Annotated in this window: 200 protein-coding genes, 1 tRNA gene and 1 pseudogene (2 of these 202 running past the window's edge); 120 read left to right on the plus strand and 82 right to left on the minus strand. The window is 61.7% G+C overall.

Annotated elements, in window-relative coordinates; all coding sequences use genetic code 11:
- Positions 1-244 carry the end of a YMGG-like glycine zipper-containing protein gene (locus LDZ28_RS23885; RefSeq protein ID WP_244829862.1) on the plus strand. 281 nt of this gene lie to the left of the window's left edge, so only the last 244 of its 525 coding nucleotides appear in the window; its start codon lies beyond the left edge, outside the window; it ends in the stop codon at positions 242-244.
- 60 nt (positions 245-304) lie between these two features.
- On the opposite strand, the gene LDZ28_RS23890 is transcribed toward LDZ28_RS23885, so the two are convergent.
- From LDZ28_RS23890 to LDZ28_RS23920, 7 genes are all read right to left on the minus strand, one after another.
- Positions 305-1,135, minus strand: a complete 831-nt coding sequence (locus LDZ28_RS23890; RefSeq protein WP_244829863.1) for a hypothetical protein — start codon at positions 1,133-1,135, stop codon at positions 305-307.
- A 29-nt stretch (positions 1,136-1,164) separates the two neighbouring features.
- Positions 1,165-1,914 carry a lipoate--protein ligase family protein gene (locus LDZ28_RS23895; RefSeq protein ID WP_244829864.1) on the minus strand — a complete coding sequence of 250 codons (750 nt, stop codon included), beginning with the start codon at positions 1,912-1,914 and terminating at the stop codon, positions 1,165-1,167.
- Between the two features lie 114 nt (positions 1,915-2,028).
- A complete protein-coding gene (locus LDZ28_RS23900; protein WP_244829865.1) occupies positions 2,029-3,156 on the minus strand; it encodes an acetoin dehydrogenase dihydrolipoyllysine-residue acetyltransferase subunit in 1,128 nt (375 codons plus the stop codon).
- A complete protein-coding gene (locus tag LDZ28_RS23905) occupies positions 3,156-4,172 on the minus strand; it encodes an alpha-ketoacid dehydrogenase subunit beta (protein ID WP_244829866.1) in 1,017 nt (338 codons plus the stop codon). The genes LDZ28_RS23900 and LDZ28_RS23905 overlap by 1 nt, the downstream gene beginning before the upstream one ends.
- Positions 4,173-4,207: 35 nt before the next feature.
- A complete protein-coding gene (locus tag LDZ28_RS23910) occupies positions 4,208-5,212 on the minus strand; it encodes a thiamine pyrophosphate-dependent dehydrogenase E1 component subunit alpha (RefSeq protein WP_244829867.1) in 1,005 nt (334 codons plus the stop codon).
- 20 nt (positions 5,213-5,232) lie between these two features.
- The gene (locus LDZ28_RS23915; protein ID WP_244829868.1) at positions 5,233-6,297 is read right to left on the minus strand and encodes an ATP-NAD kinase family protein; all 1,065 of its coding nucleotides are present in this window, start codon (positions 6,295-6,297) and stop codon (positions 5,233-5,235) included.
- 226 nt (positions 6,298-6,523) lie between these two features.
- Complete coding sequence (locus LDZ28_RS23920) at positions 6,524-8,527, minus strand: sigma-54-dependent Fis family transcriptional regulator (RefSeq protein ID WP_244829869.1); 2,004 nt, start codon at positions 8,525-8,527, stop codon at positions 6,524-6,526.
- 197 nt (positions 8,528-8,724) lie between these two features.
- Between LDZ28_RS23920 and LDZ28_RS23925 the strand changes: the two genes are divergently transcribed.
- Positions 8,725-8,955 (plus strand): hypothetical protein, encoded by a 231-nt coding sequence (locus tag LDZ28_RS23925; RefSeq protein ID WP_244829870.1) that lies wholly within the window; start codon positions 8,725-8,727, stop codon positions 8,953-8,955.
- Between the two features lie 18 nt (positions 8,956-8,973).
- Here the strand turns inward: LDZ28_RS23925 and LDZ28_RS23930 are convergent, their stop codons facing one another.
- Positions 8,974-9,741: an SDR family oxidoreductase gene (locus LDZ28_RS23930; protein WP_244829871.1), complete on the minus strand. Its 768-nt coding sequence runs from the start codon at positions 9,739-9,741 to the stop codon at positions 8,974-8,976.
- A 122-nt stretch (positions 9,742-9,863) separates the two neighbouring features.
- A complete protein-coding gene (locus LDZ28_RS23935; RefSeq protein ID WP_244829872.1) occupies positions 9,864-10,361 on the minus strand; it encodes a hypothetical protein in 498 nt (165 codons plus the stop codon).
- 400 nt (positions 10,362-10,761) lie between these two features.
- On the opposite strand from LDZ28_RS23935, the gene LDZ28_RS23940 reads away from it, so the two are divergent.
- Positions 10,762-11,466 (plus strand): glutathione S-transferase C-terminal domain-containing protein, encoded by a 705-nt coding sequence (locus LDZ28_RS23940; protein WP_244829873.1) that lies wholly within the window; start codon positions 10,762-10,764, stop codon positions 11,464-11,466.
- Between the two features lie 180 nt (positions 11,467-11,646).
- Here LDZ28_RS23940 and LDZ28_RS23945 read toward each other — a convergent pair whose 3' ends face one another.
- The 6 genes from LDZ28_RS23945 to LDZ28_RS23970 all read right to left on the minus strand — a co-directional run bounded on the left by LDZ28_RS23945 (position 11,647) and on the right by LDZ28_RS23970 (position 20,364).
- Positions 11,647-12,045 (minus strand): hypothetical protein, encoded by a 399-nt coding sequence (locus LDZ28_RS23945; protein ID WP_244829874.1) that lies wholly within the window; start codon positions 12,043-12,045, stop codon positions 11,647-11,649.
- A 141-nt stretch (positions 12,046-12,186) separates the two neighbouring features.
- A complete protein-coding gene (gene rpoD, locus LDZ28_RS23950) occupies positions 12,187-14,190 on the minus strand; it encodes an RNA polymerase sigma factor RpoD (protein WP_244829875.1) in 2,004 nt (667 codons plus the stop codon).
- A gap of 249 nt (positions 14,191-14,439) precedes the next feature.
- Positions 14,440-15,765 carry a replication protein O gene (locus LDZ28_RS23955; RefSeq protein WP_244829876.1) on the minus strand — a complete coding sequence of 442 codons (1,326 nt, stop codon included), beginning with the start codon at positions 15,763-15,765 and terminating at the stop codon, positions 14,440-14,442.
- Between the two features lie 316 nt (positions 15,766-16,081).
- Entirely contained in the window at positions 16,082-17,053 is a 972-nt protein-coding gene (locus LDZ28_RS23960; protein WP_244829877.1) for a ParB/RepB/Spo0J family partition protein, read from the minus strand.
- On the minus strand, positions 17,054-18,232 hold the full coding sequence (locus tag LDZ28_RS23965; protein ID WP_309848244.1) for an AAA family ATPase: 1,179 nt from the start codon (positions 18,230-18,232) through the stop codon (positions 17,054-17,056).
- A gap of 155 nt (positions 18,233-18,387) precedes the next feature.
- A complete protein-coding gene (locus LDZ28_RS23970) occupies positions 18,388-20,364 on the minus strand; it encodes a phage integrase family protein (RefSeq protein ID WP_244829878.1) in 1,977 nt (658 codons plus the stop codon).
- A gap of 211 nt (positions 20,365-20,575) precedes the next feature.
- Between LDZ28_RS23970 and LDZ28_RS23975 the strand changes: the two genes are divergently transcribed.
- The 6 genes from LDZ28_RS23975 to LDZ28_RS24000 all read left to right on the plus strand — a co-directional run bounded on the left by LDZ28_RS23975 (position 20,576) and on the right by LDZ28_RS24000 (position 30,521).
- The gene (locus LDZ28_RS23975) at positions 20,576-21,919 is read left to right on the plus strand and encodes an Nramp family divalent metal transporter (RefSeq protein WP_244829879.1); all 1,344 of its coding nucleotides are present in this window, start codon (positions 20,576-20,578) and stop codon (positions 21,917-21,919) included.
- Between the two features lie 273 nt (positions 21,920-22,192).
- On the plus strand, positions 22,193-25,831 hold the full coding sequence (locus LDZ28_RS23980) for an autotransporter outer membrane beta-barrel domain-containing protein (RefSeq protein WP_244829880.1): 3,639 nt from the start codon (positions 22,193-22,195) through the stop codon (positions 25,829-25,831).
- An 80-nt stretch (positions 25,832-25,911) separates the two neighbouring features.
- Entirely contained in the window at positions 25,912-28,227 is a 2,316-nt protein-coding gene (locus LDZ28_RS23985; protein WP_244829881.1) for a cytochrome P450/oxidoreductase, read from the plus strand.
- An 832-nt stretch (positions 28,228-29,059) separates the two neighbouring features.
- Positions 29,060-29,803 carry an acetoacetyl-CoA reductase gene (gene phbB / locus LDZ28_RS23990; RefSeq protein ID WP_244829882.1) on the plus strand — a complete coding sequence of 248 codons (744 nt, stop codon included), beginning with the start codon at positions 29,060-29,062 and terminating at the stop codon, positions 29,801-29,803.
- A 79-nt stretch (positions 29,804-29,882) separates the two neighbouring features.
- The gene (locus LDZ28_RS23995) at positions 29,883-30,101 is read left to right on the plus strand and encodes a hypothetical protein (protein WP_244829883.1); all 219 of its coding nucleotides are present in this window, start codon (positions 29,883-29,885) and stop codon (positions 30,099-30,101) included.
- Between the two features lie 93 nt (positions 30,102-30,194).
- Positions 30,195-30,521 (plus strand): hypothetical protein, encoded by a 327-nt coding sequence (locus LDZ28_RS24000; protein WP_244829884.1) that lies wholly within the window; start codon positions 30,195-30,197, stop codon positions 30,519-30,521.
- A gap of 37 nt (positions 30,522-30,558) precedes the next feature.
- On the opposite strand, the gene LDZ28_RS24005 is transcribed toward LDZ28_RS24000, so the two are convergent.
- A complete protein-coding gene (locus LDZ28_RS24005; RefSeq protein WP_244829885.1) occupies positions 30,559-30,858 on the minus strand; it encodes a DUF4148 domain-containing protein in 300 nt (99 codons plus the stop codon).
- 437 nt (positions 30,859-31,295) lie between these two features.
- Here LDZ28_RS24005 and LDZ28_RS24010 point away from each other — a divergent pair, with 437 nt between their 5' ends.
- A complete protein-coding gene (locus LDZ28_RS24010; protein ID WP_244829886.1) occupies positions 31,296-34,781 on the plus strand; it encodes a response regulator in 3,486 nt (1,161 codons plus the stop codon).
- Between the two features lie 6 nt (positions 34,782-34,787).
- Here the strand turns inward: LDZ28_RS24010 and lpdA are convergent, their stop codons facing one another.
- Both lpdA and LDZ28_RS24020 read right to left on the minus strand, forming a co-directional pair.
- On the minus strand, positions 34,788-36,197 hold the full coding sequence (gene lpdA / locus LDZ28_RS24015) for a dihydrolipoyl dehydrogenase (RefSeq protein ID WP_244831023.1): 1,410 nt from the start codon (positions 36,195-36,197) through the stop codon (positions 34,788-34,790).
- A 171-nt stretch (positions 36,198-36,368) separates the two neighbouring features.
- Positions 36,369-36,587: pseudogene (locus tag LDZ28_RS24020) on the minus strand (biotin/lipoyl-containing protein); the annotation flags it as partial.
- Between the two features lie 248 nt (positions 36,588-36,835).
- Here LDZ28_RS24020 and LDZ28_RS24025 point away from each other — a divergent pair.
- The gene (locus LDZ28_RS24025; RefSeq protein WP_244829887.1) at positions 36,836-38,167 is read left to right on the plus strand and encodes a DUF2325 domain-containing protein; all 1,332 of its coding nucleotides are present in this window, start codon (positions 36,836-36,838) and stop codon (positions 38,165-38,167) included.
- On the opposite strand, the gene LDZ28_RS24030 is transcribed toward LDZ28_RS24025, so the two are convergent.
- The 3 genes from LDZ28_RS24030 to LDZ28_RS24040 are packed head-to-tail and all read right to left on the minus strand — an operon-like array spanning position 38,164 to position 39,619.
- Positions 38,164-38,553, minus strand: a complete 390-nt coding sequence (locus LDZ28_RS24030) for a winged helix-turn-helix domain-containing protein (RefSeq protein WP_244829888.1) — start codon at positions 38,551-38,553, stop codon at positions 38,164-38,166. The two genes, LDZ28_RS24025 and LDZ28_RS24030, sit on opposite strands and share 4 nt — an antisense overlap.
- Positions 38,554-38,588: 35 nt before the next feature.
- Positions 38,589-39,137 (minus strand): nitrogen fixation protein NifQ, encoded by a 549-nt coding sequence (locus LDZ28_RS24035; protein ID WP_244829889.1) that lies wholly within the window; start codon positions 39,135-39,137, stop codon positions 38,589-38,591.
- Positions 39,134-39,619, minus strand: coding sequence for a molybdopterin-dependent oxidoreductase (locus tag LDZ28_RS24040; protein WP_244829890.1), 486 nt, complete (start codon positions 39,617-39,619; stop codon positions 39,134-39,136). The genes LDZ28_RS24035 and LDZ28_RS24040 overlap by 4 nt, the downstream gene beginning before the upstream one ends.
- A 135-nt stretch (positions 39,620-39,754) precedes the next feature.
- Between LDZ28_RS24040 and LDZ28_RS24045 the strand changes: the two genes are divergently transcribed.
- Positions 39,755-40,672 carry a hypothetical protein gene (locus LDZ28_RS24045; protein WP_244829891.1) on the plus strand — a complete coding sequence of 306 codons (918 nt, stop codon included), beginning with the start codon at positions 39,755-39,757 and terminating at the stop codon, positions 40,670-40,672.
- A 75-nt stretch (positions 40,673-40,747) separates the two neighbouring features.
- On the opposite strand, the gene LDZ28_RS24050 is transcribed toward LDZ28_RS24045, so the two are convergent.
- From LDZ28_RS24050 to LDZ28_RS24065, 4 genes are all read right to left on the minus strand, one after another.
- Positions 40,748-41,698 carry an ABC transporter substrate-binding protein gene (locus LDZ28_RS24050; protein ID WP_244829892.1) on the minus strand — a complete coding sequence of 317 codons (951 nt, stop codon included), beginning with the start codon at positions 41,696-41,698 and terminating at the stop codon, positions 40,748-40,750.
- Between the two features lie 80 nt (positions 41,699-41,778).
- Entirely contained in the window at positions 41,779-42,795 is a 1,017-nt protein-coding gene (locus LDZ28_RS24055) for a ribose ABC transporter permease (protein ID WP_244829893.1), read from the minus strand.
- Positions 42,796-42,814: 19 nt separating this feature from the next.
- A complete protein-coding gene (locus LDZ28_RS24060; RefSeq protein ID WP_244829894.1) occupies positions 42,815-44,374 on the minus strand; it encodes a sugar ABC transporter ATP-binding protein in 1,560 nt (519 codons plus the stop codon).
- Entirely contained in the window at positions 44,364-45,605 is a 1,242-nt protein-coding gene (locus LDZ28_RS24065) for an ROK family transcriptional regulator (protein WP_244829895.1), read from the minus strand. Before LDZ28_RS24065 ends, LDZ28_RS24060 begins: the two co-directional genes overlap by 11 nt.
- Positions 45,606-45,933: 328 nt before the next feature.
- Here LDZ28_RS24065 and LDZ28_RS24070 point away from each other — a divergent pair, with 328 nt between their 5' ends.
- Together LDZ28_RS24070 and LDZ28_RS24075 are read left to right on the plus strand one after the other, a co-directional pair.
- A complete protein-coding gene (locus LDZ28_RS24070) occupies positions 45,934-46,440 on the plus strand; it encodes a GAF domain-containing protein (protein ID WP_244829896.1) in 507 nt (168 codons plus the stop codon).
- Positions 46,441-46,749: 309 nt separating this feature from the next.
- Positions 46,750-47,727, plus strand: a complete 978-nt coding sequence (locus LDZ28_RS24075) for a substrate-binding domain-containing protein (RefSeq protein ID WP_244829897.1) — start codon at positions 46,750-46,752, stop codon at positions 47,725-47,727.
- 83 nt (positions 47,728-47,810) lie between these two features.
- On the opposite strand, the gene LDZ28_RS24080 is transcribed toward LDZ28_RS24075, so the two are convergent.
- Complete coding sequence (locus LDZ28_RS24080) at positions 47,811-48,998, minus strand: fumarylacetoacetate hydrolase family protein (RefSeq protein WP_244829898.1); 1,188 nt, start codon at positions 48,996-48,998, stop codon at positions 47,811-47,813.
- Positions 48,999-49,145: 147 nt separating this feature from the next.
- On the opposite strand from LDZ28_RS24080, the gene LDZ28_RS24085 reads away from it, so the two are divergent.
- Complete coding sequence (locus tag LDZ28_RS24085) at positions 49,146-49,892, plus strand: IclR family transcriptional regulator (RefSeq protein ID WP_244829899.1); 747 nt, start codon at positions 49,146-49,148, stop codon at positions 49,890-49,892.
- Here the strand turns inward: LDZ28_RS24085 and LDZ28_RS24090 are convergent.
- Entirely contained in the window at positions 49,859-50,392 is a 534-nt protein-coding gene (locus LDZ28_RS24090) for a universal stress protein (protein ID WP_244829900.1), read from the minus strand. The two genes, LDZ28_RS24085 and LDZ28_RS24090, sit on opposite strands and share 34 nt — an antisense overlap.
- Before the next feature lie 339 nt (positions 50,393-50,731).
- On the opposite strand from LDZ28_RS24090, the gene LDZ28_RS24095 reads away from it, so the two are divergent.
- Genes LDZ28_RS24095 through LDZ28_RS24105 form a run of 3 tightly spaced genes read left to right on the plus strand, consistent with a single transcriptional unit; the run spans position 50,732 to position 55,053 of the window.
- Positions 50,732-51,901, plus strand: coding sequence for an HlyD family secretion protein (locus LDZ28_RS24095; protein ID WP_244829901.1), 1,170 nt, complete (start codon positions 50,732-50,734; stop codon positions 51,899-51,901).
- 10 nt (positions 51,902-51,911) lie between these two features.
- Positions 51,912-53,495, plus strand: a complete 1,584-nt coding sequence (locus tag LDZ28_RS24100; RefSeq protein WP_244829902.1) for a DHA2 family efflux MFS transporter permease subunit — start codon at positions 51,912-51,914, stop codon at positions 53,493-53,495.
- Positions 53,479-55,053, plus strand: coding sequence for an efflux transporter outer membrane subunit (locus LDZ28_RS24105; RefSeq protein WP_244829903.1), 1,575 nt, complete (start codon positions 53,479-53,481; stop codon positions 55,051-55,053). Before LDZ28_RS24100 ends, LDZ28_RS24105 begins: the two co-directional genes overlap by 17 nt.
- Positions 55,054-55,063: 10 nt before the next feature.
- On the opposite strand, the gene LDZ28_RS24110 is transcribed toward LDZ28_RS24105, so the two are convergent.
- Positions 55,064-55,306 (minus strand): hypothetical protein, encoded by a 243-nt coding sequence (locus LDZ28_RS24110; RefSeq protein WP_244829904.1) that lies wholly within the window; start codon positions 55,304-55,306, stop codon positions 55,064-55,066.
- A gap of 228 nt (positions 55,307-55,534) precedes the next feature.
- Here LDZ28_RS24110 and LDZ28_RS24115 point away from each other — a divergent pair, with 228 nt between their 5' ends.
- Entirely contained in the window at positions 55,535-55,972 is a 438-nt protein-coding gene (locus tag LDZ28_RS24115; RefSeq protein ID WP_244829905.1) for a response regulator, read from the plus strand.
- A 6-nt stretch (positions 55,973-55,978) separates the two neighbouring features.
- Here the strand turns inward: LDZ28_RS24115 and LDZ28_RS24120 are convergent, their stop codons facing one another.
- The 3 genes from LDZ28_RS24120 to LDZ28_RS24130 all read right to left on the minus strand — a co-directional run bounded on the left by LDZ28_RS24120 (position 55,979) and on the right by LDZ28_RS24130 (position 57,911).
- On the minus strand, positions 55,979-56,389 hold the full coding sequence (locus LDZ28_RS24120; protein ID WP_244829906.1) for a hypothetical protein: 411 nt from the start codon (positions 56,387-56,389) through the stop codon (positions 55,979-55,981).
- Between the two features lie 178 nt (positions 56,390-56,567).
- Entirely contained in the window at positions 56,568-56,978 is a 411-nt protein-coding gene (locus tag LDZ28_RS24125) for a hypothetical protein (RefSeq protein WP_244829907.1), read from the minus strand.
- Positions 56,979-57,518: 540 nt separating this feature from the next.
- Positions 57,519-57,911, minus strand: a complete 393-nt coding sequence (locus LDZ28_RS24130) for a hypothetical protein (protein WP_244829908.1) — start codon at positions 57,909-57,911, stop codon at positions 57,519-57,521.
- Between the two features lie 492 nt (positions 57,912-58,403).
- Here LDZ28_RS24130 and LDZ28_RS24135 point away from each other — a divergent pair, with 492 nt between their 5' ends.
- Positions 58,404-59,741: an AarF/UbiB family protein gene (locus tag LDZ28_RS24135; RefSeq protein ID WP_244829909.1), complete on the plus strand. Its 1,338-nt coding sequence runs from the start codon at positions 58,404-58,406 to the stop codon at positions 59,739-59,741.
- 417 nt (positions 59,742-60,158) lie between these two features.
- Positions 60,159-65,186, plus strand: a complete 5,028-nt coding sequence (locus tag LDZ28_RS24140) for an autotransporter outer membrane beta-barrel domain-containing protein (protein ID WP_244829910.1) — start codon at positions 60,159-60,161, stop codon at positions 65,184-65,186.
- Positions 65,187-65,197: 11 nt separating this feature from the next.
- On the opposite strand, the gene LDZ28_RS24145 is transcribed toward LDZ28_RS24140, so the two are convergent.
- From LDZ28_RS24145 to cyoA, 8 genes are all read right to left on the minus strand, one after another.
- On the minus strand, positions 65,198-66,007 hold the full coding sequence (locus LDZ28_RS24145; RefSeq protein ID WP_244829911.1) for an IclR family transcriptional regulator: 810 nt from the start codon (positions 66,005-66,007) through the stop codon (positions 65,198-65,200).
- 68 nt (positions 66,008-66,075) lie between these two features.
- A complete protein-coding gene (locus LDZ28_RS24150; RefSeq protein ID WP_244829912.1) occupies positions 66,076-66,804 on the minus strand; it encodes an SDR family NAD(P)-dependent oxidoreductase in 729 nt (242 codons plus the stop codon).
- 15 nt (positions 66,805-66,819) lie between these two features.
- A complete protein-coding gene (locus LDZ28_RS24155) occupies positions 66,820-68,121 on the minus strand; it encodes an MFS transporter (RefSeq protein ID WP_244829913.1) in 1,302 nt (433 codons plus the stop codon).
- 108 nt (positions 68,122-68,229) lie between these two features.
- On the minus strand, positions 68,230-68,757 hold the full coding sequence (locus tag LDZ28_RS24160) for a 2,4'-dihydroxyacetophenone dioxygenase family protein (RefSeq protein ID WP_244829914.1): 528 nt from the start codon (positions 68,755-68,757) through the stop codon (positions 68,230-68,232).
- A gap of 189 nt (positions 68,758-68,946) precedes the next feature.
- Positions 68,947-69,279, minus strand: coding sequence for a cytochrome o ubiquinol oxidase subunit IV (gene cyoD, locus LDZ28_RS24165; protein WP_244829915.1), 333 nt, complete (start codon positions 69,277-69,279; stop codon positions 68,947-68,949).
- Complete coding sequence (gene cyoC, locus LDZ28_RS24170; protein WP_244829916.1) at positions 69,279-69,887, minus strand: cytochrome o ubiquinol oxidase subunit III; 609 nt, start codon at positions 69,885-69,887, stop codon at positions 69,279-69,281. Before cyoC ends, cyoD begins: the two co-directional genes overlap by 1 nt.
- A complete protein-coding gene (cyoB, locus tag LDZ28_RS24175) occupies positions 69,888-71,903 on the minus strand; it encodes a cytochrome o ubiquinol oxidase subunit I (RefSeq protein ID WP_244829917.1) in 2,016 nt (671 codons plus the stop codon). It lies immediately after the preceding gene.
- 3 nt (positions 71,904-71,906) lie between these two features.
- A complete protein-coding gene (cyoA, locus tag LDZ28_RS24180; protein ID WP_244829918.1) occupies positions 71,907-72,791 on the minus strand; it encodes a ubiquinol oxidase subunit II in 885 nt (294 codons plus the stop codon).
- A gap of 556 nt (positions 72,792-73,347) precedes the next feature.
- On the opposite strand from cyoA, the gene LDZ28_RS24185 reads away from it, so the two are divergent.
- The 3 genes from LDZ28_RS24185 to LDZ28_RS24195 all read left to right on the plus strand — a co-directional run bounded on the left by LDZ28_RS24185 (position 73,348) and on the right by LDZ28_RS24195 (position 75,431).
- Positions 73,348-74,553, plus strand: a complete 1,206-nt coding sequence (locus LDZ28_RS24185; RefSeq protein ID WP_244829919.1) for a nitronate monooxygenase family protein — start codon at positions 73,348-73,350, stop codon at positions 74,551-74,553.
- A gap of 116 nt (positions 74,554-74,669) precedes the next feature.
- Positions 74,670-74,882, plus strand: a complete 213-nt coding sequence (locus LDZ28_RS24190; RefSeq protein ID WP_244829920.1) for a DUF3079 domain-containing protein — start codon at positions 74,670-74,672, stop codon at positions 74,880-74,882.
- A 117-nt stretch (positions 74,883-74,999) separates the two neighbouring features.
- Positions 75,000-75,431: a hypothetical protein gene (locus LDZ28_RS24195; protein ID WP_244829921.1), complete on the plus strand. Its 432-nt coding sequence runs from the start codon at positions 75,000-75,002 to the stop codon at positions 75,429-75,431.
- 30 nt (positions 75,432-75,461) lie between these two features.
- Here LDZ28_RS24195 and LDZ28_RS24200 read toward each other — a convergent pair whose 3' ends face one another.
- Positions 75,462-75,764, minus strand: a complete 303-nt coding sequence (locus tag LDZ28_RS24200; RefSeq protein ID WP_244829922.1) for a hypothetical protein — start codon at positions 75,762-75,764, stop codon at positions 75,462-75,464.
- Between the two features lie 140 nt (positions 75,765-75,904).
- Here LDZ28_RS24200 and LDZ28_RS24205 point away from each other — a divergent pair, with 140 nt between their 5' ends.
- Positions 75,905-76,225, plus strand: a complete 321-nt coding sequence (locus LDZ28_RS24205) for an HNH endonuclease (protein WP_244829923.1) — start codon at positions 75,905-75,907, stop codon at positions 76,223-76,225.
- Positions 76,226-76,242: 17 nt separating this feature from the next.
- Here the strand turns inward: LDZ28_RS24205 and LDZ28_RS24210 are convergent, their stop codons facing one another.
- Positions 76,243-76,521 carry a hypothetical protein gene (locus tag LDZ28_RS24210; RefSeq protein WP_244829924.1) on the minus strand — a complete coding sequence of 93 codons (279 nt, stop codon included), beginning with the start codon at positions 76,519-76,521 and terminating at the stop codon, positions 76,243-76,245.
- 413 nt (positions 76,522-76,934) lie between these two features.
- Between LDZ28_RS24210 and LDZ28_RS24215 the strand changes: the two genes are divergently transcribed.
- A complete protein-coding gene (locus tag LDZ28_RS24215) occupies positions 76,935-77,993 on the plus strand; it encodes an NAD(P)-dependent alcohol dehydrogenase (protein ID WP_244829925.1) in 1,059 nt (352 codons plus the stop codon).
- Between the two features lie 57 nt (positions 77,994-78,050).
- Here LDZ28_RS24215 and tssE read toward each other — a convergent pair whose 3' ends face one another.
- The 6 genes from tssE to tssK all read right to left on the minus strand — a co-directional run bounded on the left by tssE (position 78,051) and on the right by tssK (position 85,617).
- The gene (tssE, locus tag LDZ28_RS24220) at positions 78,051-78,476 is read right to left on the minus strand and encodes a type VI secretion system baseplate subunit TssE (protein ID WP_244831024.1); all 426 of its coding nucleotides are present in this window, start codon (positions 78,474-78,476) and stop codon (positions 78,051-78,053) included.
- A gap of 10 nt (positions 78,477-78,486) precedes the next feature.
- A complete protein-coding gene (gene tssH, locus LDZ28_RS24225; RefSeq protein WP_244829926.1) occupies positions 78,487-81,162 on the minus strand; it encodes a type VI secretion system ATPase TssH in 2,676 nt (891 codons plus the stop codon).
- Positions 81,163-81,281: 119 nt separating this feature from the next.
- Positions 81,282-81,767, minus strand: a complete 486-nt coding sequence (locus LDZ28_RS24230) for an Hcp family type VI secretion system effector (protein ID WP_244829927.1) — start codon at positions 81,765-81,767, stop codon at positions 81,282-81,284.
- A gap of 93 nt (positions 81,768-81,860) precedes the next feature.
- Positions 81,861-83,534: an OmpA family protein gene (locus LDZ28_RS24235; RefSeq protein WP_244831025.1), complete on the minus strand. Its 1,674-nt coding sequence runs from the start codon at positions 83,532-83,534 to the stop codon at positions 81,861-81,863.
- Positions 83,535-83,539: 5 nt separating this feature from the next.
- A complete protein-coding gene (locus tag LDZ28_RS24240; RefSeq protein ID WP_244829928.1) occupies positions 83,540-84,268 on the minus strand; it encodes a DotU family type IV/VI secretion system protein in 729 nt (242 codons plus the stop codon).
- The gene (gene tssK / locus LDZ28_RS24245) at positions 84,265-85,617 is read right to left on the minus strand and encodes a type VI secretion system baseplate subunit TssK (protein WP_244829929.1); all 1,353 of its coding nucleotides are present in this window, start codon (positions 85,615-85,617) and stop codon (positions 84,265-84,267) included. Before tssK ends, LDZ28_RS24240 begins: the two co-directional genes overlap by 4 nt.
- 528 nt (positions 85,618-86,145) lie before the next feature.
- On the opposite strand from tssK, the gene tssB reads away from it, so the two are divergent.
- The 17 genes from tssB to LDZ28_RS24330 all read left to right on the plus strand — a co-directional run bounded on the left by tssB (position 86,146) and on the right by LDZ28_RS24330 (position 114,717).
- Positions 86,146-86,658 (plus strand): type VI secretion system contractile sheath small subunit, encoded by a 513-nt coding sequence (gene tssB / locus LDZ28_RS24250; RefSeq protein WP_244829930.1) that lies wholly within the window; start codon positions 86,146-86,148, stop codon positions 86,656-86,658.
- Positions 86,659-86,704: 46 nt separating this feature from the next.
- Complete coding sequence (gene tssC / locus LDZ28_RS24255; protein ID WP_244829931.1) at positions 86,705-88,258, plus strand: type VI secretion system contractile sheath large subunit; 1,554 nt, start codon at positions 86,705-86,707, stop codon at positions 88,256-88,258.
- Positions 88,259-88,500: 242 nt separating this feature from the next.
- Positions 88,501-90,984: a type VI secretion system Vgr family protein gene (locus tag LDZ28_RS24260; protein ID WP_244829932.1), complete on the plus strand. Its 2,484-nt coding sequence runs from the start codon at positions 88,501-88,503 to the stop codon at positions 90,982-90,984.
- On the plus strand, positions 90,977-93,019 hold the full coding sequence (locus LDZ28_RS24265; protein ID WP_244829933.1) for a DUF3274 domain-containing protein: 2,043 nt from the start codon (positions 90,977-90,979) through the stop codon (positions 93,017-93,019). The genes LDZ28_RS24260 and LDZ28_RS24265 overlap by 8 nt, the downstream gene beginning before the upstream one ends.
- Positions 93,020-93,023: 4 nt before the next feature.
- On the plus strand, positions 93,024-93,884 hold the full coding sequence (locus tag LDZ28_RS24270) for a hypothetical protein (protein ID WP_244829934.1): 861 nt from the start codon (positions 93,024-93,026) through the stop codon (positions 93,882-93,884).
- Positions 93,885-93,951: 67 nt separating this feature from the next.
- The gene (locus LDZ28_RS24275; protein ID WP_244829935.1) at positions 93,952-94,209 is read left to right on the plus strand and encodes a PAAR domain-containing protein; all 258 of its coding nucleotides are present in this window, start codon (positions 93,952-93,954) and stop codon (positions 94,207-94,209) included.
- Positions 94,210-94,211: 2 nt separating this feature from the next.
- On the plus strand, positions 94,212-95,639 hold the full coding sequence (locus LDZ28_RS24280; RefSeq protein ID WP_244829936.1) for a hypothetical protein: 1,428 nt from the start codon (positions 94,212-94,214) through the stop codon (positions 95,637-95,639).
- On the plus strand, positions 95,636-99,199 hold the full coding sequence (locus LDZ28_RS24285) for an ImcF-related family protein (RefSeq protein WP_244829937.1): 3,564 nt from the start codon (positions 95,636-95,638) through the stop codon (positions 99,197-99,199). The genes LDZ28_RS24280 and LDZ28_RS24285 overlap by 4 nt, the downstream gene beginning before the upstream one ends.
- Positions 99,199-100,779: a type VI secretion system protein TssA gene (tssA, locus tag LDZ28_RS24290; protein ID WP_244829938.1), complete on the plus strand. Its 1,581-nt coding sequence runs from the start codon at positions 99,199-99,201 to the stop codon at positions 100,777-100,779. Before LDZ28_RS24285 ends, tssA begins: the two co-directional genes overlap by 1 nt.
- A gap of 8 nt (positions 100,780-100,787) precedes the next feature.
- Complete coding sequence (gene tssF, locus LDZ28_RS24295; protein ID WP_244829939.1) at positions 100,788-102,635, plus strand: type VI secretion system baseplate subunit TssF; 1,848 nt, start codon at positions 100,788-100,790, stop codon at positions 102,633-102,635.
- A complete protein-coding gene (gene tssG, locus LDZ28_RS24300) occupies positions 102,599-103,741 on the plus strand; it encodes a type VI secretion system baseplate subunit TssG (RefSeq protein WP_244829940.1) in 1,143 nt (380 codons plus the stop codon). Before tssF ends, tssG begins: the two co-directional genes overlap by 37 nt.
- Positions 103,742-103,763: 22 nt before the next feature.
- Positions 103,764-104,294, plus strand: a complete 531-nt coding sequence (gene tssJ, locus LDZ28_RS24305; RefSeq protein ID WP_244829941.1) for a type VI secretion system lipoprotein TssJ — start codon at positions 103,764-103,766, stop codon at positions 104,292-104,294.
- 466 nt (positions 104,295-104,760) lie between these two features.
- Positions 104,761-105,960 (plus strand): non-hydrolyzing UDP-N-acetylglucosamine 2-epimerase, encoded by a 1,200-nt coding sequence (gene wecB, locus LDZ28_RS24310; RefSeq protein WP_244829942.1) that lies wholly within the window; start codon positions 104,761-104,763, stop codon positions 105,958-105,960.
- 192 nt (positions 105,961-106,152) lie between these two features.
- The gene (locus tag LDZ28_RS24315) at positions 106,153-108,378 is read left to right on the plus strand and encodes a cellulose biosynthesis cyclic di-GMP-binding regulatory protein BcsB (RefSeq protein WP_244829943.1); all 2,226 of its coding nucleotides are present in this window, start codon (positions 106,153-106,155) and stop codon (positions 108,376-108,378) included.
- Positions 108,375-110,555 carry a glycosyl transferase family protein gene (locus LDZ28_RS24320; RefSeq protein ID WP_244829944.1) on the plus strand — a complete coding sequence of 727 codons (2,181 nt, stop codon included), beginning with the start codon at positions 108,375-108,377 and terminating at the stop codon, positions 110,553-110,555. The genes LDZ28_RS24315 and LDZ28_RS24320 overlap by 4 nt, the downstream gene beginning before the upstream one ends.
- Before the next feature lie 131 nt (positions 110,556-110,686).
- On the plus strand, positions 110,687-113,620 hold the full coding sequence (locus LDZ28_RS24325; RefSeq protein WP_244829945.1) for a bacteriophage N4 adsorption protein A: 2,934 nt from the start codon (positions 110,687-110,689) through the stop codon (positions 113,618-113,620).
- 44 nt (positions 113,621-113,664) lie between these two features.
- Positions 113,665-114,717 (plus strand): hypothetical protein, encoded by a 1,053-nt coding sequence (locus tag LDZ28_RS24330; RefSeq protein ID WP_370652229.1) that lies wholly within the window; start codon positions 113,665-113,667, stop codon positions 114,715-114,717.
- Between the two features lie 3 nt (positions 114,718-114,720).
- Here LDZ28_RS24330 and LDZ28_RS24335 read toward each other — a convergent pair whose 3' ends face one another.
- Positions 114,721-116,112: a PLP-dependent aminotransferase family protein gene (locus LDZ28_RS24335; RefSeq protein ID WP_244829946.1), complete on the minus strand. Its 1,392-nt coding sequence runs from the start codon at positions 116,110-116,112 to the stop codon at positions 114,721-114,723.
- 18 nt (positions 116,113-116,130) lie between these two features.
- On the opposite strand from LDZ28_RS24335, the gene LDZ28_RS24340 reads away from it, so the two are divergent.
- The 9 genes from LDZ28_RS24340 to LDZ28_RS24380 all read left to right on the plus strand — a co-directional run bounded on the left by LDZ28_RS24340 (position 116,131) and on the right by LDZ28_RS24380 (position 123,319).
- Complete coding sequence (locus tag LDZ28_RS24340; protein ID WP_244829947.1) at positions 116,131-116,379, plus strand: hypothetical protein; 249 nt, start codon at positions 116,131-116,133, stop codon at positions 116,377-116,379.
- Positions 116,380-116,482: 103 nt separating this feature from the next.
- The gene (locus tag LDZ28_RS24345; protein ID WP_244829948.1) at positions 116,483-116,965 is read left to right on the plus strand and encodes an MSMEG_0572/Sll0783 family nitrogen starvation response protein; all 483 of its coding nucleotides are present in this window, start codon (positions 116,483-116,485) and stop codon (positions 116,963-116,965) included.
- 5 nt (positions 116,966-116,970) lie between these two features.
- Entirely contained in the window at positions 116,971-117,975 is a 1,005-nt protein-coding gene (locus LDZ28_RS24350) for a Nit6803 family nitrilase (protein ID WP_244829949.1), read from the plus strand.
- Entirely contained in the window at positions 117,968-119,038 is a 1,071-nt protein-coding gene (locus LDZ28_RS24355) for an MSMEG_0568 family radical SAM protein (RefSeq protein ID WP_370652265.1), read from the plus strand. The genes LDZ28_RS24350 and LDZ28_RS24355 overlap by 8 nt, the downstream gene beginning before the upstream one ends.
- A gap of 2 nt (positions 119,039-119,040) precedes the next feature.
- Positions 119,041-119,592, plus strand: coding sequence for an MSMEG_0567/Sll0786 family nitrogen starvation N-acetyltransferase (locus LDZ28_RS24360; RefSeq protein WP_244829951.1), 552 nt, complete (start codon positions 119,041-119,043; stop codon positions 119,590-119,592).
- Entirely contained in the window at positions 119,589-120,569 is a 981-nt protein-coding gene (locus LDZ28_RS24365; RefSeq protein WP_244829952.1) for a sll0787 family AIR synthase-like protein, read from the plus strand. Before LDZ28_RS24360 ends, LDZ28_RS24365 begins: the two co-directional genes overlap by 4 nt.
- Positions 120,560-121,714: an MSMEG_0565 family glycosyltransferase gene (locus tag LDZ28_RS24370; protein ID WP_244829953.1), complete on the plus strand. Its 1,155-nt coding sequence runs from the start codon at positions 120,560-120,562 to the stop codon at positions 121,712-121,714. Before LDZ28_RS24365 ends, LDZ28_RS24370 begins: the two co-directional genes overlap by 10 nt.
- 12 nt (positions 121,715-121,726) lie before the next feature.
- Positions 121,727-122,011, plus strand: coding sequence for an MSMEG_0570 family nitrogen starvation response protein (locus tag LDZ28_RS24375; RefSeq protein ID WP_244829954.1), 285 nt, complete (start codon positions 121,727-121,729; stop codon positions 122,009-122,011).
- A gap of 27 nt (positions 122,012-122,038) precedes the next feature.
- Positions 122,039-123,319, plus strand: coding sequence for an MSMEG_0569 family flavin-dependent oxidoreductase (locus LDZ28_RS24380; protein ID WP_244829955.1), 1,281 nt, complete (start codon positions 122,039-122,041; stop codon positions 123,317-123,319).
- A gap of 63 nt (positions 123,320-123,382) precedes the next feature.
- Here LDZ28_RS24380 and LDZ28_RS24385 read toward each other — a convergent pair whose 3' ends face one another.
- Positions 123,383-123,664: a hypothetical protein gene (locus LDZ28_RS24385; RefSeq protein WP_244829956.1), complete on the minus strand. Its 282-nt coding sequence runs from the start codon at positions 123,662-123,664 to the stop codon at positions 123,383-123,385.
- A gap of 159 nt (positions 123,665-123,823) precedes the next feature.
- Here LDZ28_RS24385 and LDZ28_RS24390 point away from each other — a divergent pair, with 159 nt between their 5' ends.
- Entirely contained in the window at positions 123,824-124,462 is a 639-nt protein-coding gene (locus LDZ28_RS24390) for a TetR/AcrR family transcriptional regulator (RefSeq protein WP_244829957.1), read from the plus strand.
- A complete protein-coding gene (locus LDZ28_RS24395; RefSeq protein WP_244829958.1) occupies positions 124,459-125,277 on the plus strand; it encodes an AraC family transcriptional regulator in 819 nt (272 codons plus the stop codon). The genes LDZ28_RS24390 and LDZ28_RS24395 overlap by 4 nt, the downstream gene beginning before the upstream one ends.
- Positions 125,278-125,289: 12 nt before the next feature.
- Here the strand turns inward: LDZ28_RS24395 and LDZ28_RS24400 are convergent, their stop codons facing one another.
- Complete coding sequence (locus LDZ28_RS24400) at positions 125,290-125,733, minus strand: DUF2000 domain-containing protein (RefSeq protein WP_244829959.1); 444 nt, start codon at positions 125,731-125,733, stop codon at positions 125,290-125,292.
- 277 nt (positions 125,734-126,010) lie between these two features.
- Between LDZ28_RS24400 and LDZ28_RS24405 the strand changes: the two genes are divergently transcribed.
- From LDZ28_RS24405 to LDZ28_RS24430, 6 genes are all read left to right on the plus strand, one after another.
- The gene (locus LDZ28_RS24405; RefSeq protein ID WP_244829960.1) at positions 126,011-126,781 is read left to right on the plus strand and encodes a flagellar brake protein; all 771 of its coding nucleotides are present in this window, start codon (positions 126,011-126,013) and stop codon (positions 126,779-126,781) included.
- A 76-nt stretch (positions 126,782-126,857) separates the two neighbouring features.
- Positions 126,858-127,199 carry a hypothetical protein gene (locus tag LDZ28_RS24410; protein WP_244829961.1) on the plus strand — a complete coding sequence of 114 codons (342 nt, stop codon included), beginning with the start codon at positions 126,858-126,860 and terminating at the stop codon, positions 127,197-127,199.
- Positions 127,200-127,253: 54 nt separating this feature from the next.
- Positions 127,254-127,727 carry a hypothetical protein gene (locus LDZ28_RS24415; RefSeq protein WP_244829962.1) on the plus strand — a complete coding sequence of 158 codons (474 nt, stop codon included), beginning with the start codon at positions 127,254-127,256 and terminating at the stop codon, positions 127,725-127,727.
- A 6-nt stretch (positions 127,728-127,733) separates the two neighbouring features.
- Positions 127,734-128,399 carry a MarC family protein gene (locus LDZ28_RS24420; RefSeq protein WP_244829963.1) on the plus strand — a complete coding sequence of 222 codons (666 nt, stop codon included), beginning with the start codon at positions 127,734-127,736 and terminating at the stop codon, positions 128,397-128,399.
- Positions 128,400-128,519: 120 nt separating this feature from the next.
- Entirely contained in the window at positions 128,520-130,274 is a 1,755-nt protein-coding gene (gene araD, locus LDZ28_RS24425; protein WP_244829964.1) for an L-arabinonate dehydratase, read from the plus strand.
- Between the two features lie 4 nt (positions 130,275-130,278).
- On the plus strand, positions 130,279-131,013 hold the full coding sequence (locus tag LDZ28_RS24430; protein ID WP_244829965.1) for a ribonuclease activity regulator RraA: 735 nt from the start codon (positions 130,279-130,281) through the stop codon (positions 131,011-131,013).
- 3 nt (positions 131,014-131,016) lie between these two features.
- On the opposite strand, the gene nudC is transcribed toward LDZ28_RS24430, so the two are convergent.
- Positions 131,017-131,943, minus strand: coding sequence for an NAD(+) diphosphatase (gene nudC, locus LDZ28_RS24435; RefSeq protein WP_244829966.1), 927 nt, complete (start codon positions 131,941-131,943; stop codon positions 131,017-131,019).
- A gap of 215 nt (positions 131,944-132,158) precedes the next feature.
- Between nudC and LDZ28_RS24440 the strand changes: the two genes are divergently transcribed.
- Positions 132,159-132,491 (plus strand): hypothetical protein, encoded by a 333-nt coding sequence (locus LDZ28_RS24440; RefSeq protein WP_244829967.1) that lies wholly within the window; start codon positions 132,159-132,161, stop codon positions 132,489-132,491.
- A 27-nt stretch (positions 132,492-132,518) separates the two neighbouring features.
- Here the strand turns inward: LDZ28_RS24440 and LDZ28_RS24445 are convergent, their stop codons facing one another.
- Positions 132,519-133,016 carry a response regulator transcription factor gene (locus tag LDZ28_RS24445; protein WP_244829968.1) on the minus strand — a complete coding sequence of 166 codons (498 nt, stop codon included), beginning with the start codon at positions 133,014-133,016 and terminating at the stop codon, positions 132,519-132,521.
- A 201-nt stretch (positions 133,017-133,217) separates the two neighbouring features.
- Between LDZ28_RS24445 and LDZ28_RS24450 the strand changes: the two genes are divergently transcribed.
- Together LDZ28_RS24450 and LDZ28_RS24455 are read left to right on the plus strand one after the other, a co-directional pair.
- Positions 133,218-133,877 carry a glutathione S-transferase family protein gene (locus LDZ28_RS24450; RefSeq protein ID WP_244829969.1) on the plus strand — a complete coding sequence of 220 codons (660 nt, stop codon included), beginning with the start codon at positions 133,218-133,220 and terminating at the stop codon, positions 133,875-133,877.
- Between the two features lie 23 nt (positions 133,878-133,900).
- Complete coding sequence (locus LDZ28_RS24455; RefSeq protein ID WP_244829970.1) at positions 133,901-134,611, plus strand: DUF899 family protein; 711 nt, start codon at positions 133,901-133,903, stop codon at positions 134,609-134,611.
- 79 nt (positions 134,612-134,690) lie between these two features.
- Here the strand turns inward: LDZ28_RS24455 and LDZ28_RS24460 are convergent, their stop codons facing one another.
- Positions 134,691-135,830: an acyltransferase gene (locus tag LDZ28_RS24460; protein ID WP_244829971.1), complete on the minus strand. Its 1,140-nt coding sequence runs from the start codon at positions 135,828-135,830 to the stop codon at positions 134,691-134,693.
- 62 nt (positions 135,831-135,892) lie between these two features.
- On the opposite strand from LDZ28_RS24460, the gene LDZ28_RS24465 reads away from it, so the two are divergent.
- Together LDZ28_RS24465 and LDZ28_RS24470 are read left to right on the plus strand one after the other, a co-directional pair.
- Complete coding sequence (locus LDZ28_RS24465; protein WP_244829972.1) at positions 135,893-137,209, plus strand: acyltransferase; 1,317 nt, start codon at positions 135,893-135,895, stop codon at positions 137,207-137,209.
- Positions 137,210-137,625: 416 nt separating this feature from the next.
- Positions 137,626-138,483, plus strand: coding sequence for a transposase (locus LDZ28_RS24470; protein WP_244829973.1), 858 nt, complete (start codon positions 137,626-137,628; stop codon positions 138,481-138,483).
- 57 nt (positions 138,484-138,540) lie between these two features.
- On the opposite strand, the gene LDZ28_RS24475 is transcribed toward LDZ28_RS24470, so the two are convergent.
- Positions 138,541-140,046 (minus strand): mannose-1-phosphate guanylyltransferase/mannose-6-phosphate isomerase, encoded by a 1,506-nt coding sequence (locus LDZ28_RS24475; protein ID WP_244829974.1) that lies wholly within the window; start codon positions 140,044-140,046, stop codon positions 138,541-138,543.
- A 385-nt stretch (positions 140,047-140,431) separates the two neighbouring features.
- Here LDZ28_RS24475 and LDZ28_RS24480 point away from each other — a divergent pair, with 385 nt between their 5' ends.
- The 10 genes from LDZ28_RS24480 to LDZ28_RS24525 are packed head-to-tail and all read left to right on the plus strand — an operon-like array spanning position 140,432 to position 153,204.
- A complete protein-coding gene (locus LDZ28_RS24480) occupies positions 140,432-141,823 on the plus strand; it encodes an undecaprenyl-phosphate glucose phosphotransferase (protein ID WP_244829975.1) in 1,392 nt (463 codons plus the stop codon).
- Positions 141,824-141,879: 56 nt separating this feature from the next.
- A complete protein-coding gene (locus tag LDZ28_RS24485; RefSeq protein WP_244829976.1) occupies positions 141,880-143,277 on the plus strand; it encodes a UDP-glucose/GDP-mannose dehydrogenase family protein in 1,398 nt (465 codons plus the stop codon).
- Positions 143,278-143,286: 9 nt separating this feature from the next.
- Complete coding sequence (locus LDZ28_RS24490) at positions 143,287-143,730, plus strand: low molecular weight protein-tyrosine-phosphatase (protein ID WP_244829977.1); 444 nt, start codon at positions 143,287-143,289, stop codon at positions 143,728-143,730.
- Entirely contained in the window at positions 143,709-144,905 is a 1,197-nt protein-coding gene (locus LDZ28_RS24495) for a polysaccharide biosynthesis/export family protein (protein ID WP_370652230.1), read from the plus strand. Before LDZ28_RS24490 ends, LDZ28_RS24495 begins: the two co-directional genes overlap by 22 nt.
- 32 nt (positions 144,906-144,937) lie before the next feature.
- A complete protein-coding gene (locus tag LDZ28_RS24500; protein WP_370652266.1) occupies positions 144,938-147,169 on the plus strand; it encodes a polysaccharide biosynthesis tyrosine autokinase in 2,232 nt (743 codons plus the stop codon).
- A 29-nt stretch (positions 147,170-147,198) separates the two neighbouring features.
- Positions 147,199-148,170 (plus strand): glycosyltransferase family 2 protein, encoded by a 972-nt coding sequence (locus LDZ28_RS24505; protein ID WP_244831029.1) that lies wholly within the window; start codon positions 147,199-147,201, stop codon positions 148,168-148,170.
- The gene (locus LDZ28_RS24510; RefSeq protein ID WP_244829978.1) at positions 148,167-149,294 is read left to right on the plus strand and encodes a glycosyltransferase; all 1,128 of its coding nucleotides are present in this window, start codon (positions 148,167-148,169) and stop codon (positions 149,292-149,294) included. Before LDZ28_RS24505 ends, LDZ28_RS24510 begins: the two co-directional genes overlap by 4 nt.
- A 4-nt stretch (positions 149,295-149,298) precedes the next feature.
- Complete coding sequence (locus LDZ28_RS24515) at positions 149,299-150,813, plus strand: glucose-6-phosphate isomerase (RefSeq protein WP_244829979.1); 1,515 nt, start codon at positions 149,299-149,301, stop codon at positions 150,811-150,813.
- Complete coding sequence (locus tag LDZ28_RS24520) at positions 150,810-151,988, plus strand: glycosyltransferase family 4 protein (RefSeq protein ID WP_244829980.1); 1,179 nt, start codon at positions 150,810-150,812, stop codon at positions 151,986-151,988. Before LDZ28_RS24515 ends, LDZ28_RS24520 begins: the two co-directional genes overlap by 4 nt.
- Positions 151,989-152,037: 49 nt before the next feature.
- Positions 152,038-153,204, plus strand: a complete 1,167-nt coding sequence (locus tag LDZ28_RS24525; RefSeq protein ID WP_244829981.1) for a glycosyltransferase family 4 protein — start codon at positions 152,038-152,040, stop codon at positions 153,202-153,204.
- 64 nt (positions 153,205-153,268) lie between these two features.
- On the opposite strand, the gene LDZ28_RS24530 is transcribed toward LDZ28_RS24525, so the two are convergent.
- Complete coding sequence (locus tag LDZ28_RS24530; RefSeq protein WP_244829982.1) at positions 153,269-154,186, minus strand: GDP-mannose 4,6-dehydratase; 918 nt, start codon at positions 154,184-154,186, stop codon at positions 153,269-153,271.
- 6 nt (positions 154,187-154,192) lie between these two features.
- Positions 154,193-155,236: a GDP-mannose 4,6-dehydratase gene (gmd, locus tag LDZ28_RS24535; RefSeq protein WP_244829983.1), complete on the minus strand. Its 1,044-nt coding sequence runs from the start codon at positions 155,234-155,236 to the stop codon at positions 154,193-154,195.
- Positions 155,237-155,516: 280 nt separating this feature from the next.
- Between gmd and LDZ28_RS24540 the strand changes: the two genes are divergently transcribed.
- Genes LDZ28_RS24540 through LDZ28_RS24550 form a run of 3 tightly spaced genes read left to right on the plus strand, consistent with a single transcriptional unit; the run spans position 155,517 to position 161,701 of the window.
- Complete coding sequence (locus tag LDZ28_RS24540) at positions 155,517-157,712, plus strand: hypothetical protein (RefSeq protein ID WP_370652231.1); 2,196 nt, start codon at positions 155,517-155,519, stop codon at positions 157,710-157,712.
- Positions 157,713-157,727: 15 nt separating this feature from the next.
- Complete coding sequence (locus LDZ28_RS24545; protein ID WP_244829984.1) at positions 157,728-159,239, plus strand: oligosaccharide flippase family protein; 1,512 nt, start codon at positions 157,728-157,730, stop codon at positions 159,237-159,239.
- A gap of 23 nt (positions 159,240-159,262) precedes the next feature.
- Positions 159,263-161,701, plus strand: coding sequence for a glycosyltransferase family 4 protein (locus LDZ28_RS24550; RefSeq protein ID WP_370652267.1), 2,439 nt, complete (start codon positions 159,263-159,265; stop codon positions 161,699-161,701).
- A gap of 57 nt (positions 161,702-161,758) precedes the next feature.
- On the opposite strand, the gene LDZ28_RS24555 is transcribed toward LDZ28_RS24550, so the two are convergent.
- Entirely contained in the window at positions 161,759-162,895 is a 1,137-nt protein-coding gene (locus tag LDZ28_RS24555) for an acyltransferase (RefSeq protein ID WP_244831031.1), read from the minus strand.
- 217 nt (positions 162,896-163,112) lie between these two features.
- On the opposite strand from LDZ28_RS24555, the gene LDZ28_RS24560 reads away from it, so the two are divergent.
- From LDZ28_RS24560 to LDZ28_RS24575, 4 genes are all read left to right on the plus strand, one after another.
- The gene (locus LDZ28_RS24560) at positions 163,113-163,265 is read left to right on the plus strand and encodes a hypothetical protein (RefSeq protein WP_244829986.1); all 153 of its coding nucleotides are present in this window, start codon (positions 163,113-163,115) and stop codon (positions 163,263-163,265) included.
- A 101-nt stretch (positions 163,266-163,366) separates the two neighbouring features.
- Positions 163,367-164,299 carry a UTP--glucose-1-phosphate uridylyltransferase GalU gene (galU, locus tag LDZ28_RS24565; protein WP_244829987.1) on the plus strand — a complete coding sequence of 311 codons (933 nt, stop codon included), beginning with the start codon at positions 163,367-163,369 and terminating at the stop codon, positions 164,297-164,299.
- A 156-nt stretch (positions 164,300-164,455) separates the two neighbouring features.
- The gene (locus LDZ28_RS24570) at positions 164,456-164,986 is read left to right on the plus strand and encodes a septal ring lytic transglycosylase RlpA family protein (protein WP_244829988.1); all 531 of its coding nucleotides are present in this window, start codon (positions 164,456-164,458) and stop codon (positions 164,984-164,986) included.
- A 49-nt stretch (positions 164,987-165,035) separates the two neighbouring features.
- Positions 165,036-166,097, plus strand: a complete 1,062-nt coding sequence (locus tag LDZ28_RS24575; RefSeq protein ID WP_244829989.1) for a phytoene/squalene synthase family protein — start codon at positions 165,036-165,038, stop codon at positions 166,095-166,097.
- On the opposite strand, the gene LDZ28_RS24580 is transcribed toward LDZ28_RS24575, so the two are convergent.
- On the minus strand, positions 166,075-166,926 hold the full coding sequence (locus LDZ28_RS24580; protein WP_244829990.1) for a LysR substrate-binding domain-containing protein: 852 nt from the start codon (positions 166,924-166,926) through the stop codon (positions 166,075-166,077). The genes LDZ28_RS24575 and LDZ28_RS24580 overlap by 23 nt on opposite strands.
- A gap of 106 nt (positions 166,927-167,032) precedes the next feature.
- On the opposite strand from LDZ28_RS24580, the gene LDZ28_RS24585 reads away from it, so the two are divergent.
- The 3 genes from LDZ28_RS24585 to LDZ28_RS24595 all read left to right on the plus strand — a co-directional run bounded on the left by LDZ28_RS24585 (position 167,033) and on the right by LDZ28_RS24595 (position 169,603).
- Positions 167,033-167,902 (plus strand): alpha/beta fold hydrolase, encoded by an 870-nt coding sequence (locus LDZ28_RS24585; RefSeq protein ID WP_244829991.1) that lies wholly within the window; start codon positions 167,033-167,035, stop codon positions 167,900-167,902.
- 198 nt (positions 167,903-168,100) lie between these two features.
- Entirely contained in the window at positions 168,101-168,517 is a 417-nt protein-coding gene (locus tag LDZ28_RS24590; RefSeq protein ID WP_244829992.1) for a hypothetical protein, read from the plus strand.
- 183 nt (positions 168,518-168,700) lie between these two features.
- Positions 168,701-169,603 (plus strand): fructose bisphosphate aldolase, encoded by a 903-nt coding sequence (locus LDZ28_RS24595; protein WP_284503973.1) that lies wholly within the window; start codon positions 168,701-168,703, stop codon positions 169,601-169,603.
- Positions 169,604-169,648: 45 nt separating this feature from the next.
- On the opposite strand, the gene LDZ28_RS24600 is transcribed toward LDZ28_RS24595, so the two are convergent.
- Positions 169,649-170,887 (minus strand): NAD(P)/FAD-dependent oxidoreductase, encoded by a 1,239-nt coding sequence (locus LDZ28_RS24600; protein WP_244829994.1) that lies wholly within the window; start codon positions 170,885-170,887, stop codon positions 169,649-169,651.
- 280 nt (positions 170,888-171,167) lie between these two features.
- Between LDZ28_RS24600 and LDZ28_RS24605 the strand changes: the two genes are divergently transcribed.
- A complete protein-coding gene (locus LDZ28_RS24605) occupies positions 171,168-171,467 on the plus strand; it encodes a DUF4148 domain-containing protein (protein ID WP_244829995.1) in 300 nt (99 codons plus the stop codon).
- Between the two features lie 82 nt (positions 171,468-171,549).
- Here LDZ28_RS24605 and LDZ28_RS24610 read toward each other — a convergent pair whose 3' ends face one another.
- Positions 171,550-172,491, minus strand: a complete 942-nt coding sequence (locus LDZ28_RS24610; RefSeq protein ID WP_244829996.1) for a LysR family transcriptional regulator — start codon at positions 172,489-172,491, stop codon at positions 171,550-171,552.
- Between the two features lie 108 nt (positions 172,492-172,599).
- Here LDZ28_RS24610 and LDZ28_RS24615 point away from each other — a divergent pair, with 108 nt between their 5' ends.
- From LDZ28_RS24615 to LDZ28_RS24655, 9 genes are all read left to right on the plus strand, one after another.
- On the plus strand, positions 172,600-174,111 hold the full coding sequence (locus tag LDZ28_RS24615; RefSeq protein WP_244829997.1) for a CoA-acylating methylmalonate-semialdehyde dehydrogenase: 1,512 nt from the start codon (positions 172,600-172,602) through the stop codon (positions 174,109-174,111).
- 137 nt (positions 174,112-174,248) lie between these two features.
- The gene (locus tag LDZ28_RS24620; RefSeq protein WP_244829998.1) at positions 174,249-175,340 is read left to right on the plus strand and encodes a nitronate monooxygenase family protein; all 1,092 of its coding nucleotides are present in this window, start codon (positions 174,249-174,251) and stop codon (positions 175,338-175,340) included.
- Positions 175,341-175,488: 148 nt separating this feature from the next.
- The gene (locus LDZ28_RS24625; protein WP_244829999.1) at positions 175,489-176,424 is read left to right on the plus strand and encodes a TauD/TfdA family dioxygenase; all 936 of its coding nucleotides are present in this window, start codon (positions 175,489-175,491) and stop codon (positions 176,422-176,424) included.
- A gap of 64 nt (positions 176,425-176,488) precedes the next feature.
- Entirely contained in the window at positions 176,489-177,550 is a 1,062-nt protein-coding gene (locus LDZ28_RS24630; protein WP_244830000.1) for an ABC transporter substrate-binding protein, read from the plus strand.
- Between the two features lie 29 nt (positions 177,551-177,579).
- Complete coding sequence (locus LDZ28_RS24635) at positions 177,580-178,410, plus strand: ABC transporter permease (RefSeq protein WP_244830001.1); 831 nt, start codon at positions 177,580-177,582, stop codon at positions 178,408-178,410.
- Positions 178,411-178,419: 9 nt separating this feature from the next.
- Positions 178,420-179,211 (plus strand): ABC transporter permease, encoded by a 792-nt coding sequence (locus tag LDZ28_RS24640; RefSeq protein ID WP_244830002.1) that lies wholly within the window; start codon positions 178,420-178,422, stop codon positions 179,209-179,211.
- 11 nt (positions 179,212-179,222) lie between these two features.
- On the plus strand, positions 179,223-179,990 hold the full coding sequence (locus LDZ28_RS24645; RefSeq protein ID WP_370652232.1) for an ABC transporter ATP-binding protein: 768 nt from the start codon (positions 179,223-179,225) through the stop codon (positions 179,988-179,990).
- Positions 179,991-180,388: 398 nt separating this feature from the next.
- On the plus strand, positions 180,389-183,529 hold the full coding sequence (locus LDZ28_RS24650; protein WP_244830003.1) for a CheR family methyltransferase: 3,141 nt from the start codon (positions 180,389-180,391) through the stop codon (positions 183,527-183,529).
- Between the two features lie 11 nt (positions 183,530-183,540).
- Positions 183,541-183,915: a response regulator gene (locus LDZ28_RS24655; protein ID WP_244830004.1), complete on the plus strand. Its 375-nt coding sequence runs from the start codon at positions 183,541-183,543 to the stop codon at positions 183,913-183,915.
- A gap of 10 nt (positions 183,916-183,925) precedes the next feature.
- On the opposite strand, the gene LDZ28_RS24660 is transcribed toward LDZ28_RS24655, so the two are convergent.
- From LDZ28_RS24660 to LDZ28_RS24670, 3 genes are all read right to left on the minus strand, one after another.
- Positions 183,926-184,690 (minus strand): enoyl-CoA hydratase, encoded by a 765-nt coding sequence (locus LDZ28_RS24660; RefSeq protein ID WP_244830005.1) that lies wholly within the window; start codon positions 184,688-184,690, stop codon positions 183,926-183,928.
- Complete coding sequence (locus tag LDZ28_RS24665) at positions 184,687-185,862, minus strand: CaiB/BaiF CoA-transferase family protein (protein WP_244830006.1); 1,176 nt, start codon at positions 185,860-185,862, stop codon at positions 184,687-184,689. The genes LDZ28_RS24660 and LDZ28_RS24665 overlap by 4 nt, the downstream gene beginning before the upstream one ends.
- 146 nt (positions 185,863-186,008) lie before the next feature.
- A complete protein-coding gene (locus LDZ28_RS24670; protein ID WP_244830007.1) occupies positions 186,009-186,899 on the minus strand; it encodes a LysR family transcriptional regulator in 891 nt (296 codons plus the stop codon).
- A 238-nt stretch (positions 186,900-187,137) separates the two neighbouring features.
- Between LDZ28_RS24670 and kdgT the strand changes: the two genes are divergently transcribed.
- Positions 187,138-188,154, plus strand: a complete 1,017-nt coding sequence (gene kdgT, locus LDZ28_RS24675; RefSeq protein WP_244830008.1) for a 2-keto-3-deoxygluconate transporter — start codon at positions 187,138-187,140, stop codon at positions 188,152-188,154.
- A gap of 21 nt (positions 188,155-188,175) precedes the next feature.
- Here the strand turns inward: kdgT and LDZ28_RS24680 are convergent, their stop codons facing one another.
- From LDZ28_RS24680 to LDZ28_RS24695, 4 genes are all read right to left on the minus strand, one after another.
- A complete protein-coding gene (locus tag LDZ28_RS24680; protein ID WP_244830009.1) occupies positions 188,176-188,409 on the minus strand; it encodes a hypothetical protein in 234 nt (77 codons plus the stop codon).
- 122 nt (positions 188,410-188,531) lie between these two features.
- Positions 188,532-188,750: a hypothetical protein gene (locus tag LDZ28_RS24685; protein WP_244830010.1), complete on the minus strand. Its 219-nt coding sequence runs from the start codon at positions 188,748-188,750 to the stop codon at positions 188,532-188,534.
- A gap of 358 nt (positions 188,751-189,108) precedes the next feature.
- On the minus strand, positions 189,109-189,795 hold the full coding sequence (locus tag LDZ28_RS24690) for a type 1 glutamine amidotransferase domain-containing protein (RefSeq protein WP_244830011.1): 687 nt from the start codon (positions 189,793-189,795) through the stop codon (positions 189,109-189,111).
- Positions 189,796-189,922: 127 nt separating this feature from the next.
- Positions 189,923-190,528: a TetR/AcrR family transcriptional regulator gene (locus tag LDZ28_RS24695; RefSeq protein ID WP_244830012.1), complete on the minus strand. Its 606-nt coding sequence runs from the start codon at positions 190,526-190,528 to the stop codon at positions 189,923-189,925.
- A 251-nt stretch (positions 190,529-190,779) separates the two neighbouring features.
- Here LDZ28_RS24695 and flgM point away from each other — a divergent pair, with 251 nt between their 5' ends.
- Positions 190,780-191,085 (plus strand): flagellar biosynthesis anti-sigma factor FlgM, encoded by a 306-nt coding sequence (gene flgM / locus LDZ28_RS24700; RefSeq protein ID WP_244830013.1) that lies wholly within the window; start codon positions 190,780-190,782, stop codon positions 191,083-191,085.
- A gap of 351 nt (positions 191,086-191,436) precedes the next feature.
- Here the strand turns inward: flgM and LDZ28_RS24705 are convergent, their stop codons facing one another.
- The gene (locus LDZ28_RS24705; RefSeq protein WP_244830014.1) at positions 191,437-192,213 is read right to left on the minus strand and encodes an EAL domain-containing protein; all 777 of its coding nucleotides are present in this window, start codon (positions 192,211-192,213) and stop codon (positions 191,437-191,439) included.
- Between the two features lie 89 nt (positions 192,214-192,302).
- Complete coding sequence (gene gcvA / locus LDZ28_RS24710; RefSeq protein ID WP_244830015.1) at positions 192,303-193,235, minus strand: transcriptional regulator GcvA; 933 nt, start codon at positions 193,233-193,235, stop codon at positions 192,303-192,305.
- Between the two features lie 108 nt (positions 193,236-193,343).
- Between gcvA and LDZ28_RS24715 the strand changes: the two genes are divergently transcribed.
- From LDZ28_RS24715 to LDZ28_RS24745, 7 genes are all read left to right on the plus strand, one after another.
- Complete coding sequence (locus tag LDZ28_RS24715; protein WP_244830016.1) at positions 193,344-194,549, plus strand: MFS transporter; 1,206 nt, start codon at positions 193,344-193,346, stop codon at positions 194,547-194,549.
- Positions 194,550-194,853: 304 nt separating this feature from the next.
- Entirely contained in the window at positions 194,854-196,155 is a 1,302-nt protein-coding gene (locus LDZ28_RS24720; RefSeq protein WP_244830017.1) for a gallate dioxygenase, read from the plus strand.
- 30 nt (positions 196,156-196,185) lie between these two features.
- Entirely contained in the window at positions 196,186-197,538 is a 1,353-nt protein-coding gene (locus tag LDZ28_RS24725; RefSeq protein ID WP_244830018.1) for an aromatic acid/H+ symport family MFS transporter, read from the plus strand.
- 14 nt (positions 197,539-197,552) lie between these two features.
- Positions 197,553-198,578 carry an amidohydrolase family protein gene (locus tag LDZ28_RS24730; RefSeq protein ID WP_244830019.1) on the plus strand — a complete coding sequence of 342 codons (1,026 nt, stop codon included), beginning with the start codon at positions 197,553-197,555 and terminating at the stop codon, positions 198,576-198,578.
- A 2-nt stretch (positions 198,579-198,580) separates the two neighbouring features.
- Positions 198,581-199,264 (plus strand): 4-carboxy-4-hydroxy-2-oxoadipate aldolase/oxaloacetate decarboxylase, encoded by a 684-nt coding sequence (ligK, locus tag LDZ28_RS24735; RefSeq protein ID WP_244830020.1) that lies wholly within the window; start codon positions 198,581-198,583, stop codon positions 199,262-199,264.
- A 1-nt stretch (position 199,265) separates the two neighbouring features.
- The gene (locus LDZ28_RS24740) at positions 199,266-199,958 is read left to right on the plus strand and encodes a substrate-binding domain-containing protein (RefSeq protein WP_244830021.1); all 693 of its coding nucleotides are present in this window, start codon (positions 199,266-199,268) and stop codon (positions 199,956-199,958) included.
- Positions 199,955-200,344 carry a hypothetical protein gene (locus LDZ28_RS24745; protein ID WP_244830023.1) on the plus strand — a complete coding sequence of 130 codons (390 nt, stop codon included), beginning with the start codon at positions 199,955-199,957 and terminating at the stop codon, positions 200,342-200,344. The genes LDZ28_RS24740 and LDZ28_RS24745 overlap by 4 nt, the downstream gene beginning before the upstream one ends.
- A 28-nt stretch (positions 200,345-200,372) precedes the next feature.
- Here LDZ28_RS24745 and LDZ28_RS24750 read toward each other — a convergent pair whose 3' ends face one another.
- The 5 genes from LDZ28_RS24750 to LDZ28_RS24770 are packed head-to-tail and all read right to left on the minus strand — an operon-like array spanning position 200,373 to position 205,814.
- A complete protein-coding gene (locus LDZ28_RS24750) occupies positions 200,373-201,293 on the minus strand; it encodes a dihydrodipicolinate synthase family protein (RefSeq protein ID WP_244830024.1) in 921 nt (306 codons plus the stop codon).
- A 19-nt stretch (positions 201,294-201,312) separates the two neighbouring features.
- Positions 201,313-202,269 (minus strand): amidohydrolase, encoded by a 957-nt coding sequence (locus tag LDZ28_RS24755; protein WP_244830025.1) that lies wholly within the window; start codon positions 202,267-202,269, stop codon positions 201,313-201,315.
- A 6-nt stretch (positions 202,270-202,275) separates the two neighbouring features.
- On the minus strand, positions 202,276-203,277 hold the full coding sequence (locus LDZ28_RS24760; protein ID WP_244830026.1) for a 4-hydroxythreonine-4-phosphate dehydrogenase PdxA: 1,002 nt from the start codon (positions 203,275-203,277) through the stop codon (positions 202,276-202,278).
- A gap of 21 nt (positions 203,278-203,298) precedes the next feature.
- Positions 203,299-204,585: an MFS transporter gene (locus LDZ28_RS24765; RefSeq protein WP_244830027.1), complete on the minus strand. Its 1,287-nt coding sequence runs from the start codon at positions 204,583-204,585 to the stop codon at positions 203,299-203,301.
- Between the two features lie 53 nt (positions 204,586-204,638).
- Positions 204,639-205,814 (minus strand): L-rhamnonate dehydratase, encoded by a 1,176-nt coding sequence (locus LDZ28_RS24770; protein WP_244830028.1) that lies wholly within the window; start codon positions 205,812-205,814, stop codon positions 204,639-204,641.
- Positions 205,815-205,983: 169 nt separating this feature from the next.
- Here LDZ28_RS24770 and LDZ28_RS24775 point away from each other — a divergent pair, with 169 nt between their 5' ends.
- Positions 205,984-206,907 (plus strand): LysR family transcriptional regulator, encoded by a 924-nt coding sequence (locus LDZ28_RS24775; RefSeq protein ID WP_244830029.1) that lies wholly within the window; start codon positions 205,984-205,986, stop codon positions 206,905-206,907.
- A gap of 58 nt (positions 206,908-206,965) precedes the next feature.
- Here the strand turns inward: LDZ28_RS24775 and LDZ28_RS24780 are convergent, their stop codons facing one another.
- The 4 genes from LDZ28_RS24780 to LDZ28_RS24795 all read right to left on the minus strand — a co-directional run bounded on the left by LDZ28_RS24780 (position 206,966) and on the right by LDZ28_RS24795 (position 212,211).
- A complete protein-coding gene (locus LDZ28_RS24780) occupies positions 206,966-208,282 on the minus strand; it encodes an MFS transporter (RefSeq protein WP_244830031.1) in 1,317 nt (438 codons plus the stop codon).
- A 223-nt stretch (positions 208,283-208,505) separates the two neighbouring features.
- On the minus strand, positions 208,506-210,062 hold the full coding sequence (locus LDZ28_RS24785) for a methyl-accepting chemotaxis protein (RefSeq protein ID WP_255784695.1): 1,557 nt from the start codon (positions 210,060-210,062) through the stop codon (positions 208,506-208,508).
- 190 nt (positions 210,063-210,252) lie between these two features.
- On the minus strand, positions 210,253-211,227 hold the full coding sequence (locus LDZ28_RS24790) for a glycosyltransferase family 2 protein (RefSeq protein WP_244830034.1): 975 nt from the start codon (positions 211,225-211,227) through the stop codon (positions 210,253-210,255).
- A 222-nt stretch (positions 211,228-211,449) separates the two neighbouring features.
- Complete coding sequence (locus LDZ28_RS24795) at positions 211,450-212,211, minus strand: DUF899 domain-containing protein (protein WP_244830036.1); 762 nt, start codon at positions 212,209-212,211, stop codon at positions 211,450-211,452.
- Positions 212,212-212,312: 101 nt separating this feature from the next.
- Between LDZ28_RS24795 and LDZ28_RS24800 the strand changes: the two genes are divergently transcribed.
- From LDZ28_RS24800 to LDZ28_RS24820, 5 genes are all read left to right on the plus strand, one after another.
- The gene (locus tag LDZ28_RS24800) at positions 212,313-213,533 is read left to right on the plus strand and encodes a helix-turn-helix domain-containing protein (RefSeq protein ID WP_244830038.1); all 1,221 of its coding nucleotides are present in this window, start codon (positions 212,313-212,315) and stop codon (positions 213,531-213,533) included.
- A 41-nt stretch (positions 213,534-213,574) separates the two neighbouring features.
- Complete coding sequence (locus LDZ28_RS24805; RefSeq protein WP_244830040.1) at positions 213,575-214,213, plus strand: DUF5074 domain-containing protein; 639 nt, start codon at positions 213,575-213,577, stop codon at positions 214,211-214,213.
- A gap of 161 nt (positions 214,214-214,374) precedes the next feature.
- Positions 214,375-216,492 (plus strand): PAS domain-containing hybrid sensor histidine kinase/response regulator, encoded by a 2,118-nt coding sequence (locus LDZ28_RS24810; protein ID WP_244830042.1) that lies wholly within the window; start codon positions 214,375-214,377, stop codon positions 216,490-216,492.
- Positions 216,493-216,633: 141 nt separating this feature from the next.
- The gene (locus tag LDZ28_RS24815; RefSeq protein ID WP_244830043.1) at positions 216,634-218,868 is read left to right on the plus strand and encodes a bifunctional diguanylate cyclase/phosphodiesterase; all 2,235 of its coding nucleotides are present in this window, start codon (positions 216,634-216,636) and stop codon (positions 218,866-218,868) included.
- A gap of 89 nt (positions 218,869-218,957) precedes the next feature.
- A complete protein-coding gene (locus tag LDZ28_RS24820) occupies positions 218,958-219,176 on the plus strand; it encodes a hypothetical protein (RefSeq protein ID WP_244830044.1) in 219 nt (72 codons plus the stop codon).
- Between the two features lie 76 nt (positions 219,177-219,252).
- Here the strand turns inward: LDZ28_RS24820 and LDZ28_RS24825 are convergent.
- Positions 219,253-219,329 (minus strand) — tRNA-Val (locus LDZ28_RS24825).
- A 180-nt stretch (positions 219,330-219,509) separates the two neighbouring features.
- Between LDZ28_RS24825 and LDZ28_RS24830 the strand changes: the two genes are divergently transcribed.
- The 4 genes from LDZ28_RS24830 (at position 219,510) to LDZ28_RS24845 (ending at position 222,730) form a co-directional block, all read left to right on the plus strand.
- Positions 219,510-219,908 carry a VOC family protein gene (locus LDZ28_RS24830; RefSeq protein ID WP_244830045.1) on the plus strand — a complete coding sequence of 133 codons (399 nt, stop codon included), beginning with the start codon at positions 219,510-219,512 and terminating at the stop codon, positions 219,906-219,908.
- Positions 219,909-219,970: 62 nt separating this feature from the next.
- Positions 219,971-220,618, plus strand: coding sequence for a twin-arginine translocation signal domain-containing protein (locus LDZ28_RS24835; RefSeq protein WP_244830046.1), 648 nt, complete (start codon positions 219,971-219,973; stop codon positions 220,616-220,618).
- A gap of 81 nt (positions 220,619-220,699) precedes the next feature.
- Positions 220,700-222,283, plus strand: a complete 1,584-nt coding sequence (locus LDZ28_RS24840; protein ID WP_244830048.1) for a GMC family oxidoreductase — start codon at positions 220,700-220,702, stop codon at positions 222,281-222,283.
- 99 nt (positions 222,284-222,382) lie between these two features.
- Positions 222,383-222,730 carry a ribbon-helix-helix domain-containing protein gene (locus tag LDZ28_RS24845; RefSeq protein WP_244830050.1) on the plus strand — a complete coding sequence of 116 codons (348 nt, stop codon included), beginning with the start codon at positions 222,383-222,385 and terminating at the stop codon, positions 222,728-222,730.
- A 39-nt stretch (positions 222,731-222,769) separates the two neighbouring features.
- On the opposite strand, the gene LDZ28_RS24850 is transcribed toward LDZ28_RS24845, so the two are convergent.
- The gene (locus LDZ28_RS24850; protein ID WP_244830052.1) at positions 222,770-222,970 is read right to left on the minus strand and encodes a hypothetical protein; all 201 of its coding nucleotides are present in this window, start codon (positions 222,968-222,970) and stop codon (positions 222,770-222,772) included.
- A gap of 352 nt (positions 222,971-223,322) precedes the next feature.
- On the opposite strand from LDZ28_RS24850, the gene LDZ28_RS24855 reads away from it, so the two are divergent.
- From LDZ28_RS24855 to LDZ28_RS24875, 5 genes are all read left to right on the plus strand, one after another.
- Complete coding sequence (locus tag LDZ28_RS24855) at positions 223,323-223,940, plus strand: curli production assembly/transport protein CsgE (RefSeq protein WP_244830053.1); 618 nt, start codon at positions 223,323-223,325, stop codon at positions 223,938-223,940.
- Positions 223,941-223,973: 33 nt separating this feature from the next.
- Positions 223,974-224,414 carry a curli assembly protein CsgF gene (locus LDZ28_RS24860; protein ID WP_244830055.1) on the plus strand — a complete coding sequence of 147 codons (441 nt, stop codon included), beginning with the start codon at positions 223,974-223,976 and terminating at the stop codon, positions 224,412-224,414.
- Positions 224,415-224,428: 14 nt separating this feature from the next.
- On the plus strand, positions 224,429-225,367 hold the full coding sequence (locus tag LDZ28_RS24865; protein WP_244830057.1) for a CsgG/HfaB family protein: 939 nt from the start codon (positions 224,429-224,431) through the stop codon (positions 225,365-225,367).
- Positions 225,368-225,391: 24 nt separating this feature from the next.
- Positions 225,392-225,922, plus strand: coding sequence for a hypothetical protein (locus LDZ28_RS24870; protein ID WP_244830059.1), 531 nt, complete (start codon positions 225,392-225,394; stop codon positions 225,920-225,922).
- Positions 225,923-226,087: 165 nt separating this feature from the next.
- A complete protein-coding gene (locus LDZ28_RS24875; protein WP_244830061.1) occupies positions 226,088-227,359 on the plus strand; it encodes a hypothetical protein in 1,272 nt (423 codons plus the stop codon).
- Between the two features lie 76 nt (positions 227,360-227,435).
- Here the strand turns inward: LDZ28_RS24875 and LDZ28_RS24880 are convergent, their stop codons facing one another.
- Complete coding sequence (locus LDZ28_RS24880; protein WP_244830062.1) at positions 227,436-229,466, minus strand: glycoside hydrolase family 28 protein; 2,031 nt, start codon at positions 229,464-229,466, stop codon at positions 227,436-227,438.
- Between the two features lie 267 nt (positions 229,467-229,733).
- A complete protein-coding gene (locus LDZ28_RS24885; protein WP_244830063.1) occupies positions 229,734-230,369 on the minus strand; it encodes a TetR/AcrR family transcriptional regulator in 636 nt (211 codons plus the stop codon).
- Positions 230,370-230,520: 151 nt separating this feature from the next.
- On the opposite strand from LDZ28_RS24885, the gene LDZ28_RS24890 reads away from it, so the two are divergent.
- Positions 230,521-230,686: the 5' end (the start) of a porin gene (locus tag LDZ28_RS24890; protein WP_255784700.1), read on the plus strand. The gene runs 953 nt beyond the window's last position; 166 of the gene's 1,119 nt are visible here — the first part of the coding sequence; it begins with the start codon at positions 230,521-230,523; its stop codon lies beyond the right edge, outside the window.

Below are 230,686 nucleotides of genomic sequence, written 5' to 3' on the forward strand. Positions count from 1 at the left end.
GGCTATCGGCGCGGGCGCGGGATTGTTGACCGGCAGCGCGGTCGGCATGGGCGCGGCGCAAACGTCGGGCTACGGCGTGCAGCGCCGCTACGACTACGCGTATCTGCAGTGCATGTACGCAGCGGGCGATCGTGTTCCGGTCGCAGGTCCGTTGCGCACCGCGCCACCGAACGGCGCGGCGTATTACGCGCCGCCACCGCCGCCTCCGCCGGGCATGCCACCGCCTCCTCCGCCTTCGAGCTGACATCGACACGCGCCGCTTGAGCCTTCCTCAGCGGCGCTTTTTTTACGAAGGCATCGCAGCTCAGAGACGCGGTTTCCATTGATCATCGTCGGGGCGCGCCAGTGCCGGCGCCACGATTCCCGGCGCCACGAGCAGTCCGGTCACCCAGCCGATATAAAACCGCAGATCGCTGAAGAACTCGGCTGTGTCGTAAAGGCGAAACGACTGCACGTGCGCGAGCCATAGCACGCATTGCACCGCGCCCGAGAGCACGAGCCACGCAAGCGCGATCACCGCGAGTGCCCGTGCGCAGCGGCGAAACGTGTCCGCATCCCACTGTTCGCGCACGATGATGCATCCCGAGATCAGCACGAGAATCGCCGGAATCACGCTCGTGACCAGCACGTGCGTCTGCCATTCGAAGAGCACGCCGGTCAGGTAGCTGAAGATCACGGCGAGCCCGGCTGCGGTCCACATCATCCAGACTGCCCCGCGCGCCGACATCCACGCAATCGTGATGACGAACGGGATCGCCGCCCATTGCAGCGCCTGTCCCACCGCCTTCGCGAGGTTCTCGCTGGCCTGTTCGTTCGAATGGCTCGCCGCTACATACACGGTGATCGCTTCGTGCACGCACACCGCGACGACCGCGAAGCTCAACGCTTCGCACGCGGCGAAGGCGGGCGATTTCTCCGCGCGATGCACGTGTCCCTGCAACCCGCGCAAGCGCTCCAGCAGCGGCTCGACGAAGAACGCGAGAATCGCGCCGATGAGCAACGCGGCGGCGGCATCCCTGAAAGAGAAATGTCCGAAGAGCGAGAACAGCCCTTGCCAGAGAAACTCGGGCGCGGCGGCGCACACCGCCACCCACAGCGCAAAAAAGAAACCGTTCGAAGCGAGTCTGAACGGCATGATGACCTCGATGGTCGATGAGCGCTGCGTTAGAGAGGAGCTTGCGGCAAATCGGCGGCCACGACGCGCGCCGCGATGGCATTTCGCACGCGCTCGCGCAGCCCGGGCGGCATGCCGAAACCTTCGTAGGCGAGCGCTTGCGCCACGGTCACGACCTTCATCTCTTCATAGCGCCGCCCGCTGCCGATGAGCGCCTCGAACGCATTCGCGCGCTCGTTGATCTCGATGGGATCGGCATCGACGAGCAGAACGGCGTGAGCCAGCACGGCATGGCGCGGTTGCTCGTCGAGGGACGACGACACGCGCCGCCAGTATTGCGCCGTGCCGGCGATCTTGCGCGCATCGTGGCCGGGACCCCAGGCGAGATTGAAGCGGCCATCGCAGAACGAACCTTCTACCGCTTGCCAGTGCGTGAGCACGCCGAGGGTGTTGAGCGCATCCGCGATGATGCCGCACAGATGCAGATAGACCGGCTCGGCAAGCGCGCCCATCGGCGCGTGCACGGGATACGCGAGACTCAGATTGAGAATGCCGGGACCTTGTGGAACCAGCCCGCCGCCCGACAAACGCAGCCAGACGGGACAGCCGCGTCGCGCGAAATCATCGCGAGCATCGGCCAAAGGCGCATAACGCTGATAACTGCGCGGCACGATCAGCGAGCGCGGCGCTTCCCACAGATGCGCCACCGCATCGCCCGCTTTCGCGCGGTCGAGCAGCGCTTCCTCGGCTTGCAGCGGATTCCCGGGCAGCGTTTCGAAATCGAGCAATTCGAAGGGCATGGAGTGGATGTCAGGACGCGCGGTGACAGCGACATCGCACATAGTAGCGAAGAAGCGGGCGCGCGGCTGAGAACGCGCCGCCGCGACGGCGCGTTGCCTCGACCCTGCGCGCGATCAGACGGTCTTGCCCACATGCTCCTTTAACAACGCGTTGACCTCGTTGGCTTTCTCCATCTGGCTCATGTGCCCGGCATCGTCGAATACGCGCACGGTCGCATGCTTCGGCGCGTTTTCGGCATGCGCCGCCGGGATGATCTGGTCCTTCGCGCCCCAGATCACGAGCACCGGCTTGCCGCTTTCCGCAAGCTTTCTTCCGGGCTGACCGCTCTGGCTGCCACCGCCGAAGAGCGCGCCACCGAGCGCAGTCAGTGCTTCGCTCACGCCATCCAGACGCTTGTATTTGAGCAAGTCGTCGAGCATTTGGCGGCTGACGAGCTCCGGATTGGCGAACAGCAGCTCGACCACTGGCTTCAGCTCGCGACGCGATTGCGCGCTCACGAAACCCTCGGTGTACGCGTTGTTCACTTCATCGCCGAAACCGGAGGGCGACACGAGCGCGACCGATTGCACGCGCGCGGGCGCATCGACGGCGAGTTGCGCGGCGATGCCGCCGCCCATGGAGTGCCCGACCAGATGCGCCTTTTCGATATTCACCGCGTCCATGAAGTGCGCGACGAAGCGCGCGAGATCGGCGAGCGTCGTGCCCGGCACCTTGGGCGTCGATTGCCCGTGGCCCGGCAAATCGAGCGCGAACACGCGAATGTGTTCGGCGAGCGCGTCGAGATTGAAGAGCCAGTTGTCGAGATCGCCGCCAAAACCGTGGATGAACAGCACCGCGGACTTGCCCGCATCGTCGCCGCCGCGCGCGGCATAGCGCACGCGAATGCCGTCGACATCGACGAAGTGATATGCCGACGCCGCTTCGTCGCCCTCGCCTTCCTCGTCCGGCGGCGTTTCGTAGGACGACACGTAGGCGTCGATATCGGCGTCGCTAACCTCGGCCGGCGCGAGCACGCCGAGGAGCGCTTTCACCGGCAGCGTGTCGCCCGCCGACGCAACCCTGCGGCGCAACGTACCCGCGTCGGGCGCTTCCACCGCGTTGGCGATCTTGTCGGTTTCGACATCGAGAATCGGCATGCCGACGGCGATCTGCGCGCCCTCTTCCACGAGCCACTCGTTTACCGTGCCTTCCTTCATCGACAAGCCCCATTTGGGCATGACGATCGGTGTGATTGCGGGCATCAGTGCTTTCCTCCTTTCATCGTTTTACGCGCGGCGTCGGCGATTTGTGCAGCGCTCGGAATGTACAGATCTTCGAGCGTTGGCGAGAACGGCACGGGGGTGTGCGGCGGCGCGACCATTTCGATGGCTGCTTTCAGCGCGCCGAACGCTCGCTGCGCGACTTGCGCCGAGATATCCGTGGCGATGTTGCAGCGCGGACTCGCTTCATCGACGACGACGAGTCTTCCCGTGTTCTCGACCGTTTCGAGCACGGTGTCCATATCGAGCGGCGACAGCGAGCGCAGATCGACGATCTCGGCTTCGATGCCTTCCTTCGCGAGCGTCGCGGCCGCCTCCAGCGCGCGGTGCACCATCAACCCGTAAGTGACGATGGACACATCCTTGCCGTCGCGCACGATGTTGGCCTCGCCGAACGGAATGGCATACGAGTTCTCGGGCACTTCGCCTTCGAAACCGTAAAGGTTCTTGTGCTCGCAGAAGATGACCGGGTCGTTGTCGCGAATCGCCTGAATCAAGAGGCCCTTGGTGTCGTAAGGCGTGGACGGACAGACGACCTTGAGACCGGGAATATGCGTGAAAAGCGGCGTCAGCATCTGGCTATGCTGAGCGGCCGCGCGAAAGCCCGCGCCGACCATCGCGCGAATCACGACGGGCGTTTCGGCCTTGCCGCCGAACATGTAGCGGAACTTGGCGGCCTGATTGAAGATCTGGTCGAAACACACGCCCATGAAGTCGATGAACATCAATTCCGCGATCGGCCGCATGCCGCACGCCGCCGCGCCGATTGCCGCGCCCACGTACGCCGATTCGGAGAGCGGCGTGTCGAGCAGCCGGTCGCCGTGCTTGGCGTACAGTCCTTTCGTGACGCCCAGCACGCCGCCCCACGCGTCTTTCTCGCCGTCCGCGCCGGCGCCGCCGACGATATCCTCGCCAAGCAGAATCACGCTCGGATCGCGGGTCATTTCCTGGTCGATGGCTTCGTTGATCGCCATCTTCATGCTCAGTTTTCGGGCCATGATGATTTGTCTCGCTAAGTGTTTTGAATGGGCGATCAATACTTCACGTACACGTCGGTGAGCAGGTCGGCCGCGGCCGGCAGTGGCGCGTCCTTCGCTTCCTGCACGGCGCGGTCGATCAGCGCGGCGACTTCGCGGTCGATGGCATCGAGTTCGCCGGGAGAGATCACGTCGGCTTGCGTCACGGCATGCGCGAACTTCTTCAGGCAATCCTTGTTCGAGCGGATATCGTCGAGTTCGCCGGGCGCGCGGTACGTCTGCGCATCGCCTTCGAAGTGGCCGTAGAAGCGGATCATCTTGCATTCGAGCAGCGCCGGGCCGCCGCCTTCACGCGCTCGGCGGATCACTTCGCCCGCTGCTTCGTGCACCGCGAAGAAGTCGGTGCCATCCACCGTCACGCCGGGAATGCCGAAGCCCGCCGCGCGATCCACGTAGCTATCCACCGCCGTGCCGTAATCGCGCGCGGTCGATTCCGCGTAGCCGTTGTTCTCGATCACGAAGATCACCGGCAGATTCCACACCGCCGCGAGATTCAGGCTTTCGAGAAAGGTGCCCTGGTTCGACGCGCCATCGCCCGCGAAGGTGATGCCCACTTCGCCCTTGCCGCGAAACTTCGCCGCGAGCGCCGCGCCGCAGATCAATGGCGCGCCCGCACCGAGAATGCCGTTCGCGCCCATCATCCCTTTGGACAGGTCGGCGATATGCATGGAGCCGCCCTTGCCGTTGCACGAGCCGCCCTTTCTGCCGTAGATCTCTTTCATCATGGCGACGGGATCGACGCCTTTCGCGATGCAGTGCCCATGTCCGCGATGCGTGCTCGCAATGCGGTCGCCGTCGTTCAGGTGATGCATGATGCCGACGCCCGCCGCCTCTTCGCCCGCATAGAGATGGACGAAACCGGGGATGTCGCCGCGACCGAAATCGACGTGCAGACGCTCTTCGAAATCGCGGATCGTGCGCATCTTGCGGTAGACACTCAGCAGTTCTTCTTTCGATAACGGCAAGCCTCCCGCATGCTGCGGGGTTTGCGACGATGTCATGTCTGTCTCCTTCGATCGGGTTAAACGACGGTGCTGGCAGTGTTGCCGGATAAGCGCATGAGTCCGGCGCGCGCGGCATAGCGCATGCACGCGGCGACATCGATGCTGCGAAACGCGTTCTCACGCAAGGTGATGGTCACTTCGTCGCCGGGGCCGAAAGCAAGCTCGCGCTCGCCGTCCAGCGCGACGATGCCCGCGCGCTGCTTGACGTGTTGCGGCACACCGTCGGCCAGGCGCTGCCAGCTTGCGATCGGCACGCGCTCCATCAAGCCCGGCGCAATGGGCGCGCAAAGTTCGAATTCGCCCTTGCCCGTTGCGGCCAGTTCGACGGCGAGGCCGCCCGGCTCGTGACGGCCGATTGGTTCGAGCAAGCCCGCGATGGCCGACATGCCGATGGCCTGCGGATCGGCATAAGACACGTAGACGGCCGCGAGCGTGTCGATCTTCCAGAGCGCGCGTGCGCCGACGAATTTTTCGTGCGAGATGACGGCATCGACGAGCGCGATGTCATGGCGCACGGCGCCGTTCTGATCGCGTATGTCGATGTCGAGGCGCTTGTTCGACATGAGCGCCTGCGCAGCCGGAATGCGGCCGGTGGCATAAAGACCCGTGGCAAGCCCGGAGATGGTCGGCTCGCGCATTTCCGGGTAGGCGTTGTTCGTGCCCGTCGATAAGCCCGCGAGCGGCACCGCGCCGCACTCGCGCACCACCGCGCGATGCGTGCCGTCGCCGCCCAGCACGATGAGCGCCGCCGCGCCCGCGTCCTGCATCATGCGCGCCGCGCGAAAGGTGTCGTCGACCCGCGCGGTCACGGGCATATCGAGGAATTCGACGCTCGCGAGATCCGCGTCGTGCCCGTGCTTGCGCGCGAGATGACGCGCGAGCATGACCTTGAGCCCTTCGCGATCCGGCATCATCAGGACGCGCTCGACGCCGCACGCCGCAAGCGACGACAAGAGCCGCAGCACGATATTCACGCGATCCGCGAGTTGCAGGCTGTTCGCGTTGGCGATCACGCGCCGGATGTCGCGCGCCGAAACCGGATTGGCGATGATGCCGACGAGCGGCTCGACGCTGTCACGCATGCTGGTGTCTCCGTTGGCCCTGGCCGAAAGAAAGACGCTTCGTCGGGCGTTGGAACGGTTGTGAGGCGAGTAAAGGCAAGCGCTATGCCAATTGGAATAGCGAGGGATTACCCGGAAATAACGGGTGTTTTACGAGAGGTAGTGCACGTTGCACGCGTGCCGCCGTGACAGGTGTCACAGCGGCAGGTGTCTCATGGAGTACAGGCGTATCGCGAAATGCGGATGCTCAACGTTCGCCCGCGTCACGCTGATTCGGCGAACGAATGCCATAGCGCGCCATGCGCCGATACAGCGTCATGCGGCTCACGCCGATCTGCCGCGCCACGGCGCTCAGATTCCAGCTCGCCGCGCGCAGATACTGCATCAGCAACATGCCCTCGGGCGGCAGGCGATGTGTATCGAACGCTTCGTCGGCCACATGTGCATGCGGCGGTTGCGGCGCTGCGTCGCGCGCGGTGGATTCGACAAATCCATCCGGAAGATCGTCGACCTCGATCACGCCATCCGCGCACACCGCGCGCGCGTAGCGCAGCACGTTGTTGAGCTCGCGCAAATTTCCCGGCCACTCATGCCGATGCAAACAAACCCGCGCCGCCGGCGACAACGCGACGGGACCATGCGCGGTATCGGCATCGAGGAACTTGCGGATCAGCCAGTCGAGATCGGATCGTTCGCGCAGCGGCGGCAACGCGAAGCGCGCGCCGTTCAGACGGTAGTACAGGTCTTCGCGAAAACGGCCGTCCTGCATCAGCGCGTCGAGCGAATGATGCGTCGCGGAAATCACGCGCACATCCACGGAAACCGGACGCGACGCGCCTATCGACAGAACTTCGCCTTCGGCCAGCACGCGCAAGAGACGGGATTGCAACTCACGCGGCATGTCGCCGATTTCATCGAGGAAAAGCGTGCCGCCATCGGCTTCCTGAATCAGGCCGCGTTTTGCTTTTGGACCCGCGCCGGAAAAACTGTTCGGCAGATGCCCGAACAATTCGCTTTCGATGAGCGTCTCCGGTATCGCCGCGCAGTTCACCGCGACGAACGGACCCGCGCTCCGCGCACTCGCGCGATGCAGCGCCTTCGCGAAGAATTCCTTGCCGCTGCCGGTTTCGCCGTTCACGAGCAGATTGATCGGCGAATCGACGAGTTTGGCGGCGCGTTCGAGTTGCCGCGCAAGCGCGGAATCGCCGCCGCCGAGGGCCGCCAGCGGCGCGGGAATGCCGGGCGCGCCTGCGGATTTTTCTTGCGTCGATGGCGCGAAACATGGCGCGGGCGGCATCACGCTCAGATAAAGCAGCGCGCCGCTGCGCGCAAGCGGCAGCGCGCGCAGTTCGCTCGGCCGCGAATAGACGAAACGGCTCAAATCTTCCAGACGCGCTTCGAAGAGCGCATCGAAACGCATGCCGAGAATCGACGCCGCCGTTTCTCCCGGCGCGATAGGCTTCCCGATCTCGGCCGCCAGCATTTCGTGCGCGCGCCGGTTATGTCCGACGATGCGCCCGCCCTCATCGAGCGCGATCAGATATTCAGGATCGACATCGACGAATTCGGGCGATGTGTTGAGCTTGAGAATCCAGTCCTGCCGATGCGTGCGCAGAAAAATCGCGTTCTCGATATGCCGCACGTAGATTCGCACGAGTTGCAGCGCGAGGTTCTGGCTGTCGCGCGCTTGCGGTGAAGTCAGCGCGGAGATGTCGAGGATCGCGGTGAGCGCGCCGCGCGAATCGAAGAGCGGCGCGGCCGTGCAAGTGAGCGGAATATGCGTGGCGTCGAAGTGATCGATCTGATGCACGGTCAGTGCCTGCCCCGTCGCGAGCGCAGTGCCGACCGCACACGTGCCCGCGCCGTCCTCGCTCCATTCCGCGCCGAGATAGAGCCCGGCGCGACGCAAGGCCGTATCGGTGTTGGCGTCGCCAATGTAATCGACCGTCACGCCGAGCGCGTCCGTCAGCAGCACGACGTAACCCATCCCCGCGACCTGCTCGTGAAGTGTTTCCAGTCCATGTCGAGCGATGCGCGCGAAATCGTCGATCCGTTGCTGATGCTCGCGCAAGCGCGTCTGCGTCAGGATGCGCGCTTCCTGCATGCGCGACGGATCGAGCCCGTATTGATGAACGCAACGACGCCATGAAGTCTGAATGATGCTTTCTTGCGTGCGCGCAGGGGCCAGAATCTGCGCGCGCGTCGTCGCCGCGACGACTGCCTCGATGTGCTCGCGTTGCCGCATGTCCATGCGTGCTCTCCTGGGTGTCTCGTGCCCGGACGCTCGTTGGTTGGCGTCTTTGTCGCTCGCGCACGGTCGTGCGACCGCGGGTAAACCGCTCCGCGCGCGGCGTCGTTCAGGCCATATGATGCTCGAATCGGCAGGACGCGTCATGCGGCGCACTGGTTGCGCCGCAGCAATCAACGTGGAAAAACAGGAGACGAGCGATGGCAAAAATCGCCTACGAAGACTTCGAGCGGCAAGTCGTGCAGCATCACCTGATCAAAGGCAACGTGTATGAGAACGGCGCGACGCTGGTCGAGCGCGCGAACCGGTGGATCGAGGAAAACGGTGTGGATGTACTGAACGTCGAGAGCCTCTCGACGTTCGGCGCGGGCGACGATACCAGCGTCAGCCATTGGTACTCGGGCATTCGCGTCTGGTATCGCACCACATGAAAGGCGCGTTCGACTGAATCAGCCGCGACCGACGAACGGCATCTTGGTCGCCATCACGGTATGGAACAGTACGTTGGCTTCGAGCGGCAGATTCGCCATGTAAAGCACCGACTGGCCGACAATCTTCACGTCCATCATCGGTTCGATGGCGGTCTCGCCGTTCGCCTGCGGCACGCCGCGGGACATGCGCTCGGACAGATCCGTCAGTGCGTTGCCGACGTCCACTTGACCGACCGCGATGTCGTACTTGCGGCCATCGAGCGATGCGGATTTCGTCAGTCCACCGACCGCGTGCTTGGTCGCCGTGTAGGCGGCCGAATTCGGACGCGGCGCGCTCGCCGAAATGGAACCGTTATTGATGATGCGGCCGCCTCGCGGTGTTTGTGCGCGCATCGTCCGGAACGCCTGTTGCAGGCAATAGAACATGCCGTTCAGATTGACGTTCACCACGCCTTGCCATTGCTCGGGCGTCCATTCCTCGAACGGTCCCGGCGGATTGCTCACGCCCGCGTTGTTGAACAGCAAATCGACGCGTCCGAAGCGCTCGACTGCCGCCGCAAAGAGCTTTTCGACCGATTGCGGATCGGAGACGTCCGTTGGAACGGCAAGCGCGCGTTCGCTTGCGTCGGCTTCGCCGATGACCGCTTCGAGCGGCGCCGCGCGTCGGCCCGCGAGCACGACCGACCAGCCGTCGCCGAGTAGAGCAAGCGCCGCCGCACGGCCGATGCCGCTCCCCGCTCCGGTGACGATGGCAATGCGCTTCTGCTGATTCACTGCGTCGGACATGTCGGCGTTCTCCTGTTGTGGTGCGCGCGCACCCTTGTGAGTGCATCGCGCGATTGGAAGAACATTATCGACGAATGCGGAGACAAGCGCGGCGCTTTTCAGCGAGCGCTTTCAAAGACGTTTCAACGATTACTCGATGCTTCCGTCGCCACCGTGCGCGCGGTGTTGCGCATGTTGCTGCCATCGCAGAAGACGACGGTCATCATCATCGGCACGACTTCATGGACGATTGCGTTGCTGCCGGACTCGCGCACGCGATCCTCGACCGTATCTTTCGCGCCGAGCACGACTACGCCGTAAGCCGAGTCGTTGATCGGACGACCGTTGCCCTGCTTGAACATGGCATCGCCCTGTTCGTAGCCGAGCACGGCATATACGCGAAACCCGTAGGCCGTGAGTTCGCTGCCTTGAGTCGGCTTGAACGCGTTGACCGAGTTGGCTTCGACGCGCATCGGCGCAGCGTCGATCGAGCGGTCGTCGCGCAGTGGCGCGATGAAGCGATGCGCGCTGGATTGGCAGTCGAGCTGGCTTTCGAGCGGACGGGCAGTCGAGAGGCCGGGTATCAGCGTGCCGGCGAGAGCGGCAAGGACGGTAAGCGTCGCGAAAGGGACGGTTTTCATGGCAGCAGCAATTCAACGGTTGGTTGATCGACACGACATGGACTACGTTTTGTGTAATGCAATAAGCAAGCCAAATTCTTAGCTTGTCTTTGTTTGCGGCTGCCTGGGGCGGTAAATCGTGACGGTGGTTTGCGCTAACTGCTTGTCTTCGCTGTGGTTTTTACAATTGCGCGTGTAGTTGATCGTGCGGTTTTGTAGGCGCGATCGAATTGCTTCGATACCCGAGGTGTTTGAGTTTGGACGACAAAGTTGCATGTGCAACGACAGTCGGCCCGAGTGCGCGTCGGCGAAACAACGGGGCCTTTGGATAGAATTAATCGCAAGCGCCCAGGCCAGCTAATGATGCGAGCTGTCGATTACCATCGGCTATATTGAGCAATTCTTTTCTTCTGGAACCAGCATGACTTCTTTAGTCGATTTTCCGATCACCCAGAAGTGGCCAGCACAACACCCCGAACGCATTCAGCTTTACTCGCTACCGACGCCCAATGGCGTGAAGGTGTCGATCATGCTGGAAGAGACAGGGCTGCTTTACGAGCCGCATCTCGTGCGATTCGATACCAGCGATCAAATGTCGCCCGAATTCCTGTCGCTGAATCCGAACAATAAGATTCCTGCGATCATCGATCCGAACGGTCCGAACGGCCAACCGCTGCCGCTTTTCGAATCCGGGGCGATTCTGCTTTATCTCGCCGATAAAAGCGGCCAATTCGTTCCGGCAGACCCGGCGCAACGCTACGAAGCCATTCAATGGCTGATGTTCCAGATGGGCGGTGTCGGCCCAATGTTCGGTCAGGTCGGATTCTTCAATAAATTTGCCGGCAAGGAATACGAGGACAAGCGTCCGCGCGATCGCTACGTCGCCGAAGCGAAGCGCCTGCTCGCAGTCCTCGACAAACACCTCGCCGGCCGCGACTGGATTTCGGGGAATGAGTACAGCATCGCCGATATCGCGACGTTTCCGTGGTTTCGCAATCTAGTCGGATTTTATGAAGCACGCGATCTCGTCGGTTTCGACGATTTTGCGAACGTAAAGCGCGTGCTCGATGTGTTCCTCGCGCGCCCGGCGGTTCAACGTGGACTAGAGATTCCGAAGCGCGTGTGATCGTTGGATTTTTGCTTGATCAACCGTCGCTGACGATATTGCCGAAATCGTGCGGAAACAGTTAAGGGCGAACGCGCGCGCCAGCCGCAGCTTTTTGACACGTTAGACGCGTTCGCTGGGACAGGTCCACAATGTGGGGCATCGCGCGAAAATCAGACGTCGGGTTTAAAGCCTTTCGCATCAATAGTTTGCCCCGGCGTTGCTCAGGATATCCACAAGCTTGTCCAGTGCGGCTGTGGATAAAAGCAAACCGCGCCTTTTCAATGCAACCGTTTCGGGAGCCGGCAACCCATGAATGTTATTTCCTGTTCCCAAACCGCGACGCGGCCCGGCCGCCGATTCGCCGTTGCCGTGTTTGCGTTGATTTGCGTGGTCGCTCATGCGGAAACGCAGTGTCCGGGTTACGTCGAAACCGGCGCCGGCAGCGCGTTCGATCTCGCTGGCATCATCAAGGACACCGGGTCGCCGCAACTTGCACTGGATCGGGTGCGCAAAGCGGTATCGAAAATCGATGCGGGCGGCGGCTGCTCGATATTCGCCAACACTCGCGCGTGTGAGGAAACGCTTAACCTTGCGCATAAGGCAATCGACGCGTTGCAGACGTGTTCATCGACGTCGGCGCCGAAAGGCACATCGCACGGTTGAGAAAATCGCGGACGAAAAGAAAAGCGCCGCCAAAACTGGCGGCGCGTTTCGATGCCTCAACAGCCCTTAAAACGATCAGCGATCCAGGAAAGGACGCAGCTTGTCCGCGCGGCTCGGATGCATGAGCTTGCGCATTGCCTTGCTTTCGATCTGGCGAATACGCTCGCGCGTCACATCGAACTGCTTGCCCAATTCTTCGAGCGTGTAGTCGGACGCCGTATCGATACCAAAGCGCATGCGCAGAACTTTCGCTTCGCGCGGCGAAAGCGCGTTGAGCGCATCGTCGATTGCGGCGCGCATGTTCGCGTGCACGGCCGCATCCGCCGGCGATGCCGCGCCTTGGTCCTCGATCATGTCACCGAGCGTCGCGTCGGCATCTTCACCGACCGGCGTTTCGAGCGACACAGGTTGCTTCGCAATCTTCAGGATGCCGCGAATCTTCTCTTCCGGCATTTCCATGCGTTCCGCGAGCACCGACGGATGCGCTTCCTGTCCCGTCTGCTGCAGGATTTCACGCGAAATGCGGTTCAGCTTGTTGATCGTTTCGATCATGTGAACCGGCACGCGAATCGTGCGCGCCTGATCGGCAAGCGAACGCGTCACCGCCTGACGAACCCACCAGGTTGCGTACGTCGAAAACTTCCAGCCACGACGATATTCGAACTTGTCCACTGCCTTCATCAAGCCGATATTGCCTTCCTGAATCAAGTCGAGAAACTGCATGCCGCGGTTGACGTACTTCTTCGCAATCGAAATCACAAGACGCAGATTTGCCTCGATCATTTCACGCTTGGCCTGACGCATCTTCAACTCGGCAGCCGTCATCTGACGATTGATCTGCTTGAGCTGCTTGAGCGGCAAGGCAACACGCGCTTCGATGTCGATGAGCTTTTGCTGTTCGGCCTGAATGGCCGGCAAACTGCGCTCGAGCGACGCGCCGTATTGACGCGAAGCCGCCGCCGTGCGCGCCGTCCATTCGAGATCGGTCTCGTTGCCCGGGAACGATTCGACGAACTTGTCGCGCGGCATGCCGCAACGATCTACCGCGATTTGCAGCACGCGACGCTCGATCTCACGAACTTGCGCTACCTGCTGCTGGACGTCCGCGCACAAACGGTCGATGGTCTTCGCCGTGAAGCGAATGGAACCGAGCTCGCGTTGAATCTCCGCGCGTGCCCGTTCGACGGCCTTCGAAGCCGCGGCGCCTGAACTCTTCGGACTGCTTGCTTGCTCGGCAAGCTCGCTCACGCGCGCGAAAACTTCCAGGCAATCCGCTTTGAGTTGCTTCAAACGCGCTTCATTCGATGCAGCGGAATCGCCGCCTTCGAGGTCGTCTTCGGAGTCTTCATCGTCGCCGGATTCGTCGGTGTCCGTATCAATCTCGGACGTGTCTGATGTATCGGATGCCGAAATATCTTCTTCTACCGTATCGTCTTCCTTCAGACCGTCGACGAGTTCGTCGATTTTGATCTCGCCCGATTCGACTTGAGCCGCGTCCGCCAGAATGGTGGCGACCGTGGACGGGCACGCGGCGATGGCCTGAATCATTTCATGCAAGCCATCTTCAATGCGCTTCGCAATGGCGATTTCGCCAGCGCGCGTCAACAGCTCGGTTGCGCCCATTTCACGCATATACATGCGAACGGGGTCCGTCGTGCGGCCGAACTCGGAATCGACGGTTTGCAGCGCGTTCTCGGCTTCTTCTTCCGACTGTTCATCGGCGACTACAGCAGGCGCGTTATCGCTCAAGAGCAGCGTTTCAGCATCGGGCGCTTGCTCATACACCGCGACGCCCATGTCGTTGAACGTGCTGACAATGGTTTCCATCGCCGCCGTTTGCGCGAAGTTGTCCGGCAAGTGGTCATTGATTTCGGCGTGGGTCAAATACCCCCGCTCCTTGCCCAACTGAATGAGCGCGCGCATTTGGCGCTGACGCTCCTCTTCCTGCTCCGCCGTCGTGGGGACGTCGGGCTGCATCGTGCCGGTCTGGCCCTTACCCTTCCCTGCCCGTCGACCCGCGGACCTGCGCGCCGGCGCGACAATATCCAGCTCCGAATCTTCCCGATCAAAACTTGCCATACTTTCTCCTCGACAGGTTTGCTCGACGATGACAGGTCCGTGCGCGAGCGAAAAGGCTCGCTGACTTTGGTAAGCATTCGGCGCACGCTTTTCGCTGCCGAAACTACTGACTCTATATGGACGGGTGGCTGAAAATCGCTTCGAGCAAAATGCACAGTCCCGTCTAGTTCGACGTACTGCACCTTCCATTCGCCCTAGCGGGCGCAACCTTAGACTATATCAGCATTCGTTACGGTGTGGGCTGTTTTTTCAATATGCCGGCTTGGGCTCTAACATAGCCAGTGTCGGCGACGAGGCTCGAGATTCGCCTATGCGCTGACACTTGCGATGCTCGCCTTTTTTGCTGACGGACGCACTGTTCAACGCTCTTGGCAGTCCATTTGGCCCGTCGGCCTGTTTAGCAAGTATGAGCAACTTCAGCGCTTTCAAGCGCGACTGCGCCGCGTGTGAGCATGTCGACGTCTTCAGTTCATGTGTGTCATCGATTTGAGGTTTGGAGCGCGATGCTTGCGCTGGCGGCGCATCAGACGTGTGCGGAACGATCTTCCCGGCTTTGATGGCCGCGAGGAAGTCGGTCGCCCAGGCGCCTGCCCTAGTGCGGGGGTGTCGCTCGTCGCGATGATGCGTCGTGACGGATTTCGCGTCCTCAGAAACGAGGAATGTTCTTGCTCCGTCATGGCTCACAAAAGATTGACCGGCGAGTTCGGCAGAAACTTTTTGCAGTTCGATGTCGCGAGCTATTCGAGTTTGCGTCTCAACGTTTCCTTCGTGAATGGTCCGCACGCGGTATGTAAAGTCGACAGGGGCACGAAGGAGTGCCCGCAGATAGCTGATCGGATGCTTCGCCCGTTGGAGGTGTTTCCAGGAGGCTTCGACCACATCGGACAGACGCTTGGCGTGTTCGGACGCTTCGCGCATGAGCCGGAATATCAGGAAATGACGAAAGCCCAGACCGCGCAGGCGTTCGAGGTCCGCTGGAAGCTTTCCTGGTTGTCTCTTTTGATTAGTAGGGTATAGATCCTTATATATAGTGCGGTCTGCCACCGTGGCAGACGGCGAAACCAAAGAAGAAGGTTGCTCGCGGTTTGATTTCCGTTCGTTTGGATTTTGAGCATTAGTTGTCGTATCGCTACCTGACTCAACAAGACCTAGAAGGGTAACGACCTTTGGCGTGAGATGTAGGTAGGCACGTCCGAACAGCCCAGCGGCGCCGTAGCGAGTCTGCGGAGGGCGTGTAATTAAGGCTTCCTTCTCCAAATCCTCAAGGCTTCGATAGAACGTACGCATCGACTGCATTGCGCGGCCGGTTAGCAATTCACGGCGAGCGAAGATTGCCGCGTAGGGACGACGTGCGTCGACAGTGCGAGCCAGAGCGGCGAGTAAGGCTCGAGCGCGGGCAGGTAGCGCGGCGAGATGATTCGCTCGGTGAGCGGCTCGAAAGATGACCCAGGGAAGATTGGATCGATCGCAAGCGTAATCATCGAGCGCTTGTTGGTCCGCAAAGTTCTCGGATGATTCGTGTTTTTCGAGGCGAGAAAAGTCCTCGCCTGCAACGGAAAGTTGCGCGATATGCATGTCAAGTACATCCATTTTTGAAAATGGAGGACAAACGCTTGACTGCCGATCGCGATCCGCTAAACTTCGATCTGTGTACTTCGTGACCCGATTGGCGTCGGGAAGCGGACCGGGCGAGCAGCAGTTGAGCCCGAATTCAAAAGCCTTCGGTTGGCGCCGAAGGCTTTTGTCTTTCTAACGCAAATTACTTACATCGTTGCCTCGCGTTTATATTTTTCAAGTGATTGATTATTAACGAGTTTCTAGTAGGCTCATCGGTTGGCGTCATCTGGGCTACAAGTAACTCGTTGATTTAAAAGTAAAACCTTCTAGAGTCTCAATTTCTTTCGGTTTCGGTCAACGTCTTGTTGATGAAGTCCGCAATTCGTTGCCCCCATTGCTCGGCGTCACTTGCGTCGTTCTCAAAGAATCGAACTCCGACTACGCCGTTCCTCGTTGAGACCTCGCAGACCTTTCTCCGTCCCGCGCGAACAACAGTAGTGCTAGGCGCGATCGCCTTAGGCTTCTCCGCCGCCAGCGCCACTGCTTTGTCTTGCGTGAAATTTTCGTCATCAATCAATCGACGAATTGCTTCAACGACCTTTTCCGCTTTGCCTGCTTCCGTTAAAGCGGCGAGCTTTTGCGCAGCATTGCTGCCGAGTCTTTCCGGTTTTTCCGCAAGCGCCGCTTTCGCAGCCTCCGGCAGAGCGTCGAACGAAAAAATGCGGGTAACGTGGCTTTTGCTAAGTCCCGCGCTTTCCGAAATTTCGGTGCGCGAAAGCCCGCTCAGCTCCTGCAGGCGTTTGAAATTCCAATACTTCTCGAAGTCGGTCAGAGAAGGTGAAAGCAGGTTCGAGAAGAACGCCGCAAATTCAATTTCACCTTCTTCGATCGACGCCACGTTAGCGCGGATGGTGTTGCGACCAAGCTCGCGATATGCGGCCACACGATTGTGACCAGCCACGATTTCATAACGCCCATCGGTAAGCGTGCGCACCAAAATTGGCGTCGCAAGAGCGTGCTGGGAAAGGTTGCTCTTCAGTTCCTGGAACTGCTCGCTGGTCAGCTTCCGCCGACGCCCGCTGACCTCGATCAATGCGTCGAGCGGTACTTCCAAGGCGGCCCGCTCTTCGAGTTGCGTTTCCAATTCCTTGATGCGTGCCTGCGCCGTGTTGATGCGATGCTGCGCGTCCATCAACCTTCCGGGTGACGTCCGCGCCTCCGTGCTCGTGACACGCGGCTGATTTGGCTCGGCCGGCTTGGTTCCGATGTTTGCAGTTTTTGCCAGCAGTCTGTCGCCGATACCCATTTAAGCCTCCGATTGATTCCAGGCGCGGACGAACTGCGCGTCGAGATGTTCGGCGAGCCGATCGAGCGGCTCTTTGAACCGGTTGTACGCGGCAGTGCTTCCGTCGGGCTTCGACAAGTCATAGACCGTGGACAGCTGAGCAGAAGCGCCCTTCGGTACCGTCGACTCGGGAATCTCGAACGGAAGGACGCGATCGCCATAAGCTTTCTGAAGCCAGCCGCGCACGACGCGCGACACATCGTCGGACTTTGCCTTGGTCAGAATCACATTGACGAAGTCGAAGCGCTTCTGTTCGAGCACGCCGGGCAGCTTCTTCGCGATGTCCGCGAACAGATGCCAGAATTGAGTCGAGCTGGCAAAGTCGAGTGCCTCGGGCGGGCAGGGCAGCAAGATTGCGTCGGAAGCGAGCAGGGCGTTGATCGTGAGGTAACTAAGCGCAGGCGGCGTGTCGATGACAACGGCGTCATACTCCGCCGTCAGCGGCAACAGGCCTTTGCGCAAAATCTCCCAAAACTCGAACGTGCTGTCGTTGAGAACCTTGGCCGGAATCTCGAACTCGGCGTCAAACAAGGACGATGACGCTGGGACGAGATCCAGGTTGTGCCAATAGGTTTCCTGCACCGCGTAGTGCAGCGTTTGCTGATCGCCGTATATAAGTGGAAGCAGCGTCTGATCGTCGGAGATCTCCGCATCCGGTGCCCAGCCGCAAAGCTGCGTAGTCGTGCCTTGCGGGTCGCAATCGATTACCAGCACGCGCCGGCCGAGCAGAGTGAGCGCTTGGGCGGCGGATACTGCAGTAGTGGTTTTCGCAACACCACCTTTGAAGTTCGCGACAGTAACGATACGTCCGCGTTTACCCTCGGGTCTTCGCGCGCGCTCTTTGGTCGCCCGAATCCACGTCAACGTTTCTTCAAGCGTGAACTCCTTGCTCCGGCCGGCGCCTTTCGACGTTCCAGCGGGAAGTTCACCCTTGGTCGTGAGGTACTGAAACCGCTGCTTATCGACTCCGCAAAGCGAGGCCACCTGAGCACTCGTGAAAGTCGGCGCGCTTTTGCGGGGATACGGCTCCAGCATTGCGTCGCGGATTTGATTAAGAATGTCAGTGGCTTGGGCGGCCACTCCCAAGAGCGTCTCGATTGAGACGGATTGATCGACTTCGGGAAGCCGAGCGCTTAGCATTGAATTCGCGGTCACTGGCGGGCCTGAGTAAGCTATAGATTCTTCGGTTTGTGGAAAACATGCTGCAAACCGAAGAATAAACGGCTAACCGATAAACCTCAAGTAAACTCTGAAGTTGTTTTATCCCGAAATCGGGCGTTTTTACAACACGACGTTTACTTGACGGGCAGCGAATCAGTCGACAAGGGCCCTTGAGCAGCCAATGTTGCCCTGCGAATCAATCGTTCGACGCCTAGTAGTTTGGACGAATCCTGATTTTCCAGGTAAACCTTCGTCGTCGAAAGTTTCGAATGACCCAAGTTAGCGCTGACCTCCGGTAACGCAGCGCCGTGCGTGAGCGCATGAACGGAGTGCGTGTGTCGAATCCAATGAGTGCTGGCCTGTGCGAGGCGCTTCCCGGAGCCGGGAACATGACCCTCGGCGAGAGCGGCCGCGTTTGCGAACACCCGCTTGAACAGTTTGCCGATGCCATCCGGCCCAAGGGCGTTGCCGCCGCGAGTCTGCGCGAGAATCGGCGTGCCTTCTGGACAGGCCAAGGGATCAGACAAACCGCGAAGCGCCAGATTTTCGATCAGCGCTTCCGCAACGGCCGGCGGCAAAAACACTGTTCTTGGTTCGCCGCGCTGACGCGCGACGCTTACTCGCCAGATCGGACCGGCAACGCCGGAAAGCCGTCCGACCGATAGCGCGTCCGTGGTCGCTGCGGCTAGTTCTCCCCGACGCATGCCGGTGGCATACGCCAAAAGCAGCGCCAAGCGGTCACGATGCTCGGCGAAACCATAGACATCGCGCGATACCGACTGCAGCACAATCTGCCACTGATCCGTATCGAGCGAGCGGTCCACGGCGTCGAAGACCGGCGGCTCGGCCACACGCGTCTGTCCAATAAATGGGTTTGTCGCCAGATACCCCTGCGCCTCTAGCCACGCGCCCATCGCGCTTAAAATTGCGCGCGCGGATTCCCGGCTTCGATCAGAAAGTGGCCCGGCAAAAGGCCGCCAGCTCGAAAGGCATCGATCGACGCGACCTTTTGCCACCCAGCGCGCGGAAGGCTGCGGATTCGGTAAAAAAGCCGTGATGTACTCGTTGCAGTCGGCCTCGTCCAAAGACGACATCGGCTTGTGTTTTTCCACCAAGGCCCAGAGCAGCAACCGTTCTGCTTCCCGGCGATAAGCCCTTTGCGTGTGCGCGCTGGCCGATCGCGCTGCAAGCCACGCGTGGATCGCCTGCAGATCCGTGCCAAATTCTGACGGCCGTCGATTCGTCCCCTTCGATCCATCGAGCGCCGCAGGAACTCGCAGCGCTTCGAGCGGGGCAATCCGAAGCGTCTCGTCCCGCGACCCGGTCCATTCAGAACCTCGTGCCGATGCGTCACCCGGCCAATCGCGCCGCGGCACAAGAGCCAACGGTGAAAAAGTATGGCGAAGCGCGTGCGCGTGAAGCTGCAACCAGTCCACGATTCGCTGCGCGCCTTTAGGCCCGAGTCGCGGAACCACCGTGTACCAGCGCTGGCGCCGGGTTTCGATCAGCGAAACGACGTCCCCGACGGTGGAAAGCCCGGCCGCCGCGAGCCGCGCGGTCACAGCCGGTTCGAACCAGCCGTCCAGTGGGTGATCCGGCCGTGGCTCTTGCGCGAGACTTGCCTCCATTCGCGAAAGCGCGTCGGTCTGCCGCCGTCGCAGCCGGAGATTGCGAGAAGCCCGCCGATCCAGCGCCGGTGTGGCTCCGGGCGGATATTCTTCCTCGTAGAGCGCTAGTAATTCGGCTTCGCGATAGACGCCGTCGGGGTCGATCCGCTCACGGTATTCATCGAGCGATGGCGTGTCCTGCGTTTGTGGCGGCTCGAAAAGCGGGATACTGCCCGGCCGCAACCGTAAAAGATAAGCGGCGTCGGTGTCGTGCGCGCGTCGGGCCAGCACGGAAAGCGTGTCGCGCAACGTGACGATAAGCCGACGCGTGGTACGGACATCCGTACCGGCATCGCCGTAAGACGCGTGAAGTTTCGCTTCGGAGACGCCATCTAAATAGCCGCGATACAGCGCAAAGTGTTGGCGAGTCAGGCGGCGCGTGGGCGAAAAGCGGGGCGTGTCCGCAGCCGGATTGGTTATACTCGCCGGGTTAGCTGTTGCCATCCTGCTTGATTTCCCTTTGTATTCAACTATTTGCGGAAAGGTTATCAACCAGCTTCGAATTTGACAAGGAAAATCGCACAGTCTGATAAGTGGATTTATCAGACTGTGCGATTCGAAGGCCGACGTCGAACGAACCGTCAGCTTGAATGTTCAATTCGCAAAGCGCATATTTCCAGCACGTTCATATCGGACTTTCAGGAGAGACGTGCCGATGCGCGAACCCAGACGCCCCGAGTTGAAGCAATCGGGAGAGGACGACGCTCCCCGCCCGAGTCTTCCGGAGGTCTTCGCGTCGGTGCGCGTGCCGGTGGGCGGATGGTGGTTCAGGCGCTTTCTCGCTTTCGCCGGGCCAGGCTACATGATCTCCGTCGGCTATATGGATCCGGGCAACTGGGCGACGGACATCGCGGGGGGATCGCGCTTCGGCTATACACTGCTCGCCGTCATCCTTCTTTCCAATCTGATGGCGATTCTTCTGCAATCGCTTGCCGTGCGCCTCGGCGTCGCGACCGGCCGCGATCTAGCGCAGGCGTGCCGCGATCATTATTCGAAACCGGTGAATCTCGCACTTTGGCTCGCCTGTGAGGCGGCGATCATCGCGTGCGATCTGGCCGAAGTCATCGGCACGGCCATCGCGTTGAAGTTGCTGTTCGGTATTCCGTTGATCGCCGGCGCGCTCGTCACCGCGCTCGATGCTTTCCTGCTGCTCTTCCTGATCAACAAGGGTTTTCGCCTGCTCGAAGCGTTCGTCATCGTGTTGCTCGTCGTGATAGCAGGCTGCTTTGCCTTGCAGATCGCCGCAGCCGCGCCACCTTGGGGCGAGGTCATGCGCGGCTTCGTGCCATCGACGGAAATCGTGACGAATCGCGAAATGCTGTACGTGGCCATTGGCATCCTCGGCGCGACGGTCATGCCGCACAACCTGTATCTGCATTCGTCGGTGGTGCAGACGCGCGCGTTCGGCGATTCGATTCCCGCCCGCCGCGAGGCGATCCGTTTCGCGACCATCGACAGCACGATCGCGCTGACCCTCGCGCTCTTCGTCAACGCGGCGATTCTGATCGTGGCCGCCGCCGTGTTCCACGCGAAGGGCCATTTCGAAGTCGTCGAGATCGAGGAAGCGTTCCGGCTCTTGTCGCCGCTTTTGGGTTTCGGCATTGCATCGACCTTGTTCGCGGTCGCGCTGCTCGCGTCGGGTCTGAACTCGACCGTCACCGCGACGCTCGCCGGCCAAATCGTCATGGAAGGTTTTCTGCGATTGCGCATTCCGAACTGGGCGCGACGGCTCATCACGCGAGGTCTTGCTATCGTGCCGGTCATTGTCGTTACCGCGCTATATGGAGAGAAGGGCACGACGCATCTGCTCGTCCTGAGTCAGGTGATCCTGTCGATGCAATTGCCTTTTGCCGTCATCCCGCTCGTCCGATTCGTTTCGGACCGACGCAAATTAGGTGTTTTCGTCGTTTCGCGCTGGACCGCCGCGTTGGCGTGGCTAGTTGCGGCGGTGATCGTCGTGCTCAACGTGAAACTGCTCGTCGATACCTTCTTCGTTTGAACGCGCCACGTCCTCTATATAGATAGATCGGCAGAGTCGTCGAAATGGCTTAAGGACGGAGTGATGGCACAAAGCCTTCCGACGACCATCCATCAGAGACGAAGTCCCTGAAAACGCCGACGCGATAGATTTTTCAGCATGCTTTGCTTAAATGAAACCCGTGCACTAACCTGACCTTTGCACCGTGGTAGCAGGTGAGTCGGTCGTTGGCGTGCGTGCAACTCTCCGCATCCGCGCCAGGAAAAACGAAACAGTCGGGGCGTCGGAAAAAACATGAACTGCTTGAGGCCCGCTGTTCACCTGACGCCGCTCGTTCGAGGGTTATCGCTCGCGTTCGGTGTTTTTTGTCTTTCGCGCGCGCTGCCGGCTCTGGGCGCATGTGATAACAACGCACCGCAATCCGGCGAGACGGCTACGTGCGATACCCGCGTGCCCAATCCCTCGACCTTGCCGGTCATCGCGGTTTCAGGCAGCGTCAACGTAACGATCGAAGTGTTGCCCGGCGCCGAACTCGATGTCGGTAGCAACAGCGGCATCCTCATCCGCGACACGAGCCTCGCAAGCAACAGCGGCACGCTGCGGATCAACGCTGGCGGCGCCAATGCCATGACCAGTCAAGGCATTGGCGCCGGTCGCAATACGCTGTTGAACCGCGGCGCCGTCTTTACCACCGGCTCGGGCGCAGCGGGCATCTTCAACTCCGCTGCCGCGGTCACGATCCACAACGAATCGACGGGCGTCATCCGCACGAACGGTGCGAACGCCGCAGCGATGATCGACTCTCAAAGTTCGGGCAGCGGCACGCTGATCAATGACGGAGGCGTCGCCACGAGCGGCGCGAACTCGTACGGCATGGCCGCCGTGATGCATGGCGATTCCCTCGTGAACAACGGCACGATCACGACGACCGGTGCATTGGCGCACGGCGTCTTTGTCAACGCCAGTGCGGGCGGCAACGTCATCACGAACAATGGCGCGATCGACGTGTCGGGCGATGGCGCGCATGGCATCGCTTCGCTCGATGCCTCGCCAGGCGCGATCACCAACACCGGCACGATCACCGCGCGAGGCGCTGGCGGAACGGGCGCCTCCATCACCGGGCGCGTGTCCTTCGTGAATGCGGCGGGCGCGAGCATCGTGAGTCAGCAGGCAAGCGGGATCGCAGCGAACGGCGGCGGCACGCTCGACAACGCCGGCTCGATTCAAGGCGCGACCGGCGTGACGATTGCCAACGGAGCCGAGACGATCAGCAACTCCGGGACGATTCGCGGCGACACCGGTGAGGCCGTCGTGGCGAACGGGCGCATCAACGTGTCGATCAGCAATACGGGCGTGATTGCCGGAAGCGCGGGCGTTGCCGTGCGCACCGATACCGGAAGCGACACGTTCAACATGAACGGCGGAACGGTCACGGGCCAGGTTCGCCAGGGCGATGGCATTGACGCCTTCACGATGACGGCGGGCCAGGTCGATTCGCTCGATCAAGGCGATGGACGCGACACGCTCACGATGTCCGGAGGACGCATCGTCGGCGTGTTCGCGAATGGCGATGTTGCGCAAATCACGGGCGGGCGCATTGGCACAGCGGACCTGAACATCGGCAACAACGTCTTCACGATGTCCGGTGGACAAATCGACGGCAACGTCACCGCCGCCCAGAACGACGACACTTTCTCGCTTTCGGGCGGGACGATTGGCGGACGGGTCGATCTCGGCAGCGGCACGAACAAGCTGACCATCACGGGCGGCACGATCGGTCAGGGCGTGACGACGACAAGCGGAGCGGACACGCTCGCCTGGAGCGGCGGCGCGATTAGCGGGCCGGTGTCGCTCGGCGCGGGCAACGACACTGCCACGATTCGCAATCTGACCGATGCGACATTCGCCGCGACGACGCGCATCGACGGCGGCGCGGGCATCGACGCTTTGACATTCGACAATTCGCAAGTGAGCGGGCTGAACCGCTTCGTCGGTTGGGAGACGATTACTGCATCGAATGCAACGCAACTCACGTTCGATGCAAACGGCCTGACGCTCGGCGATACCACGACCGGCGCCGGATTACTCGATCTCGATGCGACGAGCACGATTCTGGCGGGCGGCATCGGGCGCGCGGCGATCCAGCCCGCCGTCGCCGGACAACTCGTTACGCTGAACAACGCGGGAACGATCGACCTGACGAACGGCGGGCCGAGTATAAGCGATGCGTTCGTCGTGAATGGCAACTACACGGGCAACAACGGCCGGCTGCTGGTGCAGAGCGTCGTAGGCGCGGACGGCGCGCCGAGCGACAGACTCGTGATTGCGCAAGGCGTGGGCGCCGGAACGACTTCGATTGGCGTAACTAACGTCGGCGGCGCTGGCGGGCTCACGGCGAACGACGGGATCCAGGTCGTGCAGGCAACCAACGGCGCGACGACATCGGCGGGCGCGTTCACGCTGGCGCATCCGGTAGCGGCGGGCGCTTTCCAGTATTACCTGTTCAAGGGCGGTGTCAGTGATGGAACGGCTGACAACTGGTATCTGCGGTCGAGCGTGCCTCCGGCTCCGGTTACGCCCACGACACCGACACCGACACCGACGCCCACGCCAACGCCGACACCGACACCGACACCGACACCGACACCGACACCGACACCGACACCGACACCGACACCGACACCGACACCGACACCGACACCGACACCGACACCGACACCGACACCGACACCGACACCGACACCGACACCAACGCCAACGCCAACGCCAACGCCAACACCAACACCAACGCCAACGCCAACGCCAACGCCAACGCCAACGCCAACGCCAACGCCAGCGCCGACGCCAACGCCAACACCAACGCCAACACCGACACCGACACCGACACCGACACCGACACCAAACCCACCGACTCCAACCGCCGCCGCCGGAACACCACCGCTTCCGCCGCCGCCACCGCCAGGCGCGGCTCCGACGCCGCTTTATCGAACCGAAGTGCCCGTCTACACCGAAGTGCCGATCATCATGCGCGAACTGGCGATCCAGCAAATCGGCACATTCCACGAACGTCAGGGCGAGCAGTCATTGCTAGGCGAAACCGGCGCGCTGCCCGCCGCATGGGCGCGCGTCTGGGGCGGCCACGCGACGCTGCGCAACAGCGGCGCGGCGGACCCGGAATTCAGCGGTGGAATCGGCGGCGCGCAAGTTGGACACGATGTGTACGCCGATGCCAGCTCCACCGGTCATCGCAATCACTATGGCTTTTTCCTCGGCTTCGCGCGCGCAAGCGGCGACGTCAGCGGCTTCGCGCTCGGCTTCCCCAACTCAGCCGTGGGCCATCTCTCGGTCGATGCCTACAGCGCCGGCCTCTACTGGACGCACATCGGCCCCGGCGGCTGGTACACGGATGCCGTCGTGCTCGGCAGCACGCTCACCGCCGATCCGGTATCGAACCGCGGCGTCGGCGCCAGCACACACGGCACGACATTCGCCGCATCGTTCGAAGCAGGGCTGCCCATCGCGCTGCCCGCGGGCCTCGGCATCGAGCCGCAAATGCAACTGATCTGGCAGCACGCGAGTCTCGACGATATCGATGACGGCATCTCGCACGTATCGTTCGATGAAGCGAGCGGTCTGATCGGGCGGCTCGGCCTACGTTTGTTCGGCAACTTCGATGCGGCCGGGACTTCGTGGCAGCCTTATTTGCGCGCGAACCTCTGGCGCTACTTCGGCGCCACCGATACCGTGACCTTCGCCGCATCGACCGTGATTCCGACGAGCGTATCCGCCACGACCGCGCAACTCGGCGCGGGTATCGTCGCGAAGGTGAGCGCACGCGGCAGCGCGTTCGCCAACGTGAACTACACGACGAATATCGGCGGCGCGCGTCGCAGCGCGATCGAAGGCGGTCTCGGCGTGCGGTGGAAGTGGTGAGCGCTCGTTGAAACCTGTTCGCTCGCGTGACTCCATGGATACTATTGGAGACTAAAAGAGCACGAACACAGGAGACGAAGATGAGCAGCGCGCCGCAATGCCCCCTGCACGACGATGCCTCTCTCGCCCCGAACGGCTGCCCTGTCAGCTCGCGCGCGGCCAGTTTCGATCCCTTCGGCGACGGCTATCAGCAAGATCCGCCCGAATATGTTCGCTGGGCGCGCGAGCAGGAGCCCGTCTTTTATAGTCCGAAGCTCGGCTACTGGATCGTCACGCGCTACGACGACATCAAGGCGATCTTCCGCGACAACCTCACGTTCAGTCCGTCGATCGCGCTCGAAAAGATCACGCCCACGGGTCCCGAAGCCAACGCCGTCCTCGCGTCCTACGGGTTTGCGCTCAACCGCACGCTCGTCAACGAAGACGAGCCCGCGCACATGCCGCGCCGCCGCGCGCTGATGGAGCCCTTCACGCCCGACGAGCTCGCGCATCACGCGCCGATGGTCCGCGCGCTCACGCGCAGCTACGTCGATCGCTTTATCGACGATGGCCGCGCCGATCTCGTCGATCAGATGCTCTGGGAAGTGCCGCTCACCGTCGCGCTGCATTTTCTCGGCGTGCCCGAGGAAGACATGGACACGTTGCGCCGCTACTCGATCGCGCATACGGTCAATACATGGGGTCGTCCGAAGCCCGAAGAGCAGGTCGCCGTGGCGCACGCGGTCGGCAATTTTTGGCAGTACGCTGGCAAGGTGCTCGACAAGATGCGCGAAGATCCGTCCGGTCCCGGCTGGATGCAGTACGGCATCCGCAAGCAAAAGGAGCACCCCGAGGTCGTCACCGACTCCTATCTGCATTCGATGATGATGGCGGGTATCGTCGCCGCGCACGAAACCACCGCAAACGCGACCGCCAACGCCATGAAGCTGCTGCTGCAACATCCCGACGCGTGGCGCGACATCTGCGACGACCCGAGCCTCATTCCCAACGCGGTCGAGGAATGCCTGCGCCACAACGGTTCGGTCGCGGCGTGGCGGCGGCTCGCGACGAAGGACGTGGTCATCGGCGGCATGGCGATACCGGCGGGCTCGAAGCTGTTGATCGTGACCTCATCGGCGAATCACGATCAGCATCAGTTCGCCGACGCCGACCTCTTCGACATCCGCCGCGAAAACGCCAGCGATCAACTGACTTTCGGCTACGGCGCGCATCAATGCATGGGCAAGAATCTCGCGCGCATGGAGATGCAGATTTTCCTCGACGAACTCACGCGCCGTTTGCCGCACATGAAGCTCGCGGAGCAGCGCTTTACCTATGTGCCGAACACATCGTTTCGCGGACCCGAGCACGTGTTCGTGGAATGGGACCCGGCGATGAACCCGGAGCGCGCGGACGCGTCGGTGCGCGAGGCGCGCGAAGTGGTGCGGATCGGCGAGCCGTCGGCGCATGCGGTGAGCCGGCCGGTGATCGTCGAAAGCGTGGAGGCGTGCGCGGATCGCGTCGTGCGCGTGCGTCTCGCTTCCGCCGATGGCCGCGCGCTGCCGCGCTGGACGGCGGGTTCGCATATCGATGTCGTCTGCGGCGACACGGGACTATCGCGGCAGTATTCGCTGTGCGGCGACCCGGACGAGCGCGGCGTGTTCGAGATCGCCGTGCTGGGCGAAACGGAGAGTCGCGGCGGCTCGGCATGGGTGCACGGCAATGTGAAGCCCGGCGCGCATTGGCGCATTCGCGGGCCGCGCAATCACTTCCGGCTCGACGAGACCGCTGACAGGCTCGTGCTGATCGCGGGCGGTATCGGCATTACGCCGATCGGTGCGATGGCGCGGCGCGCGCGCGCCGTTGGCATCGAATACGAAGTGCACTACAGCGGCCGCTCGCGCGCGTCGATGGCGTTCGTCGATGAACTCACCGCGCTTCATGGCGACCGTCTGCGTGTGTATGTGTCGGCGGAAGGCGAGCGCATCGACTTCGCGTCGCTGCACGTCGATGGCGGCACGCAAGTCTATGCATGCGGTCCCGCGCGCATGCTCGATGCGCTCGCCGCAGTCAGCGACGCGTGGCCGGAAGACGCGCTCACCACGGAACATTTCGAATCGACACTCAGTGCACTCGATCCTGGCAGCGAGCACGCGTTCGAAGTGGAACTGAAGGACTCCGGCTTCACGCTGACGGTTGGAGCGGGGGAGACTTTGCTTGCGACACTGAGGCGCGCAAACGTCGATGTGCAAAGCGATTGCGAAGAAGGTTTATGCGGCTCTTGCGAAGTGCGCGTGCTCGAAGGAGAAATCGATCATCGCGATGTGGTCCTGACTAGAGCAGAGCGGCAATCGAATCGACGCATGATGACATGCTGCTCACGCGCGAAAGGACCGCGGCTCGTTTTGGAGCTTTGATAATCGGCTGGGGCGAACTTTCTGTGCGGCGCTCGAGCGCATTTAAAAGGTCGTTCATACGCCCGATCTTTATCAATCGTAAAGCCGATTAACCCGAAGGTGAAATGTTGATATTCCGCTCCGTCATCGTTCGTATAAGTTTTCGGAATGTTTTGTGATAACCAAAGCATATTTGTAACGATCCAAATAGTGAGTTGTGATCACACTTCTTATCTGCAGATACCCGTCCATATACGGACGGGTTAATGTCATGCAAGATTTTGACTGAATAAGATGATTAATGAACGGCCGTGCGGTCCTTTAGACAATGCATCTGCTGCAATTCAAAGGACTTTTTACTCCAACTAGGGTTATTACCTAGTAATATGTAATTTATTGTCCACCTTTGTCGTTTAAAATCAGTCTCAATTGGTGCGACGCACAAGCAACATTCATCGAACAACTTCACGTCTCCGTTTGCGCATTCGCACGATATCCGTGCGACGGAGTCGCTCGCTCGCGATTCTTGCACAGCCGGAGGTACGCGAGGGCAAACGCTGAACCTGAGAGATTTTCAATAAGGTCCATTAAATGGACCACTCGATTTTTGCAAGCTATTTGGTGCAAAACTTCCTCAATCGACATTACTGAATTTGTCGTTGCGTCGACCGAATGCATAGGCGCAACGCGCTAAAGGCTGCATCGTCGCGAACTGGAGGATGCTTTCTGAACATTTCGGGCAAGCATGCTTTTGCATGACATCTTCGCGCCGCGAGACTGCAAACCAAAAGTGCGGCGCGAGAAGCAGTTGAACATCATCAATCTGAGAGAAACGTAACGAGGGCTATCATCAATGACCAAGCGAATTGCAGTGGTAACGGGCGGCATGGGCGGACTGGGCGAAGCCATCAGCATCAAATTGCACGATGCGGGTTTCGCTGTCGTCGTGACGCATTCGCCGGGAAACGCGTCGGCGTCCGAATGGCTCGCGAACATGGATCGTCAGGGCCGCGCCTTTCGCGCCTACGAAGTGGATGTCGCCGATTACGATTCCAGCCAGCACTGCGTCGCGAAAATCCAGCATGAAGTCGGTCCCGTCGATATCCTCGTGAATAATGCGGGCATCACGCAGGACACGACTTTCAAGAAGATGAGCAAGGTGAACTGGGATTCCGTCCTGCGCACGAACCTCGATTCCGTCTTCAATATGACGAAGCCGGTTTGCGAGGAGATGGTCTCGCGCGGCTGGGGCCGCATCGTCAATATCTCGTCGGTCAATGGATCGAAGGGGCAAGTCGGGCAGACCAATTATTCGGCGGCGAAGGCGGGCATGCATGGCTTCACCAAGTCGCTCGCGCTCGAAGTGGCGAAAAAGGGCGTGACGGTCAACACGATCTCGCCGGGCTATCTCGCCACCAAGATGGTGACCGCGATTCCGCAAGACATTCTCGACTCGAAGATCCTTCCGCAGATTCCAGCCGGGCGACTTGGCAAGCCGGAAGAAGTCGCGGCGCTCGTCGCGTTCCTGTGCTCGGAAGACGCGGGCTTCGTGACTGGCTCGAATATCGCCATCAACGGCGGCCAGCACATGCATTGATGAGCAAGGAGCGACGCGTCATGCGTTCAAGCGCGCGTGGCGCGTCGATGACGTCCGACATGTCGATACGGGTGAGTCCATGAACCAACTCAGCGCGGATGCCGCCGTCTACAACATCGGTCATCTCGATTCCGCGATCGAGCATCTCGAACAGGTGCTGAATCTCGAAGGCGCGAATTCGCTTTTTTCGAAGACTTACTGGCGCAACCGCGTCGTGCAGGCGCTATCGACGCCGGGACTCGCGCCGAGTCAGCATACGCGGCTTCAGCGGCTGCTCGATCGCATCGCGCAATCCTGAAGCGCAGGCGCTTTGTTTCCTCTGACCCGTGAAGAAAATCGCGGGCGCTTGTAATATGCGGGCCGTACATCAATCACGGCTCATTTCAAGCGTATGTCTTTACCATTCTTCACACTCGCGCGTCTGTGCGGCGCGCTCGCGTTCGCTCTTTCACTCACCGCGTGCGGGACCACGAGCGAAGTCACGGCCGGCTCGCAGCCAGATGTCTACACCGTGACCGGCAAGGCGACCGGCACTCGCATGTCCTGGTCGACCGCGCGCAGTGCCGCAATGGACGCCGCCAACGATTACTGCAAGCAACGCGATCAACGCGTGTCGATCCGATCCGAAGCGACGAGCGGTATACGCTCGCTCGAAGAACAGACCTCGACGGTATCGTTCAGTTGCGTGGCGCGCGCGGAGCAAGCGGCGCGCGATTAAACTCCCGCACCCGAAGGCGCGGGAGCTTCACAGCGACTTACTGGCTGGCGCCTTGCCCGATGCCCGCTTTCTTCTGAGCGTTCTGGACGTCTTGCGGATACGTGGAATCATCGCGCTTCGCGGGGTTGTAGCCCGCGTCTTCGAGCTTCTTCAGCTCGGCATTCTTCTTCGCGCGTGCCTGCTTGCGGGCGGCTTTACGTTGCGCCTTGGTCGACGGTGCGGCTTGAGTCGCGTCCGTCGTGCTGCTGGTCTGAGCAAAAGACAGCGGCGCGACGGAAACACCGAATGCAGCCACGATGACGGAAACGACGAGCTTACTGGCAAGCGTTGCTTTCATATCCTCTCCAAAAGTCGATTGATTCGTGCGGCCGGGACCGGCCGCCGAGGTCGGTTATAAGCACAGTCACAATCAGAAGCACCAGCGAACAGCCAAAGCGAAGCGACCGGCGTGCGCTCACCATTTGGATTGCGCCGCCCGCCGCTGCCGTGCATTGTAAGGTGGTCCGCGCAATTGTTCAGCAAAGTGAAAGAGCGCGAACGGACGTGCCGGTTTGGGCAACGTCGCGGGTCGAAAGGCGTGTTCGTATTGGGCGATGCCATCAAGCGCCAATCAAGCGCCTTCAAGCGCCGTCAAGCGTTTCCAAGCGCCGACCGGTTATGATTCGCACCGGCCTGATTTGAAAAAAATCTTCACATGCGCGTCGGCCGAAGCGCGCAAATACGTGCGCCGCGTACCGAGCGTCATTCACGAAACCATATCCATCGGAGTTGTCCATGCCATTGCGGTCCGGTGTCGATGAAACCACGTTTCGTCGCATTCTCTTGCGAAATATCGCGCTGCCGTTGGGGACGGGTATCGTCACCGCGGTCGCGTTCGTCGCTCTCGTGTTGTATCTGCTCTCAGGCATCGACTGGGTCGAGCACTCGGAACGCGTGATCGGCAATACGCAGGAAATCGGGCGGCTCGTCGGCGAGAAGGAAAGCGCGGTACGCGGCTATCTGCTCACCGGCGACGAGAGCTTCCTCGCGCCTTACGAGACCGCCAAACCCAAGCTCACCGCCGATATCGATACGCTCGCCGCGCTCGTCTCGGACAACACGCCGCAAGTGGACCGCATGATCCGCATCCGCGCGTTGCAGACACAATGGGACAAGGTCGCCGATGCCGTGATCGCCGAGCGTCGCGCCAACGGCAATGCGCTCGCGCAGATGCGTGCCGGAGGCGGTGCGGCGGAACGCGCCGAGACGGTGCGCGAGCTGGACGCGTTTCTCAACATCGAGCAGACGCTGCGGATTCAGCGCGTGGAGTCGGCGAAGGAACTGACGACCATCACCGTCATCGTGTTTCTCGTGCTGAGCCTGTCGCTTTCAGTGATTCTGGCGGTCTTCGGCCGCCGCGAACTCTTGCAGCTTTCGAACGCGTATGGCCTGGCACTCAGCGAACACGAGAAGCAGACGCGCGCGTTGCAGGAGCAGGCGTGGCTGCGCGAGGGGCAGACGCTGCTCGCGGCGCAGGTGATCGGCAGGCAGTCGCTCGACCAGTTGTGCCAGACGGTGCTCGACTTTCTGGCCGACTACCTCAAGGTATCGATAGGCGCGTTCTACGTCGTCGATGTCGACGGCGCGCTCCGGCGCACCGCGAGCTTCGGCTTCGATCCGGACAGCGAGACGTCGCCGCAGACGCTCGCGGGCGTAAAGAGTCTCGTCGGGCAGGCCGTGCATTCGAAGCGCCTGACGAACGTGGACGAAGTGCCGGCCGGCTATTGGAAGGTCACCTCTTCGCTCGGCTCGGCCACGCCGACGAGCCTCGTCGTCGTCCCGATCGAAAACGAGGGCGAGGCAAACGGCGCCATCGAACTCGGCGCGATGCACGCGCTCACGGAACGCGAGCGCCAGTTCATGTTGTCGGTGGCGGGGAATATCGGCGACTTCGTGGAGGCGGCGCAGTATCGCGAGCGCTTGCAGCAAGTGCTCGAAGAGACGCAGCAGTTGAACGAAGAGTTGCAGACGCAACAGGAAGAACTGCGCACGACCAACGAGGAACTGGAGCAACAGACCAACGCGCTGTCGCAGGCGCAGGTGTATCTCGCGAACCAGAAGGCCGAGCTCGAACAGACCAACGATCAACTCGCGGAACAGGCGCGCGTGCTCGACGAACGCAACGCGGCGCTGAACTCGGCGCAGGAAGTGCTGGAGCAGCGCGCCGAGGCCTTGCAGCGCGCAAGCCGCTACAAGTCCGAGTTCCTGGCGAACATGTCGCACGAGTTGCGCACGCCGCTCAATAGCTCGCTGATTCTCGCGAGACTGCTCTCGGAGAACAAGCACGGCAATCTCACGCAGGATCAGATCAAGTACGCGCAGACGATCTATTCGGCGGGCAACGATCTGCTCAATCTGATCAACGACATTCTCGACTTGTCCAAGGTGGAAGCGGGCAAGCTCGATCTGCACATCGAGCATGTGCCCGTGCAGCGCATCGTGGATACGCTTTCGCGCACCTTCGAGCCGCTCGCGCGCCAGAAGAAGCTGAAGCTCGAACTGCGCAACGACATCGAGCAATATCCGACGCTCACGACCGACTTCCGCCGGCTCGAGCAGATACTCAAGAACCTGCTCGCCAACGCGGTGAAGTTCACCGACTCGGGCACGGTCTCGCTCACGCTGAAGAACGCGGGCAAGGACGCGGTGCAGTTCGTCGTGACGGATACGGGCATCGGCATTGCGCCGGATCAGCAGGAAGCGATTTTCGAAGCGTTCCAGCAAGCCGATGGCACCACGAGCCGTCACTACGGCGGCACGGGTCTGGGCTTGTCGATCTCGCGCAGTCTCGCGCATCTGCTCGGCGGGTCGATTGCGTTACAGAGCACGCCGGGTATGGGCAGCACGTTTACGCTCACGATGCCGGTCATCTATGACGCCCTCACGCCGCCCGTGCAAAACGCGCTCGAACTCGTGGCGCCCGTGCCTGCACCCGCGCCCGTTCCGGCGGAGACGCCCAGTGCGCCACTCGATGACGTGGCCGCGTTGGTCACACCGACGCCCGTGATCGACGACGACCGGCTCGACGCCGCAGCCGCCGGCCGGCGCCTCGTGCTCGTCATCGAAGACGAAGCGAGCTTCGCCCAAGTGCTGCTCGATCTGGCCCACGAGCTGGGTTATCGCTGCATCGTGAGCGGCACGGCGGGCGAAGCGCTGCGGCTGGCGCAAGAACGTTCGCCGAGCGCGATTCTGCTCGATATCGGCTTGCCGGATCGCTCGGGGCTCGTCGTGCTGCAAGAGTTGAAGGCGAACCCGAAGACGCGGCATATTCCCGTGCATGTCGTGTCGGCGTCGGACAGAAGCGAGGCCGCGCTGCACCTCGGCGCGATCGGCCACGCGGTCAAGCCGACCACGCGCGAACAACTCATGGGCATCTTCCAGCGGCTCGCCGACAAGAGCAGTCAGAAGATCAAGCGCGTGCTGCTGGTCGAGGACGATGCGCGGCAGCGGCAAAGCATCGTCGAGCTCATCAGCGATCAGGACGTGGAAATCACGCCTGTCGAGTTCGGCAAGGACGCGCTGGAGTTGCTGAAGACGACCATCTTCGACTGCATGATCATCGACCTGAAGCTGCCCGACATGCAAGGTGGCGATCTGCTGCGGCAGATGGCGTCGACGGATGCCTTGTCGTTTCCGCCGGTGATCGTCTACACGGGCCGCAATCTGACTCACGACGAAGAAGCGGAACTCATGCGTTATTCGCAGTCGATCATCATCAAGGGTGCGCGTTCGCCGGAACGTCTGCTCGATGAAGTCACGCTCTTCCTGCACAAGGTCGAATCCGACCTGTCGGCGGATCGCCAGGCGATGCTGCACGTCTCGCGTTCGCGCGACCGCGTGCTCGACGGACGCCGCGTGCTGCTGGTGGACGACGACATCCGCAACATCTTTTCGTTATCGAGCGCGCTGGAGCATCAGGGTTTGAAAGTGGCGATCGGCCGCAATGGTTTCGAGGCCATCGAGGCGCTCGACCGGCACGCGGACATCGACGTCGTACTGATGGACGTGATGATGCCCGGCATGGATGGACTGGAAGCGACGCGACGCATCCGCGAAGATGCGCGCTTCAAGAAGCTCCCGATCATCGCGATCACCGCGAAGGCGATGAAGGACGATCAGGAGCAATGCCTCGCCGCGGGCGCGAGCGATTATCTGGCGAAGCCGATCGATGTGGATCGGCTGTATTCGCTATTGCGGGTGTGGATGCCGCGGCGAGTCTGAGCGGCTTTAGATGTTGAGCGCGCGCTTGTTCACCGCAAGCGCCGCTTCCCGCATCACCTCCGACAGCGACGGATGCGGGTGCGAGATCATGCCGATGTCTTCCGACGCCGCCTTGAACTCCATCGCCACCACGGCTTCGGCAATCAGATCCGACGCGTTTGCCGAGACAATATGCACGCCGAGAATCTCGTCGGTTTTCGCATCGGCGATCACCTTGATGAAGCCGTCCGTTTCACCAATGCCCATCGCGCGGCCGTTGGCCATCATCGGGAACTGGCCGGCCTTGAACTCGCGGCCCTCGGCCTTCAGCGCCTGCTCGGTCTGACCGACCCATGCAATCTCCGGATGCGTGTAGATCACCCAAGGAATGAAGTTGTAATCGATGTGCGGCTTCTGACCGTTGATGATCTCCGCCACCAGCACGCCTTCGTCCTCGGCCTTGTGCGCAAGCATGGGGCCGCGCACGACGTCGCCGATGGCGTAGACGTTCGGCACCTTGGTCGCGCAATGGCCATCGACGGGGATGAAGCCGCGCTCATCGGCGGCGAGCCCGATCGAGTCGAGACCAAGATTGGCCGTATTCGGCACGCGGCCGATGGAGACGATCAGACGGTCCGCATCCAGCGTCGCCGCGTTGCCGTCCTTGTCCTTGTAAGACACGGAGACGCCCGCGTCGCTCGTCTTCACGCTGTCGATCTTCACGCCGAGGTGGATCGTCAATCCCTGTTTCTTGAATTGCTTGGCGGCTTCCTTTTGCAGCGCGGTGTCGGTCGAGCCTAGGAAGTCCGGCAGCGCTTCGAGTATGGTCACTTCCGCGCCGAGCCGCCGCCACACCGAACCGAGTTCCAGACCGATCACGCCTGCGCCGATCACGGCGAGCTTTTTCGGCACGGAATCGAAGGCGAGCGCGCCTTCGTTGTCGGAGACGATGCGGTTATCCACGGGCACGTTCGGCAAATGACGCGCCTTCGAACCCGTCGCGATGATCACGTATTTCGCCGTATGGCTGCCGTCCTTGTCGCCGCCGCTCACTTCAATAGTGAAGTTGCCGCCAGCCTTGCCCGCGAGCTTGCCGTGGCCCTTGAGCCAGGTGATCTTGTTCTTGCGGAAAAGGAACTCGACGCCGCCCGTGATCTTCTCGACGATCGCTTCCTTGCGGCCGATCAGCTTCTTCAGATCCAAACTCACGTTCTCGACGTTCACGCCGTGATCGCCCAGATGCAGTCGCGCATTCTCGAATTCTTCCGACGATGCGAGCAGCGCCTTCGACGGAATGCAGCCGACGTTCAAGCACGTGCCGCCGAGCTTCGGCTTGCCGGCCGGGTTGATCCACTCTTCGACGCACGCGACCGAATAGCCGAGTTGCGCGGCGCGGATCGCGGCGATATAGCCGCCGGGACCGGAGCCGATCACGATGACGTCGTAATCGGCTTTCTCGCTGGATTCGGCTTGAGGCGCGGGCGCGGGCGCCGCGGCAGCGGCCGGTTGTTCGGCGGCGGGCTTTTCAGGCGCGGCGGCCGGCTTCTCGGCAGCCGGAGCCGGCGCGGGCGCTGCCGCGGCTTTTCCTTCCGTATCGATGGCGGCGAGGATTTCATCCGCGTGGACGATATCGCCTTCCTTCTTGAGAAGCTCGCCTAGCACACCGGACGACGGCGCGGGAACTTCCAGCACGACTTTGTCGGTTTCCAGTTCGACGAGGATTTCGTCTTGCGTCACCGGGTCGCCCGCTTTCTTTTTCCAGGGCAACAGCGTTGCCTCGGTGACGGACTCGGAAAGCTGCGGAACCTTGACTTCAACCCTTGCCATTCAGATTCTCCTTGTGAGCATGCTTGTGCGATGGAAACCGTGCGGCGGCGAAGGGCGGGGCGCTTGCCTCCGTTTGCATCTGTTTGCATCCGTTTTGTCCGTCCCGGCCGCGCAGAAGCCACAGGATACGCCGTGTGCGGCACGCTCGCCGCACTGCCGCTTGCCGGACGGCCCTCGCTATATTCGGTGGTATATTGCGAAAACAGACGCGGACCGACCATTCCCGCCCGATCGAACATGAGGTGATCATGCAGGCCCCTCCGTTTCCACTTGCCCGCCCGACTCGCATCGACATGCACGCGCACACGTCCGACGCATGTTGCGAGCCGCAGCCGCAACGAGTCGCGGCCGTGGCTGCCGACGCGCGCGGCGCGAGGAAGCGCGTGCGGCTCTCCGAGCTGGATTCGCATCTGCATTGCTCGATCATCGGTACTTGTCTCTCCACCAACGAGTTGCGCAAGCTGGTGCCGAAGTTCACTAACCTGGACCGTCATCACGCGAGCGATCTCGACATTCACCACGCGGCGGTCGAACTGGCGATTGCGGGCGGCGCGGGCGCGAAGGCGCTCAACAAGGCGCTCGACGAACGTTATTCAGGCGCGCTCCGCCGTTTCGATGCCGCGCGCAGCAGCGACGCACTGCTCGACCTTTGGTCCGATGCGCTCAAGTCCGGCGACATCCCGCCCGCCTACTGGGCGCTGATGACGCACCCGCACGCGAATATCGAAGTGAGGCAGTCGGCGTTTGGCGAGCTGCACATGCTCTCGCATCTCGTGGGCGCGGCGAATCGCGCGGATATCCGGCGTCTCGTGGCGCTCGAAAAAGAGAACGCGGAGCTGCGCGACAAGATCGAACGGCAGCAGGCGCGTCTGCTGGAAGTGAGCGGCGAGCGCGACGCGTCGCTGCGCCAGTTGAGCGAGTTGGCGGCGCAAGGCGAACGCAAGCCGGAAACGGACCCGAGCGAACTCGAGGAAGAAGTGCGACGCCTGCGCGAAAAGGCCGAGGAAGGCGAGCGCCGTCTCGCGCTGCATACGAGCCGTCGCGAAGCCGCGGAACGGCGCGCGCAGCAGGAAAAGGACGAAGCCGAGACGCTGCGCGCGCGGCTCGCCGAGGCACAAGCGCTATTGAAAGTCGTGCAGGCGGAATGCGCGGCGCTGGAACGCGCGACGCTCGATAACGCCGAAGCGTCCGGCACGCGTCAGCGCGCCTTTGACTGGGTGAACGGCAAACGCATCGTCTATGTGGGCGGCAGACCGAACTCGAACGCCGTGTTGAAGTCGCTCGTCGAAACGGCAGGCGGCGCGCTCACCGTGCACGATGGCGGTATCGAGGATCGCAAGGGATTGCTCGCCGCCGCGCTGCCGAACGCGGACGTGGTGCTGTTTCCGGTGGACTGCATCGACCATGATTCGATGAACACGTTGAAGCGCGTCTGCGACCGTCACGGCGTGGACTACGCGCCGTTGCGCACGGCGAGCGTGGCGAGTTTCGTGGAATTCGTCGCGCGGCTGGATGTCGACGAGCGCGTGACCCGCACGAGCGCGCCGCCGCGTTCGGCGTTCTGCCTGCGCCACGGTTAGGACTTGAGGAGCTTCGTCAGTGCGCCGATGTGTCCGGCGCACGCGGCGTGCGCTTCGGTTTCGATATCGCGGTAAAGCTGCACGATGCGTTCGCCCACGGGCGTCAACACGCAGCCGCCGCCGCTCTGGCCGCCTTGCTCCGAGACGGTCGCGGGCGACTTCAGCGAGCGGTTCAATTCGTCGATGAGCAGCCACGCGCGCCGATACGACATGCCGAGACTACGCGCCGCCGCCGAGATCGAACCGTGTTCGCGCACGGCTTCGAGAAGCACCACTTTGCCCGGCCCGAGCGCGATTGCTTCACCTTTGCGGATGCGCATGCGAAAGCGCACTTCGACGGCTTCTTGGGCCGTCGCCGCAGGTTTCGTTTTGAGGGATGTGGCCATGCCCGAGAGAATACACGAACGAGACCCTCCGAACGCTACTGGCGAAACGGATAGCAGAAGCGGTAATCCTCGCAACCCGGACAGCCCGGCGCGCAGGTCGGCGCAACGCCGTTTGCGCTCGCCACCTCGTACGCGAGGAACTTCTTCCAGCGCATTTCGTCGACGTTGCGCGCGGCGAGCGCGGGGTAATGGCGTTCGAGCATGGCGCTGACATCGGCGCGGCCATCGAGTCCGAGATCGCGCCATAAATGGTCGGGACGCAGGCACGCCGTGGCGATGATCATCGCGAGACAATGCGCGTCGTCGGGAGAATGTGTCAGCGTCACGTCATGGCGCATCAGAAGCGCATGAAGATCGTGTACGAAGACGCGGTGCGGCGTCCACGGCGGCGTATGATCGCCGTCGATCGTCTGCGTGAAATGGCGCGTGGTCAGGGCATCGAGTTCCGGCTTGTTAAGACCGAGCAGCAATACATCGCCGGCTTCCATGCGCGCGCCGATCAACCGCGCGAACAACACCGTATCGGGCACGGCTGCATGGGCCGCGCGAGCGAGAAGGGCGCGCGCCGCCGCGTTCACGTTCATGGCGAGTGGCCGCTGCCGAGCACGTGGGCATCCACGCGTACCAGCCGCTTCAGGTGGCGCGGCGCGTGCACCGTATCCGCGCCGGACACCAGCACCGGCAGGCCATCTTCGACGCCGAGTTCGCGGTCCGCACACGCATACGCCACGATCACTTGCTCGCCCACGGGCGTGTTGAAAAGCTCATGCCAGGAAAACGTCACTGCATAGCCATCGTGCGCATGCGCGAGAAACACGGTGCGCTTGAAATCCGTGCTGCCGGGACGGCGCACGCCAGCGGCGTCGAGCAGCACGCGCAACTGCACGCCCTGATATCGTTCCACTGGTCGAATATAACGTCCGGTCGAAAAGCAGACGAGATCGAAGGGAGCGATGCTCGCGCTCGCAAACTCGCGCAAGGCGGCGACATCGAGCACGAGCGGACGTTCGACCGCGCCGCCAATCTGAACGACAGGTGAAAGGCTGAGCGAATGCGCGTGATTCATGGCGATGACCGGGCAGATGCGATGTATCGCTGAATATATTACGGCAGATTGTACGATGCCATGCCTTTCGCGGCATGATGATCATGGATGCGGCATTATTCACAACTATCGTTTCCGGCCAACGGGAGAGCCTTCATGAGTCGTCGTCCTGCGTGGATCGCGATTTTGGCGTTCGTCACCGCCGCATGCACTTCGGGCGGAGGCTCGGTCAGCGCGCCGCAGACGGTCCAGCTTTCCGGCTCGCCGAACGGCGTCGCGGTGCGCGCGTCGGATGGCGCGGTGTTCGTCACCGACGACAAGACCAACAGCATCGTGATGACCTCGAGTCTCGACGCTGCATCGCCCGACTTTTCGCTCTACGCGCGCATTCCCGCGCAGGAAGGCGAGCGCGGCGCGCTCAGTCAGATTGCGTTTGCGCCGAACGGACATCTGCTCGTCGAGCGCTTCGGCTTCGGCAAGAACAGCGCGGTGTTCGACATCGCCGCGAGCGGACAAGTGGCACTTGCCGCCGATGCAAACCCGTCGCGACGCCGCCTCGGGCTCGTCGTGCTGGACAGCGGCACGTTTCTGTCGAGCTGGTTCGGCAAGGAAGGCGATGCGCCGTCGATGGGCGGCGTTAGCCTGATCACGCGTGGCGCGACGCCGGGCAGCGTGACCGAGCGCGATCTCGTCATCGGCCTGAAGAAGCCGGTGGGCCTCGCGGTCGTCGGCGACACGCTGTTCATCAGCGATCAGGCGGCGAACCGCATCTTCAAGGTCGATCTGCAGGACGCGCGCACGGCGGGCGGCCCGGTGCAGGCCACCAATGTGTTCGCCACCGTCGATGCGCCCGATCTCATGGCCGCATCGCCCGATGGCACGCTCTACACGAAATGCGGCGCGCACGCGTTGTGCAGTGTGTCGAAGCGCGGTACGGCGGCGGTCATCGCCAGCGACTTCGACGCGCCTCGCGGCGTGGCCGTCGATGTCGCGCGCAAGCGGCTGATCGCGGTGGATCGCGCGGGTGCGTCGTCGGGCAAGACGAGCGCGCTGCGCGTGTTGCCGATCAGATGAGCGAGCCCAAGGTCGACCCAAAAAAAGAAGGCGACGCATTCGCCGCCTTCTTTCGCGCCTACGTCACGTCGAACCTCAACGCGGCGACGACCAGCCCTTGTAATTCGCCACGTTTTCGCGCGTGACGAGCGTCGACGGCATGAGGATCATCGTGCTGCTCGGCTTCTTGCCGTTCATCAAGTCGTAACCGACGCTCACCGCCTGCTGCGCCATCGACCACGGGTCCTGACTCGCGGAAGCCTGAATCTGCGTATCGGTCTTGAGCGCGTTTTCGATATCCGGCGCACCATCCACCGACGTGATCACGATATTGTTGCGACGCAGTTGCTTCGCCGCGAGATCGCTGCCGATGGCTTGCGGATCGTTGATCGCGAAGAGGCCGTCGAGCTTCGGAAACCGCGTGAGATAACCTTGCATCGCGTTCATGCCGCCTTCGCGCGAACCCTTCGCGTCCTGGTCGTCGGATAGCACCTTGATGCCCGGATTCTTCGCCAGTTCCGCCTTGCAACCCTTCACGCGATCCGTCACGGCCGAAACCTGCGGCCCGTTCTCGATCACCACGTTGCCCTTGCCGTTGAGCTTCTTCGCGAGGAAATCGCACGCGAGTTCGCCCGCCTGCACGTTGTTGGTCTGCACGGTGGCGTCCGTTCCGGCAGCGGCCACGTCGACCGCGACCACCACGATGCCCGCCGCCTTCGCCTTCTTCACGGCGGGTTCGATCGCCTTCGGATCGACCGCGTTGAGCAGGATCATGTCGACGTGCGCGGAGATGAAGTTGTCGATCTGCGTGAACTGCTTGTTCATGTCGTAATCCGACGATACCGCCGTGACCTTGACGCTCGGATTGATCTGCTTGGCCTTGGCTTCCGCGCCGCGCGAGATGGTCACGAAGTACGGATTGCCGAGCGAGCCGACCGTGATGCCGACCGACTTCAGTTGCTTGTCGGCGGCCTGCGCGGCGGGCAGCGCCGCGCAAAAACCGACTGCGAGTGCGACGCTGGCGAAAAGCTTGTTGTGTTTGCGCATGTTGTTGTCTCCAGTGGGTCCATTCGAGTTGGACGGGCGCAGGCGGACCTGCATGCGCCCGGTGTTTTCAAAGCGAAACTTCAGGTTCGGGCCGAACCGCGCTGGCGGTAACGGTCGAGCGCCACCGCGCCGATGATGACGAGACCCTTGATGATGTACTGCCAGATATCCGACACGCCGAGCAGCACGAGTCCATTCGACAGCACGGCGATGATCAGCGCCCCGACCAGCGTCCCGACGATCGACCCCACGCCGCCCACGAAACTCGTGCCGCCGAGAATGACCGCGGCGATGGCATCGAGTTCATACGATTGGCCGAGTTGCAGACCGTTCGCCGCATAGAGCCGCGCCGCCGACATCACCGCGCCGAGACCGGCGAGCAGTCCCGACATCGCGTAGACGAAAAGCTGGATGCCCCACACCTTGATGCCCGAGAGCCGCGCCGCCTCCGGATTGCCGCCGACCGAATAGATGCGCAGGCCGAGCACCGTGCGGCGCAGAATGAACCACGAAATGGCGACGACCGCGAGCGCGATGATCACGAGCCACGGCACGCCGAGCACCGTGTCGTTGCCGATGAACGCGAACGACAGCTGCGGGTTGAAGATGGTCGTATCGTTACCGATGAGCCGCGCAATGCCGCGCACCGCCGTGAGCGAACCGAGCGTCACGATGAACGGCGGCAGTTTGAGCAGCGAGATCAGCAGCCCGTTGACCACGCCGAAGCCGAGACCGACGGCAAGCGCGGCCGGAATGCCGAGCCAGCCGAGATGCGGCAGGTTCGACGCGAGCAGCGCGGTGACAGCCGCCGCGGACAGGATCGAGCCGACCGACAAGTCGATGCCGCCCGTGAGAATGACGAAGGTCATGCCCGCCGCGAGCACGATGTTGATCGACGCCTGCTGCGTGACGATCGACATGTTCTGCAGGCTGAAGAAGCCATCGGTGACGATGCCGAAGCCGATGCACAGCAGAATCAGCACCGGCAACATGCCGGCGGTGCGCATCAGGACCTGCATGCGCTCGCGATGTTCGATGCGCGTCTGCCGTTCCGCCGCGCCTGGCCCGACGTTGTCCTGCTTGGTGGTGTTAGCCATGTCTCTCTCCAATGTGCTTTTATGCGGCCTGATCGAGCTTGACCTTCGAGCCCGTCGCCAGTTCGATGATCCCTTCCTGCGAAATCGGCTTGCCGGAATGTCCGCCGAGTTCGCCCGCTATCAGGCCTTCGCGCATGACGAGCACGCGGTCGGCCACGCCGATCACTTCCGGCAACTCGCTCGAAATAACGATGAGGCCGACGCCCGAGCGCGCCAGTTCGTTGATGATTCGATAAATCTCCGACTTCGCGCCGATGTCGACACCGCGCGTCGGTTCATCGAGGATCAGCACGTGCGGCCGCGTTTCGAGCAGACGCGATAGCAGCACCTTCTGCTGGTTGCCGCCCGATAACGCGCCCGCGTTCACCCGCATGTTCGGCACGCGGATGGTGAGCGCGGCGATTGCCTCGCGCGCGCGGTTGTTGCCGTGCGCAATGTCCATCACGCCCATCTTGGAATCGCGTCCGGCGACCGCGACGTTGATGTTGTCGCGCACGCTCATGTCGAGAAACAAGCCCTGACCCTTGCGGTCTTCGGTGAGATAGACGAGGCCGGCGTCGATGGCATCGCGCGGCGTGCGCACCTTGAGCGGCTTGCCGTGCATCAGGATGTCGCCGCGCGTGCGTTCTTCCGCGCCGAAGATGAGGCGCGCGAGTTCCGTGCGTCCCGCGCCGACGAGTCCCGCGATGCCGAGCACTTCGCCCGCGTGCAGTTCGAGACTGCAGCCGCGCACGCGGCGGTCGTCGGCGATATCGCGCACCGACAGCACGATCTTGCCGGGATCGTAAGGCGCGTGTTCCTTCTTGTAGAAGCCGGAGATGTCGCGGCCCACCATCATCTTCACGAGGCTCTCGGCGGAGAGTTCGTCGCGCTTGAGCGTGCCGACGTAGCTGCCGTCGCGCAGCACGGAAACGCGATCCGACAGCTCGTAAATCTCCGCCATGCGATGGCTGATGTAGATGATTGCGATGCCTTCCGCGCGCAATGTGCGCACGAGCTCGAACAGCCTGTCCGTTTCGCGCGATGAGAGCGGCGTGGTCGGCTCGTCCATCACGAGGATGCGCGCGTGGGCGTGCACGGCGCGCGCGATTTCCACGAGCTGCCGTTCCGCGATGGAAAGATCGCCGACGAGCGTGTGCGGCTTGAACGACGCGCCCAGCCGCTTCAATACGTCCACGCAGCCGCGCTCCATGCCGGCGCGATCCACGACGGACCACGGACCTCGGCCCTTGCGCAGTTCGCGGCCCGCGTAGATGTTCTCGGCCACCGAAAGGTTGGGCGCGAGACTCAGTTCCTGATAAATCACGGCGACGCCGAGCGCACGCGCCGCGAGCGGACCGTCGATGACGACCGGCTTGCCATCGATGAGAATTTGCCCGCCTGCATCGGCCTGATATGCGCCCGACAGGATTTTCATGAGCGTGGATTTGCCCGCGCCGTTTTCGCCCATCAGCGAATGCACTTCGCCTGGAAAGACCGAAAGACGGACGTCGTTCAGCGCGCGCACGCCCGGAAACGTCTTGCTGATGCCGCGCATTTCCAGAAGCGGCGTACGCGGGTCCGCGGTGTCATGCGGCATGGTTCACCTCTTGCGTTTTGATGCCCGCGTGGCGAAAGCCGGCGCGCGGGGAGAAGTTGTAGAACATGGGCAACGTGGCGGCGCCGATCGCGCCCGCATCCGGGCCGAAGGTGCCGCGCACGAGCGCGGGCGTGCCGCGTGCCTCGGGCGCGTTGGCGGTCATCGTGGTCCGGAGGCGCGCGACGAGCCGGTCGAGCAGGCCGCCGTCGATGTCGGAATCGATCACGACCATCGGCACGTCGAGCACGCACAAGGTTGCGCGCAACGCGGGCGCGAGGGCTTCGATGCAATCCTCGATCCATTCGTCGACGGCGGGCAGGCGTTGTTCGATGCACGCCTGCAAGTCGACGCGGTTGTCCGCCGCCGCGCCGCTGTAGTGCAGATGCCGCACGAGCGCATTGAGCGAGGCGCGCGACAGCAAAATGTCCCACTGCCCAACGGGTTGCGGGGCGGACGGCAGGCGGCTTGGCGGCACGGGAATCACGCCGATATCGCCCGCGTTGCCGGATGCGCCGCGCAGACAATCGCCGTCGATGGCAATGCCGCCGCCGATCGCCGAGCCCAGGAACAGGTAGATGAAGTCGTCGCACGTGCGGCCGTGACCGTAGAACAGTTCTGCGGTGGCGGCGGCGTTGCCGTCGTTTTCGCTGAAGACGGGCAGGTTGAGCGCGCGCGATAGGGCGTCGGGGAAATCGGTTTCGTCCCAGGCGCGGAAGTTTTCGGCGGGCAGGCCGAGCTCGCGCAGCCAGCTGCCGAGATTGAACGGCTGCGCGATGCCGATGCCCGCGAGCCGTTCACGTTCGGACGCGCTAAGCAGCGCGAGCATCTGTTCGACATCGCGCCGCACGATTTCGAGCACGACCGACGGATGCGGCAGCACCATGTCGATGGCGCTGCGCCCGAGCACGTCGCCCGCGAAATTGACGAGCACCGTCTCGATGCCGGTGCGGTCCAGCCGCACGCCGATACCGAACGCGCCGCGTGGATCGAGCCGGATGAGCGCGGCCGGCTGACCGCGCTGGCCTTCGATCCGGCGTCCGGTGTACTCGATGAGCCCGGCCTTGCCGAGCGACTCGATGATGCTGCCAACCGCCGTGCTCGTCAGATTCGCGTGACGCGCGAGATCGGCCTTCGATGCGGGCTCGGTGCGCCGCAGCGCCTGCAACAGCAGGCGTTCGTTGTAGCGCCGGACGTTCGCGGAGTTGCTGCCTCTGCCGCTTGCTGGTTTCACGCGCCTGTCTCCTGTCGAGTCAGCGCATGAAGCGCTGCTCGTTGTCTCGTGTCGCCCTCATGCGGGGCATTAATTAAATCAAGTTGATTTATTTAAAGACGGCGGCGCGTTCTTGTAAAGAGAGGGAATTCCCCAAGCCTGCTTTTAAGCAGCGAATGAAAACCATCCGTGGCATGCGTTGCAAGCAACGCTCCCGACGAATGTGCGCCTTTCACACTAGGCGATAGACCCTGCAGTTCCAAGTTTCGGGCGTCCGTGCCTTTGCCTGCGTGGCGATGAGCGTTGTGCTATCGTCGGCGACACTTTTCGACATTGCGGTTGCGCCATCATGTTTTCGATCTCTCAGTCGGCCCACGCGAGTAAAACTGCCCAGTACGACGATCTGCTTCAACAGGTGCGCTCGCTGCTGGCGGACGAAAGCGATTTCATCGCCAACGCGGCTAACTTTTCGGCGCTGGTTTTTCACTCGCTGCCTGATTTGAATTGGGCGGGCTTTTATCTTTTCGACGGCGCCGAGCTCGTCGTCGGGCCGTTTCAAGGCAAGCCGGCGTGCGTGCGAATTGCGCTTGGACGCGGCGTGTGCGGCACGGCGGCACGCGACCGGCGCACGCAAGTCGTGCCGGACGTCGAGGCGTTTCCGGGTCATATCACGTGCGACTCGGCGTCGCGTTCGGAGATCGTCGTGCCGCTCGTCGATGCCGCTGGCGTTCTGATCGGCGTATGGGATGTGGATAGCCCGATTCCCGGCCGCTTCGACGATGAAGACGCCACGGGCATGGAGGCGCTGTGCACGGCGTTCGTAGCGATTGCGTGGAGCAAGCGCGCGAAGGGCTGATGGCCGTTTCTTTGAAGCGCGCGGTTTTGCAATCGGCGCGGTATGCGCTTGCAGTTCCCGTTTAGCTCGACGCGAGACACGCTCCGGTCGAGATCACGCGGTAGTTCGCTGGGCGCTTGCGGCTCTACTCCGCTCAACGCGTCTCACGCAGTGGGAGCAATCCCGCAATAGTTCGCTGGCCGTGCGCGGCATCACTCCGCTCAACGCAATCCATCCGTCGAACGTGGCCACGCGGTAGTTCGCTGCGTTTCGGCAAGCGTCTTCCCCGCCTGCGGCTACAATGGGGCGACCCTAACGCCCTCCATTCCGATGCCGAGCCTTGCCCGCCGCCGTCTGCTTGCCGCGTGCGCCCTGAGCGCGAGCGGCCTGGTTCGTGTTCGCGATGCGCGCGCCGCCGATGGCCGCGCTACCATCGCGCTCGTGATGAAGTCGGTGAACGATCCTTTCGTCGTGTCCATGATCGACGGCGCAAACAACTACCAGCGCCATTTCGCGTCGCAACTGGATTTGATCGCGCGCGGCACGCAGGGCGACAACGACGTCGCCGCGCAAATTCAAATCGTCGAGTCTTTGATCGATGCGAAGGTCCAGGCCATCGTGATCGCGCCGACGGATTCGAAAGCGCTGCTTCCCTCGGCCACGAAGGCGATACGCGCGGGCATCATCGTGATCGCCATCGACAACGCATTCGACGACGACGCCGACGACCCGGCGTTCACCATTCCCTTCGTTGGTCCGGACAGCCGCCGTGGCGCGCGGCTCGTCGGCAATTATCTCGGCTCGAAGCTGAAAGCAGGCGATGAAGTCGGCATCATCGGAGGACCGGCGAACGACCGCAACGCGCAGCAGCGCGCCATCGGCTTCAGGGATGCGATGAACGCGGCGAACGTGCGCGTCGCGGCCGCCGACGCGGGCGACTGGAGTCTCGCGAGCGGCAAGTCCATTGCGCTGCAGATGCTCTACACGCGCCCGACCTTGCGCGGCATGTTGTGCGCGAACGATACCCTCGCGATGGGCGCGATCGATGCCATTCGCATCGCCGGGAAAAAAGGCCGCGTGCTGGTCACGGGCTATAACAACATCGACGCCGTGCAACCGATGCTGGAAGACGGGCGCCTGCTTGCGACGGTCGAGCAGTTCGGTGCGCGTCAGGCGGTATTCGGCGTGGATGTCGCCGTGAAGGCGCTACTGGAGAAACGGCGACAGCGGGATTTGTCGCCGTACATGGAGACGCCGGTGCAGGTGGTGGCGAAGGGGATGAAGCGCCCGCCGAGGCTGGGCGCGTGATCGTAATGCCTGCTGTCGCTCGATGACCTGCGCGTCGCCAGATGGGCCATGCGCGCAGACTGAAGTTCAGCCGATCCTCTCGCTCAACCCACCGCCCCACCCAACAACCCACGCGCCGCCAGACTCCGATACAACGCGCGCACCCCAAACGTCCAGGGCTCGACTTCCGTCGAAAGCTGCACCGTGTTCACGAGTGCGCCCAGACTCGGCGTGGCAATCGTCACCACGTCGCCGAGATGATGCGTAAAGCCGCCGCCCGGCGTGTCGCGGTCCTTGATCGGCGAGAACATCGTCCCGAGGAACAGCATGAAGCCGTCTGGGTATTGGTGATGCGCGCCATGCGTCTGCTTGACGAGGTCGGCGGGATCGCGGCTGATCTCGCTCATATGGCTCACGCCTTCGAGCACGAAATCGTCGTCCGCGCCTTCGATGCGCAGCGACAAAGTCGTGCCGCGCACCGTGTCCAACGTGAAGCGCTCGTCGAACAGGCGCACGAACGGGCCGATCGCGCACGAAGCGTTATTGTCCTTCGCCTTGCCGAGCAACAACGCGCTACGGCCTTCGATATCGCGCAGATTCACGTCGTTGCCAAGCGTGGCGCCAACGATCTCTCCGCGCGCGTTCACCGCCAGCACGATCTCCGGCTCCGGGTTGTTCCATTGCGATGTCGGATAAAGCCCCACGTCCGCGCCAAAGCCCACCGACGACATCGGCTGCGACTTCGAAAACACTTCCGCGTCCGGCCCAATGCCCACTTCCATGTATTGCGACCACGCGCCGCGCCGCTCCAGCTCCGCCTTCAACTTGGCCGCGCTCTCCGAACCGGGCTTGATCTTCGAAAGATCCGCGCCGATCAACTTGTTGATGGTCTCGCGAACTTCCTTCGCCTTCGTCGCATCGCCGCCCGCCTGTTCCTCGATCACGCGTTCCAGCAAGCTCACCGCGAAGGTGACGCCGCACGCCTTCACCGCCTGCACGTCGCAGGGCGCGAGCAGGCGTGGACTGTCGGTTGCGGCATCGAGCGTGGCTTGCAGCAAATCTTCCACGGTGCCGAGGCGTTCGCCTTCAGCCGTGCGCGCGATGTTCACGGCGTCGGGATTGTCGAAGAGATCGGCTGTGGTCGGCGCGGCGCGCGTAATGTCGAACACTTCGCCCCGGCGCACGGCAACGACCGCCGGGCCGTTCACCGGCGCGGGACGCCATACGCGGCCGATCAGCAAGGCATCGGCAAAGTCTTCGGGCAGATACGCGGAAAGGGAAACGGGCTGCATGAGTGGGATCACCGTGCACGGGAAAAGGGAAAACGATCGTAGCCCGCACGTGCGTTAGTGTCCATTGGGTTGCATGTTTATCCAACCTGTTGGAATATGCGCGGTCTCAATCTCGCTTCCGATTTAGTAATAACCGCGACCATCGACATGGATAAAGCCTACGACGTGCCCGCGCTGCGCCGCGCGGGCGACATTCTTCAGACGCTCGCCGACGCCTCCAAGCCCGTGCGCGCCGCCACGCTCGCCGAAACCACCGGGTTGTCGCGCAGCACGCTCTATTTGCTGCTGGAGACGCTTGCGCGCATGCAGTGGATCGAGAAGCGCGACGATGGCTACGTGGTCGGCGTCGGCCTGTTCGAGCTCGGCAACGCGTATGTGCGTCACGACAAGCTGCAGGCGGCGTTTCGCGAGGGCGCGGGCGCGTTCATCAACACGCATAACGAGGTCGTGCAGCTTGCCGTGCTGGATGGCGTGCAGGTCGTGTATGTCGCGCGCGAGGACGCGCATCGGCCGGTGCGGCTCGTATCGGATCTCGGTTCGCGGCTGCCCGCGCATTGCTGCGCGCTCGGCAAGGCGCTGCTGGCCGGTCTCACAGACGATGCCGTCAGCGAACGCCTGCCCGAGCGTCTCGAAGCGGTAACGCCGCGCACCATCACGCGGCGCGCGGCGCTGTTGCGCGAGCTCGCGTCCATTCGCACGAGCGGTCTCGCGCTCGAACGCGAGGAAGTGACAGAAGGGCTTGCGTGTTTCGCGGCTTATGTCGGCATGACGCCGGCGGGCAAGCGCGTGGCGGTATCGACGAGCGTGCCCATCGGAAGACTCGATGCAAAGCGCGAAAAGCAGATTTCGATGGGCATCGTTCAGCTTGCGGCGTTGTTGCGCGGGGCGCTGTGAGCTTGTGTGAAGCGCGCTTCGATCGCCTGCATTTCGCCCGTATCGAACACGTGCCCCACGCCATGCGATGCAATCAGAACGTCGCATGCCGTATGCGTGCAGATCACGTCGCGCATGCGCGCTTCGCCAAATCTCCAGCCGGTTTCCGCTTCGCCGCCTAAAACGATTAGGTCCGCGCCGATCTCGCTTGCGACATCGGCAATTGCCTCGCCGATGCTCACGCCATGCAGCGGCAGCGTGATGCTACGCGCGACGCCATCGATGCCCGCGCGCTCGATCATCCGGGCGCTATAGCGCGTGACGGCGCGCGCGTGATCGTCGATGACCGCGGCGGTCTCCGCGAAATTGCACTCGGCGGTGACGACAGCCCACCACGGCGTCTGATCGACCACATGCAGCGCGGTGAGGCGTGCGTTGCAGTCGCGGGCGCGCGAGATGGCAGTGGTCAGGGCGCTTTCGCTGAGACTCGTGCTGACCGCGACGAGAATGTGCTTGTACATGATGGCCTCCGTTGCAGGGTTTCGATTCGATGAAACGCATGATCGGCGCACAAAGTTAGGAGCGAATGAGCGGCGTGGAAACTTCTACAACGCGCATTTAAAAGCTTCCGGCCGTCGCACTTACGCGGCAGGCGCAAATTCATGCCAACCCGCCCGCACGTTCGCGCCAGGCCGACAAATGCCATCGCGGAACACGATTTGCTTGTTGCCTGCCCTCGGATGATTCCGCTCGGGCGCCCCGGATACGCGGCTTCGATTGCGCGTGGTCCATCCGCAGGTCCAGAACCCGAGGTTCCACCCGGCGCATCGTCCGGGTTTCAACCTGACAAGTGAGCGGCGATGCCAGATCAACACGACTCCGAAGCCCAAGACGACGACCGCGACGACGACCGCAAGCGCGACGACGAAGGCGAGAAAGAAAAAGACAGCAAGGACAGTAAAGACGGTAAGGACGATAAGGGCGAAAAGAAGGGGCCTGGCAAGAAACCCCTGATCATCCTTGGCGTCGTCGTGGTCGTGCTGGCTATCGGCGCCTTCATCTGGTGGTTCATGACGCGCAACGAGATCAGCACCGACGACGCGTACACGGATGGCGACGCCGTGACCATCGCGCCGAAGGTGTCGGGCTATGTCGTGACGATGAACATCGACGACAACCGCTTCGTGCATAAGGACGATCTGCTCATCAAGATCGATCCGCGCGACTATCAGGCGCAACTCGATCAAGCCAACGCGCAGCTCGGGCTTGCCCAGGCGCAGTTGCATGCGCAGGAAACGCAGCTCGAAGTGGCGCGTGTGCAGTATCCGGCGCAGCTCGCGCAGGCACAGGCGCAGGAGCAGAACGCGCGGGCGAATCTCGCGCAGGCGAGCGCGGCGTATCAGCGTCAGCAATCAGTCGATATCCGCGCGACGTCGCAGCAAAACATCGATACCGCGACCGCGCAGCAAAAGAGCGCTGCGGCGAACGTCGCGCAGGCGCGTGCGCAAGTGCGCACGGCGAGCCTCGTGCCGCAACAGATAGCCACCGTGATCGCGGCCGTCGAAGAGAAGCGCCAGCAAGTGCGTCAGGCACAGGCGCAAGTCGAAGCCGCGCAACTGAATCTCTCGTACACGGAACTGCGCGCGCCCGCCGACGGCTGGATCACGCGGCGCAACGTGCAATACGGCACCTTCCTGCAAGCTGGAACGTCGATTCTCACGCTCGTCACCACGCGCGTCTGGGTCACGGCGAACTTCAAGGAGTCGCAACTCGACCGCATGCGTCCCGGCGACAAGGTGAAGCTCGAAGTCGATGCCTATCCGGGCCTCGACCTGCACGGTCACGTCGACAGCGTTCAACTCGGCAGCGGCTCGCGTTTCTCCGCGTTCCCGGCGGAGAACGCCACGGGCAACTTCGTGAAGATCGTGCAGCGCGTGCCCGTGAAAATCGTCATCGACGATGGCATGAAGCCGGGCACGTCGCTGCCGCTCGGGCTGTCGGTCGTGCCGACCGTGATGCTCACGCACTGAGAACCGAGCCATGAGCGATACCGCCGCGCACGATCACAGCAACTGGAAGCCGAAGTCGAACCCGTGGTTGATCGCCGTCGTGGTGACGCTCGCGGCATTCATGGAAGTGCTCGATACGACCATCGTTAACGTCGCGCTGCCGCACATCTCCGGCACCATGTCCGCGAGCTACGACGAAGCCACGTGGACGCTCACGTCCTATCTCGTCGCGAACGGCATCGTGCTGCCGCTGTCCGCCTACTTCTCGAAGATCCTCGGGCGCAAGCGCTACTTCCTGATCTGCATCGCGGCGTTCACCGTGTGTTCGTTTCTGTGCGGCATCGCGACGAATCTCGGGCAGCTCATCATCTTCCGCATTCTGCAGGGCTTTTTCGGCGGCGGTTTGCAGCCGAGCCAGCAGTCGATCATTCTCGATACCTTCCCGCCCGAGCAGCGCGGCCGCGCGTTTTCGATCTCGGCGGTGGCGATCGTCGTGGCGCCCGTTCTCGGGCCGACGCTCGGCGGCTGGATCACCGACAACTTCACCTGGCGCTGGGTCTTTCTGCTCAACGTGCCGGTTGGCGTGCTGACGACCATCGCGGTCATGCAGTTCGTCGAAGATCCGCCGTGGGAAAAGAAGCAGAGCCACAAGGACGTGGGTATCGACGGCGTGGGCATCGGCCTGATCGCGCTCGGACTCGGCTGTCTGCAAGTGTTTCTCGATCGCGGCGAGGACGACGACTGGTTCCATTCGAACTTCATCATCACGTTCGCGGTGCTGGCGGCGGTCGGCATCGTCGGTGCGACATTCTGGCTGTTGTACGCGAAGCGACCCGTGGTCGACCTGCGCGTGCTCAAAGACCGCAACTTCGCGCTGGGGTCGGCGGCCATCGTCGGCTTCGCGTCGGTGCTGTACGGCAGCGCGGTGCTGATACCGCAACTCGCGCAGCAGCAGCTCGGTTACACGGCCACGCTTGCCGGTCTCGTGCTGTCGCCGGGCGCGTTGTTGATCGTGTTCCTGATACCAGTCGTCAGCAAGTTGATGAGCTACGTGCAGACGCGTTATCTGGTCGGCTTCGGCTTCTTTCTGATGGGCGTCGCGCTGCTCTACTCGCATCGACTGGTGCCGAACATCGACTATAGAACGTTGACGATGATGCGCAGCGCGCAGTCGGCCGCCATCGGTTTTCTGTTCGTGCCGGTGACGACGCTCGCCTATCTCTCGCTGCCGAAGTCGATGAACAACGACGCCTCCGCGCTCTTCACCATGTTTCGCAACGTGGCGGGTTCCATCGGCATCTCGCTTGCGACCGCGATGATCCGCGAGCGCACGCAGGCGAACATGGCGCATATGGTCGAGCATCTGACGCCGCTCAACCAGCCGTACAACGACGCGGTGCAGCGCATTGCGCGCACGCTGATGGACACGGGCCAGACCATGTCGCAGGCGATGACGGCCGCAACGGGTCAAATGTACAAGACGCTCGTTTCGCAAGCGACGATCCTCGCCTATCTCGATGTCTTCGCCGCATGCGCGATCTTTTCGTTCATGTTCATTCCGCTCACGTTTTTCTTCTCGCCGGTAAAAGCCGCCGGCGGTGCGGGAGGCCATTGAGATGAAGCCGCGTCTTTCCATTCTGATGCTCGCCTTGCTGACGAGCGCGTGTACCGTCGGACCCGATTACAAGGCGCCGAGCGCCGATGTCCCCGAGGTCTGGAGCGACACGCAGCGCTCGCAGAATCCGCAGAACGATCCGCGCGTGCCGCATGCGGATGCGCCATCGGTCGTGCAGACTGCCGCCGATCCCGATCCGCGCTGGTGGAAGCAGTTCAACGATCCGATGCTCGACTCGCTGATCGACCGCGCGGCGGCGGGCAACCTGAACTTGCAGCAAGCCGTGTTGCGGATAGCGCAGGCGCGCGAACAGAGCGTGTCGGCAGCGGCGCAGGGTTTGCCGCAGGTCAACGCGAGCGCCAGCGTGATGCGCGAGCAACTCGGGCTCAAGGGCATCCTCCAGTCGCAAGGCGTCTATAACCAGATCGATCAGCTTGGCGCGCAAGGCGCGACGCTGCGTCAGGGTCTCGATTCGGCCACCGGGCCGGCGACGATCTATCAAGATGGCTTCGATGCATCGTGGGAACTCGATCTGTTCGGGCGCGTGCGGCGTTCGGTGGAGTCCGCCAATGCGCAGGCCGAGGCAGAGATGGAAAGCCGCAACGACGCGCTCGTCTCGCTCGAATCGGAAGTGGCGCGCACGTATGCGCAGTTGCGCGGCGCACAGTCCATCAAGCAGATCACGCTCGCCGAGATCGAAGCGGAGCAGCAAATTCTCGATCTCACGCGCGAGCAGGCGCGCGTGGGCCTGACGAGCCAGCAGGACGTGCAAAGCGCGAGTGCGCAAGTCGGCACGCTGCAGGCGCAATTGCCGGCGCTCGACGCGCAAATCGCGCAGGCGCTGAATGGGCTCGCCGTGCTGATAGGCAGTCCGCCCGGTACGCTCGATGCCGAGTTGTCCGATGCGCGCGCCGTGCCGCCCGTTCCGCCGATGGTGCCGATCGGGCTTCCCTCGACGCTCGCGCGGCGTCGCCCCGACATCCGTCGCGCCGAAGCGCAGTTGCATGCCGCGACCGCGGAAGTGGGCGTGGCCGTCGCGCAGTTGTATCCGGATATCTCGCTGACGGGTCAGGTCGGCACGCGCGCGTTGAAGGCGAACTATCTTGCACGCTGGTCGAGTCTGTTCTGGTCGGTCGGGCCGAGTATCTCGCTGCCGATCTTCGAAGGCGGGGCGCTGCGCGCCAACATACGCATTTCGAAAGCCGAGGCCGCGCAAGCGGGGCTGGCTTATCGGCAGACCGTGCTCAATGCGTTGCAGGACGTGGATAACGCGCTGGTTTCGTATCGCACGGAACAGGACCGGCGTGCGGCGCTCGTGCGGACTGTCGATGCCAATGAGATCAGCCTGCAACTCGCGACCGATGCTTATCGCAAGGGCATCACCGCATTCGTTACGGTGCTCGATGCGGAGCGCCAGCTTGCGCAGACCCGTGAGCAGCTTGCGCAATCGACGGTGAATGTGACGACCGATCTCATCGCGGTCTATAAGTCACTGGGCGGCGGATGGCAGGACGACGATCCGAACGTGGCCCAGGCGCAGAAGGACGCACGTTCGTAACGCGCAAGGCTTAGCGTCGACGTTTCTTCCATGCGTAATCGGCGGGTGGATCGGCGACTCCGGCTTTGCCAACGGACTGCGGATTCTCGCTGCACAAAGTAACGAACGCGATGTCCTCGCCTTGCGCCTGTCGGCGGCGAAGTGCTTCGGCGTAGTGCAGCGCATCCGCGAGCGCGGTGGGATCGAACCTTCGGTGTTCGGCCTGGGGCGTTGCCTCGTTCAATGTGCCGCTTAGCCAGTAGACGACGAACATCGTGTGAACCTCGGGTTGTGCGGCGACGTCATCGACGCGCCAATGTCGGGAGCGAAGGCGTCACGGCGGTGCAAAAAACGCTCGACGTGTCGCCTGACGGCGGGTGTCATGGGCATCGGGTAATCCCCGAGTGTAATCGCCGTGAGCCATATGCTGTCTGAGGACAGCCAATTGCTCCAAACAGGGAACGCGGGTTGCTTTCGTCCTTGCTTCCTTGAGGGCAACGACATGCAACGACTTGACCGTCTCACCGATGAAGCCGTTTGGCAGATGCCCGAACGCTCGGCCGACAGCGGCGAACCACGCGTGCTGATTGCCGACGACGACATGAACGCGACACGCGCCATTTGTCTCGCGCTCGAGGACGCCGATTTAACCGTGCGCGCCGCCCATACCGGGCTCGATGCCGTGACGGCCGTGCGCAAGTGGCGTCCTGGCGTGGTGCTGCTCGATCTGATGATGCCGCTCGGCGATGGCTGGGAAGTCGCCGAAGTCATCCGCGCCGCCGATCCCGCCATGCTGCTGATTGCGCACACGAGCCGCACGAGCCTGGAAGATCAAACGCGCGCGCGGCTGAAGGGCTTCAATGGATACTTCGTCAAGCCGACCGAACTCGACCGGCTGATCGCCGTGCTGCATGAGTATTATTCGATGCGCCAGGCATGAGCCTCTTCAATGCTCCAGAACCGTGTTGCGCAGAGCGTCCTGCCGCAGGCGCTTCGTTGCGATGCCCGAAGATTTGATCGGCCGTTCCACGGTCTCGGTCTGACGCGCCGGCAGGGTCCGCTGCAATCCCGCGCTATACCCTTTTCTGAAGGCACGGCGGTACGTCCTGCGATACGCTTCGTCGGATGAAAACTCGCCTGCGTGGTCGCCGAGCGCGGCGGTCAGCGCGAGTTGCTCGTGCGTGAGCGTGCGCAAAAGCGCCATGAGCGACCGCTGTGTGGAACTGTCGGCGGCCGCGACGCTATCGGCGAGCGCGGCAATGGCCTGCGCGATATGGTTGCAGCGCTGTTCTATCGATTCCGAATGGCCGATGACGGGATGCCCGTCATTGTCGACCGTGACCTTTACTTCATCCATCGTTTGTTCCTTTACCTTGAAACTCGGGCTGAGCACGCCGATGCAGTGCGACGCGGCATGCCTTTCGAGCACGGCAAGGAAGCATTCCTCAAGGGTGATCGACTGCCGCGGGCGAGCGCGCGAGTGTGCCCGAGTTGCCCCTGCGCCGCAACCTGACGCTGTCGAGGCTCGCGGCGGCTCACAGGTTCGCGCTCTTGCGCTGCAATCCATTGAGTTCGATGCTCAGTCTGTCGATGTCGCGCTGCACGTGCTGTTTGAGCACGTCTTCCCAGTACTGACAATAGCCGGCCCAGAAGGGCATCTGGGTTTTGGCGCAGGCATCCGCCGGTAGCGGATGCGGTAACAGACGGCTCAGACGTCCGATTTCCTCATGCTTCCAGCGAAGCAGCGTGCGTCTCGAACCGCGTTGCGGCGGACACAATTCGTCCATGCGCGCCACCGCGAACCACAGACCTTCGGCGGGACGCGAGGCCATCTTGGTGAGGATGGATGTGTTGGGACGCGGCCCATGGTCGTGACAGATTACGGCACCGATCTGCCCGAGGATATACATGGCTTGCTCGACTGGTTGTTCGGCCTGGTTCTGCATGGCGCCTCTGTCTTTTGTGCGGATGGGAATGATATTGCTGGCGCTCAAAAGTGCCTCTCAGCATGATTTTTCGATGAAGTACGCGGCTTCGTCGTTCTTTATATTGCTAACGTGTTGCTAGCAGGGATTACGATACCGTATCGAAATTTATGTGCAGCATGTGCCGACAAAATAATACAAAGTGACGGTGCGCTGAAAACGGACTCGAAAATGAAAAAAGCCCCTGCTGGCTTAGGGCAGGGGCTCGGGTACTGCTGACTTTCTCGTACTGCGTTTTGCTACGGGTGCTGCTTTGCTTCTGATACTGCTTCACTTTCTCGTACGGCGGATACTGCGGGTGCTTCAGACTACTGGTACTGCGTTGCTACAGTTACTGCTCACTTCTCGTACTGCTGCTGCTTTACTTCCGACACTACTCGACTACCGCGTACTGCGGATGCGACCGGTGCTTCAAAATGCTAGTACCGGTTCACATCCGATGCCACCTCAACTGCTTCAACGATCCATCCTTCCATTTGCAACTAGGACAACACTGCCTTATTAATGCCGAACTTCTTCGAAAGCCGGCATTGAAATGTGCGGGTAGTCCGTTGATTCGACCGGCGGCGGTTCAGCGATTTCCGCTTGTTGCTGACGACTGCGATGCTCGAGCGCCGCATTCACGCCCTTCTCGTAATAAACCTGCGCCGTGTGTTTTTCGAGCGCCTCGACGAGCGGCATTTGCTCTTCCGCAAGCGAGTGCATGAGATGCAGAAGATCGCGCTGCATGACGTCCGAAAACATTGCGAATTGCTCGTAGGCACCGGGCGCGGCAATCATCTCGACCAGCGATGCAAGCAAACGCACGCGGCTCTTGCAGTGCTCGCTGATAGGTGTCGAATGGGAAACAATCGTGTTGCCTTGCGCATCTACCGTGACTTGAGGGGCTTTCATCGCTGACCTTGTTTGCTTGGGATGAGTGTCATTAAACTCGATCGGGCTTAAGAATCTAATGAGACACATCCGAGTATCCGAATCGCTCGATGCAACGGAGCGAATTGTCGAAAGAGCGGGTGAAACATGCGCGATCCGGCTTCGACCAACGGACTGCTCATGATGTCGCCGTCGCTTCGACGCGTTCGACGAGTTCGCGAATCCCTCGTACTAAATAAAATTAGCACATGAAAAACGGGACGGTAAGAAGCTGGCCATCGACTTTCGAGGCGACTAGCAACAAAGCCAAGCACACGCACGGCTGGCTGAAACGTGTTACACATGGAAGACAAAACGCGTTTCAAAAGCCTGCACCGAGGCATGTCTATTGCACGTTTGCGAACTTAAACCTTACTCAGCGAGCCCGACTCTGCCATGCGACGACTCGCCACCCTTTGGCGCCTAGGCCGTGCATTCATACGGGAAAGTCACCATAGCGAGGATGGTGCCTCGATGCAGCGTGTCGCCCGCTTCTTCGCGCTACATGGAGCGCGTGCCGCGCCGCTCGCGTCGAGCTTGCCCGTGCTGCGGCAGTTGCCGCGCGTCCTGAACGCGACGTCCGGCGCGCTCGCACGTCATCCCGCGCTGGCGGAAACGGCGGTGCGCGTTGCGCTGACCGAAATGGACGGGCTTTTCACGCCGTACGATGCCACGCAGTTCCGCGATGTGTCCGCCGCCGCTCTTCGCGCGCAAGGTGTTGCGCTGACGCAGGTGAGCGCCGCGCCGCTGCGCTCGGGCATCGCGGAGCAGACGCATGCGGCGCGCATCGGCGAAATGGCGGTGCGCGTCACGCTCCTGCGTCCGGATGCACGCCAGGAACTCGCGGATGATCTCGATCTCGCGCTCGCCGCCGCGCGTTTTGCGGAACGCCGTTCGGCCAAGGCGCGCGACATGCATCCGTCCGAATGGGTGCGTCGCGTCACCGAAACCGTCGACGCAATGATCGACCTGCGCCAGCGCGCCGCCGACCAGAGCTATTTGCGCTACCGGTTGCGTGACGATAACCGGCTCGCCGTGCCGGAAGTGCTCTGGGACTTTTGCAACGACGCCGTTCTGACCACGCGTTCCATCGCGACCATTCCTCTTTCGGACGCGCAAGCGCTCGCGCGTCACGGACTGGATCAGGCCGATCTCATTGCGACGCTCATCGAAGCGTTCTTCGAAATGGCGCTCGGCGCGGGCCTCTATCACGCCGGACTCGATGCCGCCGGCGCACGGGTGAGCATCGACCCCGACACGTTCGGCCAGATCGTCCTCGAAGCCGACAATCCGACGATGTTTTTCGCCGCGCACGAACGCGAGTTCATCGTCGGCGTGTCGGATGCGCTATTGCAGGGCGATCACAAGGCGGCTGCGCGCGTGCATCTGGAGCACGGACGGCCGGACACGCACTCCATCCATCACGAAGTACGTGTCGAGGCCACGTATCGGCGCGAGGCGGAACGTTTCTCCACGAAGCACACGCGGCATGGTGTGGGCGTGGCACATCTATTCGATGCCATCGGCAAGGCGCCCGTCGAGCACATGTACAGCGCGGCGCACGGGCGCATCGCGTCGCGGGCGATGCTGCTGTCGCGGACGATGGAAGCGGTCGAGCACATGGCGCATGACGTTGCGCCCGACATCGACGTCTGGAAGATCGCGCGCAAGGTCATCGCTCGGCTGGCGCGCGATCAGTTCGGCTGCCATAGTCTCGCGACGCGGCTCGCGCACGAAGCCACTCATTGGCCGCATATGCTGCCGCGTTTGCCCCGGCTTATCGCGCAGCGGGCGGGTGCGGAGCAGCGGTGAGCGAAGCAATCCGCGTGGCGATGCGCGGGCCACGCTGACGGTCATGCGCAGGCTCGCGCGCCTCGGCACGGTGTCGCTTTTCATCGAAACGGTCGGAGTGATTCGATCTACAGGCGTTCCGAGTCTGCATGGCAGACATGACATCGAACGGTAAGACGTCTGCGATCATTAACAAAATAAGCGAAGCTAATTTCATAAGTGATCCTAGGTAACGAGAATTTTATCGGGAACTGTGTCCTAGAATGACACGGGTCGCTTACACCCCGGTAAAGCACCGGAGATTCGTAACGATAAGCCGAAGTATTACTTGTACAAACGCCGGCATGAACACGACGCACCGGGGCGAGGCCGATTCGCATGAAAACACGTCGCGCTCGAACACGTCATTGCGCATCGTTCAACACGAGACTGCGTCCATTGGCGGCCGCCGCCCTGATTGGGTTCGCGACGCCCTCCCAAGCGGGACAGGTTGCGTCGAGCACGACGGGCGCTGTCTTATCGGATGACAGCTCTTATGTGGTTCCTCCGGGCACGACTATCACAACGCAGTCCGAGAACGCAATCGATGTCACGGCCATCGCGCCTGTCACGTTCAACAACGCGGGAGTCATCGTCAGTGCGGTCGACAACCAGGCGGCCGCGATCAAATTCTATGTGCCCGCCACGCTCACCAATAACGCGGGCGGCGCGCTGCTCGGCAATACGTTCGGCGTGCTTTTCGACGGCGGCGGAAATTCCAACGATCTGATCAACCGTGGCGACATAAGCGCACGAACCAGTCACGGTGTCGCGTATATCGACGCGTCGGGGGGGACGTTCGACAACTTCGGCACGGTCAATGGCGCGGTCGCCGGGCCCATCAAGCAAACGCCCAATGGCGTCTATATCGGCTCGACGGGAACGGTGATCATCAACAATCACGCGAAGGCATCGATTGCTTCCGGCGTGGGCGATGCGACCTATGGCGACGGAATATTCGTCGAGACAGGCTCGGTCGTCATCAACAACGACGGATCGATAACCGGTTATCAGGCTGGCGTGGTCAACACCGGAACGCTTCCGATGTCGGTCGTGAACAGCCCGACCGGAAGCATCCAGAGCACCGTTGGCGCAGGTGTTCAACTTCAACAGGACAGCACACTCGTCAATAACGGCAAAATCGCGAGTGCGGGATCGGCGGCGATTCTTCTCGTCGGTTCGAACAATCGCGTGACGCTGGGAACGGGGTCGTCGCTGCAAGGCGCGAATGACAATATCCTCGACATCGAAGGATTGGGAAACACGCTCGCGTTGACCGGCTCGGCCGTGCAGTCCGGGAACATCGCGACGGGCCGCGGGCCGGGATTGAGCCAGCTCACCTCGGGCGTGAAGAGCGTCTGGACGCTGACCGGCAACATCGCGATAGGTGGCACGACGCCGGACGCGCTCAACGTGATCGGCGATCTGACGCTCGGCGGCACGCTCACGCAGCATGGCGGGGCAAGCACGGTGCAGAACAGCGGCAGCCTCACGATCGGTACTGGCAGCGCGGGCGGCTCGCTCGACGGCGACGTCGTGAACAACGGCATGCTGCGCTTCAATCGCAATACGGTGGCGACATTCGCGGGGCAGATCGTCGGCAACGGCACACTCATTCAGGCTGGCAGTGGCGCCACTCACCTGACGAAAGCCGGCTCTAGCCAAGGCACGGTGGTTGTCGAAGCGGGCACGCTCGGCTTCGACCATCCGGGTGCCTTCAACGCCGGCGTATACACCACGCGCGTCGGTGGGACGACAAGCATCTCGGACAAGTCGAGTCTGCAAATCGCCACGGACTTCACGCAGGAAGTAGGCTCGGCGCTGAACGTGGGCATAGGAAAGGTGCAGCCGATCATCACGGCCAGCACGGCGACACTCAGGGGCGCGCTGACCGTGAGCGGTTTCGGAGCCGACGCGCCCAATACGGCCAGCGCGCTTACGAGCACGCAATTCAACATCATTCGGACGACAGGCGGGATCTCGGGCGATTTCGCCAGCGTCGGCTTCTCGGGCACGCAAGGCCCCGCCGATTACCTGACGCTCACCGGCGCGAAAAGCCCCGATGGCCTGAACTATAACGTTGGCTTCGGCCTGACGTGGCGCGCACCGGCCGCTATCGCCAACGGCACCTTCACTCTCGCCGATGCCGCGAGTACCTTCAACCTCGACGTGCCGCTGGCTGACCGGGTCGGTGTCTTCGCGAGCGGCTGGGACGGCCGCACCTTGACGAAGACAGGTCCGGGCCTGTTGATCGTATCGGCGCCGCTAATCCACACCGGCGGCACGCTGATCGACGGCGGCACGCTGAGAACCGATGTGACGGACTCGCTCGCGACCAGCAGCAATGTCAACATCGCGAGCGGCGCCACGCTCGACATGAACGGCTTCGCGCAGCAAATCAACCAGTTGAGCGGCGCGGGCGCAATCGCGCTCGGCGGTGCGGCGCTCACCGCCGTCAATCTCGCCGATACCGCTTTCAGCGGCACGATCGGCGGTAGCGGAAGCGTGGTGAAAACCGGCCCGGCGACCCTGAGCCTGAGTGGCGCGAGCACGTATAGCGGCGGCACGACCATCGCTACGGGCAAGCTGATCGCGGCAACCGGGACCGCACTCGGCGCAGGCGCGGTGACGAATAACGCCATCCTGCAACTGGATTTCGCCAACGACGCCCTGATGCTCAACACACTGAGCGGCTCAGGCGCGCTCTTGAAAACGGGCGTCGGCGCGGCGAATCTCGCCGCCTCCGGTTCGACGCAAGGCGCGGTCAGCGTCGAAGCCGGCACATTACGGCTTTTGCAAACTGGCGCGTTCACGACTGCGGCCGACTGGACCACCGCGTCCGGCGCGACCACGGCGCTGTCGAGCCGCAGCCAGCTCGAAGTCGGCCGCGCCTTCACCATGACCGGCACACTGTCCAGCATCGCGGGGGTTGCCGAACCGGTGATCTCGGCGAGCACGGCATCGATCGGTCCTGGCGCGATCTTCAACCTCGCGGGTTACACGGCAGCGCCCGCGACGAGCGCCGCGCAACTGGCAGCGGGCGCATTCACGGAAATCCACGCGACCACGCCCGGCGGGCTCAGTGGAACGTTCGCATCGACGCGCATCGGCGGCACGGCCAGTTCCGTCGATTTCCTGACGCTCTCGTCCGCTTATACCGCCCAGAACTACAACGTGGGCGTCGGGCTCACGTGGTATGCCGCGCACGGGACGACGCCCGCGACGGCGAACGGCGTCTTCACGCTCGTGCAACCCGGCGATTCGTTCGACATGGACGTCGTTCTCGCCAATGAGACGGCCAATCAGACGACGGGCTGGGATGGCAAGACGCTCACCAAGGCAGGCGCGGGCACGTTGCAATTGTCAAAGGCGAACACGTACACCGGCGCGACGCTGATCGAAGGCGGGACGCTGCAAGCCGGGGCGGAGAATGTCATCGCGCCGAGTTCGCGCGTGATGTTGTCGCCGGGCACGACATTCGATCTGAACGGTTTCAGTCAGCAGGTCACGAGCCTCGCAGGCGCGGGCAACGTCTCGCTCGGCACGGCAACGCTCACGGCAAATTACAGTACGAACACCGTGTTCGACGGTGTCATCAGCGGCTCGGGCGGCTTTACGAAAACCGGCGCCGGCCGGTTGATTCTGAGCGCGGACCACACTTACACGGCGCCGACCACCATTGACGCGGGCGTGCTGCAGCTCGGCACGGGCGGCGCGTCGGGCAGCGTCGCGGGCGATATCGTCAACAACGGCGCGCTGGTGTTCAATCGCAGCGATCGCTACGTCTATGGCCACTCGATCAGCGGAACCGGCGCGTTGACGCAGCAAGGTTCTGGCGCGCTATTGCTGCCGGGCAGCCAGACATACAGCGGGACCACTCAAGTGAATTCGGGCGCGCTCATCCTGACCGACAACGCGCAATTGCCGAACACGCCCCAAGTATCGGTGGCGCAGGGCGCGACATTCGGCGGTTATGGCGGCGTGGGCGGCGCGGTGGTGAACAACGGATTGCTCGCGGTCGCGGATGCAGCGCCCGGTTTCGCGAATGCCGCGGCTGGCGCGTTCAGTATCGGCGGAACGTTGACGAACAACGGCGAAATCCGCATGAGCAGCCCGACGCCCACGAGTACGTTGACGGTCGCGGGCAACTACATCGGCAACAACGGATTGCTGACGTTGAGCACGGCGCTGGGCAGCGACGGTTCCGCGACAGATCGCCTGATCGTGCATGGCGACAGTGCCGGTCAGACCGCCGTGAAAGTGCGGAACGCAGGCGGCGCGGGGGCGATAACGAGCAACGGAATCCGCATCGTTCAGGTGGATGGTCAGTCGAACGGCCAGTTCACGCTCGATGGCCGCGTCGTCGCGGGTCCATACGAATACAACCTGTACAAAGGCGGCGCGAGCACACCCGCCGATGGCAACTGGTATTTGCGAACCTTGACGGACGGACCGTCGCCGACACCGACACCCGCGCCACGACCCGAGCCGGGCGGCTATCTTGGCAATCAGGCAGCGGCGCGCGACATGTTCGTCATGACCTTGCACGACCGCGCGGGCTTCCCCGATCCCTTCGCCGTGGATGGCATGAGCGGCAACGAATCGACGGCCTGGGTGCGCACTCGTGCCGCGCACACCGACGGCAACGCGGCCGGCGGGCGGCTTGCCGAATCCACCGACACCGCGCTCTTTCAGGCGGGCATCGACTTGCTGCATCGCGTGTCGAACGCGCAGCATTGGCAGGCGGGCATCATGGCGGGTTATGGTTCGTCGACGACCGATGCCACTGCGCGTAACAATCCCGCCACCGCGCGAGGCAATGTGAACGGCGCGAGCGCCGGCGTCTACGCGACCTGGCGCGCGAATGCGCTTTCGCCTGTCGGACCTTACGTGGATACGTGGCTGCAATATGCGCACTTCGACAACACGGTCAAGGGCGCGCAACTGAATGGCGAGAGCTACGCGAGCCATACGTGGGGCGGATCGGTCGAAGGCGGATGGGCGTTCGCGGTAGGTCAGACGTCGAGCGGCCCGGTGCTGATCGAGCCGCAAGCGCAAGTCATCTATTCGAACTATGCCGCCGACGATCACGTGGAGTCTGGGGGCACGATCGTCCATGGCGGCAATATCAATGCACTGACGACGCGCGTGGGCATGCGCGTTTTTCACGCGCCGGGATCGGCCGCGGCGCCGGGCTGGCTGCCGTATCTGGAAGTCAACTGGTGGCACGACACGAGCGGCAATTCCATCGCCTTCAATCAGATCGTGGTGTCGCAGGACGGCCCGAGAAATCGCCTCGAAGTAAAGGTCGGCGCGCAGGCGCAACTCGCGCGGAACTGGCGTCTGTGGGGCAACCTCGGCTACCAGCAAGGCGACGGCGGTTATCGCAGCTATCAAGGTTTGCTGGGCGCGCGGTACATCTGGTGAGCACGCGCGCGTCAGCGCGTACCCGGACTCATGCGCTCCCCGATCGCGCGGCACGCGGCCTTGAGCGGTTCGATATAAGTTTCGACAGGCGTCGCGCTCTTTCTGAACAGCGGAATGCTCACGCTTACGCAGCCGAGCGTCGTGCCGTTCGCCCCGACGATCGCGCTGCCATAACAAAAAATCTGCGCTTCGTTTTCCTCGCGGTCTTCCGCATAGCCGCGCGCGTGGCAGGCATCGAGTTCCGCATCGAGCGCGCGACGCTCGGTGATCGTATTCGACGTAAAGCGCTCGAACGCCATGCCTTGCAACAACGCATCGCGCTCGGCACGACCGAGCGTCGACAGATACGCCTTGCCCACTGAACTCGAATAGAGCGTGACGCGCGTGCCGATGCGCGAAGCCATGCGCACCGCATGAGGACTTTCGAGCTTTTCGATATACACCATCTCCGCGCCGCTGCGCACGGCGAGATGCACGGTTTCCTGCGTACTGTCGCGCAGAGCCTGTAACGCGTCGGTGGCGGCGATGCGCAGATCGGAGCGCTCCCAGCTTCGGCTCGCAAGCGACATCAGACGCGGGCCGAGCGCATAACTTCCGCCACGTGCGCTCTCGACCGCGAGCCCTTCGGCAATCAGCGCGCCGACGATGCGATACACCGTCGGACGCGGATAACCCGATCCCGCCGTGAGGCTGGCGACGGTTGGCGGTTCGTCGGCATCGGCGATGAGTTGCAGCACCACCATGAACTTCGAGAACGCGGCGGTGCCGTTGGCTTTCGCCGCGTCGAAGGAGGAGGAAGAGGAGTCGGAAGCTGCGGACATTTTTGGAAACCTGAGTGCGACGGCGCGCCGAGTATATCGGCACGCCGCGTGATCCGTCGATTGGCGCGTCAGGCGATCAGATAGCCGCCATCAACCGGCACGACCGTTCCCGTCATGAACGACGCCGCCGGCGACGCCAGAAACGCCACCACGCGCGCGACATCCTCCGGCAAGCCCCAGCGCTTCATGGGCGTGCGCTCGAGAATGGCTTGCGAGCGGCCGTCGTCCTCCTGCAGCGCCTGCGTAAGCGGCGTGGCAATCCAGCCGGGCGCGACCGCGTTCACGCGAATGCCTTCTGCCGCGTAAGCAATCGCGAGCGACTTCGTCAACTGCGCGACGCCGCCCTTGCTCGCGCTGTACGCGGGCACGAGACCGCCGCCGAAGAACGTCAGCATCGACGCCGTGTTGACGATCGATCCCCGGCTTTTCGCGAGTAACGGTCGCGCCGCCGAGCACATCCGCATGGTGCCGTTGAGATTCACGGCGATCACGCGCTCGAAGGTTTCGATGTCGTGCTCGTCGCCACGCTTGATCATGCCCGCGCAGTTGACGAGCACGTCGAGCGAATCGAGACGCGCGAAAAGATCGGCGGTGCTGGCGGCATCGGCGACATCGAGCGCGGCGACTTCAATTTCCGCGCCGAGCGCGTCCTTCTGGGCTGCCGTCGGCGCGATACCCGCCGCGATGACGCGCGCGCCGAGCGTCGCGAATTCCTGCGCGATGCCCGCGCCGATACCTTGCGTGCCGCCCGTCACGACGACGGTCTTGCCTTTGTACAGATCAGGTTGAAAGGTCATGAGTAGCTTGAATGATCAGACGACGGGAACGGCGGCGGCTTGCGCCTCGGAATCCTGAATCGGCGAGCGCACGACGAACATGTACACGAGCGCGGCGGCGAACGCCACGCCCGCGCTGATCAGGAACGCGTTGACGAACGAATGCGTCTTGTCGACCACGAGCCCGGTGATGAACGGCGCGAACGAACCGCCGAAGTAACCGCCGAAGTTCTGGATGCTCCCGAGCGAGGCCACCATATGACGCGGAGCCGCGACCGAGACGAGCGCCCACGCCGCGCCGCTCGCCATGTTGACGAAGAACATTGCCGCCGACAAATACACGATGGCGAGCGTCAGATTCGGTGTGAACGCGGCCGGCACCGTGAAGAGCGCGCCGCCGATGAGACCCGAGCAGATCGGCCACTTGCGGCTGCGAATGGGTGCGACGCCGCGCGCCATCAGACCATCGGCGATAAAGCCCGACGACAGCATGCCGAGCGTGCCGGCAAGATAGGGGATGGTCACGACCCAGCCGGTCTTCGCAATCGTCAGATGGCGCTCGTGTTCGAGATACGCCGGCAGCCACGTGAGATATAGCCACACCATGTAGATCACGCCCATGAAGCCGAAGATCATGCCCCAGGTCGTCGCCTTGCCGAAGAGACCGCGCCATTCCGCGAACGTCATATTGCGTTCGGCGCGCTGTGCGGGTTCGCCTTCGGTCAGATGCGCGACTTCCTGCGCATCGAGCGTGATGTCCTTGCGGTTCCGGTACACCACATACCAGCCCACCGACACCATGATGCCGAGTACGCCCATGATGACGAACATGTTGCGCCAGCCGAAGTTGAGCAGCAACACGGTGAGAATGGGCGGAGCGAGCGCCGGGCCAATGGTCGACGACGTCACGAAGATGCCGGTCGGCTTGCCGCGTTCGCGCTGCGCGAACCATTCGCTGACCACCTTGGCGCCCGCCGGAAATTGAGGCGCCTCGCCGATACCGAGTGCGATGCGGGCCGCGAGAAACTGATGCAGCGTCGTGACGAGGCCGCCGAACAACTGCGCCACCGACCACACGAACATGCCGAGCCCGAGCATGATGCGCGCGCCGAAGCGATCGAGCATCACGCCGATGGGCAACTGCGAAAACGCGTACGCGAACGAGAATGCTGAGAGCAGCAAGCCCATCTGCGATGCGGACAGCCCCAGCTCCTGTGTGACCGAATGATTCGCGATGGAAAGCGTGCTGCGGTCGAGATAGTTCACGATTCCGGCAAGCGTCAGGAACGTGAGCGCGACCCACTGTATGCGCTTCAGGCGCGGCGATTTACTCTGCATGTTGTCTCCTCCGAGAGCCTTGTTTTTATGCTTCGGTTCGGTTGGCAAAAGGTGCTAGGGAATTGCGTTGCTTCAGACTGTGCTTCAAGCCGTTGCTTCAAGCGTTATTCAGCGAATGAACTGATCGGCGAAATCCGCGCCCAGTCCAACGGCTTCGTAATGCTTGCGGCACATGTCCACCTTCGTGAACACGTCTTCATAACCGGTGTAGTTGCCGTACGGATCGCAATAGAACATCACGCCGTTCACCTGAAAGTAGGTGATCATTTCCTCGACGTCTTCGGGCACGTAAAGCGTGTGCGTTTCGCCGGGCGGCTCGAACACGTAGCTGCCTTCAGTTGCAACCCAGTCATGCTCCAGATAGCGCCAGCGCCCCTTGAGCACCATGCCGTGCACGGCTTGCGGATGACGGTGACGCGACAGCACGCCCGACTTGCGCACGCGCAGCAGGTTCATCCAGTAACCGGTCGACACATTGAGGCACAGCGGACGAAACCAGACGTTCTCGGCTTGCGGGACCCACTCGCGCTCGTCGGTTGGAATCGCGTGACTCACGACGATTTCCTTCTGCGCTTCCTTGGGATTGGGATATTGATACGGCGTGAGGGCATCCGCCGAATTCTTGGGCGCGGGCATTCGCGTCTCCTTGTCCATATTGTGGATGGTTAAACCAAATTATGGACAGATATTCACGCGGCTGCGACAAATTGTCAAGATTCATCACGCGCTTAAAAATAGAGATTCGCACCGACGAAAAAAAAGCGGACCTGCGAGGCAGGTCCGCTTTGACGCAGCAATACGGTTCCTTGGGAAGGACCGATGGGCTTAACGCGCCATCATCAGCATGTGGACGTTATGCATAACCCATACCGTTCCGACGACAACGACGAGCGACATCAGAATCGTATAGGCGAACGACAAGGCGTGCCAGCGCTGCCCCTTCGATGCGTTCACGTGCAGGAAGAAAACCACGTGGACGACCATCTGCACGGCGGCCAGCACTGCAAGCACCGTGATCGCGCGCTCGCCGCTGAACGTGCCCGACATCACGAGCCAGAACGACGCCAAGGTCAGCACAACCGCCAGCACGAAGCCGATCAGATAGCCACGCACGCTGACATGCGGGATATCGCCATGTGTTGAATGCGTATGTGCCATTAGACGAGGCTCGCAAGGTAGACGAAGGAGAACACGCAAATCCAGACGATGTCCAGGAAGTGCCAGAAAAGGCTCAGACAGGCGAGCCGGCGAAGTTCGCGTTCGCCCATGCCCGGCTTGGCGATCATCTGCACCGCAAGCACGATCAGCCAGATCATGCCGAGGGTGACGTGCAGACCATGCGTGCCGACGAGCGTGAAGAACGACGACCAGAACGCGCTGCGCTGAGGGCTGGCGCCTTCGGCGATCAGATGCGCGAACTCGTGCAGTTCCAGCCACAGGAAGCCCGCGCCCAGCAGAAACGTGACGATGAGCCACGCGAGCACGGCGCCCGTCTTCTTGCGTTGCGCAAAGATCATCGCAAAGCCGAACGTCAGACTGCTCGTGAGCAGCAGCGCGGTTTCGATCGCGACATCGTTGAGATTGAAGAGATCCTTTGCCGTCGGGCCGCCCGCGAACTGATGCCCCATCATCGCGAAGGTCGCGAAAAGGGAGGCGAACAGCACGCAGTCGGTCATCAGGTAGGCCCAGAAGCCGAACACGGAATGCGACGAGTGTTCGTGCTCATGGTCATGCGCGTGATGCGCGGATAGTGTCGATTGCGACATTTACAGCACCTCCAGTTCCAGGTCGCGCGCGACGCCGGTCTTTGCAGGCGACTTCGGCGGACGGTTCCGCTCTTCGGTCGCCTTGACGGTCGCGGCGGGGATCATGTAGCCAGCGTTCGCACGGAAGCTGTAGCCGATGACGGTCGCGGCAATGCCGACCAGACCGACGATAGCCATCCACCAGATATGCCAAATGGCGGCAAAGCCGAGCACCAGCGCGAACACGCCGACGACAAGACCCGCGCTCGTGTTCGACGGCATGTGGATGGCGCGGTACGGTCCCTGATCGGCCATGCTGCGGCCGGTTTCCTTCATGTGGGCGAACTCGTCGAGTTCACGCACGGCTGGAATATGCGCGAAGTTGTAGACCGGCGGCGGCGAGCTGATCGCCCATTCGAGCGTGCGGCCGTTCCACGGGTCGCCCGTGACATCGCGATACGCCGGCTGGTTGCGGCGAATCACGCTGACTACGATCTGCGCGACCTGGAAGGCCACGCCCAACGCGATGATGCCGACGCCCGCAGCCGCGACCATCAGATACGGCTGCCATGCGGGGTTGTCGTAGTGGTTGATACGGCGCGTCATGCCCATGAAGCCGAGGATGTAGATGGGCACGAACGCCACGAAGAAGCCTACGAACCAGCAAATGAAGGCGTTGCGGCCGAGCTTTTCGTCCAGCTTGAAGCCGAACACTTTCGGCCACCAGTACTGCACGCCGGCAAAGTAGCCGAACACCACGCCGCCGATGATCGCGTTATGGAAGTGCGCGATCAGGAAGAGGCTGTTGTGCAGCACGAAGTCCGCGCCGGGAATGGCCAGCATGACGCCCGTCATGCCGCCGAGCGTGAACGTGATGATGAAGCCGATGGTCCACAACACGGGCGTTGTGAACTGGATGCGGCCACGGTACATCGTGAACAGCCAGTTGAAGATCTTCACGCCGGTCGGGATGGAGATGATCATCGTCATGATGCCGAAGAAGGCATTGACGTTGGCGCCCGAACCCATGGTGAAGAAGTGGTGCAGCCACACGAGGAACGACAGCACCATGATGCAGCACGTCGCGTAGACCATCGTCTTGTAGCCGAACAGCGGCTTCTTCGAGAACGTCGAGACCACTTCCGAATAAATGCCGAAAGCCGGCAGAATCAGAATGTAGACCTCGGGGTGACCCCAAGCCCAGATCAGGTTCAGATACACCATCGGGTTGCCGCCGCCGTCGTTCGTGAAGAAGTGCATGCCGAGGTAGCGGTCGAGACCGAGCAGCGCGAGCGCGACGGTCAGGATCGGGAACGTCGCCATGATCAGCACGTTCGAGCAGAACGCCGTCCATGTGAACACGGGCAGCTTCATCCACGTCATGCCGGGTGCGCGCATCTTCACGATGGTGACGAAGAAGTTCACGCCCGTCAGCAACGTGCCGACGCCGGAAATCTGCAAGGCCCAGATGTAGTAATCGACCCCGACGCCCGGACTGAATTGCGTCTCGGAGAGCGGCGGATACGCGAGCCAGCCCGTCTTCGAAAACTCGCCGATGAAGAGCGAGAGATTGATCAGGACGGCGGCCACGGCCGTCATCCAGAACGACAGCGAGTTGATGAACGGAAACGCCACGTCGCGCGCGCCGATCTGCAAAGGCACCACGAGGTTGAAGAATGCGACCAGCAGCGCCATGGCCATGAAGAAGATCATGATGGTGCCGTGGGCCGAGAAAATCTGGTCGTAGTGATGCGGCGGGAAGATGCCGGGATTATTCAGCGCGATGGCTTGCTGCACGCGCATCATGATGGCGTCCGCGAAGCCGCGCACCAGCATGAGTCCCGCCACGACGAGATACATGACGCCAATGCGCTTGTGATCCGTCGACGTCAGGTACTCGTTCCAGAGCCAGGCCCATTTGCCGAATTTAGTGAGAAGGGCGGCCGCACCGATCACCATGATCGCCATGAGGACCGTCGCCCCCATGATGATGGGTTCGTGGTACGGGATCGCCTCGAGCGTTAATTTGCCAAACATGGCTTACCCCTTGGTTACGCAGTTTTCGCCGTTGACATCGAAACGGCCGTTGTTGTACTTGCCGACGATGTTGTTGAAGAGCTTGGGATCGACGGTGGAAAAGTACTTCACCGGATCTTTCTCGCTCGGTTTCGCGACGCCGGCGTAGACGTCCATGTCCAGACGCGCGGGCGCGGTCTTGACCTTCTTCTGCCATGCATCGAAATCGGCGGAAGACATGGCGAGCGCACGGAACTTCATGTCGGAGAAGCCTTGACCGCTGTAGTTCGCGGAGATGCCCGCATAGTCGCCCACGTGATCCGCTTGCAGATGCAGCTTCGTCTGCATGCCGGCCATTGCGTAGATCTGGCCGCCGAGTTGCGGGATGAAGAACGAGTTCATCACCGAATCCGACGTGATGCGGAAGTTCACCGGCGTGCCAACGGGAATGGCCAACTGGTTCACCGACGCAATGCCGAGATCCGGATAGATGAAGAGCCACTTCCAGTCGAGCGCGACGACTTCTACGTTGATCGGCTTGACATCCGATTGAAGCGGCTTGTACGGATCGAGTTCATGCGTGGTTTTCCACGTCAGAATGCCGAGGTACAGGATGATGACAGCGGGAATCGCCCAGACGACGATTTCGATTGCCGTGGAGTGCGTCCATTTGGGCGCGTAGGTAGCGTTCTTATTCGACGCGCGATAGCGCCACGCGAAGAACAGGGTCATCAAAATGACCGGGATGACGACGAGAAGCATGGTGTAAGTCGAAAGAGCGATCAACGAAGCTTCCGCTTTGCCGATGCTGCCCTTCGAGTCCAACACTTCCAGCTTGCATCCCGAGAGACAGAGACTGGCCACCCCCGCTAACAGTGGCGCTGCTAAACGTTTGGTTTTCTCATTCATTGCATTCGCTGGTTTCTTTGATCGAAGCGTTCTGGAAGAACGCCGTGCACGGCGTTGCGCCGCGCCACGATGATGCCATGCAGCATTGAGCACGAAAACGCTAATCTATGGAAAAGCGTTTCATTTGAAGTGCGTGCGACGCTGTGTCACGCGAACGCTTATTGCCCGCTTAATTTGTGACGAATTTATATGTCTTGAAGGCTTGATTTTTCGCAAGCGAAGCGCTTATTTTAGCGGCTTTTATTGTTTTGGAGCGGTCTTGTCCAAGGCCTAAGCAAAACGAATTAACTAGACGGTGTGCCATGCTGACAGACGACTGGCAATCGTGTGTCAAATCATGTTGCAAGAGGTGATGGTGCCGGTTGGGATGAGTAGAAAAGCGGTCTCGCAAGACGCGCAACCTCGCGCATACCCGATCCAAAGAAAGGCCTCGTGTGACATTCGTCAATATCAGCGCGTGACATGCGATTGTCGAGCGAGAAAGCTGCCCATACCATCGGGTGCAAGCGCAGGTGGAATCGAATCACGCAGCGCATTTTATTCGGGCAGTCCAATCATGAATCGACATCAAGCTGAAAACGGCGCGTCGCGCGCTTCCTCACATTTGTTTGCACCGCTCGTCATTCGCGGTCGCACGCTCTTGCCTATCGTGCAGGGCGGCATGGGCGTTGGGGTGTCGGCGCATCGGCTGGCGGGCAGCGTCGCGAGAGAGGGCGCGCTCGGCACGATTGCGAGCATCGACCTGCGGCATCATCATGAGGATCTGCTCGCGATGTGCCGCACCGATCCGTCGCGCGATACGCTCGAACGCGTCAATCTCATCGCGCTGGAACGCGAGATTCAGGCCGCGCGTGAACTGTCGCAAGGGCGCGGCATGATCGCAGTCAACGTCATGAAAGCCGTGCGCGCGCACGCCGACTACGTGCGCGTCGCGTGCGAGCAAGGCGCGGGCGCAATCGTCATGGGCGCGGGCTTGCCGCTCGACCTGCCCGATCTCACGCAAGGCCACGACATTGCGCTCATTCCCATACTTTCGGACAGTCGCGGCGTCGCGCTCGTGCTGAAGAAGTGGATGAAGAAAGGCCGCCTGCCCGACGCGATCGTGATCGAACATCCCGCGCATGCGGGCGGACATCTCGGCGTCAACGACGTCGCCGACATGCACAACGAGCGCTTCGGCTTCGAACGTGTACTCGGCGAACTGCAGACCGTGTTCGAATCGCTCGGGCTGAACCGAGGCGAAGTGCCGGTGATCGTCGCGGGCGGCATCAACAGTCATGAAGCGGTGAGCAAGTGGCTGGCGGCGGGCGCGAATGGCGTGCAGATTGGAACGCCCTTTGCCGTCACCAAGGAAGGCGACGCGCATCCCGAGTTCAAGCGCGTGCTCACCGAAGCGACGCCGGAAGACATCGTGGAGTTCATCAGCGTGACGGGGTTGCCCGCGCGTGCGGTCAAGACGCCGTGGCTCATGCGCTATTTGCGCAACGAGGAGCGCATCCGCATGAAGATCGGCGCGCGCGAGCAGACGTGTCCGTCGGCGCTCGAATGTTTGAGCGCATGCGGTTTGCGTGATGGCATCGAGAAGTTCGGGCACTTCTGTATCGATACCCGGCTTGCGGCGGCTTTGCGTGGCGATGTCAACAACGGCCTCTTCTTCCGTGGACGTGAAACCTTGCCATTCGGTCCGGCCATTCGCAGCGTGCGCGACTTGATCGAGCTTCTTCTGACCGGAGCGACGAAGCCGGTTCTGAGCCTCCGATAAATTCCGCCGAAACGATGTTCTTCGCGCCGCGCAACGAAGGTCGGCCCTGCTCCTATTGATGCGCGCGAGGCTTTCGACCTAACCTGCGTGACCATTGCAACAGGAGCATGTCGACCATGGCGAAGCGATTTCCCCTTCACCCCAGCCACCCGGAGCGTAACTGCTGGGGCTGCGACCACTACTGCTCCGAGAAAGCGATGCGCTGCGGCAATGGCTCGAATCGCACGCAGCATCCGGCGGAATTGCTCGGAGAAGACTGGTACGAGTTCGGCGATTGGGATCTCTGCGTGCTCGAAAACGCTACTTCCGTCGCGCCATCCGCCAAGTAACGCGTTCTCGAAATAGATCAATCGACGCGGCGACCAGCGCTTTAGAACTAATCCGAACCTCAGGCGCAGGCTGCATCCCTAGAATTCGGGCATCTCATAAACACAGCGATGCCCGACATGTCCACGAAGCTCGAATTCGAATCTCCCGAAGGCCGTCTTTCCCTGTCTATCGACGATGTCGAATTCATGGCTTACGGTGCCGGTGAACTCGCCATGCGCTCGATGCGCGAGCTCGTCGAACGCATGCGCCGCATGGGGCTTGGCGCAATTGCCGAAGCACATGCACGCGTGCAGGCGCAGAGCAAGGTGACGATCATGGAATTGCGCGAGATGCGCGAGGACGCGGAAGCTATCCTTCTGCTGGGAAGCCAGGGCGAGACGATAGACGACACCATCACGCCGCGGCTCGACGCATTGCGTCAAACGATCGCGCAGACGCAGGTGGACATGCGTGCAAGCGTGGACCGTCTCGCGGCGCTCGCCGTCTCGTGCCACGAAGCGCTGATGCGTATTCCCGGCTATCGTCCGCCCTCGGGACCGCGCGGCTGAGCCGATCTTATCGAAAGTCTGTCGCGGAACTCAACTGCCTGAATACTTCCGCAACAGCGCATTCACGTCGATGCGCTGACCTTGCAGCAGCATGATGCGCGCATGCAGCACGAGGTTTTCGAGCACGAGCAGCGCGGTGGTGAGCATGTAGGTGAGGCTGACATCGCCGGGATTGAGGCCGCTGTCTTGCAGACCGCGATGCCGTTCCAGAAGCGAAGTCAACACGAGACGGCGCAGTTCCGGTTCGCCGAACGGCAGGTCGCCGTAATCGACCGGATCTTCTTGTTCCAGTTCTTCGAGCAGGCCGGCCAATTCGTTGATGGTCACTTCCATGGCTTCTCCGACGTCGACTTGCGTGAGCGGTGAGCTAGCAGTTCCATGGTGCCACGTCCGGCCAGAAAACAAAACAGCCTCGGCGTACACTCGAAACGATCAGTTCCAACGCAACGACGCAGCGCCAGAAAAGGAGCCGAATGGCAAAGCCCGCGCCCGAACCGTGGTATCGGCCGTTACCGGAAGAAACGTGCGCGCTATGCGGGCGGCCCGTGCCCGCGTCCGAGCGCGACCTGCATCATCTCGTGCCGAAGTCGCAGGGCGGACGGCAGACAGCGGTGCTGCATCGCATCTGTCATCGGCAACTGCATGCGCTCTTTACCGAGAAGGAACTCGCGCAACGATTCGCCACCATCGACGCGCTCATGCAGGACGAAGCAGTGCGCAGCTTCGTCGACTGGGTGCGCACCAAGCCGAATAGTTTTTATCAGCGCACCCGACGCTCGGCGCGCAAGCGGTGACGCGGACCGCGTCTGCGTCATTGCGCCATCGAGACATCCGCGCGCAGCGCCGACATCCCGAAGCGCTGCATGATGTAACTCTCGACGACGAGTTGCAGGTCGCGCTCGCGCGGCCGCGTGCCCCAGCGGCTGTTCCCGGCCACCGATGCGATGGTGAACCACGAATGCGGCGGAAATAGTTCCACGCGCAATAGCCCGCGCTCCAGTATTCTCAACCGCCCCGTGTCGACGTGAAACTCGGCGCTTATCGTGCCGCTCTGCGTGTCGATGCTCGCTGTTACCGCCTTCGAATTCATGGTCTCGCTCTCGTGTGATATCGATTCGATGCCGGCGCCCCGACGCCAGCTACTCCGTTGCGTTCGGAAGCGCCCCGCACGTTCCTTGGCTTCCGCGCTTACCCAAACCTTAGATCTGCAACTTTTGCACGCATAGTCCCGCTTGCGCGGGGAGACGGACGGGGGAGGTCCCCATCGGTCGTGCAGAAAGATGCTTATAGGCATACAGTACTGAAGTTGCGATTTGCCGCCGAAACATCGGCGCGATCGGCAAGATCACCGCAACACGTGTGCGACAGCGCGGCGAACGTTCGTTGTCGCACATAAAAAAACGATGCGCGCTCTCGCGCGCACTTCCGTTTCGACCGTGTCCCTGAGGTGTCGCAAGGACGCGGTTCCTGTCATAAGCCTGAAACTCAAGAGGGAAAACAATCATGCGCAAGGCGTATTCCTATGCAGCATCCGCCGCCGACAAACCGCTCGGCCCGCTTGAAATCGAGCGTCGCGATGTCGGCCCGAACGATGTCCGCATCGACGTGCTGTTTTGCGGCGTCTGCCACTCGGACCTGCACATGGCGCGCAACGAGTGGGGCGGCACGAACTATCCGGTCGTGCCGGGCCATGAGATTGTCGGGCGCGTGGCGGAGGTCGGCGCCGAGGTGACGAAGTTCAAGGTGGGCGATCTGGCGGGCGTCGGCTGCATGGTCGATTCTTGCCGCGTGTGCCCGTCTTGCAAGGAAGGCGAGGAGCAGTTCTGCGAGAGCCCGGAAAGCTTCGTGCAGACGTACAACTCGCCCGACAAGAAGTCGGGCGGCGTGACGTACGGCGGCTATTCGACCTCGATGGTCGTCGACGAAGCCTTCACGTTGAAGGTGCCCGACAACCTCGACCCGGCGGCCGTCGCACCGTTGCTGTGCGCGGGCATCACCACGTACTCGCCGTTACGTCACTGGAACGTGCAGCCGGGCGACAAGGTGGGCGTCGTCGGACTGGGCGGCTTGGGCCATATGGGCGTGAAGCTGGCGGCGGCGATGGGCGCGCATGTCGTCTTGTTCACGACATCACCGGGCAAGATCGAGGATGCGAAGCGTCTCGGCGCGAACGAGGTGGTGATCTCGAAAGACCCGGAGCAGATGGCGGCGCACGCCAACAGCTTCGATTTCATTTTGAACACGGTGGCGGCATCGCACGATCTCGACCAGTTCATGGTCTTGCTCAAGCGTGATGGCACGATGACGCTGGTTGGCGTGCCGGAGCATCCGCATCCTTCGCCGGCTGTGTTCAACCTGATCTTCAAGCGCCGGTCGATTGCGGGTTCGCTGATCGGCGGTATTGCGGAGACGCAGGAGATGCTGGATTTCTGCGGCAAGCACGGGATCACGTCCGACATCGAGATGATTCGCATGGATCAGATCAACGACGCCTACGAGCGTATGTTGAAGAGCGATGTGAAGTATCGGTTCGTGGTGGATATGGGGACGTTGGCGCAGTAGGGGAGTTATTTGGTGAGGTAACGGAGAGCCCGCGTGAGCGGGCTTGTTCCGTGGTGTTTAGCGACCTTCGCGAACGCGACGTTCCAGGCGGAATACGCCCGGCGGAACGAAGTACGTGCCAAAGCGCACGAGCCCTGTCTTTTTCAAATGACAAGTCATTTCGAAGCTTACCTGCAAGCCGGGATCGTCGTTTTGCAAGATGCCGATATCGATAGAACGAATCCGCGGCTCATACTTCAAAAGCGTTGCTTCCATTTGCTGCTTGAGCGCGTGTGACGAGCCGGGCAACTCCTTATAAACATTGGTCAGATCCGGCAGACCGTAGTCTGGTAGATGCTTCAGTGCGCCCGCACGCGTATTGAGAATACGCCGCACGTTTTGCTGCACGCTCAAGGCTTCGAGCGTGCGGTCGTCGAAATGGTCGATCGACTCCCCGTCAATCTGACCGAGGAGCATGTCGTAGAGCGATGGGCCGGCCGCCATGACGCAGCGCTCAGCCGTGTGCAGCGACAACTTCGCCGCGATCGACGAATTCAATCGTCAGATTGCCTTCTTCCGAACTTGCAAGGCGAACCTCGGCCGGCGTCGTGCCGGTGGCCATACGTGTCAGAAGTTCGCGCGAAACGGTCGGCAGGATGCGCTGATCGAGGAACGTGTCGACATTGCGCGCGCCGGATTCGCGGGCGAGGCACAGTTCTGCGAGCGAGGCGATGAGCGTGTCGTCGCAGACGAGATTGACGTCATGCTGCTTTTGCAAGCGGTCCGAAATCTTGCCGAGTTTCAGCCGAACGATCTGCGCCAGAGCGTCGGCGGCCAATGGCCGGTAGACGAGCGTCTGGAAGCGCGCGAGCAAAGCCGGTTGAAAATGCTTGACGAGCGGCTCGTGGATCGCATCGAGGAGCGCCGCCTGGGCAATGTCCGGATATTCCGTCGTCACTTCGTCGATCTGCGCGCTGCCAAGATTCGACGTCATCAAAATCACGCAGTTGCGGAAGTCGATTTCGCGACCTTCGCCATCGCGCATGGTGCCGCGGTCGAACACCTGATAGAAGATATCGAGCACGTCGCGATGCGCCTTCTCCACTTCATCGAGCAATACGACGCTATAAGGGCGTTGCCGCACCGCTTCGGTCAGAATACCGCCGCGTCCGTAACCGACGTAACCTGGTGGCGAACCCTTCAGCTGCGAGACCGTGTGCGCCTCCTGATACTCCGACATATTGATCGTCGTAAGGGCGGCCTCGCCGCCAAAGAGGACATCGGCAAGCGCGAGCGCGGTTTCGGTCTTGCCGACACCCGAAGGTCCTGTCAGCAGGAACACGCCGAGCGGCGCGTGCTCGCTCTTGAGTCCCGCCTTCGCCGTGCGCAGGCTTTGCGCGAGTGTGCCGAGCGCGTCGTTTTGCGCAACCACGCGTGCGGCCATGCGCTCCTCCAGCGCGAGCAGGCTCAGAAGCTCGTCTTCGACCAGACTGCCCACCGGCACGCCTGTCCACTCCGCGACGACGCGGGCAATGGCTTGGGCGTCGACATCGGCGAAGATGAGCGGAGTCTTGCCTTGCGCGTCGGCGAGCGCGTGGCGGGCTTGCGACAAGGCATCGGCATGCGGCTTAGTGCTGCCGTCGCCCCGCTGTTCCAGTAGACTCTGCACGAGCGTCAGTTCTCGTTCATAACGCGCTTGCAGGTCACTCGCTTCTTGCTTCGCGTGCATGATCGATACATCGAGTGCCGCGCGACGGGCCGCCACGTCGGCAACGCCGGCGCGCTCGTCGGCATCGAGCGTCGCGCACTCGAGTTCCAGCGCAGCCACTGCCGCTCGCGCGCGTTGCAGTTCGGCTGGCGGCGAATCGAGTCCCATGCGAACCCGTGCCGCTGCGGTGTCGATGAGATCGACGGCCTTGTCCGGCAACTGCCGCGACGGAATGTAACGGCGCGACAGCTTGACGGCGGCGACGAGTGCCTCGTCGCGAATATGCACGTGGTGATGCCGTGCGTAACGCGTGGCAAGGCCGCGCAACATGAGACATGCGGCATCGTCGCCGGGTTCTTCGACCTTGACGAGCTGGAAGCGCCTTTCGAGCGCTGCATCGCGTTCGAAATACTCCTTGTATTCGGCCCAGGTCGTTGCTGCAATCGTGCGCAGTTCGCCACGCGCGAGCGCCGGCTTGAGCAGGTTCGCGGCGTCCGATCCACCTGCTGACTTGCCCGCGCCGATCAATGTATGCGCTTCATCGATGAACAGTAGAACCGGCGTGCTCGATGCGCGCACTTCGTCGATCACGTTCTTCAGACGCTGCTCGAATTCGCCCTTCACGCCAGCGCCCGCCTGCAGCAGGCCGAGGTCGAGCGTGAGAATGCGTACGTCGCGCAGGATTGCGGGCAAGCTGCCGTCGATGACACGCAGGGCCAGCCCTTCGACAATCGCGGTCTTGCCTACGCCCGGATCGCCGACGAGGATCGGGTTGTTCTTGCGACGGCGCACGAGCACGTCGATCATTTGTTGAATCTCGCGATCCCGTCCGAACACGGGGTCGATCTCGCCACGGCGGGCCTTTTCTGTCAGATCGATAGCAAAGCGCGCAAGGGCTTCGCCTTCGGTCGAGCGTGGCGGCGCGGGTGTAGCAGATGACGTATTTTCTTCGGATGCCGATGCTGCCTGTTCGCGCGCCTCGTCTTCCGCTTCCGGTTCGTCGACGCGGTTTTCGCACGACAAACGGCCAAGACGCGGCAGCAACCCCTCGATCTGCATGCTGGACAGCGACAGCAGCGGCCAAGCGTCTTTCGTACGCAGCACGTGCGGCGCGTCGATGATCGCCCGCAGCAAGTGCGCCGAGCGAATCTTGCCGTCGATATCCTCGCGTGATGCCAAGGTCCACGCGTCTTGCAGCACGCTCGCGAGCTGAATTGAAATCGAAGGCATGCCCCGCAGATTGCGTGGCAGCCGATCGATGGCTGCGAGCAGTGCGTTCCACACCGCGTCGACATCGATATCGTAGTGTTTGAGGATCGCCGGAATGTCCCCGTCATCGGCCTCGATCAGCTTCAAAAGCCAGTGCTCGACCGTGATTTCGTCGGATAGACGCGTTTGGCAAAGGCTCGCGGCCGCTTCAAGCGTACGTGAGCAGTGCGGGTTGAGCCGGCGAAGCAATTGCGTGGAATCTCGGGATGTCATAACGGGAAAGCGAAGAAAACCGAAGGAGGCGAAATATGAAAAATCGCCGGCCCATTCGATATGGACCGGCGACGGACCCGATCAGCGGATCAGATCCGTTTGCAACTCAAGCGCCTGAATTACGAGCGCTCGTTCCACGTGTCAGCGTGAATGATGTTGCCGTCCTTGTACGCCCACGTGATTTTCTCGTAGCGCAGTTCCACCTGTTCGAGGTGGTTGTGCTTTTCGTAGTCGGGAACCTTGATGTCGTGCATCTTCGGTCGCACAGCGACGACCTTGACGTTCTCGAGCTTGGTGTTGAAGTATTCCTTCTCCTTGCCCGCGTCGTCGATCTTGTACCACTTCATCTCGACCGACTTCAGCGTCTGACCGCTCGTCACAGCCTTGTACAGATAAGGCGTCGACGCGTCCGTTTCCTTCGTGAAGGTGATCGGCGCGTGCACGCGCGTGCCGGTCAGCTTGCCGGTGTTGCCGTCGGTCGGGATGTGGATGCCGTGATCGAAAGCGACGACTTCGACGCTGCCTTCACGATCTTGCACGGTAACGGAACCCTTGATGTCGGCGCCACCGTCATCCTTGAGCCACATGTATGCGGGAATTGCCATTTACTGCTCCTTCTTAGTACAACAAAACGTGCTCGGGAGAGCATTCTCCCGGGCCTCAAGATCCCAAGGCCGTAGCCCCGGGGATTCTAAAATCTACTTGTTCGTATCAGGCACAAGCGTAATTTCCACGCGTCGATTCTTCGCACGCCCTTCTGGCGTGTTGTTATCGGCAATCGGGCGCGTGTCGCCGTATCCTTGCGTAGCGAACTGCGTGGCGGAGATACCCGACGCGTCGATTAACCAGTCACGTAACGCCGCTGCACGCGCCATGGAAAGTGTCAGGTTGCTGCGCGGATTGCCTGCGTTATCCGTGTGTCCCGCGACCAGAATACGCTTGTCCAGATGCGCCTTGATCATCTCGACGGCGTCGATCAATGCCCGATTCGAACCAGGCTTAAGCATTGCCTTGCCGCTATCGAACAACGACATACTGTCGAGTGTCACGACCGCAGGCGGCGGTTCAGGTGGCTGATATGCGGCGATCGCGGTATTGAGCGAAGGCATGAGCGGCGCACCGTGATATTCGCCGAGCGACAGCCGAAATGGGACACCCGAACGCCCGTAACGATCGAGTTCGTCACGATCCGCGATAAGCGCGTGCAGCGCGTCGCGGCGACCGGCATCGTGCTCGGGCGCGATGCCCGCATAGCGCTCCATATGTCCGCCGATACGTGTCAGCAACGCGGCGTTGTTCCGGCCTGCGCCCCAAAATGCGGCGGCCAGCGCGAGCGCGCACATTGCGCCGACATGCGCGAGTGCTACGTGCCGCGGCGACGCTCTCACGCGCTGCGACATAGCCGCGATCAACGGCTGTGGCAGAGGCCACGGCGCAGGCGAGCCCGCGACGACCGCCGGTATAACGCGCGTCTGCATCTGGACGTCGCGCTCCCACGGTTTATCGGCATTGCTTGCGGGGCCGCAGTCGATCCACCCGGCGCCGTGAAGCGCCCATGGGGCTGCCGGCTGACGGGAATCGGCTAGTGTGTCGAATATCACGCGCTGGGTCCATCCGATAATCGAAGCCAGTCCGGCAACGCTTGCGGCAGCATATGGGTCTGTTGCGTGCCGGCGTGCATCCGTTTCGGAACTCTCGATTACCGCATCGAAGCGCTTCATGTCGGTGAGCGGCGTTCCGCTTGAGATCCCGTGCCACTGCGCGGCGTCGAGCGCATCGGTCGGCGCGTTTCTGACCAGCCGTTGATACACGGCGACATAGCCGGGCAACGGTGCACCGATCATGCGAGAGGCATCGGCGACTGCCTGACGGACGATCCGCAGCGACTGTGACAGCGCGTCAGCGTCGGCATGCAGCGCAGGCGCCACGCTCAGCACGACGCCGTCAGGTGCGTGACCGTCGCGCCATTGCCGCATGGCGAGCGCGAGGCGCGGCAGATCCTGGATACGATCCGCACGTACCCAGATGGCTCCCTCTCCGACATGAACAAGACGTTCCCTGCTGCTCTCATGATTGAAGATCGATGGCAGGGCGTCACCCGTCACCAGGACGAGCGGCATGCGCGTGCGAAGCCTGACTGGTACCTCCGCCGTGGCGGAGCCAAGCGCCGTCAAAACGTGTTCGCTGGCCTGACGCGCACGTGTCTGTTGATGCGTGCGCAAACCGATGGCGAGTAATGCCGCCAGCACGACGACGGCAGTCAATGGCCAGGCGAGCGTCGTCGTCACCGGCATGACGAGCCAAAGCACGGCGAGCATCAGCGCTGCGGCGATACCGACTACTGTGCGAAAGGGATACCCCAGCCGTTGCATTGAATTCACCGCTTGATGCCCGACGGAATCGTGCTAACCAGTTGAGCATCGAGCGCCACGTGCCACGCAAACCAGACAGCCAGCGCGACTACGGCGCACAATCCGGCAATACCCCAAGGCGACAGGCGCTGAAACCAGCTACCGAGGCGGCGTCCGCCATGTTCGATCAGAAACACAGGCTGTTGAGACGGGCGTAACTGCTCAATTTGCGCATTAAGGCTAGTAATGAGCGCGTTGCGTTTTGTCTCGTCCTCTAACGCATAACGACCCCGAAAGCCAAGACCAAGGATTGCTGCATAGCATTCGAGCAAGTCGATACTCGGCGCCGCTTCGCGCATGCGAATTGCCATTCGCTCGAATACGTATTCGCCAGCGTTATGGTGCTGTAGACGCTCGACTTGAATAGGCTCCGCGATCCATTTGTTCTTATTCACAGGATCGAGATGACGCAAGGCGGTTTCGTCAAGCAGTGCGCAAAGCGCGACGATTGCGTCGTCGCCTACGTCGTGCGAATACCCATGCTGCGTAAGCGCCGTCTCAAACGCTTCGACAAGTTCCTTGCAACGGTGGCGCAGCACGTCGAAGTCACTGGCTTTGCCACCCGCTGACAGTGTGGTAACGAGAAGAGCGGACGCGCGTAGGAGGCCTGTCAGACCCGCAGCCGGCTCGATGGTCGGCTTCGTCGACCGAAGCAACGTGTCGCCGCGCGCCGGCGAAAAAGTAAGCGTCGTCATGCGCGTAGCACCGCGTAGAGTTCAAGCGCCGCATCCGGCACGGATGAGGGCAAGTAGATCTGGCACGCGCGGGCAGCCAGCAATCGGGCGTGCGCGGGGCTCGCGGCGTCCAGCGCGAAATAGTGATTGTCGAGGCGGACCGGAATAGCCGACGGCACCCGTTGCACAGGCTTGAGTGCGATGCCCGCAAGCGCGGAATTGACGATGTGTTCGACATCGTCGGGCGCGCCGATCTTGCACAAGCGCGGAATGCGTTCGACGAGTTCGAACGCCGGGAGCGATGAGTTTACGGACAGATACCAGTCCGCTGCATCCGATGCGATACGTTCGTCCAGAATCTTGCCTGACCATGTCGTCGCATTGTCACGAGCTAGTCCGATCGACACCACGCGCGACGGGATGATTGCATCGAGCAATTGGCGAATCAACGCTTCCAGTTCCGTGAAGACTTCATCGGCGCGTGCGTGATCGTAGAGAGGGATGTCGGTAAGCTGAGATCCGGTCGAAAACGTCATCAGCGCGCTCGCTAGTTCGGCGATGATCGCGTACAGCCGCTCAGGAGGCTGATTTGGATTCGATGCAAGAAAGCGCAGCTTCGGCCACGCTGCATGTATGCAATGCAGTAGCCAGAAGAGCTGTACGTCGGCCACGCCGTATTCCGTCACCTGATCGACCCGCTCACTACGACGCGCACCGAGTGCGAGACTTTTTGCCAGCAGAATGTCGGTTAGACGATTGATGCGCTCCATGTGCAGAGCATGAGCGCCCAACGTCAGACACGGTGGCACGTATTGCGAGACTAGCTGGAACTGTCCGCTGGTTGAACGCGACAGGCGTGCGATGGCGCATACCGTGTCGTCGGCGTGTGGTTCGAAGTCGAACAGCAGCCTAAGGGCATGGCGTTCGGCCGCGATCTCCGCTTCATCCGAGCCATTGAGATCGACGACTTTCACGAACTCACGATAGGAGCGGCGCGGACGAGTCAACGCTGTCTCATCCATGCGACAGTTGCTGCCGTTTGCATTGGGAAGCGCGAGCGCGGCCAGCACAGTAACGCTTTGCCGATTAGCACCGACGCCTTCGAGCAGATCGCGCGCCGGAGGCAGCGCCTGAGCAAGCGTCGTGTCGATGGGAGTGCCATCCGGAAAACGCAACTTGAGTCGAGTCAGTTTGAATCGCCCGGACGCGAGCGCGTCTTCATCTACCTCGACGGCCAGGGTGCCCCATGGTTGAGCCAGCGCGGCCGTCGCGACTTGCCTCAAGGCGAACTCGTTCCAACGGTCCTGTTGCTGAAAATGCTGTTGCGTGAGGATCAGGCCTTCATGCCAAAGCGGTTTTTCGATCCGCATGTCTTTCTTCTCTAGCTATTGTTGCCATCAGTTGAGAATTCTATCTCTCACCACTTAGTTCGTATAGCTGATAACTAAAACGAAGCGACGAATCATATCTGCTAACGAGGACATTCTGTGTACCGTTTCGCCGGAGACGCGAAACATTTATTTCGAGATATGAAGCGCGTCCAGTGCGCGACGTGGAAATTGTCAAATGGTGTTGCATTTGAGTTGAGGGACCGACGAATCTCAGCTTCCGTCGATTTACACGAGTAGTACTAAGTCTTTGAAGGGACAAAGATTAAGGCCTTGCATAAAGCTTCGTTGCCTAACTATTAGTCACGCCGTACGATCATTGGCAGTTGATGTGGAACCTGTTCTAATAGTGCCCCAATGAGAATCACAATCAAGTGAACAGATCCATGAGCGTGCTCGAGAGTCGCGCCTTCAAGTAGTGCGGCTCGTTGTCGCAACGAATCTTCTTCGAGAGGTTCCTGCGTGTTCGCAGATCGAGTGGCGCTTATGGCTAATCAATAAGGACTATTTATGGACAGCTTCCAGCGCGAAATCCCGAAGAGCCGGGTTTCGATCACCCTCGACCTGCATACCGGCGGCGCGCAAAAGAAAATTGAGTTGCCGCTGAAGCTACTCGTTGCAGGCGATTTCAGCGCGGGACGAGAGCAAGCGCCGCTCGCCGAACGAAAGAAAGTCAACATCGACAAGAACAACTTCGACGCGGTGCTTGCTGATTACGCGCCAGACCTAAAGTTCGGTGCGGACAATACGCTCGCGAACGACGGCTCTGAGTTGCCGGTGAACCTGTCGTTCCGTTCGATGAAGGACTTCGAGCCGGAACAGGTGGCGCGTCAGATTCCGGAACTTCAGGCACTTCTGGCCGTGCGCAATTTGCTGCGCGATCTGAAGTCGAATTTGTTGGACAACAGCACCTTCCGCCGCGAGTTCGAAAAGATTCTGAAGAACAAGGAAATGTCGGACAAGCTGCGCGGCGAACTATCGCAAATCGCCACGGCTGCCACGCAGCCCGAAGGCAACGCTTAACGCGCCCTCGGCACCTCTCGAAAAGCACCGTAGACAGGACAAGAAAATGAGCAAGAATCCCGCACGCCAGAGCGCCGCGGCAGAGACCGTCGTGCTTGACGCACCTCGTGATGCGCAAGGCGGTAGCGTCTATGCATCGCTTTGCGACAAGATCAATCTTACGCCGGTTGCGCAGGCTCGGCCGCTGGAAGCGTTTCGTGACAACGACACATTGTCGGAAGCGTCTGCCGACGAACGTCTCGCACGCGGCATGAGCGCGTTCCTCGAACTCGTGGCGCAAAGCAGCAAGCCGGTGGATCGCCTGGACAAGTCGCTGCTAGATTTCTTCATCGGTCAGCTCGACCGTCAGATCAGCAAGCAACTCGACGCAGTGATGCACAACCCCGAGTTCCAGGCGCTCGAAGGCCGTTGGCGCGGTCTGAAGATGCTCGTTAGCCGAACGGACTTTCGGAAGAATGCCCGTATCGAGGTGCTGGACGTGTCGAAGGACGCGCTTAGCCGCGACTTCGAGGACGCGCCGGAGCTGATCCAGAGCGGCCTGTATCGACTGACGTACATCGAAGAATACGACACGCCGGGTGGCCAGCCTATCAGCGCGATGGTCAGCGACTTCGAATTCGCCAACTCGCCGGTGGACGTTGCGCTTCTGCGCAATATCTCGAAGGTCGCGGCAGCGGCTCATATGCCTTTCATCGGCTCGGTTGGCGCGCAGTTCTTCGGCAAGAAGTCGATGGAAGAAGTCGCGGCTATCCAGGACATCGGAAACTTCTTTGATCGCGCTGAATACGTGAAATGGAAGAGCTTCCGCGACACCGATGACTCGCGCTATGTGGGTCTGGTCATGCCGCGCGTGCTTGGCCGTTTGCCGTACGGCAAGGACACCACGCCCGTCCGCGCATTCAACTATGAAGAGCAGGTCAAGGGTCCTGACCATGACCGTTATCTGTGGGTGAATGCGTCGTTTGCGTTTGCGGCGAACATGACGCGTAGCTTCGTGAACAACGGTTGGTGTGTGCAGATTCGTGGACCGCAAGCGGGCGGAAAGGTGGAAGATCTGCCGGTTCACCTGTATGACCTTGGCACCGGTGTGCAGCCGAAGATCCCGACCGAAGTGCTGATTCCCGAAACGCGCGAATTCGAATTTGCCAACCTCGGGTTCATTCCCTTGTCGTTCTATAAGAACCACGACTTTGCGTGCTTCTTCTCGGCTAACTCGGCACAGAAGCCGGCGCTGTACGAAACAAAGGAAGCCACCGCGAATAGTCGCATTAACTCGCGTCTGCCATACATCTTCCTGCTCTCGCGGATTGCGCATTATCTGAAGCTGATTCAGCGCGAAAACATCGGTACGACCAAGGATCGTCGTCTTCTTGAGCTCGAGCTGAACAACTGGATCAAGAGTCTCGTCACCGAAATGAAGGACCCCGGCGACGAGTTGCAAGCGTCGCATCCGTTGCGCGAGGCGAAGGTGATGGTCGAGGATATCGAAGACAATCCCGGCTTCTTCCGCATCAAGCTCTTTATCGTGCCGCACTTCCAGGTGGAGGGCATGGATATTGGGTTGTCGCTGGTTTCGCAGATGCCTAAGGCGAAGAGTTGACAGTCGTTTCCGCGCGGTAATTTCCTGTGTGGTCCTCCGGGGTTCTCATAGTTGAGCGCCCCGGCGTTGTTTTATGGCGTAGTTGGAATAGAGCGATGGGTGCCCCGCAGCAGCAACTATTCAATATCAGTCACCACGCCAATCCGTAACATCGCAGTGTGGTTTGCCGGGCCCATTCGAAAGGCAATCGGACGTCGGTGTCGCAGTCGAATACATGTTTTGAATTTGGAGAACGCTGAACAATGTCGATGGTGTTGCCAAGTCAAGCGTATAGCTTGAGCCTAAAGCCGGAACCTGGTCCAAATGCTGTCCTTAAATTCAGTGGACGCGCTGCTATCAGTCAGCTATACGAGTATTGGATCGATTTCACCAGCCCGCTTGCCGACATCCCAATGAATCAGGTGGTCGGCCGCCCGGCGACGTTCACGATTGAACCGATCGATCCGAACTGGGCATATCTTGAAAAAATGTTTGGCGACAGGGCGAAAGACTTCAGCACGATGCCCAAGCCATATTTGACGCACGGGATCATCACGTGTTTCGAGGTACTCGGTACATCTGCCGACGAAACACATTACCGGGTCAAGCTCGAGCCTAGGATTTCAGATCTGGCACGTGTCCGAAAAAGCCGGCTGTTCCAAAAGCAATCCGTGGTCGAAATTATCACGGATACGCTGCGTCACTATGGCTATCGTCTGGGTGTGGACTTCGATTTCAAAGGACTGCGTGGCAAGTACAAGCGCCACGAGTACATCACTCAATATCACGAGACCACTTTCGCATTTATCCAAAGGCTTTGTGCTGAGGAAGGTCTATGGTTCAGATTCGAGCAGAAGCATGATCGCGCCGTAATCATTTTCGGTGACGATCTGGATGGCTACGCGCGCAAACAACGGATTGTGCCATTTCGTGCGCACTCGGGCTTGGAAAGCGCGGGCGCGGAGTCCGTCCGGTCACTGCGTACGATTACGCGGCGTGTGCCCGAAGCGATTCAACTGAACGACTACAACCATCGGCAGGCGGACGTGTCGCTGCTAGTGGAGACCAATGCTGCATTGGGTGATAAAAGCACCAACGGGGTGGATTCCACCTGGGGCGAACATTACGAAACCATCGAAGAGGGCCAAGAAGTCGCGCGCCGGCGGCATGAAGAACACCTGGCTATGCAAGTTAGCTATCGAGGGCGGGGTAATCCGTTCTCGCTCGAAGCGGGCGAGGTGACCCGGTTGGACGTGAACCCGCAAGACGCGCCGCATGGGCTTTTCATCACTTCAGTTCGTTGCGGCGGCGGGCGGAGAACTTCGTACTGGTGTGCCTTTCGGGCGATTCCAGCGGATCGCAAGTGGCGTACAAGTATCGACTCGGTTGTTCGGCCGAAAATCGAAGGCATCTTGCCGGCGCGGATCGATTCGCCAGGGAAATATAAGTATAGCTATCTAACTGAAACGGGGCTGTATGTCACCAAGATGCCGTTCGATCTGGACGAATGGAGTCCGGGTGGGCGCAGCCGTGCGATCCGTATGGCGAAGCCCTACGCAGGGGCGGATTACGGGCACCACTTTCCATTGATCGACGGGACGGAGGTAGCGCTTATTTTCACGGCGCAAGATCCGAACAGGCCAATCATCGTTGGAGCTTTACACGACAGTCTGAATCCCGATCCCGTCAACAACCTCAACAATACTCGAAATCTTATTCGCACCGCTGCGCAGAACGAACTGCGCATGGAGGATAAAGAAGGTTTCGAGCATATCCACCTGACCACGCCTTTTCAGACCAGCGAACTGAATCTGGGGCATATGGTCGATGGCAATCGCAAGGAGAGAGGCAGAGGCGCGGAATTGCGCAGCGACGAACGCGTGGCGGTCAGGGGCGGTAAGGGCGTACTGATCACCGCCGAGGCAAAGCCGGGCGCTTTGGGTAAGCAACTCGACGCTCCAGACGCCATGAAGCAGTTACAGGCAGCGCTAGATCAAGCCACCTCGTTATCCGCGATCGCGCAAGCCGCCCAGGCGGAGCTCGCCGATGTCAAGGCACAGCAAGTGCGCCTTTTGAATGACTATGCTGAACTGAAGAAAGCTGTCGTGCTCGTCAGCGCACCGGACGGAATCGTATCGGCAACGCCGGCTGATATTCAATTCTCCAGCGGCAGACATATCAGCGCGACAACGGGTGGTAACGCTGAGTTCAGCGTGACCGAGAAGTTCACAGTGGCAGCAGGCAAAGCCATATCACTGCTGGCGCACAAGCTCGGGCTGAAATTTTTCGCGGTTAAAGGACCGGTTCAGATTCAGGCTCAAGCAGGGCCGATCGAATTGACTGCAAACGGCGACGTTTTGATCAAGGGAAAGCGCCTACTGTTCGCGGCCCAGGAAGACGTGCTCATCTCTAATGGCGGTGGGGCGTTCTTCAAGCTTTCCGGCAGTCAGCCGCAAGTCGGCGGTACTAGCAATTTTCTAGTCAAGACGCCTTCTATCTCAAAGGCTGGTTCCGAGACCGCATCGGCTGCGATGCCGTCGTTTGCAAGTGGTTCTTTCGCGCGCAAGTTTTTTCTTCATCCCGAGGGCGACCCGGAAACACCGCTTGGACATCATCGTTTTCGCGTTCATCTACCGGATGGATCGGTTACCGAAGGAGTTACGGACGCGAACGGCACGAGTCAATTGTTCAACCGCGACGATGTCGAGAATTTGAGTATTGAAGTGTTGGGTGCTAGCCATGAGTGATACGTCGAATAACCAAAGTCAGATCGGCCTGCGTAACGCGAGCCACGGCCAGCAAGCCATGCCGATGCCGTCAGGCAGCGGCGCCATGCTCACCTGCAAGGTGCCTGCCAAACGGCCGATGCCTTGCATTGTCATCGTGATTCATGGAGTGAACGATGACGGTCAGTGCATGCCGTTAGTCGACAAACATATCTGTGCGGGTTTAAACAAACGGCTGGGACGAGACGATCTCACACCTCATAAATGGGGAACGTGGACCGAGGGCTCCGAAAACAACCTTCCGCAACTCACGCCCGGAGCGCTTCCGTCATCGCCTTGTATTCTGGAAGAGGGGCGTTCGCCGGTCATTCCGTTCCATTGGGGTTACCGGGCGGTCGATAAGAAGCTTTATCAGGAAGATCAGCGTCGTTATAAGGCTCAATTAGATGCTAAAAATAGCAATCCTGATCTACCTTATGACGCGTACTATATCGACCGCCGCGACGATCCTGCGGCTGGTTACGCTTGCCGCGACAACTTTGAGAACTGGCTGAGCGAAAGCTATTCGAAGGACGGCGGCCCATTCCCGAATGCAACGACCAATCTGGTTGACATGTGGGGACCCGGTGTAGGGGGGCGTCTGTATAACGTGGGCGCGGCCGCCGCGAGGTTGGGTGTGGGCTCGGAGGCGCGACTCTATAAGAATCCGCACCGCATTTACTATGTGCACGCGGCACGCCGGTTGGCGGATCTTATTTTGGAAGTTAGACGGCATCCGCTTGCTGCAAATGATGCGATCAATATCATTGCGCACAGTCAGGGTACCGAGATTACGATGCTCGCTAATTTTATGGTGAGGGAAGCGGGATTGCGTCCAGTAGATAACGTGATTCTTTGCGATTCACCCTATGCCTTGGATCCGACCACTATCGAGTTGGAATACCCAGGCCGGCATCAATCGCGGGACGCGCGTGTGCAAACCCTTTCGAATTTCTCGAAGATGTTGCAGGTTGCGCGTAGGCCAGTGGACACTGCGCGAGTTGTCAGTACGGGTGTTGCTAACGCCGCGGCGTGGTCGAAAACGGCGCATGCACGGGATAACTTCGGTAGCGTATTCAATTACTTCTGTCCTCAAGATACTGTCGTGAGTCTGCCTAACATCCAGGGAATGGGATGGCAAGGCGTGGAAGATTCAGCGGCGAAAGCCGTCGGCCCAAACTTTCTCCAGCGCGTGTTCTCCGACGGGCATATCGTAGGCACAGCTCCCGAAAAATTTACTGTGCCACATGGAAAATTCCCTATTCCAAGCGATGAAGGCAAGCGAACGATCAACGGACCGCCCATTCCGGAGCCGTACAAGTTCTTCATACTCACAGGAACAGATCGCCTAGGAGAACATCTCGCGGGCACGGCGTTGGCGGCCGAGGGGGCGAAGACGGTCAGGAAAGTGGTGGACTCGATAACCGGTGTCGAGAGTGACCCGTTGGCTAATCAGGCGCCTTCCAACGTCGTTCAAGCTAGCGTTGTCAACTCTGCCTTACAAGCACGTGGCTACCCATTTCAGGTCACGCGGGCATGGCAGGTTCGCGGCAGTTCCAATCTTCTCATGGTGGATCGCTTCGAGACAAAGGCCGAAGGGCTTTCGAGACTGGCGCAACGACGGGGCGAATGGTCGCAGCATTCCGCCATCACGCTGAATCATGAGACGATTGAAAAATGCATGGCCTACGACATTGCGGTCGGACTGAGCGTGGCCTTTGACGACGAAAAATTTTGGTGGAGACTCTTACGGCGAGCCGATTGGCGGCATCCGAATAATCCTGATTCAAATGCGAAGCAGTATTTCGCAAGCGGGGTCCTGCCTCCAGATATCAAGCAGGAAATGAACAAACCAAACCTACCTTCTGGACTTGTGAGTCGATACGCCCCACCCGCGAAGGCAGATGTCTTGGCATTTCCGGTTGTAACCAGCATGCTCAATATCTACGACGACCTTACCACGCCGACAGGTGGAACGGGACAATGGCCTTTGCCCGCTCCCAAGCTGGAGGGCTGACAAGATGAGTGCCACTTATACAGCCTTTGTCTGGTGGGCCGTACCGGTCTGTAGCACCGCATTCATGGTTCTCGCGTCTGCGTATTTGTGGAGGCGCGCTCGCGTCAAAGTGTTGAGCGCCGTGGTAGCCGCTCTCGCATTGGTTGCAGCCGTTCCGCTGATTCCAGGCGTTGCCGCGCACATGCCACGTGAAACGCCGAAGCAAGTGATCTACCGGTTCGACGATCATCGGTGGCTGGAACTGGAAGGATGGGAATGCGAAGGTGCGTTGTGGTATCTCGACTCGAAGCTCAACATCAGAACCGAGGTCGTGCCGCAGTTTTATCGGATTGTTTTTTATCCTTATCTTCACCCTTCGACACGATACATCGCCATTCCGCTAGAAGACTTCAGCGGAATTCGGGTTTCTCAAGATGGAGGCAGAACGTTCGGGACGAGTGCGCACGTGTTCGTCCCGGATTGGGGGCATTACGATGGTCAATTTCCCATGCCGGAGGACGTGAAGCAATTCGTCGTTGTGGATGATCGCGGCTACATCGAGATGAAAAATGGCCGGGTGTTGCAGAGTTCACTGCCGACAGAGGATATTTGGGGAAACATGTATGTCGACTACCCGTTTCCCGGTGAAGAGCACTCGATAAATTCCTATTCCTTTCCAGAATTCAAAGACCTAAAGAGCAAAGCACCCGAGGTCAAGAATTACACTGGTTGGACGCACATGAAATGCGATCCGAACTTGGGCATCGTGCCGAAGAGGAATAGCTTGTCGGGAATCCCGGGTGTGATCTATTCACTGGAGGCGTATTCGCTTGGCGCGCCGGTCTACTTCGGCTCGCGCTTGCTCGGCAAAACGGAAGATCAATAAGCTGGAGCGCCGAGCAAGTCGGGCATCGGAAGGACAATTCAATGATTCACCAACCAGAAAACGCGGAATGAGCAAAGCACCTATACGGTATGGCGACACAACCACGCACGGGGGAAGCGTCATTAAAGCGTCGACGACTTTCGTCATCGGAAACCGGGCGTGCGCACTGCTCGGTGATCTCGTGAAGTGCCCAGAGCACGGCACCGTAAAAATCATAGAAGGCGATAATGGCTATGTAGAGGGCGGGCGCCCCATCGCGGTACATGGTTGTAAAACCAGCTGCGGCGCACGGGTGCTTGCCAGCACCGATGAATTTGGAATTTAAGCATGGCTTGGCCTGTTCCAGAATTCGAGCGCCTTCCGGTTTTCAGAAAGCCATCTCCTTGGCCGCCTATCGTCGGCTCGCTCCTCATCGTGTTCGGGGCTGCCGTCTCGATTTTCTACCTTTGGCTCAAAATTCACGGCCGCTCCGGCGGCCTGGGCTTCTGGCTTTGTCTCATCGGTATCCCACTGATCGCCGGCCTCTTATTTTGGTGTGCAGTCGGCCATTGCGCGGCCATGAGATTGTTTGGCGTCGACTCCGTGAAGTACTACGCGAGCGCGGTCCTTTCGGCATGGCAACACTGGTCCCGCCAGTACGTCGTACTTGGCGGCTTCTCGGTCATTCTGGTTGAAGACGCGTTGGCCGAGAAGATCGCAGGCTTGTCAGGGACGGTGCCAGAAAACAAGAGCGAGGTTCGCCGGCTCGAGCAAATCAAGGATGATTTCAAGTCAAGCCGCACTGAGCAGATACTTGAGCGCCTACTCGAGGGAGTGGAAGTAGCATTAACTTCTTCCGGCATCGATCACGCTCTGCGAATCGTCGCGTGGGCGGGAGAGCATGCGGATGGCGTAGCAATCGAAGACTGTGTCAAAAAACTATGGAGCGCTTCGGGCCTGCATCTGGTTGCGTCGGTAGAGGTGGTCTCTGCTCTGAACTGGTCGATGATAGAGCGACACGTGCTCGGTGATGGTGTACCGCTGCTCGTTCTGACCATGCAGATTCACGACGATGCAGGGAAATTGGCGCAGTTTACCGAATCGGCGGCTGCGCTTGTTTTCCTGCCGCAGCTTGCGCGAACTGACACTGGCGAGCCCGTTGTTCGAATCTATCGTTCCATCCCGACCTCCACCGCTACGATGATCGCGGACTTCAATCAACTCGGAGATTACGGAGCGTTGCCGCTTGCGCAAATCCGCTCCGGCTGGAACTGCAATCTCGGAAAGGCCGAAGGCTACGGGCTCGCTCGCGCTGTCGGTGACTGTGGCCTGGTGTTCGAAGGAGGAACGACCGGCATGATCAACATCGGCGATTTTATTGGCCCAACCGGTCCAATAAGTCCGTGGCTTTCATTGGCTCTCGCGGCTGAGCTAGTTCAATACGGGCAAGGTCCGCAGTTACTTGCGACACAGGAAGGCAAGCACGCACGACTCTGTATTGCCGCTGCGGACGAGGCGGTTCCCGTAGAGCGCGGAGGCAAGCCGCCCTCCTCGGGGCAGCATGGTTCGACCATTCTTGCGTGCGCATTGCCCACTCTGACGCTCCTCCTTGGGCTGCTCTTCAAGGCAGCGGATCTGTTTCCATGGGTCTCCATGGGTGTCGCGGGCGCAGTGGTCCTAGCGTTGTCGTTACGATTGCTGCATCCGTATCTGGTGCAGGCGCGGGCAATAGAGCTGGTTCATGCGCTGGGCGGGCGGTTGCCACCGGCAGAATGAAGGGAACGACGCGGCCAGTTTGGTTCCATCGATGTCCAGAGCAATATCAGAGAATGATTGTGTCGAAGAACAATTTAGAAGAGGGGCAGAGCGAGAACGGTCAAGCGCTGTTGCTCTGGGTGGCGGCGGGCACTTTATCCGCTGTCGCATGTGTCATCGGATTCGTTGGGTGGGAGTTCGGTTGGGGTGTTGATCGCCTTGTTGGAATCGGCTTCGGTCTACTTGCCGTTCTGTTGGCAGTGGTTGCTTCGACGCTTGTGGTAGACCGTATGGCACTGAGGGCGCGCTGGATCAGTGCGGCAACCTCGCAGGCCTCTGCGACCTCCGAGACAAGGAAGATGATTCGCTTCGATCCTGTTGCGGCGGCACGGGAACTGGTGCGCTTGCTGGAGGGCGTTCGTCACTGGCGTAGCCGGACGCGCTGGCTCCTCGTCGTCGGAGAGAAAGCGGTTGTGGATCGCTTCGTGCCTGGACTGACGATGTCGCGCTATGCGGTTCGCGGTGACATCGTTTTACTTTATGCGAATAGCATGGATGATGAACCCGACCACGAGTGGATGGAGCGGGTTCGACGGCTGCGCCGCTGGCGCTCAATCGACGCAGTGGCGGCGATCATCTCAGTTGACGATGAACCTAATAAGTCGCGCGACGGAGCGATTTTGGCGCGGCAGCTTGCGCGAAATTCCCGCACTATGCGCTGGGTCGCTCCCGTGTACGTGGTCAGCGTTGCGGCGTGTCGCGGTACACCGCGGACTATGGAGGATGCGATTGGCTTGACCTGGTCGAGCGGACTCATTCCCGGCATGGACGTGGAAGCGTCGCTTTCTGATCTGGCTACGAACCTCGCTGGCGTGGGCGTGTCTCGTCTTGCGAGCGATCCGCGAGATAGAGTCATCGCGGAGCTATCGCAGCACATCGACGGAGCGCGCGAGAAATTGAGTAGTCTCGTGTCAAGGATTGCTGCATCTGAAGTTTGGCGAAACGATGTTCATGGACTTCTCTTCGCTCCGGTTTTTTCAGGAACGCTAGCCGGGCAGAATTTGGCCACGAGTGACGTACAAGCGCGTTATCCAGCGGTCTGGCGCGCCATCGCCGACCACAGCCGGGAGGTCCATGGCTATCGCGTCGGCCTCTCGTGGCCTGGCGCAGCGGCGTGGGCGCTGATCGCCGCAACAGCAGTCTGGCTTCTGGGGTCCGCGATCTCAGGTGCGGCGAACATGTCGGCGATGCAAGAGGCGGCGTCGACATCGAGTCGGGTCTCATCTACCCAAGATCCCACGCAAGCCTTGCTTTCCCTCGACGCGCTCGACAAACAACTCGACACGCTCGAAATCCGCAGGAAGGAAGGCGCACCGCTTTACACCCGCTTCGGTCTGAACCACGACGCCGCCCTATACCAGCGCCTCTGGCCGGCTTACCTCAACGCCGCCTCACGCGTCCTGATCGTTCCCATCAAAGCCAAACTCGAAAACCGCCTGAGCCAACTTGCCTCGCTATCGGATGCCGAAATCGCCAGTGGCGGCAACGCACAAGTTCAGGCAGCCTATGACACGCTAAGAACATATCTCATGCTCGCCAACCCCGAGCACGCCGACGCAACCTTCCTTACGACGCAGCTACTCGCCACCAACGAACCTGCGCGCCAGCAAGATGCGACGCTCACGCAAGGCGCGTGGGAAGACCTGCGCCAGCACGCAATTGCATTCTATGCAAGCCACTTAAAGCACGGGGCGTCGCCGGCCTTGACACCCGACGCGGCACTGACAGCGTCGGCGCGTCAGACGATCATCGGCGTGCGCGGAATCCAGAATTCGACGGATGCGATCTACCAGCAGATCATCGATGAAACCAAGCCCAAATATCCGCCGCTGACATTGGCCGGCATCCTCGGGGATCATCCTAGTCGCGGCCTCTTCGGCACGAGCGCCACGGTCCCGGGCGTTTTCACGCGCGCCGCTTGGGAAGAACGCATTCCCAAAGCGATGGACGAGGCGAGCGAACATCACACCGTCGCAGGCGACTGGGTGCTCTCAGACGCGAAAGCCGACAATACATCGCCGTCGGCGCTGAAGGCCGAACTTCGCCAACGCTACTTCGACGACTACTCCCGCGCCTGGGCGCAATTTCTAAACGGTATTCGCTGGCAGGATGCATCGTCGCTTTCTGGCACGGTCGATCAACTGACACTGCTCGGCGACCCGCAACGCTCGCCGCTCGTCGCGTTGATGGACGTAATCGTCTATCAGGCCGGCGCGGGCGCATCGACGCAAACGTTGTCGGACAGTCTGATCACGAAGGCGCAGCAACTCGTGGGCGCCGACGAGAAAGACCCATCGAAGCGCGCTCAAGCTAGGATCACCCCGCTCGCCGAAGCATTCGGCCCCGTCCTGCGCCTGACCGGAAGCGATCTCGTAGCCGCTGCGTCCGTGAATGGGAAAGGCGTGCCGCAACCTGTCGGCGACCTCAGTCTGCCGCGCTATCTCGAACGCGTCACCGCCATGCGCCTGAGAACGCAGCAGATGATGTCCAGTCCCGACCCGGACGCCATGTCGCGCGCCGCGGCGCAAGCGATGCTGCAAGGAAAGACTTCGGATATTGCTGACAGCCGCGACTACGCAAGCCGTGTGTCCGCGAGCCTCGGCGAGCGCTGGGCCGGTTTCGGCAAACTCTTTGAAGCTCCCTTCGACCAGACGTGGCAGGTTGTCGTGCGCCCCGCGTCCGCAAGTCTGAATGACATCTGGCGCACGGCCATTCTCGCGGACTGGAATCGCAACTTCGCATCCCGCTATCCGTTCGCAGATTCCGACAACGATGCATCGTTGCCCGATCTTGCGCGCTTCCTGCGGCTCGACAATGGCGTGATTGCGCAGTTCGTCGCGACGCAACTTGCAGGCATCATCGAACGGCAGGGCGATCACTGGGTCGCGGCGCAGGGCGCGAATCAGGGCGCGCTTACGCTCGATCCTGCGTTTCTCATCGCGCTCAACAAGCTCACGCGCGTCTCGACCGTGATGTTTCCATCCGGCGATGCACACGTCCGCTTCGATCTCCGTGGTGTACCAACTCCCGGCGTCACCGAAATGACGTTCGTGCTTGCGGGCCGCACGTTCAAGTACTTCAATCAGCAAGAAGAATGGATGCCCTTCGAATGGCCGGGCCAGTCGCTGGAGAACGTCACGCATCTGGAATGGGAAACGGCGCAGGGCGGCCTGCGCTCGGCCCTCGATGCCCAAGGCCGTTTCGGCGTGATACGCCTGCTCGAGCGTGCGAAGGTTACGCAACAGGACAGCGCGCGCTACTTGCTTTCTTGGACACCCGATCAAAGTCAGGCGCTGCCTCTTTCGGTGCAGATGCGCGCGGAAGGCGGCGCGGGTCCGCTCGATGTACTTGTGTTACGACACTTCGCCTTGCCGGAGCGCGTCTTCCTGGTTAATAACCCCGCGAAGACGAAGGCGACGTCGGCGGCCTCGAACCCTCCGCCCCTGCCTCCCGGAGCGTTCACTGCGGCGAATCAGTTGGGCATTCCCTTGCCGCAAGGCGCAACCATAGAGATGCATTGATGTTTGCTGGTCTTTTTAAAACGCTTTTCCCTTCGCGCGATGCTGCCCAATTTGCTCGCACTCGCCTCGACACTTGGGAGGCTTGGCTCGCGCCGCTTCCCGGAGATGCAGGCGTCGGTCGAGATCCCGGTTACGAAGACGCCTTTTTCAGCTTGAAGGATGAAGCAGGAAAACTTTCGGGCATCGACGATTCGTTGATTGTCCGCTCGTGCGAGCAAATCACGAAAGAAGTCGGCAAGGATCTGCGTGTCGCGGGCCATTACGCTTTTGCGCGATTACGTCAGGACGGACCTGAAGGCTTCGTCGATGGTCTCGAACTCGCTGCTGCCATGATCGACCGCTTCGGCGATGCCATCTTGCCTTTGCGTCCCGAAGCCAGGAAGGGCGCGCTCGAAATGCTCGCCACGACACGCACGCTGGACTTGCTCGACAGCCGAGACGCTTTCGGTCCTGGTGATGTGGAACGCGCGGTCGCCGCGCTCGATGCGATCGTCGGAAAGACACTCACATGGCCGGAAGCGGCGCGGCCCAACTTGCAGATGCTTGCCTCTCGCTTCCAACGCAAGGACGACGGCATACAAAGCGCCGAGCCGAGCACGACCGCGCCGATTCCATCGGCTCCGGCGCTCGCCGGTAGCGCCCCGATCGCATCGCAGCGCGAACTGCTCGATCAGGCTCGCACCATGGCAGCATGGTTGCGCGATCAGGAAAACGGCTATCTGCCTTCTGCGCGACTCGTGCGCAGTATCCGTTGGGATACGCTTCACGAAGTTCCGCCCGCGGATGCCGGCGCTCGAACCCGCCTCGCCGCGCCACGCGGCGAATTGCGTCAGCAGTTCAAGCGCCTCGTGCTGCAAAAGCAGTGGAACGAGTTGCTGGAACGCGTCGAAGCGGCGTTCATGGAAGGGGTCAATCACCTCTGGTTCGATCTGCAACATTTTCAGCACGTTGCGCTCGATAACGTAGGCACGCCTTATGATGCATGGCGCGATTTGCTGCGCGCGGATTTCGCGCTCTTTCTCGAACGTCTTCCCGGCATCGAGCGGCTTGCCTTCAATGACGGTACACCTTTCGCCGATGATGTCACGCTCGAGTGGATCGCGCGTCACGCCGTCGTGCGCGATCTTGACGCAGGCGAGAGTGTCGCGGCGTTGCCCGTGTCGGCGGATGCTGCGGAAGGTGCGGCCGGAGACTGGCCCGAGATCGAAGCACAGGCGCGCGATTTGTCCGCGCGCGATGGTATTGAAGCCGCATTTATCTGGCTCGATGCGCTGCCGGGCATGAAGACAGACAAGCATCGCTATCTGCAGCGCCTGATGATGGCGCGTCTGGCCGAGCAGGCCGGCCGCGCGGATACCGCACTCTCACTTCTCACGGAACTCGATGCCGCTACGCGCACCTTGCCTCTCGCACGCTGGGAGCCGGCGCTCGCTTTTGAGGTCAAGCAGCAATTGATGCGTGCATTGAAGACGATGAGTGTCCGCAAGGACGCCGACAAGACAACGCTGACCAACCGTATCGGCGAACTGCGTAGTGAACTGATCGTGCTGGACCCGGCGCGTGCGCTCACGCTGTCATGAAAACATAGATGAACGACGAATCGACACAAGACCCCAATCAGGACCTCTCGCGCGGCGATCCGGTCCTGCGCTACTACGAAGCAGAAATGCGTTATCTGCGCGAGTCTGGGCGCGAGTTCGCACGGGCGCATCCTGATCGCGCGCGCATGCTCAATCTCGATCGCGTGGGTGATCGCGACCCCTACGTCGAACGTCTTTATGAAGGTTTTGCGTTTCTCACGGGCCGGCTTCGGCAGAAACTCGACGACGAACTGCCGGAGCTGACAGAAGGCATCGTAAGCCTGCTCTGGCCGCACTACTTGCGGATGATCCCATCGCTGTCCGTCGTGGAACTCTTGCCGCAAGGCGAGCGGATGCAGAAAACCGCATACGTGCCGGCAGGCGTCGCGGTGCGCTCTGCGCCGATTTCCGTGCCGACGGATTCAGGCACAACCGCTGCGCCTCGGACGGTGCAATGCCTCTACCGCACGACGCAGCCCGTCGCCATGCAGCCGTTGCGCCTCTTGCAGGCAGGCCCCGCGGTGCGGCACGACGGCCGTTCGGTCATTCGGATAGCCTTTGAACTGGATAACTCGGCGCGCCGCACGGAAACCGATCTCTCGCGCCTGCGACTACACCTGAGCGCGGATCAGCCGACGGCGTTTGCCATGCACCTTGCGCTGACCCGTCAGGTCGACGCCATCGAATGGCGCATCCCCGAGGTTCGTAACGGCGAGGCCCTGCCGTGCAAAGGCGTGAGCATCGAACCAGCAGGGTTCTCTCCTGAAGAACGGTTGTGGCCTAAGTCGGATGCTGCATTTTCGGGCTATCAGCTGCTGCTCGAATATTTCACGTTCCGCGAGAAGTTTCTGTTCGTCGATCTTTGCGGGCTCGACATCGACATGCTTCCGGTGGGCGCGACGCGCTTCGAGTTCGAAATTGTGTTGAAGCATGCATATCCGTCGGATCAGCGTTTCAACAAAGACAATTTGCGTCTCTTTTGCACGCCGGTCATCAACCTGTTCAGCCTCGACGCCGAGCCGGTGGTAATCAATCATCACGAGACGGAGTATCGCGTGGTGCCGGCGGGGCATCAGGGCGGGCACGTCGAAACCTATTCGGTCGATGCCGCCGAATCTTTCGATCACGAAACCGCCGAGCGATTCGAATATGTGCCCTTCGCGACGTTTCGACATCGCGGAGGCATGTTGCGGCACGAATCGCCCGAACGATACTTCCATACGCGCGTGCGGCCGGGTATGGACGGTCTACACGAGACGTGGGTGATTCTTGGCGGACATGCATGGGATTCGATGCAGACGCTGCCAGAGGAAAGCATATCGCTACGCGTGACCGGCACCAACGGAATGTTGCCGCGTAAGGGTTTGCGCGAAGCGCGCATCGACGAGCTCGCGCTCAGCACGCCAAACGTGGGCGGCGTGCGCAATCTCGTCGCGCCGACGCTGCCGCTTTATCCGCCCACCGGCGACCGGTTTCAGTGGCGCGTGTTGTCACATCTCGCGCCGAATTTTCTATCGATGCTCAACGCCGAGGTCTTGCGCGGCGCGCTCGCACTGTATGACTGGACCAACGACGAACTCAACCGGCGGCGGCTCGCCGGCATTCTGCACGTCTCGGAGCAACTGCTGGAGGAGATTTCCGGCGGGGCTGTGGAGCGCGGCGTGCTGATCGAAGTGACGCTCGACTCGCAGGCGTTCTCGGGCGAAGGCGACGTGATGCTGTTCGCCGAACTGCTGCATCGCTTCTTCGAACTGTATGCGGAAATCAATCTCTTCACGAAGCTCGCCATCGTGAGTCTGCCTTCGCAGGCTCGCATCGAATGGCCGCGCAGCAAGACGCGGCGTGCTCCGCTATGACGGCGCGCGATCTATCGGGGGTCGAACCGTTCGTCGCCGCGTTGCTCGCGCGCGCGCCACGAATGAGCTTCATGCAACTGTGCCGTCTTTTTGAGGCGAGCGAGCCGAACAGGCCGGGTTTCGGCGAGCGTGACACGCCCGAACAGGAACCCGTGCGCTTCAGGCCGCGCCCGCGCATGGGCTTTCCCGCAGGCGAAATGGCGAGTGTCGAATTCGCGGACGAGGGCGATGCCCTGCTTGCGCCTACCGTGCGCACTACGTTCATGGGTCTGTACGGCGTCGATGCGACGATGCCGACGCATTATCTCGACGATATCGTCCAGCGCGAGGAGGGGCACGAAGCAGTCGAAGCGTTTCTCGACCAATTCAATCATCGGCTGGCGACGCTGCTTTATCGGACGTGGAAGAAGTATCGCTATCCGGAAAGTTTTTGCCACGGCGGTACGGACCAGCACTCGCAAAAGCTTTTGTGTCTCGCTGGTTTCGGCTGGGGCAACAAGCCCGCGCGCGCCGGTTTGCCAGATTCGCGCATGCTCGCCTTGCTAAGTCTGATGGTCCAACGTACTCGCACGCCGGAGGGTCTGGCTGGCGTCATTGCGCTTGGTGCGCCCGGCGTGGAGGTCAGGGTCGATGAGTTCTGGCCGGTTGCGAAGCGCACGGAACAGGGTTCGCCGCTAAGCGCGAAAGACGTCGGTGCCGCAAGCGCCGGCAGCAAGCGACGTGGCCTCGGCGGAGGTTATGTGCTCGGCAAGCGAATTACCTATCGTAGCCGTGCGGTGCGTGTGACGATGCGTCCGCGCGACGCCGAGCAGGCCAACGATCTCCTGCCCGGTGGGTGGCTGCATCGCGATCTGATGGCACTGGTGCGTCTCTACATCGGCGTCAAGGCGGATGTGCATTTGCGCGTGCAGATGTCCTCGCGTTTCGTTCCGACACCGGCGGTTGGCGTCCTGCTGGGGGCGCGCGCCCCGCGGCTCGGCTGGACCGTGGTGCTGCCCTCCGAGGCGGAACGCGACATCGAGATATCGCTCGGTGTGTGCGAGGCGCTTCCTGCTCCCGGCATCAATCCTTATCTCAAGCCACATGTCAGCCCGCACGCGGCGTGACTTTGAATAGCAGAAGGCAATCATGTTGAAACGATTTAGCGCAGCAAGCGTCGCCGCGACGCTGCTGCTTTCCGGATGCGGCGCTTGGCAAACCGTTTCCGATACCTCGGTTGACGCTTATAACGCAGTCTTCCACAAACGGGTGAAAGTGCTCGACGTAGATCTGACCGCGCGCGCCGGGCTGAATCAGGACGCGGCGGGTCGTTCGACTTCAGTGGCGGTACGCATTTATCAACTGAAGGACCGCAAGCTATTCGACAGCGCGGCCTATGGCGATCTCATTCGTGACGACAAAACCATGCTCGCGCAAGATCTCCAGGCAAGCCTAGGCGTGGTGGTCAACCCAGCTGCATCGGCGAGTCTTTCACAGCCATTGGAAAAGGAAACGGCATACATAGCGATCGCCGCTTTCTATCGCGATCCGCCTGCGAACGGAAGCTGGAAGCAGGTCGTCGAGGCGAAGAAGCTGTCCGCCGATGCTCCGCTCAAACTCGAGCTATCCGATCGGCAAGTAACGGAGCTCACCGATACTAAGGCAAGCGGCACAAAATAGACTTGCGCACCGGGGCACTAATTCAGTTCGACGGACATTTCGCTCGCGAACCGCGTTCCTCACTACGGACAACGTCCGCCCGCTATCCATGCTCACGGGAGTCTGCATGGCGGGCTGCGCAGCGAATGATAGAAGACGGCTGTGTCGCGGCAATAGCATTCGCTCCCAGGCAAGTGCCCAACGTCCCTCGCCCTCGACGCTCATGGGAAATCCATGAGTTCGGTACTACTGGATATCGACTTGGATTGATCGTATAAAACGGCCGTGCGCATGAGGCGGCTGCGCGCTTCGAAGTGTGGGAAAAAACTAACTGTTCCGGTAAAAACCACCGTCCATGCCTTGACAAAACATGGCCACGCGAGAGCAGAAAGCTCTCGTTAGACTTTTTTACACTTTAGTTGGCGGAAGGTTTCTAAACGTCTGAATACAATCGAAATTGTTAAAGATTGTGTAGCCGTCGGGACCAATGACAACGAAGCGAACAACGATACTGTCCATTTTTGGGACGCGCCCCGAAGCCATCAAGATGGCGCCGCTCGTCAAGGCGCTGGAAGCGGAGCCGGGCGTTCGGTCCATCGTGTGCGTAACCGGTCAGCATCGCTCGATGCTGCAACAGGCGCTGGATCTCTTCGACATCGCTCCGCAGTACGACCTCGCGGTCATGTCCGAGAACCAGAGTCTGAACGGGCTGGCCGCGCGGCTGATCGGCGCGATCGATAACGTCATCGAAGAAGAAAAGCCGTGCCGCATTCTCGTGCACGGCGACACCACCACGGCAACGGCAGGCGCGCTCGCGGCGTTTCATCGGCGCGTGCCGGTGGCGCACGTCGAAGCAGGCTTGCGTACCGGCGACATGACGCGGCCCTGGCCGGAAGAAATGAACCGCCGCGTGGTCGATGTCATGAGCGACCTCATGTTCGTGCCGACGCAGCGCTCGGAACAGAACATCGCGCGCGAGACGCTGCAAGGCCGCTCGATCATCACGGGCAACACGGTGATCGACGCGCTTCTGTCAGTAACGAAGCGCATCGACTCGAACGCCACGTTGCGAGCCTCGCTCGATGCTCGCTTCCCGTATCTCGACGATTCGAAACAACTCGTGCTCGTGACCGGTCATCGGCGCGAAAGCTTCGGCCAGGGTCTGCGAGACATCTGCGCGGCGCTCGGCGAGATCGCCCGGCGTGACGATGTTCAGATCGTCTATCCGGTGCATCTGAATCCGAACGTGCAGGCCACGGTGATCAGCGCGCTCGGCGCCTCGCCGAACGTGTTCCTCATCCAGCCGCAGAACTACATGGGCTTCGTGCGTCTCCTGCAGCGCGCGTCCATCGTATTGACTGACTCGGGCGGCGTGCAGGAAGAAGCGCCCGCGCTCGGCAAGCCGGTGCTCGTGATGCGCGATGTCACCGAGCGCCCCGAAGCCGTGCAGGCCGGCACCGCGCGGCTCGTCGGCACGGATCGCCATGCAATCGTTTGCGCTGTGTCGCTGCTTCTCGACGATGAAAGCGCTCGCGCCGCCTTCGCCCGCAGCGTGAACCCTTATGGCGACGGCCATGCCTCGTCGCGCATCGTCTCGGCGTTGCTGGACCGTCCTTTCGAGGAGTTTCGCCCCGACTTGCGCGTGTCCGAGGAGCAGCATCGTCTGATGCGCGCGGCGGTTGCATAGTGCGGCAGTGCGCGCATCGCGCGAAGCGCCGCAAGGCCGCGAAGCGAACGATGCGGATATCGAACGAAATAACTGCCAGCTTGGGCGTTGCACCAAAAAGACCATCGCAATCTCGCGCGTTCGCGCTCTCGAGCCTCTTCGGGCGACAGAGCGGCTGTGCGTGAGAATGCGCCAAAATTCGAGCCATTCGCCTTGATCAACGACATCATCAAACCGCGCCGATTGCGCGTCGCACTCGCTTTGACCGCCGCATGGGCGGCCTTTTTCATGGCGCTTCCGTGCGCGGCGCTCGCCGCCGCCGGCGATCTTGCAAGCACGTTCGCGCATCTCGGGCTCAACGGCCGCGAATCGCGCACGGTGACACTGCGCGAGCTAGGGCTCTTGCAAGACGTCACGCTGAGCGCACCCGACGCGCGCCAGGAGTTCTATCTCCCCGTTCCCGCCGATGTCCCGCTCAGCGACGCCACGCTGCAACTCGACGGCGGTTACGTACGCGGCGACGGCGGACGCGTGACGATGCTGCTCTCGCTCGACGGCTCGCCCGTGCTCTCGCGCGCCTTCACGCAGGACGCGGGAAACGTCGCGGTGAACATCGGCGTGGACGGCGCGCCGCGTTCGGCCGGTTTCGTGCGGCTCGGGCTCGGCTTCGCCTCGGTAATCAACCAGAACGTGTGCACGGACCAGACCGCGATCGGCAACGTGCTGCGCGTGCGTCCGGAAACGCGTCTGACCTTCAGCTTCGATCCCGCCGATATTCGCGATCTGCGCACGGCGTGGAGCGCGCTGCCTTACGCGCCGGTGCTCGCGGTGTCGTCGCCAAAACTCGCCAGTGACGCCTTCGACACGGCCTGGCGCACCGATGCGCTCCTGCAACGCGACGGCAAGCGCCCGCTCGTGCAGGCGCTGCCAGCCGTGGGCGATACGGCCGACCTGACCGGCATCGACGTGCCCGCGGCTTTGCGCGCGATTCCCGCGTTCAGCGCGCTGGCCTCGGGCGGCAAGCATGCAATAAGCGATGACGCCGAACTCGGCGCGCTCGTCGCGCTTGGAGCGCGCGCGGCGTTCGGTCCGGACGTGATCGTGGCGGATGACGGCATGAGAAAGCGCATCGTCGGCGCGCTCGATGCGTTGCGCGCGCAAGTCGCCACCGCTTCCGCCGATGCCGTGCCCGCCTTCGACGAATGGCGCGCCCGCACGATGAACACGCTGACCGCGCCGCTCGCGCCGGGCGAGGTGCGCATTGCACATGTCGGCGGACGCGCGGTGATCGTGGTCGGCGACACGCGCGGCATCGGCGCGCTGGCGGCAAGCTGGCGGCCCATCGATGTATCGAACCGGCTGATCGTGCATTCGATCGATGCCGACCAGCGCGTGCGCGGCGACAACATCGCGCTTTCGGAGCTCGGCGGCGATCCGCGCAGCATCGACGTGCAGACCAACGCGTCATGGTCCGCGCGCTTCGACCTCGCCGCGGCTTCGGGCAACGGCCGTCTGCCGCAGAACGTGGTGCTCGACCTCGCGGCATCGCCGACACTCTCCAACGGCGGCGCGACCGCGACGGTGTATTTTAACGACGTGATGATCGGCGCGCGCCTCCTGAACGTGGATGGCGTGCGTCAACGCATCATCGTGCCGATTCCGCGCTATGCGCTTGCACGCACCAACGAATTGCGCGTGAGCTTTCGCCGTCAACCGGATGCGGGCTGTCAGGCGCGCCAGGCCTATCCGGTCGCCGTGTTGCCGACGAGCCATCTGCAACTCGGCAACTCCACGCTCGACAACACCTTCGCGGGCATGGCGGCGCGCTTTGCATCGGCGGCGACGGTTTACGTGCCGCACGCCTGGCTCGACGATGCGTTGAACAGCGTGCCGCGTCTCGCTTATCTGACAGGCGCGGCGGGCGTCGCTCCCGTGCAGGCGAAGTTCGCCGTGAGCGAGTCGGGCGCGACCGTGCATCCGGATGGCGCGTTCCTCGCCGCCGATGTCCCGCTTGCCGACGAGCACAATCCCGCCGTTTATTCGGCCGACAGGCTTTCGCTGAAGTCCGCTTCGGGCGACATGCTGCTCGACATGTCGGGCCTTTCGCGTGTCGCGGTGGTGAGCGTGGCGAGCTCAAACGGACAAAGCGGCGTGGTGTATCGCTCGGCGGGCGCCATGCCCGTACTCAGCGACAAGCTGCAACTCTCGCGCGGCGACATTGCCGTGGTGGACGGCAGCGGCGTCCTCAAGCAGTTCGATACCGTGAATCCCGATGAACTCGTCGATGAACCGGCGGGCAGCTCCGACTGGATCACGCGGCACTGGGCGCGCTGGGGCATTCCGGCCGTGCTCGTGGTGTTGTTGCTGGTGCTGATCGCGCTGGCGGGTCAGGCGCGCCGCAGGCATCTGCGCCGGCAGAAGAAGGACAACGGCGCGTGATCCTGGAAACGATCAGGTGGTACGGCCAGATACTCGTCGCCGAGTACTACCAGACACTTGAATACGTCGCGGCGGTGGTGGCGACGATCATCCTGCTGTCGAGTCTCGATGATCTCTTCATCGATATCTGGTTCTGGACCCGCAAGTTCTGGCGGCGCGTGACGGTGGAACGCCGTTACGCGCCGCTCACCGTCGAGCAGCTTTACGCGCGCGACGAGCAGCCGATCGCCATCATGGTGCCCGCCTGGCAGGAGCACGATGTCATCGCGCCGATGATCGAAGACCTCGTGCGCGTGCTCGATTACCGCAGCTATACGATTTTCGTCGGCACCTATCAGAACGATCCGGCGACGATCCGCGAAGTGGAACGCATGCGGCATCGCTACAAGCATTTGCATCGCGTGGAAGTGCCGCACGACGGGCCGACCTGCAAGGCCGACTGTCTCAACTGGCTCGTGCAGGCGATTCTGCGCTACGAGTTCGAGGCGGGCGTGGAGTTCGCGGGGATCGTCATGCACGATAGCGAGGACGTGCTGCATCCCATCGAACTCAAGTTCTTCAACTATCTGCTGCCGCGTAAAGACATGATTCAGTTGCCGGTGGCATCGCTCGAACGCAACTGGTTCGAACTGGTCGCGGGCACGTACATGGACGAGTTCGCGGAATGGCACGCAAAGGATCTGGTCGTGCGCGAAAGTCTCGCGGGTGCGGTGCCCTCCGCCGGCGTGGGCACATGCTTCTCGCGCCGCGCGATGCTCGCGCTCGTTCGGCAGACCGAGAGTCAGCCGTTCAATACCGAGAGCCTCACCGAAGACTACGATATCGGCGCGCGCATTCTCAAGATGGGCATGCAGTCCATCTTTCCGCTGTTTCCGGTGCAGTTCACGTCGCGCCGCAAGGTGTGGTTCGGCCTGGGTCCCGAGCGCGAGATCACGACCACCATGCCGCTTTGCGTGCGCGAATTTTTCCCCGACACGTTTCGCACCGCGTACCGGCAGCGGGCGCGCTGGACGCTCGGCATCGGCTTGCAAGGTTGGGCGCTGACAGGCTGGAGCGGCACGCTCGCCAACCGCTATCTCTTGCTGCGCGACCGCAAGGGCGTGGTGACGGCGTTCGTCGGCATGCTGGCCTATCTGCTTGCCGTGCAGTTCATGCTGTTCGCGAGCGCTTCGTACTTCGGCTTCACGAATGATTTCTTTCCGTCACCGTTCATCGATTCCGGCTGGCTGCAGGCGCTGCTCGCCGCGAACTTCGTCGCGCTCTTGCTGCGCGTCACGCAGCGCATCATCTTCACGACGCGGCTTTACGGCTGGGAGCACGGCATTCTGGCGGTGCCGCGCATGGTGATCGGCAACGTGGTCAACTTCATGGCGGTGTCGCGCGCGTGGCGCCTTTTTATCGTGCATGTGGTGACGGGAAGGCGGCTCGCGTGGGACAAGACGATGCACGATTTCCCGAGCGTGGATGGCTTGCGCAGCACGCGTCAGGACCTCGGCGACTTGCTGGTGTCGTGGCAGGCGATCGACCCCGAACGGCTCGAACAGGCGAAGCAGACGGACCATGCGCGCGAAGCGCCGCTCGGACGCGTGCTCGTCACGCGCGGCTGGCTCGACGAGGAGACGCTCGCGGAAGCAATCGCGTTTCAGGCGGACTTGCCGCGTGGAAGGTTCGACGTGGCTCGCATGCAGAACGAGCCGGGCGTCGCGGTGCCGCCGGAAACGCTCGTGCGCCTGCGCGCCATGCCCCAGGGCGCCGATGCGAACGGCAACGCGATCTTCGTGAGCGCCAGTCTGCTCGATGACGCGGCGCTCGCCGAATTGCGCGAAGCGACCGGCTGCGCGGTATCGATCAACGTGGTGCGCGAAAGCGAGATCGCGGCAGGCTTGCGGATGTTGCGCGATGTGGGCGTGTCGGCGCTTTCCGGCGACGAGCAGACGGCCGCGAAGGCGGTGAACGACGAGGCTGCGCGCGGCGTGCCCTTGCTTGGCGACATCATGATCGAGATGGGCCTCGTCACGCGCCGCGCGTTCGAAACGGCGTTGCAGAATTATCGGCCGGAGCGGCATGGACGTATCGGCGATTACATGGTCGCCGAACGCGTGATTACGAGCGAAGCGCTAGCTTCGGCGGTGGGCGAGCAACGGCGCCGGTATGCGAAGCGGGCGGGTGGGCAATGAAGCGCTATCGTGCGCGCCTGCGTGGCGAAGAATCGGCTTTGCGGGAAAGAATCGATTCGGTTGCGAGAAAGCATGGGGCTCGATTGCACACCGGAACGATGCCCGATCGTCAGGGGCCGAACGCGCGCCGGATGACGCCGCCGGCAACGCGCGCGACATCCCGCGTCGCTCGCGTCATGTTCTGGACCGCCGCGATGATGTGCGCGAGCGGTCACGCACACGCCGATGAAACCTTGCCCTTGCAATTGAGCGGCGCGCCGTATCGCATTGCGCGCGACGCTTACGCGGCGTTCGGCGAACATCGATATGCCGATGCCACCGCGTCGGCGCGCGAGGCGATTCGGCAGCGGCCGGACGTCGTGGGTTTGCGCGTGCTTCTGGCCAATTCGCTGGCGGCGCGTGGCCGTCTGAAAGAAGCGAGCCACGAACTGTCCAATGCGATCGCGCAACTCGGACCCGTGCCCGCATTGATTTCGCGCCGCCGGCAGATCGATACGTCGATCGCGGGCGGTGGCGAAGGGCATCCGGGCGGCGGCGGCGCCGGCGATCTGCAAGGTCCGGCGCTCGTGGCCGCGCGCGCGGCGTATCGCGATTTCGGCAAGAAGGATTACGCGGCGGCCGTGCGCGAGAGCCGTGAAGCCGTGCGTCTCGCGCCGCAAGTCGAGCGCTTGCGCTATCTGCTCGTCGATTCGCTCGCCGCTTCCGGCGACGATCCCGCCGCCTACGCCGCCGCCGACGATGCCGCGCGTCGCTTCGGCGAGAACAACGAATTGCGCACGCGGCGGCGTTATATCGGCGATCGGCTGGCGCCGGTGGAATCGAAGGCGGCGTATGCGGCGCGTGCGAATGGCGATCTCGTCGAAGCGGAAAGCCATGCGCGCAAGGCGGTGGCGTTCGCGCCGTCGCGGATGGAGTTTCGCACGCAGTTGCTCGAAACCCTCTTCGCGCGTGGCGATCTGGCGGGCGTGGAAGCGGCGGCGAGCGAGTGCATCGCGATCGATCGCAACGACGCGCTCTGGTGGACCTTGCGCGGCTATGCGCGTGCGGCGCGCGGCGCGAATGCGGACGCGGATTTCGCGCACGCGTTGGCGGTGGCGCCGGAGTCGCTGTCGCAGGCGGGGGATACGCGGGCGAACGTTGGGGCGCAGGCGGATGATGAGAACGATGGTGGCGCGATGAGCGTTGCTTCCCTGGCATTGCGAAATCAGCGCCGGAGTGACGCTGCCAGTGCAAAGACAAGCGCCGACTCTTCAGACCCAAGCAGCGCGATGCTCGCTGGTTCGGCGGCAGTGCGCCATCGACAACGCGGCAGCGAAGCTACGGATGCAAACGTGAACGCCGACACGCAAGGCAGCGCCATGCGCGCCGACCCTACGGGCATCGAACTGGAACGCGTGTTGATCGCCGAAGGCGACGCGCGCCGCGCCGAAGCCGCGGCTTCCGGCGAAAACGTGATGTTCGACGAAGCCGATGCGCGCCGCGCCAATCCGTCGATTGCGGGCGTAACGCAGTCGCGCGGCAACCAAGCCACGAATGACGAGGCCTCGACGAGCGGCCAAGCCGCTTCCGCAGCCGAACGTCGATACCGCGATGCCCGTGTGGCACGCACGATCATCGCCGATGTGCGGCTCGCGCAGAGCCGTCCGCAAGCCGCGCTCGACGCGCTGCCGTCCGTATCGCAACGAAACGCCGCCGCGCTCGACGATGCCGACGCCGCCATCGCTCTACGCCGTCAGCGCGCAAAGACGATGCTGCAAATGGCCGCCGCCGCGCAGAACGACATCGACCCGCGTGCGCGGCCGACCTTCGATTGCCGCGAAGACCGCTACGGCGCATCGTGCGATGTCTACGCCCACGACCCCGCGCTCGCCGACACGCGCGCCGCACGCTCGGCCGAACGCGATGGCAAGCATGGCGAGGCCATCGACCACTGGCGCGATGCGATCGCCGCCGTACCCGACGATCCGCAATTGCGCATCGCGCTGATCGATGCGCTCGCGGCGGCGGGAAAAACGCGCGAGGCATCGAAGGAAGCGCGCGCGGCCATCGACGCCAATCTGCTCGATTCGATGAGCGACCTGCAGGCGGCCTTCATCGCGTCGCGGGCGGGCGAGCGGCAGCTTGCGCTGGACCGTTTCGCACGCGCTGAACGAAGCGGGACATTGCCACCGGGCGCGCAAGCCGATGCGGGTTATGCCGCGCTTTCGATGCATCGCAACGAGGAAGGCGCGCGCTATCTCGAACGCGCGATGGATCGCACCGCGAGCGCGCCTCACGCAGACGACGCGCTCCCGCCGCAAGCCGTGTACGACGCGCGCGCGGCCCACGCCGAAGCCACCCGCGACTGGGGCTTCAGCATGAACGTGAACTATCGCGGCAGCGGCGCGCAGCAGGGCTTTGCGTTCAACCCGACGCCCGGCCTGTCGAGCAACTGGCAAGCGGGCGCGGAGGCGTACTGGCGCCCGTTCGGCAGCCTCGGCGACCGCATGTTCGAAGTCTATGCGCGCGGTTACGAGAACTTCGGCGTGCAGGGTAGCGGACCGTCGGGGGCATCGACGTTGCAGGCCGCATTGGGTGCGCGCGTGAAGCCGTTTGCATCGGTGAATGCGATCTTCGCCATCGAAAAGATCTTGCCGATAGGCTCGGACGTGCGCTCCGACTGGCTCGCGCGCGCGGCCTATTCGACCGGTTTCGGCGACACGCGCCGCCTCGACGTTCCGAGTTGGTGGACCGGCACGTTCTACGGCGAGGCGGGCCATTACCTTGTGAATCCGTCGACGTATGCCACCGCGAACGCGCGGCTCGGACGCACGTATCGTATCGATTCGATCAGCCCGCGCCTCACCGTGTTTCCGCATGCGGTGGTCGGCGTGGACTACGATTCTGCAATCGATCGCAGCGTGCCGGTGGGCATCGGCGCGGGCGTGGCGGCGCGTTACTGGTTCCGTGGCGATGGTTACGATACGACGCGCTCGTTCGTCGATATATCGGTGCAATATCGCGTGCGCGTGGCGGGCGACGATCGCGCGAAGGGCGTGTTCTTCGGTGCGGTATTCTCGTACTGATGGCGCTCATGCTGCCGATGGGTTGGATGCAGTGCAGGTCTTGCATGTACGAGGTTTATGACATGTTCGCGGGTCATGCGTTTGCACGGCTATTACGCGCTTCGTTGTTCGCGGGGCGCAGTGTGCGCGGCGCTCGGTCGCTTGCTTCGTCGCGTGTAAGTGCGGGCGGCGGCGTCGATCAGTCGTCTGGATTGGGCTCGCAGGCAGATGCAACCGCAAGCGCGTTGCCCGCGCGGACTTCGCGCGCCGTTATCCGTGTGATGACGACGGCGTGCGTGTTCGCATCGATATGCTTCGCGAGCGCGGCGCAGGCGCAACCGCCGCGCATCGTCTCCGGCATCGTCTGGCAGCCGGACAACACGTTTTACGATCCGCACGGCGACTGGGACAAGCTCGGCGCGCACGAACTGATCGTCCAATGGACGGCGGTCGATGGCATCTCCTTCGTGCCCGGCGCGGGCTTTCGGCCGGCGCCGCGCATGCCGGACTGGGAGCGCATTGGACGTGAGCCTTGGGCACGCGATGTGATCATCGGCTTGTCGGGACGTTTCAGCGAAGCGGTGGCGCGTGCGAATGCGGCGCAGCTTTCCATCGAGTCGATGCGTCTGGCGGATGTCGTCTTGCCGGTGCACGTGACGGGCTACTACTTTCCCGTCGAGATCGATCCGACCTGGCAGGATGCGAGCGCGCTGCGCACCTTGCTCGATGCGTTGCCCCGGCCGCTCTGGATCAGCGTCTACGATCGCGCGAACGTGGGTGGGAATGCGATCGCCGAATGGCTCGATGGCTGGCTGCCGCGCGATGTCGGTGTGCTCTTGCAGGACGGATGCGGCGTCTATGCGCGCGAACCGCGAGTAGCGCGGCAATATGCGGATCAGCTTGCGGCGCGCCTGGGGCGCCATCGCGTGAGAATAATCGCGGAGGCGTTTCGACCGAATGTCGGTGGCGGATTTCGCTCCGCAACGGTCGATGAATTGAAGCCACAGATCGATGCTTATCGCGGATATAAAACCTATCTTTTCGATGGGCCGCATTATGTGTCGAACGAGCTCGTCAAAGATCTGCTCGATGCCTATTCAATCAACAGAGCGCAGTGAACGTCAAAGCATCGGCATATGCAAATGATGCGGATCGGCCAGCATATCGGCCACCCGCTTCAAAGCCTCCCTGCAATCCTCGCGATTCTGCGGTCCACCCAGACACAAGCGCAATGCATTAGGCGGATTGCCATCCGTTGAAAACGCCGCGCCCGCAACGGCTCCGATCCCCTGATTACGCAACTGCAACGCCAATTCCGAAGCGCTCCAGTCACACAAGTCGGGCACGGGCAACCAGAGATGAAAGCCATGCGGATGCGTGCTAAACGGAAAGTCGCGCAACGCCTGCGCCGCAATCGCCTGCCGCGCGATCGATTCCTCGCGCATGGCATCGAGCACGTCGGCGGCGGTGCCGTCGTTGATCCAGTGCGTCGCCAGCAGCACCGTATATGGACTCGGCATCACCGTCGTCGCGCGCAACGCGCCCGCGATACGCTGCGTCTGCCGTGGCGTCGGCGCCTTGAGATACGCCACGCGCAAGCCCGCACCGAAGGTCTTGGATAAACCCGTGACGTGATAAGTCAGCTCGGGCGCGAGCGCGGCAAGCGGCGCGGGCGCATCGAGCGGCAACATGCCGTACGGTTCATCCTCGATGATCGGCACGTTATAGCGCATGGCGACATCCGCCAATGCCTCGCGTCGTTGCGCGCTGATGGTCAACGTACTCGGGTTCTGCAAGGTCGGATTGCAGTAGAAGCCGCCGGGCTTCTCCGTCTTGCAAAGCGCTTCGAACGCATGCGGCAGCGGCCCCTCGTCGTCGCGCGGCAACGCCTGCAAGCGAACCCCGAGTTGCGATGCGATCGCCTTGATGCCAGGATACGCCAGCGTATCGAGACAGATCATCTCGCCCGGTCGCGCAAGCTGCGAAACAAGCGCCACCAACGCGCTATGAATGCCGGGACAGACGAGCACCGTATCGTCCTCGCAATCGGGCAGTCGCATACGCAGCCACGCACGGCCCGCCGCGCGATCCGCCGCCGTCCCGCCGAAGTCCTGATAGCGCAACAACTGCCACGGGTCCGCACTCTGCATCAGACTGGCCGCCGATGCCCGCAAGCGCGCCGTCAACCCGGGCGGCTCGGGCGGCATGTTCATCGACATCTCGACGCTGCTGCCGCCCGCCAGCGGCAAGGTCTGCGTTCGGCCGCGCACGAAGGTGCCGCTGCCCGCGCGCAGATCCAGCAAGCCGCGTTTGCGTGCTTCCGCATAAGCGCGCGCGACGGTCGTGTAGTTGAGTTTCAGGACATCGGCGAGATCGCGCAGTCCCGGCAGACGATCGCGCGGACGCAAGCGACCGCTCGCGAGATCTTCCTCGATGAGATCGGGAATCGTCAGATAAGCAGGCTTGCGGCTCTCTTCGAGCTTCCTGATCCAGTGATGCGCGGGCTGATTCATAGGCGCGATCTCCCTTGTGTGCATGCGATCAGCCAAGCATGCCGCATCAAAAAAGATCGCATAAGCCTGGGCAAGTTGATTGCATTGATCGCATCGATGCACGGCTTCGGTGTTGCGCGCACCAGCGCCATGCGTGTCTGCGCCGAATTCGTGCGCGCGATCTTCATTGATTGCATCGACAAAACGTCGCGAAGCGTTACCCATCATGGCGCGCGAAAATTTTTTCAGCGCGCATCGCCGCAGCGCTTTTTATTGATCGCGAAGTGATTGCATTTCGCGGGCCAATCATTGGCATATCCGTTGCGTTTGTAGGCTCGCCGTCGCGACAACTCGATGCGCGCCATATCAGACACCACCATCGGAGAATGCCATGCCCGCAGTCACGCAACCGCTTCACAAGAACGGCGATTATCTGGTCGACTACGAAGAGAAGGTCTTCGAGGATGTCAAAGCCGAGCCCGGCGAAAAAGCGCTCGTCACGTTTCATACGGTCGCGTTCGAAGGCTCGATCGGCTTCGTGAATCTGCTGCAGGCGACGCGTCTGCAACGCAAGGGTTTCGATACTTCCGTGCTGCTCTATGGCCCCGGCGTCACGCTCGGTCTGCAACGCGGCTTTCCCACGCTTGGCGACGAGGCCTTCCCCGGTCATCTCAACTTCAACAAGCAACTACAGAAGTTCATGGCCGAAGGCGGCAAGGTCTATGCATGCCGCTTCGCGTTGCAAGCGCTGTATGGGCACGGCGAAGCGTCGTTGATCGAAGGCATCCGGCCGATCAGTCCGCTCGATGTGCTCGATATCCAGCTGCTCCATCGAAAGGATAACGCGCTCATCATCCATACGTGGACCGTCTGACGATCATGGCCGCACAGAGCGCAAAACGCATCGTCCGCGCGGCGGCCGTGCAGATCACGCCCGACTTCGAGCGGCCCGACGGCACGCTCGACAAGGTGTGCACGGCTATCGACGAAGCCGCCGCGAAAGGGGTGCAGTTGATCGTGTTCCCCGAAACCTTCGTGCCGTACTACCCGTACTTCTCGTTCGTGCGCGCGCCGGTTGCCATGGGCGCCGATCACATGAAGCTCTACGAACAGGCGGTCGTGGTGCCGGGACCGGTCACGCATGCAGTCGCCGAACGCGCGCGGCTCGGCAATATCGTGGTCGTGCTCGGCGTGAACGAACGCGATCACGGCAGCCTCTATAACGCGCAACTCATTTTCGATACCGACGGCAAGCTGTTGCTCAAGCGCCGCAAGATCACGCCGACGTATCACGAACGCATGGTCTGGGGACAAGGCGATGCAGCGGGTCTCAAGGTCGTGGATACGAGCATTGGACGTGTCGGTGCGCTTGCTTGCTGGGAGCACTACAACCCGCTCGCGCGCTATGCGTTGATGACGCAGCACGAAGAGATCCACTGCAGTCAGTTTCCCGGCTCGCTCGTCGGGCCGATCTTCGCGGATCAGATCGAAGTGACGATCCGTCATCACGCGCTGGAGTCCGGCTGCTTCGTCGTCAACGCGACGGGCTGGCTCACCGAGGCGCAGATCGAAGCCATCACGCCCGATCCGAATCTGCAGCGCGCGCTGCGTGGCGGCTGCAACACCGCGATTGTTTCGCCCGAAGGCCAGCACGTGGTCGAGCCGTTGCGCGAAGGCGAGGGCATGGTCATCGCCGATTTGGACATGTCGCTCATCACCAAGCGCAAACGCATGATGGATTCGGTCGGCCACTACGCGCGACCCGAGTTGCTGAGTCTTGCGATCAACGACCGTCCCGCCATGCCCGTCATGCCATTCACCGGAGCCTCATACGATGAGCGCCAGAGAGAACCTGCCAGCGTCGAGCCGGCAATTGATGACTGAGCTTCAGTCGGCGGGCCTGCGGCTCGTCGATCCGCGCGCTGGCGTTTCGAGCCGGCGCGGCGGCGCGGGGCCATCGGATCACAAGGCCGTCACCGTCGATGGCGTGACGATCATGGTGCCCGTGCATACGAGCACCGCGTGGAACTCGCCCTTCGTCGCGGGCGAAGCGGACGCGAACGGCACGAGCGCGTTGATGCGCAATGCGATCCCTATCGCGAGCATCAGCTTCCCGAAAGCGCCGCGTTTCTATGCGATGCAGACGCTCGACGGCGTGCCGTACTCGCACATCGCCACCTTGCACAGCAAGGACGTGCTCGCGACGACGGTGCTGCAAACCTGCATCCGCTATGAAAGCCGCCGCAAGTCGTGCAAGTTCTGCGCGATCGGGCAATCGCTCGCGGCGGGGCGCACCATCGCGCACAAGACGCCCGAGCAACTTGCCGAAGTGGCGCGCGCGGCGGTTCTGCTCGATGGCGTTAAGCATATGGTCCTCACGACCGGCACGCCGCCCACGCCGGATCGCGGCGCAAAAGTGCTGTGCGACAGCGCGTTCGCCATCAAGGCCGCCGTCGATCTGCCGATTCAGGCGCAGTGCGAACCGCCCGATGACGACCGCTGGTTCGAGCGCATGAAGGCAAGCGGCATCGATACGCTCGGCATGCATCTCGAAGCGGTGACGCCCGCCGTGCGCGATCGCATCATGCCGGGCAAGGCCAGCGTCCCGATGTCGCGTTACATGGAAGCGTTCAAGGCAGCCGTCGCCGTCTTCGGACGCGGACAGGTCAGCACGTATATTCTCGCCGGCCTCGGCGATAGCGCGCAGTCGATCATCGACATGTCGCGCGAGTTGATTGCGCTCGGCGTGTATCCGTTCGTCGTGCCGTTCGTGCCGATCAGCGGCACGCCGCTCGAAGACCATCCCGCGCCGGAGCCGGAATTCATGCGTTCGGTGCTGGCGCCCATCGGCTCGATGCTCGCCGAAGCACAGATGCGATCGACCGATATCAAGGCCGGCTGCGGCAAGTGCGGCGCGTGTTCGTCGCTTTCATCGTACGAGGTGTGATCATGTTCGTCGAAGCCGATGTGCCCGATCTCGATTACTCGCCGGTCGAATATCGCGTGAAGTGGGCGACGCTGTCGTGGGAAGCGAGCGAAGCCTACAAGCTGCGGCGCGCGGTGTTCTGCATGGAGCAAGGAATATTTATCGGCGATGACCGCGACGCTATCGACGAACGCGCGCAACTGCTCGTCGCGCTGAGTTGCGTGGCGGGCATGCCGGAACAGGTCGTCGGCACGGTGCGCATCCACGAGGAAGAGCCCGGCGTGTGGTTCGGCTCGCGCCTTGCCGTGCACGCTGCGTTTCGCTCGCACGCGAAGATCGGCGCGACCTTGATCCGGCTTGCGGTATCGAGCGCGCATGCGTTGGGCTGCGAGACGTTTCTCGCGCACGTGCAGTCGCAGAACGCGCCGCTCTTTGCGCGCCTGCGCTGGGATTCGCTCAAGGAGGAGGCCATTTTCGGGCGCCCGCATCATCTGATGCAGGCGCAACTCGATGCGTATCCGCCGTGCGTCACGCCGCAAAGCGGCTTCGTCGCGCTGGCCCGCAAGCCGTCATGAGCACGTTGTCCGCACTGGTCGAGCGTTTGCGCGAGAGCCGCGGCTTTCGCCACAAGCGCGATATCGCGGATGTCGTGAGCCGCTTGCCCGACAACCGTCTCGATCTTTCGCAAGCGGTTGCAATCGGCGACGACTGCGCGGCCATTCGCGATGGCGACGGCTTTCTGCTCTTCGCCATCGAAGGCATGGTCAGTGACTTCGTGCGCGCCATGCCGTGGTTCGCGGGCTATAGCGCGGTCATGGTCAACGTGAGCGATATCTACGCGATGGGCGGCCGCCCGCTCGCCGTAGTCGATGCGTTATGGAACGCGAACATCGAGGACGCCTCCGAAGTGCTCGCGGGCATGACGGCTGCATCGACGACTTACGGCGTGCCTGTCGTCGGCGGACATAGCAACGTGCAGAGCGACGGCGCGCAACTCGCGGTGGCCATTCTCGGCCGCGCCCGCAAGCTCTTGACGAGTTTCGATGCACGACCCGGCGACGCGCTTCTCATGGCCGTCGATCTGCGCGGCAAGTATGAAGACCCGTATCCGTTCTGGAATGCGTCGACCGATGCGCCGCAAGGCCGTGCGCGCGACGACTTCGAGATACTGCCCGCGCTCGCCGAAGACGGACTCTGCGATGCAGCCAAGGACATCAGCATGGCGGGCGCGCTCGGCACCGCGCTCATGCTGCTCGAATGTTCGGAGGCGGGCGCGCGTATCGATCTCGATGCCATCCCGCGTCCCGCTGACGCCGACCTCGAACGCTGGCTCACCGCCTTTCCGAGCTTCGGCTTCGTGCTGTCGGTGCGCCCCGAACATGTCGATGCCGTGCGCGCGCGTTTCGAAGCCCGTTCGCTGGCGTGCGCCGCGATCGGTTCGGTGGATGCGTCGCGTGAAGTGGTCGTCGAACGTGGCGGAGAAAGCGCGCTGTTATGGAATCTGCGCGAAGAAGGCTTCATTTGCGCGAGGAGTGCGACATCATGCGCATAGGCTTGCTCACGCATTCGGTGAATCCGCGCGGGGGTGTCGTGCATAGCCTCGAACTCGCGCGTGCGCTCCACGAAAGCGGCCACCTCGTGACGATCTTTGCGCCCGCGCGTGAAGGCGAATCCATGTTCCGCGCATCGCCGTGCCGCGTGGTGCTGGCGCGCGTGGCCGGAACGCGCGATGGTCTCGTCGCAATGGTCGATGAGCGCATCCGCGCGCTGAAACATGCGCTGATCGAAGAAGGCGCGGAGAGCTTCGATGTTCTCCATGCGCAAGACAGCATTGGCGGCAATGCGCTCGCCGAGCTTAAAGCGGAAGGCTGCATCAAGGGATTCGTGCGTACCGTTCATCATCTCGACAATTTCGACGATGCGCGTCTTTCGCACTGGCAACGTCGCGCGTGGCAAGACGCCGACGCCGTGCTCTGCGTCAGCGATGCATGGACGCGCACGATGTACGACATGCATGGCGTGCATGCGCGCACGGTGAGAAACGGCATCGACAGAATGCGTTATGCGGCGCGCGCGGACCGACAGCGCGACGAGTTACGCAAGCGCTTCGCGATAGGCGCGGGGCCGGTCGTGCTGGCTGTGGGCGGCATAGAGGCGCGCAAGAACACGCTCATGCTGCTCGAAGCGTTTGCGCTGCTGCGTGCGCAACGGCCATCGGCGCAACTGGTGCTTGCCGGCGGCGCGAGCCTGCTCGACCACGACGCCTACACGCGCCGCTTTCTTGCGCGTGCAGCCGAGCTCCGCCTCGATCACACGCAAGTGATCCTTACCGGTCCGTTGCCCGACGATCAGATGCCCGCGCTGTTCAGCATCGCCGATGTCGTCTCCATGATCTCGCTACGCGAAGGCTTCGGCCTGGTCGTACTTGAAGCGCTGGCGAGCGCCAAACCCGTCGTGGTCTCGCATATCGAACCGTTCACCGACTATCTCGACGATCGAACCTGCATCTTTACCGATCCGCATGACGCCGCTTCGATTGCCAAGGCGCTTGCAAAAGCAATGGACGGTGCACACGACATCGATTTCGATCAAGCCGTGCCGGCCTTGCTCGACCGCTACACATGGCAGGCGAGCGCTGCGCATCATCTCGACATCTACGGCAAGTGGCTGCAAAGCCTGCCGCTCACGACCGTCTAAAGGAACGCCACCATGCCTGTCATGCACTTTCGAATTCGCTGGCCCGATGGCGTCGAAGCGAACTGTTATTCGCCGTCCACGGTCGTCGGCGAATTCTTCACACCGGGCAGCACCTATCCCGTCGATGACTTCGTCGCGCGCTCACGCGAGGCGCTGACGATAGGCTCCGAGCGCGTACGCGAGAAGTACGGCTTCGCGTGCTCGGCCGCGATGGATCAACTCGCGCAGATCGAAGCCGACGCGGGCCGCTTCGATGCAAGACCCGGCGCGCTCGTCACCGTGCTCGCGCTCGATTGAAGTCCTTGGATCAAAGGGAATCGGAACATGTCGAACGTCACTTCCACAGAGACGCACTACAGCGTGATCGTCGTTGGCGGCGGGCAGGCCGGGCTGTCGGTCAGCTACTTTCTGCAGCAGGCGAACATCGATCATCTCGTGATCGAGAAAGCGACCGTCACGCATACCTGGCGCACGCAGCGCTGGGACACCTTCTGCCTCGTCACGCCGAACTGGCAATGCGCGTTGCCGGGCTACCCGTACACCGGCGCGGACCCGCATGGCTTCATGAAGAAGGATGAGATCATCGACTATCTCGATGGCTTCATCGCGAAGGTCAATGCGCCCGTGCTCGAGCAGACCGCCGTGTTACGCGTGCAACGTGATGCAGCGGGCCGCTATGCCGTGAAGACCACGCAGGGCGAGTTCACGGCGGATCAGATCGTGGTGGCATCGGGCGGCTATCACACGCCTATCGTCCCGCGCATGGCCGAAAGCTTGCCGCAGGAGATCGCGCAGGTGCAGTCGTCGGAATATCGCAATGCGGATCAGTTGCCACCGGGCGCGGTGCTCGTCGTCGGATCGGGCCAGTCGGGCGCGCAGATCGCGGAGGACTTGCATCTCTCGGGACGCAAGGTGCATCTCGCCGTGGGCGAAGCGCCGCGTTGCGCGCGGTTTTATCGCGGACGCGACGTGGTCGACTGGCTCGCGGACATGCGCTACTACGAAATGCCCGTGACGGATCATCCGTTGCGCGAAGGCGTGCGCGACAACACCAATCACTACGTGACGGGCCGCGACGGCGGCCGCGACATCGACCTGCGCCGCTTTGCACTGGAAGGCATGGAATTGTTCGGGCGGCTGCAGGATCTCCGCGATGGCAAGCTGCGTTTTGCGCCCAACCTGCGCGCGAATCTGGACGAAGCCGACGATATCTACAACCGCATCAACATGAGTATCGATGGCTTCATCGACAAGCATGGCATCGACGCACCCGCAGGCGAACGCTACGAACCCGTGTGGCAGCCGCAAGACGAGCGCACCGAGCTTGCGTTGACGAACAGCGGGATCACGTCGGTGGTGTGGTGCATCGGCTTCACGCCGGACTTCAGCTGGCTCGATGCGCCAGTCTTCAACGGACGCGGCTACCCGACGCACCGGCGCGGCGTGACAGCCACGCCCGGCATCTACTTCGTGGGTTTGCCGTGGTTGCACACATGGGGCTCGGGCCGCTTTTCGGGCGTCGCGCGCGACGCGCAATTTATCGTCGATGCGATCTGTGCCGAACGGGCCGCCACGGTCGATCAGATATCGATCGCGTGCGCCTGATGTTTGACGCGAGTGAAACGGCCCGCGCTAAAACGAACAACGAAGCGGGCCTTGGCCACAGATTTACTTCACCGATGCAGCGCTATTGAGCTGTGCATAGTCGGCGGGCATGGCGCCGGACGTCAGCACGGTGGCAGGCAGATGCTGCGTGTCTTCCGCCGATACGGCGCCGACGAACTTCCAGCCGGCCGGCATCTTCACGAACGTGTAGCCCGTGGGTTGATCCACGAACACCGAATAAACCGGACTCGCTTGCGACACGACAGGCGCGGCGGGTTGCGCAAACGAAGCCAGCGGCGTGGCCAGAACGAACGCGGCGGCCAAGGCGGTAATAGACGATTTCATGTTGATGCTCCGGAAAACTGAATTGTGTAATGATCGACACACATATTAAAACACTGGTCCGTGCAAAGGTCCAGATATTTTGTTACGATCAACACAGAATTCAGAATTCCATGGAACGCACCAATCGCGTGCCACGTCGTTCATAAAAATGGAGACGACATGACGCTGCATCGAGATGAAGTCTTGGAGACGGTTCACAAGACGCGTGGCCGACCGCGCGCCTTCGACCGCGACGCCGCCCTCAGGCGTGCGATGGAAGTGTTCTGGGCCAAGGGTTTCGACACCTGTTCCATGGCCGATCTCGTCGATGCCATGGGCATCAACTCGCCGAGCCTTTATGCCGCGTTCGGCAGCAAGGAAGACTTGTACCGTGAGGCGATCGCGCTCTATTCCGCCGCGGAAGGTGGCGCGGCGGTGCGCCAGTTGCGCGCGCACGAGTCCGCGCGCGACGGTTTGCGCGCCATGTTCCGCACGAGCATCGAGCTTTTCACGAGCGGGACGGGGCCACGCGGCTGCATGATCTTTCTGGGCGGCATGTCGGTGGCGCCGGAGCACGGCGAGTTGCGCGACGAGTTGCGCAAGATTCGCCGTCAGGTGGCAAGCGCCATCGCCGCGCGGCTCAACGATGCGCGCAAACACGGCGAGCTCCATGCCAACGCGGACATCCATGCGCTCGCTGCGCTTTGCATGACGCTCTTCGCGGGCTTGTCCATCGAGGCGCAGGATGGCGTGCGTCGCAACGCGCTGTACGCCGCGATCGATCAGTTCATCGCGAGCTTGCCGTTCGAATCGAAATGAAAGCGCCGCTCAAGGCCGACACGCACATCTGGCGCGCGCCGGAACTCGGCGCGGAACTACTGCGCGGCCGCTTCGCCGATTTCTCCTACGACGTCCATGCGCACGATACCGCCTGTTTCGCGCTGCTAACGGGCGGCGCCATCCGCATCCGCATGCGCGGCACGGAGTTCGTGGCGCGACGTGGCGACCTCTACGCCATCGACGCCGATGAACCGCACGCGGGCTGGCCCGTCGACGAAGCCGGCTGGACGCAGCGCACACTCTATGTCGATGTCGCGCATCTGCGTGCGCTCGCGGGCGACGAACGTATGCGCGGCGGCGGGCTGATCGGCCCGATCATTCGCGATCCGGCGTTGTGCGCGGCGCTTCACGATGTGCACCGGTCATCGGAAGAGCAGGGACCGTCGCTGTATCGCGACGAGCGGTATTTGCAGTTCGCGGCGCGTCTCACCGGCCGGCATATGACGGATCGCACGAAGGACGCAAAAGCGCCGCGCGAACCGCGCGCCGTGGCGGCCGCGCGTGGGTTTATCGACGAACGTCTGGGCGAGCAGGTGCATCTGGAAGATATCGCGGAGGCGGCGAATTTGCCGCCCTATCGCTTGTTTCGCGCCTTCAGTCGTGAAACCGGCATGACGCCGCACGAGTATCAGCGGCAGGCGCGCGTGCGCGTCGCCATGGCGTTGATCCGCGATGGCGGCGCGTTGAGCGATATCGCGGCCGCGACCGGTTTCGCGGATCAGGCGCATCTCACGCGCACTTTCCGCCGCATGCTTGGTGTCACGCCAGGCGCATACAAGACGGCGACGCGTTGAACCGAAGCAAGTTTATTTAAGCAGGCCGAGATTCGCGACCGCTTTGCTGACGGGCTTCTTGTCGCCGATCAACGCGAGACCGACATAGCGCAAGGCCTCGGTTTCCACGCTGGCGACGGCATCGCGGAAGGCGTCGTAATCGGTCGTTTGCTGGCCTTGCACGGGAAACGTCACGACATCGCACGATGCGGCCGCGGCCTTCGCGCGCAACGCCGATAGTGTGTCCTGATCTGCCGCCAGCACTGCAATGCCGATGGGAATCAGCCCCGGATGCGCGTGCCCAGAGGCATCGACGAGCGGCGCGCCGACGAGCGACGGATGCCGCTGCCCCACCGTCAGCGCCAGCACCGCCGCCGCGTTCGCCGCCCGGCCGGGTGGCAGTTCGCTATCCACCACGATCACGCAGCGTTGCGGCCGCGCGCTTGGTTCATGTTGTTCCGGTGATGCGCTCGTCATAAGGGCTGTCCGTTTCGGTTCGAAGTGACGCATTGTGAAAGCGCTGGCGGCTTGTCGTCTTGAATCCTGTTGCACGCATGTTGCAACGCTGGCGCGTCGGCGCAGGCATTCTGAAAGCCTCGAACCCTTTCCTGCCGAGCAAAACGCTGAAATAACACGAAAACCTAGTCGTAACCCGCGTTATGAAGCGTTTGCTTTTCGTGCAAACTGCGCATATTCGAGACGTAGCTCGCATTGTTCGTCGCTCCTGCTGGAAACCTCAATCGACCCGACCGCCATGCTCGCTGAAACGCAGTCGCAGACTGCCCCGCCCATTACCGACATCGAACAACTCGCGGAAGACTACGCGCGCTTTGCCCGCCGTACGCGTTCCGAAATGGGCATTTGTCTGCGTTCGCTCCTGCAGCGGCGCGACATGCTGACAGTGGCGAGCGCGCACGGCCAGATCGTCACGCAACTACTGGAAGTGGACCCGCGCGAAGGGCGTATCGTTTTCGACTGGGGCGGCGTGGAGTCGGACAATCGCGCGTTGCTCGCAGCGCCGCAGTTGTACTTCAAGGGCGCGCCGGAAGGCGTACGCGTCGAGTTCACGACGGGCCCGGCGCAAGCGGTGAGCTTCGAGGGACGACAAGCGTTCGAAGTATCGTTCCCGGAAGCCGTCTATCACGTGCAGCGCCGCGAGTACTTCCGCGTGCCGGCGCCCATCCTCGATCCCTTTTTCGCCAAGGGCACTTATCCGGACGGTGACCCGTTCCACTGCGAAGTGCACGACATTTCGCTCGGCGGCGTCGCGCTGCGCATGGATACGCCGCGCCTCGCGGAAACGGAGATCGGCACGCTCTTCACCGATGTCCTTTTGAACCTCGGTGCGGGCGGCTCGCTTTCGGTGGATCTCGCGCTCGTCTCGCCACGCAGTATCACGACGCCGCGTGGCGACGTGCGCTATGTCGTCGGCTTTCGCTTCACGCGGCTTTCGGGCTCGGCGGAAAGCGTGTTGCAGCGACTGATCACGCGCATCGAGGCGAAGCGGCGCAGCCTGTCGGCGTGAGCGCGGACAGAGGAAACGAGGCGCGTGGAGTAGAATTCGGGCCTCATTCCAGCAGTTAAGACGACGCATGTTGACTATGTTGCCCAGAGCCTGGCGCGGAGAAGAACGCTTCTGGAAAGTCTGGTGGCTACTGGGTCTGCCCTTGCATCTCGCATGGTGGGCGCTCTATCTCTACCTGCTGTCGAGCGGCCTCGCTCCCGAAACGTTCCTGTTGCTCACCATCTGGTTCTGGCCCGGCACGCTCGCGTTATTCGCGGCGGGTTCGGTACTCTATCTGGCGTGGTGCGCGGTGGCGTGGCGTTGTTCCGGCAATGTCGATAACCGCTTCTGGACCATCCTCGCGCGCGTGCTGATCGGCGTGGGGCTGGGCTCGTTTCTGACCGAATGGCTGTTGATTCTCGGCGCGCCGCTCGCCTGAGTGCGACGCCTGGCGCGATGCTTCGCGGTTTCTTTTGACACGGAGTGCCTTTGCATGCCGCTTCGATCGATGTTCCGTTTCCTGAGCGCTTGCTGCACCGCCGCCGCGTTGTGCGGCGCGCTGCCCGCGGCGGCCAACGCGCAGACCGATCAGGATGTCGATGCCCGCATCGACACGCTCTTCGGCGCCCACGAGACATATCGCGCGTTCTTCGACAAGCTCAAGCAGGCCGTCGCGTCCGGCGACAAGAACGCGGTCGCCGCCATGATCCACTATCCGATCGCGGTGCATCGCAACAGCAATGGCGACAACGCCTTGCTGCGTAACAAGCGCGAGTTCGTGGCGGCCTACGCGGGCATCTTCACGCCAGAACTCGTCGATACCGTCGCGCATCAGCAATACGCCAAGCTCTTCGTGCGCGACCAAGGCGCGATGATCGGCGACGGCGAAATCTGGTTCAGCGGCGTGTGCCGTGACGATGCCTGCAAGGACTCGGACGTTCGGATCACGGCGTTCAATCTGGAGTGAGCGGACATGTTCACGGAGTTCGCGAAGACCGTGCTCGTGATCGTCGCGGGCCTTTTTCCGATCATCAATCCGCCCGCGGTCGCACTCGTCGTGCTGAGCATGCTGCCGCATCTGGCCGATGCCGAACGCAGCGAACTCGCGCGGCGCATCTGCATCAATAGCTTCGCCATCCTGGTCGTGTCGCTGCTGGTCGGTGCTTATGTGCTCAACTTCTTCGGCATCTCCATTCCGGTGCTGCGCGTGGCGGGCGGTATCGTCGTGGCCATGGCGGGGTGGGGATTGCTCCAGGCGCCCGACGACGACACAACGACCGAACCCGCGCCCACGCCGCGTAGCGGTGCTTCGCTGCGCGCCAAGGCGTTCTATCCGCTGACCTTGCCGATCACCGTCGGACCGGGTGCCATCGCTGTCGCCATCGCGCTCGGAACCGGGTCGCCGCGTGAAGGGTTGCAGCCGGTGCATCTGATCGGCGTGATCGTCGGTCTCGTGCTCGTGTGCGCGAGCATCTACTTGTGCGTGCGCTTTGCCGGGCATCTGGAACGGCTGCTCGGCACGGTCGGCACGCAGGTCGCCATGCGGCTTTTCGCGTTCGTCATCTTCTGCATCGGCGTGCAGATTCTCTGGCTCGGGCTCTCCGATCTCATTGCGTCGGTGCGGCTCAGTATCAAATGAATCGTAAACCCTAGGCGACGCGTCTTCGATGCGAGCGCTAGGATGCGGTTCGATTCAATGGTAGCGATACCATCGCGCTGAAAGACCGGACGACGAACCGGCCGCTTAAGGAGACACGGTTTGACCTCATCCCGCAAGACGCCCGAACAGTTGCGCAGCCACCGCTGGTACGGCGTGAACGACCTGCGCTCCTTTGGTCACCGTTCGCGCACGGCGCAGATGGGCTATCACTCGTCCGATTACATGGGCAAGCCGGTCATCGCCATTGTGAATACATGGAGCGAGATCAATTCGTGCCACACGCACTTCAAGCAGCGCGTCGAGGAAGTGAAGCGCGGCGTCTGGCAGGCGGGCGGCTTTCCCGTCGAAATGCCGGTGATGACGCTCGCCGAGCCGTTCCAGAAGCCGACGACCATGCTCTACCGCAATTTTCTCGCGATGGAAGTCGAGGAACTGCTGCGGTCATATCCGTTCGATGGCTGCGTGCTCATGGGCGGCTGCGACAAGACCACGCCTGGCCTGCTGATGGGCGCGATCAGCATGAATCTGCCTTCCATCTTCCTGCCCGCCGGCCCGATGCTGCGCGGCGACTGGAACGGCCGCACGCTCGGCAGCGGGTCGGACACGTGGAAGTACTGGGCCGAACTGCGCGCGGGCAAAATCACGGAAGACGAGTGGAAGGGCGTGGAGAGCGGCATTGCGCGCTCGCCGGGCCATTGCATGACGATGGGCACCGCCTCGACCATGACGAGCGCCGCCGAAGCGCTCGGCCTCACGCTGCCGGGCTTCGCTTCGATCCCCGCGGTGGATTCGCGGCACGCGCAGTTCGCATCGCTGACGGGGCAACGCATCGTCGAAATGGTGTGGACCGATCTCAAGCCGCTCGACATCCTCACGCCGAAGTCGTTCGACAACGCCATCACCACCGTGCTCGCGATGTCCGGCTCGACCAACGCCATCGTGCATCTCGTGGCCATCGCGCGCCGCGCGGGCGTGCCGCTCACGACCGCGCGTTTCGATGAGTTGTCGCGCATCACGCCCGTCATCGCGAATTTGCGTCCGGCCGGCAAGTATCTGATGGAGGACTTCTTCTATGCAGGCGGCCTGCGCGCATTGCTCGCGGAACTCGGCGATCTAATCGATGGCTCGCAACTAACTGTCAATGCCGCGACCCTCGGCGAAAATATTCAGGGTGCCGAAATTTTCGACGATGACGTCATTCGCCGGCGAAGCAACCCGCTCGTGCCGAACGATGGCCTCGCCGTGCTAACCGGCAACCTTGCGCCCGATGGCGCCGTCATCAAGCCGGCTGCAATGGAAGCGCATCTGTTGCGGCATCGCGGCCCGGCGGTCGTGTTCAGGGATTACGCCGACATGGCCGCGCGCATCGACGATGAAGCACTCGACATCACCGCCGATTCCGTGATCGTGCTGCAGCACGCGGGACCGGTCGGCGCGCCCGGCATGCCGGAGTGGGGCCAGTTGCCGATTCCGCAAAAGCTCCTCAAGCAAGGCGTGCGCGACATGGTACGCATCTCGGATGCGCGCATGAGCGGCACGAGCTACGGCGCGTGCGTGCTGCACGTGGCGCCGGAATCGTTCGTCGGCGGACCGCTTGCGCTGGTCGAGGATGGCGATGTCATCGAACTCGACGTGCACGCGCGCAAGCTTCATCTCGACGTAAGCGACGCGGAACTCGCCGCGCGCAAGGCGGCGTGGGTCAAGCCAAAACGCCCGTTCGAGCGCGGCTTTGGCGTGATGCATCAACTGCACGTCACCCAGGCGAACAAGGGTTGCGACTTCGACTTTCTCGAAGAACCCTTGGCCGATGACTCTGCTGAAATGAAATCGCACGACGATCCGGAAATTCACTGACACCATGCCCATTCAAGACATCGGCGTCGCCGACGAAACCATCGAGCAACTGCGCCACGTCAGCACCGCGACGCTCACCACGCAGCTTTTCAAGCGCGGCTTGCGCAACGTGTTTCTGCAAGGCGTCGCGCCGCTCGTCAAGCCCGCTAATGGCGCGCCGAACCTCGTCGGCCCCGCGTTCACGTTGCGCAACATTCCGGCGCGTGAGGATATCGATCACGTCGGCGTGTTTCAGGACCCCGATCATCCGCAGCGCAAGGCCGTCGAAACGGCGCCGCCTGGCAGCGTGCTCGTGCAGGATTGCCGCGGCGATCGCACGGTGGCGTCGACGGGATCGATATTGACCACGCGTCTCAAGGTGCGCGGCGTCGCGGGCATGGTCTCGGACGGTTGCGTGCGCGACAGCGGCACGATAGGCGATATCGGCTTGCCGTTGTTCTGCGCGGGCGCGAGCGCGCCGCTCAATCTCGCGAAGCATCACGCGGTCGATATGAACGTGCCGATTGCATGCGGCGGCGTGGCGGTGTATCCAGGCGATATCGTCGTCGGCGACGTGGATGGCGTCGTCATCGTGCCGCGTCACATGGCGTCCGAGGTCGCAAGGGACGCGGCCGAGCAGGAGCTGCTGGAAGAGTTCATCGCGAAGCGCGTGGCGGACGGCGCGATCTTGCGCGGCACGTATCCGCCGAACGAAGAAACGCTCGTCGCCTACGCGCAATGGCGCAAGACACGCGGCTGATTTTTATTCTTCCGCGAACGCCTTCAGCAAATGATGCGCGATGGCAAACGGCTTCGGCGCGGACAAGCCTTGCGCGTGGGAGCCATCGAGCATCGACGCTACTTCCTCGCGTGAGAACCAGCGCGCATCTTCGAGCTCGTTGTAGTCGATCGTGATGTCGGTTTCGACCGCGCGTGCGAAGCAGCCGATCATCAGCGACGATGGAAACGGCCACGGTTGCGAAGCGTAGTAGCGCACGTCGGCCGAGCGGATGCCCGCTTCCTCCAGCACTTCCCGGTACACCGCATGCTCGAACGTCTCGCCCGGCTCGACGAAGCCCGCGAGCGCCGAGTACATGCCGGGCGCGAACTGCTTTTGCCGCCCGAGCAGGCAGCGCTCGCCATCGGTGACGAGCATGATGACGACCGGATCGACGCGCGGAAAATGCTGTGCGTGGCAGTTCGGACAAAGGCGTCGCCAGCCCGCGCCGGCGGCATCCGTGGCGTGGCCGCAGTTCGCGCAGAAGCGGTGCCGCCGATGCCAGTCGAGCATCGAACGCGCTTCGCCGAGCGCACTGACGAGCGACGGTTCGACAAGACCTTGCATTGCGATGGGCCGCAACTCCACCGCTTCGACGGGCGACGCCTCGAGCGCATTCGCAATACTCTCGGCGCTGCCTTCGAGCGCGTGCGCGAAGAGCGCGCGGCCATCCGCTTCGCGACCGAGCAGCACGGTTTGCAGCGGCGCGCCGAATTTCGCGGCTTCGTCTGCATCGAACAAAGGATCGTGACCGTGCGCGCGCTTGAAGAGCGGCACATCGTTCACGAAGAGCAGAAAGCGCGTGGACGTCTGATCGCGCAGACCGGCGACGAAGCTGTCGTCGTCGCGCTTTTCGGAGACGCGGTCGAGCGGAGCAAGCGTGAAACCGATGGCGTGGGGCGGCGTGGGCATGGTGTTTTTATCGATGAGCGGGATGCGTGTCATCCGCGCGGACTGGGGATATTCGTTCAGTCGGACATCGTAGCGAAGTTGGCGGGTTCTTGCTGATGGGCAATTGCTTGACGGCAGGCTTACAGTTATCGCGCGGTTTTAGGATTTATCCCGTGGCGGCCGCCAAGCCCAGACTCCTAGAGTTCAGCTCCAACTCAACTAAAAGGGGAAGACTCATGGAGCCGAACATATCCGTGTCGATCGACGAGAAAGGGCAGCCCGTCATCACGCACGGCATGCCGCTTGCCGATTACTGCGTGCAGCGCGCGCAGACGTTGCGCGCGATGGTCCAGGTGGTATGCGGCGCGAAGCGGCCAGGAGAGGACGCGGGCGTCGTGTCCGCCGCGCTCATCAAGCCTTTGATGCAGTTGATCCGCACTCAGGTCGACGAGCTCGAACCGCTTTTCAGGGCGCTCGATCAGCGCGCGTACGAGAAGGGTTTCGATGACGGCAAGGAAGTCGGTTACCCCAGGCGCGCGCTGGTGGAACTGGACAAACAGAAGGTCTAGCAATGGCGCGGGGCACGCGCCCCGCGTTCAACTTGCGACTGTTTTCACGGACACGCGCACGTCGCGATACGACGGATTGATATCGAAGCTGCGCGCGGTGTTGCAGTACGCCGCTATACGGCGGGAAACAATGCCCGTTGCCCCTGACAACGCGCGCTGACAAACGCGCTCCATTTCGCGCATCTCGTCGCACTTGCTGACGATACCCGCCGCGCCCGCCTCTTGCATCGCGAAGAGCGTATTCGGCTCGGTTTCCTGCGTAAAGGCAACCACGGGAACATCGGGGAAACGCTCGCGCACCATGCGCAGCAGCGGAAACTCGCCGCCTGGCGCGCCTTCGAACGCACAATCCATCACGATGAGATCGCCGCCCGTCCTTTCGAGCTTCGTGAACAACTGCGCGGCGTTGCGCGCCGTTGCCGCCACCCGATAACGCCCGCGCGCCTCGAACCAGCTTTGCAGGCCCAACAGCACGACGGGCTGGTCGTCCGCTATCACAATATTTATCTTATAGATGGGCGTCATGCAGATTTTCGCGGGTTTCGCTGGTGCTTCGGGTCTCGCACCTTAACAAAGGACGGCACGTCAGCGCTGCATCGCACAACAAAATTTTTTTAATTCCGCATGATCCGCTGTCGATTTTTAACGTGGCCGCGCGTCGTGCAGATAAGGGCCAAAGTCGCGACGGTTTTTTGCTTCTTTCGGCTTATTACAGGAGGTTTATCGATGAGTCTGATTCTGTACGCGCATCCGTTTTCCTCGTATTGTCAGAAGGTGCTGACCGCGCTGTACGAGAACGCGACGCCGTTCGAATGGCGCGCGCTTTCGCCGCAAACGCCCGAGGCGATGCGGGAACTGACGGAGTTGTGGCCGATAAAGCGCTTTCCCGTGCTCGTCGACAACGGCCGTTCCGTGATCGAGGCGAGCGTGATCATCGAGTATCTCGGGTTGTTCCATCCCGGCCCGGTGCGCTTGATTCCGGAAGATCCGCGCGCCGCGCTGGAAGTGCGTTTTCTCGACCGCTTCTTTGATAACTACGTGTCCACGCCGCAGCAGAAAATCGTGTTCGATTGCATGCGCGCGGATGGCGAGCACGACCCGCACGGTGTCGCGGATGCCCGCGCGATGCTCGACACGTCCTACGCCTGGCTCGACCGCCTGATGGCCAAACGCGAATGGGCGGCGGGCGATGCCTTCACTCTCGCCGATTGCGGCGCGGCGCCGTTTCTGTTTTACGCGGACTGGACGCATCGCATCGATGAGCGGTACGCGAACGTCATCGCGTATCGAAAGCGTCTGCTAGCGCGGCCTTCGTTCGCGCGTGCGGTGGATGAAGCGCGGCCGTATCGCGCGTTCTTTCCGCCGGGCGCGCCGGATCGCGATTAAGCCTTCATGACAGGAGACGAAACATGAATACGCTCGTTCCCGCAGCAGAACTGGCCCAACGCGCCACCATGACTTTTCCGAACGAAAGCGCGGAGTATCGGCAGGCGCGTATTGCGTTGCTTGCCGAGGAAATCGAATTGAGGCGACATATCGAGCGGGTTGCGGAGATGCGGCGCGCGCTGCCGCCTGGCGGTATCGTCAAGGGCGATTATCACTTCGATGGCGAGCGCGGCGCGGTCGATATCGACGGGCTCTTCGGCGACAAGAACACGCTCGTCACGTATAGCTACATGTTCGGGCCGGAGCGCAAGCGGCCGTGCCCGATGTGTACGTCGCTGATATCGGCGTGGGAAGGGGAGGCGGCGGACATTGGACAGCGCGTGGCGCTGGCGGTCATCGCGCGCTCGCCGCTCGAACGGCTGGTCGCGTTCAAGCAAGAGCGCGGCTGGCGCGATCTTGCCTTGTTCTCGGATACGAATGGCAATTTCAGCCGCGATTATCACGGCGTTTCGAAAGACGGCGGCGACGAACCGGCCATCAATGTCTTCACGCGGCGCGACGGCGTGATTCGCCATTTCTGGAGCGGCGAGATGGATTTCGCCACGGCCGATCCCGGCGAGGACCCGCGCGGCGCGCCCGATCCAATGCCGCTCTGGACCGTGCTCGACATGACGCCGGAAGGGCGCGGAACGGACTGGTATCCGAAGCTGGAGTATGGGGCGAAGAGTAAGTAAGGTGCTTAACGATCGCAATTGCAAGCACCTGCAATTACGCGTCAGCGACACGCCGCACACGGTCAATGGCGCATGCAAACTACTTCGGCCCCTGCGTGCCGAGTGCATCGCCATGCGTCATGCCGGCCTGCCGGCTTCTGCCCACCCGCGCCGCGAAGCGATCCTTGATGCGCAGGAACGGCACTTCGACCAGGAAGTAGCTCAAACTCGCGGCGACGAGCGCACCGATTACGCAGCCCGGAAAGCCGAATGCAACTGGCGAATGCGGATGCATGAATAGCTGCTGCCATAAGTAAAGGCTGAACGAGATCGTGCCGACATAAACGAACGGCGCGGTACGCAGCAAGCGCGAGAACCAGAAGCCGTTTTGAGAAACCAGCACGATGATGACGAAGCCGACCATCGCGGCTTCGAGCGTCGTGCCATAGGTGGCGCGCCATAATCCGCCGAGTTTGTCCTGCACGGGAGGCACGACGAACATCAGAAACGCAATCAGCACGCTGGGAATGACCGAGCCTAACGGCAGCGACGCGACCTTTTGCGCGAGACGGTCCTTATTCATCGCGACATAGCAGCCGATGAGAATTGGATCGATACCGGTATGCAGCATCATGCTGAGTTGCCCGCGAAGGCTCGGCGCCGCAAAATAAGTGGCTATTCTCGCGAGTGGCACGAAGAAGATCAATCCGATGAGTACACGTTGATCGCCGCGCTTCAGGATGTAAAAGAGAAGCGGCGGCCAAAACCAGTAAAACTGTTCTTCGAGCGCGAGCGTCCAGAAGTGCCCGAGATACCAGGCGCCTTCGACGTGAGCCGCGTTCACGTTCGCAAGGCCCGCGACGCCGGCATAGTTCCAGAGATGCAATGCAGCCAAAGCAACCTGCCGATGATCGACATCGACGAGACCGGCAGCCGCTAGCATCGACACGATCATGAGATAGATATAAAACGCGGGCCAAATGCGCAGCGCGCGCTTTGCGTAAAACGGCATGAGGCGAATGGTGCCGGTTGCTTGCCACTCGGCTTGCAGAATGCCTGTAATTAAAAACCCGCTCAGCACGAAGAATATCAGCACGCCGAGCCTGCCATCCGATATCAGGCGCAGCGGCGCATAGACGCCTTTGAAACCGCCAGCGCTCATATGCTGCGCGTGTCCGATGACGACCATCATCACCGCAATACAGCGCAAGCCTATCAGCTCTTGCACATGCTTCTTCATCGATATTCCTTAAGGAAGTCATGATCGGCGGCTAGTCGTTTAGTCGCACGCGCTCGAGCTCGATGGTCGGTCTAAAAAATTGGCAAGAAATAGCGCGGCTTGTTAGGAAATATTTCCGGTGCACGGTAGCGGCAGCTTTAGCGGCTTCAGCCCAAGGCTCAAGCACACAAGAAAAGTACAAAGGGATTTTTTTATTTTTATCCCTTCTATTCTTAAGCTGCCACCTATCTACCAGACAAGATCGTGCAAAGATGAATGAGAAAATTCGCGGCTTCGACGGCCTGCGCGGCATCGCCGTGTTCCTCGTGTTTCTTCATCACAAGGCAATGGCCGAAGGAACCGGCTTGGGCCATCTGGGCGTATGGATATTTTTTGCGCTAAGCGGATTTTTGATCATCGACATATTGACGACACAGCGACGGTATATCGATGCAGGCACGAGTACGTTCGGCGCGGAGTTGAAACGCTTTCTGTATCGGCGGACGTTGCGCATTTTCCCGATCTACTATCTGCTGCTTGCCACGCTCGCGGTGCTGATGACCATGGGTTTCGCCGGTCCCGAGTTGGCGGGCGGCATGCCGTATCACTTCGCCTATTTGTCGAACTTCTGGATTGCGGATGTGCTGCATGCGTGGCCGGGCCGTTATTCGCACTTATGGAGCCTCTCGATCGAGGAGCAGTTTTATATCGTCTTCGCGCCACTGTTGCTTGGCCTTCGGGCAGATTGGCACGGGCGCATATGCTGGCTGGTGCTTGCGCTTGGGGTGGGCTCGCTCTTTACCATGAAGGCGCTGCACGACTCACCGATTGCAATCTACACGCATCCGCTAACCAATTTTTGGTTGCTTGCGCTTGGGGGTATAGGAGCCGCGTTCGTCAAGCGCAGTCGCTTGCGCGCGCCGCTTTACGCGGTCGTCATTATCTCTACGGTGATCGCGCTCTTGTGTTTTCAGGAACCCGAGTGGGAGCGCTTGGCCAATCCCTATTCATACACCGCGCTGTATGTTCTCTATGGCGCATGTATCGCAATGCTCGTTTGCGCGATAGCATGTAGCGCAAGCGGTCCGCTCTTGCGTGTGCTTGAGTGGGCGCCATTGGCGGCGCTAGGAAAGATTAGCTATGGATTTTATCTTTACCACGGCTTCATTCCCGACTTCTACAAGAGCGCGAGCGTCAAGGCGTTGTTTGGCGCGTCGGGTGTTCCATGGTGGGCGCGTTTTCTTTGCGTACTTGCGTCGTTTGCGCTGACGTGGATTCTGGCGCGGCTTTCGTGGCGTTTTATCGAAGCACCGATTTTACGGCTCAAGAATCGGCGCTTTATGCGGGTGTCAGTGCAAGGTCCGGCCAATGCCGAATTAAGCGGCGGGGAAGCACGCTGAAGCACTTGAGCACCAAGGTTTTTTTAGCGCTTCACAAAGATTATTTTTTGCGCTAAAGAATGCCGTCCTGCCGCGCTAGCCCATGCTTTAGGTCTTAGTGAAAAAACTGCTAAGTTTCGCTCAAAAAGTCTTGTGTTGTCATATTCGGACAAACCATAGTAATGGTATGCTTCGTGCACATATTCTTCATACACGAGCTGGACTACGCGTCGTGCGCCGGTTTGGTTAAATTGCTGCACCAAGAGCGAAAACCTTATCGGACGAATGCACCATTTTGTTGTTCGAGCAAACGTTTGCGAGTACCTCGAGATCCTTCGTTCGCGTGCTGACAAAGCCGGGGTTTGTGCTTCGTCGTCAGTGCTTGACCAGTACGCAGACCGATATCCGCAGCGCAGTCGACTGCATGGAGCAAAGCAATGTTTTTTAGCGAACTCAGCAATGAAGAGTGGGTATTGGTCTCCCAAATCATAGGAGAGAGCGAAGTCCGCGAGCATAGGCGCGGGCGTCCCAAAGCCCATCCACGTACAGTAGTCAATGCCGTGTTGTGGATTCTCACCACAGGCGAAACCTGGTCCAGATTGCCAAGCCATTACCCAACGGTTCCAACCTGCCGGCGCCGTTTCGTCGAATGGCAACTGAACGGCATTCTCATCGAGATCGTCAAGGTACTGGCGAACGCGGGCCGTTCTTTCGCCTATGTACCGCGTCAGCCGGTCACCGAAGCGGCGCCGCGTCCTGCGCCCGTGGCGTACGAATGTGACCGTCTGCGCGGTGTGTTTTGGCAGAACCCGGAGTCGTGGCAAACGCCGGGCGCCTTGCCGTTCAACAGTCTCGCGAGCACGCCAAGGCGTCTGCCGGAAGCGCGCGACGTGGCGCAAGCCAATGCGTCCGTGCTGACGGTCAGGCGCATGCACGCATCGCGTCCCGCGCGGCCGTACGAGGCGCCGTTGCCCTTCGAACCGGCGTGTCCGCCTGTCGTCGATGCGCGCGGCTACAACATCTATCCCATCGCGCGGCCAGTGTCCGGCAACATGTTTCGCGGCTGGGCGGAAATCGTGAAAGACGGGCGGCGTATCGAGCGTTCCGGTTTGATCGGGCCGCGCTTTGCTTCGTCGGATGAAGCGCGCACGTATGCGCTCGAATGGGCGCGGCGCTGGATCGCGGCCGAAGCCACGCGCGGCGATACACCCGATGAAGTGGACATGGAGTCCGCTCAAGTCATGCAGCCTGAAGAGCGACCGGTCGAGCGCATGACGCTCGAGATGCGCGACTAAAAATACGAACGCGCGGACCAGCTTCTAAAGGCTGGCCCGCGCGCTCTTGCTTAGAGCTTAATTTCTGCCGTAAGTATCTTCGAATCGCACGATGTCGTCTTCGCCGAGATAAGTCCCCGACTGCACCTCGATGATTTCAAGCGGCATCTTCCCCGGATTTTCCAACCTGTGTTGAATGCCGATAGGGATATACGTCGACTCGTTCTCGGCCAGAATGAACGTTTCCGTTCCCCGTGTGACGAGCGCCGTTCCCCGCACCACGACCCAATGCTCCGCGCGATGATGATGCATCTGCAATGAGAGGCGCGCGCCCGGTTTGACGACAATGCGCTTGACCTGGAAGCGGTCGCCCTGATCGACCGAATCGTAATGTCCCCACGGCCGGTGCACCTTGCGGTGATCCGCAGCCTCCGTGCCGCGCTCGGACTTGATGCGCCCGACGATTGCCTTAACGTCTTGCGCGCAAGATTTATCGGCAACGAGGATTGCATCGGCCGTTTCGACCACCACGAGATTTTGCGTTCCCACGCACGCAATCAGCCGCCCTTCGGAATGCGCATAAGTCGATGAAGCGCCCTGGAACATCACGCGTCCGCGCGCGACATTCGAGGAATCGTCCTTAGGCAATATGTTCCAGATCGCATCCCATGAGCCGACATCGGACCAGCCTGCGTCGAGCGGCACGACAGCACCCGTGAAGGCCTCCGTGGCCCGTTCGCCCGCAAGTTGCTCCATCACCGCATAGTCGATCGAATCCGACGGCGACGCCGCGAACGAATCGCGATCCAGCCGGAAGAACTCGCCATCGTCGCTGCCTTTATCGAATGCCGCGACGCACGCTGCATGAATAGCCGGCTGATAGTGTTCGATAGCTGCAACCCAAGTCGATGCGCGCACGATGAAAATGCCGGCATTCCAGCCATATTCGCCCGATTCCAGATACTGACGCGCGAGTTCGAGATGCGGCTTTTCGACGAAGCGCTCCAGCTTCCACGCGCCGCACGGCAGAGCTTCGCCGCTCTTGATATAGCCGTAGCCCGTTTCCGCATGCGAAGGCACGACACTCAAGGTGACGATCGCCCCTTGCTCCGCGCATTGCGCGCCGGTCGCAATCGCTCGATGAAACTCGTCCTGATTTGCAACCACATGATCGGCGGGCATGACGACGAGCACCGCATCTTCGCCCGCGCGTAACGCGTGAATGGCCGCGGCAGTCAGCGCGGGCGCCGTGTTGCGCGGCACGGGTTCGAGCACGAGCCGCGCGCGCCGGCCTTGCCCGCGCAGTTGTTCAGCCGTCGTGAAGCGATGCTCCTCATTGCACACGATGATGGCATCCGCCACGCGCAACGTCTTCTCCGCGGACACCGAGCCAAGACCATCGAGCCGATTGGCAGTGGCCTGCAGCAACGACTGCTCACCAATGAGACCGATGAGCTGCTTGGGAAAATGTTCGCGCGACATTGGCCAAAGACGCGTGCCCGAACCACCTGCAAGGATCACGGGTTGAATGGCTAGGCGCGTGTCTGCGGCGACCGTGGCGAGCACGGTATCTGAAGCGTTCATGAAAAGCCTCCTGGCGTTGATCGCCTGATTCGGTAAGGCAATTTTTAGCACGCAGCAAAAGAGACGTTAAAACAAAAAAATCATGACGCGGGCGCTGCATTTATTCATTGAAAGCAACCGCGACTGTCATGCGTTCGAGTGCCCGAATATTTTTTGCTAAGCGAGCCGATGCCTGCAAAGCCCCGTCCAGCAAGGGGGTCTTGAGCAAATAATTCTAAAAAAATCAGGCTGAACACGCAGACATATTTTCGCGGTTGCGGCGCCTTAATTATTCCGATTCCATATGCCTGAACAGCGGATGGACAAGAGCACTCAAGCAATTTGCTGGCGACTCCATCCGCGACAAGACGAATATGCGGGCGATCTTTCTTCCAGGGGTAAAGCGATGCTGAGCGTGCTATCGAGAGTCGTCGACATTGCCATGGCGGTGCTGGGCGCAGCGCTCGGCGCGTCGCTCTATGCGGGCGCTTTCGTATGGGTCGACGACGTGGAAGGCACCATGCTCGCGTTTTCATGCGTGCTGATGGTGATGACGTTTCCGTCTCTCGGCATCTATCAATCATGGCGCGGCAAGCCGTTCTATGACCTGCTGCTGCGCGTGATCGCGGCGTGGATTCTGGTCGAAAGCGCGGGCGTGCTGCTCACCTTCAGCATTCATCGCGCGGAGTCGCTGTCGCGCTTGTGGCTGATTTACTGGGCTGCGTCGACCATCGGTTTGTTGATCGTCACCAAGACCGTGATTTATACGGCGCTCAGATTTATCCGCCGCGAAGGCTTCAATCAGAAGACGGTGGCTATCGTCGGCTCGGCGCCTTATGCGAAGTTCCTGATTGGCCAGATGCGCAATCGTCCCGAAGCGGGCTTTAGCCCCGTGCTCGTCTTCGACTTGCAACTCGACGCAAACGATTCACCCATGCAAGGCGATGCCTTCAAGGGCGTGCCTATCGAACGCGATCTCGCGGAATTGACCAAGCGTGTGCGCGGCCGTGCGATTCGCGAACTATGGCTTGCCTTGCCGATTTCCGAAGAGCAGACCATTCACCGCCTCGTGAACGAGTTTCGCGACGACTTCGTGAACGTGCGCTTCATTCCGGATGTCCGCAGCCTCTCGTTCTTCAGCAACGCGGTGGTGGATTTGCTCGGCGTGCCCGCGATCAACCTGGCGGCATCGCCGATCACGGATGTGAAAGTGCTTCCCAAGCTCGTCTTCGATCGCGTCTTCGCCGCTCTGGTGCTACTTGGCATGGCGCCGTTGCTCGCGGTGATCGCGTTGATGGTGAAGCTCTCGTCGCCTGGACCGGTGTTTTTCAAGCAAAAGCGCAAGGGGATCGACGGATACGAGTTCGAGATCTACAAGTTTCGTTCGATGAAGGTACACACCGAAGCGAGCGGGCAAATAACGCAAGCGCGTCGCGGCGACAAGCGCGTGACGAAGGTCGGGGCGTTCCTGCGGCGCACGAGTCTGGATGAGCTTCCGCAGTTCATCAACGTGCTGCGCGGCGAGATGTCGGTGGTTGGGCCGCGGCCGCACGCGCTCGAACACGACGATATCTACAAGGACCTCGTCAAAGGCTACATGCATCGCTACCGCATCAAGCCGGGCATCACGGGGTGGGCGCAAGTGAACGGCTATCGCGGCGAGACGGATCGCATCGAAAAGATGTCGGGACGCGTGAAGCTGGATCTCTACTACATGCAGCACTGGACCTTCGGACTCGACATGAAGATCGTCGCGCTGACGCTGTGGAAGGGCTTTGCAGGCGCAAACGCGTATTGATCGGCAGACAAAGTAGTTAGCGATGCAACGATATTTTCACTACCTGGAGCAGGACCATGAAACTGACGATCATCGGCAGCGGCTACGTGGGGCTCGTAACCGGCGCATGCCTCGCGGACATCGGCAATGAAGTACTGTGTCTCGACGTCGATCGACGCAAGATCGCCATTCTCAACAGCGGCGGAATTCCGATCCACGAGCCGGGACTCAAGGAAGTGATCGATCGCAATCGCGAAGCGGGGCGGCTCTCGTTTTCGTCGAATGTGCAGCAGGCGGTCGAACATGGCGAGATGCTGTTTATCGCGGTGGGTACGCCATCCGACGAAGACGGCTCCGCCGATTTGCAATACGTGCTCGGCGCCGCGCGCGATATCGGCCGCTATATGAATGGCTTCAAGGTCGTGGTCGATAAATCCACCGTTCCGGTTGGCACCGCTCGACGCGTGAAGGCTGCGATAGAAACCGAGTTGGCCGGACGCGGCGTCGATCACATGTTCTCGGTGGTCTCGAACCCCGAGTTCCTCAAGGAAGGCGCGGCGATAGAAGACTTCACGCGGCCCGACCGCATCGTGATTGGTTGCGACGACGACGTGCCCGGCGAGCGCGCCCGCGATCGCATGAAGCGCCTCTATGCGCCATTCAACCGCAATCACGAACGCACGCTCTACATGGACGTGCAGTCGGCGGAATTCACGAAGTATGCGGCCAACGCAATGCTCGCCACGCGCATCTCTTTCATGAACGAGCTCGCGAATTTCGCGGACCGTGTGGGCGCCGATATCGAAGCGGTGCGGCGCGGCATCGGTTCGGACCCGCGTATCGGTTACGACTTTCTCTATGCGGGCTGCGGCTATGGCGGTTCGTGCTTTCCGAAGGACGTGCGTTCGCTGATCCAGACCGCGACGGAATTCGGCCATGAGATGAGCATTCTCAAGGCGGTCTCGAACGTCAACGAGGCGCAGAAAGATACGCTCACGCGCAAGATCGTCGAACGTTTTGGCGACGATCTCACGGGACGCACCATCGCGCTTTGGGGCCTCGCGTTCAAGCCCAATACCGACGACATGCGCGATGCGCCGAGCCGCGTGCTGGCCGCTGCGTTGCTCGAACGCGGCGCATGCATCGTGGCTTACGATCCCGTCGCCGTGGATGAAGCGCGCCGCGTCTTTGCCATCGACCTGCACGACAAGCCCGATGCGCTCGGACGTCTCACGTATGCGAACAATCACAAGCAAGCGCTCGACGGCGCGGATGCACTCGTGATCGTCACCGAATGGAAAGTCTTCAAGAGCCCCGATTTCGATGCGATCAAGCGGCGCCTCAAGACACCCGTGATCTTCGATGGCCGCAATCTTTACGAACCGGAAACCCTGCAGGAAATGGGCATCGAGTATCACGCGATCGGGCGCGGCGTGCGCCACGTCGAACGTGACGTGACGGCGAGCGTGGCCTAGAGCGCGCGCATGTTCGGAAGCGTATTGATCGTCTGTCACGCCAACATCTGCAGAAGCCCCGCCGCCGAAGCGCTCTTTCGTGCGCATCTCGCGCGGCGCGGTGGCCGTCCGATCGAGTTTCGTTCGGCGGGTCTCTATGCGCATGAAGGCGACGACATCGACCCGACCATGCAGCGTCTGCTCGCCGAACTCGGGCTGGATTCGTCGGGGCATCGCTCGCGCCGCTTCAATCGTCAAATGGCGCGCGATGCCGAATTGATCCTCGTGCCCGAGCGCAAACAGATCGATGCGATTTCACGACTCGCGCCCACGACGCGCGGCAAGGTGCATCTCTTAGGCAAGTGGGAAGACTCGGAGGTGACAGACCCGTATGGCGGCCATGAAGCCGCTTATCGGGAGAGTTTCGGACTCATCGAACGTCTGGTCCTTGGATGGCTAAACAAAATATGCTGATTTCGCGCTTGTCTAAGTACTCGATTTTGCTGACGACCTTTTTGTCGGCCTTGATTGCCGGATGTGCCGCCACACCGGGAAACTTCCTGAACACATCGCGTCTGCAGGACAACGACCCCACGCCGACCGCGACCTATCCCGTGCGTCTGATCACGGCGCAAGTCGTCGCAGAGGAAATGACCGCGCCTGAAGTCGCGCAACCCTTGCCGCCCGCGCGCTTCGCCGACGAATCGCAATACGTTTATCGCGTGGCGCCGCAGGACATTCTAGGCGTAACGCTCTGGGATCACCCCGAACTGACGACGCCGCAAGGCAGCACCCTGTCGATGGGCGGCAACACCACGCAAACCGTCGCGGGCGCGCTGGCGCAGCCTTATACGCAGGCTTTGCCGGGACAGGCCGATCCATACGGTCAGACGGTCTCCGCGGACGGCTACATCTTCTTTCCGTTCATCGGCAAGACGCGTGTGGCGGGCAAGACCGTCGGCGAGATTCGCGACGAACTCGCGGCCAAGCTCTCGCCGTATATCAAGAACCCGCAGCTCGATGTGCGCGTGCTGGCCTATCGCAGTCAAAAGATCGCGGTGACGGGCGAAGTGAAGACGCCGGGTCCGCTCGCCGTGAGCGATGTACCGCTCACGCTCGTCGATGCCATCACGCGTTCTGGCGGCACGACGACAGAAGCCGACCTGCAGCGCGTGCGCCTCACGCGCGGCGGCAAGCTCTATGTACTCGATGCAAACGGCATGCTCGATCGCGGCGATGTCTCGCAGAACGTCATGCTGCAATCGGGCGACATCCTCAACATCCCGGACCGCTACGACAGCCGCATCTTCGTGATGGGTGAAGTGAAGACGCCGATGCCGGTGAACATGGTGCGCGGCCGTGCATCGATTGCGGATGCGCTCACGCAAGCGGGCGGCGTGCTCGATACCGACGCCAACGTGCGCCAGATTTATGTCGTGCGCGGCGTGCGTGCGAATCCTTCGCAGCCGGACATCTATCGCCTGGACATGTCGCAACCGGATTCCCTCTTGCTGTCGACGCAGTTCCAGCTTCGTCCGCAAGACGTGGTGTATGTCGGAACGGCCGGCGCGGTGCAGTTCAATCGCCTGATCAATCAGGTGCTGCCGACGCTGCAGACGATCTTCTACCTGAAGCAACTGACGCGCTGAGCGTTTCAACCATTACCCGTGGCGGGAGCCGAATCGTGGATATGCAAGCTCATCCTTATTTGCAAAAGCCGGATGAAGAGGACGTGGTCCTCGGCAATCTGATCCAGGCCGTGATCGACGATATCTGGTGGCTGATCGGCGTCGCTGCTTTCGTCATCGCGGCGGCGGCTGTGTACTGCTATTTCGCGCGGCCCATCTACTCCGCCGACGCGCACGTGCGCGTCGAGACGAACGACAACACGTCGCAAGCGCTGACGCAGACGCAGACGGGTCAGGCCATCAACAGCGGATCGAGCGCGCTGCCGACGGATGCGGAAATAGAGATCATCAAGAGCCGTGGCGTGGTCGCGCCGGTGGTCGATCAATGCAAGCTGAACTTCGCGGTATCGCCCATGACGATGCCGTTTTTCGGCAGCATCGCGGCGCGGTTCGCGACGCCCGGCCAGCTCGCGAAACCTTGGTTCGGCATGACGAAATACGCATGGGGCGGCGAGGTGATCGACGTCGATTCCGTCGATGTCGAACCGCGCTACGAAGGCAAGGACCTGATCCTCACCGCACTCGGCGATGAACGTTTTTCGCTCGTCGATCCGGACGGTCATGCGCTCTTGCAAGGCAGGGCCGGCGCAAGCGCAAGCGGCAATGGCGTGACGCTGCTGGTGACGAAGCTCGTGGCGCGCCCCGGCACGCAGTTCAAGGTAATGCGCGCGAACGACCTGAGCGCCATCGGCGCGTTTCAATCGGGGATCACGGTGACGGAGCAAGGCAAGCAGACCGGCGTGATTCAGATATCGCTCGAAAATCAGAATCCGGACAAGGCGGCGGAAATCGCCAATGCGCTGGCGCAGTCTTATCTGCGTCAGCATATCGAGAGTAAGCAGGCCGACGCCAGCAAGATGCTCGAATTCCTGCGCAGCGAAGAGCCGCGTCTGAAGTCCGATCTTCAGCGCGCGGAAGCGGCTTTGACCGAGTATCAAAGGCAAGCGGGCGTCATCAACGCAAGCGACGAAGCCAAGGTCTATCTCGAAGGCAGCATCAACTATGAAGCGCAGATTTCCGCGCTACGTTTGCAGATTTCGTCGCTTGAGCAGCGTTATGGTAACGCGCATCCCGCGTTGCAGACCGCGCGCGATCAGCTCTCGCAACTCGAAGTGCAACGCGAACGTTATGCATCGCGTTTTCGCGATCTGCCGCAATCCGAAGTGAAGGCGGTCGCCTTGCAGCGCGATGCAAAAGTGGCCGAAGACATCTACGTGCTGCTGCTCAATCGCGTGCAGGAATTGTCCGTGCAGCGCGCGGGAACGGGCGGCAACGTGCATATCGTGGATGCCGCGCTGCGTCCGGGCGATCCGGTCAAGCCGAAGAAAGTGCTCATCATGTCGGCGGCCGTGATTCTCGGCTTGATCCTCGGCACGGGTTTCGTGTTTGCGCGGCGCGCGATCTTCAAGGGCATCGACGATCCGGAAAGACTCGAACGTGTCGCTGCATTGCCTATCTTCGGCCTCGTGCCGCAAAGCGCGGAACAGATCAAGTTCGATACCGACGCGCGCCGCTATCAGAACCGTGGCGATCGTCTGCGCGAGACACCGATCCTCGCGACCATGCGTCCGAACGATGTCACCGTCGAGATCATGCGCAGCCTGCGCACGTCGATTCAATTCGCGTTGATGGAATCGCGCAATCGCGTCGTCATGTTCACGGGGCCAGCAGCAGGCGTCGGCAAGAGCTTTCTGGCGGTGAATCTTGCCGTGCTGCTCGCGGCGACCGGCAAGAAAGTCTTGCTGATCGACGCCGACATGCGACGCGGCAAGCTCGAACGTTCCTTCGACGGCGAACGCGTGCCGGGTCTTGCCGAGTTGCTTGCGGGGAACATCGGGCTCGAAGAAGCGATACGCACGACGCGCATTCCATCGCTCGGTTTTCTTGCCGCGGGCAAGCGTCCGGAGAATCCTTCGGAGCTATTGATGTCGCCGCGTCTTCAGCAGTATCTCGATGGCCTGAGCCGCGCGTATGACGCAATCATCGTCGATACGCCGCCGGTGCTCGCAGTCACGGATGCGCTGATCGTCGGCAAGCTCGCGGGCGCCAACTTCCTCGTGCTGCGCTCCGGCGCACATAACGAAGCGGAGATCAGCGAAGCCACGCGCCGTTTGCGCACGGCGGGCATCGCGGTGCAGGGCGCGATTCTCAATGGCACGCCATTGCGGGCACGCGGCTACGGGCGCTCGCATTACGCGAGCACGGAAGAATATTTGAGCGCATGAAGTCGATTCGAGAGGAACGAGCCATGACTCTGAAAGTTTCCGTGCTGGTGCCGACTTATCGGCGCCCGGCGGACCTCAAGCGCTGTCTTGCCGCATTGCGCGCGCAGACGCATTTGCCCGATGAAGTGCTGGTCATTGCGCGTCCGGAAGACGATGCGACCGCGCGACGTCTCGCCATCGAGATGAAAAGCGCGAACGGCTTTACGTTGCGCGTGATCGATACCGGCGCGGGTGGCCAGGTCGCCGCACTCAATCGCGGGCTGGAGGCCGCGCAGGGCGACATCATCGCCATCACGGACGACGATGCGGCGCCGCGCCCCGACTGGACCGCGCGCATCGTCACGGCATTCGCGCACGATACGCGGCTCGGCGCAATCGGCGGACGCGACTGGGTGCACGAGAAAGGCCGCGTGCTGGATGCGTCGCGCGAGGAGGTGGGCGTGATCCGGCGCACGGGGCGCATTGTCGGCAATCATCATCTCGGCGTGGGCGCGGCGCGCCGTGTACGCATGCTGAAGGGCGCGAACATGAGCTATCGGCGCGTGGCCGTGGCGATGCTGCGCTTCGATACGCGTTTGCGCGGCGCGGGCGCGCAAGTGCATAACGACATGGCCTTCAGCATGAGCGTGGAGCGCGCGGGATGGCATGTGATGTACGACCCGCTGATCGCGGTGGATCACTTCCCGGCAGAACGTTTCGACGATGATCGCCGCGACGCGCAAACGCTCAACGCATTAGAGGACGCGGCCTACAACTTCCATCTGATCCTGAGCGAACAACTGGCATCGTTCGATCGCGAGGTCGCGTGGCTTTGGTATGCGTTGATCGGTACGCGCGTGTATCCGGGTGCGGTGCACGCGCTTGCTGCCGCGCGTTTCGGATTGCCGCGCGCATGGCAACGCTGGCGCGCGGTCCGACGAGGCGCATATGAAGCGCGCCGCGATGCGCGACATTCGCGCGATGACACCACGCAATCCATTCATGCCGCGAGGACGCTATGACTCACGTGCACGTGCATCTCTTTCATGGCGCGGACCCACGGCATTACCGTTCCGGCGATGAGATCGGCTGCCTCTACGGCTATCACCATGCCGAATCGCCGGAGTTCGTGCTTTCCTATTCACGCGATGCCGCCGAAGGTAAGCCGATGCGCATCTTGCGGCGCGCGCTTAAGACGATCGTAGGGTTCGACTTCATTCATACGTGGCGCAATCGCGATGACATCTTGTCCTCGGATGTCGTGTGGACGCATACGGAGCACGAGCATCTTTCGGTCGCGCTGTTGCTGCTTCTCAAGGGCCGGCGCAAGGAATCGCCAGGCTCGCCGCTCTTGCTCGCGCAGTCGATCTGGTTGCTCGACAAGTGGGCGGGTTATGGCGCGTTACGTCGCTGGGTGTATCGCAAGCTGATCGACCGGGCCGATATTCTCACCACGCATTCCAGCGTGAATGCAGCGCTGGTGCGCGAATACTTCGACCGTGAAGCGACCCAAGTCTTCTATGGTCTGAACATGCAGGACTTCACGGTGCAAGCGCCGCGCGAATGGACGCCGCACGCGCCGGTGCGCATCGGCGCAATTGGCAATGACCGTGACCGCGACTGGCCGACGCTTGCCGCCGCGTTTCGCAACGACGCGCGCTACGAAGTGCGAATTGCAACGCGTCGCCGGGTGCCGGCGGCCTTGCGCGCATCGAATGTTCATGTGGCGCCTGCAATCGGTCTCAAGGCCGCGCGCGAGGTCTACGATTGGGCCGACGTGATCGTCGTGCCATTGCGCGCAAATACGCATGCCTCGGGGCTGACGGTGCTGCTCGAAGCCATCGCGCTTGGCAAGCCCGTGATCGTCACCGATGTCGGTGGCCTGCGCGACTACTTCGGCGCAGGACATGTCGCCTATGTGCCCGCGCACGATTCCGCCGCCATGCGCCGCGCGCTCGATGAAATGCGCTCGAACCCGGCGCTTGCGCTTCATCGCGCACAAGCGGCGCTGCGGCATTTCATCGAGCAGGACTACACCACGCGGGAATTCGCGCTGCAGCACGTGAGGATTACGCGCGAGGCGCTGCGTCCTTCGTTCGGACGCAACATGCATACGCGTTCACAACCGACGCACCGCACGAGTTGATGCGATGACCGCGCCCACGCTTCCTCATTCCCCACGCGCGCCACGCAATCTCGCCGGTCGCATCGGCAAGGTCGGCGAGGACTCGACGCACACGCGCAAGGGCGCACCGGAGTGGACCGCGCAAGCCATCGTCTGGGGCTTGACGACGCTGCTCGTGCTCGCCAAGCAAGGCACCGTGCTCACGCTCGCCTTCCCGTTGATGGCCACGCTTGCCGCGCTATGGCTCTACTTCAAGAGCCCGGCGCGTTATGTGGGCTTCATGTGGTGGGTCTGGTTCCTGAGCCCCGAAGTGCGGCGTCTCGCGGACTGGGGCAAGGGCGGCTTCACGCCGACGAGTCTCATCCAGATTGCGCCACTCGTCGTCACGATGATCTGCGGCATCACCCTCTTGCGGCAATATCGCGTGCTTGCGCAACGGCGCGGCCTGCCGGTGCTGCTGATGCTGCTCGGTATCGCGTATGCGTATCTCATCGGCGTGGCCGCGAGCGGGCCGATGGCCGCCACTTACGACCTCGCGAACTGGCTTTATCCGGTGCTGATCGGCTTTCACATTCTCGTGAATGCGCACGAGTATCCGAAATATCGCAAGGTCATGCTCGATACGTTCGTGTGGGGCCTCTTCATCATGGGCGCATACGGCATCGTGCAATTCTTCGTCATGCCGCCGTGGGACGCCATGTGGATGATCGGCTCGCAGATGAACTCGCAAGGCGAGCCGGTGCCGCTCGGCGTGCGTGTATTCAGCACGATGAACTCGTCAGGGCCATTTGCGCTCGTGGTCATGGCCGCGCTGACCTTCGTGATGGCGGGCACGCAGCGCATCAAATGGATTGCTGGCGGTCTCGGCTTCGTATCGTTCGGTCTTTCGCTCGTGCGCTCGGCGTGGGGCGGATGGATCATCTCGATGGTGTTGCAGCTCATCAAGGCAAGCAACCGCGTGCGCTTGCGGATACTGCTTGGCGCTATCGTGCTCGTCGGGATCTCGATCCCTTTGATGACCGTCGGGCCGATTGCCGACCGTCTGGGCACGCGTCTCCAGACCATGACCAACCTGAGCGACGACAGCAGCTACGCGGCACGCAACGAGTTCTATGCGAACTTCATGGTCACCGCCTTCACCGATGTCACCGGCGAAGGTTTTGGCGCTACCGGAACCTCGACGAAACTCGCGAGTGCAAACGGTGATCTTGGCAAATACGGCAGCTTCGATAGCGGCCTCATGAACGTGCCGTTCGTGCTCGGCTGGCCCGGCGGATTGATGTATGTCGCGGGCGTGGGCCTCTTGCTCGTGCGTGCGTTACGCGCTTCATTTTCCCTGCGCGACGACAAGTTCGCGCAAGCGTGCCTGAGTCTTTCATTTTCGATGGTCGGCATTCTCGTGTTCGCTAACACCTTCGTCAGTACGGGCGGATCGTTGCTGTTCATGAGCCTCTTTTCGATCATCGCCGCGCGCCATCATGCCAAGCTCACGCGCCGGCGCGCCACGTTTTCTCCTTCCATCACGAGGTCAAGCCGATGAAGATCGCGATCGTCACGCACGTCGTGCGTCATAACGACGGCCAGGGGCGCGTCAACTACGAGATTGCACGCGCGGCGCTCGCGGAAGGGCATGACGTGACGCTGATTGCGTCGCATGTCGCGCCCGAACTGCTGCAAAACCCGCGATTGCGCTGGGTGCGCGTGACAGCGGGCCGCTACTGGCCGACGCGGCTGCTCAAGCAACAGGTCTTCGCCATCAAGAGCGCCTGGTGGTTGCGCACGCACCGCGATGAATACGATGTCCTGCACGTGAATGGCTTCATCACGTGGGCGAAGGCCGACGTGAACACCGCGCACTTCGTGCATGGCGGCTGGACGCGTAGCCCGTATTATCCGTTTCGCTTGAGCGGAGGTGTCTGGTCGGCGTATCAGGTGATCTATAGCCGCATGAATGCGTGGCTCGAAGGATGGGCTTATCGACGCTCGCGTGTGATCGCGGCGGTATCGGAGAAAGTGGCCGAGGAGATACGCGCGGGCGGTATAGAGCGAAATCGTGTCGAAGTGGTTTATAACGGCGTGGACACGGCCGCGTTCTCGCATGCGAGCAAGAACCGCTCGATGTTCGATCTCCCCGATGACGCGTGCCTGTTGCTCTTCGTCGGCGACTTGCGCACGCCGCGCAAAAACCTTCAAACGGTGCTGCAAGCGCTGGTGGGTCTGCCGCGTAGCGTGCAACTCGTCGTGGCGGGTTATCTGCCGGGCAGTCCTTATCCGGAGCAGGCACGCATTCTCGGCATTGCGGACCGCGTGCATTTTCTCGGGCTCGTCAAGGACATGCCGACCTTGATGCATTCCGTCGATGTCTTCGTGTTTCCCTCGCGTTACGAAGCCATGAGTCTTTCGCTGCTCGAAGCGCTTGCAGCGGGTCTTCCCGTGGTGACGGCGCAAACGGCTGGTGGCGCGGAGATCATAGGCGACACGTGCGGCATCGTGCTCGACGATCCCGACGATGAACTGGCACTCGCACGCGCCATCGATACGTTGGCGCATTCGCCCGCACGTCGCGCCGAAATGGGCGAAGCGGCGACGCAACTCGCGACCAATTTCAACTGGGCGCGCATGGCGCGTCGTTACCTCGACCTTTATCGCAGCTTCGCGCAGCGTGAGCGTTCACCCGCCCCGCTTGCTGCAACCTCCGCGCAAACAGGCGTCTGACCGCTCAACCCGAGCTTATCCCGAGACTAACCCGACCTTGGACCCACACATGAGCACGCACACTATCAAGTCCCTGCAAATCGGTATGCATTGGTTCCCCGAGCGCGCGGGCGGACTCGATCGCATGTATTACACGCTGGTCGGTGCGCTGCCTGCGGCGGGCGTCGATGTGCGCGGCGTGGTCGCGGGCTCGCCTCGCGTGGCTGTCGATACGGGCGGCGCGATTCGCGGCTTCGGTCCCGCCGCGCAGTCGTTGCCGCGACGCCTGATGAATGCACGCAACGCATTGCGCGACACCTTGAAGAGTGAGCGTCCCGATGTCGTCTCCTCGCACTTCGCGCTTTATACGTTTCCTGGTCTCGATGTGACGCGCGGCATCGCGCAGGTATCGCATTTTCAGGGGCCTTGGGCGGATGAGAGTCATGTGGAAGGCGCCGACTCGTTCGGGCAGCGCGCGAAGTTCATGCTGGAGCGGCGCGTGTATGCGCGTTCTTCGCGGCTGATCGTCTTGTCGGAAGCGTTCGGGCAGATTTTGAGCACGCGCTATGGCGTGCCGGAAGAGCGCATTCGCGTGGTGCCGGGCTGCGTGGACGTCGCGCAATTCGACCTGAAGATGACGCGCACCGAAGCGCGCAGGCGTCTGCAATTGCCGGTGGGAAGACCGATCGTGCTCGCGGTGCGGCGGCTCGTGCGGCGCATGGGACTCGAATCGCTGATCGACGCGATGACGCGCGTGAAAGCCAAGATCCCCGATGTGCTACTGCTGATCGCGGGCAAAGGCAGGCTTGCGGACGAGTTGCAGCAGCGTATCGATGCAGCGGGCTTGCAGGATAGCGTGCGCCTGCTCGGCTTCGTGCCCGATGAGCAGCTCGCCGCGCTTTATAGTTCCGCCGATGTGAGTATCGTGCCGACAGTCGCGCTGGAAGGCTTTGGCTTGATTACCGTGGAATCCCTGGCTTCGGGAACGCCGGTGCTGGTTACGCCGGTTGGTGGCTTGCCAGAAGCGGTACGTGGACTATCCGAGGACCTCGTGCTGGCATCGACCGGCGCGGATGCTATCGCCGATGGACTGATCGCCGCGTTCGATGGATCGCTCGATCTCCCGAACGAGGCGGATTGCAGGCGTTACGCGTGGGAACATTTCGATCGCGGCGTGATTGCGCGGCGCGTGGCTGCGGTTTATGAGGAAGCGATTGAAGCGGGACCGGTGCATTGAAAAACGATAAAGCGCTTCCGCGGATAACCGCCGAAGCGCTTTTTAATCGACGCTCAAGCGTAAATCAGACCGCTACTCGCGCGCTCATATACTCGTACATCCACTCCAACGTGCAATCGATCGGTGTAGCCGGCACTTGCCCGATCACCCGCCGCAACTTGCGATTGGACCCGACGAGCCGCGCGATCTCATTGCGTCTCAAGAAACGCGGATCGACGAATACATCGATCTTGTAGCCGGCTATGCGCGCAAGCATTTCAAGCACCTCGCCAAGCGAATGACTACGCCCGGAGCAGATGTTGAACGTCTCACCCGCAGGCGCCGCTTCGAGCAATTTCGCATAGGCGGCCACCACGTCCCGTACATCGGAGAAGTCGCGCGACACATTCAGATTGCCGAGCGAGATGCGCGCTTCATGCCGTGCGTAGTGCCCGACGATCTTCGGCAACACATAGTCTTCGCTTTGTCCCACGCCTGTATAGTTGAACGGCCGCACGAAGAAGATCGGCAACCGGTCCATCCATAGCCGCGATGCCTGTTCCATCGCGAGCTTGCTGACCGCATAGTCGTTGGCGGGCTTGATATCGACATCTTCATCGATCACTTCCACCGCTGCGTTGCCGTACACATTGGCCGTACTTGCAAGCAAGACCGCGCGCGGCTTGCGGTCGAGCGTGGCGAGCGCGGCAAGCAGGTTACGCGTGCCGACGATATTCACGAGATAAGTCGTGCTCGGCGTGTTGCCCGTGACATGCGCCGCGCCCGCCAGGTGCACGACGACATCGGGCCGCGCATCGGCGACGAATGACTTGAGGGCGTCAGCGTCGAGCAGATCGACGGGCAGGCCGACGACATTGGGCACATCGGCTTCCGGCGAAGCGGACGTGGTGCCCCAGACGTCGTAGCCTGCGTTCATCAAATGCGCCGCCATGTGGCGGCCCGTGAAGCCGGAGAGCCCGGTTATGAGTGCGCGACGAGGCATGGGCGTTCAGAAGGTAGGCTGCAATTCGTTACGCTTCAGGTCCGCTTCCACCATCATCTGGCAGAGCGCTTCGAGCGTGGTCGTGGGATGCCAGCCCAGCTTTTCGCGTGCCTTGTCCGCGCTGCCAATCAACAAATCCACTTCCGCCGGACGATAGAACTTCGGGTTCACGCGCACCAGCGTACGTCCCGTCGATATGTCGATACCGCGTTCGCGCTCGCCTTTACCGGCCCATTCAAGTTGATAACCCGCTGCGGCAAATGCCATGCGCACGAAGTCGCGTACCGTCTCCGTGCGATTGGTGGCGAGCACATAAGTATCGGGCTCGCTCGCCTGCAGCATGCGCCACATGCCTTCCACGTATTCGGCGGCAAAGCCCCAGTCGCGCTTTGCGTCGAGATTGCCAAGCTCGAGCAACTCTTCCTTGCCGAGCTTTATTTTTGCAACCGTATCCGTGATCTTGCGCGTGACGAATTCACGGCCACGCAACGGCGATTCGTGATTGAACAAGATGCCGCTGCATCCGAAGATGTTGTACGACTCGCGATAATTGATCGTCGTCCAATGAGCGAACAGCTTGGCCACACCATATGGGCTACGCGGATAAAAGGGCGTCTCCTCCGATTGCGGAATCGCCTGCACCTTGCCGAACATCTCCGATGTCGATGCCTGGTAATAGCGGATCGTCGGATCGATCACGCGCACGGCTTCGAGCAGATTGAGTGCGCCTAAGCCCGTGACGCCCGCGGTCGTCGAAGGCTGATCGAAGGAGACGCCCACGAAGCTTTGCGCCGCGAGGTTATAGAGCTCGCTTGCTTCGGCGGATTCGAGCAGACGCAGGTTCGAACCAAGATCGGTCAGATCGTGCTCAACCAGCTTGAGCTTCGGATGCCGGTCTATACCGAGTTCCGCGATACGCCAGAAATTCACCGAGCTCGTGCGCCGATACGTACCGACCACTTCGTAACCTTTGTCGAGCAGCAGCTTGGCAAGATACGCGCCGTCCTGCCCCGATACTCCGGTGATGATCGCCTTGTTCTGCGTGGCCATGGTGTTACCTCGTCGGTGATGTCATGAGGCGATTCTAGGCAAAAGAAATCGGAAAAAAACCTTTAGCAATTTTTAATGAACGCGCCATTCGGCTTTAGGAAAAGACATTTCTTAAGCCATGCGAATGCCATTTAGCAGACGAATATTTTTCGTTTTTTTAGCTTTATTTGGCCTCTAACCTGCAAAGCGTCGGACCGCGACTCTTCTCGTCGATGCGACCAGACGACGTCCCGATGCATCGAGCGCACCCGGCGTGCACGCAGTTTTATCGGAGGCCCCGTTGCGGCGTAATTCGTTCATTACTTCCGTTTGCAAGCTGATCTGTTTGCCGCTCGCGTGCGTGGCGACTGGCGCATTCGCGACGCCTCCCGTGCTCGATGCAAAGACATCGTGGATAGGCAATACGTCGGGCTTTGGCGACGGCACATGGACGCAGATCAACATCACGGCGATTGCCGTTGCGCCCGATGGCCGCGTGTTCACCAATGCGCCGTGGGACGAAAGCGGAGCGGAAGCGAGCGTGTATCGCGATGGCCGCATGTCGAGTTACGCCGGCGGCACGCATGGATGGGGCGCTTCCGGCGGCAATGCCGTTGCAGTGAATTCGCGCTATGTATTTGTCGCCGTCGGCGTGGGTAACGAACGAGGCCGGCTCGTCAAGCAAGGCGTGTGGCCGCCTGCGGGCAAGCAGTGGTGGGGCGTATCGCGTCGCGATATCAACGACGTCAAGCGTCCCGTGCCTTTCGGTGCGAGTGCATTGAACGACAAGGACCCGCGCGCCACGCTGGCGCGCAGCTTCCTCACGATCAACGAGTCGAACGACGCACGACAGGACGTAAGCGGTCTTGCTGCAAGCGAAACGAGGCTTTATGTGGCGAACACGGCGCTGAATCGCATCGAAGTCTATGACGCGCAGTCGATGCAAAAGGAAGCGCAATGGAGCGCGCCGCAGCCGGGGAAGATCGCGCTGTCGGCGGATGGTTCCTTATGGGCGATCGTGGAGAGCAATGGCGATCATCCGCGCATCGCGCATTACGCCGCATCGGGCGCGTTATTGGACGATGCGCCGCGCTTGAATGCCGATAGCAGCGCGGTGGATATCGCCATCGACAGAGAAGGGCGTCTGCTTGTAGCCGATAACGGGCCGCGTCAGCAAGTGTTGTTCTTTATACGCAAGGCGAATGCTTATCACGAAGCTGGCGCGTTGGGCGAGCGCGGCGGCATCTTCTCCGGCGTTGCGGGAACGCCGGGCCCGCGTCGCTTCAATGGCCTGACAGGCGTGGGTGTCGATGCCGCTGGCAACGTCTATGTATCGACGAACGGAATAGGGCCACGCACGGGTTCGACGGGCGCCGGTCTTGGCGCGACGCTGGAAAGCTATGCCGCCAATGGCGCGTTGCGTTGGCAGACGCAAGGGCTTCTTTTCGTCGATGGCGCGTGGATCGATCCGGGCCGCCCCAATAGCGTCTTTACCGGCAACAAGCGGTTCGAGCTGGACCTGTCGAAGCCTGCGGGACAGGACTGGAAATACGCGGGCTTTCTGTCGGGCCGCTTCAAGTATCCCGACGATCCGGTGTTCCACGTCGATCAATGGCCGGGCATGCCTATCGCGAGAAAACTCGATGGCCGCACGTTCCTGTATCTGACCGACATGTATGCGGATCACATGAAGATCTATCGCTTCGATGCGAAGCATGACGGCGAGCTGGCGATTCCATCGGGCTTTATCGCGGGAAGACCACGCCCCGTGCAGAACGTGCCGAACCGCCCCGAAGGCGGCGAGTGGATTTGGCGCGATAGCAATGGCAACGGCCGCTTCGACGAAAGCGAATTCAAGCGTAATCCGGGCACTGCGCGCATGACGGGCGGCTGGGGCTGGTGGGTCGATATCAAAGGCGACATCTGGCGCACGAGCGACGTGAAGGGCATTCATCGCCTGCGCTATGGCGGCCTCGACAAGCAAGGCAATCCTGTCTACGACTACGAAAACATCGAGACGTACCCCGTTCCCGCGCCGTTCACCGAATTGCGCCGCGCGATCTACGACGCGGCAAGCGACACGCTCTATGTCACCGGTTATACAGCGGACGCGCCTTGCGACAAGCGCTATTGGAAAGAGGTCGGAAAGCGCCTCGTGCGCTACGACCACTGGTCCGACGGCCCGCATCAACGCTATGCAATCGACTTGCCGTGGGATACGCAGAAGAAGCCGCTATCGACCGTGATTGGTGTGACCGTCGAAGGGCAATACGTGTTCGCGGTCGAGCCTGTTGGCGACGTGCACGTGTTCGACAAGGACTCCGGCAAAGAGGTAGGCGTAATCAAGCCGGGGGCGGAAGTCGGTCATGCGTCGGGCTGGGTGGACGTACCCAATGGCGTGAGCGCCTATAGGCGCGGCGATGGCGAGTACCTGGTGTTCGTCGAGGAAGACGCACGAGGCAAGGTGATGATGTACCGCTGGAAACCCGGCACATGAAGTCGCGAGGAACCGATGGAAAAGAGCATGGTCAGGAACGTCGGCATCAACTTCGTCGGGTTGATCCTGCCGACATTCGTATCGCTTGCAACGGTGCCTGCCTATATCCACCTCGTAGGCGTGGAGCGTTATGGCGTGATCAGTCTCGTATGGACGCTGATCGGCTACTTCGGGATTCTCGATCTCGGCATGAGCATGGCCGCGCAACATCAGATAGCGAAAGCGCATGCGGCCGGGGATATGGCACAGCGCGCGCAGGTCTTCTGGAGCGCGGTGTGGCTCAACTTCGCGACGGGCGTGGCAGGCGGCCTCGCCATCTACTTCGGCGCGTTTCTCTATACGGCGTATGTGGCGCACTCCGCACCGGCCTTGCAGCATGAGGTTTATCGCGCGTTGCCGTTTCTCGCGCTCGCCATTCCCATTGCCAATGTGTCGTGGGTTTTTGCTGGCGCGATCAACGCGATGGAACGCTTCGGCATCTATAACGCCAATCAGACCTTCGGCACTTTCCTGTTCCAGTTGCTGCCGCTCGGTGCTGCGTGGTTCATCGCGGCCAATCTGCAAACGGTGCTGGCTGCCGCGGTCGTCGCGAGATTGCTTGCGGCCATTCTGCTTGGAAGAGCGAGTCTGAAGCTGCTGGCGATACGCCGCATCGATTGGCCGAAGCGTGCCGTTACGGGCGGACTCTTCCGCTTCGGCGGCTGGATGCTGGTCTCAACGATGACCTCCATGCTCACCGATTCGCTCGATCGCGTTCTGCTCGGCGCGCATCTCGGCGCGCGTTTCGTCACGTATTACACGGTGCCGCAGAACCTCGTCACGCGTCTCAACATGCTGCCCAACGCGATGGTGCGCACGCTGTTTCCGCGCCTTTCATCGATCGATCGCAGCGACGCCGGCAAGATGGCCGCGACATCGCTCGAATTCCTCAATGGCGTATTTACGCCGCTTGCGATCTTCGCGATGCTCGTGCTCGAACCGTTCCTGCATGTGTGGATCGGCGCTGACCTCGCCATCGCAAGCGCGCCGGTAGGCCGCATTCTCGTGATCGGTGTATGGCTCGTCGGTCAGGCAAGCGTCACGCGCATCCTCATTCAGTCGCAGATCAACCCCGCTTCGGCCGCACGTGCAGGACTCTTCCAGTTGCCGTTCTTCGTGGCGCTTCTATGGTTCGGCATTCAACGATACGGGCCGGTTGGCGCCGCAAGCGTGGTTGCCCTGCGAGCGCTTGCGGACTACGCGGTGCTCTTGTGGCTGACCCGTGTGCGCGCAACCCCGATTGCGCTCGACATGCTTGCCCATCTCGCGTTTCTGCTCGCGGGGCTGGTGCTTGGCTATCTGATCGATGCCCTGGCGCATCCGCTCTATGCAATATCCGCAGCCGCCTTGCTCGCACTCGTCGATGCGGGATGGTCCGTGGTGACGCGGCCGGCCTTGCGTGCGCTTTTGCTTGCAGTGCTACGCAAGGCCGGCGCGCGTTTTGGAAGACGCAATCATTTACCGTTGAAGGCGAGGAGTGACGCATGAAAACAAATATCGAAGACGCGTTCATGGGGAGCGCGAAAGCGCGTCATTTCCTGCACGAGCCGGCGCCAGCCATGACGCCGGTGCCGCGTCGCGAGCGCAGTATCGCGCGTGCGAACGGTGTACCGCGTATCGCTATCGTGCATGACTGGCTCGTGACCTACGCTGGCGCGGAGCGTGTGCTGGAACAGATGATCGCGTGCTTTCCGGACGCGGATATTTTCAGCGTCGTCGACTTCCTCGAAGACAGAACGTTCTTGCGCGGCAAGCAGGCGAAGACCTCGTTCATCCAGAAGCTGCCATTCGCGAAGAAGCGCTATCGCGCATATTTGCCGCTCATGCCGCTCGCGATAGAACAGCTTGACGTGTCCGGCTACGACCTCATTCTGTCGAGCAGCCATGCGGTAGCGAAGGGTGTGTTGACAGGACCCGATCAGGTGCACGTCAGTTACGTGCATTCGCCCATACGCTACGCATGGGACCTGCAACATCAGTATCTCAAGCAGTCGAATCTCACTGCGGGCATGAAGTCGCTGATCGCACGCATGGCGCTGCATTACATGCGCAGCTGGGACATACGTACCTCGAATTCGGTGAATCATTTCATCGCTAATTCGGCTTTCATTGCGCGGCGAATCCACAAGGTTTATCGGCGTTCGTCGCAAGTGATCTTTCCTCCTGTCGATGTCGCCGCGTTCAACGTGTGCGAGGAAAAGGACGATTTTTATTTAACGGCGTCGCGCATGGTGCCGTACAAGAAGATCGATCTGATTGTCGAGGCGTTCGCGCAGATGCCTGAGCGCAAGCTCGTCGTGATCGGCGACGGCCCGGACATGGCGAAGATTCGTACGAAGGCTACGCCCAACGTGCGCATCATGGGGTATCAGCCGTTCTCCGTGCTGCACGAAAAGATGCGCCGCGCGAAAGCGTTCGTCTTCGCGGCGGAAGAAGATTTCGGCATCTCGGTGGTCGAAGCGCAAGCGTGCGGCACGCCAGTGATTGCCTATGGCAAGGGCGGCGCATTGGAAACCGTGCGCGATGCGTCGGAGGCCGAGCCCACGGGCATGTTCTTTCAGGAGCAGTCGGCGGACGCCATCGTGGATGCTGTCGAGGCCTTCGAAGACGGCACGGTGACGTTCAAGCCAGCCGACTGTCGCAAGAACGCAGAGCGCTTTTCCAACGCGCGTTTCAGGGAACAGTTCCATGCGCATGTCGCACGCGTGGCGCCGCGCTTCGTTCTTCCTCCGCTGCCGGCAGAGCCCGAAGTTCAGGTCGAAGAAAAGAGCGATTTGCGCGTGCTTGCCGTGGATCAAAGCGGCTCGCTCGGCGGCGCGGAACTCTCCATGCTCGAAGTGGTGAAGAACATGCGTGGCGACGTGCAGACGGTTCTCTTCGACGATGGTCCGTTTCGCATTGCGCTGGAAGCGGTGGGCATCAAGGTAGACGTGCTCGACGGCAAAGCGCTCGGTAATGTTCGCAAGGACGGCATGACGCGTCCCGGCGCGGGCATGGTGGGCGGCGTCGTCAAGCTCCTGCGCGGCACGCTCGAAAAGTCGCGCAATGCCGATGTCATCTACGTCAACACGCAGCGCGCGATGGTGATCGGCGCCATCGCCGGCCTGATCTCGCGGCGCCCCGTGGTGTGGCATCTGCGCGATATCGTGAGCGAGGACCACTTCGGGCGCACGCAGCTTTCCATCATCAAGTGGTGCACCAAGCTCATGCTCGAACATGTCATCGCCAATTCGACGGCATCGGCGGCCGCGGTCACGGCGCTCACGCGTTTGCGCGAGGAGCGGCTCGATGTCGTGTTCAACGGCATATCGGCGGAGCCTTTCACTAGCATCGAAACGGTGGCGCAGCATGAGTTGCGAGCACGGTTCGGCTTGCCGCAAGATGCGTTTCTCGTCGGATGCTTTAGCCGTCTTGCACGCTGGAAGGGTCAGCATGTACTGCTCGAAGCGTTGCGCGAATGCACGGAGATGCATGCCGTTCTGGTTGGCGCGGCGCTTTTTGGAGAACACGAGTACGAGGCCGAGCTGCGTGCTTTCGTACTCGAACACGGGCTTGCGGACCGCGTGCATTTTCTCGGCTTTCAGGATGACATTGCGGCGTGCATGAAGGCGGTCGATGTGGTCACGCATACGTCGATCATGCCGGAGCCGTTTGGCCGCGTGATCATCGAAGGCATGTTGTCGAAACGGCCCGTTGTTGCGACGCGTGCGGGCGGCGTGACGGATATCGTCGACGATGGCGAGAACGGCCTGCTCTGCGCTCCCGGGGATGCCGCCGAACTGGCGCGCATACTGGATCGCCTCAAGGGCGATTCACCGCTTCGTGACCGTCTGACCGAAAGCGGCTTCGTACACGCAACGAAAAGATTCGGGACCGAGCGATATGTCGAGAGCGTCGAGAGAATCCTCGGAGACGTGGCGGCAAAGGCGAAGAAGCGCGAGCGTAGCTGAGGTACTCGAACTTCGATCAAGCCGCCTTTCGAGGCGGCTTTTTTTATTGGCGCTTTATCAACGCGCAATGCGAACGCGTGTCTTCGCAGGTTTCAATCTTGCGGCCCAGGCCATGGCGGGTCGCTCGACAAGCGCATAGAACGCTGCGGCAACCACAACGGCAATGGCGGTAAAAGCAAACGAGGCCCAGATGCCCGTTTGCAAGACCGAATGAAAAAGCACGGACCCAAGCAGCACGAAAATGGGCAGATGCACGACGTAAAGCGAGAAGCTGAACTCGCCGAGCACGGAAAACACGCGCACTGGGCCGCCTTCCCGCATGGGCCGATCCAGTGCGCCAAACAAATAAACGGCAAACGCCAGCGCCCAAAGCTGAAACGCCAGATATTGCGCAAGCCCGAAGGCAGCGCATCCGCATAGTGCGATGCCAACCGCCACGACTCCCGAGCGCCTCGGTGCGCGCACGTTGCGCGCTTTCGCTTCGGCGATCCATGCTCCAAGCATCCATGAAAGCCAGTAGGACGTGAAGATTACGATCTGCTGGCGCTCGAAGACGAGCGCCGACACGATGTTGACGACAGCGACAAGGCCGACGACCGCCGGCATTCCGATTCGCCTCCGCAATGCAATCACGAGCGGATATACGAGGTAGAACTGCACCTCGACGGAGAGCGTCCATAAGGCGCCATTGGAGCCGAACGTCTTGCCCGCGATTCCCTGCAAGGAAAAGAGATTGATGAGAAAAGCATGAAGATCGAAGGGATTGATCTTGCGGCTGATTGGATCAAAGCCGACGCTAAGCGAATCCAGCACGAACGTCAGTACCAGCGCGGCAATCAGAACCGGATAGATCCGCACGAACCGCCGTAGCAGAAAATTCAAGCCGTCGAACGGCGCGCGCGGGTCGGCATTCAGGCGCCGCGCCATTGCGCGATGAATGCAATAGCCGCTGATGATGAAGAAAATCGGCACACCGGCCGATCCCCAGGCGACAGGGAACGTGAGGTAACTGACGACCGCGTTGAGGTCGAACGCGGGCGAGGCGCGATGAAACTGCTGCATGCCGACCCACGTAACCTGCCTGCAATGAAAGTACGCGACCAGCAACGCGGCGACACCACGCCATGCGTTGATCGCGACGTCTTTATCGTCGGCGATAGCGTTCGAATTGCGCGCGGAAGTGCGCAGCGCCATGCCGCTTTCGTCGAAGGCCGGGGAGTCGCTCATCGCTAAACCTTAAGGAGCCGGAGGGATCGGCCCATGTTAGAGCAGCAAGAAATTCATGCTTAAGCAAAAAATTCGGTGTATTTCTTAAGAAAACAGGCAGCGTAACGGCTTAAAGCGGGCGAATTATTTATCGATTTTTTTCTGCTACGGTGAGCCCTCATCTACAGGCGAATGGGTGTCGATCATGGATATGCATGCAGTCGCCGGCATAGCCGTGCTGCTGGTACTCGTGGCGGCGTCCGCGTACCGCGACGCGTTGCGCAACGACCCTCTCGATCCCTTCCGCAAGAAGGGCTCCAACAATGCGCAGGCATCGCAGATGGAGGAAGCGGAGTAACGCGCGCAACGCCAAAAGCCTGCCGCAAGTGCGGGCGAATTCACAAGAAAAACAGCGCGGGGACAACATCAATTTTCCGGTTTCGATCTGGAGGAGCAGTCATGCTTAAAGTGACCAAGGCCGTATTTCCAGTTGCAGGTCTCGGCACACGTTTTTTGCCAGCCACCAAGGCGAGTCCGAAGGAAATGCTGCCAGTGGTCGATAAGCCGCTCATTCAATACGCGGTGGAAGAAGCCATTGCTGCGGGCATGACGGAGATGATCTTCGTCACCGGTCGGGGCAAGCGCGCAATCGAGGATCACTTCGACAAATCATATGAGCTCGAAGCGGAACTGGAAGCGCGCAACAAGGCGGTTCTGCTTGATGCGGTACGCAGCATCAAGCCCGCCAACGTGGATTGTTTCTACGTGCGCCAGCCGGCCGCGCTGGGCTTGGGTCATGCGGTGCTATGCGCGGAACGGCTCGTCGGCGGTGAACCATTCGCCGTCATCCTGGCCGACGATCTGCTGCACGGCGCCGAGCCTGTCATGAAGCAACTCGTCGATGTATTCGACCACTATCACAGCTCGGTGATCGGTGTGGAACGCATCGCGCGCGAGGAAAGCGCGTCGTATGGCGTGATCGAAGGGCGCGAATGGGAAGAGGACGTCATTAAGTTGTCGGGTGTCGTCGAGAAGCCGCAGCCCGCGCTTGCGCCTTCCAATCTCGGCGTGGTTGGGCGTTACGTGCTGATGCCGAGCATCTTCGATCATCTGCGCAAGACGAAGCCCAACGCGGGCGGCGAGATTCAGCTAACCGATGCTATCGGCTCCTTGCTCGCGGTCGAACAGGTGCTGGCGTATCGCTACTACGGCACGCGTTTCGACTGCGGCAGCAAGCTCGGGTATCTCAAGGCGACGGTACAACTGGCCTTGCAACATCCTGAAGTGCGCGGAGACTTTGAGGCGTATCTGCGTGCGGCGGTATGGGCGCTCATGCCGCAAACAAAGGACGAACCGATGACGCATGCGGAATCGCTACAGGATTCGCTGTGATTGGAAATAGTTCGAATGACGAATCATGATCATCGTAAGGCAAACGTAGTCCTGTAAAGAAGCGTCATATCCAAGGAAGGCAGGTCAACGCTAAAAAGCAGAGGGCGTTAAGGGCGATCCGATCCACGAATCGGTAACTCATGGAGTAGATCGCCCATGCAGGTCCGCGCATTTCATGCGCGCCGGCTATTGGCCTGGATCGTGTCCATCGGCGCTTGCGTGTTGCTGTGCGGATGGACTTCACATCGGCCAGTCAAGCCAGCACGCAAGCATCATGCTTTACACAAGGCCGTGTCGCACACGAAGCATGTGCACGCCAAGAAGGCATATGCCTTCCAGACCGGCATGGCCAGCTATTACGCCGACGCCTTCCAAGGCCGCCCCACCGCGAGCGGCGAGGCTTACGACATGAACGCGCTCACGGCCGCGCATCTCACGCTGCCGCTCGGCACTTACGTGCGCGTCAGCAATGCCGCGAAGACGCGGTCGGTCGTCGTGCGCATCAACGACCGCGGTCCCTACCAGAAGGGCCGCGTGATCGATCTTTCGTTTGCGGCGGCGGTATTGCTCGGCCTGCAACACGCGGGTACGGCGCAAGTGGTGATCGAGCGTGTATCGGCGCATGATGCTGTCGCCATGCCCGTGCACCATCGCGCAAAGAGGCGAAGGCACAAGCGGCACCGTTGAGCCGGATACAATGCGCTCTCGCGTGCTTGAGCGCTCTCTGATCCCACTCATGAATCAATCGACCCGGGCAGTCCTCCTCGGCCCGCTTCTCAAGAGCGTTTCGCGCTCGTTCTATCTGACGCTGCGGATTCTTCCGGCGGGCATGCGCGACCCCGTCGCGCTGGCGTATCTGCTTGCGCGCGCCGCCGATACCATCGCGGATACGTCGCTCATCGCGCCGCAACTTCGTCTGGAATTGCTGCTGTCGTTGCGCGCGCAAGTCAACGGCGCACCGGACGATGGCGCGCTGGCCCGCATAGCCGGCGAAGTAGCGGGCCAGCAAGCGCAAGCGGATGAACGCGCGCTGCTCGAATCGCTCGGCGGAGCGCTTGCCATCCTGCCGCAATTGAGCAAGGCCGACCGCGATGCCGTGCGCGATATCGTGACCACGCTCACAACGGGCATGGAGTTCGACCTGCGCACGTTCCCGGATGAAACCTCGGGCGAGATCGCGGCGCTCGGTGAATTCGACGAACTGGACCGCTACACCTATCTCGTCGCGGGCTGCGTGGGCGAGTTCTGGACGAAGATGACCTACGCGCATATGCCGGGCACGCTCAAGGCCGCGCCGGATATCATGCTCGCGGGCGGCGTGCGCTTCGGCAAGGCGCTGCAGATGACCAACGTGCTGCGCGATTGCGCGCGCGATCTGCGTATCGGGCGTTGCTATCTGCCTTCGTCGATGCTGGCGCGTCATGGCATCGCGCCACGAGAACTGCTCGCGCCCGATGCGTCCGATAAAGCGCGTCCCGTGCAGGACGAGCTGTTGCAAACCACCATCGCGCTCTATCGCGACGCGCTGGCCTACACGATGGCGATTCCATCGAGCGCCATTCGGCTGCGGCTCGCGTGCCTGTGGCCGATCATGATCGGGCTGGAAACGCTGGTGTTGCTGGCGCGTAACGACGCATGGCTCGACCCGGAGCGCATCACTAAGGTGCGCCGCAACGATGTCTATCGCATCATGGCGGCGTCGATGCCGCTGGTTGCATCGAATGGGCTTCTGAAGGTGTGGGCCGAACGCAGGATCAGCGACATCCAAGCCGCACTCAACGGCGCAACTCGGCCATGATGCGTTCGGCCAGGAAGTCGCAAGGCGGCCGTTTGGATGCCGCGCTGCGCGCCAGCACCACTTCGAGCGCGGCGATTTCCGGCAGCCCTTGCGCCTGACCGAGTAGCGTGAAATGCGCGGGGACAGCGCACTTCGCAAGCGGCGTGACGGCAAGACCGGCTTCGGCCATCGTCAGAAGACCGAGCAGACTCGGGCTCTCGTACGACGTGCGATAGCCGATACGCGCGCGTTCCAGGCTGCGTATGGCGTTCTCGCGCGCCACGCTGCCCGGCAGGAACACGGCAATGGGCAAGGGACGTTCGCGCCAGATTTCCGTGGCGCCGGGCGCGGCGGCCCAAACCATCGGCTCGTGACGCAGGAATTCGCCGCTCAGGCCCTTCACGCGCGTGGCGCAGACCAGATCGACCGAGCCGTCTTTCAGCATCGGCGCAAGCGCCACGCTCGGCAAGCCGACCACCTGAATCTCGACCTTGGGAAAGGTCGCCGAAAACTTCTTGAGGATGGGCGGAAACAGCGACGACGCGTAGTCGTCCGGTACGCCGATCACCACGCGGCCCGTCACGTCCGGCCGCACGACGGCGGCCCATGCTTCATCGCGCAAGGCGAGCATGCGGCGCGCGTAGGTCAGTAACACTTCGCCGTCTTGCGTGGGCGTCACGCTGCGCGGTTTGCGCACGAACAGCGCCTTGCCAAGCGCGGTCTCGAGCGTCTTGATCTGCATGCTGACGGCCGATTGCGAGCGATGCACGAGTTCCGCCGCGCGGCTGATATTGCCCGTGTCCGCGACGGCGACGATCATGGAAAGGACATCGAGGTCGAGTGCTTTCATGCCTGTGTATGACGACTTGGTATCAGAAAATCTGAACGATGTTATCAATATTATGCGATTTTCTTTTAAATTGGCGGACGGCATAGTGCGGGAAAGGAGCGAATCAATGAACGCCCGTACCGATCCCGCCGTACTCTCCGCCTTGCAAGCCTTGCCGGAAGCGTCTTTCGCGACGACCGCGTCCGGCATTTCCGTGCCTTACGTGAATTGCGGCGAAGGCGAGCCGCTCCTGTTCGTGCATGGTTCGCTCTGCGATTACCGCTACTGGAGCGCGCAGATTCTGCCGCTTGCCAGGCAGTTTCGTTGCATCGCGCCGAGTCTCAGTCACTACTGGCCCGCCGTCGATGCCTTCGTGCAGGGCGAATTCAGTTGGGAAGCGCATGTCGCGGAGATGGCGGAATTTATCGAGGCGCTCGACATCTCACCCGTGCATCTGGTCGGGCATTCGCGCGGCGGGTGCGTCGCGTTTCATCTCGCAAGGGAACATCCGCGTCTCGTGAAGACGCTCACGCTCGCGGACCCGGGCGGACCGCTCCAGGTCTCGCCGCAGCCTGCGGCCGCCAGCTTGCCGCCCGCGACCAACGCGTTGCGCACGCGCGTGGCGGAACTCATCGAGATGGGCGAAATCGAGCCGGGGCTGGAACTGTTCGTCGACTCGGTCAGCATGCCGGGCTTCTGGCAAAAGAGCACGCCGGCTTTTCGACGGATGGCGATAGACAACGCGCTTACGGTGCCGAAGCAACTTCGCGATCCCTTGCCCGCTTATACCCGCGACGCCGCGCGCGATATCAAGTGCCGCACTTTGCTGATAGACGGACAAAAGAGCCCGCGCATGTTCCGCAATAACGTCGACAAGCTGGCGGAATGGATCGAATTCGCGGATCGGCAAACTATTGCCGGGGCATCGCACGGAATGAACGTGGCAAGCCCGGCCGCATTCAATCGCGCTATACAGGCGTTTGCCGGTGCCTGGTAATTTCCTTAGCGATTCTTGAGCAAGAACGCTCGTTCGCTCGAAAGTCACGCTTAAGAATATCTTTGGCCATTGCTAAGGAAGTAACGGAAGGCAAGCTTTTATCGTCCGACTTTTTGTCTGCTTGTTGTGGCGGGACAACGCAAACGCGCGGGTCTCGGGCTAACATCATTGCCACCTCATCGCCAAGAAGAGGCCAATGTGAGTACGGGCCAAGACGATCTCGAAGTATGGAAGCGCCAGCGCACCCAGCAATTGGCGTTCGAACTGGCCGATAGCGGTCAATACGAGAATTTCGCCGATATCGCTTATGCGCTGCAATTCGAGCGCGGTCTCGCGACGGCGCAAGCACTCATCGAAAATCCGGAAATGCGTCGCTTGCTGAACGTGCATTGCGCAAATGCGCGTGAAGCGCTCTTGAACGTCAAAGCGCCAGCGCCTGAAAAATTACAGGCGCAAACTCAGCCGGTTTTAGAAGCGCCCGAATTACCCACCCTCGAAACCATGGCGGCGCAAGGCGCGCCATCGTTCCTGCGCCGCGCTGCATTCATGCTCGGGCGAAGCGCACGCGCGGTCGAACCCGTGAACGCCGGGGACTTCAACTCCGCTGCGCCTTGAGCAGATCGAGCCGCAAAAGCCCTGCCGCGTCGCCCTTTCTCTCCTCGATTTGAGTGTGTGGCAGGGGAAATGGCGGATATGCACAGTCAAGTCGCGCCTCAAAACCATTACACTTACCGTAGTGGAACCAGAAGCCCGGGCCGTGCTCGCGCGCGTTCCGGTGTTTGAACTTTGAGGAGGGAAATGTTCGTGGCTAACGAAAAGATGCTGTCGCAAATGGCGGAGAAGCAAGGTTTTATCGCCGCCTTGGATCAAAGCGGCGGTTCGACGCCGGGCGCGCTCAAGCAGTACGGCATTGCAGAAGACGCCTACAACGGCGACGCCGAGATGTTCAAGCTGATGCATGAAATGCGCGTGCGCATCATCACCGCGCCGTCATTCACGGGAGAAAAGGTCATTGGCGCCATTCTCTTCGAAGCCACCATGGACGGTCAGGCAAATGGCAAGTCCGTGCCTGCGTTCCTGTGGGAAGACCGTGGCGTGGTGCCGTTCCTCAAGGTCGACAAGGGCCTCGAAGCAGAAGCCGACGGCGTTCAGGTCATGAAGCCGAACCCCGGCCTCGACGCGCTGCTGGAACGCGCCGTGAAGCTCGGCATCTTCGGCACGAAGATGCGTTCGGTCATCAAGGACGCGAACGAAAAGGGCATCGCCGCAGTCGTGAAGCAGCAATTCGAAGTGGGCAATCAGATCATCGGACACGGTCTCGTGCCCATTCTCGAACCCGAAGTGTCCATCAAGAGCACGGACAAGAAGGGTGCGGAAAAGATTCTGCGCGACGAATTGCTGAAAGGTCTCGACGCGCTGCCGGAATCCAGTCAGGTGATGATCAAGCTGACCATCCCCGATGAAGTGGACTTCTACGCGCCGCTGATCGAGCATCCGCGTGTCGTGCGCGTGGTGGCGCTTTCGGGCGGCTATACGCGCACCGACGCATGCCAGCGTCTGGCGAAGAACCACGGCATGATCGCGAGCTTCTCGCGCGCGCTTATCAACGAACTGAAGAAGTCGATGAGCGACGAAGAGTTCAACGCGACGCTCGGCGAGTCCATCGACGAGATCTACGAAGCATCGGTCGACAAGGTTTGATGCTTCAGTGGCGATGAGGCGTGCTGTCTGCCCTCATCGCCACGATCATGAATCGGCGCGTGTCGTCGATGGCGGCGTCTGCACGATAGGCGCGGCAGCCCGGAACAACTCTTCGCGGCAGCCGCTCCTCGGCGGATAGATCCGCTCCCCGTTGATCGTGCGCTTGGTCGCCTTGGCGGCCTCGCCTTCCGACACCAGCTTGCGTTCCCATCCCTCCGTATAGACCGCGCCCCACGGGCCCAGGTCGCAGACCGTCGTGTACCAGTCGATCTGCAACGGCAGCATCTCTTCTCCGTATAAATCGCAGACGGCGTTATTGCCGGCGTAGCGGCCCATCGGACGGCCATGCTGACACGACATGACCGAAGGCCGTTTGCCGTCGATCAGCACGCGTGCGCAATCGCCCGCCGCAAATACGCCGGGAACGCCCGTGACGCGCAGATAGGCATCGACGGGCACGCGGCCCATGGAATCGAGTCCGACGGGAAGCTGGCTCGCCAATGCGTTGGCGCGCATGCCGCCGCACCAGACCACGGTGCATGCCTGGATGTAATCGGCATTGACGCCGTCCGAAAGCGAAGCGCCGTGTCCGTCGAGTTCTTCCAGCGATACGCCTGGCCTAAGCTCGACATCGAGCGAGGTCATGGCCTGAACGACGACGCTTTGCGCGCCGCCCATCGATTGCGCGATTTTCGGCGACCGATCCGCGAGCACCACGCGCACCTTGTCGCGATCCGCTTCGCCCACGATCTCACGCAGGCGGCCGGGCAATTCCGCCGCGAGTTCGATTCCCGTCAGGCCTGCGCCGATCACGACAGCCGTATAGCGTCCGGGCGAGTCGGGCAATGCGGGCAAGGTGGACAGATGCGCCTGGAGCTTGCAGGCGCCCGCATAGGTATCGACGTCGAACGAGTGGCGATCCAGCCCGGGAATTTCCGGGCGTACCAGTTCGCTGCCTACCGCGAGAATGAGCCGGTCGTATTCCAGCGAACCGTCTCCGTCCTCCCGCGTGAACATGACGCGCCGATTCGCGCTGTCGACCGTGTGCGCGGTCGCCTGGACGAAGCGCACGCCGGTCGGACCGAACACGCCGTCGAGCGGCACGAGCGTGGGATCGAGCGGTTGCTCGTAGTTGCGCACGCGCACGCTGTGATAAGGCTGCGGATTGAGGACGACCACTTCGGCCTGATCCGCTGGTTGCTGCAATTCATCGAGTTTGCGCGCGGCGGCGAGCGCGCTCCATAGTCCGGCAAAACCCGCCCCAACGACCACGATTCGCTTCAAGGCATTGCCTCCTTTGCAAACCGAACGTTCGATCCATTTGGCATGATGTGTCGTGGACAACGTCCTGCTTACTTTATAGGCGATGCGCTAAACAATTTCCCGTCGATGCTAAGGAACTGGAGTTTTCAGGCCTGGATTAGTCGCGATTTCACCAAAACTGATTTCGTGGATTAAGTATTTACCCTTAGCGAAGCACTCACTAAACTCTCTTCAACGGTCGCACACGAGCAAATGCCAAGTGAGCGACAGCCCCAAAAACCTAAGCTGGAGGGTATCAATCATGAACAAGCTCATTGGAATCGCAGCAGTTGCCATCGCTTTCGCCGCACCGGTTGCTTCTTTCGCACAATCGAACCAACCGCTTACGCGCGCCGAAGTTCGCGAACAGATCGTTCAGTTGGAAAAGGCCGGTTATAACCCCGGCTTCGTGAGCGACTCGCACTATCCGTCGGACATTCAAGCTGCTGAAGCGCGCGTTGCGGGTCAAGGCAACTCGTTTGGCGGTGCGACTGAAGGCTCGGCGCAAGCCGGCTCGCGTGCGGTGCAAGCCGACGTGTTCCCGACGTTTGCGCATCACTAAGCAACAGGTAGTCTCGCTATAAATAAAGCGCTCGCAATTGCGGGCGCTTTTTCTTTGGCTAAAGCAAGCGCTAGAGAAAACGCTAAAGCGGAAAGCCGCCCGCAAAGGTCTCGCGCAAATAGCCGATGAAAAGTGCGACCGCACGCGGCACATGAGGCGCATAAGGACGCACGACATAAAGCTGATCGGCGAATGTGCCCACGCAGCGCCAGTCCGGCAGCAACACCACAAGCTTTCCCGCCTGCACCGCGGCTTGCGCGCTGAAGTCGGGCAACAGCGCGATACCCAAATCGTCGAGCGCGGCATCGCGCAGCACTTCGCTATTGTTCGCGGAGAATGGCCCGTTGACCGCAAGCGTATGAGGCCCGGCCGCCGTCTTGCGCGCGCCCTTACGCACGAACGACCACACGCCCGATGTCTGCGCGCGCGGATAAAACAGGCAGTCGTGCACCGCGAGATCGGCGGGCGTCGCGGGCATGCCGCGCCGTTTGAGATATGCATGTGTCGCCACGATCACCGAATGGGTATCGCACAACTTCCACGCGACATGCGTTTCCGGCGCTTGCGCGCTGTGCCGGATGGCGAGATCGAAGCCCTCCGTCGCAATGGAACTCAACCTGTCCGATGCTTCCAGTTGCACGCGCACTTCCGGATGCGCATGCAGAAAGCCCGCTAAACGCGGCACCAATTGCTGACGCGCGAACGCCATTGGCGCGGTGACGCGGATCAAGCCGCGCGCCACGCCCGCCATTTCCCTCACGCTCGAAAAGCTCGCGGCGATATGCTCGTACTGCGTGCGCGTATCGTCGACAAGGCGCCGTCCTGCCTCCGTGAAGCGCACGCTGCGCGTGGTGCGCGTGACGAGCGGCACGCCTGCCGCGCGCTCCAGTTCGGCGATACGCTGACTCATCGCGGCTTTGCTTACGTTGAGCCGCGCCGCCGCCGCCGTGTAGCTGCCCTGCTCGGCGAGCACCGTGAGCCAATGCAGATGCGTCCAGAGCCCTTCGACTTTTTGTGCGTCCATGCGCGGGGATTGTTTGCCGTTATGAACAATGAGTTCAATCATAACGCGTTCGCGGCGCACGATTCCGTCCTACACTCTTGGCATTGACACTTCTGGACAGGAGACGAAATGCAAGCGTATAACGACACCGCCGACGTGGTTCACTTCATTCATGGCGAACGCGTGAATGGCTCGGGCGCCCGCTCGCAGCCCATTTTCAATCCCGCGACGGGCGAGCGTCCGCGCAAGCTCGTGCTCGGCGAAGTCGCCGATGTCGATGCCGCCGTCGAGAGCGCGAAAGCCGCGTTCCCCGCATGGCGCGACACGCCGCCCATTCGGCGCGCGCGCGTCATGCTGAAGTTCCTCGAACTCATGAACCTGCGTCGCGATGAACTCGCGGCGATCATCACGGCCGAGCACGGCAAGGTCTTTACCGACGCGCAAGGCGAAGTGTCGCGCGGCATCGACGTGATCGAATTCGCTTGCGGCATTCCGCAATTGCTGAAGGGCGATTACACGGAACAAGTTTCCACCGGCATGGATAACTGGACGACGCGTCAGCCGCTCGGCGTCGTCGCGGGCATCACGCCGTTCAACTTCCCTTGCATGGTGCCGTGCTGGATGTTCCCCGTGGCCATTGCAAGCGGCAACGCGTTCATCCTGAAGCCGAGTGAGCGCGATCCGTCCGCGTCGCTTTTCATGGCGAATCTGCTGAAGGAAGCGGGTCTGCCGGATGGCATTTTCAACGTGGTGCAAGGCGACAAGGTCGTGGTCGATGCATTGCTCGAACATCTCGATGTGCGCGCGATCAGCTTCGTCGGTTCGACGCCCATCGCCAACTATATCTACGAGACCGGCGCGAAGCACGGCAAGCGTGTGCAGGCGCTCGGCGGCGCAAAAAATCACATGGTCGTGATGCCGGATGCCGATCTCGATCAGGCTATCGATGCGCTCATCGGCGCGGGCTACGGTTCGGCGGGCGAGCGCTGCATGGCGGTATCGGTCGCGGTGCTGGTGGGCGACGTGGCGGACAAGATCGTGCCGCGCCTCGCCGAACGTGCGCAGCAGCTCGTCATCAAGAACGGCATGGAGCTTGATGCCGAAATGGGGCCGATCGTCACGCGCGCCGCGCTGGAACGTATCGAAGGTTATATCGCGCTGGGCGTGGATGAAGGCGCGAAACTCGTCGTCGATGGACGCGGCCACAAGGTTCCCGGTCACGAAGACGGCTTCTTCACGGGCGGCACGCTGTTCGACCATGTGACGCCGAACATGCGCATCTACAAGGAAGAAATCTTCGGGCCGGTGCTTTCATGCGTGCGCGTGAAGGACTTCGGCGAAGCCGTGGAACTCGTCAATGCGCACGAGTTCGGCAACGGCGTCGCCTGCTACACGCGCGATGGTCACGTTGCGCGCGAGTTCGGCCGACGCATCGAAGTGGGCATGGTCGGCATCAATGTACCCATTCCCGTTCCGATGGCATGGCATGGCTTCGGCGGCTGGAAACGCAGTCTCTTCGGCGACATGCACGCTTATGGCGAAGAAGGCGTGCGCTTCTATACAAAGCAAAAGTCCATCATGCAACGCTGGCCGGAAAGCACGGAAAAGGGCGCGGAATTCGTGATGCCGACCGCGAAGTAAGGCGTACGCAGCACAGGTAGTCGTCGCCCGCTTGGCTTCCGTGCAGGAAGGAGCGGGCGATTTGTTATCTGGCCTCGCAGCCTTGCGTGCGGTTTCATCGTCGAGAAGCTCGAGGCCACTATCGAGAGGACATGGTCATGAGCAGGAGCAACGCTTTATTGCCGTTACTCGGCATCAACAAGCCCATCATTCAGGCGCCGATGGCCGGTGTCACGACGCCCGCGCTCGCGGCGGCGGTATCGAATGCGGGCGGACTGGGGTCGCTCGGCGTGGGCGCGATGAACGCCGAAGCGGCGCGCAAGGTCATTCGCGAGACGCGCGCGCTGACCGACAAGCCGTTCAACGTCAACGTGTTCTGTCATAGCCCGGCTAAAGCCGACGCCGCTCTGGAAAGCGCGTGGGTCGAATGGCTCGCGCCCGTCTTCGCGCGATACGGCGCCACGCCGCCCGCGCGGCTCAGCGAAATCTACACGAGCTTTGTCGTCGATGAAGCCATGCTCAAGGTCTTCGTCGAAGAAAAGCCGGCTATCGTGAGCTTTCACTTCGGCCTGCCTTCGAAGGACTATATCGATGCCCTCCGTAACGCGGGCATCAAACTGATTGCATCTGCAACTAATGTGAGTGAAGCGGAGCAAATCGCAAAAGCGGGTATCGATGCGATCGTCGCGCAAGGCATCGAAGCGGGCGGGCATCGCGGTATCTTCGACAGTGAAGCCGACGACGATTTTCTCGGCACCTTCGCCCTCACGCGTTTGCTCGTGCGCAAGTTCGACGTACCGGTGATCGCGGCGGGCGGCATCATGGATGGCGCGGGAATCGCCGCCGCGCTCGCGCTCGGCGCGCAGGCGGCGCAGCTTGGCACGGCTTTCGTTCCGACCACCGAGTCCGCAATCGATGCGGGATATCGTCGCGCGCTTCTGAGCGATGCCGCGAATCACACCACGCTTACCGCCGTGATATCGGGCCGCCCGGCGCGCAGTCTCGTCAACAAGTTCACGGAACTCGGGCGTGAGGCAAACGCACCGAACAACCCCGCGTATCCCGTGACTTACGACGCGGGCAAGGCGCTGCATGCGGCCGCCAAGGCACGAGGCGAGTTCGGCTATGGCGCGCAATGGGGCGGGCAGGCGGCCGCACTCGCGCGCGAAATGTCCGCCGCGGAATTGATGGCGCGGCTCGAAGCGGAACTCGATGAAACGATCGAATCCTTACAGCGTTATTCGCGTTGAATAGCGGATTCGAGCAAGGCGTCATCACCTCGGCGCTGTAAAGCTTAGTCGAAACGCTTCGTTGGTCGGATGGGCAGTCGATGCTTCAATGTTTCGGTCGCGTTCTTTCGCGGCTTGCCCACGATATCCGAAACCAACGGAGCAACCGATGTCCGATTCCGCTACGCTCGACCACGATTCCGTCCGTCAGCCCGCCGCCACGCAGGAGCCTTTGCAGGTCCGTCCCATAGGCGGCCGCATTGGCGCCGAAGTGCGCGGCGTGACGCTCTCAGGCGATCTCGACGATACCGCCATCACTCGCATCAACGACGCGCTGCTCAAGCACAAGGTGCTGTTCTTTCGCGGCCAGTCGCATCTGGACAACGCTTCGCAGGAAGCGTTCGCCGCGCGTTTTGGCGACACCGTGGCGCATCCCACGGTGCCTTCGAAGGAAGGCACGAGCCGTCTGCTCGAACTCGATTCGAAGCACGGCACGCGCGCCAATTCATGGCATACGGATGTCACTTTCGTCGATGCCTATCCGAAGATTTCCATCCTGCGCGGCGTGGTGATCCCGCCCGCCGGCGGCGATACCGTGTGGGGCAACACCGCCACCGCCTACAGCAACCTGCCGCAGCCCTTGCGCGATCTCGCCGACAACCTCTGGGCGTTGCATTCGAACGCCTACGACTACGCAGCCACGCGCAACGCGCCCGACACCGAGACGGAGCGCGAGTACCGCAAGCAGTTCACCTCCACGCTCTACGAGACGGAACATCCCGTGGTGCGCGTGCATCCGGAAACGGGTGAACGCACGCTCGTGCTGGGTCACTTCGTGCAGCGCTTCGTCGGCCTGTCGCAGCGCGATTCGGACCGACTGCTCGAAATCTTCCACGATCACATTCAGCGCCTCGAGAACACGGTGCGCTGGCGCTGGACGCAAGGCGATGTCGCGATCTGGGACAACCGCGCGACGCAGCACTACGCGGTGGCGGATTACGGCGATGACCACCGCGTCGTGCGTCGCGCGACCGTTCACGGCGACGTGCCCGTTTCCATCGACGGCAGAAAGAGCCGCACCGTCAAGCGCGAAGCACGCGCCTGAATGCCCTCACTGGCGATGACGCGGGTCATCGCCAGTCGATCATCGAATAACGCCGAAGGACAAGATGACAACGAGATTCGCGCGCTTCGCGGGCGCTCTTTTGTGCGCCGCATTCGTTTCCATCTCGCACGCCGCGGCGCCGGAAACGGTGCGCATCGGCGTCGCGCAGCAGGGCGCGGGCGACCCGCCCACGTTCGGCGGCTCGCCTGCCGCCACCGCGCAATTGCAGCATCGTGTCGAGGATGCATTGCAGGGCGATCACATCAAGGTCGAGTGGATCTTCTTCAAGGGCGCGGGTCCGGCCGTGAACGAGGCGCTCGCCAACAAGCAAATCGACTTCGCGTATCAGGGTGACTTGCCTGCGGTGCTCGGACGCGCGAACGGCCTGAAGACGCACTTGCTGCTCGAATCGAATGTGCGCGCGGGCGTGTATGTCGCGGTGCCGCCGGACTCCGACATCAAGTCGGTGAAAGACCTCAAGGGCAAGCGCGTGGCGATTTTTCGGGGCACGAATCTGCAGCTCGTGGCGGATAACGTGCTCAAGGAAAACGGCCTGACCGAACGCGATCTACGCGTCATCAATCTCGATACGGCCGCGGCGCAGGCAGCGCTTGCGTCGAAGGGCGTCGATGCCGTGTTTCTCGACTACTCGCTCTTCAAGTTGCAGCGCCAGGGTCTCGCGAAGATCGTTTATGCGTCGCGCGATGGCGGCATGCAACTGACGCGGCAAGCGCATCTGCTCGTACTCGACGACTTCGAAAGCGCGCATCCCGACGTGGTGCAAAAGGTCGTGACTTCGGTGGTGCAGGCCGCGCAATGGTCGTCCGACGAAGGCAATCGCAATGCGCTCTTCACGTTGTGGTCGAAGAGCGGCGTGCCGTCGGAGTCGTGGGCATCGGAGTATGCGAATCAGCCTTTGAAGGACCGCAATTCGCCGCTCATCGATCCATTCGTGCAGGCACGCTATCAGTCCGTCGCCGATGACGCCTTGCGGCTGAACCTCATTCGCCAACCTGTCAGCGTGAACGGCTGGTTCGAGCCGAAGTATCTCGATCAGGCGCTCAAGTCGCTCAAGCTCGAAAGCTACTGGCCGCGCTTCGATGCGTCGGGCAAGCCGGTCGCCTGACCCGCTTCTTTCTCAACGGAGAACTTCCGATGGCGAATGCTCTCTCGCGTGTGCTGGTGCCGGCGGCACGCCGCAACGCTTCGGTCGCGCGCGCATCCGGCGGCACGGCGCGTTCGCTTGGCTGGGCCGTATTGCCGTGGCTTCTGCCGCTCGCCTGCGCGTTGCTATGGGTGCTGGGCTCGCGTCTTGGATGGATCTCCGCGCAGGTTCTGCCGCCGCCCTCGCTGGTCTTCGATACCCTTGCCGCGCTCATCAAGAGCGGCGAACTATGGATGCACTTGGGCGCGAGCATGTCGCGCGCGGCTGTCGGCTTTGGCGGCGGCGTGGTGCTCGGCATTTTGCTAGGCGGCGTGCTCGGCCTGTCGCGCACGGTCGAGGCGTATGTGCTGCCGAGCTTCAACGCGATCGTGCAGGTGCCCGTGCTCGGCTGGCTGCCGTTTCTGATGATCGTGGTGGGCATCGGTGAGCCGTTGAAGTATCTGCTCATCGGTCATGCCGCGCTCGTGCCGGTGACCCTGAGCACCTTGCAGGGCTTTCGCAGCACCCCGCCCGAGTTGCGTGAGGTCGCGGCGGTGTATCGCTATACGCGCTGGCAAACCATTTTGCGTGTGGTCTTGCCCTCGTCGGTGCCGATGATCGGCACGGGCATTCGCCTCGCCTTCACCAAAGCATGGCTGACGCTCGTGGTCGTGGAACTCGTGGCATCGTCGGAAGGGCTCGGCTATCTGATCGTGTACGGACGCCAGCTCTTTCAGCTCGATCTGGTGCTGGCTTCGGTCTTGATCGTGGGCGCGGTCGGCTATGTCGCCGATCGCTTGTTGACCGCGCTCGAGCGCAAGTTGCAGCGCGGCGCGGTCTAGGAGCGGACGATGTCATCGATAGAACTCGAAGCAGTCCCGCGTGTTGCCATGCCGAAGCGCTGGCGCGGCTTCGTGCTGCCGCTCGCGGCGCTGGCGATATGGTGGCTCGTATCGCGCGATGCCAAGCCCGCCCACGGCATGATGGTGTCGCCCGCGCAAGTGCTGCATGTCGCGTGGGAACAGTTGCGTAGCGGCGCGCTGGCGCGTGCGTTGTCGGCGTCGCTTGCGCGGGAGTTGACGGGCTTTGTGATCGGCACTTCGCTCGGGCTCGCGCTCGGCGCGTTGCTGGGTGTGTCGAAGCTCGCGAACCGCGCCATTGCGCCGAGCTTCAACACCTTCAAGCAAGTGTCGCTGTTCGCGTGGATTCCGCTCATCTCCGTGTGGTTCGGTCTCGGCGATGTCGCGAAGGTCGTGTTCCTGTCGCTCGCCGCGCTGGTTCCGGTCGTGATGCATACGAGCGACGGCATCCGCGCCGTGCCGCCGCGTTTTCTCGAAGTGGCGCGCGCGTATCGCTACGGCAAGTTGCAGACGCTCGCGTTCGTGGTGCTGCCGGCCGCGCTGCCTTCGATCTTCACGGGCATCTATCTCGCGCTCATCTATTCGTGGCTCGCGACGCTCGGTGCGGAGTATCTGCTCGTCGCGGGAAGCGGGATCGGCAATACGCTCGTGGATGGCAGCGAGCAGTTTCGGATGGATCTCGTCGTATTCGGCGTGATCGTCGTGGGAATAACGGGGTGGGCGCTCAACGCGCTCGCGCGTGCGGTGCAGCGGCGCTGGTTCAGCGAAGCGCGCGCGGCTTGAGGAGAATGACGATGGCAGCGATACCAACGATGGCAACGGACACGAGCGGCCTCGCGCTGCGGCGGGTGAGCAAGCGTTATGAGGGCGATGCCGGTGCGCCCGTGCTGGATCGTATCGACCTCTCGATCCGAAGCGGCGAGTTCGTGAGTATCGTCGGGGCGAGCGGTTGCGGGAAGTCGACGCTCTTGCGGTTGATCGCAGGCCTCGATGCGTCGTACGAAGGCGAGATCGAATTCGGCGGCGAGCGCGTGGTCTCGACGGATCTTTCGCGCGGCATCGTGTTTCAGGATCATCGTCTGTTTCCATGGCTGAACGTCGAACAGAACGTCGCGGTGGCCTTGCGCAACGCGCCTTTGAGCAAGCACGAGAAAGCGCGTGCGGTAGCCGAGCATGTGGCGCTCGTCGGCCTCGAGGGGTGCGAGGGACAGTATCCGCATCAGCTCTCGGGCGGCATGGCGCAGCGTGTCGCCATTGCGCGAGGGCTCGTCAACCGGCCGCGTTTGCTCTTGCTCGATGAACCGTTCGGCGCACTCGATGCGCTCACGCGCGCACGGCTCCAGGACGAACTGCAACGCATCTGGGCGCAGGAGCGCATCACGATGGTCCTCGTCACGCATGACGTCGAGGAGGCGGTGCTGCTCTCGGATCGCATCGTGGTGATGGAAGCGCGTCCGGGACGTATCGTGGATGTCGACCTGCCGCGTCCGCGCAAGCGCGGCAGTCTCGATGTCGTCGCGCTCAGGGACGGTATTCTCGAAGGGTTCTTTCACGAAGCGTAGAAGCGCTGCCAGACAGCGCTCGTCGCCGTCGCCATCGCCATCGCCATCGCCGTGAAATAAAAATCGAACGGATTCGACGGCCAGTCAAGGCTTATATTCGTGAAGCGGCCCGCGCCGGCCGTTTATGTTCAACGCTCTGGCTGACCACTCGCGTCACGCCATACATGTCTGCCCGCCTTGCAAGCACGCTTCGACGCCCGTTGCGCGCGCGGTAATATAGACTGATACCTTTGTTCTTCGAGGCGGTCCATGACCAGCAAGCACGCAATCGACGTCCGTCTTACGGAACATCTCGCGGTTTTCGTCAGGGCGCGCTCAGGCCTTGCTCGCGAAGCCGGACTTCTCCCGGAGGCAAGGCGCCTGGACCACAGCGACAATGCGCCGATGCGGGAGAAGTCATGACACCGGCAACCGACTTCCCCATTGTCGGCGTCGGCGCGTCCGCGGGCGGCGTCGAGGCGCTGGAAGGCTTCTTTCGCGGCATGCCGGAAAAGCCAGGCCTCGCTTGCGTGATCATCACGCACCTGAGCCCGGACCGTATCAGCTTGTTGCCGGAGATTGTTTCGCGTTTTACGCCAATGCAGGTACACGCGATTGCCGAAGGCGAGCCGATCGAGATCGATAGCGTCTATCTCTTGCCGCGCGATGCCATCGTCAGCGTCTCGAACCGGACCTTGCACGTGCAGTCACTGGACAAGCCGCGTCGCGAGCGCAAGCCGATCGACCATTTTCTGAGCACGCTCGCGCTCGATATCGGCGAACTGTCGGCAGGCGTCATTCTCTCAGGCGGCGATTCGGACGGCACGCTCGGCATCAAGGCGATCAAGGAGCGGGGCGGACTGACGCTCGCACAGGTTGCGGACGGCTTCGGACCGCATCACCCGGACATGCCCAATAGCGCCATTGCCACTGGCCTGGTCGATTTCGCCGTGGCGGTCGACCAAATGGGCGCGAAGCTCGCGAGCTTTGCCGCCGGCGCCTTCAGGCTCGATTCCGTCGTGGAAGAGCCCGAAGTCGAAGCCGCCGCGAAAGCATTCGACGAGGCGCGAGAAGCCATTTACGGCATCTTGCGCGATAACGTCGGACACGACTTCAGCGGCTACAAGGTCAAGACTTTTTCGCGGCGGGTGCAGCGGCGCATGCAGGTCCGGGCGATGGCAACTCCGGAGAGTTATGTAGCGCGGCTCGCGGCCGATCCGCAGGAAGTGACGGCACTGTTTCGCGATCTCTTGATCAACGTCACGAGCTTTTTCCGCGATGAGCACGCGTTCGAGAGTCTCGCCACACTCGTCCTGCCGAAGCTTTTCGAAGGCCGCACCGCCGAGGATGTCGTGCGTGTCTGGGTGCCGGGCTGCGCCACGGGCGAGGAAGTGTATTCCATCGCCATGCTGATGTCCGAACAGATCGCAGGTGTCGAGAAGGCGCCGCGCATCCAGATCTTCGCCACCGATATCGACGACGGAGCGCTCACGGTGGCGCGTGCGGCGCGCTATCCGCTGGCGTTGCTCGACAATGTATCGCAAGAGCGGCGCGACCGTTTCTTCGTGCCGGACGGCAGCAGCTTCGTGGTGGCCAAGGAAGTGCGCGAACTGTGCATCTTTTCGCCGCACAGCGTCATTCGCGATCCGCCTTTCTCACGCATCGATCTCGTGTCGTGCCGCAATCTCCTCATCTACTTCGGAATCGAGGTCCAGAATCAGGTCATTCCGACCTTCCACTATGCGCTGCGCCCGGACGGTTTTCTGTTCCTCGGCCCGTCGGAGAACGTGAGCCAGTTCGACGAGTTGTTCGTTCCGCTCGACAAGAAGCACAGGCTTTTCAAGCGCCGCGCCGATGTCGTGTCGCAAGTGCGTCTGCCGCTCGCGGTATCCGCGCTGACTATCGGCCATCTGTCCGCGTTGACGCCAAGCCGTCCGCCCCTGGGCGGCGCCGCGCTGCGCCTGGCTGTCGACGGTCATATGATCGACCGCTTCACGCCGCCGCACGTGCTCGTGACGCGCGATGGCGATGTCGTCTACTACTCGGGCCGCACCGGCAAATATCTCGAGGCAGCGCCCGGCATGCCGACGCGCCAGCTATTCGCAATGGCGCGCAAGGGGCTGGGCCTCGACTTGCGCTCGGTGTTTCGCGAAGCGGTCGACTCGGGCCGCACGATCGCGCGAGAGGGGGTGGTGGTCGAGGGCGAGGACGGCCGTGTACAGGTGATCAATCTGACCATCGAGCCGCTCGTCCAGCAAGCGCCGGGTGAGCGCATGTATCTCGTCGTGTTCCAGGACCAAGGGCCCGTGCTCACGCGCGAAGAGGCGCTTGCGCGCGCCGAGGCCATGCACGACGGCACCGCGGAGCAAATCGAAAAGGAACTACGGGATACCCGTGAGCGCCTGCAATCGATGATAGAGGAATACGAGACCGCGCTCGAAGAACTCAAGTCGTCGAACGAAGAGTTGGTTTCGGTCAACGAGGAACTGCAATCGTCGAACGAAGAGCTGGAGGCGTCCAAGGAAGAGCTCGTCTCGCTCAACGAGGAGTTGCACACCGTCAATCTGGAACTGAATGGCAAGATCGACGCGCTCGACCGCTCGAACAGCGATCTTCAGAACCTGTTCGAAAGCACGTCGGTCGCCACCGTGTTTCTCGACCGGCAATTTTCCATTCGCTCATTTACCCCGGCAATGGCCGATATCTTCCATATCCGTCCGGTCGATCGCGGGCGTCCCATATCGGAGCTCGTCAGCCGTCTCGACCTTCCGGGGCTGGAAGAAGGCATCCGTGAGGTATTCAGGAGTCAGGAAACACGCGAACAGCAGGTCAGCAGCAAGGATGGGCTGAATCATTTCCTCGTGCGTCTCGCACCTTATCTCAACGGCGATCGCAAGATCGACGGTGTGGTCATTGCTTTCGTCGATATCACGGGAATGGTTCATGCTGAAGGTAGACAGGACGTTTTGATTGCGGAACTGCAACACAGGACGCGAAATCTGTTGTCGGTGATTCAGTCGATCGCGCAACAGACGCTCTCGGGCGACGAAGCGCTCGACACGTTCACGAGTCGCCTCGCCGCGCTTGGCAGGCTGCAGGGCTTGATCGGCGAAGCGAACGGGCATCTGATCAATTTGGGTGACATCGTTCGCCTTGAATTCGAGGCGCTCGGTGTCGGCAGCAGCGACAGGGTCTCGGTGAGTGGACCGGTCGTGCCGCTCGGCTTTCGCAACGTTCAGACGATCGCGCTCGTGCTTCACGAACTTGCGACCAACGCGCTCAAGTACGGCGCGTTGAAGCATCAAGGCGCACGGCTCGTCGTCAGCTGGATTGTCGAGAAGAGAGAGTCCGGGCCGGAATGGCTCGTTCTGGACTGGATCGAAAGCGGTGTGCGCATCACGCCCGAGGACAAGAAAATCGGCTTCGGCCGGCAACTCATCGAAAAAGCGCTTCGTTTCACGCTACACGCTCGCACCGAGCTGGACTTCAACTGGGATGGGGTTTCGTGTCATATCGAGATCCCGCTGCGACCAGCGCATATGCACGGCAGCAGTCCCTAGGGGGTCCGAAAATGGCAGTAGTCGGGACACCGCTCGAAGGTTTGAGCATCTTGGTCGTGGAAGACGATTACCTGGTGGCGCTCGCGCTGTCCGCGTTGCTCGAAATTGCAGGGGCAATCGTCGTCGGGCCGGTGGCGTGGGCGCAGGACGCGCTGGCGCTTCTAGACGACGAGCATTACATCGACGTTGCCATTCTCGACATCGACCTCAACGGCGAGAAGTCATACGCCGTAGCGGATGAACTGACGTTGCGTGAGATCCGCTTCATCTTTGCAACCGGGTACGGTGTCGATTCGATCGATATCGCCTACCGGCATCATCCGCGTTGTCAAAAACCCTTCGATCATCAAACGCTCTTCAACACGCTCGCACTGAGCGGGCGTTGAAGAATCGCGCTCACCGTTTCGGCTTGCCCGAAGTGAATGCTGTCACCGCATCACGAAAAGCCGCGCTTCCATAGACTTCCTCGATGATGTCTTCGTCCGCGAAGCTCTGGTCGATCACGATGCGCCGTAGGCTCTCCTTTACCGCCTTCTGCGTGATTGGCGACAACGCCATGAGCCGCTCGGCAAGCGCATGCGCGCTGGCATCGAGCGCGTCTTTCGTCACCACCGAATATACGTAGCCGCACGCCAGGACCTCGTTCGCTGCGAGAAAGTCGGCGAGCATCAGCATGCGCTTGACGCGCGGCACGCCGAAAGCCGCATGTAGCCGCGCGATATTGCGCGACGAAAGCGTGTTCGAGAGCGTCTTGGCAATCGGTGCGCCGAACCGGGAGTTTTCGTTGCACACGCGAAAGTCGCAGGCCGTGGCGAGCGCGAGACCACCGCCGACCGCCCAGCCATCGATCACGGCGAGCGTGGGAAGCGCAATGCGCTCGACCGTATCGATCACGCGCTCGACCAGCGCTTCGTAGGCCACGCCATCGTGTCCGCCGCGAAAGTCCTTGAAGTACTCGATATCCGTTCCCGCGATAAACGACTTGCCGCCCGCGCCGCGAAAGAGAATGCAGCGCACGTCACTATTGCGCTGACATTCGTCGATACGCGCGAGCAGCGCTTCGTACATGGGAATCGACATGGCGTTGTGACGCTCGGGCCGGTCGATGACGATCTCCGCCGCGCCCGATGCATGCAGCGTAAGCCGGACATGTTCGCTCATGGCTTCATTCCACTGGTTCCGTTGATCTCCGCGAAGATCTCTTCGTTATGTTCGCCGAGCAGGGGCGGATGGCGGCGCACGGTCTGCGGCGTCCCGAGCAGCTTGACCGGAAAGCCGATGTTCTTCACCTTGCCTTCGTGCGGATGATCGATTTCCATTGCCATGCGGCGATGTGTGGCATGTTCGCTCTCGAATGCTTCCGGATAAGTCAGGATAGGGCCGGCTGGAATGCCGGCCGCGAGCAGGGTATCGACCCATTCCGCGCTGTCGCGCTTGGCGAACTCCTCTTCGAGCACTTGGATCATGGCCTCGCGGTTTTTCAGGCGCAGCGAGACGTTCGCATAGTCGGCGTGGTCGATCAGATCGGGCCGCTTTAACAACCCGCACAGCTTCGTCCACAGCTTCTGGTTAGTCGCGCCCATCACGAAGTAGCCATCGCGCGCCTTCACGGCCTGATACGGCGCGCTCATCTTGTTGCTGGTGCCAAGCGGTGTCGGCGGCACGCCCGTGCCCCAGTACTCCGACATGTCCCAGATCGAGAAGGCCATGACGGAATCGAAGAGAGAAGCGTCGATATGCTGACCGACGCCCGATTTTTGCGCGCCGATATAAGCCGACAACAGCCCCGACACCGCAAAGAGCGCGCAGCCGATATCCGCCACCGGCACGCCCGCCTTGACCGGCTTGCCGCCGGGATATCCCGTCACGCTCATGACGCCGGACATGGCCTGAGCCATCAGATCGAAGCCGGGCCGCGTGGACCACGGGCCGCTTTGCCCGAAGCCCGAAATGCTCACATAAACGATCTTCGGGTTGATCTCCCGGATCGACTCGTAATCGATACGAAGCCGCTGCACCACGCCTGGCCGATAGTTCTCGACGATCACATCGGCAGTCTTCGCGAGCTTGTAGAAGAGCCCGCGGCCTTCGTCGCTCTTCAGGTCCAGCGTCACCGAACGCTTGTTGCGGTTCATGTTGAGAAAGCCCATGCTGTCGGGCCCTTTCATCTTGAAGCCCATCGCGCCGCGCGTCTGATCGCCTTCGGGCGGTTCCACCTTGATGACATCCGCGCCCATGTCGGCGAGCAGCATGCAGGCGAACGGTCCCGCCATGACCTGGCTTACGTCGAGCACGCGGATTCCGTCCAAGGGGAGAGGTTTTGTCTGGGTCATGTCGATTGGTTCGGTGGAGAAGGGCTTCGACCTGCGGCGCGGGTCATGCCTTCACTTTCAACCACCGCTTGCAATGCCGCAAGGCTTGCGCGGGCAAGGCTGGTTTCGCAATTCGCGAAAGCCTCGAGCGTGCTTCCTCGTTCAGACTAGTTGCGTGCGTCGAGCAGCTCGGCCACGACGCGTTGAAGCGTCTGTTCCTGAGCGTGACCTTCGACGCAAGAAAGCACGTAGCTGCGCTTATGCCAGTCGCCTGCAATCTCCTTCGACGCAATCGCGCGTTCCGGGTGAAAGCTGCGCAGCACAGCCGCGGGCATGAGGCCAACGCCCAAGCCCTGACGCACCATCACGAGCATGGTGTCGAAGCCGCTCACGGCGTAATTGTTCGCGAAGAGTCGTCCCCGGCTCTGATGTGCGCGTTGCAGCGCGGACAGAATGGCGGAGCCTTTGCCGAGACTGATCACGGGCAAGTCCATGATCTCGTCGATACCGAGCGGCGCATCGTCGAACTTAAAATGTTCGGTGCTATACACGAGTTCGAGCCGGTCTTCGCGATACGGCACGCGGTCGAGGTCGAGAAAGCCGCTCTTCTTTTCGTAGATGCCGATATCGATGACCTTGTCGCGCAACAACTGCTGAACGATCTTGCTGTTCTCCTCCTGAACCATGAGCGAGATGCCGGGATGCTTGCGCTGAATCCCAGCGATGGCGCCCGCCAGAAACTGCATGACCACCGCCTTCGGCGCACCGATGATGATGCGCCCGTGGCGCCCTTCCTTGAGCGCGCGCGCATCGCCTTCGAGACGGACGATCAGATTGTCGATCTGGCGGATGTACAGCAGCAGCTTCGCGCCCGGCTCGGTGAGCTGCACACCGTGCGGAACGCGCGTGAAGAGCTTCGCGCCGAGTTGCGCTTCGAGGTCCGATACGCGCCGCGAGGCGGCGGCCACCGCGAGACTGAGCTTGTCCGCGGCGCGCGAGATGCTGCCTTCGTCCGCGATGGCAAGAACCAGACGGATGGTGGTCGTATCGAATTTCACTAAGGCTCCGTTTTGTCGTGCTCGCGAATGTGAAGTGTCCGCGAAGGCCCACCGGACAGGCAAACCCGGTAACTCTGCCCGCGCGCGGGTAAACGATTAACCCGCCTCCCGGCCTTGCATTCAGCGAATATAAAACAGCGATGCTATATTGCGCCGAACCGATGCGGCCGAGCTTAAAGCGGCGCATTGCACTGGGTAGACAGCCCGCCATCCGGACGCCAAAGTCCACGGAGGAGACATGAATATAAAGAAAGCGATTGACCGCATTCCAGGCGGTCTCATGCTCGTGCCCTTGCTGCTCGGCGCCTGCGTCCATACGTTCGCGCCGGGCGCGGGCAAGTACTTCGGCTCGTTCACGAACGGGTTGATCACGGGCACCGTGCCGATTCTCGCGGTGTGGTTCTTCTGCATGGGCGCGACCATCGACCTGCGCGCGACCGGCACCGTGCTGCGCAAGTCGGGCACCTTGCTCGTGACCAAGATGGCGGTTGCGTGGATCGCGACCATCGTCGCCGCGCACTTCATTCCCATCGATGGCGTCAAGGCCGGTCTCTTCGCGGGCCTCTCCGTGCTCGCCATCACCACGTCGATGGACATGACCAACGGCGGACTTTACGCCGCCGTGATGCAGCAGTACGGCAGCCGCGAGGAAGCGGGCGCGTTCGTGCTGATGTCGGTGGAATCCGGGCCGCTCGTCAGCATGCTGATTCTCGGCGCGACGGGCGTCGCGTTCTTCGAGCCACGCCTTTTCGTCGGCGCGGTGCTGCCGTTTCTGATTGGCTTCGCGCTTGGCAATTTGGACAGCGACCTGCGCGAACTGTTCGGCCGCTGCGTGCATCCGCTGATCCCGTTCTTCGGCTTCGCGCTCGGCAATGGCATCGACCTGCACGTAATCGCGACGAGCGGCTTGCCGGGCGTTGCGCTTGGGTTGGGCGTGATCGTCGTGACGGGCATTCCGCTGATTCTCGCGGATCGCTGGATTGCGGGCGGCAATGGCGCGGCGGGACTCGCGGCTTCATCGACGGCGGGCGCGGCGGTGGCGAATCCGGCGATCATCGGCGAGATGATTCCGCGCTTCAAGCCGCTCGTGCCGGCGGCCACCGCGATGGTCGCGACCGCCTGTCTCGTGACGGCCATTCTCGTGCCAATTCTGACCGCGCTGTGGGTGCGCCGGCATCGGGCGCGTCATGGCCTTGAAGAACAACGTGTGGAAGAACCGGTGCGGCCGCTCGGCGAGCGCGACGTGCATGTGTGATTTCGTGCGGCCGACGAGCCGTCAGGATGGCTCGTCGCTCACGAACAGCATCGAGATATAAAGAATGGTCGAAACGGCGATAAGGCCAACGCCCGTGAACACCTTGGTGCGATTGAATTCGAGCCCGCCGTCGATGGCGATACCAATGCCGAGCACCGAGCCGAGCGTCCCGAAGGCCGCGAGCGCGACATGCGCCTTGCTCAAAAAGAGACGCCGGCGTTTTCTGCCGGCTTCGCTGAAGGGTCCTCGTCGCATCGCTTCTCCACCGGCTATGTAGCCGCGCCGTTATTTGCGTTCCGGATGAAGCAGCAATATCACAAAAATAAAACGTGCTTCGCGAAAGAAAATCGGCGAAGCACGTTCGTATCGACAATGCGTCACTCGACGCTTTCCCAGTGCTCCGGCTCGCCCTTGTCCGTGATACGCACCTTCGCCAGCAAGGGCGTATAGCCGCGCAGCCTGATTTCGCTGACCGCGAGCTTTTCCGAACTGAACACCTGCTCGGTGATCTTCGTGCCGTCGGGATACTCGAGTGTGTATCCATCGATTGGGCCCCATCGGCCCTTGGGCAAGGGTTCAACGTAGATTTGCATCATGATGACTCCGGCGTTGTAGGAAGCGTCGGGCAAGCGCCGTGACTGCGGCTGCCTCTTATATAAGAGCGTAGTCCTTAAGCGTGGCGCTGCATCGGGGAGAATGAGGACTAGATTTACGCGTGGAATCAGGACCTTGGAGAAGGAATTTCGCGATGAGAAACGCACCGGGGCTATGTGCAACGCGTGCATGCTGCCACGCAGCAGGATTTCTCACGACACGCGGGCTGGTTTCGTGATGTGGGATCGATGAGTTCGAGCGCCCGGCAATTTGCCCGTGCATCGCGAGTCCTGGCACGAGCGTGGGTTCCCTGGCGCGCGGCCGCCCAATGGCCGCGCGCGCCGGTAACGTCAACGTCGGTTATTGCGCGAGCGCCGGGTGCTTCATCAACGTCGCCGCAGCGGACGACGATGAAGCCGGGTTCTGCCCGGTAATCAAAAGGCCATCGGTGACGACATAAGGTGCCCAGTCTTCGAGCTTTGAATAGATGCCGCCCTTCGCCTTGAGTTCGTCTTCAACGAGGAACGGCACGACATCGGTCAGTCCGACCGCGGCTTCCTCTGAGTTGGTGAAGCCTGTGACTCGTTTGCCTTCGACAAGCGGTGCGCCCTCCGGCGTGCGGACATGGCGCAGCACGCCGGGTGCGTGGCAGACCAGCGCGACAGGCTTGCCAGCGGCCAAGAAGGCTTCGATCAGGGCGATCGAGTTTTTGTCTTCGGCCAGGTCCCAGAGCGGACCATGACCGCCCGGATAAAACACGGTATCGAAATCGGCTTGCGAGACGAGATCGAGCTTTACCGTGCTGGCAAGCTGCGCGGTAGCCTGCGAATCGGCTTCGAAACGATGTGTCATCTCCGTCTGATTGGCCGGCTCGTTGCTCTTCGGGTCGAGCGGCGGCTGACCACCTTTAGGCGATGCCAGCACGATTTCCGCGCCCGCATCCCTGAAGGCGTAGTAGGGTGCGGCCAGCTCTTCGAGCCAGAAACCCGTTTTGCGGCCCGTGTTGCCGAGTTGGTCATGTGAGGTCAAAACCATGAGCACTTTCATGTTGCATCTCCGTGGGTGAGTAAGGTGAAACCGTAAAGAAGGTTGATGGTGTTAGTAGACCAGTCGTCTAGTAAATGCTTCAAAAAAACACCTCTAAAGAAGTGCTGGCACCTCGCTCCCTGCTTCGTCAGGGAGCAAGTCGCAAGATCCGCTGCGTTGTCGTCGTCGCCACTTCAAACGGCTGCGTGTTGCGAACGATCTTCACCATGATGCTGGCGCCGAGCCACAGTTGATACAAGCTCTGCGCGACGCTTTGCGGATCACCTTCGATCGAAAGCGAGCCTTCCGCCACACCGATTTCGATTGCACTTGCAAGACGGCTAACGATCCCTGCCGTGCCGCGCTTCAACGTGGCGCGCATGGCCTCCGACATGTCCGCCACTTCGGCGCCGAGCTTGACCGCGAGACATTTGCCCTGGCAATCGAAGAAGGACTGGGTTTCTTGCCAAATGCTCCAGTAGTTCGTCAGCCGCTGCGCCATGTTCAGTCCGGGCTGCGCTAGCGTCCCGTCGAGGTCGTTCAAATAGTCCTCGAAATAGCTTTCCAGGAGCGCCACGCCGAACGCATCTTTGGAGCCAAAATAATGATAGAACGAGCCCTTCGGCACGCCGGCTTCCGTGAGAATCTCATTCAGGCCGACGGCGGAAAAGCCTTTGGCGCCGATCAACCGTTGACCAACGGCAATGATGTTTTCGCGGACGTCGACGGTTTCTGATGTGTTTGCGGTAGGCATGGGTGAACTTTAGCGTGTAGTAGACCAGTCGTCTAGTATTTTGGGAAATTTCTTGTCCTTCGCGGACGTCATGTCCGGTCCATGTGCGATTCCTCACACTTTGTTTCAATTTGTTGCAAATAGGCGAGAGGCCTATTGGATAAGGCTTTGCGGGCTGGGCGAGGTTGCGAGGGTGTCGGCAGGCCGCCGGGCTTGGTAAAGATTTCAAGCCCCACTCCGTTAAAGAACTCAACAGACAAGGAGCCAAAGCCATGAAGATCGAATCGAACAACACGCCCGCCGCACTCCAATCCGACACCTTTCGCGTAGCAAGCAAACGCGATGTGCAGGCTACGGGCGGCGTGCAGCAAACCAGCGCGACCAACGCAACCAGCTCGAAAGTGACGTTGTCCTCGTTGTCGTCGATGCAAGTCACGGGCGGCGCGGACATCGACACGGCGAAGGTCGAATCGATCAAGGCGGCTCTGCGTGATGGAACCTACAAGATCGACTCGGGCAAGATTGCGAGCGGCATGTTGAGCACCGCAGGCGATTTGCTCAAGACGACGATGCGTTGATGGGTGGTTGAGCGGGAATGGAGCGCGGACGGCGTAGCGCAAAGCGTCGGGGGACAAAACCAAATGCCCCGTTCAAATGGCATGGCCGATTCTGCAGATTCGTAGTCGAGCGGACCGACGCGTAGCGCGCCCGACACCAATCACTCGCCTGGCGGCCCATACATCTTCGGATTTCTGTGCGGCGCCTCGACACGCTCCGAATTTGAATGATCAGTCGATGCCGGAGCTTGGGTGGCCGACCCTTCGGCTCCAACGCTATTCTCCGGCGATGCCGGCGCACCAGGCACCGCGCATCCCGCCAAAACGATTAGCAACGTCCCAAGCGCGGCTTTCAACATTTTGCACCCGGCATTAACGCACATTGGCAATCGCGGGCATCTCTTTGAACGAGGGCTTGGCGAACAAATAGCCTTGCATCAGGCTCACGCCGGCTGCTTCCAGAAAATCGCGCTCGCCTTGCGTCTCGATGCCTTCCGCGATCACGCGAATTCCCAGATCACTGCAAATCTTCAAGACGCCGGCAACGATCCGCTGACGCACGGTGTCGGTGTCGATGTCGCGCACCAATGCCATGTCGAGCTTGATCAAGTCCGGCTGAAAGTCGGCGAGCAGTGTGAGCCCTGAATAACCCGCGCCGAAATCGTCGATCGCGGTCTGAAAGCCGAACGATTTATACGCGCGGAAGATCTGCACCAGATGCGAACGGCTAATGATGTTTTCACCTTCGATGGTTTCGAAGATGATCTTATTCGCCGGGAAGCCGTGTTTCTCGGCGGCCTCGAAGGTACTGCGAATGCATGCCGCAGGCTGATAAACCGCGTTCGGCATGAAGTTGATCGACAGAAAGCTGTCCATGCCCATGCTTGCCGCCTGCTCGATTGCAGTCGTGCGGCAACGCTGATCGAAGTTATAACGGTTCGAGTCGTCGACCTGCGACAACACCGAACCCGCCGATTCGCCATTCGGCCCGCGTACGAGCGCCTCGTAGGCATAGGGACTACCCGACCGCACGTCGACGATAGGCTGAAACGCAAAGGCCATTTCGATCTGCGCCACTTCGGGGCTATTGCAGCCACCGCAGCGAACGGGGCCGTTCGCCGGCTGTCCCGCCTCGTGAATTTTGATCATGTTTCGTTCGTCTGAAAAGTTGGTCTTTGAAGCGACCGCTTGCCATCGCGCGCCGGCCTTCAATATATCGGACGATGGGACGCGCTTCTTTAACTTCCGGCACCTCCCGCGCTCGCCATGATCCACTTCTCGAAGGAAGCCACGGCGTCATCCCCGACGCGGTCTGCGTTGATCACCAGTGTGTAATCGGGCGCGCGCCACGCCGGCGCCGCGATCGGGCATACGAGTCGGCCTTCGGCGATATCGCGTCCGATCAGCGGCAACGACGCGAGCGCCACGCCGAGCCCCTCCGCTGCAGCAGCGAGTTGCAGATATGTGTGCTCGAACTCGACATGCCGGGCCGCGCGCAAGTCCGCCGCGCCCGCCTGCTTGAGCCACGACGACCAACTCGTGCGCGTGCTGGCGGAATGCAGCAGCGCGTGATGACGCAGATCCGCGACGCTTGCTATGGGACGCTGACGCAGCAGCGCGGGGCTGCACACCGGCAGGCGCACATCGGCCATCAACGAGCGCGATACGACGCCCGCGCCTTGTTCGTGACCCGAGCGTATGCCGATATCGAAGGCATCGCCGATATACCGCAACTTGCGCGACGTGGTCGACAACCTGACGTCGATATCGGGAAAGCGCGCCTGAAAATCGGCGAGACGCGGCAGCAGCCAGCACAACGCGAAGCTCGCCAGCGCGTTCACGCGCACGACGCCGGACACGCGGCGCGTGAATTCGTCGTGCCTGAGGCGCGCTGCCCCGCGTGTGAGACGTTCGAACGCGCTGCTCACGTCGTTGAGGAGTGCCGCGCCTTCATCGGTAAGCTGAACGCCGCGCGCGCGCCGCTCGAACAACGGCACGCCGAACCAGTCTTCGAGCAGCCGTATTTGCTTGCCGACCGCCCAATGAGTGACATGCAGGTCGGCCGCCGCCGCGGCGAAGCTTCCATGCCGGGCGACCGCCTCGAAATTGCGCAACGCATTGAGCGGCGGCAGCCTGTCCCGGTCCTGCGCCAGATTTGCTGGTTCGTTCATGGCGTGACTTTATCTCTCCATTGACGCGATCTTACGTCAATTGAAGGCGCCTTCCTCGAGTCATAAAATTGTCTTTTAGGCCTCGTCACGCCGTCGTCCGGGAGACTCATGCGCTTTATTCCGTTTTCCTTGCCGTCCTTGCTTAAAACAGACCGGACCGCGCTTTTACCTTCGCGCGTGCTTTGGCTGTCCTGCGTCGCACACGCGCTGCACGACGGTTACACGGACATGATCTACGCGTTGCTGCCGGTGTGGCAGGCGGACTTCGGTCTGGGGTATGGCGCGCTCGCCATGCTGCGCGGCGTCTATGCCGGAACCATGGCGAGTCTTCAGATACCGGCCGGGCGTCTGGCGCAAAGGCTTGGCAGCCGGGCGACGCTTGCGCTCGGCACGTTGCTCGCAGCCGGTGGCTACGCGCTCGCGGGTATGTCGGGAAGCCTGCTCGGTTTGTGCGTGGCGTTGGCGGTATCGGGAAGCGGGTCGAGCACGCAGCATCCCATTGCATCGGGCGCGGTGTCGCGCGTCTATGGCCGCCGCGCGCGCGGCCCCTTGAGCGTCTACAACTTCTCCGGCGATCTCGGCAAATCGGCATTGCCGGCCGCAATCTCTCTTCTCGTTACGCTGATGCCCTGGCGTCACGCGCTCTGGATCATGTCGGTCCTGGGTTGCGTCGTCGCTGTATCCATTGCACTTTTCTTCCCTGTCGTACCGAGAAGCACGCCGGCCGCCGATGCGCAATCCAGCGGCAACCGCGGCGGCTCAGGACGAGGTTTTTCGATGCTGCTCTCGATAGGCGTGCTCGACACCAGCGTCCGCATGGGCCTGCTGACGTTCCTGCCGTTCTTGCTGAAAGAGAAGGGCATCTCTCAACCGATGCTGGGCACGGCGCTCGCGCTGGTTTTCATCGGCGGCGCGGCCGGCAAGTTCGCCTGCGGATGGCTCGGCGCGCGGCTGGGCGTGATCGGCACCGTGCTCGCAACCGAGGGCGGCACGGCGGCCTGCATCGTCGCGGTGATGCTTTGCCCGCTGAGCGTCGCGATGGTCTTGTTGCCGCTCCTCGGCGTGATGCTCAATGGCACCTCGTCCGTGCTCTACGGCACCGTGCCGGAACTGGCGCCACTCGACGGAGCCGAGCGGGCCTTTGCGCTTTTCTATACCGGCACCATTGCGTCGGGCGCGATCTCGCCGGTTATCTACGGTTTCCTCGGCGACCGGATCGGCGTGCACGGCGCCACGCTTGCCACGGCTCTCACGGCCATCGCCATTTTCCCGCTGGCCATCGCACTGCGCTCGCGCCTCGCGCACGAGGCCTAGATCGCGCATGTTCGTGCCAATCCGTCCGCGAACATGCGGGCGGTCGGGCGACCTTGCGTCTTCCTTCTTCGCGCATCAGTTTTATTTATCGGATGCCGCATCACGCAACCAGCCGATCGCTCGCCCAACCCCAGCAAGCAAAGGCATCGAACGCCGTCGGACGTATCGAATTGCGCCCATCTTCATGGTTTACGCGTAGTTTCCCGCGCAACCGCCAGCCGCTATCTTCCATTCAGTTTTCCGCACCAGACACCGCTGCCGATGGACGCGTAACGCGTCGCCCGGCACCCGAAGGAGCATCACAATGGCTCGCATCATCGGCGGCATTGCTGCCTCGCATACCCCGACCATCGGTTTCGCGTTCGACAAGAACAAACGTGACGACCCGGTCTGGGCTCCCATCTTCGAAAACTTCGCGCCGCTCGCAACATGGCTCGAAGAGAAGCGCCCCGATGTGGTCGTGACGATCTACAACGACCACATCACGTCGTTCTTTTTCGATCACTACTCGGCCTTCGCGCTCGGCGTCGGTCCGGAATGGCGCGTCGCGGACGAAGGCGGCGGCGCGCGCGATCTGCCGCCGATCAAGGGGCATCCCGCGCTCGCGGCGCACATCGGCAACTCGCTCGTGACCGACGAGTTCGATATGTCGTTCTTCCAGAACAAGCCGCTCGATCACGGCTGTTTCTCGCCGCTCTCGATGCTTACCCCGCACAAGCCCGACTGGCCGATGCAACTGATTCCGCTGCAAATGGGCGTGCTGCAACTGCCCGTGCCGAGCGCGCGGCGTTTCTACAAGCTCGGTCAGGCGCTGCGCCGCGCCATCGAAAGTTATCCGGAAGACCTCAAGGTCGCGATCATCGCGACGGGCGGCCTGTCGCATCAGGTTCACGGCGAACGCGCGGGCTTCAACAACACGGAATGGGATCACCGCTTCCTCGATCTCTTCGAGCGCGACCCCGAGCAACTCGCCGACATGACGCTCGCCGAATACGCGGAACTCGGCGGCTTCGAAGGCGCTGAAGTGGTCATGTGGCTGACCATGCGCGGCGCGCTGTCGAACAACGTCGTGTGCAAGCACCGCAGCTACTACCTTCCGTCGATGGCCGGCATCGCGACCGCCATCTACGAAGGCGAGGACAGCGAGACGAAGCCCGCGATACTCGAACGTCATCGCCAGAAGATGGCCGTGCAACTCACCGATGTCGAGAAGCTGCAAGGCACGTATCCGTTCAGCATCGAAACGGCGGTGCGGGCTTATCGCATCAACGATTATCTGCATCGCATGGTCGAGCCCGCGCATCGCGAGGCGTTCAAGGCCGACGAGGAAGCGAGCTACGAAGCAGCGGGTCTGAGCGAACAGGAGCGCGATCTTCTGCGCCGCCGCGACTGGCGCGGTCTTCTTCACTACGGCGTGATCTTTTTCATGCTCGAAAAGCTGGGCGCGGTGACGGGCATCTCGAACCTGCATATCTATGCGGCGATGCGCGGCGAAACGCTCGAGGAATTCCAGAAGACGCGCAATGCGCCCGGCGCGCTCTATTCAGTGGCGGGCAAGGGCGCGGGCAATCTCGCCTGGGACAAAGAAGAGAAGAACAAGGCTTGACGGCCAAAACGATGCAACACGGAGACGAACATGAACAGCGGTAGAACCATCGACATCAAGGGCTTCATCGACGCGCGGCCCATCTCGGCGTACCAGTGGTTGCTGGTCGCGCTGTGCTTTCTCGTCGTCGCGGCCGACGGCATGGACGTCGCCATCATGGGTTTCGTGGCGCCCTCGATCATCGGCGACTGGCACATCTCGCGGCCCGCGTTCGGACTCGTGATGAGCGCCGCGCCCATCGGACTCGTGATCGGCGCGTTGACGGCGGGACCGGCTTCGGACCGCATCGGCCGCAAGTGGGTGCTGATCACCTCGGTGTTCCTGTTCGGCGTCTTTACCATCGCGACGGCGTTCACCAATTCGCCCTCGTCGATGGCGCTCCTGCGCTTGCTGACCGGTATCGGTCTTGGCGCGGCCATGCCCAACACCACGACGCTGCTCTCCGAATACGCGCCGCAGCGCAAGCGCTCGCTGCTCATCACCATCATGTTCACGGGCTTCAACCTCGGCTCCGCGCTGATCGGTTTCGTCGCCGGCTGGCTGATTCCCGAGCACGGCTGGCGCTCGGTGCTGATCTTCGGCGGCGCGTTGCCGCTCGTGTTGATTCCGCTGCAAATCTGGCTGCTGCCCGAATCGGCGCGTCTCATGTCGGTGCGCGGCGCGACCTCGCAACGGATCGGCGCGGTGCTCGGACGTGTCTGCGGCGAGCGCTTCAAGGGCGATGAAGTCTTCGTATCGACGGAACCGCCGCTGCCGACCAAGAAGCCTATCGGCGTGCTGTTCTCGCAAGGCTATGGTTTCATGACCGCCGCGTTGTGGGTCACGTACTTCATGGGCCTGCTCGTGATCTATCTGCTGACCGGCTGGCTGCCCACCTTGATGAAGGATGCGGGCCTCACGGTTTCCGCCGCCGCCAACATCACGGCGATGTTCCAGATCGGCGGCACCATCGGCGCGATCATCGTCGGCTTCATCATGGACAAGACGCGGCCCGCGCCCGTCATCAGCGCGGCGTATCTCGGCGGCGCGGTGTGCGTGCTGGGGCTTGCGTGGATTGGCGCGTTGTCGTCGTCGCTCGCCGTGCTCGTGTTCGCCGCGGGCTTTTGCATGAGCGGCGCGCAGACCGGCCTCAACGCCTTCGCGCCGGGACGCTATCCGACCGTGGCGCGCGCCACCGGCGTGAGCTGGATGCTCGGCATGGGACGCTTCGGCAGCATCTTCGGTTCGGCGATCGGCGGCGCGCTGCTCGGCCTGGGCTGGCAATTCGGCGCGATCCTCGCGATGCTCGCCGTGCCCGCCACGCTTGCCGCCGTCGCCATTCTCGTCGCGCAGAAAACGCGCGCCGGCGAACCCGCGCCGCAAACGAACGCCGCTGCACACTAGTTTCTGGAGCAAGGATGATCATCGACATTCACGGCCACTACACCACCGCGCCCAAGGCGCTGGAAGCGTGGCGCAACCGGCAGATCGCCGGCATCAACAATCCTTCGGAGAGGCCGGCGGTTTCCGAACTGCGTATCAGCGACGACGAATTGCGCGAGTCGATCGAGAGCAATCAGCTTCGCCTGATGCGCGAACGCGGGCTCGACCTCACCATCTTTAGCCCGCGTGCGAGTTTCATGGCGCATCATATCGGCGACTTCGACGTGTCGAGCACATGGGCCGCGATCTGCAACGAGCTGTGCTTTCGCGTGAGCGAGTTGTTCCCCGATCACTTCGTCCCCGCCGCGATGCTGCCGCAAAGCCCAGGCGTCGATGTGGCGACGTGCATTCCCGAACTCGTGAAGTGCGTCGAACAATACGGCAATGTCGCCATCAATCTGAACCCGGACCCGTCCGGCGGTCACTGGACGAGCCCGCCGCTGTCCCATCGTTATTGGTATCCCATCTACGAAAAGATGGTCGAGTACGATATTCCCGCGATGGTCCACGTGAGCACGAGTTGCAACGCGTGCTTTCACACGACCGGCGCGCATTATCTGAACGCGGACACGACCGCCTTCATGCAGTGCCTGACCTCGGACCTGTTCCGCGACTTTCCGAGCTTGCGTTTCGTGATTCCGCATGGCGGCGGCGCGGTGCCTTATCACTGGGGTCGTTTTCGCGGGCTGGCGCAGGAATTGAAAAAGCCGCTGCTCGAAGACCATTTGCTGAAGAACATTTTTTTCGATACCTGCGTGTATCACCAGCCGGGCATCGACCTGCTGACGCGTGTGATTCCCGTCGACAACATCCTCTTCGCGAGCGAGATGATAGGCGCGGTGCGCGGCATCGACCCGCAAACGGGACAGTATTTCGACGATACGAAGCGCTATGTCGAAGCCGCGCAGATCGAACCCGAAGCGCGCTATAAGATCTACGAAGGCAACGCGCGCCGTGTGTATCCGCGCCTCGATACGGCGCTCAAGTCAAAGGGACGTTGAACATGGTCGAACTCGGAGTGGTTTATCGCAACATCGATCGCGCGGACGCAGAGGCCGCGACCAAACTCGGCGCGCTCGGCTCGGCGACCGTGCATGAAGCCATGGGGCGCGTCGGTCTCTTGAAGCCGTACATGCGGCCCATCTATGCGGGCGCTCAGGTGAGCGGCACGGCGGTAACGGTCCTTCTGCAACCCGGCGACAACTGGATGCTGCACGTCGCCGCCGAACAGATTCAGCCCGGCGATATCGTCGTGGCCGCCTGCACCACCGACAACACCGACGGCTTCTTCGGCGACTTGCTCGCGACGAGTTTCAAGGCGCGCGGTGCGCGTGCGCTCGTCATCGACGGCGGCGTGCGCGACGTGCGTGTGCTGACCGAAATGAACTTTCCCGTGTGGAGCCGCGCGATCTCGTCGAAGGGAACGGTCAAGGCGACGCTCGGCTCGGTCAACATTCCGGTGGTCTGCGCGGGCGCTTGGGTTACTCCCGGCGATGTGATCGTCGCCGACGACGATGGCGTGGTCGTGGTGCCGGCTGCATCGGCGAGACAGGTGCTCGACAAGGCGAGCGCGCGCGAGGCGCTGGAAGAAGAGAAGCGCGACAAGCTCGCGAGCGGCGTGCTGGGTCTCGACATGTACAACATGCGCGAGCCGCTGCAACGCGCGGGCCTGCGCTACATCGACTGATATGGCAACGACGATCACCGGCATCTCGTCGATGGCGACGAAGCATCTGCTAGCCGATCTCGCCCATGCTTATGCAAGCGCATTCGCGCAGCCGGTCGCGATCGAATCGACGGGCGGCGTGGCGGCGTTGCGGCGTATCGAGGAAGGCGAGGCGTTCGATATCGTCGTGCTGGCCGCGAACGCCATCGAGCGTCTTGCCGAAGCGGGACGTATCGATCCGGCGAGACGCGTGAATATCGCGCGTTCGGGCGTGGCCGTCGCGGTGAAGGCGGGCGCGCCGCATCCTTCCATCGACGACGAAAGCGCCGTGCGTCACGCAGTGTTGGCCGCGCGCAGTATCGGCTATTCGACCGGGCCGAGCGGCGCGTATCTCATGCGGCTGTTCGAGCGCTGGGGCGTGCTTCAGGAGGTGTCGTCGCGTATCGTGCAGGCGCCGCCCGGCGTGGCCGTGGGCGGACTTATCGCGCAAGGAGAAGTGGAGCTGGGCTTTCAGCAGATGAGCGAGCTGATCGGCGTCGCGGGCATCGACGTACTGGGGCCGTTGCCCGCGGACATTCAGACGCTCACTGTGTTTCAGGGCGCCGTGTGCACGGCCGCGCGCGAACCCGTGCTCGCGCGTTCCCTTCTTGCTTACCTGAGTTCTCCGGAAGCCGGCGCTGTCATGCAACGTCATGGCATGGAACCCGTTCGATGAGCACGCGCTTGAGCGAACGATGCAGACTTGCACTCTTCCGCCTGGCGTTGTCCGCGCCAGGCGGCGTCACCGTGTTTCTGATGGCCGATGGACGAGAGAGCGCCTTGCGCATCGCGCGCGCGGCCGTCTCCATTCTTCGCGAAGTGCCGGTGCATGAAGTGCGCGTACGCGAATCGCTGTCGTTTCGCGAGCTGCTTCGCGCGGGCGTCAGCGACGACCCCGATCTGCGCGTGTTCGAAGCATCGTCGAAAGACGGCAAGGTGCAAGCCTGGATCGAGCCGCCAATCTTCTTTACCGACGACGCCACCTTGCTCGGGAAGTGGGCCGAGCTGCATGCGGATCTCGCGACGGAGACCGCACGGCAGCTCATCGACCGCGCGAAGTAGCGGCGGAATTCAGGCTATTAAAGCAGCGTCAGTGCCCCCAACGCAGCACCAGCGGGTCGAGCTTTCGCGCCACCTTGAGCAAGCCTTCGCGCACTTTAGGATGCATCGGCGCAAGCGGATGCCTCACCGCGTCCGAGCCGATCACGCCGCCTTCCTTCATCAGCGTCTTGCATGCGGCAAGCCCGCACTGGCGGTTCTCGTAATTGATGAGCGGAAGCCATTGCTGATACAACTCGGCGGCTTCGTCGGTGTTGCCGGCAGCGTAGGCATCGACGATCTTGCGGATGCCGTCGGGATAGCCGCCGCCCGTCATCGCGCCGGTCGCGCCTGCATCGAAATCGGGGATCAGCGTGATCGCTTCTTCGCCATCCCACGGGCCGACGATGGCATCGCCGCCGAGTTCGATCAGCTCGCGCAGCTTCGACGCAGCCTGCGCCGTTTCGATCTTGAAGTACGACACGTTTTCGACTTCACGCGCGAGCTTCGCGAGAAAGGGCGCGGACAGCGGCGTGCCCGCGACGGGCGCATCCTGAATCATGATCGGAATGTCGATGGCGTCCGACACCTTCGCGTAGAAATCCTGAATGCCGCGCTCGCTCACGCGGATAGTCGCGCCGTGATAAGGCGGCATGACCATGACCATGGCCGCGCCCGCGTCCTGCGCCGCGCGGCTGCGTCCGGCGCAAACGTGCGAGCTGAAATGCGTCGTCGTGACGATCACCGGCACGCGGCCCGCGACATGTTCCAGCACGGTGCGCTGCACGGCATCGCGCTCTGCGTCCGTCAGCGCAAACTGCTCCGAGAAGTTCGCGAGAATGCACAAGCCGTTCGAACCGGCATCGATCATGAAGTCGATGGCGCGCTTCTGGCCTTCGAGATCGAGCTTGCCTGCGTCGTCGAAGATGGTAGGCGCGACGGGGAACACGCCGCGATAAAGGGGAGCTGCCATTGATTGTTGTCTCCTGGATTTAGATGCGATAGAGGGCGCTGGCATTGTCGTGGAAAAGGGCCAGTCTTTCCGCGGGCGTTCGGTGCGCGACCATCGCCTTGAAGCCGCTGAAAAGATTGTCCAGCGAAACGACGAGGCTATCCACCGGAAAATTACTCGCGAACATGCAGCGCTCGACGCCGAAGCTCGCGATGGCCTCGCAGACCACCGGCCCGTTGCGCTCCACGCTCCAGTTTATCCCCGCTTCGCCGATGCCGGATATCTTGAGCCACACGTTGGGCCAGCGCGCGAGCGTATCGAGCGCGGCGCGCCATGCGCGCAACGCCTCCTCGCTGCGATCGGCCGGTAAGCCCGTGTGATTCACGATGATTTTCACGTCGGGAAAGTCGCGCGCAAGTTCGGCCGCTTCCGTGAAATGCCACCACGGAGCCTGCAGTTCGAACATCAGATCATATGCCGCGAGCAGCGCGTAACCACGCCGCCATCGCTCGCAGCGCATGGAACCCGCAGCCGAGAAATCCGCGCGATGCTCCGCGCGCGGCACGGTCTTGGGCTTATGACGCACGCTGCGCACGAGCGGCAAGCCACGATATCCATCAAGCACCGCGCGCACGTCTTCGCGATCCAGCCAGATTTGTCCGGCCATTGCATTGGGCAGGCCGGTGCGCGCGTTGAGCGCGCTCGCCCAGCGCGCTTCGCCGAGCGGATCGCGCGCGTCCCATTCGCCTTCCATCATCACCGTCTTGACCACGCGATGACTCGCCGCCTGCGCAAAGTAATCGTCGGGCAGGAAGTCATGGCAGATGGCCGCGTAATCGCCATAACGGAACGGAATGCGCGGCAGATCGCGCAGCCACGGATGATAGTTGTTCGCGAGGTCCCAGAAATGATGATGCGCATCGACGACAGGCAGGTCGGCATCGTCGCCGCTTTGCAGGAAGCGCTCGCGCAAGGCATCGATATGGGCGTGCATCATGGGCTCTTAGCTCACGCGGTCTTGTGCCATGCGCACGAGAATATCGAAGGCCTTCTGTGTAGCGCCGACATCGGCGGAACCCTTGCCGTGGATATCGAACGCGGTGCCGTGCGCGGGCGTCGCGATCGGCACAGGCAAGCCGCCGTGCACCGTGACGCCGCGCCAGAAGCCCATGAGCTTCATCGCGATCTGGCCTTGGTCGTGATACATGGTGACGACGCCATCGAAGACCTTTTGGTCGCGTGCACGCACGAAGATGGTGTCGGCGGGAAAGGGGCCTTGCGCGTCGTAGCCGAGCGCGCGTGCATGCTCCACGGCCGGCGTGATGACATCGATCTCTTCACGGCCGAATGCGCCGTTGTCGCCGTTGTGCGGATTGAAGCCGCAGACCGCGATACGAGGCGCCGCGATGCCCGCGCGTTTGAGTCCGTCGTGAATCAACTGCACCGCGCCGACTATGCGTTCGTCAGAAAGCCGCGCGCTCACGTCCTTCAATGCAATGTGGGACGTGACGCGCGAGGTCCACAGTTCATCGAGCACGTTGAATTCGCAGAACGCGCCGGCATAGTCGAGCTGATGCGCGAACCATTCCATCTCGTCGTTCGTGTCCATGCCCGCCATGTGCAGCGAGGTCTTGTTGACGGGCGCGAACAACATGGCGTTGGTGCGGTTCGCGCGCGTCAGTTGCAGGGCTTGTTTGAACGCTTCCAGGCTGTAGCGTCCGCCGCGTTCCGTGGATACGGCGGGCTCGTAAGGCGCGTCGTCGGGCAGGCGGAAGTCGATGAGCGAAGGCACGTCGGTATCGCGCGCGGCGGCGGCTTCATCGTTCACCACGGTGTAATCGAAACGTTGCCGCGCGATCTCCATGCCGCGATCGAGTTCGCGCCGGTCGCCGATGATGAGCAGATCGGCACGCTTGCGATTTTCCGGCCGTGCAACGAGACGCGCGATGAGTTCGGGGCCGATGCCGGCGGGGTCGCCGAGAAGGACAGCAATGCGAGGTTTCATGACGGATCAACCTTTGAGTTTTTAGCGGGTACGGCGCAGATCGATGGCGATCGAGCCGAAGATATACACCAGCGCGCAGGCACTGTAGAAATGCAGCACCGTATCGAACGAACCGGTACGCTGCAGGATGAAGCCGGTGATGAGCGGAATCGAGATGCCGCCGACGCTGCCCGCGCAGTTCATGCATGCACCGAGCAGACCGACGCGCCCCGGCGTCGCGAGCAACGAAGGCAGGCTCCAGTAGAGACTACCCCACATCAGCAAGAACGACGCCGCGCACAGCACCGCGACCGCGCTCACCGGCGACTGAATGGTCGGCAGCGCGGCGAATACGGCAAGCGTCGTGATGCCCGACAGCGCGATCATGCTCTTGACCACCTTGCCGCGCGAGAAGCCGTGCGTGCAAAGTGCATCGCAGAGGAAGCCGCCCGACAGCGAGCCCAAAGCGCCGGAAAAGAAGATGAAGAACGTGGCCGCGCCGATCTGCGAAAGACTCAAGCCGCGCGCTTGCGTCAGATAGCTCGGTCCCCACGTGATGAGCCCGAAGAAGATCATCGCCCAGCTCATGCGGCCAACGCACATGGCGATGGTCGAGCGCAGCGGCAAGGGTTCCTCGGCGATGACGCTCGCGGCGACCGGGGCCGCGCCGTCACGAATTCGCGCGAGTTCCGCGCCATTCACGAAGGGATGCTTCGCGGGATCGTCGCGCAGATAACGCCATGCGAGCCAGCCCGCCGCGATGGTCGCGATGCCCGCCACGACGAACGCCATGCGCCACGAGCCGAACGCGAGGATGAGATTGGAGATTGCAAGCCCGCCGATGGCCGCGCCCAATGGCGAGCCCGCATCCATCAATACGGCGCCGCGACCGCGCTCTTTCTTCGAGAGCCACAATGCATTGAGCTTGCTGCCGGCGGGAAAGAGCGGTGCTTCGGCGCCGCCCAGACCCACACGCAGGAACAGCATCGACAGACCGCCGCCGGCAGCGCCCATCAAGGTCTGGAAAATGCCCCACAACACCGTCGCGCCCGCGATGATCTTGCGCGGACCGTAGCGGTCGATGAGCCATCCGCCCGGTATCTGCAACAGCGCATACGACCAGAAGAAGCTCGACAGGATCAGCCCTTGCATGGCGGGCGAGAGCGCGTATTCCTTGGCGATGGTGGGCATCGCGATGGAAAGCGAGATGCGATCGACGAGATTGATCAGCGTGATGAGAAACACCACGCCAAAGATGCGCCAGCGCACGCTCGTCGCGCGCTCCGACGTAACCGCGTCGAGCGCGGGCGCCTCTATTCTGCTTTCCATTGCGTGTCTCCAATTCTTGATGTCGAGGGCTGCATTGGCCCATCGTTCATGCGTTATTCGATGATGTTGAAGTCATCCAGATACTTGTCCGAGAGCGTGATGCCGAGGCCCGGCGTTTCATCGGAGAGTTGCAGATAGCCGTTCTCCGGTTGCGGTTCACCGTCGAAGATGTAGTAGAAAAGCTCGTTGCCCACTTCCACGTCGTAGACCGGGAAGAACTCGGACATGGGGCTCGCCACGCTCGACATGGTGAGGTGATAGTTGTGCATCTGTCCGGCATGCGGAATGACCGGCACGGACCACGCCTCGGCCATTGCGTTGATCTTGCGCGCCGCCGTGATGCCGCCCACGCGATTCGTGTCGTACTGAATGACGTCCACGGCGCGGCGTTCGAGCAGGTCCTTGAAGCCGTAGATGGTGAACTCGTGTTCGCCGCCCGAGATCGGGATCACGTTCATCTTCTTCAGTTCCTGATAGCCCTCGATATCGTCGCCGATGACCGGTTCTTCCAGCCAGCGCGGATTGAATTCGGCCAGGCGCGGCAACATCCTGCGTGCATATTCGAGCGTCCAGCCCATATAGCATTCGACCATGATGTCGATGTCGTCGCCCGCGAGTTCACGCAAGAGACGCAACTGTTCGACGTTCTTCGCCATGCCGCTCGGGCCGTCTTTCGGGCCGTAGCCGAAGCGCATCTTCATCGCGGTGAAGCCGTCGTCGAGATAGCTCTTTGCTTCGGCGAGAAACACGTCGCGGTCGTCGTTGTTGTAGAGCTTCGAGGCATAACACCAGATCTTTTCCTTGGTACGTCCGCCGAGCAGTTTGAAGACGGGCTTCTTCACCGCCTTGCCCATGATGTCCCACAAGGCGATATCGACAGCCGAGATCGCCGCCATGCCAATACCCTTGCGCCCCCAGGCAAGCGTGCGCCGATACATCTTCTGCCAGATGTATTCGTGATCGAACGGGTCTTCGCCAATGGCGATGGGCGCGAGATATTCGTCGACGATCTGCTTGGCCACGCGCGGCGCAAGCGCGCAATTGCCGATGCCGATGGTGCCGTCGTCGCACTCCACTTCGACCACGAGCCATTGGTGAAAGCGGAACGAGCCCATGGCGTCGCCGCGTTCGTAGAGAATGTCCACGGCATTCGTGCAGAAGTGCGCTTGCGGCGGCACGACCTTGCCTTTCCATTCGAATACGCGTGCACGGATATGCTTGATCTTCATCGCGAATGTCTCCTTCTTGTTTGATGGAAGGCCGCGCGAGGAAGGGTTTGCGCGGCTGTTTCGGGTGACGCTAGTGTGCGAAACTGCGCGATAACTGACTATTGAATAATTTGCATCGGGTTATTTCCTGCGGTTATCGCGGGAAAGCGCTCACAGGGTTATCGCCGACATGATTGCGCCTGCCAATACCATCCGCAAACGCCTGCGCTTGCGTCATCTTCAACTGATGATGGCGCTCTCTGAAACAGAGTCTCTGCGCAGCGCCGCCGACGAACTCGCCATGACGCAGCCCGCCGCGACCAAGGCGTTGAAGGAACTGGAGGACACCATGGGCGCGTCGCTGTTCGTGCGGCATGCGCGCGGCATGCAGGCCACGGTATATGGCGAAGCGGTCATGCGTTATGCGCGCGTGGTGTTCGAAGACCTCGACGAGTTGCGCGAAGAACTCGCGGCCATCGAAGCGGGGGATATCGGCAAAGTGCGGATTGGCGCGGTCATGGCGCCCGCGCCCGAGCTGTTGACGAAAGTGATCGTACAGTTGAAGGACGCGCATCCGCGTCTGCATATCACCGTGCAGATCGATACCAGCGATGTGCTCGTGCAAGCCTTGCAGCAGGACCAACTCGATATCGTGGTCGGGCGCATTCCCTACGGGTTTCCCGCCAACGACTTGAGTTTCGAAACGCTTGCCGAAGAGGCATTGGCGATTGTCGCGCGGCCCGGGCATCCGGTGTTCGAATCGACCGGGCGCCCGAAACTGGATGAGCTCGCGGGGTATGCGTGGATCGTGCAGCCGCATCCGAGCCCGATGCGCGAGATCATCGATCAGACTTTCAGGGAGTCACGCGTCGCACCGCCGGTGAGCACCGTCGAGACGTCTTCCATTCTCACGACGCTTTCGCTGTTGCGCGATTCGGATATGTTGGCGGTGCTGCCGAGTTCGGTTGCCGACTACTACGCTTCGCTCGATACCATCGCTTCTATTGCCACGCCGTTGCGTGGACGGCTCGCGCCTTATGGGTTGATCCTGCGCAGTAACCGGCGCATCAGTCCGGCTACGCAACTGGTCATCGAGGCGATTCGGGCAGCCTAGTTAGGGCGACGGCGCGGCCGCGTCATGCGTGTCGAGCGCGAGACGCCGTCGCCGTCCGTCATCGGCGATCCGCGAATACCAGTTTCCCTTCGGCATCGCGCAACGAGGAATCGGCATCGTTCGCCGGATCGAGTTCGATATCGGGTCGCATGAAGAACGTCATCACGATACCCACCGCAAGCAGTCCCAGCGAGCCGCCGAACGGCAAGGTCCAGCTTCCAGTGCGGTCCACGATGAAGCCGAACACGATCGGCGAGAAGATGCCCGCAATGGCCGATCCCGCATTGACGAGCCCGCTCGCAATCCCGACGTGCTTGGGCGTGATGTCCATCGGCACGGCCCAGATGGGACCGATGGTCATTTCGAGGAAGAAGAACGACAGACTCATGCAGCCTGCCATGACAGGCAAGGACTTCACCACCATGACGGGCGCGAGAAAGATCAACGCGCCGAGAAATGCGACGATGATCATGTTGCGCCGCGCGGCGACCACGTTGCCGGTGCGTTTGAGAATGCGGTCGGAGATCACGCCGCCCGCCGTATTGCCCACGACGCCCGAGAGAAACACGCCCGCTGAAAAAAGCGCCGAGCTCTTGAGATCGAGGCCGCGTCCGTGCATGAAGAACGTCGGCAGCCACGTGAAGAAGAGCCAGCCTGTCCAGCCGTAGCAGAAGTAGACCATCATGGTCGGCCCGATGCGCTTGATGAGACGTCCCCACGGCGTCGGCTCGCGGGTCTTCTCCACGGCCACTTTATTTTCGGGCGGCAGCTCGGCGATTTCCTCGGCCGTGATGTGTCGATGCTTGCGCGGGTTATCGGCGAAGTACCACGCGTAGACCAGCACCCAGACCGCGGTCAGCGCGCCCACCAGAATGAACGATGCACGCCACGACGCGAAGGCGACGAGAATCGCGATCAGCGGCGGCGTCAGCGCATTGCCCAGGCGCGAGAACGAATGCGTGAGCCCTTGCACGAAGCCGCGCTTTTGCGCCGGATACCAGTTGACTAGCGCGCGGGCCTGCGCCGGAAGCGCCGCGCCCTCGCCGACACCGAGCAGCATGCGCGCGCAGAAGAGCGATACGACGCCGCCCGCGAAGCCCGTCGCGACCGTGGCGACGATCCAGATCGACGCGCACAGCACGAGCGTGGTCTTCGCGCCGAAGCGATCGCTCACCCATCCGCCGATTACCTGGCAGATCGCATAGGTGTAGGCGAAGGCGCCGAACACGAAGCCGATATCGGTATTGCTGAGATGAAGATCATCGCGAATCAGGCCTGCCGCGGCGGACAGGTTGACGCGATCGAGATACATGATGAAAGACATCGCGCACATGAGCGCGAGGACCGACCGGGTGACCTTGGGTCGATGGAACATAGCGTGTCTCCTCCGAGGCTTGTGCGCTTCATGCGCGCTCTTATCGAGGGCGAATCGTGGATCGATCCGACGTCCGAAGTCTGGAGAAAACAGCGATAGCCGTCTATTGAATTTGCCTTATGAGGCGATTACCACAGGTTATGTCCTTGAAAGCGGCTTCGAAAATGCCGCGGCCCGCGCTTCCTTGAGAAAACGCGGGCCGTCAGGGCGAACCAGTAGACGATCAAGCGGCGATGCGCGCGCCTTCGTCATGCAGACGGAAGATTTCGACTGCGGTACGCAACGCGCTCGCCTGATCTTCGAGCGACTGCGCCGCTGCCGCCGCTTCCTCGACGAGCGCCGCGTTCTGCTGCGTCACTTCGTCCATTTGCGTCACGGCGCGCGCCACTTGTTCGATACCGCTCGATTGTTCTTCCGATGCCGCCGCGATCTCGCCCATGATGTCGGTCACGCGCTGCACGGCGTTGCTGATGTCGTTCATCGTGCGGCCGGCTTCATCGACGAGCGCCGCGCCGGATTGCACGCGTTCGACGGAGGTATCGATCAGTTCCTTGATCTCCTTCGCCGCCGCCGACGAGCGTTGCGCGAGCGAGCGCACTTCGCCTGCCACGACCGCGAAGCCGCGTCCTTCTTCGCCTGCACGCGCCGCTTCCACGGCTGCGTTGAGCGCGAGAATGTTGGTCTGGAACGCAATGCCTTCGATGATCGCGATGATGTCCGCGATCTTCGTCGAGCTCTGGTTGATCTCGCCCATGGTGGTCACCACTTGCGACACCACATGGCTGCCCTTGCCCGCGATCTCCGATGCATTGGCGGCCAGCACGCTCGCCTGGCGCGCGTTGTCGGCGTTCTGTTTGACCGTGCCCGTGAGCTCATCCATGCTCGACGCGGTTTCCTGCAATGCCGACGCCTGTTCCTCGGTGCGCGAGGACAAGTCCACGTTGCCCGCCGCAATCTGCTTGGTCGCGGATGCAATCGATTCGCTACCCGAGCGCACCGAACGCACGGTTTCGACGAGGCTCGCCTGCATGGTCGAAAGCCCGCGCAGCAACTGGCCCATTTCGTCGTTCGAGGTGATGCGCACATCGCGGCGCAGGTCGCCTGCGGCAATGGCGCCGAACTGTTCGAGCGCGGCGTCGAGCGGGCGCGCAATGCGCTGGCGCAGCGAGAACCACGAATACGACGATGCAGCGAGCCCGATTACGATCGCGATGATCGACACCATGCGGAACATGGCGAAGGTCGCCTGGCTCGCGTCGTAGTCGCTTTGCGCCTGATCGAACTGCAGCTTGCGCAACTCGACGCCGGTCTTCGCGAAGTCGTTGAACGCGGCCTGCATCGTGGCGGCGTCGGCGGTGACTTTCGCCTGGTCCTTCGCGCGCACGTCGGCATAGCCTTCGTCGAGCAGCTTTTGCATTTGCAGACGCTGCTCGTTGAATTTGTCCGCAAGCTGCTTTTCGCCGGGAGCCTGGGGCAGGGCGGCGTACTTCGTCCATGCGTCGTCGGAAGTCTTGCGCATCAGTGCGCCCCGGCCGATGGCCTCGTCCGCCGCGTTCGTGCCGATGTTCAGCGCCGCGCGATCGAAGCTCAGACGTTCGCGCGCCATGAACATTTCCGCATTGCCGACCGACACCGCGCTCGGCATTTCATTCGTGAAGAGGTCGTGGGTCGTCTCGTTGGACTTGCTCATGCCGACGAGTCCGACCAGCCCGATGCCGATGAGCAGCATGCTCAGCAGAGTCATGGCGAGGGCGAGGCGGCCCTTGATTGTGGAAAACATATTCGTCCCAAAGGTGGCTGCATCTTGTTCGCGCGCCGGCACGCGAGGATGCTCTCGCCTGCCACGCGGCCAGTGAAATGTCACCGGCCGCCTGTATAACGACCGCAACGCGATGGCCTTTAGGGAAACGGTTACCGATAACTGCGCGGCTTTGAGATCGACCGTGCGAAAACCTCGGACATTCAGCGCATCAGGGAAAACGCGGCGTGCCTGAACGCTGCCGGCTACGCATGGCGACGAGCGCGCGCACGATCAGCAAGAGGTGATAGTAGAGCCTGAGACTTGCGCCATACGTATAGGCATCGGGATGTTCGAAGGCGACGCGCAGCGCGGCGAGCGGCGCATCGTGCCGCGCGTGCAGCGAAACGACGATCGGTGCCAACCGGCGCAACGCGATGCCGCGCGCCGCTTCGAGCGATGGATCGAGCGTCATCGCCGAAACGAACTGGTAGGCGCTAAACGCTGCCGCGCTGACCGAACGGCGCGTGCTGCGCGACACGGAAGCCGTCGTCTTGCGATAGTACGAAACGTATTCGTGCAGATAGTAGACATGCTTGGCCGCCAGACACAACTGCGCGCCGAACACGTAATCGCAGCACGCGCCGACTTCCTCGCGATACCCCACTGCCCGCACGAGCGCCGCGAGCGCCATCCAGCCATTGTTGGGGAACATTTGCACAAGACCGGTTCGTCCTGGCAGCGGCTGCATGCCTTGCGCGCGCCGTTTTCGATGGAACGCCGCATTGAGCGCCGCGCTTTTATGGACATCGACGCGACCTTCGGCATCGACCTCGTATTGATCGCCGAACGCGACCTGCAGATGCGGATACGTCGCCCAAAGCGCCGCGAGCCGCGCGACGGCGTCGTGCACGAGATAGTCGTCGTCGTGGATCAGCATGACGAGCGCGCCCGTCGCACGCTCGAAGAGGCTCGACACATTGCGTGCTTGCCCGAGCGGCACGTCGTTGCGTACATATCGCACGCGCGCGTCGTGCGCGTAGCACGCGGCGATGAGCTGCTGCGTGAGATCGTCACGCGAGTCGTCCCCGATCAATATTTCGATGTGCGGATACTTCTGCGCGAGGCAGGAGTCGAGGCACTGCACAATCAGTTCGGGCCGGTTGCAGGTGGGCAGGCAAATGGAGACCGTCAGCGCGTTTTTCATCTTCTTCTCGCTTCGTCGTTTGTTTATATCGGCGATTTTCAGCGGCCGCTTCACATTGCGAAATCTTTCGCATCGTTAGCAAGGTAGAAGAAAGAGGAAGAAAAATAATCCGAAAAAAATGGGTAATTAATACGGCGTTTGCGGCTCGGATTCGTACGCCATACCGATTTACGCGATTCGCGCGTGCATCGCTCTGCCTAACCGGCGCGATGCCCCGCGCCTTCAGCCCGGATATTCGTCGTGACGCTTCCACCAGTTGCCGGTTTCGTTGCGGCCTTTCGGCGCGCGATCGAGCCACTGATACATGCCCCAGAGACTGTCGAGACCTCGCGAGTAGGCCGAGTACGTGTGATAGACGTCGCCGTCCTGCATCGCGAAGACGCTCAAGCCTGGTCTGTCGAGCGAATACGCGGGCGCGGTCGTGCCGACATCGGCGGCGCCTTGCTTGACGGTTTCGGGCGGGTCTTTCTGATCCATCGCGTGGCGATTCTTCGCATAGTTGTATTCGATGCTGCCGTCGCGCTGCTGCTCTTCGGTGAACGACACGTTGAAGTCGAAGTTGAAGTCGCCATCGTGCGCGGAGGCCCATGGAAACTGCCATCCCATGCGCTTCTTGTAGGCCGCGAGCTTCTCGATGGGCGCGCGGGACACGCACCACAGCGCGACATCGTGATGCGCGAGATGAATGGCGAAACCGTCGAAGCCATCCGCGATCGCGGAGCAAGACGGGCAGCCCGCCTTCCAGTCCGGCCCGAACATGAAGTGATAAACGAGCAACTGCGAGCGGCCGCCGAATAGGTCAGCCAGCGTGGCGCTTCCTGTTTCCGTATCGAAGCGATAAGTCTTGTCGATGCGAACCCACGGCAACGCCTGACGTGCCGCGGCGAGTTCATCGCTTTGCCGCGTGAGTTCCTTTTCGCGCGAAAGAAGGCTCAAGCGTGCGGCCAGCCAGTCGTCGCGCGTTCCTGTCGTATGACTCGTCATCGTGCTTGTCTCCCGAGTGAGGTTTCGAAATGCACGGTGTTAGATTAGTACCGGACGCACACCTGAGGGGAGTGACAATTGTGGCGGGAATCTGAGGCGACATGGATTCACTGATCAACGCGGCGGCGCGCGCGCTCGCGGCCGGCGACCCCCTTGGCGCGCTCAATCGTGTTGCATTGCGCGACGATGCCGCCGCGCTCGCACTGCGTGGCATCGCCATGGCGCAACTCGGCGAGTTCGCGCGCGCGAAGACCTTGCTGCGCAGCGCGGCGCGTCGATTCGGCGCGAAGGAAGCGGTTGCGCGTTCGCGATGCGTGGTCGCCGAAGCGGAGATCGCGTTGGCATCGCGCGATCTTGCGTGGCCGCAGAAAGCGCTCGATGCCGCGCGCGTCACGCTCGAAGCGCATGGCGACCACGTCAACGCGGTCCATGCGCGCATTTTGGCGGTGCGCAGGCTCGCGTTGCTCGGCCGGTTGGACGATGCTCGGCTCTTGCTCGCATCGCTCGACGCCTTAAGTCTTCCGCCGGCATCGGAGGCCGCACGCGAACTCATTGCGGCGGCAATCGCGATACGGCGTGTGGAGACGCAGCCTGCGCGCGAAGCGTTGACGCGCGCGCGAGAGGCGGCGCATCGGTCGGGTATCGCCGCGCTCGAAGCCGAAGCGGAAAGCGCGTCGAGCGTGCTCGATGCGCCAGCGGCCAGACGTATCGCACAAGGCGAAGCGCGGCTCCTGCGGCTCGATGAAGTGGAGGCGCTGTTTGCATCGTCTGCGTTCATCGTGGATGCGTGTCGCAATGTCGTGCGCGAAGGCGGCGTCACCATTGCGCTCGCCACGCGTCCGGTGCTTTTCACGCTGGCGCGCGCGCTTGCGGAAGCATGGCCGGACGACGTGCCGCGCGACACGCTCATCGTGCGGGCGTTTCGCATGAAGCATGCGGACGACACGCATCGGGCGCGCTTGCGGGTCGAGATAGGGCGCTTGAGGACGATGCTGCAATCGCTCGCAACGGTGAGCGCGACGCCGCGCGGCTTCACGCTGACGCCGCGTCGGGCAGATGAAGTCGTCGTTCTGGCGCAGCCGATGGAAGATGCCTACGCGACGCTGCTGGCCGTTCTGGCCGATGGTCAAACGTGGTCCAGTTCGGCGCTTGCGTTGGCGCTTGGATCGAGCCAGCGCACGGTACAGCGTGGGCTTACGACGCTCGCGGCGGCGGGCAAGGTTCAGGCATACGGACAAGGACGCGCGCGCCGCTGGATGACCGCACCCCTGCCCGGTTTCACGACGGCCTTGTTACTCCCCGCTGGTTTGGCCTACGACTAGCATGAAGTCTCGATCAACCAGTGAGCAAAGAGGAAGGCGACATGAAACGCGCAAAGGCGGAGATCATCCGCGAATACGGACCTTTTCCCGAAGTGGAAGGCGTGCACGGCGTGAGCTGGGACGGACAGCAAGTCTGGTTCGCCTCGGGCGATGCCCTCAACGCGCTCGACCCCGAAAGCGGCAAGACCCGACGCAAGCTCGCGGTCGCGGCGCACGCGGGCACGGCCTTCGATGGCGAGCATCTGTATCAGATTGCCGAGGACCGCATTCAAAAGGTCGATCCAAAAACCGGCGAGGTCGTCTCGACCATCCCCGCTCCCGGCGGTGGCGCCGATTCCGGTCTCGCGTGGGCAGAAGGCACGCTCTGGGTCGGACAATATCGCGAGCGCAAGATTCATCAAGTCGATCCGGGCGATGGCAAAATTCTGCGCACCATCGATTCCGATCGCTTCGTCACGGGCGTCACCTGGGTCGATGGCGAACTCTGGCACGCCACGTGGGAAAGCGACGCGAGCGAACTGCGACGCATCGACCCGGCGACCGGCGAAGTCTTCGAGCGGCTCGACATGCCGGAAGGCGTGGGCGTCTCGGGACTCGAATCGGACGGCGGCGAGCGCTTTTTTTGCGGCGGCGGGCGCACAGGCAAGATAAGAGCCGTGAAAAAGCCGAAGCCAGAATGATGCACCGGCGCTGTGCCGAAACCGTCAAGCCTCGAGTCGAAGACCAGGCATCCCCCTTGCGAACACGCTACTCCGACATTTCGCGCGCCGCGAATTAGCTTTACTCTGTCGGATTGGTGCGCGCCCTTCGCGCATCGTTCAAAGGAAAAGGATTCCCCGATTTGGATTCGACTTTTTTCGGTCGCCCTCAACTCGATTCATGGGTCGGCGAAACGGCGCGCTTCATACGCGATTTCGACTGGCGCAAAACGCCGTTGGGCCCGATCGGCGACTGGCCGCCGGTCTTGCGGTCGGTCGTGCAGGTCATGCTGCCCAACGCATTGCCGATGGCCCTGCTTTGGGGCGACGAAGGCACGCTCGTCTACAACGAAGCCTATGCGAAGTTCTCGGGTGTGCGGCATCCGGGCATCCTCGGCATGGCTATCGAGAAGGCATGGCCCGAGGCGGCGGACTTCAACCGTAACGTGATCGATTCGGGCATGCGCGGCGAGTCGCTGACTTACCGCGACACGCGCTTCGTGCTGGCGCGCGAGCACGATCCCGTCGAAACATGGCTCGATCTGCACTACAGCCCGGTTGCATCGGATGAAGGCGTGCCGGTGGGCGTGCTTGCAGTCGTCGTCGAGACAACCGAGCGCGTGCTGCTCGAACGCAATCGCAGTGCGGCCGAAGCGGCGTTTCGCGGAACCAACGAGCGGCTGCAACTCGCGTTGAATTCGGGCGCCGTGCGCGGCACCTTCGTGTGGGAAATCACGCAAAACCGCGTGAAGGGCGACGAACGCTTCGCGCGCACTTTCCTCTTCTCGCTTCAGGAAGTGGAAACCGGCTTGCCAATCGAGGCGGCGCTCGAGATCATCCATCCGGACGACCGCGGACGCGTGACTTCGCTGATCGCCGCGACCTTGCGCGATGGCGCGCCGTATCGCGCCGAATATCGCATCCGCACGCCGGACGAGGGCTGGATCTGGATTCTCGCGTCCGGCCGCTGCGAATACGATGAAGCCGGAGCGCCACAGCGGTTTCCCGGCGTGATCGTCGATATCAACGACCGCAAGATCGCCGAAGAAAGCCTCAAGGAACTGACGCGCGGTCTCGAAGACAAGATTTCCGAAGCCGTGGCGGCGCGCACCGCGGTCGAGGCGCAATTGCGTCAAAGCCTGAAGATGGAAGCGCTCGGCGCGATGACGGGCGGCGTCGCGCACGACTTCAACAACACTCTGCAGGCCATCAGCGGAAATTTGCAATTGATGCAGTATCTGCCTCCAACCGACCCGCGCGTGCCCGAACGCGTTCAGGCTGCGCTGGACGCCGTGCAGCGCGGCGCGACGCTCGCCTCGCAACTGCTGTCGTTCGCGCGGCGGCAGCCGCTCTCGCCGGTGGTCGTCAATCCGCAGCGGCTTTTTGCCGAGTTGCGCGAACTTCTGCAGCACGCGGTGGGCGCGTCGGTGGTGATCGGCGCCACGTTGCCGGAACAGGCGTGGAATTTCTGCGTCGACCGCAATCAGCTGGAGAACGCGCTCCTCAATCTCGCGATCAACGCGCGCGACGCCATTAGCGGCGATGGCCGGCTCACGCTCACGTGTTCGAACGAGTCGCTGGATCACGCCGCGTGCGAGGGCAACGACCTGCGTCCCGGCGAATACGTGCGTCTTTCCGTATCCGATACGGGCACGGGCATGCCGCCCGATGTCCTCGAACGCGCCTTCGAGCCATTCTTCACCACCAAGCCGGAAGGACACGGCACGGGGCTCGGCTTGTCGATGGTGTTCGGCTTCGTCAAGCAGTCGGGCGGCCATATCCATGTGTCGAGCACGGTGGATGTCGGCACGACGGTGGAGATCTACTTTCCGCGCAGTTACGACGACGAGACCTCGTCGGCCGAAGCGGGCAGCATTCCCACGCACACGGGCAGCGCAACCGTGCTCGTCGTCGACGATGACGTCGCCGTGCTCTCCTCGACGGTCGCGATTCTCGAAGCCATGCATTACACCGTGCTCAGGGCCGCAAGCGGCGACGCGGCGATGAGCGTGCTGGAAAGCGGAATCGGCGTGGACGTGATCCTGACCGACGTGGTGATGCCAGGCAAGGTGAAATGCGCCGATCTCGCCGAATGGGCGTTCGCCCAGCCGCAGCCGGTGCCGGTGATCTACGCGTCCGGCTATACCCGCGACATCATCTCGCGCGACGGCGTGCTGCGGCCCAACGTGACGCTGCTGAACAAGCCTTATCGGGCGGAGCAACTGGCGAAGGAAATTGCGTCGGTGTTGAAACGCGAGTGAGCGCGCTTTCCATCCCATCTAAAGTATTTACCGATCCCGCCGTTATGCATCAGTAAGATAAACCAAAAGCAACAGCAACAGCGGACGGGGTCGAAGGTGCAGGGCAGAGCGTCTGATTTTCTCGGGATCATCGGCGAAAGCGTGGCCGGCGAATCTCACTATGTCGAATGCACACGGCGTCTGGACGGCTTCGGAGCCGCGTTCTTCGGCGTTTTGCTGGTCGCCGCGGTGACGCCTTTCATTCCGCTGCCGTGGAACCTGTTGCTCGCGGCCATCGCCATCGCGGCGGTCGTCGTGATCCAGCAGATGCAGCGCGCGCACCGGCAAACCTTCGTCGCGCGTCAGCTCTCGAATGGTCTTCTCTCCATCGCGGACGACTGCATCAAGCTATTGAGTCCGGACGGTAAGGTCGTCTGCATCTCCGAAGTCGGCCAGCGCCTGATCGAAGCGCGCGCCGCCGACGATGTCGTCGGCATCGACTGGCTCGCGCTCTGGGACGGCCCCGACGCGCGCCGCGCTTTCGAACGCGCAAAGGCCGGCGAATCCACGTCCTTTACCGGCGCGTGCTGCACCATGCGCGGCAATCTGCGCTGGTGGACTTCCACTTTCGCGCCGGTCTACGGCGAGTTCGGCAAGCTGATAGCGGTACTTTGCAAGTCGCGCGACATCACGGCGGAGCGCACGCTCATCGACGAATTGCGGGGCAAGGCGCGCGTGCAGAAGGACATGGAGGATCACGTCGATGCCGTGTTCTGGACCGCGAGCCACGACTTCCGCGAACTGCTGCATGTGAGTTCGGCATTCGAGCGCATGTGGGAAATGCCCGTGTCCGCGCTCGAAGCGGACGAGACCGCATGGTCGCAGCGCGTGCATCCCGAGGATATCGCCGGGCTGCGCACGCAGATGCGCGCCGCCGTCAACACGGCCATGCCCGCGCAAAGTTATTTCCGTTTGCGCTTGCCGGAGGAACGCACCCGCTGGGTTCGTGCGGATATCTATCCCGTCAGCGAAGACGGCGCGGTGTCGCGCGTGGTGAGCGTTTGCGTCGATGCCACCGAGGAGCGCAACCGGCTTCAGCAATTGCATCGCCTGGCGAACATCGACAGCCTCACGGGTCTTCATAATCGCAACGCGATCGTCGAGGCGCTCGACGCGCGCTGCGCATCGGGCGAGCCGTTCGCTTATCTCTTCGTCGATATCGACCGCTTCAAGTCCATCAACGACACCGCCGGCCACACCGCCGGCGACACCGTGCTCAAAGCCCTGGCCTCGCGCATTCAGGAAGCGCTGCCGCCCGATGCAATCGTCGCGCGGCCGGGCGGCGACGAGTTCACCGTGATCCTGCCGGGCGCGTTCGATCACGAACAAATCGCGCGGGCGTGCCGACGGCTTGCCATTGCGTGTCATCGCCCGATAGCGATGGATTGCAAGAGCATCGCGATGACCTGTTCGATCGGCGTGGCGCTCTTTCCCGAGCACGGCAGTTCGCCCGAGTCGCTCTTCATCAGCGCCGACATGGCCATGTACGCGGCCAAACGCGCGGGCCGCAACACGTTCCGCGTGTTCGGCGAGCGCGAGAAGGACGAACTGGCGCGCGCGCATCTCGAATCCGAACTGTTGAACGCGATTCGCCAGAACCAGTTCCTGCTGCATTTCCAGCCGCAATATCGCGTGGATTCCGGCACGCTCGTGGGCGTGGAAGCGCTGTTGCGCTGGAATCATCCGCTGCTCGGTCTGCTCGGTCCGGGCGCGTTCGTGCCGATGCTCGAAGAGAGCGGCTTGATCGTCGAAGCGGGGCACTGGATCATTCGCGAAGCCGTGCAGGCGGCGTCCCGACTCTCGCATGCAATGCCCGCCGTGCATTCGATGGCGGTGAACGTATCGCCGAAACAGTTCCGCGATCCGCGTCTCGTCTCCGTGCTTAGGCACGCGATCAAGCGATGCTGTATCGACCCGAACAACGTCACGCTGGAAATTACGGAGTCGGCGCTGATCGAAAACGTCGACGATGCACAGGACGTGCTGTCGAAAGTGCGCGAGATGGGCGTGCGGATTGCCATCGACGATTTCGGCACCGGCTATTCGAGTCTCAACTATCTGACGCGTTTCAGGCCCGACGTGCTGAAGCTCGACAAGTCTTTCGTCGATAACATCGCCACCGACGAGATGATGCGCATCGTGGTGGAAGGCGTGATCGAGCTCGCGCATAAGCTCCGTGTGACGGTCGTCGCGGAAGGCGTGGAAACGGCAGAGCAACTGGACTGTCTGCGCGAGGCGGGTTGCGACAAGGTGCAGGGCTATTTGCTGAGCCGGCCGGTCCCGCTCGACTCGCTGCTCAAGACAGTCACGAAAGTGCAGCGGCTGGCAGCGGGCTGACGCTGCGGCCTGCTTGTCGGCACGGCTCGCAGGCGGGTATACAATCGACTTGTTTATCTGTCGCGCGTTCGAATGCGCCTGCCGCCATCATGGAAACTCCATCGACCAAGGAAACGCCCAAGAAGCGGATGTCTCCCGTCATGCTCAACGTGCTGACCGCGCTCGTTGGCATCGGCACGCTTGGCGTGGGTATCGGCTGGCTGATCTATAGCTGGGTCGTGGATTTGGAAGTGCCTTACTTCGCCATTCCGCTCGTGCTCACCGTGCCGGTGATCGCCGCTGTCGCGTTCCGTAACTGCTGGGACTGAAAACACTCGATTTGATCGACGAAAAAAAACGCCGCGTTCTTATACGCGGCGTTTTTTCTTGATGCAATGCATTCGTTGGTAGGCTCGATTGGATTCGAACCAACGACCCCCACCATGTCAAGGTGGTGCTCTAACCAACTGAGCTACGAGCCTGTGGAGCGGCGGATTATAGAGAGCGGCATCGCAATGCACAAGAGCGCACGCAAAAATTTTTGCGGCGGCGCGGCAGGCTTTCAATTCGCCTCTCAGGGCAAGTCCCGAGTCGGCTATTTAGCCGGGCATTACCTTGACCCCAAGCGTCTCCCTAAACTTGCGTCACAAGGAGGAGACGCCATGTCAAAGCTGATCCACACGATGATTCGTGTGCAGGACCTCGACCGCTCGCTGCGCTTCTACCAGAACGCGCTGAATCTCGAGACGGCGCACCGGCTGGACTTCCCGGACTTCACGCTCGTCTATTTGCGTAACGACGAAACCGACGCTGAAATCGAACTCACGTGGAACAAGGGACGCGCCGAGCCCTACACCCATGGCGATGGCTACGGACACGTCGCCGTGAGTGTCGCGGATGCCAAGGCCGAGCGTGAGCGTCTCATCGAACTGGGCATGACGCCCAACGACCTGCGCGAATTCCGCGACGACGACGGCGCGCTCATCGCCCGTTACTTCTTCATTCAGGACCCGGACGGATACAAGATCGAAGTGTTGGAGCGGCACGGCCATTATCAGTAACACGATTTCGAGCAGCGCATACACATAAATAAGCTGTTGCAGTACCCCACAAGGAGATAGACATGCGAGACACGATCATTCCGATCGTCGCGCCGCGGCGGGCGGGCGACGTCATCGAGGCGGGCGTGCGGCACTCGGAAACGCAAGCCGCGCCGCCTAAAATTGCGTTGACACGACGCGAATTCCTGCGCGGTTCGGGCGTGCTGGTCGGCACGCTCGCCGTGACCTCGGTGTTCGCGAGCCTGGCGCCAAGCCGCGTGTGGGCGCTCGAACTGCAAGGGTTCGACACGCATCAGGGCGAAGTGTTGCTTGCGTTCACGCGCCAGGTGTTTCCGCATCCCACGCTGGACAACGCCGTATATGCGCTCGTCGTCAAAGACCTCGACGCGAAGGCCAAGGCCGATCCGGCCGTGCGTCAACAACTCGCCGATGGCATCGGCAAGCTCGATGCCGGCGCCGGTTCCGACTGGACCAAACGCGCCGCGGCGGACCAGGCAAAGGATGTCGCGGCGCTTGCCGGCACACCGTTCTTCGAAACCATTCGCAGCACCGCGGTCGTCTCGCTCTACAGCAACGCGATGGCGTATGCGCACTTCGGCTATGGGGCATCGAAGGGAGACGGAGGCTATCTCTATCAGGGCTTCAACAATCTGTCATGGCTGCCGGACCCGCCGGTCGCCGCAAGCGGACCGATTCCGAAAGACGGCTGATTGCGCGCGGATCGAAACGACATCGGGCGAGCAGGCAGCAGCGCCGACTCTCGCGATACAGCGGACACAGCGGAGACAGACATGTACGCAGGCAACAAGGTGCAGTTCAAGCAGAGCGACGACCATGTGGTCGTCATCATCGGTTCGGGCGCGGGCGGCGGGACGCTCGCCAACGAACTTGCCCAGAAAGGGATCGACGTGGTGGTGTTGGAAGCGGGCGGCTCGCATACGCAAAGCGATTTTGCGACGGAGGAATGGAACGCGTTTCAAATGCTGTCGTGGCTCGACAAGCGCACGACGTCCGGATCGTGGCGCGTGGCGAAGGACTTCCCGAATCTGCCCGCATGGATCTGCAAGACGGTGGGCGGCACCACCGTGCACTGGGCGGGCGCGAGCCTGCGCATCCAGCCGTGGGAGTTCAAGGCGAAGTCCACGTATGGCGATATCAAGGACGCGAACCTGCTCGACTGGCCCGTCACGCGCGACGAGCTGAACCCGTACTACGACCGCGCAGAGAAGAAGCTGGGTGTCACGCGCACCAACGGTTTCCCCGGACTGCCCGGCAACAACAACTTCAAGGTGATGTCGGCGGGCGCGGAGAAGGTCGGATACAAGGAATGCAACACCGGCCACATGGCGATCAACAGCACCGTGCGTGATGACCGCGCGCATTGCTTCCAGCGTGGCTTCTGCTTTCAAGGCTGCCGCATGGGCGCGAAGTGGTCGACGCTCTATACCGAACTGCCGCGCGCGCAGGCCACGGGGCACATGGAGTTGCGCACGCAGGCGCACGTGGTGCGCATTGAACACGATGCGCGCGGCAAGGCGAGCGGCGTCGTCTACTACGACGCGAGCGGCAAGCTGCAACGTCAGAAAGCGCGCGTCGTCGCGGTGGCGGGCAATTCCATCGAGACGCCGCGCCTCTTGCTGAACTCGCAATCGAGCAAGTTTCCGGACGGGCTCGCGAACGGCTCGGGACAGGTGGGCCGCAACTATATGCGCCACACGACGGGTTCGGTCTACGGCGTGTTCGAAGACAAGGTCGAGATGTTCAAGGGCACGACGATGGCGGGCATCATCGAGGATGAAGCCGTGTTCGATCCCAAGCGCGGTTTCGCGGGTGGCTACCATCTGGAAACGGTGTCGCTCGGTCTGCCGTTTTATGCTGCTTTCGTGGATCCGGGCGCGTGGGGTCCGAGCTTCGCGCAGACCATGGATCAGTACGCTTACACGGCGGGCATGTGGATCGTCGGCGAGGACATGCCGCGCGAGACGAATCGCGTGACGCTCAATTCGGACGTGAAGGATCAATACGGCCAGCCGGTGGCGAACGTCCATTTCGACGATCATCCGAACGACCAAGCAATGCGCGAGCATGCCTACAAGCAGGGCAGCGCCGTGTACGAGGCGGCCGGCGCGAAGATGACGTATCGCGTGCCGCCGTATCCATCGACGCACAATCTCGGCACGGCCCGTATGAGCGCGCGTGCCGAGGACGGCGTGTGCAACAAGCATGGCCAGACCCACGAGGTTGCGAACCTGTATATCTCCGACGGCAGCCAGTTCACGACGGGCGCGGCGGAAAATCCGACGCTCACCATCGTGACGCTCGCGATCCGGCAGGCGGATTACATCGCGGGACAGATGAACGCGCGCCGTGTTTGAACGGATGCGCTAACGCCTGCCGTGCTTCCGGGTCCGACTCGATTGCTGGACGAGTCGCCCGGGAGTAGGGTTGACCGGCAATCACGGGAGGGCTTTCTCATGTGCGGGGTCTATATCAACGCCGATCCGATTCTGTATGAATCGCGCACGCGCTCGCTGCGCATTCACGGAGTGATCACCACGGTCAGGCTGGAGAATCTGTTCTGGGATGTGCTGCAGGAAATCGCGGAGCGCGAAAATCTGACGACGAGTCAGTTCGCGGTGAAGCTCTACGACGAGTTGATCGCACTGCGTGGCGAGATGCCAACCAACTTCGCCTCATTCTTGCGCGTGTGCTGCCTGCGGTATCTATCGATTCGCGAAGTGAAGAAGGCGCCAGCCGAAAGCGAAGCGCGCGTGGGCAATGCGTTGAATGATTCGGGGTTGAGGGTGTTGAAGGCGCGGTAGCGGCTAGCGCCGCCGCCAGTCCAGACAGCGCTGAACCCTTCAATTACAAGTCCCATCGATATACTCGAACCCCGAAGCGATCGCAAACCTGATCGCTTCTTCCACGCAATCGAATTCCCCCGGCAGTTGCACCGAGCGCTCGCGGCCGTCCACGTCCTGAATGCGCGCCATCGCGGCAAACGCATCTCCATGCCGGACTGCCGCCGGCGTGACCAACATATCTCTGTAGCTGAAAACCATCGTTATCTCTTGTCGCAATCAATTCTGTCAGCGGCGCTGCCTGTGGAAAACCCTAATTCGGCACGCTCTGCACCGATTAACGGCATCGGCAAACGTTTCTTTACAGTGATTTTCAACTGGCTTTGAGTGGCCTTTCCAACACGTTTTCATTTCTTGCGACTTTCCTCAGTCGAATGTGGCGACGACAACATAAAAGCCGTCGCGTCTCGATCAGAATCGGTTCCGTCTTACGAATAAAAACAAACGCTTCAAGGCAGCACCATAGCGGCCAGAGGCTTACGGGGAAGTCATGCAGCGAGATAAAAACAATTCGCTCGAGAAGGGTTTTAAAACCCTCCGGCGAACGACCGCAGTGTGCATCACGTTTTGGGGAAGTATCACGGGCGCTCACGCGCAGGACGCGGAAGCGCCGGCCATCGCCACGCATGTGACGACCTCGGCGCAAGCTCAGCCGCTCATTTCGCTGCCGAGCACGCCGACGCCCAGCCCGCTGAACCGCGGCACCGCGCTGCCCGCCGCCAATGGCGCGCCTCTCAGCTCGCGCGGCACGGTGAACGGTTCGTCATCGCTCGACAAGGGCGATACCCTCGCCGATACCCCGCGTGCCCGCGGCGCCGACGTCAACGGTCAGAAGCCGCTCGACGATGCGCTCGGCGGCGTCGTCACCACCGACACCGTGACGCTCGCCGGCCAGGACTTCTACAACTGGTTCGCGCAGGCATGGGGCGCGATTCCCCTCTCCGAGCGCTACATCGTCTCGGTGCACGAGCGGCCCTCGGCGCGCTACGGCAGCCTCGTGTGGGTCGAGTTCGGGCAACGCCGCGTGTTCCAGGCGTTCCTGCCGATCGCTCGCTCCAATGTGAAGCCGGTGGCGGAAAACGCGGCGCAGATCGCGTTTCAGAACGTCATGCAGGCCGACATATCGCGCCTCTTGTTCCGCGACGCCGACATGGCGACGGACGAACTCTAAAAAAAGCAACACGGCCAATTACGGGGATTCACGATGAAGATCACTGCGCCCGCAAAACGCGCGTTGCTCGCCTGCGCGCTCTCGATGACGCTCGCCGCCGCACACGCCACCTCGCTCGTCTATGAACCGGTCAATCCGAACTTCGGCGGCAACCCGCTGAACGGCACGAACCTGCTCAACGAAGCGAACGCCCAGAACAAGTACAAGGACCCGTCGCTGTCGGATCTCGGCACGAGCAGCCAGTCCACGCTCGACCAGTTCAACACGCAACTTCAGCAGGCGATCCTGTCGCGCGTCGCATCGTCGATTTCGAGCTCGATCGTCGGCACCGACGGCACCTTGCATCCGGGCACGATCAACACGGGCAATTTCTCGATTGCGATCACGCAAGTCACGGGCGGCAATCTGCAAGTGACGACCACGGACAAGACCACGGGCGCATCGACGACCTTCGTCGTTGGCAACGGACAGTGAGCTCGAACATCGTCATGAATAAGAACAACTTCAAATTTTCCGCGATGCGCGCCGCGCTCGGCGCCGCCGTCATCGGTTCGATGCTGCTCACCGGTTGCGTGACCGCGCCGATGCCCTCGGCGGGAAACGCAACCCTCACGCCGCCGACGCGCGTGACCCGCGATCTCACGCACCTGCCGCCGCCTAAAGGACGCATCGTCGCGGCCGTGTATGGCTTTCGCGATCTGACGGGCCAATACAAGCCGTCGCCGGACAGTTCGTTTTCCTCGCAAGTGACACAAGGCGGCGCGTCGTTCCTCGTGAAAGCCATGCGCGATTCGGGCTGGTTCACGCCGGTCGAACGCGAGAATCTCCAGGACCTGCTCACCGAACGCAAGATCATGCGGGCGCTCGAAACGCCCGACGACAAGAACCGCGCGATTCCGCAGATCGGATCGCTGGCGCCGGCGAGCATCGTGCTGGAAGGCGGCATCGTCGGCTACGACTCGAACATTCGCACGGGCGGCGCGGGCGTCGCGTATCTGGGGATTTCGGCGTCGCAGCAGTATCGCGTGGATCAGGTGACGGTGAACCTGCGTGCCGTGGATATTCGCAACGGCACCATTCTCAACAGCGTCTCGACCACCAAAACTATCTATTCGATTCAGGTCGATACGGGCGTGTACCGCTTCATCGGCTTCAAGGATCTGTTGCAGGCCGAACTCGGCATGACGCGCAACGAGCCGCAACAGTTGTGCGTGAACGAAGCGATCGAATCGGCGCTCGTGCATCTGATCGTGCAAGGCGTGGCCAATCAGTCGTGGTCGCTCAAGGACACGAAGGACTGGTATGACCCGACCATGCAGCGCTACTTGCAGGAAAACCAGGGCTATGCCGCGACGATGGAGCAGATCAATCCCGCGTATAGCCCCGAGAAGATCGATCCGCCGAGCGCATCGGCGGCCAAGAGCTAAGGCACATTGATGGAGGAGACTGAAATGAAGTCAATGCGTTCCTTGACACGCGCCCCGAAAATCGCGCTGCTTGCGGCGTGCGGCGCGGTCGTGAGTGCATCGCTCGCGGTGTTCGCGGCGGACCTCTCGCCGATCTCGGACTTCGGTCCTTCGGAGCCGGGCTTCGGCGGGCAGACGGCGCGTGTCAATCAGGCGGGCGCGGGCAATCGCATCGTCGGCGTGCAGGCAGGGCAGAACGTGTTGCTCGCCAATCAGGCGGGCGTGGCGAACGCCGCCGCAACGGCGCAGGCAGGCAACGACAACTGGACGGCGCTTTCGCAGTCGGGCAGCGGCAACCAGTACGCCGGTTATCAGGCCGGAACGAACAACCGCTCGGTCACGGTGCAGAGCGGCAGCGGTAATGCAGCAGCGGTCACGCAGATCGGTTCCTCGATGTCTTCGCAGGTGACGCAGTACGGCGCCGGCAACGAGGTTTCCATCCTGCAAAGCCGCAACGGCGCAGGCGTGTCTGTGACGCAGACGGGCGGCGCGAGGGCTTCGGTCCTTATGAAGTAGGTGCCTGAACGCCATGGTCGAGTGCCAGGGTGAGAGGAGACCGCGGTAACGCAGTAAGGTGTGATGCAGGGAGTAGGTGGAGTCGTGCCGGCTGACGGTAGGGGCCGTCAGCCGTTAGGGTGACTAATCGAAGTACTCAAAATATCAAATCAACGAGGCATAAAAATGAAAGTCAAGGCATCTATCATCGCTATGGGTCTGGCAGCACTGGCATCGACGGCAGCTTTCGCCGACAACTCGTCGGTAGGCGAAAAAGCCTTCGTGACGCAGATCGGCGCCGGCAACACGGCTACCGTGACGCAGACGGCATCGAGCAACGACACGGTCAATGCTCTGCAAAGCGCGAACAACGCGCAAGCTACTGTCACGTCGTCGAACGGCTCGAACAACGACACCGACATCAAGCAACTGAGCGGCGCGGCGAACTCGAAGCTCGGCGCGACGGTCACGCAAGACGGCGCACACAGCGAAACCACCCGCATCTCGCAGAACGGCACGAACTCGACGGCCAACGTAACGCAAACCAACGCGTCGCAAGACAAGGACACCGTCAACCAATACGGCGCCAACAGCAAGTCGACGATCTCACAAACGGGCGGCGGCTCGAACACCGTCACCATCAATCAAGGTTCGACGCTTGGCAAGATCGACGGCGGCGAAGCCACCGTGACGCAGTCGGCCACGATCGGCAACACGGTGAAGATTTCGCAAGACCGTGACCACGGCAAGGCCGTGGTGCAAACCACGGGCGGCGGCTACAACGACACGACCGTGACGCAAACGGGCGGCGTGACCGACACGTCGGTTCAGCAAAACAACGAATACGCCGACACGGTCAAGATCACGCAGAACGGCGCGGAAATCGCCAACGTCTCGTCGACCAACGGTGGCAACAACCACACGACCATCGACCAGAGCGGCGCCAACTTGCCGAACCTTGCAAGCGTGCATCAGATCAACGCGCAAAACGAGACGACCAACATCGTTCAGTCGGGCGCCGCGTTCAACACCGCTTACGTCGATCAACTGTACGCTTCGAACGACCACGCGACCGTCGTCCAGACCGGCAGCAACAACACGGCTTCGGTTGCACAGCGCTTCGGCGGCGGCAACACGGCAAGCTCGCTGCAACTCGGCTCGTCGAACAAGGCCGATCTGACGCAGGACAGCGCGGGTGAATCGAACATCGTGTCGTCGCAAATCGGCGATCTGAACACGGCGAAGGCTTCGCAGTCGGGCTCGTATGAAGACTTGCTGCTGACGCAAGCGGGCTTCGGCAACGTCGCGACCTCGTCGCAAACGGGCGCCAACAACGTCGGCGTGATCACGCAGATTGGCCTGGGCAACAACGCATCGGTGACGCAAGCTGGCTACGGCAACACGGCTGTCGTGACGCAAACGGGCACGGGCAACAAGGCGACCATCGCACAGAAGTAAGCATCGCGGTTCTTGCAGTACCTTGCGGGCGGCTCATGCGGGAGCCGCCCGTTTTTTATTTGCGTGTCTTATTGCGTTACGCGCCTTGCCCCGGGAAAGGCACGAAGGCGGCGCTGCAATCGACCGGGCCTGACGTGCCCGTGTTGGTCGAACGCGTGACCGTCACGCTGCCGGCGGTCTGAAAGGGCAGATTCGTTCCATCCGCGCCAATGGCAATAAGCGCATCCGACACGGCGAAGCCAGCCGGCGCCATATCCGCGATAACGTTGTTGAGCGAAATCACGAGCGGATTCACGACCGGCGGATTCGGCACACCCGCCGTGCCGCCGGACCATCCGGAGCCTTGCATGATGGGACTTGCCGAATTGAAGCCCTGAAACGTATAGCTCGATGCATTCACGATACGCACGCCATCGAGCGCGATGCCCTGCATGTTCGGATAAAGGCCGCCATTCTTCGTCGCGCTGTAATACGGCGAGAAGATGAGTGCCTGCGGGTTGCCGTCCGGCGACGACGAAGGCGTGCGGATGCAAATGTTCGAATAGCGGATGTTCGAGATCAGTCTGCTGCGGCTCCAGTCCGACTTGATGCGCAGGCCGTTATCCGCGCCGTCGATCGCGAGATCGTAGACATTGACGTTGCTCACGCTCGGCAAGACGCCGTTCACCGCGACGACATCCGGATTGGCCGCGCCGTTGTCGGTGCCAGCGGTTTCGCTGCCGATCGACATGCCGTGGCCTTCGTAGAAGTGACTATGCGCAACGGTGAGGTTATAGGTCCGGCCGTTGACCGTGCCCGTGCCGCCCTTGATCGCCATGTTGTCGTCGCCGGTGCGGATGAACGAATAGGCGATCAGGATGTTGCTCGCGTCCCCCGCGAGCCTGCCGGGATTGCCCGCATTGCTCGTGATGACGCCCGAACTGCCGGGATCGATGCCGTCGGTGTTCTTCGCGGTGGCGGGGCTATACGGCATGCCGAGATAGTTCGTCATGGCTTCATAGGCGGCCGTCGGCGTGTAGATCTTGACGGCCCATGCCGTGAAGCCGTCGATGCCGCTCGGCACCACATGGAACTTCGGCGCATTCTGCAACGTCACGCGGTACAACGTGAAATTGCGCCCGTTGCTGATCTGCACGAGGCGCGGATTGTTCTGCGCCTGATTCAGCACCTTGTTGGCCTTCCAGCCGATGTCCCACCAGCTCATGGTGGTGCCGTCGGGGCGTTTGAGCAGATTCGGGTCGTTCGGCACGCTGCTCACGAGGGGACTGCCGCCGCGCCCGTCGATGACACCGTCGCCCATCACCGCGACATTGGCGACCTTGCTCGCGTTGATGAGCGCGAGACAGCCGTTGTCGCTCGCGGTGATGACGCCGCAACTCGCCGTCCCCTTGGTCTTGTCGTACTGACGCGGGTCGCGCGACGCGAAGAGCGTGACGCCCTGATCGATCCACAAGGTGATGCCGGTCGGCATGGTCAGCGCGCCTGCGAGAAACGCGTTCGCGCCGCCCGATCCGGCCATTAGATGCACGGCCTTGTTGGTCGCGAGACTCGTGCTCGACTTGTTCGCGCAGTCGTTGAGCGCGGCCTGAATGCGCGCGGTGTCGGGCGCGGTGTCGGTGGCGTCGGCGCTTTCGGGCAGGAGGCCGTTTGGCAGCGCGGAGAGCGTGGCGGGCAGTTCCTTGCAGACTTGCGCGGCGGTGGGCAACGACGGTTCGGGCGGCAATGCGGCGTCGTAGAGCGTCGTGCCGACCTTGAAGCCTGCGGGCGGCGTGACGACGGCCGAGTCACTGGCGGGCGCGGCATCGGACGCGGTTTGCGCAGGCGTGGCGTCTGAGGCGGCTGGCGCCGGTGTAGCGGTCGATGCAGGAATAGCTGCCGATGCAGGCGCAGCCGCCGAAGCCGCTGAAGCCGCTGAAGCCGCTGAAGCCGCCGAAGCCGCCGGTGCTTCGCCGTTATTCTCGACCGCCGCGTTTGTCGGCGTGGACGAAGAGCCGCCGCAAGCGCCGAGCGCGAACACCGTCGTAACCGATGAAAGCCACGCGGCCGCGATCCGCGACGGACTGCTCTTGGTTTCTCTCTTTGAACTGCTGTGGATGCAATTTCTCATGCTTAGGTCAAAGCCTCGTTGTTTGAATACGTCATCCGAGGGAGAACGCTGCCCGATGTCATCCGATAAGGCGGCGCAATCCTCTCATGTGGTCGTACAACTTCGAGGAGAATCTTAGCGATCCGAATCAAGAGAGATACTTGGGTTTGTCCCTTAAGCCATTTATAAGAAAAACATAAGAATCGCCGGCGAATTTGTCTTCGAAATTGCCGGTTGAATCGGTTTCAACGTAAGCGCGTCCTGGCTGGCGGGTACGGAGAAGACCCGTCAACTGCTAGAAGGCATTAAAAACCGGTCGACGATATCCACGATCTGCGCGCGCTTGGCCACGAGAAACGCTTCGGCTTTCATGTCGATATCGAACAGCGTGCCGAAGGTGTGCTGATTCGCGATGCAGAAAAAAGCCAGGCTGCTGATGGTCATGTGCACGTCCTTCGCGCTGACATCGCGGCGAAATACGCCTTGCTCGCGGCCGCGTTCGAGGATGGCGTCGAGCAGGCGAATGATGCCCTGATTGCTCTCGCGCACCACGCCCGATTTCGCGAGGAATGCGCCGCCTTCTATGTTCTCGCTTGCCACGAGCCGCACGAAGCTCGGATGGCTCACGTAATAATCGAACGTGAAGGCGCAGATTTGCGCGAGCGCTTCGCGTGGCGGCATGTTGGCGTCGCCGAGCGCTTCTTCCTCGCGACGGATGCGCTGATACGCCGCTTCGAGCGTCGCGATATACAGTTTCTCTTTTGAATCGAAGTAGTAAAAGACGAGCCGTTTGGTGAGTCCGACGCTTTGCGCGACGTCTTCCACGCGCGTGGAGGCGAAACCGTTTTGAGCGAACGCTTCGGCGGCGGCTTCGAGCAAGGCCGCTTTCGTGCGTTCGGCGTCGCGTTGTTTAGGCTTGATCATGCGGCGAGGCTTCGAGTCGGTGAGAGACGCGATTGTATGCTCAACATGTTCCGTCGCCGTCATTCGTGAAGACTTCGCGAGTTGGTGCTATGTTGCTGCCGGAGATACTTCCGTCAATAAGATTGCGCCAGTCAAAGGAGTGCAACACATCATGAGACATCGTTTGATCAAAGCGGCAAGTATCCTGTTTTTATCGACAGGTTTTGCGTCGGGCGCGTATGCGCAATCCACGGTCACCATGTATGGCCGTCTCGATGGCGGCATCGAATATCTGAACCACGTAGCGAACGGTCAAGGCGGCACGTCCTCGCGCTGGA

Source organism: Caballeronia sp. TF1N1, assembly GCF_022878925.1.
Lineage (GTDB): Bacteria > Pseudomonadota > Gammaproteobacteria > Burkholderiales > Burkholderiaceae > Caballeronia.

Bases quoted from the DNA above. Each gene is read 5' to 3' on its own strand.
- LDZ28_RS24380 (WP_244829955.1), top strand. From the start codon at position 122,039: ATGTCGAACGTCACTTCCACAGAGACGCACTACAGCGTGATCGTCGTT.
- LDZ28_RS24725 (WP_244830018.1), top strand. From the start codon at position 196,186: ATGAACAGCGGTAGAACCATCGACATCAAGGGCTTCATCGACGCGCGG.
- LDZ28_RS24465 (WP_244829972.1), top strand. From the start codon at position 135,893: ATGGTCGGTCTAAAAAATTGGCAAGAAATAGCGCGGCTTGTTAGGAAA.
- LDZ28_RS24210 (WP_244829924.1), bottom strand. From the start codon at position 76,521: ATGAATTCGAAGGCGGTAACAGCGAGCATCGACACGCAGAGCGGCACG.
- flgM (WP_244830013.1), top strand. From the start codon at position 190,780: ATGAAGATCGAATCGAACAACACGCCCGCCGCACTCCAATCCGACACC.
- LDZ28_RS24185 (WP_244829919.1), top strand. From the start codon at position 73,348: ATGAATCGACATCAAGCTGAAAACGGCGCGTCGCGCGCTTCCTCACAT.
- LDZ28_RS24850 (WP_244830052.1), bottom strand. From the start codon at position 222,970: ATGGTTTTCAGCTACAGAGATATGTTGGTCACGCCGGCGGCAGTCCGG.
- LDZ28_RS24090 (WP_244829900.1), bottom strand. From the start codon at position 50,392: ATGTACAAGCACATTCTCGTCGCGGTCAGCACGAGTCTCAGCGAAAGC.
- LDZ28_RS24610 (WP_244829996.1), bottom strand. From the start codon at position 172,491: ATGGACGCACAAAAAGTCGAAGGGCTCTGGACGCATCTGCATTGGCTC.
- LDZ28_RS23955 (WP_244829876.1), bottom strand. From the start codon at position 15,765: ATGCATATCGCGCAACTTTCCGTTGCAGGCGAGGACTTTTCTCGCCTC.
- LDZ28_RS24585 (WP_244829991.1), top strand. From the start codon at position 167,033: ATGAACGCCCGTACCGATCCCGCCGTACTCTCCGCCTTGCAAGCCTTG.
- LDZ28_RS24785 (WP_255784695.1), bottom strand. From the start codon at position 210,062: ATGTTTTCCACAATCAAGGGCCGCCTCGCCCTCGCCATGACTCTGCTG.
- LDZ28_RS24770 (WP_244830028.1), bottom strand. From the start codon at position 205,814: ATGAAGATCAAGCATATCCGTGCACGCGTATTCGAATGGAAAGGCAAG.
- LDZ28_RS24515 (WP_244829979.1), top strand. From the start codon at position 149,299: ATGACCGCGCCCACGCTTCCTCATTCCCCACGCGCGCCACGCAATCTC.
- LDZ28_RS23930 (WP_244829871.1), bottom strand. From the start codon at position 9,741: ATGTCCGACGCAGTGAATCAGCAGAAGCGCATTGCCATCGTCACCGGA.
- LDZ28_RS24495 (WP_370652230.1), top strand. From the start codon at position 143,709: ATGGCTAAACAAAATATGCTGATTTCGCGCTTGTCTAAGTACTCGATT.
- LDZ28_RS23980 (WP_244829880.1), top strand. From the start codon at position 22,193: ATGAACTGCTTGAGGCCCGCTGTTCACCTGACGCCGCTCGTTCGAGGG.
- LDZ28_RS24690 (WP_244830011.1), bottom strand. From the start codon at position 189,795: ATGAAAGTGCTCATGGTTTTGACCTCACATGACCAACTCGGCAACACG.
- LDZ28_RS24410 (WP_244829961.1), top strand. From the start codon at position 126,858: ATGTTGCCCAGAGCCTGGCGCGGAGAAGAACGCTTCTGGAAAGTCTGG.
- LDZ28_RS24655 (WP_244830004.1), top strand. From the start codon at position 183,541: ATGGCAGTAGTCGGGACACCGCTCGAAGGTTTGAGCATCTTGGTCGTG.
- LDZ28_RS23975 (WP_244829879.1), top strand. From the start codon at position 20,576: ATGCGCGAACCCAGACGCCCCGAGTTGAAGCAATCGGGAGAGGACGAC.
- LDZ28_RS24050 (WP_244829892.1), bottom strand. From the start codon at position 41,698: ATGCGCAAACACAACAAGCTTTTCGCCAGCGTCGCACTCGCAGTCGGT.
- LDZ28_RS24070 (WP_244829896.1), top strand. From the start codon at position 45,934: ATGTTTTCGATCTCTCAGTCGGCCCACGCGAGTAAAACTGCCCAGTAC.
- galU (WP_244829987.1), top strand. From the start codon at position 163,367: ATGCTTAAAGTGACCAAGGCCGTATTTCCAGTTGCAGGTCTCGGCACA.
- LDZ28_RS24470 (WP_244829973.1), top strand. From the start codon at position 137,626: ATGTTTTTTAGCGAACTCAGCAATGAAGAGTGGGTATTGGTCTCCCAA.
- LDZ28_RS24200 (WP_244829922.1), bottom strand. From the start codon at position 75,764: ATGGAAGTGACCATCAACGAATTGGCCGGCCTGCTCGAAGAACTGGAA.
- LDZ28_RS23910 (WP_244829867.1), bottom strand. From the start codon at position 5,212: ATGACATCGTCGCAAACCCCGCAGCATGCGGGAGGCTTGCCGTTATCG.
- LDZ28_RS24530 (WP_244829982.1), bottom strand. From the start codon at position 154,186: ATGCCTCGTCGCGCACTCATAACCGGGCTCTCCGGCTTCACGGGCCGC.
- ligK (WP_244830020.1), top strand. From the start codon at position 198,581: ATGGTCGAACTCGGAGTGGTTTATCGCAACATCGATCGCGCGGACGCA.
- gmd (WP_244829983.1), bottom strand. From the start codon at position 155,236: ATGGCCACGCAGAACAAGGCGATCATCACCGGAGTATCGGGGCAGGAC.
- LDZ28_RS24460 (WP_244829971.1), bottom strand. From the start codon at position 135,830: ATGAAGAAGCATGTGCAAGAGCTGATAGGCTTGCGCTGTATTGCGGTG.
- LDZ28_RS24055 (WP_244829893.1), bottom strand. From the start codon at position 42,795: ATGGCTAACACCACCAAGCAGGACAACGTCGGGCCAGGCGCGGCGGAA.
- LDZ28_RS24630 (WP_244830000.1), top strand. From the start codon at position 176,489: ATGACAACGAGATTCGCGCGCTTCGCGGGCGCTCTTTTGTGCGCCGCA.
- LDZ28_RS24000 (WP_244829884.1), top strand. From the start codon at position 30,195: ATGTCTTTACCATTCTTCACACTCGCGCGTCTGTGCGGCGCGCTCGCG.
- LDZ28_RS24025 (WP_244829887.1), top strand. From the start codon at position 36,836: ATGCAGGCCCCTCCGTTTCCACTTGCCCGCCCGACTCGCATCGACATG.
- gcvA (WP_244830015.1), bottom strand. From the start codon at position 193,235: ATGAACGAACCAGCAAATCTGGCGCAGGACCGGGACAGGCTGCCGCCG.
- LDZ28_RS24445 (WP_244829968.1), bottom strand. From the start codon at position 133,016: ATGACGCCCATCTATAAGATAAATATTGTGATAGCGGACGACCAGCCC.
- LDZ28_RS24270 (WP_244829934.1), top strand. From the start codon at position 93,024: ATGAGTGCCACTTATACAGCCTTTGTCTGGTGGGCCGTACCGGTCTGT.
- LDZ28_RS24280 (WP_244829936.1), top strand. From the start codon at position 94,212: ATGGCTTGGCCTGTTCCAGAATTCGAGCGCCTTCCGGTTTTCAGAAAG.
- LDZ28_RS23935 (WP_244829872.1), bottom strand. From the start codon at position 10,361: ATGAAAACCGTCCCTTTCGCGACGCTTACCGTCCTTGCCGCTCTCGCC.
- LDZ28_RS24550 (WP_370652267.1), top strand. From the start codon at position 159,263: ATGGGGAGCGCGAAAGCGCGTCATTTCCTGCACGAGCCGGCGCCAGCC.
- LDZ28_RS23900 (WP_244829865.1), bottom strand. From the start codon at position 3,156: ATGCCCGCAATCACACCGATCGTCATGCCCAAATGGGGCTTGTCGATG.
- LDZ28_RS24060 (WP_244829894.1), bottom strand. From the start codon at position 44,374: ATGCCGCATGACACCGCGGACCCGCGTACGCCGCTTCTGGAAATGCGC.
- LDZ28_RS24660 (WP_244830005.1), bottom strand. From the start codon at position 184,690: ATGAGCGAACATGTCCGGCTTACGCTGCATGCATCGGGCGCGGCGGAG.
- LDZ28_RS24010 (WP_244829886.1), top strand. From the start codon at position 31,296: ATGCCATTGCGGTCCGGTGTCGATGAAACCACGTTTCGTCGCATTCTC.
- LDZ28_RS24865 (WP_244830057.1), top strand. From the start codon at position 224,429: ATGAATAAGAACAACTTCAAATTTTCCGCGATGCGCGCCGCGCTCGGC.
- LDZ28_RS23895 (WP_244829864.1), bottom strand. From the start codon at position 1,914: ATGCCCTTCGAATTGCTCGATTTCGAAACGCTGCCCGGGAATCCGCTG.
- LDZ28_RS24475 (WP_244829974.1), bottom strand. From the start codon at position 140,046: ATGAACGCTTCAGATACCGTGCTCGCCACGGTCGCCGCAGACACGCGC.
- LDZ28_RS23905 (WP_244829866.1), bottom strand. From the start codon at position 4,172: ATGGCCCGAAAACTGAGCATGAAGATGGCGATCAACGAAGCCATCGAC.
- LDZ28_RS24885 (WP_244830063.1), bottom strand. From the start codon at position 230,369: ATGATCAAGCCTAAACAACGCGACGCCGAACGCACGAAAGCGGCCTTG.
- LDZ28_RS24195 (WP_244829921.1), top strand. From the start codon at position 75,000: ATGTCCACGAAGCTCGAATTCGAATCTCCCGAAGGCCGTCTTTCCCTG.
- LDZ28_RS24405 (WP_244829960.1), top strand. From the start codon at position 126,011: ATGCTCGCTGAAACGCAGTCGCAGACTGCCCCGCCCATTACCGACATC.
- LDZ28_RS24615 (WP_244829997.1), top strand. From the start codon at position 172,600: ATGCAAGCGTATAACGACACCGCCGACGTGGTTCACTTCATTCATGGC.
- LDZ28_RS24045 (WP_244829891.1), top strand. From the start codon at position 39,755: ATGAGTCGTCGTCCTGCGTGGATCGCGATTTTGGCGTTCGTCACCGCC.
- tssA (WP_244829938.1), top strand. From the start codon at position 99,199: ATGTTTGCTGGTCTTTTTAAAACGCTTTTCCCTTCGCGCGATGCTGCC.
- LDZ28_RS24355 (WP_370652265.1), top strand. From the start codon at position 117,968: ATGACTGAGCTTCAGTCGGCGGGCCTGCGGCTCGTCGATCCGCGCGCT.
- LDZ28_RS24880 (WP_244830062.1), bottom strand. From the start codon at position 229,466: ATGAGAAATTGCATCCACAGCAGTTCAAAGAGAGAAACCAAGAGCAGT.
- LDZ28_RS24625 (WP_244829999.1), top strand. From the start codon at position 175,489: ATGTCCGATTCCGCTACGCTCGACCACGATTCCGTCCGTCAGCCCGCC.
- LDZ28_RS24120 (WP_244829906.1), bottom strand. From the start codon at position 56,389: ATGGATGAAGTAAAGGTCACGGTCGACAATGACGGGCATCCCGTCATC.
- LDZ28_RS24135 (WP_244829909.1), top strand. From the start codon at position 58,404: ATGCAGCGTGTCGCCCGCTTCTTCGCGCTACATGGAGCGCGTGCCGCG.
- LDZ28_RS24080 (WP_244829898.1), bottom strand. From the start codon at position 48,998: ATGCAGCCCGTTTCCCTTTCCGCGTATCTGCCCGAAGACTTTGCCGAT.
- LDZ28_RS24230 (WP_244829927.1), bottom strand. From the start codon at position 81,767: ATGGCAATTCCCGCATACATGTGGCTCAAGGATGACGGTGGCGCCGAC.
- LDZ28_RS24835 (WP_244830046.1), top strand. From the start codon at position 219,971: ATGCGAGACACGATCATTCCGATCGTCGCGCCGCGGCGGGCGGGCGAC.
- LDZ28_RS24635 (WP_244830001.1), top strand. From the start codon at position 177,580: ATGGCGAATGCTCTCTCGCGTGTGCTGGTGCCGGCGGCACGCCGCAAC.
- LDZ28_RS24215 (WP_244829925.1), top strand. From the start codon at position 76,935: ATGCGCAAGGCGTATTCCTATGCAGCATCCGCCGCCGACAAACCGCTC.
- LDZ28_RS24110 (WP_244829904.1), bottom strand. From the start codon at position 55,306: ATGTTCGTCGTCTACTGGCTAAGCGGCACATTGAACGAGGCAACGCCC.
- cyoA (WP_244829918.1), bottom strand. From the start codon at position 72,791: ATGAATGAGAAAACCAAACGTTTAGCAGCGCCACTGTTAGCGGGGGTG.
- tssB (WP_244829930.1), top strand. From the start codon at position 86,146: ATGGACAGCTTCCAGCGCGAAATCCCGAAGAGCCGGGTTTCGATCACC.
- LDZ28_RS24485 (WP_244829976.1), top strand. From the start codon at position 141,880: ATGAAACTGACGATCATCGGCAGCGGCTACGTGGGGCTCGTAACCGGC.
- LDZ28_RS24285 (WP_244829937.1), top strand. From the start codon at position 95,636: ATGAAGGGAACGACGCGGCCAGTTTGGTTCCATCGATGTCCAGAGCAA.
- nudC (WP_244829966.1), bottom strand. From the start codon at position 131,943: ATGCCCACGCCGCCCCACGCCATCGGTTTCACGCTTGCTCCGCTCGAC.
- LDZ28_RS24605 (WP_244829995.1), top strand. From the start codon at position 171,168: ATGAACAAGCTCATTGGAATCGCAGCAGTTGCCATCGCTTTCGCCGCA.
- LDZ28_RS24645 (WP_370652232.1), top strand. From the start codon at position 179,223: ATGGCAGCGATACCAACGATGGCAACGGACACGAGCGGCCTCGCGCTG.
- LDZ28_RS24345 (WP_244829948.1), top strand. From the start codon at position 116,483: ATGCCCGCAGTCACGCAACCGCTTCACAAGAACGGCGATTATCTGGTC.
- LDZ28_RS24665 (WP_244830006.1), bottom strand. From the start codon at position 185,862: ATGACCCAGACAAAACCTCTCCCCTTGGACGGAATCCGCGTGCTCGAC.
- kdgT (WP_244830008.1), top strand. From the start codon at position 187,138: ATGAATATAAAGAAAGCGATTGACCGCATTCCAGGCGGTCTCATGCTC.
- LDZ28_RS24455 (WP_244829970.1), top strand. From the start codon at position 133,901: ATGAATACGCTCGTTCCCGCAGCAGAACTGGCCCAACGCGCCACCATG.
- LDZ28_RS24100 (WP_244829902.1), top strand. From the start codon at position 51,912: ATGAGCGATACCGCCGCGCACGATCACAGCAACTGGAAGCCGAAGTCG.
- LDZ28_RS24365 (WP_244829952.1), top strand. From the start codon at position 119,589: ATGAGCACGTTGTCCGCACTGGTCGAGCGTTTGCGCGAGAGCCGCGGC.
- LDZ28_RS24375 (WP_244829954.1), top strand. From the start codon at position 121,727: ATGCCTGTCATGCACTTTCGAATTCGCTGGCCCGATGGCGTCGAAGCG.
- LDZ28_RS24685 (WP_244830010.1), bottom strand. From the start codon at position 188,750: ATGATGCAAATCTACGTTGAACCCTTGCCCAAGGGCCGATGGGGCCCA.
- LDZ28_RS23890 (WP_244829863.1), bottom strand. From the start codon at position 1,135: ATGCCGTTCAGACTCGCTTCGAACGGTTTCTTTTTTGCGCTGTGGGTG.
- LDZ28_RS24765 (WP_244830027.1), bottom strand. From the start codon at position 204,585: ATGGAAAGCAGAATAGAGGCGCCCGCGCTCGACGCGGTTACGTCGGAG.
- LDZ28_RS24325 (WP_244829945.1), top strand. From the start codon at position 110,687: ATGACGCCGCCGGCAACGCGCGCGACATCCCGCGTCGCTCGCGTCATG.
- tssJ (WP_244829941.1), top strand. From the start codon at position 103,764: ATGTTGAAACGATTTAGCGCAGCAAGCGTCGCCGCGACGCTGCTGCTT.
- LDZ28_RS23945 (WP_244829874.1), bottom strand. From the start codon at position 12,045: ATGCGCAAGGTTAAGCGTTTCCTCACACGCGCGAGTGTTGGCGAATAT.
- LDZ28_RS24620 (WP_244829998.1), top strand. From the start codon at position 174,249: ATGAGCAGGAGCAACGCTTTATTGCCGTTACTCGGCATCAACAAGCCC.
- LDZ28_RS24570 (WP_244829988.1), top strand. From the start codon at position 164,456: ATGCAGGTCCGCGCATTTCATGCGCGCCGGCTATTGGCCTGGATCGTG.
- LDZ28_RS23970 (WP_244829878.1), bottom strand. From the start codon at position 20,364: ATGGCAACAGCTAACCCGGCGAGTATAACCAATCCGGCTGCGGACACG.
- LDZ28_RS24560 (WP_244829986.1), top strand. From the start codon at position 163,113: ATGGATATGCATGCAGTCGCCGGCATAGCCGTGCTGCTGGTACTCGTG.
- LDZ28_RS24750 (WP_244830024.1), bottom strand. From the start codon at position 201,293: ATGGCAGCTCCCCTTTATCGCGGCGTGTTCCCCGTCGCGCCTACCATC.
- LDZ28_RS24125 (WP_244829907.1), bottom strand. From the start codon at position 56,978: ATGCAGAACCAGGCCGAACAACCAGTCGAGCAAGCCATGTATATCCTC.
- LDZ28_RS24190 (WP_244829920.1), top strand. From the start codon at position 74,670: ATGGCGAAGCGATTTCCCCTTCACCCCAGCCACCCGGAGCGTAACTGC.
- LDZ28_RS24075 (WP_244829897.1), top strand. From the start codon at position 46,750: ATGCCGAGCCTTGCCCGCCGCCGTCTGCTTGCCGCGTGCGCCCTGAGC.
- LDZ28_RS24595 (WP_284503973.1), top strand. From the start codon at position 168,701: ATGTTCGTGGCTAACGAAAAGATGCTGTCGCAAATGGCGGAGAAGCAA.
- LDZ28_RS24240 (WP_244829928.1), bottom strand. From the start codon at position 84,268: ATGACGACGCTTACTTTTTCGCCGGCGCGCGGCGACACGTTGCTTCGG.
- LDZ28_RS23915 (WP_244829868.1), bottom strand. From the start codon at position 6,297: ATGCGTGACAGCGTCGAGCCGCTCGTCGGCATCATCGCCAATCCGGTT.
- LDZ28_RS24790 (WP_244830034.1), bottom strand. From the start codon at position 211,227: ATGAAAAACGCGCTGACGGTCTCCATTTGCCTGCCCACCTGCAACCGG.
- LDZ28_RS24350 (WP_244829949.1), top strand. From the start codon at position 116,971: ATGGCCGCACAGAGCGCAAAACGCATCGTCCGCGCGGCGGCCGTGCAG.
- LDZ28_RS24780 (WP_244830031.1), bottom strand. From the start codon at position 208,282: ATGTTCCATCGACCCAAGGTCACCCGGTCGGTCCTCGCGCTCATGTGC.
- LDZ28_RS24400 (WP_244829959.1), bottom strand. From the start codon at position 125,733: ATGACGAGCGCATCACCGGAACAACATGAACCAAGCGCGCGGCCGCAA.
- LDZ28_RS24155 (WP_244829913.1), bottom strand. From the start codon at position 68,121: ATGCAGAGTAAATCGCCGCGCCTGAAGCGCATACAGTGGGTCGCGCTC.
- LDZ28_RS24035 (WP_244829889.1), bottom strand. From the start codon at position 39,137: ATGAACGTGAACGCGGCGGCGCGCGCCCTTCTCGCTCGCGCGGCCCAT.
- LDZ28_RS23985 (WP_244829881.1), top strand. From the start codon at position 25,912: ATGAGCAGCGCGCCGCAATGCCCCCTGCACGACGATGCCTCTCTCGCC.
- tssF (WP_244829939.1), top strand. From the start codon at position 100,788: ATGAACGACGAATCGACACAAGACCCCAATCAGGACCTCTCGCGCGGC.
- LDZ28_RS24775 (WP_244830029.1), top strand. From the start codon at position 205,984: ATGATTGCGCCTGCCAATACCATCCGCAAACGCCTGCGCTTGCGTCAT.
- LDZ28_RS24730 (WP_244830019.1), top strand. From the start codon at position 197,553: ATGATCATCGACATTCACGGCCACTACACCACCGCGCCCAAGGCGCTG.
- tssK (WP_244829929.1), bottom strand. From the start codon at position 85,617: ATGCGGATCGAAAAACCGCTTTGGCATGAAGGCCTGATCCTCACGCAA.
- LDZ28_RS24360 (WP_244829951.1), top strand. From the start codon at position 119,041: ATGTTCGTCGAAGCCGATGTGCCCGATCTCGATTACTCGCCGGTCGAA.
- LDZ28_RS24755 (WP_244830025.1), bottom strand. From the start codon at position 202,269: ATGATGCACGCCCATATCGATGCCTTGCGCGAGCGCTTCCTGCAAAGC.
- LDZ28_RS24275 (WP_244829935.1), top strand. From the start codon at position 93,952: ATGAGCAAAGCACCTATACGGTATGGCGACACAACCACGCACGGGGGA.
- phbB (WP_244829882.1), top strand. From the start codon at position 29,060: ATGACCAAGCGAATTGCAGTGGTAACGGGCGGCATGGGCGGACTGGGC.
- LDZ28_RS24740 (WP_244830021.1), top strand. From the start codon at position 199,266: ATGGCAACGACGATCACCGGCATCTCGTCGATGGCGACGAAGCATCTG.
- LDZ28_RS24390 (WP_244829957.1), top strand. From the start codon at position 123,824: ATGACGCTGCATCGAGATGAAGTCTTGGAGACGGTTCACAAGACGCGT.
- LDZ28_RS24260 (WP_244829932.1), top strand. From the start codon at position 88,501: ATGTCGATGGTGTTGCCAAGTCAAGCGTATAGCTTGAGCCTAAAGCCG.
- LDZ28_RS24680 (WP_244830009.1), bottom strand. From the start codon at position 188,409: ATGCGACGAGGACCCTTCAGCGAAGCCGGCAGAAAACGCCGGCGTCTC.
- LDZ28_RS24525 (WP_244829981.1), top strand. From the start codon at position 152,038: ATGAGCACGCACACTATCAAGTCCCTGCAAATCGGTATGCATTGGTTC.
- LDZ28_RS24795 (WP_244830036.1), bottom strand. From the start codon at position 212,211: ATGACGAGTCATACGACAGGAACGCGCGACGACTGGCTGGCCGCACGC.
- LDZ28_RS24235 (WP_244831025.1), bottom strand. From the start codon at position 83,534: ATGCAACGGCTGGGGTATCCCTTTCGCACAGTAGTCGGTATCGCCGCA.
- LDZ28_RS24265 (WP_244829933.1), top strand. From the start codon at position 90,977: ATGAGTGATACGTCGAATAACCAAAGTCAGATCGGCCTGCGTAACGCG.
- LDZ28_RS24840 (WP_244830048.1), top strand. From the start codon at position 220,700: ATGTACGCAGGCAACAAGGTGCAGTTCAAGCAGAGCGACGACCATGTG.
- LDZ28_RS23960 (WP_244829877.1), bottom strand. From the start codon at position 17,053: ATGGGTATCGGCGACAGACTGCTGGCAAAAACTGCAAACATCGGAACC.
- LDZ28_RS24640 (WP_244830002.1), top strand. From the start codon at position 178,420: ATGTCATCGATAGAACTCGAAGCAGTCCCGCGTGTTGCCATGCCGAAG.
- LDZ28_RS24005 (WP_244829885.1), bottom strand. From the start codon at position 30,858: ATGAAAGCAACGCTTGCCAGTAAGCTCGTCGTTTCCGTCATCGTGGCT.
- LDZ28_RS24650 (WP_244830003.1), top strand. From the start codon at position 180,389: ATGACACCGGCAACCGACTTCCCCATTGTCGGCGTCGGCGCGTCCGCG.
- LDZ28_RS24845 (WP_244830050.1), top strand. From the start codon at position 222,383: ATGTGCGGGGTCTATATCAACGCCGATCCGATTCTGTATGAATCGCGC.
- tssC (WP_244829931.1), top strand. From the start codon at position 86,705: ATGAGCAAGAATCCCGCACGCCAGAGCGCCGCGGCAGAGACCGTCGTG.
- LDZ28_RS24040 (WP_244829890.1), bottom strand. From the start codon at position 39,619: ATGAATCACGCGCATTCGCTCAGCCTTTCACCTGTCGTTCAGATTGGC.
- LDZ28_RS24800 (WP_244830038.1), top strand. From the start codon at position 212,313: ATGGATTCACTGATCAACGCGGCGGCGCGCGCGCTCGCGGCCGGCGAC.
- LDZ28_RS24720 (WP_244830017.1), top strand. From the start codon at position 194,854: ATGGCTCGCATCATCGGCGGCATTGCTGCCTCGCATACCCCGACCATC.
- LDZ28_RS24820 (WP_244830044.1), top strand. From the start codon at position 218,958: ATGGAAACTCCATCGACCAAGGAAACGCCCAAGAAGCGGATGTCTCCC.
- LDZ28_RS24205 (WP_244829923.1), top strand. From the start codon at position 75,905: ATGGCAAAGCCCGCGCCCGAACCGTGGTATCGGCCGTTACCGGAAGAA.
- LDZ28_RS24150 (WP_244829912.1), bottom strand. From the start codon at position 66,804: ATGACCTTTCAACCTGATCTGTACAAAGGCAAGACCGTCGTCGTGACG.
- LDZ28_RS24695 (WP_244830012.1), bottom strand. From the start codon at position 190,528: ATGCCTACCGCAAACACATCAGAAACCGTCGACGTCCGCGAAAACATC.
- LDZ28_RS24440 (WP_244829967.1), top strand. From the start codon at position 132,159: ATGGAGCCGAACATATCCGTGTCGATCGACGAGAAAGGGCAGCCCGTC.
- LDZ28_RS23925 (WP_244829870.1), top strand. From the start codon at position 8,725: ATGGCAAAAATCGCCTACGAAGACTTCGAGCGGCAAGTCGTGCAGCAT.
- LDZ28_RS24745 (WP_244830023.1), top strand. From the start codon at position 199,955: ATGAGCACGCGCTTGAGCGAACGATGCAGACTTGCACTCTTCCGCCTG.
- tssE (WP_244831024.1), bottom strand. From the start codon at position 78,476: ATGGCGGCCGGCCCATCGCTCTACGACATGCTCCTCGGTCAGATTGAC.
- LDZ28_RS24115 (WP_244829905.1), top strand. From the start codon at position 55,535: ATGCAACGACTTGACCGTCTCACCGATGAAGCCGTTTGGCAGATGCCC.
- LDZ28_RS24130 (WP_244829908.1), bottom strand. From the start codon at position 57,911: ATGAAAGCCCCTCAAGTCACGGTAGATGCGCAAGGCAACACGATTGTT.
- LDZ28_RS24510 (WP_244829978.1), top strand. From the start codon at position 148,167: ATGACTCACGTGCACGTGCATCTCTTTCATGGCGCGGACCCACGGCAT.
- LDZ28_RS24145 (WP_244829911.1), bottom strand. From the start codon at position 66,007: ATGTCCGCAGCTTCCGACTCCTCTTCCTCCTCCTTCGACGCGGCGAAA.
- LDZ28_RS24330 (WP_370652229.1), top strand. From the start codon at position 113,665: ATGTACGAGGTTTATGACATGTTCGCGGGTCATGCGTTTGCACGGCTA.
- LDZ28_RS24370 (WP_244829953.1), top strand. From the start codon at position 120,560: ATGCGCATAGGCTTGCTCACGCATTCGGTGAATCCGCGCGGGGGTGTC.
- cyoB (WP_244829917.1), bottom strand. From the start codon at position 71,903: ATGTTTGGCAAATTAACGCTCGAGGCGATCCCGTACCACGAACCCATC.
- LDZ28_RS24555 (WP_244831031.1), bottom strand. From the start codon at position 162,895: ATGGCGCTGCGCACTTCCGCGCGCAATTCGAACGCTATCGCCGACGAT.
- LDZ28_RS23940 (WP_244829873.1), top strand. From the start codon at position 10,762: ATGACTTCTTTAGTCGATTTTCCGATCACCCAGAAGTGGCCAGCACAA.
- LDZ28_RS24030 (WP_244829888.1), bottom strand. From the start codon at position 38,553: ATGGCCACATCCCTCAAAACGAAACCTGCGGCGACGGCCCAAGAAGCC.
- LDZ28_RS24805 (WP_244830040.1), top strand. From the start codon at position 213,575: ATGAAACGCGCAAAGGCGGAGATCATCCGCGAATACGGACCTTTTCCC.
- LDZ28_RS24520 (WP_244829980.1), top strand. From the start codon at position 150,810: ATGAAGATCGCGATCGTCACGCACGTCGTGCGTCATAACGACGGCCAG.
- LDZ28_RS23995 (WP_244829883.1), top strand. From the start codon at position 29,883: ATGAACCAACTCAGCGCGGATGCCGCCGTCTACAACATCGGTCATCTC.
- wecB (WP_244829942.1), top strand. From the start codon at position 104,761: ATGACAACGAAGCGAACAACGATACTGTCCATTTTTGGGACGCGCCCC.
- LDZ28_RS24575 (WP_244829989.1), top strand. From the start codon at position 165,036: ATGAATCAATCGACCCGGGCAGTCCTCCTCGGCCCGCTTCTCAAGAGC.
- LDZ28_RS24580 (WP_244829990.1), bottom strand. From the start codon at position 166,926: ATGAAAGCACTCGACCTCGATGTCCTTTCCATGATCGTCGCCGTCGCG.
- LDZ28_RS24830 (WP_244830045.1), top strand. From the start codon at position 219,510: ATGTCAAAGCTGATCCACACGATGATTCGTGTGCAGGACCTCGACCGC.
- LDZ28_RS23965 (WP_309848244.1), bottom strand. From the start codon at position 18,232: ATGCTAAGCGCTCGGCTTCCCGAAGTCGATCAATCCGTCTCAATCGAG.
- LDZ28_RS24450 (WP_244829969.1), top strand. From the start codon at position 133,218: ATGAGTCTGATTCTGTACGCGCATCCGTTTTCCTCGTATTGTCAGAAG.
- LDZ28_RS24095 (WP_244829901.1), top strand. From the start codon at position 50,732: ATGCCAGATCAACACGACTCCGAAGCCCAAGACGACGACCGCGACGAC.
- rpoD (WP_244829875.1), bottom strand. From the start codon at position 14,190: ATGGCAAGTTTTGATCGGGAAGATTCGGAGCTGGATATTGTCGCGCCG.
- LDZ28_RS24480 (WP_244829975.1), top strand. From the start codon at position 140,432: ATGCTGAGCGTGCTATCGAGAGTCGTCGACATTGCCATGGCGGTGCTG.
- LDZ28_RS24870 (WP_244830059.1), top strand. From the start codon at position 225,392: ATGAAGTCAATGCGTTCCTTGACACGCGCCCCGAAAATCGCGCTGCTT.
- LDZ28_RS24415 (WP_244829962.1), top strand. From the start codon at position 127,254: ATGCCGCTTCGATCGATGTTCCGTTTCCTGAGCGCTTGCTGCACCGCC.
- LDZ28_RS24490 (WP_244829977.1), top strand. From the start codon at position 143,287: ATGTTCGGAAGCGTATTGATCGTCTGTCACGCCAACATCTGCAGAAGC.
- tssG (WP_244829940.1), top strand. From the start codon at position 102,599: ATGGCCGCGCAGCAAGACGCGGCGTGCTCCGCTATGACGGCGCGCGAT.
- cyoC (WP_244829916.1), bottom strand. From the start codon at position 69,887: ATGTCGCAATCGACACTATCCGCGCATCACGCGCATGACCATGAGCAC.
- LDZ28_RS24545 (WP_244829984.1), top strand. From the start codon at position 157,728: ATGGAAAAGAGCATGGTCAGGAACGTCGGCATCAACTTCGTCGGGTTG.
- LDZ28_RS24085 (WP_244829899.1), top strand. From the start codon at position 49,146: ATGGATAAAGCCTACGACGTGCCCGCGCTGCGCCGCGCGGGCGACATT.
- LDZ28_RS24715 (WP_244830016.1), top strand. From the start codon at position 193,344: ATGCGCTTTATTCCGTTTTCCTTGCCGTCCTTGCTTAAAACAGACCGG.
- tssH (WP_244829926.1), bottom strand. From the start codon at position 81,162: ATGACATCCCGAGATTCCACGCAATTGCTTCGCCGGCTCAACCCGCAC.
- LDZ28_RS23920 (WP_244829869.1), bottom strand. From the start codon at position 8,527: ATGGACATGCGGCAACGCGAGCACATCGAGGCAGTCGTCGCGGCGACG.
- LDZ28_RS24420 (WP_244829963.1), top strand. From the start codon at position 127,734: ATGTTCACGGAGTTCGCGAAGACCGTGCTCGTGATCGTCGCGGGCCTT.
- LDZ28_RS24395 (WP_244829958.1), top strand. From the start codon at position 124,459: ATGAAAGCGCCGCTCAAGGCCGACACGCACATCTGGCGCGCGCCGGAA.
- LDZ28_RS24160 (WP_244829914.1), bottom strand. From the start codon at position 68,757: ATGCCCGCGCCCAAGAATTCGGCGGATGCCCTCACGCCGTATCAATAT.
- LDZ28_RS24760 (WP_244830026.1), bottom strand. From the start codon at position 203,277: ATGAAACCTCGCATTGCTGTCCTTCTCGGCGACCCCGCCGGCATCGGC.
- LDZ28_RS24430 (WP_244829965.1), top strand. From the start codon at position 130,279: ATGCCCATTCAAGACATCGGCGTCGCCGACGAAACCATCGAGCAACTG.
- LDZ28_RS24385 (WP_244829956.1), bottom strand. From the start codon at position 123,664: ATGAAATCGTCTATTACCGCCTTGGCCGCCGCGTTCGTTCTGGCCACG.
- cyoD (WP_244829915.1), bottom strand. From the start codon at position 69,279: ATGGCACATACGCATTCAACACATGGCGATATCCCGCATGTCAGCGTG.
- LDZ28_RS24705 (WP_244830014.1), bottom strand. From the start codon at position 192,213: ATGATCAAAATTCACGAGGCGGGACAGCCGGCGAACGGCCCCGTTCGC.
- LDZ28_RS24875 (WP_244830061.1), top strand. From the start codon at position 226,088: ATGAAAGTCAAGGCATCTATCATCGCTATGGGTCTGGCAGCACTGGCA.
- LDZ28_RS24860 (WP_244830055.1), top strand. From the start codon at position 223,974: ATGAAGATCACTGCGCCCGCAAAACGCGCGTTGCTCGCCTGCGCGCTC.
- LDZ28_RS24335 (WP_244829946.1), bottom strand. From the start codon at position 116,112: ATGAATCAGCCCGCGCATCACTGGATCAGGAAGCTCGAAGAGAGCCGC.